Genomic DNA, 230,686 nt, shown 5'->3' with positions numbered 1-230,686 from the left:
CCGCGCCCGAGGCGGGGTACGGGGGTGCCGTCCGGTCGCCGGAACCGGTGCTCAACCACCGGGAGGGACAGGGTGATCGACGGGCCGGGCCGCTCGGCTCAGCCCGCCGCGGGAGTACCGCTCGGGCCCGGCTCAGCCCGCTGCGGGAGTACCGCTCGGGCCCGGCTCGGCCGGACCGGGCGACGGCTTCGTGACCCCGGAGTCCGTCGCCTGCGTGGCCGTGACGACCGTGGCCGGTCCCGTCTCCGGCGGCGCGGTGCCCCCGGCCGCCTTCGCCTGCGCGGCGGCGACCGCCTCACGCAGGTGGTCCTCCTGCTCCTGGCTCAGCGAGGTCTGCACCAACTGGCCGCCGAACCCGGCGATCTGGGGAATCACCTTGTCCCCGGCCGCCTGCTTGACCAGGACGAACAGCGCGCCCGCGCCCGGCCGCAGATTCTGGCTGAGATCCTTCATGAACTTGTCGTTGATCCCGGTGTCCGTGACCGCCCCGCCCGCGGCACCGGCCGCCGCGCCCACCGCCGCGCCGAGCAGCGGCGCGAGGAACAGCAGCCCGATGACACCGCCCCACAGCGCGCCCCCGGCCGCGCCGAAGGCCGTGTGACTGACCGCCTGGTGGAGCTTGATCCGGCCGTCCTCGCTGCGCTCGACGACGACCGCGTCCTCCAGCTCGACGAGATGCTGCTTCGACAGCTCGAAGAGCTTGTCGCGCACCCGGCTCGCGGTGGCGACATCGTCGTAGGCGACGACGAACAGATTGCTCATGAGGGCACCCCTTGTGTCGATTCCGTACGACTTTATAGCGATATGGGATGGGGTGCAGTCGGGAGAAATCCGGATGAGCGCCCGGCGTGGGGCTCCTCGGCGCGGGGCGTCACAGGCCCGGCGCGCCCCAGATCGGGAACCAGCGGGCGAGGTCCTGCTCGACGCGCTGGTCGTCGGACAGGACCGCCTTGATCTGGAGCTCCAGCGCGTTGTCGCGCCGCTCGCCCCCGCCGGCGAGCGGCGCGAAGGGATAGAAGGTCCCGCGTTTGTACAGGTAGACGAGACCGAGCCGCCGCTCGCCGCCGTCCTCGAAACCCACCACGGAGCACAGCAGCTGAGGACCGAAGCCGGTGCTTTCCAGGGAGCTGTTGACCGCGTGCAGATCGCTCACCAGCGCCGGCAGGTCCTCGGGGGTGCGGCGGGAGACCAGCCACGAGTAGCCGTACTCGTCGCGGCTCCGTTCCACCGGGGGACCCGTACGCGCGGTGTCCGCGTCCAGCAGGGCCTGCGCCTCCTGGTGCGCCTGGGCGAAGGCCGCGCCCTCGACGGACGCGAAGCACACCGCGCCCGTCCCGGTCGGGGTGAACCCGGCCGCCGCCTGGAGGGTCAGGGCCGCCGACGGCAGTCCGAAGAGCTGGTCGAGGTCGGGTACGGCGGGCTTGCTGCGGCCGAGCAGGATGTCCAGGAACCCCATGCGGTCAGAGAACCTCTCCGGGAGTCGGGGTGCCCGCGTCCGGCACCGCGGGCTCGCCCAGCTCCGTGGAGATCCGGGCCAGTTGTTCGAGCCGCTGCTCCAGGCTCGGGTGGGTCGAGAACAGGTTGGCGATGCCCGGCTGGGCGCCGAGCGCGGGGGTGAAGTAGAAGGCGTTGAAGGCCTGCGCGGTCCGCAGGTCCTTCGTCGGGATCCGGCCGATGTCCCCGGTCACCTTGGTCAGCGCGGACGCCAGCGCCGAGGGGCGGCCGGTGAGCAGGGCCGCGGACCGGTCGGCGGCCAGTTCGCGGTACCGGGACAGCGCCCTGATCAGCATGAAGCTGATGGCGTACACGGCCGCGGACACCGCCATCACCGCCATGAAGATGGCGACGGTGTTCTGGTCCTTGCGGTCCCGCCCGCCGAAGAGCTGCGAGTAGAACGCGAACCGCACGATCAGTCCCGCGAGCACCCCGAGGAAGGACGCCACGGTGATCACGGCGACATCCTTGTGGGCCACGTGCGACAGCTCGTGGGCGAGGACGCCCTCCAGCTCGTCGGGCTCCAGTCGGCGCAGCAGCCCGGTGGTCACGCACAGCACGGCGTGATCGGCGTTGCGTCCCGTGGCGAACGCGTTCGGCATGTCGATGTCGGACACGGCGACCAGGGGCTTGGGCATGTCGGCCACGGCGCACAGCCGGTCGACGACACCGTGCAGCTGGGGATACTCCTCCCGCTCCACGATCCTTCCGTGCATGGCGTACAGCGCGATCCGGTCCGAGAACCAGTACTGCGCGATGAGCATCCCGGCCGCGATCACGACGACCAGGACCCAGGACTTCAGCAACACGATCAACGCGGCGACGAAGGCCACGTACAGCAATCCGAGCAGGAACAGCGTGACCGTCATCCGCACGGTCAGCTGCCGATCGTTCCGGAACCGGCTCCGCATCTCGCACCACCCCGCACTCAGGCACTCGTCCCGCTTTCCATTGTGCGCCCGCGCTTCCCCATGAACTGGGTCCGATCGGCCCCGCGGCGGGCAAAGAACCCCCCGGCACCGTTCTTCCGCCACCGGCGCACGAACGGCACCGGCCGCGCCCTTCCCGGAGGAAGGACACGGCCGGAGACGCGTGCGGCTGGATCGACGGCCGTGCGCACGCCGCTAACCCAGGGCTCCCAGGTCTGTGCCCGCGGGATGCTTGCTCGCTCGGATCAGCCCGATGCTGAGAGCCAGGAACAGGACGCCGACTGTGTGGGCCGCCGAATGCAACAGATCGCTGGACGTCATCTCGCCGGCTGCCATGAAGGACGTGCCGACGGCGGACACCAGAGCTCCCACGCCGTAGGCGCGCTTGTACCGCACACCCGCCCGGATGTTGGGAAGCACCCAGCCGAAAGCGATCGCTGCGATGCCGCCGACGGCGGCCACCAGGGCCCACAGGGCACAGAGTGCTGCGAGGTAGATGGCCATGGGTCCTCTCCGAGTGCCGGATCGAGGGCGGACGCCCGCGTGATCTCTACAGCCTCCGCACCCTACGTCCAGACCTGCCCGCGGTCCGCCGCCACCCCCTCCGCTCGACGACTCCCCGGGAGCCGTGCACGCCTTGCGGCACTCCTGGGCGTCGGTGCTGCTGGACTCGGGAGAGAACGCGCATTCGGTGCGCCCGTCGCGGACGGCCGGCCCCGATGAGGGCGGCGCGGTGTCCCAGGTTCTGTCCGGCGGAATTGAGGACCCGAGCCTGATCAGCAGTGGCACAGGAGGCGAACGACGACGCAGTCCTCATGGAGCCCATCGAGGTAGGCAGTGGTTTGTCGGGCGTAAGCGGCCGACGGCTCCTCACCGGGCAGGACGTTCGTGAACGGTCCTGGCCGGTCCGCCTCGATCCACTGCCCGTCCAGGGTGAGCAAGGCGGTAGGCGCAAGGGCCCACGACGCCGCCTGGTCCAAGTCCGGTTGGACGTCCCGGGTGAAGTGGGAGATCGGGTCACTTTCAGGCCCCAATACCCACAGGCCCAGGTTCGGATAGCGCTCCCAGGCCGAACGGTGGTTCAACGCCGATACCAAGGGCTGGGCATGGTGGTCCGCGACAGCCTGCTCGCGGGGATAGCCTTCCGAATTCGCACGGTGCCGTTCCAGGAACGTGCTCAGCGGCTCGGCCGAAGGGTGGTCGGCGACGAGACGTGCGAAGTCCTGCTGCTCGGCCTGCCACCGGGCTCGGCCCTCATCGACGGCTCTGGCCTTGGTGGCTTCGAAGTCGAGCAGGCCCCGCGGTCCGCCATCGCAGCGCAGTGCCCGGCGCGCACGCGGTCGGCCGGCCGGATAGGTCGGCTCGTGGATCAGACGCGGATCGCCGTCGAACTCCGGCCTGACGACGAAACCGTTCTCGTCGTCGCCATTGATGTGCCACCAGTCCCATTCACCGTTCGGGTTCCACTTGCCATCAGGGAAGCTGATGTCGAACGGCGCCATCACGGCGTCCAGCGCCGCGCGCAGGTCCCCGAGGGCGGTCGAGGGCAGGCACACGCTCAGGTAGAACTTGGTCACGACCACCCCTGTGCTCACTGATCAGTAGGCGGTGATCTTAAGGGTGCCGTTCGCCGCTGTCCTGTGGTTTGCTCCGCCGTCGGTCGAACAGGGGCGACAAGCGGTGGCAGGCCCCGAAACAGGCCGTCGGCCGTGCCCTTCCCGACAGGAAGAACACGGCCGACGGCCCACACGGCCCAGGGGAGCGGAAACCCGCTCTGACCTGGGGCGATATCACACGTCGAAGTACAGCTCGAACTCGTGCGGGTGCGGGCGCAGGGCCAGCGGGGCGATCTCGTTCGTGCGCTTGTAGTCGATCCACGTCTCGATCAGGTCGGACGTGAAGACGTCGCCCGCGAGCAGGAACTCGTGGTCGCGCTCCAGCGAGTCGAGGACGGCCGGGAGCGAGGTCGGGACCTGGGCGACGTTCGCGTGCTCCTCGGGAGCCAGCTCGTACAGGTCCTTGTCGATCGGCTCGGCCGGCTCGATCTTGTTCTTGACGCCGTCCAGGCCGGCCATCAGCAGGGCCGCGAACGCCAGGTACGGGTTGCCGGAGGAGTCGGGCGCGCGGAACTCGACGCGCTTGGCCTTCGGGTTCGAGCCCGTGATCGGGATACGCATGGCCGCGGAGCGGTTGCGCTGCGAGTACACCAGGTTGACCGGGGCCTCGAAGCCGGGGACCAGGCGGTGGTACGAGTTCACCGTCGGGTTGGTGAAGGCGAGCAGCGACGGGGCGTGCTTGAGGATGCCGCCGATGTAGTAGCGGGCCATGTCCGACAGACCCGCGTAGCCGGCCTCGTCGTAGAACAGCGGGGAGCCGCCGCTCCACAGCGACTGGTGGACGTGCATGCCCGAGCCGTTGTCACCGAAGATCGGCTTCGGCATGAAGGTCGCGGTCTTGCCGTTGCGCCAGGCGACGTTCTTCACGATGTACTTGAAGAGCTGGAGGTCGTCGGCCGCGGCGAGCAGCGTGTTGAACTTGTAGTTGATCTCGGCCTGGCCGGCGGTGCCCACCTCGTGGTGCTGGCGCTCGACCTGGAGGCCGGAGGCGGCCAGCTCCAGGGAGATCTCGGCACGCAGGTCGGCGAAGTGGTCGACCGGCGGGGTCGGGAAGTAGCCGCCCTTGTAGCGGACCTTGTAACCGCGGTTGTCCTCGATCGCACCGGTGTTCCAGGCGCCGGCCTCGGAGTCGATGTGGTAGAAGGACTCGTTCTCGGCGGTCTTGAAGCGCACGCTGTCGAACACGTAGAACTCGGCCTCGGGACCGAAGTACGCGGTGTCGGCGATGCCGGTCGACGCGAGGTAGGCCTCGGCCTTCTTGGCCACGTTGCGCGGGTCACGGGAGTACTGCTCGCCCGTGATCGGGTCGTGGATGAAGAAGTTGATGTTGACCGTCTTGTCGCGGCGGAAGGGGTCGACGCGCGCGGTGGACAGGTCGGCGCGGAGCGCCATGTCGGACTCGTGGATGGCCTGGAAGCCGCGGATGGAGGAGCCGTCGAAGGCGAGCTCCTCGGCCGGGTCGAAGGCCTCGGCCGGGATCGTGAAGTGCTGCATCACACCCGGCAGGTCGCAGAAACGGACATCGACGAACTTGACGTCCTCGTCCGCGATGTACTTCTTGGCCTCGTCGGCGTTCTGGAACATCCAGCTCCTCCTACTCCCGCCCACAGTGGACCGGGGTGGTAGTTCGTTCGTGCGGCCAGTGCGGTGGCACACGCTGGAGCCGACCATAGGGACGGGGGATTTCTCCAGCGTGACCCATTTGTTTCGCCCAAGTTAACCGACCGCGGCCCTCCGGGCCCCTCCTGTCCGCATGGCAAAACGGGCACAGTACCTTGGACGGGTGGACAACAGGCAAGCAATCGGATCGTGGCTCTCCGGCCCCCGCGCGGCGGCGGAGGAAGCCGGTGTCGACTTCGGGTACCGCGGCGAACAGCTCGGTCTGCCGGAGCACGGGCCGGGCTCGATCGCCCGTCCCGGCCGCCGTCTGGGCGCCCTCGCGATCGACTGGGGTCTGTGCCTCCTGATCGCATACGGGCTGCTCACCGACGGCTACGACCAGGCCACGGGCAACTGGGCGCTGCTGGTCTTCTTCGTCCTCGGCGTGCTCACGGTGGGCACCGTCGGCTCCACCCCCGGCAAGCGGCTGCTGGGTCTGCGTGTCGTCGCCGAGGGCGGCGGCCGGGCGAACCCGCTGCGCGTGCTGCTGCGCACGGCGCTCCTGTGCGTGGCCATCCCGCCCCTGATCTGGGACCGGGACGGCCGGGGCCTCCACGACCGCCTGGCCCGCACGATCGAAATCCGCATCTGACCCCGGGTCCCGGTACCGGGGAAGCCCGGGCGCCGAAAACGGCCCCCGACCGGGGCGGCCCACCCGCCATGCCCGGACAGTGACCTGTCCTGTCCCGATGGCAGACCGCCCGGCACACACGAAGCCGTCGCCTCCGACGGCCGGCCGCCCACTGCACCCGGAGCACCCCGGCCCCAGCGACACACCGCGCCTTCCTGACTTCCCGGCGAGGGACGGTCCGGCGGGGGCCCAGAGCTCATCGCCTCCCGCGGCCGACCGCCTGGAGTGCCCCGCCTCCGGCAAGAGGCCGCCTCCCTGCGTCCCGAGCGCCCCGCTCCCGGCGAGGGACCGTCCGGTAGGCCCGGAGCACGTCGCCTCCGGCGGCTGACCGCCCAGAGCAACCCGGGCCCCGGCGGTGGACAGCCGCGCGCACCCGCAGCCCCTCGCTCCCGGCGAGGAACCGCCCGCTACGCCCCCAGCGTCACGCCCCCGGGGAAGGGGCCCCGGTACGCCCTCGATCGCCGGCTCCCGGGGAGGCCCCCCGCTGCATCCCGAGCGCCGGCTCCCGGCAAGGCGCCCGCCCGCGCCCGCCCGGTACGCCCCGCTCCCGCGATGGACCACCCGGCGTGGTCGATGCGACCCGTCCCCGGCAGGGGAGGGCGACCCGGTCCGGGCGTCCCCGTGGGGAGCGCGCGCAACGACGATGGGGCGACCGGAGATCTCCGGTCGCCCCATCGTCGTAGGACTGGTCAAGCCAGCGCGAGCGTCACCGCTTGGGACCGCCCCGCGGCATCCGCATCCCCTTGGGCATCGGGCCCTTCGGCAGCGGCATGTTGCTCATCAGGTCGCCCATGGCGCGCAGCCGGTCGTTGGTCGCCGTGACCTGGGGACCGGCGAGCACGCGCGGCAGCTTCAGCATCGTCGTGCGGAGCCTCTTCAGCTCCACCTGGCCCTCGCCCGTGCCCACGAGAATGTCGTGCACCGGAACGTCCGAGACGATCCGCGCCATCTTCTTCTTCTCGGCGGCCAGCAGGCTCTTGACCCGGTTCGGGTTGCCCTCGGCCACCAGCACGATGCCGGCCTTGCCGACGGCGCGGTGCACCACGTCCTGGCTGCGGTTCATCGCGACGGCCGGAGTCGTCGTCCAGCCGCGGCCGATGTTGTCGAGCACCGCGGCGGCCGCGCCCGGCTGGCCTTCCATCTGCCCGAAGGCGGCCCGCTCGGCCCTGCGTCCGAAGACGATCGCCGTCGCGAGGAAGGCGAGCAGGAGCCCGAGGATCCCGAGATAGACCGGGTGACCGATCAGGAAGCCGATCGCGAGGAAAACACCCAGGGTGAGAATTCCGACAGCCGCGAGTACAAGACCGATCTTCGAATCGGCCTTGCGGGTCATTTTGTACGTCAGAGCGATCTGCTTGAGTCGCCCGGGGTTCGCAGCGTCCGCTGCGGGTTCCTTCCTCGCCATGCCCACGAGTCTACGTGGCCCGCGAAGCGCCGACGACGGCAGTCCCGGGCGAAGCGGGGCCGCGGCGGCCCGGAGGAGGCCGCCGTGACGGCACGGACCCGCGCCGGAGCCGCGACGGCACCGACCGGCGCCGGACCGGCGGCGTCAGGACCGGGTGACGGACTCCACAACGCGCTGCGCCTCGACCCGGTCCTTGGCGCGGCGACGGTCCTCCAGGACGGAGGTCCAGGCGTTGCGGCGGGCGGTGCGCTGCCCGCTGCTCATGAGCAGCGATTCGACGGCACGCAGTGCATCGGTGAACGACGGAATCGGGGTGGCGCGTACGGGCGCGGCCTGCATGATGCGGATCCCCCCTAGGGATCGACGGCTCGGACGGGGACGGGTGTGACGTGGAACCAGAGTCTCTGATTGGTGTTACCAGTACGTGACCGAGCGGTCAAACACCAATGAAGCCTTGATACCGCGGGTCCTTTTCCCGCCCCCTTGCTGATGCCGCGTTCAGCTGCGGGTACGCGGTGAGGGGGTGTGAACGGGCCGTAGTGAAGGGCGAGTTGCTTGTGCGCGGATTCACACGAAAGCAGTGGCACCGAGTGCCACCGCTTTTCTTTCGCAACGTGTGCCGTTCGGGGGATCAGACCGCCTGGGAGGCGACGTACGCGCCGCGCTTCTCGATGGCCATCCGGTACAGGCGGCCGGCCCGGTACGAGGAGCGGACCAGCGGGCCCGACATGACGCCGGAGAAGCCGATCTCCTCGGCCTCCTCCTTCAGCTCCACGAACTCCTGCGGCTTGACCCAGCGCTCCACGGGGTGGTGGCGCACGGAGGGGCGCAGGTACTGCGTGATCGTGATGAGCTCGCAGCCCGCTTCGTGCAGCTGCTGGAGCGCCTCGCTGACCTCTTCGCGGGTCTCGCCCATGCCGAGGATCAGGTTGGATTTCGTGACCAGACCGTAGTCACGGGCCTCGGTGATGACCTTGAGCGAGCGCTCGTAGCGGAAGCCCGGACGGATCCGCTTGAAGATCCGCGGGACCGTCTCGACGTTGTGCGCGAAGACCTCGGGGCGCGAGGAGAACACCTCGGCGAGCTGCTCGGGCTCGGCGTTGAAGTCCGGGGCGAGCAGTTCGACCTTGGTGCGGCCGGCCTCGCGGCCCGCCGTCTGCGCGTGGATCTGGCGGACCGTCTCGGCGTACAGCCAGGCACCGCCGTCCGCCAGGTCGTCGCGGGCGACGCCGGTGATGGTGGCGTAGTTCAGGTCCATCGTGACGACGGACTCGCCGACGCGGCGGGGCTCGTCACGGTCGAGCGCCTCGGGCTTGCCGGTGTCGATCTGGCAGAAGTCGCAGCGCCGCGTGCACTGGTCACCGCCGATGAGGAAGGTCGCCTCGCGGTCTTCCCAGCACTCGTAGATGTTCGGGCAGCCCGCCTCCTGGCAGACCGTGTGCAGGCCCTCGCTCTTCACCAGGCCCTGCATCTTCGTGTACTCGGGGCCCATCTTCGCCCGGGTCTTGATCCACTCGGGCTTGCGCTCGATGGGGGTCTGGCTGTTCCGGACCTCCAGGCGCAGCATCTTGCGTCCGTCGGGTGCGACTGCGGACACATCGGCTCCCTGTAACTTCGATTCTTCGGCGTACACCAGGGTACGCCCGTGCGGTGCTCGGCCCCCGCCCTGGGCAACCTTCGGGAACGGGGGTGCATTCCCGGAGGGTGCCGACGGCGGGGTACGGGTTCTAGGCGGGGGCGCTCTCCACGACGCGCGGCTTGAGGTCCGCGTTCGTCAGGACGTCCCTGAGGTGCCGCTCGGCCACCGGCAGGACCTCGGCGATGGTCACGTCGCGGCCCAGCTCGTTCGCGAGGGAGGCGACGCCCGCGTCGCGGATGCCGCACGGGATGATCTTGTCGAACCAGGCGTTGTCCGGGTTCACGTTCAGGGCGAAGCCGTGCATCGTGACGCCCTTGGCGACGCGGATGCCGATGGCGGCGATCTTGCGGTCCTCGCGGCGCTGGCCCGCGTTGGACGGGGCGTACTCCGGGCCGTTGAGCCGCGGGTCGAACTCCTCGTCCTGGAGGCGGGGGTCGAAGTCGAGGGAGAGCCCGCCGAGCCCGGAGGAGGCCCCCTGGGCGGGGTCCTTGGCGTCGCCGAGGACCCAGACGCCGCTGCGGCCCTCGACCCGGCTCGTCTCCAGGCCGAACTCCGCGCACGTGCGGATGAGCGCCTCTTCCAGACGGCGTACGTGCGCTACGACGTCCACGGGACGCGGGAGCTTCTGGATGGGGTAGCCGACCAGCTGGCCGGGACCGTGCCAGGTGATCTTGCCGCCGCGGTCCACGTCGATGACCGGGGTGCCGTCCAGGGGCCGCTCGCTGTCCGCCGTGCGCCGCCCCGCGGTGTACACCGGCGGATGCTCCAGGAGCAGGCAGGTGTCGGGGATCTCGTCCAGGAACCGGGCGGCGTGCACGCGGCGCTGCTCGTCCCACGCCTCCTGGTACTCGACGGCCTCGGCACCGAATCCCATGCGGACGAACCGCAACTCACTCACGGCAAGCGCCTCCCTCGAAGATTCCTCGGGCACGTGGTGGTCCCCGTGCGGGGCACGCGAAGGAACCTTTCGTCAGGTCCGTGGCGCGCCCACGCCACTGTACGTCCGCCCGATCCGCGTCAGCTCGACAGCCAATCCTCACACGATCGGATGAATGAATGTCGATGTGTGCGATGACGTGCTCACGCTCCGCTACATTCGCGCCGTTCACGAGGCCATAAGGGCTGCTCACAGGCAATCCGGGCACAGGGAGGCCTCGGGGAGGCGCAAGCACGTTCTCACGCCGCCCCGAGACCCCCTGGAGACCCGAAGGCAGGAGACCGCACCGCAGATGACGGAACGACCCGCGCAGCGCACGCCCAATCGACAGCTCGCCGCGCTCATCGCAGAAGCGGGGTTCTCCAACGCAGGTCTCGCCCGTCGGGTCGACCAGCTCGGACTCGAACACGGACTGGACCTGAGATACGACAAGACATCGGTGACCCGGTGGCTGCGGGGCCAGCAGCCGCGCGGGACCACCCCCGCGCTCATCGCCGAGGTGTTCACGCGCCGCCTCGGGCGGCGCCTGAGCGCGCAGGACCTCGGGCTGGACGCCTGCGCGCCCGTCTACGCGGGGCTGGAGTTCGCCGCGACCCCTGAGGAGGCCGTGGACATCGTCAGCGGCCTGTGGCGCAAGGACTCCGGCAGCCACGCCGAGCTCCGCAAGATCGCCTTCACCCCGGCCGGGCTCGTCGTGCCCAGCCGGGACTGGCTGATCGGCCGGGCCGACGACCGGGTCGCCCGCGGCGAGCAGCCGGCCCGCATCCCCGCCCAGGGCCGTCCGGTGCCGCCCAAGGTCACGGCACCGCCGGAGCAGGGGGGACCCGCCTCCCGGCGCGGCCGCACCGAGCGGGGCCCCGGCCAGCGGGTCAGCGGCGGGGACATCGCCGCGCTCCGCTCGGTCGGCGAACTCTTCCGCGCCCTCGACCACGCCTACGGCGGCGGTCACGCCCGCCAGGCCCTGGTGCGCTACCTGGAGCACGAGGCCGAGCCGATGCTGCGCGGTGCCTACGGCGAGCAGACCGGCCGGCACCTGTTCGCCGCCGCCGCCGACCTCACCCGGCTCGCCGGCTGGACGTCGTACGACATCGGCGCGCACGGACTCGCCCAGCGGTACTTCGTCCAGGCGCTGCGGCTGGCCCAGGCCGCGGGAGACCGGGTGTACGGCTCGTACGTGCTCATCACGATGAGCCGGCAGGCCGTCTACCTCGGACACGGGCGCGAGGCCGTGCAGCTCGCCCGGGTCGCGCAGCAGGGCCTCGGCACCGGGGGGCCGCAGGTCGTGCAGGCGCTGCTGCACGCGGTCGAGGCGCGCGGCCACGGGGTGCTCGGCGAGGTGCGGGCCTGCACGGCCTCCCTGGTCCGGGCCGAACGCGCGCTGGAGGCGTCCAGGACCGGCGACGAGGTCCCGCACTGGGCCCGGTACTTCGACGAGGCGCAGCTCGCCGACGAGTTCGGGCACTGCCACCGCGACCTCCAGCAGTTCCGGGCGGCGGCGCAGCACGCCGAGCGCTCCCTCCAGCTGCGGGCGCCCGGCTACGCGCGCAGCCGGCTGTTCTGCCGGGTGGTGCTCGCCTCGGCGCGGCTCGGGCTCGGAGAGCTCGACCAGGCCTGTCTGCTCGGGGCGGAGGCGGCGGGGCAGGCGGCGGAGATGCGGTCGGCCCGGGCCGTCGAGTACGTACGGGACTTCGAGAAACGGCTCGAACCGTACAAGGACGCCGCACCCGTGCGGGGGTACCGCGACAAGGTGGCGGCGCTGAGCTGAGGGCGTCCGTCCGGCGGGGTCGGGGGTCACGCGGGCCGGGGGATCACATGGGCCGGGGGTCCGTCCCCGGCCTCCGGCCTGGGGAACCGGAGACCGGGAAGCTGAATGCGGGCGCCGGGGGCGCGCCACTCCCCGGCGCGCGTGCCGGGACCGCCGGGCCGGGGCTGCCCGTCGAGCTGGGGGTTGCCCGTCGGGCTGGGGCTGCCCGCAGGGCCGGGCCGGCGGGTTCGGAGCACCTCCCGGGAGGTTGGGGCCCGAGGGGGGCTGACCCCCGGCTGCGGTCGGCCCTGCCGGGCGGGCCGGGAGCCCCTCCGGCTGCGAGTCACCTTCCCGGGGCGGGGCGCCCCGGGAAGGGGCAGTTGCCGGCTGTGGCACGGGGCCCCGGCTCTCCGGAGCCCCGTGCCGCAGGGATGGGGCTCCGCAACTCCGTTGTGGAGAGCCGGAGTTGCGGCCCCGGGCGGCGGTCCGGGTGTGGCCTACGCGGCGGCCGACTCCAGGGGTTCCGCCAGGGGGGCGGCCGGGCTGATCTCCAGGTCCGTCAGGAGGGCGTGGGCGGCCCGCCTGGCCGAGTGCAGCGCGCCCTGCACCGTGCTGGTGTCCCGGTGGTCGCCGCACACGTACAGGCCCGCGAGCAGCCGTACGGGCCGGCGTGAGTCGTGCGGTGGCGGCATCGCCGGTACGGCCTCGGGCTCGTGATGGACCGCCAGCAGTTCCCAGCGGGTCGTCGAGGTGCCGTACAGGCGGGCCAGCTGGGCGCGGACCGTGGCGTCCAGGTGGGCCGCGGCGGGCGGTGTGCCGAGCACGGTCGAGGAGATCAGCGCCCGGCCGGCCGGTGCCCGGGTCGGGTCGACCTGGCTGACGACCGCCGTGTGCGCCACCGGACCGCTCCGGTCGGCGTCCAGGATCAGCGCCGGATCGGTGAGCGGCGGTTCGTCCGTGGTGTGGTGCAGGACGGTCACCGGATGGAAGGCGGGGACGTGGAGCCCGGGCAGGAACCCTGCGGCGGCGCGGGCCCCGGTCGCCAACAGGATCGCCCGGCAACGGAGTTCGCCGTGGTCCTTCGTCGTCACGCGGGTCGTGGAGACGGACGTGACCTCGACGCCCGTGTGCACGGTGCCGGGCGGAAGCGCGGCCGCGAGCAGTTCGGGGAGCGCGTCCGCGCCGCCCTCGGGAAGGCACAGCCGGCCCGTGGCGAAGGAGTGCAGCGCGAGGTCGGCGCAGCGGCTGGACGTCGTCAGCTCCGGGTCGCACAGCAGGGCGGCGAGGAGGGGGCGCAGAAAGGCGTCGACGGTACGGGCCGGGAGCCCCCGCGCGGTCAGCGACTTCGCCGCGGTGAGGTCGGGGCGGGCGAGCAGGCGCTCCGGCGGAGTGGAGGCGAGACGGGCGAGGGCCGCGCCGAGACGGGACTGGTCGAGGGGGCTGCCGAGCGGTCCGGGGCGGGTGGTGCCGCGCGTCGGCCTGGGCAGCGGAAGCCGGGGGGCGCTCGCGAGGGCGCGCGCGGTGGTGAGTGCGCCCCTCGCGCTCCGGGGTGTGCCGGGCGTGCCCGTGTGATGGCGATGGCCGTCGCTGTGCAGCAGCACGCCGGGCGTGAACGGGCACAGGACGAGGCCGCCCAGGCCCGGCGTGAGGCGCAGTTCCGGGTACGAGGTGGACAGGAGCCGGCCGAGCCGGTCCAGCCGGAAGCCGTCGATCTTCTCCGTGGACATGCGGCCGCCCACATGGGGGGCGGCCTCCAGGACGGCGGTCCTCAACCCCGCCCCGGTCAGATGACGTGCGGCCGCGAGGCCGGCGACACCGGCTCCCACGACGACGACGTCGACGTCTTCGGTGATCTCCGCCGTGTGCGCGGCGTGGCGTGCGGGCTCTAGCACGTGCCCCTCCTCGAGGTTGCGCGGCCGGTGGGGACGTCATGCCCCCAACACGCTTCTGGAATGCCCGAGTTCGGAACGAGGGTGCGAGGTTCGGCCGCACGGGGGAAGCCGCGCGGCGGCCGTGCACGGGGGCATGGGGGGTGCATGTGCCGTCCGGCGGGGTGATCGGTCTCGCCGGGGGCCGGCCCCCGGCGCCTCGGGCAGCCCGGTGCGGGGCGACGGCGCCCTCGATGAGCCCGTGCGACCGGGGCCCTCGGGGCCCGTTCCGGCGCCGGAGGCCCGCGCACCGGCCGGAGGCGCGTCCGTTCCGGCGGATCCGCCGGAAACCGGCCCGTCCGGGGTACCGGGAAGAGTCGTTCACCCGGGGGAGCAGCCCTCGATGACGCCGGGTCCGTCGGCGAGCTGGCCACCCGGAGGGGGGAGCCGCCGGGACGGACTTCCGGGACGTGCTCCGGGGTCGAACCCCCGGGGTCGAACCCCCAGGACGGGCTCCAGGGGCGAACCCCGGGGACGAACTCCCGGGGCGTCCCCCCGGGACGGACTCCCGGGGTCGCCCCCGGGACGCACTCCCAGGGTGGACTCCCAGGGTCGCCCCCCGGGACGGACTCCCAGGACGGATTCCCAGGGTCGCCCCCGGACCGGACTCCCAGGACGGACTCCCAGGACGGACTCCCAGGGTCGCCCCCCGGGACGCACTCCCAGGACGGACTCCCCAGGCGGAGGCGAAGCAGCCCCCGGGAACGGTCCTCAGTCCAGCGCCGCTCGCAGGGCCGCCTCGATCGACGGGAAGGCGAAGGTGAAGCCCGACTCCAGGAGGCGGGTGGGCAGGACGCGCTGGCTGCCCAGGACGTCCTCGGCCATGTCGCCGAGGGCGAGGCGCAGCAGCGGGGCGGGGGCGGTCAGGAGGGTCGGGCGGTGCAGGACGCGGCCCATGGCGGCGGTGATCTCGGCGTTGGTGAGCGGGTCGGGGGCGGTCAGGTTCACCGGTCCCGACAGCGACTCGGTGTCGATGAGATGGCGGATCGCGGCCACCTCGTCGTGCAGCGCGATAGGGCTCCAGTACTGCCGCCCGTTCCCCATCCGCCCCCCGGCCCCCGCCTTGAACAGCGGAATCAGCCGGGCCCACGCCCCGCCCTCGCGGGCCACCACGAGCCCGGTCCTGGGGATCACCGTGCGCACCCCCGCCTCCTGCGCGGGAGCGGCCGCCTCCTCCCACTCCACGCAGACGGACGGCAGGAACCCGTCCCCGGGCGGCGCGGACTCGTCCACCGCGCGGTCGCCCGTGTCGCCGTAGAACCCGATCGCGCTCCCGTTGACGAAGACCCGCGGCGGTTCGTCGAGGGAGGCCACCGCCTCCGCGAGCGTCGCCGTACCGAGCACCCGGCTGTCCCGGATCATCCGCTTGTACGCACGGGTCCAGGGCCGCCCCGCGACCGGGGCACCCGCCAGGTTGACCACCGCGGCACAGCCGATGAGCCCCACCGCGTCGATCCGCTGCCGTTGCGGGTCCCAGCGGACCTCGTTCGGCGAACGCGGCTCGCGGCGCACGAGCCGGACCACCTCGTGCCCCTCGGCGCTCAGCGAGCGCGCCAGCGCGGAGCCGATCAGGCCGGACGCGCCGGCGATCACGATGCGGGAACCGGGGGACAGCGGTGAGTCGCTCATGGGTCCATCCTGCCCCCGCCGCAGCCGAGTTCACGGAAGGGGCGGCAGCGCGGCGGCCGTACAGTGACCGGTATGTCAGCTGCTCCGCGGATACGCACCGCCACCCTGGACGACGAGGACGCGCTCGGCCGGATCGACCGGGACACCTGGTCCACGCTGCACGCGGTCATGCCACGCCCCAGGCCGCCGTACGAGCCCTTCTACAGCGAGCGGTTCGGCCCCCGGGACCACATCGTCGCCGAGCTCGACGGCCGGCCGGCCGGATACGTCCGGCTCGGCTTCCCGACCCCGCTCGCGTGCAACGCCCATGTGCGCCAGATCCTCGGACTGGCCGTCGCCGACGAGGCCCGCGGCGCCGGGGTGGGCCGGGCGCTGCTGCGGGCCGCGTGCGAGGAGGCCCGCCGCCAGGACGCCCGGCGCATCACCCTGCGCGTGCTCGGCCACAACCTCCCCGCGCGGCGGCTGTACGAGTCCGAGGGCTTCGTCGTCGAGGGGATCCTGCCCGGCGAGTTCCTGCTGGACGGCGCCTATGTGGACGACATCCTGATGGGGCGCGCTCTCTGACCGGAGCCCGCCCCGGGGCCGCGGCCGGTGCTCCGGGCCGGTCCCCGGCCCGGAGCGGTCAGGAGGTGACGAGGTGGCCCGTGTCCACGCGGGCCGTGGCGTGAGCCGCCTTGCGGGCGTCGCTCGCGACCTCGTGCGCCGTCAGGACGTACCCCGTCTCGTCGTCCGAGGTCGAGCGGGCGAAGACCACGCCGTAGACCTTGCCGTCGGTGGTCAGGAGCGGGCCGCCGGAGTTGCCCGGCCGGACGGTCGAGCGGATCGAGTAGATCTCGCGGGTGACCGTGCCGGAGTTGTAGATGTTCTGGCCCGTCGCGTTGATGCGGCTCGCGACGGTGGCCGCCTGGAGGTCGAGACCGCCGTCCTGCGGGTATCCCGCGACCACGGCGGAGTCCCCGCGCGAGGCGACCCCGTCGAAGTGGAGGACCGGGGCCCGCAGCGCCGGCACGTACAGGACGGCGACGTCCTTCTGCGGATCGAAGAGGACCACCCGCGCCTGGTACGGGCGGCTGACCCCGCCGACGCGCACGGTCGGCCGGTCGATGCCGGCCACCACGTGCGCGTTGGTCATCACGCGGTGCGGGGCGTAGACGAAGCCGCTGCCCTCCCGGCCCTGGTTGCCCGAGGCGCCCTCGACCTTCACGGTGCTCACCTTGGCCGCGTTCGTCGCGGCGGGCGTGACACTGTCCCCTGAGGGCTTGGCGACCCCGGCCGTCGGTTCGTTCTCGAAGGGGTTGAAGACCTGCGGGAAGCCCGCCTCCGTGAGGGCAGAGGTCGCGCGCGAGAACCAGGTCGGCGTGGTCTCCGGCATCGAGTTCTGCACGGCGCCCAGCAGCGCCGAGTTGCGGATCGACTGCGTCACCACCGTCGAGGAGGACGCGCCCAGGACGCTCGCCGCCACCCACGCCACCAGCAGCACGGCCAGGGTGTTCGCGGCGGCCCCGCCGATCCCGTCGGCCACCCGCAGCGGTCCCTGGTCCAGCTCGCGGCGCAGCTTCAGCGCCAGCCGCCCGGCCAGCTCGTGGCCCACCACGGCGGGCACGAGCACCGTGAGCACCGCCGTGACCGTCGCCGCCTGGGTCCCCGCCGTGACCAGCTCCATCATCCACGGCAGCACCCACACGCCGATCACGGCGCCGCCCACGAAGCCCGCCAGCGAGACACAGCCGGCCACCAGGCCGCGGCGGTACCCGGACGCCGCGTAGACCAGGATGACCAGCATCAGCAGGAGGTCGAGTACGTCCACGGAGCCGCCTTTCTCTAGGGCCCCTTAGTACGCGTCGGGCGGGCCCGGTGATCAGCCACGCGCGTTCCGTGCCGCGGAAACGGCCGCACCCGTGGACCTGTAGAAACGTCCCGGACACGCCCGATGGTTCCACCAGGTGGCACACCACACATCGCGGCCCGCTCGGATCCGGGTCAGGGTGGCTCCATGCGTGTCTTCCGGAAGCCGCGGGGGCCTCGAATACGGAGCGGGGAACGAGCGTCCCGCCCCGCCGGGCACGGGCGCCACGGACGGCCGGGCCCCAGGGCCCGCGAGAGCCGTACCGGGCCCTGGAGAGCCGCGCGTGCCTCCGTGCGCTCCCGCGTGCGCCGGAGCGCGCCGGCCGGGATACCGCGACCCGTCCTCGTGCTCCTCGGGTGCGTACCCGGCCTGCTCGCGGTCCTGGCGCTGGTGATCTGCGCGACCGGAGTGGACCGTACGACGGCGCGCCGCACCGCCCCGCCCCCGGTCGAGGCCCGGATCACCGTCCCGCGGCCCGTGGCCGTGCCCCCCATCGTGCCGCGGTCGAAATGGCTCGACGCGACCACGGCCCGCGAGCAGCCCCCGCCCCGCTACGACGACCGCGTGGTGGCGGTCTTCATCCATCACACCGACTCGCCGAACGGCTACGACTGCGCGGACGTGCCCCGGATCATCCGTGACGTGTACACCGGCCAGACGGGTGCCAAGGACTGGGACGACATCGGTTACAACTTCCTCGTCGACCGCTGCGGCACGATCTACGAAGGCCGCGCGGGCGGGGTCGGCCGGCCCGTCACCGGGGCGCACACGCAGGGCTTCAACCACCGCACCACCGGGATCGCCGCCATCGGCACGTTCACGGCCGGATCACCGGTGCCGAAGGCGATGACCGACGCGATCGCCCGTCTCGTGGCCTGGAAGCTCGGGCTCGCCGGGGTGGATCCGCGGGGCACGGTCCGGCTCGTCTCCAGCAACAGCCTCAGCCGTTTCGCGGCGGGCACCGCCGTCGTCCTCTCCACCGTCTCCGGCCACGACGCGGCCTTCATGACCCGGTGCCCGGGCGCCGCCCTCAGTGCCCGCCTCCCCGAGATCCGTGAACTGGCGGCCCGCTACCAGGGCCGCTGAGCGCCCGGCGCCGCCCGTCACAGGTGCATCTCCGGCGGCTCACAGGGTCCCCCGAGCCGGGCGCCCTACGGTCCCCGTACGGCGCCGCACGGCGTCGTACGGGCTGACCGGAGGCGGGACCATGGGGATCGGTCGGAAGGGGTCCGCGCGCCGCGCGGGCAGCGGGGCGCACACGGGGCGCGCCGGGGGCGGACAGGACGCACGGGGCGTCGAGCCGTCCGGTGCCCGGGCGGCGGCGCGGGGGCCGTGGGCGGTGGTGTGCGCCGTGGTGACGGTCGTCCTCGGCCCGATGGCGCTCACGGCGTCCACGCTGGACCGGGCCAACGCGGCCCCGCGGCATCACACCGCGCGTCAGTCCTCCCTGAACCGTTCCCACAGCTTGGGGTAGCGCTCCGCGATCACCGAATCGTTCTCGAACGGGAGCGGGGTGCCCTCGGGCTCGGCGGGCGCGGCCGGGATGCCGAGGGCGGGCGCGACGGCTCCGGTCAGCTGCTCGTAGGCCTCGTCGGCCGCGTACCCCAGCTCCTCGCCGTCCCCGTCGATCTCCTCGTCGAAGTCGTCCAGCAGCTCGGCGAGCGTGTCGGGGTCGTGCATCGCCCCCTCGAAGACGTCCCGGCCCTGGCCGATCAGCCAGCACCGGAAGAAGTCGAAGGCGTCGTCGCTCGCCCCGTCCAGCAGCAGCCAGGCCGCGCCCCACAGATCCCAGCGGTAGGCGCGGTTGTAGCGGGACTCGAAGTGCCGGGCGAAGTCCAGGACGGAGTCCGGGTCCAGCTGGACGAGCCGCTCGACGAGCAGATCCGCCTGTTCCTCGGGGTCGCCCTCGGCAGTCTCGCGGGTCGTGTCCACCAGCTGCCAGAACTCCGTCTCGTCCATCACGGGTCCAGCATCGGGCCTGGGCGGGAGGGACGCACGTCAAGTGGCGCAGATTGTTATGCATGCACATGCCGAAGGTAAAACCGCCGGGTTCCTACGGATTTCAAGTGGTCCACGACCGGTACAGCGCCGCCGCCCCGGCCGCGTCCCGCGCGCACAGCTCCCGCAGAGCCGCAGGGGCGAGCACCTCCACCTCGGGCCCGAGGCCCCGCAGCTGCATCCGGGCGACCTCCTCGGACTCGACCGGCAGGGTGAGGGTCACCCAGCCCCGTTCGTCGGGGGCGCCGGACGTGCCGATCCCCTCCTCGGCGGACACGGGACCGAGGGCGTACGGCAGCTGTCGTACGCCCTCCGGGGAGAGCCGTACGGTGATCTCGGACCGCAGGACGGACCGGGCGAACTCCGCGGCCCGCTCCGCCCAGAACGCCGGCAGATCGAACCCGTCGTCCCGCCGGAACCGCTCCGGGCCGGGGTCGACGGCCGTGAACCGGTCGATCCTGTACACCCGGAAGACCTCCGCGTCCGCCACCCGCGCGCACAGGTACCAGACCCCGGCCTTCAGGACGAGCCCGTACGGTTCGAGCGACCGCTCCACCTCCGCCGTGCCGCGCCGGTAGCGCGCGAGGACCGGGCGGTCGTCCCACACCGCCTCCGCGAGCGCGGGCAGCAGCCCGGGCACCGGCGGCTCACTGAACCAGGCCGGCGCGTCCAGATGGAACCGCTGCGCCGCGGAGCGCGAGGCGTCCCCCACGGAGGGCAGCAGCGCCGCCGACACCTTCAGCCGGGCCGCCGAGGCCGTGTCCTGGAGGCCCATGTCGCGCAGCGCCCCCGGCACCCCGCTCAGGAACAGCGCCTCCGCCTCGCTGCGCGCCAGCCCCGTCAGCCGGGTGCGGTACCCGCCGATCAGCCGGTAGCCGCCGGCCCGGCCACGGTCGGCGTAGACCGGGATCCCCGCCTCCGACAGGGCCTGCGCGTCCCGGGCGACCGTGCGCTCGGACACCTCCAGCTCCCGCGCCAGCTCGGCGGCGGTCATCGACGCGCGGGTCTGGAGCAGCAGCACCATCCTGATCAGACGAGCGGCACGCATGCCCTCATGATGCCGGGCACCACCGACAACGCGGAGGACGGGCGGCCGGCGCCGAAGGCACCGGGAAGGAAAGCGGGGAAGGGGCACGGCGTCCGCCGTACCCCTTCCCCGTGGTCATGCCTCGGGCACTACAGGCCGTAGCGCTCCCGGGCCTCCTTCACCGCCGACGCCTTGACCTCACTGCGGCGGGCGAGCTGCGCCAGCGCCGCGACGACGATCGACTGCGCGTCCACGCCGAAGTGGCGGCGGGCCGCCTGGCGGGTGTCGGAGAGACCGAAGCCGTCGGCGCCGAGCGAGGACCAGTCCTGCTCGACCCACTGCGCGATCTGGTCCGGGACCTGGCGCATGTAGTCGGAGACCGCGAGCACCGGGCCCTCGGCGCCCTGGAGCGCCTGGCGGACGAACGGCACCCGCTCCTCGCCGCGCAGCAGGGCCGCGTCGGCCTCCAGCGCGTCACGGCGCAGCTCGGTCCAGGAGGTCGCGGACCACACGTCGGCGGCCACACCCCACTCCTCGGCGAGCAGCTTCTGCGCCTCCAGCGTCCAGTGGATCGCCGTGCCGGAGCCGAGGAGCTGGATGCGCGGGGCGTTCGCCGCCGCCACGTTCAGGCCCGCCGACTCCGCCGTGTTGAAGCGGTACAGGCCCTTGACGATGCCCTCGTCGACACCGGCCGGCTTGGCGGGCTGCGGCATCGGCTCGTTGTAGACGGTCAGGTAGTAGAAGACGTCCTGGTCCTCGCCCGGGGCCGCCTCGCCGTACATCCGGCGCAGACCGTCCTTGACGATCGCGGCGATCTCGTACGCGAACGCCGGGTCGTAGGACAGCGCCGCCGGGTTCGTCGCCGCGATGACGGGGGAGTGGCCGTCGGCGTGCTGGAGACCCTCACCGGTCAGGGTCGTACGGCCCGCCGTGGCACCGACCAGGAAGCCGCGGCCGAGCTGGTCGCCCAGCTGCCACATCTGGTCGGCCGTGCGCTGCCAGCCGAACATCGAGTAGAAGATGTAGAAGGGGATCATCGTCTCGCCGTGCGTGGAGTACGCGGTGGACGCGGCGATGAAGTCCGCCATGGAGCCGGCCTCGGTGATCCCCTCGTTGAGGATCTGGCCGTCCTTGGCCTCCTTGTAGTACATCAGCTGGTCGCGGTCGACCGGCTCGTACGTCTGGCCCTTGGGCGAGTAGATGCCGAGCGACGGGAAGAGCGACTCCATACCGAAGGTACGGGCCTCGTCCGGGACGATCGGCACCCAGCGGCGGCCGGTCTCCTTGTCGCGGACCAGGTCCTTGACGAGACGGACGAACGCCATCGTCGTCGCCACGTTCTGCGAGCCGGAGCCCTTGTCGAAGGACGCGAACGCCTTGTCGGCGGGGGCGGGCAGCGGGGCCACGGCGTGCGTGCGGCGGGCCGGGGCCGGGCCGCCGAGGGCGGCGCGGCGCTCCTGGAGGTAACGGACCTCGGGGGAGTCGGCGCCGGGGTGGCCGTAGGGGACCACACCGTCGACGAACTGGCTGTCGGAGATGGGCAGTTCGAGCAGATCACGCATCTGCTTGAACTCGTCCGTGGACAGCTTCTTCATCTGGTGGTTGGCGTTCTTCGACGCGAAGCCCGGGCCGAGGGTGTGACCCTTGACCGTCTGGGCCAGGATCACCGTCGGCGCGCCCTTGTGCGCGAGGGCCGCGCGGTAGGCCGCGTACACCTTGCGCGACTCGTGGCCGCCGCGCGAGAGGTGGAAGCACTCCAGGATCTTGTCGTCGCTCAGCAGCTTCGCCATCTCGGCGAGCGCCGGGTCGGAGCCGAAGAAGTCCTGGCGGATGTAGGCGGCGTCGCGGGTCTGGTACGTCTGCACCTGGGCGTCGGGCACCTGGCGCAGGCGGCGGACGAGCGCGCCCGTGGTGTCGAGCTGGAACAGCTCGTCCCAGGCCGAGCCCCACAGCGACTTCACGACGTTCCAGCCGGCGCCGCGGAACTGGGCCTCCAGCTCCTGCACGATCTTGAAGTTCGCGCGGACCGGGCCGTCGAGGCGCTGGAGGTTGCAGTTGATGACGAAGGTCAGGTTGTCCAGACCCTCGCGGGAGGCCAGCGCGAGTGCCGCGGTCGACTCCGGCTCGTCCATCTCGCCGTCACCGAGGAACGCCCACACGTGGGACGCGGAGACGTCCTTGATGCCGCGGTTGGTGAGGTAGCGGTTGAAGCGGGCCTGGTAGATCGCCGACAGCGGGCCGAGACCCATGGAGACGGTCGGGAACTCCCACAGCCAGGGCAGGCGGCGCGGGTGCGGGTACGACGGGAGGCCGTCGCCGCCCGACTCCTGGCGGAAGTTGTCCAGGTGCTGCTCGCTCAGCCGGCCGTCGAGGAAGGCGCGGGCGTAGATGCCGGGGGAGGCGTGGCCCTGGATGTAGAGCTGGTCGCCGGACCCGTCACCCTCCTTGCCCTTGAAGAAGTGGTTGAAGCCGGTCTCGTAGAGCCAGGCCGCGGAGGCGAAGGTGGCGATGTGGCCGCCGACGCCGTGCTTCGCGCCCCGGGTCACCATCGCGGCCGCGTTCCAGCGGTTCCACGCGGTGATCCGGGTCTCCATCGCCTCGTCGCCGTCCACGGAGGGCTCGGCGGCGGTGGGGATGGTGTTGACGTAGTCGGTCTCGAGCAGCTTGGGCAGCGCGAGACCGTTGCCCTCGGCGCGCTCCAGCGTGCGGCGCATCAGGTACGCGGCACGGTGCGGCCCGGCCGCCTGGGTGACGGCGTCCAGGGAGGCCTGCCACTCGGCGGTCTCCTCGGGGTCGCGGTCCGGGAGCTGGTCGAGCTCGCTCGGCTGGATTGCGGTGGGGTCGGTCATTGCGCCGCCTTCCGGATGCGGAGGGGGGTTCCCTCATCGGCAAGGGGTTTTCGGGGTGTGCCCTTGGTCTATGGCAGGACAGGGCGACGGGCTCTTGTGGGAGCCCGTCGAGGACTGTAACCCCCTGATCGATGATCGATCAAAGGAATCGGGGGGAAATCCTCTTCAGATCGGAAAGTCGGCACGGGGTGCCTTGCCGCCAGGCACCGGGTGCCGTGAAAAGCGGGGGTTTTCGCAGGTGGGAGCACGGTTGAGCGGGGGTGTGCTCCCCTGCGCCGACGACGTCGGCGACTCCCTCAGGCGCGCGGGGCGCAGCCGAGGACGTGGGCCTTCACGAGGTCGGCGATCAGCGGGTCGCGCCGCCGGAAGGCGTCCACGAGCGCCTCGTGCTCCTCCGCGTACGACTGCTGCACGGTCCCGAGCCAGCGGATGGACAGGGCGGTGAACACCTCGATGCCCAGGCCCTCCCAGGTGTGCAGGAGGACGGAGTTGCCCGCCGCCCTGACCAGCTCGCGGTGGAAGCCCACGGTGTGCCGCACCTGACCGGTCCCGTCCGCCAGCCGGTCGGCCTCGTACAGGGCCGTCACATGCGGTTCGAGGGCCGAGCAGTCCTCCGCCAGCCGCTCCGCCGCCAGCTCCGCCGCGATGGCCTCCAGGCCGGCTCGTACGGGGTAGCTCTCCTCCAGGTCGGCGGCCGTCAGGTTCCGCACCCGGACGCCCTTGTTCGGCGCCGACTCGATCAGCCGCAGCGACTCCAGCTCGCGCAGCGCCTCGCGCACCGGGGTCTGGCTGACCTCCAGCTCGGTGGCGATCCGGCGCTCCACGATCCGCTCGCCCGGCTTCCAGCGCCCGCTGACGATCCCCTCCACGATGTGCTCGCGGATCTGTTCGCGCAGCGAGTGGACGACGGGCGCGGTCATGAAAGCTCCTTTGGGAGGGGCGGCGAAACCCTCGTGGGCGTTTGACCTTTAGACAATAAGGCCGCCGCTGTGCCCGTGAGGGGCGCATGGCGGCGCTTTCCCGCAGGTGAGACGAGACTTACACGCTGTCAGAGTGTTCCCGGCCGTACGGGTTCGTACCGGGTGAAGTCCGGATTCGTGCCGTCGATGTGATCGCGGAAGGCGGGGCGCGACGGAAGAACGGCGGCCGGGGCGACCCCGGTGCCGTGGAAACACCTCACCCCCGCCCGGAGGTCCGGACGGGGGTGAGGTGTCTGCGTGCCGTTACGGGCGGCGCGGGTTACAGGCCGAGCTCGACCTCGAACTCGCCCGCCTCCAGGATCGCCTTGACCGCGGTCAGGTAGCGGGCGGCGTCGGCGCCGTCCACCAGACGGTGGTCGTAGGAGAGCGTCAGGTAGGTCATGTCGCGGACACCGATCACGGTGCCCTCCTCCGTCTCGATGACGGCCGGACGCTTGACCGTGGCGCCGATGCCCAGGATCGCGACCTGGTTCGGCGGCACGATGATCGTGTCGAAGAGCGCGCCGCGCGAGCCGGTGTTGGAGATGGTGAAGGTCGCGCCGGACAGCTCGTCCGGGGTGATCTTGTTCGCCCGGACCTTGCCCGCCAGGTCGGCGGTGGCCTTCGAGATGCCAGCGATGTTCAGGTCGCCCGCGCCCTTGATGACCGGGGTCATCAGGCCCTTCTCCGAGTCCACCGCGATACCGATGTTCTCGGTGTCGAAGTAGGTGATCGTGCCCTCGGCCTCGTTGATCCGGGCGTTGATGACCGGGTGGGCCTTCAGCGCCTGGGCGGCGGCCTTGACGAAGAACGGCATCGGGGAGAGCTTGACGCCCTCGCGGGCCGCGAAGGAGTCCTTCGCCTGCGCGCGGAGCTTCATCAGCCGGGTGATGTCGACCTCGACGACCGAGGACAGCTGCGCCTGCTCGCGCAGGGCCTTGACCATGTTGTCGCCGATGACCTTGCGGATGCGGGTCATCTTGACGGTCTGGCCGCGCAGCGGGGAGACCTCCAGGACCGGGGCCTTCTTGGCGGCGGCCGGAGCCGCGGCGGCCGGGGCCTGGGCGGCGGAGGCGGCCTTCGCGGCCTCGGCGGCGGCGAGGACGTCCTGCTTGCGGATGCGGCCACCGACACCGGTGCCCCTGACGGCGGCCAGGTCGACGCCGTTCTCGGCGGCGAGCTTGCGCACCAGCGGGGTCACGTACGCGCCGTCGTCACCGGCGGTCGCGGCGGGCGCCGGGGCCGGGGTGACGGGGGCGGGCGCGGCCACCGGCGCGGGGGCCGGAGCCGGGGCGGCGGGCGCGGCCGGGGCGGCCGGCTGGACCGGAGCCGGGGCGGCGGCGGCCGGAGCAGCCGGGGCCGGAGCGGCGGGGGCCGGGGCCGGGGCGGCCGGAGCCGGAACGGCCGGGGCGGCGGGAGCGGCGGCGGCCGGGGCGGCACCGGGAGCCCCGATGACGGCCAGCTTCGCGCCGACCTCGGCGGTCTCGTCCTCGCCGACCACGATCTCCAGCAGCACGCCGGCGACCGGCGCGGGGATCTCGGTGTCGACCTTGTCCGTGGAGACCTCGAGCAGGGGCTCGTCCTCCGCGACCTCCTCGCCGACCTGCTTCAGCCAGCGGGTGACGGTGCCCTCGGTGACCGACTCGCCCAGTGCGGGCAGCACGACGTCGGTGCCGGAGGCGCCACCGGCCGGAGCGGCCGGAGCGGCGGCGGGAGCGGCCGGAGCCGGGGCCGCGGGGGCCTCGGCGACCGGGGCGGGGGCGGCCGGGGCCGGGGCCGGAGCCTCGGCGGCGGCCGGAGCCGGGGCGGCGGCGGGCGCGCCTGTGCCGTCGTCGATGACGGCCAGCTCGGCGCCGACCTCGACGGTCTCGTCCTCGGCGACCTTGATGGACGCCAGGATGCCGGCGGCGGGGGAGGGGATCTCGGTGTCGACCTTGTCCGTCGACACCTCCAGCAGCGGCTCGTCGGCCTCGACGCGCTCGCCCTCGGCCTTCAGCCAGCGGGTGACAGTGCCCTCGGTGACGCTCTCACCGAGTGCCGGAAGGGTTACGGAAACCGGCATGGTTTCTGTTGCTCCTTATTGGGTCTCCCCTGCTCGGCCGGGGCCGAGAGCTCGGGGAAGTGCGGAAGTCTGTGGTCGTCGTCGCGCCACGCTCGACGCGGTGACTGGTGACGGCCGGCGGCCGGGGCGACCCGGCCGGGACCGATCAGTCGTGCGCGTGCAGCGGCTTGCCCGCGAGGGCGAGGTGGGCCTCGCCGAGCGCCTCGTTCTGCGTCGGGTGGGCGTGGATGAGCTGGGCGACCTCGGCCGGCAGCGCTTCCCAGTTGTAGATCAGCTGGGCTTCGCCGACCTGCTCGCCCATGCGGTCGCCGACCATGTGGACGCCGACCACGGCACCGTCCTTCACCTGGACGAGCTTGATCTCGCCCGAGGTGTTGAGGATCTTGCTCTTGCCGTTGCCCGCGAGGCTGTACTTCAGGGCGACGACCTTGTCCGCACCGTAGATCTCCTTGGCCTTGGCCTCGGTGATGCCCACGGAGGCGACCTCGGGGTGGCAGTACGTCACGCGCGGGACGCCGTCGTAGTCGATCGGGACGGTCTTCAGACCGGCCAGCCGCTCCGCGACCAGCATGCCCTCGGCGAAGCCGACGTGCGCGAGCTGGAGCGTCGGGACGAGGTCGCCGACGGCGGAGATGGTGGGCACGTTCGTGCGCATGTACTCGTCGACCAGGACGTAGCCGCGGTCCATCGCGACGCCCTGCTCCTCGTAGCCGAGACCGGCCGAGACCGGGCCGCGGCCGACGGCGACGAGGAGGACCTCGGCCTCGAACTCCTTGCCGTCGGCGAGGGTGACCTTGACACCGTTCTGGGTGTACTCGGCCTTCGAGAAGAAGGTGCCCAGGTTGAACTTGATGCCGCGCTTGCGGAACGCGCGCTCAAGGAGCTTGGAGGAGTTCTCGTCCTCGACCGGGACGAGGTGCTTGAGGCCCTCGATGACCGTCACCTCGGCACCGAAGGACTTCCACGCCGAGGCGAACTCGACGCCGATGACGCCGCCGCCCAGGATGATCGCGGACTGCGGCACGCGGTCCAGGACGAGCGCGTGGTCCGAGGAGATGATGCGGTTGCCGTCGATCTCCAGGCCCGGCAGCGACTTCGGCACGGAGCCGGTCGCGAGGAGCACGTGGCGGCCGGTGATCCGCTGGCCGTTCACGTCGACGGAGGTCGGGGAGGACAGACGGCCCTCACCCTCGATGTACGTCACCTTGCGGGACGCGATGAGACCCTGGAGACCCTTGTACAGGCCCGAGATGACCCCGTCCTTGTACTTGTGGACGGCGGGTACGTCGATGCCCTCGAAGGTGGCCTTGACGCCGAACTGCGCGCTCTCGCGGGCCTGGTCGGCGATCTCGCCCGCGTGCAGCAGGGCCTTCGTGGGGATGCACCCGCGGTGCAGGCAGGTACCGCCGACCTTGTCCTTCTCGATCAGGGCGACGTCCAGGCCCAGCTGCGCTCCGCGCAGGGCCGCGGCGTAACCGCCGCTACCGCCGCCGAGGATCACTAGGTCGAAAACGGTGCTGGCGTCGTTCGCCACGTCACGTCCTCCATGCATGTGCGCCGTTACGCCGGGCACCTTCGTCCCTTGCGGGTGGTTGACCGGTCGGTCGGCTGGTGTCCGGCCGCTCTTTCTACGGCCCTGTGGTGGGGGCCCTGTCCTGCCGAGAACCCATCTTCGCACTTGTCGAGGGCGAGCGAGACGCCGGGCCGGTGTGTGCGGCGTCTGATCCATCACGTCGACGGGGTGCGGAGCGGGGTGAACCTGCGGATTTCGTCGAGGGCGAAACCTCCGTTCGGCCAAACGAGCGGCCCCGGGCGCGTGGACGCCCGGGGCCGTGTGCCGTACGAGGGCTCAGCCCAGGTCGCCCGCCGCCGTCAGCTCGGCGAGACGGACCAGGGTGCGGACCGCGGAACCGGTGCCGCCCTTGGGGGTGTAGCCGAACGGGCCGGCCTCGTTGAACGCGGGGCCCGCGATGTCCAGGTGCGCCCAGGTGATGCCCTCGCCCACGAACTCGCGCAGGAACAGGCCGGCGACCAGGCCGCCGCCCATGCGCTCGCCCATGTTGGCGATGTCGGCGGTGGGGGAGTCCATGCCCTTGCGCAGGTGCTCGGGCAGCGGCATCGGCCAGGACTCCTCGCCGACCTCCTCGGCGGCCTCGACGATCGCGGCACGGAACGCGTCGTCGTTGGCCATCACGCCGAAGGTGCGGTTGCCGAGTGCCAGCACCATCGCGCCGGTCAGCGTCGCCACGTCGACGATCGCGTCGGGCTTCTCCTCGGACGCCTTCCACAGCGCGTCCGCCAGGACGAGGCGGCCCTCGGCGTCGGTGTTCAGCACCTCGACGGTCTTGCCGCTGTACATGCGCAGCACGTCACCCGGACGGGTGGCCGAGCCGGACGGCATGTTCTCGGCGAGCGCGAGCCAGCCCGTGACGTTGACCTCGAGGCCCAGGCGCGCGGCGCTGACCACGGCGGCGAACACCGCGGCGGCGCCGGCCATGTCGCACTTCATCGTCTCGTTGTGGCCGGCCGGCTTGAGCGAGATGCCGCCCGAGTCGTAGGTGATGCCCTTGCCGACGAAGGCGAGGTGCTTCTTGGCCTTGGAGGAGGTGTACGACAGCTTCACCAGGCGGGGGCCGGCGGCCGAGCCGGCGCCGACGCCGAGGATGCCGCCGTAGCCGCCCTTGACCAGGGCCTTCTCGTCGATCACCTGCACCTTGACGCCGTACTCCTTGCCGACCGCGGTGGCGACGGCGGCGAAGGACTCCGGGTTGAGGTCGTTCGGCGGGGTGTTGACGAGGTCGCGGGCGCGGTTGAGCTCCTCGGTCACGGCGGTGGCGCGCGCCAGGGCCGCCTTGTACGCCGCGTCCCGGGGCTTGCCGCCGAGCACGGCCACCTCGCCGAGGGGACCCTTGCGGCCCTTGGCGGCCTCGTCGCGGCCGGCCTCCTTGTAGGCGTCGAAGCCGTACGCGCCCAGGCGGGCGCCCTCGGCGACGGCACCGGCGTCGGCGGCGTCCGAGACCGGCAGCGCGAACGCGGCCTTCTTGGCGCCGGCGAGCGCGCGGGCGGCGACACCGGCGGCGCGGCGCAGTGCCTCCGCGTCGTAGCCGGCCTCGTCCTCCGGGACCGCTCCCAGGCCGACGGCCACCACGACGGGGGCCTTGAAACCGGACGGCGCGGGGAGCTTGGTCACCTCGCCCTCGGAACCGGAGGCTCCGAGGGTCTCCAGGATTCCGGCGAGCCCGCCGTCGTACGCCTTGTCCACGGCCTCGGCGCCCGGTGCGACGACCGGGCCCTTGGGGCCCTTCGCGACACCGACGACGATCGCGTCGGCCCGCAGACCGGACGCTGCGGCGGTGCTGAGAGTGAGAGCAGTCACGGTGGTGAGATCTCCGCTTCCATTGAAAGTTCGTGTGGCCGAGAGAGGTGGGTCGACCGGGCCCGACGGCTGACCCTAGATCCGTCCTCGGGGGCGGTCCCTGGCGGGGCCCCCCGAAGGGCCGGGCCAGTACCCGGGACGAGCCTACGCTCGGGGCCCGCGTTCGCTCATTTCTACGGACGTTCACCCACAGGTGGCGCCGTCCATGATTCCCGCCCCTCACTCCCGGTGACCTGGGACACACTCATCGTGTTCAGTGGGCACGCCGCCCACTGCTTTGCACGATTTCCACAGATTCCCCATGGTTTCCACCCGTGGGGGATGCTCGAGGGGGAGAAAGCTACATATGGCACAGAGTCTGCTTCGGTGGAGAGGGACGGCTGCCGTCCTGGGGGCCGCCGGACTACTGGCGCTGGGCATGGGGGCACCGGGTGCGTCCGCGGCGGTCACGCCGCGGATCGATCTCAAGGTCCTGGTCGTGGACAACGGCGCGGGCCAGGTCGGAGCCATCACCGCGGAGCTGAAGAACGAGGGTGTCCCGTACACCACGGTCGACCTGGGCGACGCGAACCGCCCGACCATCAACGCGACGTTCCTGAGCGACACCGTGGGCGGCGTCCCGCGCGCCAAGTACCAGGGCGTCGTCCTGCCGAACGAGGCACCCTTCGGCGCGGGTTCGGCCGAACAGACCGCCCTGGAGGCTTACGAGAAGACATTCGGCATCCCTCAGGTCGACGCCTACACCTGGGCCCACCCCGAGGTCGGTCTCGACTACACCGACCAGAACGGCGGCTGGTCCGGGGTGCTGGACGGCCAGACCACCCAGGTCACCGCGGCGGGCACGACCGGCCCGTTCCGCTACCTCGACGGACTGCTGACCTTCGAGGACAACGACCCCGCCGTCCCGGAGACCTACGGCTACGCGGCCCACCCGAGGGACGGGTTCACCAGCTACCTGAACGCGCCCTCCGGCGGTTCCATGCTCGGGCAGTACGAGCACGACGGGCGCCGCGAACTCGTGGTGACCTTCGCCTACAACCAGTACCAGAAGCAGTTCAAGGTCCTGGCGCGCGGCATCGTCGACTGGCTCACCCAGGGCGTGCACCTCGGCCAGGCCAGGAACTACTTCTCCGTCCACGTCGACGACGTCTTCGCCTCCGACGCCCGCTGGGACTCCCAGCGCAACTGCACCCCGGGCGACATCGACTGCGCGGGCAGCGACGGCCGTGACTCCACCACGCCGATCCGGATGACCGCCGCCGACGCCGCCTACGCCGCCCAGTGGGAGGCGGACCACGGGTTCACGCTCGACATGGTCTTCAACGCGGGCGCGGGGGAGGAGTGGAAGTCCGAGAACGGCGGCACCGACGCCCTCACGGACCGGCTGCTCGCCGACAAGGCCAAGTTCCGCTGGATGAACCACACCTACACGCACCTGTTCCTCGGCTGCGTCCAGGACACCACGACCGTCCCCTGGACCTGCTCGAAGAACGCCGACGGCTCCACGAAGTGGGTGAGCCGGTCCGACATCTCCGCGCAGATCTCGGACAACAACAACTGGGCGGCCTCGCACGGCCTTTCCACCGACCGTACCGAGCTGGTGACCGGCGAGCACTCGGGTCTCAAGACGCTGCCCCAGCAGCCCGTCGACAACCCGAACCTCGCGCGCGCCCTGTCCGCGAACGGCGTCAAGTGGACCGGGTCCGACAACTCCCGTGAGCCCGAGCAGCGTTCGGTCGGCAACGGCGTGATGACCGTCCCCCGCTACCCGATGAACATCTACTACAACACGGGCACGCCCGAGGAGATGGCCGACGAGTACAACTACATCTACACCTCCAAGGCCGACGGCGGCAGCGGCGTGTGCGAGAACAGCGCCACGTCCACCTGCCTGCCGGCTCCACTGGACACGGCCACCGGCTACGCGGACTACATCGTCCCGACCGAGGCGCGCACCGCGCTCGGACACGCCATCGGCAACGACCCGCGTCCGCACTACGTCCACCAGGCCAACCTGGCCGAGGGCCGCGTCCTGTACCCGGTCCTGGACAAGGTGCTCGCCGACTACAAGGCGATCTACGCGGACAACGCCCCGTTGCAGAACCCCCGTCAGAGCGCCATCGGCACCGAGCTCCAGCGCCGTACCGACTGGCAGACGGCGCTGGCGAGCGGCAGGGTCACGGCCTACCGCGTCGGCAACAAGGTCACCGTCACCGCCCCGAACGGGACGCAGATCCCGGTGACCGTGCCCGAGGGGACCACGAAGCAGCTCACGCTCGGCACCGCCGCGTTCGGCACCCCGTACGCGGGTGAGCGCAACGACTGGACCACGCCGGAGCTCCTCCAGTCCGCCGTCAAGCTGAACCTGCCCGCCTAGGCGCGCACCACCGCGGCTCGCGACGCGCACCCCGGCCGGCTCCGGCCGGGTGCGCGTCCGAGCTGTGCGACCGGGAGCCGGGGGGCTCTCCGGAGGAACAGTCCCAGGGGGGAACCGCGCATGATGCGCACCGGCCGTCATGTCACCATGCTCACCGAAGGCACCTATCCCCATGTCCACGGCGGGGTCAGCACCTGGTGCGACCAACTGGTCAAGGGCATGCCGGAGGTCGACTTCCACATCGTCTCGCTCACCGGCAGCGGCCGCGAACCCGTGATCTGGGAGCTGCCGCCCAACGTCTACCGGCACACCCGCGTCCCGACCTGGGGACCGCGCCCCGGCCGCGGGCGCCCGCCGACGGGCCGCGCCCAGCGCCGGTTCGCCGAGATGTACGAACGCTTCCTGCTCGCGATCCTCGACCCCGACTCGGCCGAGGACTTCGGCGACGCCCTGTACGAACTGGCCGTGCTCGCCCGCGACGGACGGCTGTCCGCGGCCCTGCGCGGCGAGTCGGCGCTGCGCTCGCTGATGTGGATCTGGACCATGCCGCATCTGCCGACGGCCGCCGCACGGCCCACCGTGCACGACGCGCTCACGGCCACCGACCTGCTGGAACACGCGCTGCGCCCGCTCGGCGTCCGCATCCCCGAGGACTCGGTCGCCCACGCGGTCAGCAGCGGCCTCGCCACCCTGCCCGCCCTGGCGGCGCACCACCTGGACGGGGTCCCGTTCCTGCTCACCGAGCACGGCATCTATCTGCGCGAGCGCTATCTGGGCTATCGCGGCAGCAGGCAGCGCCGGTCCGTCAAGGCGTTCATGCTCGGCTTCTACCGCGAGCTGAACTCCCTCGGTTACCGCGCCGCCGACCTCATCACCCCCTGCAACCAGTACAACCGCCGCTGGGAGGAGCGCGGCGGCGCCGACGGCGACCGGATCCGCACGGTCTACAACGGCGTCGACCCGCACGCCTTCCCGCACGCAGGACCCGAACCTGCCGTGCCCACCCTCACCTGGTGCGGCCGCGTCGACCCCATCAAGGACCTGGAGACGCTCCTGCGCGCGTACGCCTTGGTGCGTGCCGAACTGCCCGAGACCCGGCTGCGGTTGTTCGGGCCCGTGCCGCCCGGCGGGGAGGCCTACCGCACCGGCCTGGAGAAGCTCGCCGCCGAACTGGGCGTCACCGACGGGCTGACCTTCGAGGGCCCGATCACCGAGGTGTGGCGCGCCTACGCGGCCGGCCACGTCGTCATGCTGTCCTCCGTCTCGGAGGGTTTCCCGTTCTCGATCATCGAGGCCATGTCCTGCGGCCGTACGACGGTCTCCACGGATGTGGGCGGGGTCCGCGAGGCGGTCGGCGACACCGGGGTCGTCGTCCCGCCGCGCGAGCCGGAGAAGATGGCCGCCGCGGCGCTCGCCCTGCTGCGGGACGAGGAACGCCGCCTGGATCTGGGCGAGTCGGCCCGCCGGCGCGTCATCGACCGGTTCACGCTGCGCCGTTCCGTCGACGCGTTCAGAACCGTCTACCAGGAACTGGCGGACCGGTCCGCGGTGTACGAGCCCGCCGTGGAGACGGTCGGCGACTGGACCCTCGAACTGCGCGACCCCTGGTACCAATCCGCCGCCACGGACGGAGCCCACCGGTGAACGGCCCCCTGCGCACCCGGCCCGAGGCCCCGGCGGGGTCCACGGCGTGCCGGCCGGCGCGGCCGTAGAGGCGTCGGCCCGGGAGCGGGGGGCGGCACCGTCCTGCGCGGTACCGGCACGGGGGACTGTCCTGGGGCACCCTGCCCCACAGACGGGCCCCCGCCCCGTGAACGCGCCGGTCAGCCGAGGGAGAGCACCACGAGCGCGGTCGTCGCCGCCGTCTCCGCCAGGCCGCCGAACACATCGCCGGTGACCCCGCCGAACCGCCTGGTGCAGTGCCGCAGCAGCAGTTCGGCGGCCAGGCAGGCGAGGCCCACCGCCACCGCGGCCCGCACGATCTCGTACGTTCCGACGAGCGCCCCGGCGCCCGCCGCCAGGCCCGTCAGCGCCGCCGCCGCCAGCAGCGCCCCGCGCACCGGCACCGTGCCCGCGACCGCCGCGCCCAGACCCTCGGGGCGGGCCGGGGGCACCCCGGTGCGGGCGGCGAGCGTGAGGGCGAGCCGGGCCGCGGCCGCCGAGACGACGGCCGCGAGGACACCCCGGCCCCACGAGACCTCGTAGGCCTGCGCGAGTGCGGCCACCTGGGCGAGCAGGACGAACAGGAGGGTGATCACGCCGAACGGGCCGATGTCCGACTGCTTCATGATCCTCAGCGCGTCCTCGGCGGGCTTCCCGCTGCCCAGCCCGTCCGCGGTGTCGGCGAGACCGTCGAGGTGCAGGCCCCGGGTGAGAGCGGCCGGCACGGCGGCGGTGGCCACGGCCGCCAGCAGCGGGCCCGAGCCCATGGCCAGCAGCGCCACCCCCGCCAGCGCCGCACCCGCCCCGACCGCCAGACCGGCCAGCGGGGCGCACAGCATGCCGCCGCGCGCCGCGTCACGGTCCCAGCGGGTCACCTTCACGGGGAGCACGGTGAGGGTGCCGAAGGCGAAGCGCAGGCTGTCGGGCAACGAGGGCCCGGAGGCGGTCTTGGACATCGGCGCAGGCTACCCGGACGCCCGGAGGGCGGATACAGCGGCGCTGGATAAAGTTCACATATGGGTCATTGGTTGTATCGGAACATCGTCGAGCCCGGAAAGCTCCCCCTGTTTCTGGCGCTGGCCTCGTTCGTGGTGACCTTCGTGGTCACCCGGATCATCGTGCGGATGATCCGCGCCGGCAAAGGGCCGTTCGGCAACGTCAAGGCCGGTGATCTGCACATCCACCACGTGGTGCCCGGTGTCGTGCTCACGGTGATCGGCGGCTTCGGCGCGGTCGCCGGCAGCCGCTACGGATTCTGGCCCTGTGTGAGCGCGGTGGTGTTCGGCATCGGAACGGGTCTCGTGCTCGACGAGTTCGCCCTGATCCTGCACCTCGACGACGTCTACTGGAGCGAGGACGGACGCAAGAGCGTCGAGGTCGTGGTGGTCACGGCGGCCCTCGTCGGCCTGATGCTCAGCGGCTTCTCGCCCTTCGGCGTCAACGACGTCGGCAACCAGGAGGCGCAGGACCGGGCCAGCGCGATCGTGACGATCGTCCTGAACTTCTTCTTCGCGCTGCTCACCCTGAGCAAGGGCAAGACCCGCACGGCGATCTTCGGGGTGATCGTCCCCTTCATCGCCCTCGTCGGCGCCGTCAGGCTGGCCAAGCCCGCCTCGCCGTGGGCCAGGCGCTTCTACCGGAACCGGCCGCGGGCCCGCGCCCGGTCCAGACTCCGCTCCTACCGCCACGACCGCCGCTGGTCCGGCCCCACCCGCAGGGTTCAGGAGTGGATCGGCGGCAAACCCGACCCGGCGCCCGCCCGCTCCCTGCCCGAACGGCGGTGATGCGCCGCCGAGAGACAGCACACCACGAACACCGCGGCGATCGCCGCCAGGTGCTCCTTGCCCGCCAGGTTGTCCTTGACGACCACCTCGGCCACCATCGCCCCGATCACGATGCCCGCCGTCACGTACGCCCGGTAGCGCCAGCCGAGGAACACCGCGAGGCCCACCACGGCCGCCGACGGCCCGGTGTCGACGACCAGCGCGTCCGCCCCCGGCAGCCCCAGCGGACGGTGCGGGCCCAGCGCGATGCCGACGCGCGCGTACAGCGTCCCGGCCAGCGTGGCGACGTACGCGACGACGAGCGTGCGCCACCAGCCCAGACAGATCTCGGCGATCCCGAAGACGACGAGGATCTGCGCGAGCGCGCCCCACACCGGCAGATCCAGCGCGGGCACGAACAGCGAGAGCGGGGTGCGCAGCAGGGCGAGCCACAGCGGGTCCTCGGCCCGTACGGCGCCGGTGTTCTGCACGAACTGATAGCCCCAGGACTGGTTCTGGACGAACTGGAGGACGCCCGTCAGACACACCGCGCCGAGGGTCATCGGGACCGCGCGCCCGCCCCTCGCCCGCAGGGCCCGGCGCACGGTCGCGTACAGCAGACCCCACTCGGCGCGGGCCCAGCGGGCGAGTGTGCTCATCCGGTCGTCCCCACGACTCTCCTCACGCCGGCCCCCGCCGGTCTCATCTGTGCGACTCCAGGTGCTTGCGGTGCAGCCATTTCGGCAGACCCGGCGCCTCCAGGAACCCCTCGGCACGCGCGGACGCGACCCCGATGCGCAGCAGATCCGCGCTCTTCTCGAAGAGCAGGAACCGCGGCTCCCAGATGGGCCGGTACTTGGCGTTGGCCCGGTACAGCGACTCGATCTGCCACCAGCGGGAGAAGAAGCTGAGCAGCGACCGCCACAGCCGCAGCACCGGACCCGCGCCGAGACGCGCCCCACGTTCGAAGACCGAACGGAACATGGCGAAGTTGAGTGAGACCTGAGTGATCCCGATCTCCTGGGCGCGCCGCAGGAGTTCGATCACCATGAACTCCATGAGCCCGTTGTCCGCGTCGCGGTCGCGCCGCATCAGATCGAGGGAGAGCCCGCCGGGACCCCAGGGCACGAAGGACAGCACGGCCCTCAACCCGCCCTCTGCGTCGGTGCATTCGAGCATCACGCAGCGTCCGTCCTCGGGGTCGCCGAGCCGTCCGAGGGCCATGCTGAAGCCCCGCTCGGTCGCACCGTCGCGCCAGTCGTCCGCGCGCTGGAGCAGATACGCCATCTCGGCGGCCGGGATGTCCTCGTGCCGCCGGATGCGCACCCGGTACCCGGCCCGCTTCACCCGGTTGTAGGCCTGCCGGACGGTCCGCATGGCCCGCCCCTCCAGGGTGAACTCGGCGGTCTCGACCAGGGCTTCGTCACCCAGCTCCAGGGCGTCGAGCCCGTGCCGGGAGTAGACGGTGCCCGCCTCCTCGCTCGCGCCCATCACCGCCGGGATCCAGCCGTGCTCGCGGGCCTCGGCGAGCCAGGGCTCGATGGCGCCGGGCCATGCCTCGGGGTCGCCGATGGGGTCGCCGCCGGCCAGGGAGACCCCGCCCACCACCCGGTACGCCACCGCCGCCTTGCCGGTGGGCGACCAGACCACGCTCTTCTCCCGGCGCAGCGAGAAGTAGCCGAGCGAGTCCCGGTCGCCGTTGCGCTCCAGCAGTTCCCGCAGCCGCTTCTCGTCGTCCTCGGTGAGCGGGTCGACGGCGCGCCGGGAGCGGAACGCCGCGTAGAGGACGGCGAGCACCAGCAGGGTGCTGAGCACGTTGACGGAGACGTTGACCCAGTTCGGGGTGGCGATCCCGGGGTAGTGGGAGTCGTCGGCGGCGACCGAGACGAGCCGCAGGGTGCCGTAGCGCCAGCGGTCCAGGAAGGTCGAACGGTGCGGATCGTGGGCGTGGTTGGTCACGGTGACCAGCAGTGCCGCGAGCAGCGAGGTGACCAGCAGCCCCCCGACCGCCACGGCCGCGGCGAGCTTCGGGTTCGACCGGTCGCCCTTGGCGTAGAACTCCCGCCGCCCGACGGCCAGGGAGGCCACGAAGGCGGCGGTCAGGACGAGGGAGACCCAGTTCTGCGCGTACTGGCGGATCTCCGGGAACGCCATCGCGACGCCGAACAGCAGCAGGAACAGCCCGCTGAGCACGGAGTTGAGGATCCACGCGGCCCGCTTGCGCCGTCGCATCGTGATGGCCAGGAACATCGTGAACACACCGGAGGCGAAGCCCGCGGTCAGCAGGTAGGGCGTGAAGTAGTTCTCGGTGTTGTGCCGGCGCACGTCCTGTCCGAGCGATACCCAGGCCGCGCTCAGAAAGTTGATGAACGTGACCGCGCGCAGGTACCACACGGCGAAGGCCGCGGACCGCCGCGAGGCGGCCGTGGACCGCCGGTCCCCGTCACTCCGGCGGGCCGACGCCCGTCCCTGGTCAGCGGCAATTCGGGCATCTCCCATAAAGGGCGATGATATGGGTCAAAGCACCCATGAAGATTCAACCCCTCCGGAGTTTGGGGAGCGGGGTCCGGGGGCGGAGGGGGCGACCCGGGCTACGCGTCGGAACCGGCGCCGCCGTCGGGCCCGGCCTCCGGGCTCGCGTCGGACCCGGGCCTCCGGACTTGCGTCGGACCCGGTCTCCGGGCTATGCGTCGGAACCGGCGCCGCCGTCGGACCCGGCCTCCGGGCTTGCATCGGACCCGGTCCCCGGGCTTGCGTCGGACCCGGGCCTCCGGGCTATGCGTCGGACCCGGGCCTCCGGGCTACGCGTCGGAACCAGCGCCGCCGTCGGGCCCGGCCTCCGGGCTTGCGTCGGACCCGGGCCTCCGGACTCGCGTCGGACCCGGTCTCCGGGCTATGCGTCGGAACCGGCGCCGCCGTCGGGCCCGGCCTCCGGGCTTGCGTCGGGCCCGGTCTCCGGGCTCGCGTCGGACTCGGTCTCAGGGCTCGCGTCGGACTCGGGCTTGCCGGGCTCGTCCGGGGTCTCCGCCTCCGCGGAGCCCGCCTCGGGAAGCTCCGCCGCGAGCCCGGCCGCGGCCTGGACCAACGGCAGCGCGAGCAGTGCTCCCACGCCTTCCCCCACCGTCACACCGTGATCGAGCAACGGTTCCAGAGCCATCCGGTCCAGCGCCTTCGCCTGCGCAGGCTCCCCGCTCCGCTGCCCGGCGAGCCACCAGTCCGGCGCCCGGAAGGCGACCCGCTGGCCGACCAGCGCGCACGCGGCCGACACGACCCCGTCGAGGATCACCGGCATCTTCCGGACCGCGCTCTGGAGCAGGAACCCGGTCATCGCGGCCAGGTCGGGCCCGCCCACCGTCGCCAGCAGCTGGAGCTGATCCCCGAGCACGGGCCGGGCCCGCCGCAGGGCGTCGCGCACCGCGGCGCACTTGCGCATCCACGCGAGGTCGTCGATGGCCTGCCCGCCCCGCCCGGTCACGACGGAGGCGTCGGTCCCGCACAGCGCCGCGACCAGGACGGCGGCCGCCGTGGTCCCGCCCACGCTGATGTCGCCGAGCACCACCAGATCCGTTCCGGAGTCCGCCTCCTCGTCCGCGACGGCCATGCCGGCCCGGAACGCGGCCTCCGCCTCCTCCAAGGTCATCGCGTCCTCGACGTCGATCCGCCCCGAACCGCGCCGCACCCGGTGCCGCACGACCTCGTCTGGCAGACCCGCGGGATCCGCGTCCAGCGACATGTCGACCACGCGCACCGGGACGCCGAGCCCGCGGGCCAGCACCGACGCGGGACTCGCACCCTCCAGGACCGCCCGCGCCAGAGCGCCCGCGCTGCCCGCCGGGCGCGCCGACACATCGAGGACGGCGACCCCGTGGTCGCCCGCGAACAGCACGGCACGCGGGTGCTCGATCGGCCGTACCGGCACCGCGGACTGCGCCGCCGCCAGCCACTCACCCAGGTCGTCGAGGCGGCCCAGCGCCCCGGGCGGCACGGTCCTGCGCTCCCGGTACGCCTCGGCGTCACGGCGTACGCCTCCGTCGGGACGCTCGATCAGATCGGTGAAGTCGTCGAGATTAAGCGAGCTCATTCGCCGAACAGTACCGGCACTGATCGAACGTGTCCGCGCCACGTCGTTGCACTCCGCACGCCTCTCGCATACGTACCTTTTGTATCGGATTGTCGTACGGCTCGTCCCCGACAGGAGCGTCCATGCCCCCCAGCCCGCAGCCGATCGCCGAACGCCGAGCCGCCTACGCGGCCGAACTCGCCCAGGGCACCGCCCGGTTCCACGAGCCGCGCCGCGCCGACTGCCCCTGGTGCGGTGCCGGGAGCCTGCGCACCCGGCTGCGCACCCCGGACCTGCGGCAGCGCAAGCCGGGGACGTTCGCCGTCGACGAGTGCGGAGACTGCGCCCACGCCTTCCAGAACCCCCGGCTCACCCCCGAGGGGCTGGCCTTCTACCGGCGGGACCCGCGCGAGGACGCCCCCGACGGCCTCGCCGAACGGCTGCCGGCCCACCCGGGCCTGCCCGGACGCCGGCGCTCGGCGGCCCGCGCCCTGCTGCCCTTCACGGAACCGGAGAGCTGGCTCGACGTCGGCACCGGGCACGGGCACTTCCCCGCGGCGGCCAAGCAGGTCCACCCGTACACGTCCTTCGACGGACTCGACCCGACGCGGCGCGTCGAGCGGGCGCGGGCGGCGGGACGGGTGGAGGAGGCCCACGTCGGACGGCTCACCGACCCGCGGATCGCGGAGCGGCTCCGGGCCCGCTACGACGTCGTGAGCATGTTCCACCAGCTGGAGCACACGCCCGAACCGCGCGAGGAACTGCGCGCCGCCCTCGCGGTGTTGAGGCCCGGCGGACACCTCCTGATCGAAGTGGCCGACCCCGACTGCGCGTTCGGCGCGCTGCTCGGCAAGTGGTGGCCCGCGTACGGCCAGCCGCGCAGGCTGCACCTCGTGCCGCTGCCCAATCTGCTCGGCGAACTCGAGGCCCTGGGCTGCGTCGTCGTCGCCACGGACCGACGCGCACCGCACATCCCCCACGACCTCTCCGGCGCCCTCGCCCTGGCCCTCGCGCGCGCCCTGCCCGGCCCCGACGCCCCCTGGCGCCCGGCCGCGCCGACCCGCCTCCAGCGCACCGCGCGGTCGGCCCTGAGCCGGGCCTCCGCCCCGCTCCTCGCCTCGGCCGCCGCGCTGGACCGGCTGCTGGCCCCCCTGCTGCGCCGCACCCGCTTCTCGAACGCGTACCGCGTCATCGCCCGCAAGGAGGACTGACCCCGCCCGGGGTCCTGGCGCAAGGCGGGCCGGGGTCAGCCCCGCAGCGTCAGGGCCTGTCCCGCCACCACCAGCAGGACGTGCTCGCACTCCCCGGCGAACGCCGCGTTCAGCCGCCCGAGTTCGTCGCGGTAGCGGCGTCCTGAGGCCGTGGCGGGCACGATGCCCGAACCGACCTCGTTCGAGACGGCGACGAGCGTGCGGTGCGTGGTGCGGACGGCGGAGACGAGCTCCTCCACGCGGGCGCGCAGGGCCCGTTCACCTCCCCCTGACCACTCCGCGTCGTCCCAGGCGTTCACCGTGTCCATGGCGTCCGTCAGCCACAGCGAGAGACAGTCGACGAGCAGGGGCGGGCCCTTCTCGGCCAGGAGCGGGACCAGGTCGCAGGTCTCGACGGTCCGCCAGGAGCCGGGCCGCCGCTCACGGTGGGCACTGACCCGCTGCGCCCACTCGGAGTCCCCGCCGCGGGTACCTCCCGTGGCGACGTACAGGACGTCGGCGAAGGTCTCCATCCGCCGTTCCGCCTCCACCGACTTGCCCGAGCGCGCCCCGCCGAGCACCAGCGTCCGGCGCGGTACGTCGGGCACGTCCTCGTAGACGCCCACGTCGAGCGTCGTCCCGTCCGGCACCGCCCGCGCGCCCGCGGCGGCGAGCCGCCTGCGCAGTTCGGCCCCCGGGGGCACGTCGTGGTCGAGGTGCACCGCGATGACGTCCGTCGTCGGGTCGACCGCGCCGGCGGCCCGCAGCCTGGCCAGCGCGTCGGGGCGTCCCACCACGTCCAGGAGCACCATGTGAAAGGCGTCGCCGTTCTCGTCCAGGCCCGCGGGCGCCGCGCCCGGCGGCAGATACAGCAGCCGCTGTCCGGCCGGCCCGGTGACCGCGTACCCCGTGCCGGGCGCGTCCATCGGGACCGCCCGCACCCGGTGACCCGTCAGCAGCGCCAACTCCCGCCCGTCGGGCACCCGGCCGGGCTGCGGCAGCCCGGCCGGCACCTCCAGGGCGGGCCCGTCGTGCGGATGGGAGAGCAGGACCTGCCGTACGCCGCCCAGCGAATGGCCGGAGCGGGCCGCGGCGAACGCGGCGCCGGGGGTGAGGTCGAGGAGAAGGGTGCCGTCGACGAGCAGCGCGGTGGCCGCCCGCGCCTCCTCGCCGAGCGCGCTCGCGCAGGCGGCGCAGGGACAGTCGGGGCGGGGCAGGCCCGCGGGGGCACCGGTGCCGAGCAGAGTCAGTTCCACTCCGCCGATTTTTCCGTGTCCCCGCACGTCTTGCGCGTCCGGCTAGGCTTCGGACGGGAGACGGATCTTGTCCGGCTTCCGCTGTGCAGTGTGCTCACACCTTGGAGGCGTACATGGCGGCATGGACGTGGCGGTTCGAGAAGTCCGACGGGACAGAGGTCCAACCCGCGGTGCAGCCCGAGGAGTTCACCACCCAGGGCGATGCGGAGTCCTGGATCGGCGAGGTGTGGAAGGACCTTCTGGCGGGTGGCGCGGACCAGGTGTTCCTCTTCGAGGACAGCACGCAGATCTACGGTCCGATGAGCCTGCACGCCGAGCAGGAGTAGGCCGGTGGGGGTTGCCGGGCACCGTCCCGGCAACCCGCCGCCCTCCGCCACGGTCCCCGTGCGGGCGACATGCGAGGCTCCGGAACCGTCCGGAGCCGTCCGGCGGCCCCGGGGGCGTTCAGCCCCGTACGCCGCACAGGTGCAGCAGCGCCGCCACCTGGCGGTAGGGGTCCGTGCGGCCGGCCCGTTCCTCCGCGGCCAGCAGGGTCTCCACGTCCGGCGGGACCGGCGCGCCGTCGGCCGACGTGTCCGTGAAGACGCGCACCCCGTACCAGGCGTGCAGCGGAGCCCCGATCCCGGCGAGCGTGCCGGTCAGCGCGGAGAGCCGGTCGGCGCGGACGTCGAGGCCGAGCCGGTTCGTGTACGCGGTCGTGTCGAACGAGGCGAGCGTCGTCGCCCAGTCCCCGCCGATCCCGGGCCGCATGGCCAGCGCGTCCCCGTTGCGGACCAGCAGGGACAGCAGCCCGCCCGGGGCCAGCATCCGCGCCAGCCCCGCCAGCAGGGCGTCCGGCTCCTCGACGTACATCAGGACGCCGTGACACAGCACGACGTCGAAGCTGCCCGGCAGGAAGTGCACACCGGTCTCGTGCCCGTCGCCCTCGATGAGGCGCACCCGGCTCCGGATGCCCTCCGGCTCCGCGGCCAGCGCCTCGCGCGCCACCGACAGCATCGTGGCGTCCTGTTCCAGCGCGGTCACCTGGTGGCCGGCCCGCGCGAGCCGCAGGGCCTGTGTGCCCTGACCCGCGCCGACGTCCAGCACCCGCAGGCGCCGGCCCACCGGATAGCGCCCGGTTATCTGCTCATCGAGCTGCCGGGCCACCAGTTCCTGCCGTACGACATCCCGCAGCCCGCCCAGCCTGCTCAGCCAGGCATCCGCCGCGCCCCCGGAGAACGACGTAGTAGTCAGGGCCGCTCTCCGCGCTTGACCTGCGGCTTCGGCAGCCGGAGTCGACGCATCTGGAGCGTGCGCATGAGCGCGTAGCGGACCGCGCCCCGGGTGTTCTCGTCCGGGAAGCGCGCGGCGAGCTGCTTGCGCAGCCGGACCGAGATGAGGACCGAGTCCACCACGATCATCACGATGACGACCAGCCACAGCAGCAGGGCCACGTTCTTGAGGGCGGGCACCGGCACGACGCTGAGCACCAGGATGATCACGGCGAGCGGCAGGAAGAGCTCGGCGATGCAGAGCCGCGAGTCCACGAAGTCGCGCGCGAACCGGCGCACCTTGCCCTTGTCGCGTGCGGGCAGATAGCGCTCGTCGCCGCTGGCCAGGGCCTGGCGCTGCCGCTCCATCGCCGTACGGCGATCGTCACGCTGGCGCTTGGCGGCCTCCTTGCGCGTCGACGGCGTCTGGGCGACGCTGCGGCGCTGGGTCTGGGCCTCACTGCGCTTGGGCGTGGGGCGGCCCTTCGGGGCCTGAGGGTCACGGGTCACTTTGGAGTCGGTCACCGGCGCCTTGTCGGCGGGGGCCTTCTCTTCCTTCGCACGGCTTCGGAACACAAAACCCAAGGGTACGGGGTCCGCGAGCATGGACGTCGGCCGAGTGGGGAACGATCCGGCAACACCGTGCGTCTGTGCTGGACAGAGGGGGCGTCGCCTCGGGGTGGGTCCCGGGGTGCCACCTACTCCTCACGCCGGAGCGGCGGCGGGCACGATCGTCCTTGGGGATGAGCGCATCCGTCCCCGAACAGTGCGGTAATGGATGTGGGGCCCGTACTGTGGGTCCTGTTGCAGTACCTGGAGCTGGAGTCCGTCAGAAGGGGGCGCGCGAAGCCCATGAGCGGTGTCATGAAGCGTATGGGGATGATCTTCCGCGCGAAGGCGAACAAGGCCCTTGACCGGGCCGAGGACCCGCGCGAGACCCTCGATTACTCCTATCAGAAGCAGCTGGAGCTGCTCCAGAAGGTCCGGCGTGGTGTCGCCGACGTGGCGACGAGCCGCAAGCGTCTCGAACTTCAGCTGAACCAGCTCCAGAACCAGTCCTCCAAGCTGGAGGACCAGGGCCGCAAGGCCCTCGCGCTCGGCCGTGAGGACCTCGCCCGTGAGGCGCTGTCGCGCCGTGCCGCGCTCCAGCAGCAGGTCACCGATCTGGAGACGCAGCACCAGACGCTCCAGGGCGAGGAGGAGAAGCTCACCCTCGCCGCCCAGCGGCTCCAGGCCAAGGTCGACGCCTTCCGCACGAAGAAGGAGACGATCAAGGCGACGTACACGGCGGCCCAGGCGCAGACCCGGATCGGCGAGGCCTTCTCCGGCATCTCCGAGGAGATGGGCGACGTCGGGCTCGCCATCCAGCGCGCGGAGGACAAGACCGCGCAGCTTCAGGCGCGGGCCGGCGCGATCGACGAGCTGCTCGCCTCCGGAGCCCTGGACGACCAGTCCGGGCTGGCGAAGGACGACATCCAGAGCGAGCTGGACCGGATCTCCGGCGGCTCGGACGTGGAGCTGGAGCTCCAGCGCATGAAGGCCGAGCTGGCCGGCGGCTCCTCGTCGCAGCAGCAGGCGATCGAGGGCGGCACGGGACAGAACCAGTCGTCGTCGCAGCCCCAGGACACTCCGCGCTTCGACAAGCAGTGACCTGACCTGGCGGCCCATGCCCGAGGAGGCGTCATGATCGTACGGATCATGGGGGAGGGGCAGGTGAAGCTGGACGACGGCCGGCTCACCGCCCTGGACAAGCTGGACAACGAACTGCTCGCCGAGATGGAGAGGGGTGACGAGTCCGGCTTCCGCCGCACTCTGGGAGCACTCCTGGACGCGGTGCGCAGCGCCGGGACCCCGCTTCCCGACGACTCGCTCGAGCCGTCGGAGCTGATCCTCCCTGGCGCGGACGCCACCCTCGAAGAGGTCCGCGCGATGCTGAGCGACGAGGGCCTGATCCCCGGCTGACCGCCCCCGCCCACCGGCGCCCCAGGCGGGCCGCGCGGCCGGCTACGAGGTCCGGTCGAGGCCCCGTGCGGCCGGCTGCGCCGTCCCGGCAGGGCTGGGCCCCGGGCGCACCCGGTCGAGGCCGGGACCACTGAACCCTGAGTCCCGGTCGGAGAAGAGCCGCCCGTGCGGGTGGGCGGTGCTTGCCGAGCGCTGAGCCTGATCGAGCCCGGTCCTCGCGGCTGCGCGGCTCCCCGAGTGTGCCGTTCCATCACCCCGTACTCCGGGTTGGAGACGAGCGGCCCGTGCGGGTGGGCGGTGCTTGCCGGGCGCTGAGCCCGACGGAGCCTGGACCGTCGCGGCTGCGCGGTTCCCCGAGTGTGCCGTTCCATCACCCCGTACTCCGGGTTGGAGACGAGCGGCCCGTGCGGGTGGGCGGTGCTTGCCGGGCGCTGAGCCCGACGGAGCCCGGACCGTTCCGGCCCCACCGTTCCCCGAGCGTGCCGGTCCACCCGTGTTTCGGTCGGGACGTGGGAGGTGCAGCGCCCGTCGCGGCCGGGTGCCCCCGGGCTCCATCCACGCTCCCGGGCGCGACACCCCGTGCCCCGGCCGGGGGACCGCACCCCGCCCCGGTCGGGAGAATCGCGCCGTACCACCCGGTTCCCAGCCCGGCAGGGCCCCGTACCGTGGACCCGGTGAGCACCCTGGAGCGTATGCGGGACTGGCTGCGGGAGCACCGCCTCGCCCTGGACGCCGGCCTCGCCGCGGGCGTCCTCGCCGCCATGGTGGCCGGCTCCTTCGTCGACTCGCACGGCGGCGACGGCACGACCTGGAGCGCCCGCACCCCGGACGCCCTCAGCCTCGCCCTGATGGTGCTCGGCGCCGCCGCCCTGGTCTTCCGCCGCCGCGCCCCGATGAAGGTCCTCGCCGCGACCGTCGGCGTCTCCCTGGTGGAACTGGTGACCGCCGACCCCCGCGCCCCGGTGGCCATGTCCGCCGTCGTCGCCCTCTACACCGTGGCCTCGGCCACCGACCGCCCCACCACCTGGCGCGTCGGTCTGCTCACCATGACGCTCCTGACGGCCGTCGCCATGCTCGCGGGACCGCTGCCCTGGTACGCCCAGGAGAATCTCGGCGTGTTCGCGTGGACCGGCATGGCCGCCGCGGCCGGTGACGCCGTCCGCAGCAGGCGCGCCTTCGTGCACGCCATCAAGGAACGCGCGCTGCGGGCCGAACGCACCCGTGAGGAGGAGGCACGCCGCCGCGTCGCCGAGGAGCGGCTCCGGATCGCCCGCGACCTCCACGACGTCGTCGCCCACCACATCGCGCTCGTCAACGTCCAGGCCGGAGTCGCAGCCCACGTCATGGACAGGCGCCCCGACCAGGCCAAGGAGGCCCTCGCCCACGTACGGGAGGCCAGCCGGTCCGCGCTGAACGAGCTGCGCGCCACCGTGGGCCTGCTGCGCCAGTCCGGCGACCCCGAGGCCCCGACCGAACCCGCCCCCGGGCTGGCCCGGCTCGACGAGCTCGCGGACACCTTCCGCAACGCGGGGCTCCCCGTCGAGGTGGCCCGCTCCGACTCCGGCACGGTGCTGCCCGCGGCCGCGGACCTCGCCGCGTACCGGGTGATCCAGGAGGCCCTGACCAATGTGCGCAAGCACGCGGGTCCGGGAGCGAAGGCCGAGGTCAGCGTGGTGCGGGTCGGACCGGTGGTCGAGGTGACCGTCCTCGACAACGGCCCGGGACACGGCACGGGAACCGCCCAGGACACCGGCCCAGGACCCGGGAGCGACTTCGGGCCGGACACCGGACCGCAGGAGGGCGGCGGCCACGGGCTGCTCGGCATGCGCGAGCGCGTCACCGCGATCGGCGGGAGCTGCACGACCGGTCCCCGCTACGGAGGCGGCTTCCGCGTCCATGCGATCCTTCCGGTCAAGAACCGCGCCTCGGCCCTGGGGGACCCCGTATGACGATCCGTGTCGTGCTCGCCGACGACCAGGCCCTGCTGCGCAGCGCCTTTCGCGTGCTGGTCGACTCGGAGCCCGACATGGAGGTCGTCGGGGAGGCGTCCGACGGCGCCCAGGCCGTGGCCGTGACCCGGGACGAGCGGGCCGACGTGGTGCTGATGGACATCAGGATGCCCGGCACCGACGGACTCGCCGCCACCCGGATGATCACCGCGGACCCGGGCCTCGCGCACGTACGGGTCGTGATGCTGACCACCTTCGAGGTCGACGAGTACGTGGTGCAGTCGCTGCGCGCCGGCGCCTCCGGGTTCCTCGGCAAGGGCGCCGAGCCCGACGAACTGCTGAACGCCATCCGGATCGCCGCGGGCGGCGAGGCCCTGCTGTCCCCGGCGGCGACCAAGGGACTCATCGCCCGCTTCCTCGCCCAGGGCGACGACGACGGGCCGGACACCGCCCGCTCCGAGCGGCTCGGCGCGCTCACCGGGCGCGAGCGCGAGGTGCTCGTCCAGGTCGCCGCGGGCCTGTCCAACGACGAGATCGCCGAACGTCTCGAAGTGAGTCCGCTCACGGTGAAGACGCACGTCAACCGGGCCATGGCCAAACTGGGCGCCCGTGACAGGGCCCAGCTGGTGGTCATCGCCTACGAGTCGGGTCTGGTCCGCCCGAGGGTGGACTGAGCGTTACCCGGGCGTACTGCGCCTGGAGTAGGTTCCGGGTAAGGAAATGGACCCAGGGGCTACGGATCACCGCCCGTTCATGGCCCAGGGTGTGACGTGGGGAGTTCCCCCGTCCCCCGCTTTCCGCTCGAACCACGGAAGAGAGACCCACCACCCATGTCCTGGCTGTCCAGATTCAGCCTCGCGCAGCGGGCCCTCATCGGGCTGATGTCGATCGTCGCGCTCGTCTTCGGGGCGATAGCGATCCCCCAGCTCAAGCAGCAGTTGCTGCCCACCATCGAACTGCCCGTGGTGTCGGTGCTCGCGCCGTACCAGGGTGCGTCTCCCGACGTGGTCGAGAAGCAGGTCGTCGAGCCGGTCGAGAACAGCCTCCAGGCCGTCGACGGCATCACCGGTGTCACCTCCACCGCGAGCGAGGGCAACGCCGTCATCATGGCGTCCTTCGACTACGGCAACGACACCAAGCAGCTCGTCGCCGACGTCCAGCAGGCCGTCAACCGGGTCAGCTCCCAGCTCCCCGACTCCGTCGACCCGCAGGTCATCGCCGGCTCCACCGACGACATGCCGACCGTCGTCCTCGCCGTCACCTCCGGCCGGGACCAGCAGGCGCTCGCCGACCGGCTCGACCGCACCGTGGTCCCCTCGCTCGAGGGCATCGACGGCGTCGGCCGGGTCCAGGTCGCCGGTGTGCGTGACCTCCAGGTCACGGTCACGCCCGACGACAAGAAGCTGGCGAAGGCCGGCCTCACCCCGGCCGCGCTCGGCCAGGCGCTCCAGGCGGGCGGCGCGACCGTCCCTGCCGGATCCTTCGACCAGGACGGCAGCAACCGCACCGTGCGGGTCGGCGGCGGCTTCACCTCGCTCGGCCAGATCCAGGACCTGATGGTCCCGGGCGCGCCCGGCAAGAAGCCCGTGCGTCTCGCGAGCGTCGCCACCGTCGAGCAGCAGCAGGCCGCGGCCGACTCCATCACGCGCACCGACGGCCGCCCGAGCCTCGCCGTCACCGTCACCATGGCCCACGACGGCAGCGCCGTCGCCATCTCCGACGCGGTCAAGGACAAGCTGCCCGGCCTGCGGGCCGACCTGGGCAAGGGCGCGACGATCACCGTCGTCAGCGACCAGGGCCCTGCGGTCTCCAAGTCCATCCACGGACTGACCACCGAGGGCGCCCTCGGTCTGCTGTTCGCGGTCCTGGTCATCCTGCTCTTCCTGGCCTCGGTCCGCTCGACGCTGGTCACCGCGGTGTCCATCCCGCTGTCCGTCGTGCTGGCCCTGATCGTGCTGTGGACCCGCGACCTGTCGCTCAACATGCTGACGCTGGGCGCGCTCACCATCGCGATCGGCCGGGTCGTCGACGACTCGATCGTCGTCCTGGAGAACATCAAGCGGCACCTCGGATACGGCGAGGAGCGCCAGGAGGCGATCCTCACCGCGGTCCGCGAGGTGGCCGGAGCGGTCACCTCCTCGACGCTCACCACCGTCGCCGTCTTCCTGCCGATCGGTCTGACCGGCGGCATGGTCGGCGAACTGTTCGGCTCCTTCAGCCTCACGGTCACGGCCGCGCTGCTCGCGTCCCTGCTCGTCTCGCTGACGGTCGTCCCCGTGCTCTCGTACTGGTTCCTGCGCGCGCCCAAGGGCACCCCGGCGGACGCCGAGGAGGCCCGCCGCAAGGCCGAGGAGAAGGAGGAGCGCAGCCGTCTCCAGCGCTTCTACGTCCCCGTCCTGCGCTTCGCGACCCGCCGCCGGGTGACCAGCCTGCTCATCGCGGCCGCGATCCTCGTCGGCACGTTCGGCATGGCGCCCCTGCTGAAGACGAACTTCTTCGACCAGGGCGAGCAGAAGGTCCTCACCGTCAAGCAGGCGCTGAAGCCGGGCACCAGCCTGGCCGCGACCGACGCGCAGGCCAAGAAGATCGAGAAGCTCCTCGGCGGCGTCAAGGGCGTCAAGGACTACCAGGTCACCATCGGCTCCTCCGGCTTCATGGCGGCCTTCGGCGGCGGTACGGACACCAACCAGGCGTCCTACCAGGTCATGCTGGAGGACTCCGCGTCCGCCAAGGACGTGCAGGACCGCATCGAGAAGGGGCTCGGCGAGCTCTCCGGACTCGGCACCACCACGGTCGCCGCCGGTGACGCCTTCGGCAGCCAGGACCTCAAGGTCGTCGTGAAGGCGGCGGACGCGGGCGTGCTGCGCGAGGCGGCCGGCCAGGTCCGCGACGAGGTCGCGAAGCTGGACGACGTCACCGACGTCACGAGCGACCTCTCCCAGAGCGTCCCGCGCGTCTCGGTCCGGGCCAACTCCAAGGCCGCGGCGGCCGGTTTCAACGACGCCACCCTCGGCGCGGCCGTCACCCAGGCGGTGCGCGGCACGACCACCGGCAAGGCGATCCTGGACGACACCGAGCGGGACGTCGTCATCAGGTCCGCGAAGCCGGTCACAACGATCGAGGAGCTGCGCGCGCTGCGGCTCGGCGCGGTGAAGCTCGGTGACATCGCGGACGTGAAGCTCGTCGACGGGCCGGTCTCGATGACCCGCATCGACGGCCAGCGCGCCGCCACGATCACCGCCAAGCCGACCGGTGACAACACCGGCGCGGTCAGCGCCGACCTCTCGGCGAAGCTCGGCAAGCTGAAGCTCCCCGCCGGTGCCACCGCCTCGATCGGCGGTGTCTCCTCGGACCAGAGCGACGCGTTCAAGAACCTGGGCCTGGCGATGCTCGCGGCGATCGCGATCGTCTTCATGCTGCTGGTGGCGACGTTCCGCTCGCTCGTCCAGCCGCTGATCCTGCTCGTGTCGATCCCGTTCGCGGCGACCGGCGCGATCGGCCTGCTCGTCCTCACGGGCACCCCGATGGGTGTCCCCGCGATGATCGGCATGCTGATGCTCATCGGCATCGTGGTGACGAACGCGATCGTGCTGATCGACCTCGTCAACCAGTACCGGGCACAGGGCTACGGCGTGGTCGAGGCCGTGATCGAGGGCGGCCGGCACCGGCTCCGCCCGATCCTCATGACGGCCCTGGCGACGATCTTCGCGCTGCTGCCGATGGCGCTGGGCGTGACCGGTGAGGGCGGCTTCATCGCGCAGCCGCTCGCGGTGGTCGTGATCGGCGGCCTCATCACCTCGACGCTGCTGACGCTGCTGCTCGTCCCGACGCTCTACGCGATGCTCGAACTCCGCAAGGAGCGCCGGGCCGTGAAGAAGGCGGCGAAGCGGGAGGCGAAGTCCGGCGCCGGCACCGGCACCGGAGTCGACACCGACGCCGTGGACGACGAGGACAAGTCCCCGGAGCCCGCCGGGGTCTGATCCCGGTCGCGACGACGAAGAGGCGCCCCTCGGTCACGAGGGGCGCCTCTTCGTGTGTGCGACGTGCCGCGCTCGGCCCGCGGCCGCGGCACGGGAGCGGCTACGGCAGGGCCAGCATCCGCTCCAGGGCCAGCTTCGCGTACTTCTCGGTCTCCTTGTCGACCTCGATGCGGTTGACCAGGTTGCCCTCGGCGAGGGACTCCAGGGTCCACACCAGGTGCGGCAGGTCGATGCGGTTCATCGTCGAGCAGAAGCAGACCGTCTTGTCGAGGAAGACGATCTCCTTGCCCTCGGGCGCGTACCGGTTCGCGAGCCGCCGTACGAGGTTCAGCTCCGTGCCGATCGCCCACTTGGAGCCGGCCGGGGCGGCCTCCAGGGCCTTGATGATGTACTCCGTGGAGCCGACGTAGTCCGCCGCCGCCACGACCTCGTGCTTGCACTCCGGGTGCACGAGGACGTTCACGCCGGGGATGCGCTCGCGCACGTCGTTCACCGAGTCCACGCTGAAGCGGCCGTGCACCGAGCAGTGGCCGCGCCACAGGATCATCTTCGCGCCGCGCAGCTCCTCCGCGGTCAGCCCGCCGTTGGGCTTGTGCGGGTTGTAGACCACGCAGTCGTCCAGGGACATGCCCATGTCTCGGACGGCGGTGTTGCGGCCGAGGTGCTGGTCGGGCAGGAACAGCACCTGGGAGCCCTGCTCGAAGGCCCACTCCAGGGCGCGCTCGGCGTTCGACGACGTACAGATCGTGCCGCCGTGCCTGCCGGTGAACGCCTTGATGTCGGCGGAGGAGTTCATGTACGAGACGGGCACGACCCGGTCGGCGATGCCGGCCTCGGTCAGGACGTCCCAGCACTCGGCGACCTGCTCGGCGGTGGCCATGTCGGCCATCGAGCAGCCCGCGGCGAGGTCCGGCAGGACGACCTTCTGGGAGTCGCCCGTGAGGATGTCGGCCGACTCCGCCATGAAGTGCACACCGCAGAAGACGATGTACTCGGCTTCCGGGCGTGCCGCCGCGTCACGGGCCAGCTTGAACGAGTCACCCGTGACGTCAGCGAACTGGATGACCTCGTCGCGCTGGTAGTGGTGGCCGAGCACGAAGACCTTGTCGCCGAGCTTCTCCTTGGCCGCCCGGGCGCGCTCGACCAGATCGGGGTCGGACGGCGAGGGCAGGTCGCCGGGGCACTCGACGCCGCGCTCGCTCTTCGGGTCGGCCTGGCGGCCGAGCAGCAGCAGGGCGAGGGGCGTCGGCTGTACGTCGAGCTCCTGGGTCTGGGCGGTGGTCACGACACGCACCCTTTCTGTTCTGCGGGTCGCCGGGCCCGTGGAGCGGGGTCCGGCGGAACGATGCCTTTTCGTCTATTTGACGCTATCTATCATAACCGCTTCACGTCACGTTGACGATGGCCATAGCGTCCATGTGACGTGAATCCCGGTCGCCTCTCCGGCGGGTGACACCGAGGTGTCCGTGGGGTTGTCCACAGGTCGGTGTTCGTGCGCGGGCGTGTGTGCGAGCATGAAGAGAGAAGGCAGAAGACATGAGCTCGGCCCCGGAATGAATCCGCGGCCCCGCCGGTTGCAACCTGCGGCAAGCAGTCTCCGTACAACCCGGGAGAGAAGCAGATGTCCGTATCGGACGAGACCACCACCGTGAACGACGGCATCATCCTGTCCGACGCCGCTGCGGCCAAGGTCAAGGCCCTGCTCGACCAGGAAGGCCGCGAGGATCTGGCGCTGCGCGTCGCCGTTCAGCCCGGCGGCTGCTCCGGCCTGCGGTACCAGCTCTTCTTCGACGAGCGCTCCCTCGACGGCGACGTCGTGAAGGACTTCGACGGTGTGAAGGTCGTCACCGACCGCATGAGCGCCCCGTACCTGGGCGGCGCCTCGATCGACTTCGTGGACACTATCGAGAAGCAGGGCTTCACGATCGACAACCCGAACGCGACGGGCTCCTGCGCCTGCGGCGACTCCTTCAGCTAGTCCGCCCACCGGCCGGGCCCGCGAGGCCCGCTGCCCGGGCGCGCGTACGCGACGTACGGACGAAGGCGGCGTTCCCCCGTTGAGGGGGACGCCGCCTTCGCGTGTCCGGTCCGGTCCGCCGCTAGCGGGGCCCCGCCGCCGACGCCCCGGCGGTCTCGGGCACACCGAAGCGGCCCTGGTGGATCGCCTTGCCGTCACTGCCCACGACCGGGCGGTCCCCGAGCGGGGCGTCCAGGCGCACCGTCCGCTCGTAGATCTTGGCGATCATGATGCAGACCTTGTTCTTCCAGGGCTTCGCCGTCACGGTGACGGTGACCTTGGCCGCGCTCTCGCTCGCCGACACCGTGTAGTCGGCGCACACCCCGCCGGTGAAGTCGACGGCCAGATCACGGCCGTGGGCCGTGTAGCCCTGGACGGCGACGTCCCGCGTGGCGGCCGGTGAGGAAGTCCCGCCGGACGGGACCGGCACCGGCAGGGACGGATCCGCGCTCGGCGGCGCCGGCGACTCCGGCGAGGCCAGGAACGCCGGGTCGACCGCTGGATGCGTCACCGTGTACGTGTCCCCCGCGCCCGGCGACCGCACCTCGAACAGCCAGGACGGCACCAGCGCCTGGCGCCCGTCGGCGCGCTGCGCCGCCAGCCCGAAGGTGGCCTTCTCGACGGTCACCGTCTCCGGCTTCGCCGGGGAGGGGTGCTCGCACGGCATCTCGTCCCGGTCCTTCAGCGGTACGGGGCTGGCGCAGCCGCCGATGCCCATGCGACGGCCGTCCGTGGCCGGCGCCGACCCGTTCATCAGGTCCAGCGTCTTCTTCGCGCCGACGACCGGGTACGCGTCGCCCTCCACCGGAGTCTTCAACTGGCCGCTGCCGCCGACGACATGACCGTCCGCGCCGATCCGCAGACCGGTCGTCCACCCGTACGTGGGCAGTCCGCCCACCACCGGGTCGGCGTTCACCACCCGCACCTGGTTCATGAGCTGGCTCGCGTCCAGCTTCGCGTCGTCCTGGCCCACCGCCTTCAGCACGGGCGCCGCCGCCTTCTCCGCCGCGGCCACGCTCACCGGGGCCGGTCCGGGATCGGCCGGGGAGCCGCTGTCCGTGAGCGGGCACATCCTGCCCTTGACGCAGTTGTCGCTCCCCGGCAGGGAGGAGCTGAAGGTCCAGGTTCCCGGGGCCTGCGCGGTGACCCGCAGATTCGGCTCGTTGCCGTCCTTGACGCTGCCGACCGTCCAGGCGTCCCCGGTGAGCCGGGGCGTGCCCGCCAGGCCCAGTGCCTTCGCGAGCCGGGCCACCTCGGTCCGGGTCACCGCGCCCTCGGCCCAGCGCACGTGCGCCGAGCCGGGACCCGAGGGGAGCGGGCCGCTCGCGCGGTAGGTCGTGCCGTAGGGGTTGGGCTCACCGGGCGCGATACCGGCGGTTCCGCCTGTGGCGCCGGCGACGTAGCCGTCGAGGGCGAGCGGCGGGGGAGTGCTCCCGTCGGCGCCGGGGGTGCCGGAACGGCCGCCGCCGGAGGCCGTAGCGGCGAAGTAGGCGCCGCCGCCCCCGACGAGCAGCACCGCGGCGACGACGGAGGCGACGGCCGCCGGCGTCCGCCGCCGGCCCCGGGCGCCCTCGGTGGCACCGGCGGAACCCTCGGGCTGCCGACCGAGGCCGCCCCCTACGAGAGGCACCGACTCCTCACGGGACCCGGCCCCGGACGCCAGGACCGCCTCGCCCCGGTCGGTCTCGGCCTGGTCCTCGTGGGGACCGTCCCCGGACTCCGCGGTCCCGCCGCTCGCCGTCCCGGCCGGGCCCTCGTCGAGCCCAGCGGTCCGCACGGGCGTCTGCTCATGCTCCGGACCGGCGGACTCCGCGGTCCCGCCGCTCGCCGCCCCGGCCGGGCCCTCGCCGACCTCGTCGAGCCCCGTGGCCTGCTCCCGCGCCTGCTCAGGACCGTCCCCGGACTCCGCCGTCCCACCGCTCGCCGCCTGGGCGGGGTCCTTGTCGGGATCCTCGGCCTGGGCATCGTCCGGACCGTCCCCGGACTCCGCGGGCCCGTCCGTCGCTGCCCCGGCCCGGTCCTCCTCGGGCGTCACGGCCCGGTCGCCTGCGGGTTCCGGCGTCGAGTCCCCGGCGGGATCCGTGACGGCCCGCTCGGGGGGATCCGTGGCGGCGTCGTCTGCGGGGCTCTCGACGGGACCCCTGGCGTGACCCCCGACGGGATCGGTCGCGTCGTTGTCGGGTCGCTCGGTGCTCACCGCATCGCTCCTTCGGCTCCACTGCTGTCCCACGACCCGGCCCTGTCGAAGACGGGCACTCCAGGGTCGTAGCGCGCGTCCCCGGTACGGGGGACAGCGATGGGACGCGGCGGGGGAGCGCACGGTTCCCTGCGGGCGCACTCCGGTTCACCCGTTCGGCGCCGCCGGGGCTCTCACCCGTACGGCGGCGCCGAACGGAGGCCGCCGATCAGTCGCCGTAGTCGGACATCGCGTCCAGCAGCCGCGCCGAGGCGGGCGGAACCGTCACGCCGTGGATCAGGGAAGGGGAGACGTGGAGCGGCGGGACCGGAGCGGGGGCCGCCCAGTGACCGGCCATCCGGGCGCAGTCGCCGCGCAGCGACGCCAGATCGCCTTCCAGGTCGCCGACCGGGCCGAGCGAAGCGGAGCCATGGACCTTGAGGTTCGTCATACCGGAACCGTATGCACCGTTGCCCTCACGAAGAAAGATCTACTATCGGGTAGTTTTGGCCCTTCAGGGGTCGCGTGCGGACCCGGTAGCGTTAACTGTCAATCCCCTCCCCTCGCAGGAGCGTGTCCTAGCCGTGCGTATCGCAGTCACCGGCTCCATCGCCACCGACCACCTCATGACCTTCCCCGGCCGTTTCGCCGACCAGCTGGTCGCCGATCAGCTGCACACGGTCTCCCTCTCCTTCCTGGTCGACAACCTCGATGTCCGCCGCGGGGGGGTCGGCGCGAACATCGCGTTCGGCATGGGCCAGCTCGGTACCCGGCCGATCCTGGTCGGAGCGGCCGGCTCGGACTTCGACGAGTACCGCGCCTGGCTCGACCGGCACGGCGTCGACACCGCCTCCGTGCGCATCTCCGAGGTGCTGCACACCGCGCGCTTCGTGTGCACCACGGACGCCGACCACAACCAGATCGGCTCCTTCTACACCGGCGCGATGAGCGAGGCCCGCCTCATCGAGCTCAAGGCCGTCGCGGACCGGGTCGGCGGTCTCGACCTCGTCCTGATCGGAGCGGACGACCCCGAGGGGATGCTCCGCCACACCGAGGAGTGCCGCTCGCGCGCGATCCCGTTCGCCGCCGACTTCTCGCAGCAGATCGCGCGCATGAACGGCGACGAGATCCGGATACTGCTGGACGGCGCGACGTACCTCTTCTCGAACGAGTACGAGAAGGGGCTCATCGAGTCCAAGACCGGCTGGAGCGACGCGGAGATCCTCTCCAAGGTCGGCCACCGCGTCACCACCCTCGGCTCGCGCGGTGTCCGCATCGAGCGCGTCGGCCAGGACCCGATCGAGGTCGGCTGCCCCGAGGAGCAGCTCAAGGCGGACCCGACGGGCGTCGGCGACGCGTTCCGCGCCGGTTTCCTCTCCGGCCTCGCCTGGGGCGTCGGCCTGGAGCGCGCCGCCCAGGTCGGCTGCATGCTCGCCACCCTGGTCATCGAGACGGTCGGCACGCAGGAGTACCAGCTGAGCCGCGCCCACTTCATGGACCGGTTCACCAAGGCGTACGGCGACGACGCCGCCGTCGAGGTCCGGGCGCACCTCGCCTAGAGCCGCCGGTCCGACCCGGGTCCGGGCCCGCCTCCAGCCGGACGGAGGCGGGCCCGGACCTTTGCTCCGCGGGGCCGGCCCCGGACAGCCTTTGTCCCGTGGGGCCGGGCCCCGGCGCGCGGGCCGCCCTACGACAGCCGGCGGACGACGTAGGCCGAGCCGCGATCCGCGGGTTCCTCCCCGACGTACTCCTGGCCGCGCATCTCGCACCACGCGGGGATGTCGAGCCGGGCCGCCTCGTCGTCGGACAGGACCCGGACCGTGCCGCCGACCGGCACGTCCCCGATGACCTTGGCCAGCTCGATGACGGGGATCGGGCAGCGCCGGCCCAGCGCGTCGACGATCAGCGCGTCGGCGACCGCGGGCACCTTCGTCACCGTCGTCGGCGCCCCCAGCTTCTCGCGGACCCCCGAGACCGCGCCGGGCAGCACCGAGAGGAAGCGGTCGACGTCCTCCTCCGCGGTGCCCGGCGGCAGCGACACCCGCACATTGCCCTCGCTCAGGACACCCATGGCCTTCAGGACATGGCTGGGGGTCAGGGTGCTGCTGGTGCAGGACGAGCCCGAGGACACCGAGAAGCCCGCCCGGTCCAGTTCGTGCAACAGGGTCTCCCCGTCGACATAGAGACAGGAGAAGGTGACGATCCCCGGGAGCCGGTGGACCGCGTCACCGACCACCTCGACATCCGGCACCAGAGCGGGCACCCGGGCCCGGATCCGCTCCGTCAGTTCACGCAGCCGTGCCGCCTCCGCCGCCGCCTCCGCCCGGACGGCGCGCAGCGAGGCCGCCGCGGCGACGACGGCCGGGATGTTCTCGAACCCGGCCGCCCGTCCCGACTCCCGTTCGTCCGCGGGCCCTTGGGGCGCGAACCTGACCCCCTTGCGGACGACGAGCAGTCCGACGCCCGACGGTCCGCCCCATTTGTGGGCACTTGCCGTCAACAGGGACCAGTCGCCCTCCACCCGTCCCCAGCCCAGCGACTGCGCCGCGTCCACCAGCAGCGGCACCCCTGCCTCCCGGCACATCTGTGCTACCTCGGCGACCGGTTGCTCCGTGCCGACCTCGTGGTTGGCGGACTGGAGACAGGCCAGCGCGGTGCCGGGAGCGAGGGCCTCGGCGTAGGAAGAAGGGGACACCCGTCCGGAGCGGTCCACCTGAACACGGGTCACCGAACCCCCCGACGCCTCGTGGAGGTCCGCCGAATGGAGTACCGACGAGTGTTCGACGGCTGACACGATCAGGTGGTGTCCGACCCGTCGCCGGCCCGCCAGGGCGCCCCCGACACCGGAGTGCACCGCGCGGGTGCCCGAGCTGGTGAAGGCCAGTTCGTCGGGACGGCAGCCCACCGCGTCGGCCGCCGCCTCGCGCGCCGCGTCGAGGAGCAGCCTGGCCCTCCTTCCCTCACGGTAGAGACGGGCGGGATCGGCCCACCCCTCGTCGAAGGAGGCATGGAGGGCCTGCCGGGCGACGGGGTGCAGCGGTGCCGCGGAAGCGGCGTCGAAGTAGGACACGCCCCCACGCTAGCTCCGCGGGGGCCGTCGCCGGCTCGTCTCCGGCCCTTCCAAGAGAGCGTCAGAAGCCATCCGGACCGGGGCATTCCAGGTGCTCTGACAGGGCCTTGCAGGCCAAACAGCACTCCTTCGGGGAGTCGGGCGGCGCGTTGGGCACCCTCCCCGCGCGACCCCAAATAGCGTCCAGTAGGGTTTGGTCCGCATAAACATCCAAACCCCTGCCCGACGCAGGGCGGCGACCGACCAGCGAGAAGGCCGCAGCCAACAGCGCGGGCGAGACTCTCGGGAAGGCGCTACGTGAGTCCCAACGGCTCCGACCGCTCGCCGCGGCGCCCGATGCGGCGGAAGCTGCTGCAGGCAATGACTGCGGGCCTGGTCCTGGCGACAGCCACTGGTTGCTCGTACAACTGGGAAGACTTCCCCCGCCTTGGTATGCCCACCCCGGTCACGGAGGAGGCTCCGCGGATCCTCTCCCTCTGGCAGGGCTCGTGGGCGGCCGCGCTCGCCACGGGCGTGCTGGTCTGGGGCCTGATCCTGTGGAGCGTCATCTTCCACCGGCGCAGCCGGACCAAGGTCGAAGTTCCTCCGCAGACCCGGTACAACATGCCCATCGAGGCGCTGTACACGGTGGTCCCGCTCATCATCGTCTCGGTGCTGTTCTACTTCACGGCACGTGACGAGACGAAGCTCCTCAGCCTCAGCCCGAAGCCCGACGTCACGGTCAACGTGGTCGGCTTCCAGTGGAGCTGGGGCTTCAACTACATCGAGGATGTCCCCGGTTCGTCCGGGAACGCCAAGACCGACCCGAACCTGGCCGCCATTCCGGACCGGTTCAAGAAGGACTTCCCGGCGAACGCCGGTGGTGTCTACGACGTCGGCACGCCCGCCACGAAGAACCCGCAGACGGGCAACCCGGGTCCGACCCTCTGGCTCCCCGAGGGCAAGACGGTCCGCTTCGTCCTCACTTCGCGTGACGTCATCCACTCCTTCTGGGTGGTGCCGTTCCTCATGAAGCAGGACGTCATCCCGGGCCACACCAACTCCTTCCAGGTGACCCCGAACCGTCAGGGCACCTTCCTGGGCAAGTGCGCCGAGCTCTGCGGCGTCGACCACTCCCGGATGCTCTTCAACGTGAAGGTCGTCTCCCCCGAGCGCTACGAGGCCCACCTCAAGGAGCTCGCGGCGAAGGGACAGACCGGTTACGTCCCGGCCGGCATTGAGCAGACGGGCCACGAGAAGAACCGGGAGACGAACAACCTGTGAGCATCCTCAACGAACCCCAGGGTGCCGCCGCCGAAGACTCGTACGAGAACGAGCTGCCGGTGCGGCGCAAGCAGCCCGGCAGCGTCGTGATCAAGTGGCTCACCACCACTGACCACAAGACGATCGGCACGCTCTATCTGGTGACGTCGTTCGCGTTCTTCTGCATCGGTGGCGTCATGGCGCTGCTGATGCGTGCGGAGCTGGCGCGTCCCGGACTCCAGATCATGTCGAACGAGCAGTTCAACCAGGCGTTCACGATGCACGGCACGATCATGCTGCTGATGTTCGCGACGCCGCTGTTCGCCGGCTTCACGAACTGGATCATGCCGCTCCAGATCGGCGCGCCCGACGTGGCGTTCCCGCGGCTGAACATGTTCGCCTACTGGCTGTACCTCTTCGGCTCGACGATCGCGGTCGGTGGCTTCCTCACCCCGCAGGGCGCGGCCGACTTCGGCTGGTTCGCCTACAGCCCGCTGTCGGACGCGGTCCGCTCGCCGGGCATCGGCGCGGACATGTGGATCATGGGTCTGGCCTTCTCCGGCTTCGGCACCATCCTCGGCGCGGTCAACTTCATCACCACGATCATCTGCATGCGCGCTCCCGGCATGACGATGTTCCGTATGCCGATCTTCGTGTGGAACGTCCTGCTCACCGCGGTTCTGGTGCTGCTGGCCTTCCCCGTCCTCGCGGCGGCGCTGTTCGCCCTGGAGGCGGACCGAAAATTCGGTGCGCATGTGTTCGACGCGGCAAACGGCGGAGCCTTGCTCTGGCAACACCTCTTCTGGTTCTTCGGCCATCCAGAGGTGTACATCATCGCCCTGCCGTTCTTCGGCATCATCTCCGAAGTCATCCCGGTCTTCTCGCGCAAGCCGATGTTCGGCTACATGGGCCTGATCGGCGCGACCATCGCGATCGCGGGTCTCTCCGTGACCGTGTGGGCGCACCACATGTACGTCACCGGTGGCGTCCTGCTCCCGTTCTTCTCCTTCATGACGTTCCTCATCGCGGTTCCGACCGGCGTGAAGTTCTTCAACTGGATCGGAACGATGTGGAAGGGCTCGCTGTCCTTCGAGACACCGATGCTCTGGGCCGTCGGCTTCCTCATCACCTTCACCTTCGGTGGTCTGACCGGCGTCATCCTGGCCTCGCCGCCGATGGACTTCCACGTGTCCGACTCCTACTTCGTGGTGGCGCACTTCCACTACGTGGTGTTCGGCACCGTGGTGTTCGCGATGTTCTCCGGCTTCCACTTCTGGTGGCCGAAGATGACCGGCAAGATGCTCGACGAGCGTCTGGGCAAGGTCACCTTCTGGACGCTGTTCGTGGGCTTCCACGGCACGTTCCTGGTGCAGCACTGGCTGGGTGCCGAGGGCATGCCGCGTCGCTACGCGGACTACCTCGCCGCCGACGGCTTCACCGCGCTGAACACGATCTCGACGATCAGCTCGTTCCTGCTCGGCCTGTCGATCCTGCCGTTCCTCTACAACGTGTGGAAGACCGCCAAGTACGGCAAGAAGGTCGAGGTCGACGACCCGTGGGGCTACGGCCGTTCGCTGGAGTGGGCGACCTCCTGCCCGCCGCCGCGGCACAACTTCCTCACCCTGCCGCGGATCCGCAGTGAATCCCCGGCCTTCGACCTGCACCACCCGGAGATCGCCGCTCTCGACCAGCTCGAGAACGCCGGTCACGGTTCGTCGGCCCTTCCTGGCGGAAAGGAGGCCGGCAAGTGAAGGTCCAAGGCAAGATGTTCATCTGGCTGGCGCTGTTCATCCTCATCATGGGGGTTGTCTACGGCGTCTGGTCCAAGGAGCCGGCCGGCACCACGGCCCTCTTCATGGGCTTCGGCCTGAGCATGATGATCGGCTACTACCTGGCCTTCACGGCCCGGCGGGTCGACGCCATGGCGCAGGACGACAAGGAGGCCGACGTCGCGGACGAGGCCGGCGAGGTGGGCTTCTTCAGCCCGCACAGCTGGCAGCCGCTCGCGCTCGGCACCGGCGGCGCGCTCGCCTTCATGGGCGTCGTCTTCGGCTGGTGGCTGCTGTACTTCTCGGCGCCGCTCATCCTGCTCGGCCTGTGGGGCTGGGTCTTCGAGTACTACCACGGTGAGAACCGCACCCAGTAGCACGCGCTGAACACACGAGAGCCCGGACACTCCGTCAGGAGAGTCCGGGCTCCCTCGTTTGCCGTGACTTCTGTCCCTCGCTCGGCTCACCCGGCGCGCCGTGCTTGACGAGCGTCCATAGCGTGGACTCATGAAGCACTCACCGCGAATCCGCACGGTCGTCAGCTGCACCACGCTGGTGGTCGCCCTCGGCGCCGGCTCCGCCGCCTGCGGCTCCGACGACCACCCGCTCTCGGCGAAGCCGTACGACGCGGCGGGACAGATCTCGTTCAAGGGCCTCTCCGAGGACAGCAAGAAGCAGACCCGGATCGACCCCGACAAGCCCCTGGAAATCACCTCCGAGAGTGACGGGGGGCGCATCACCGACGTGACCGCCACGGATGCCTCCGGACGCTATGTGGCGGGCGAACTGGCCGCGGACGGCAGTCGCTGGCACAGCACCTCGCCCCTCGCGGCGGGCACCCACTACACGGTCACGGTGAGCACCGAGGACGAGGACGGGTCGCCCGGCCGCAAGGTCATCGGCTTCGACACCAGCACGCCGAAGACCAAGAAGCTGCTGAACGTCGAGTTCGGGCCCAAAACCGGCAAGTACGGCGTAGGCCAGCCGATAACCGCCGAACTCAGCGCCCCCGTGAAGGACAAGGCGGCCCGTACGGTCGTCGAGCGCGCCCTCAGGGTCGACTCCACCCCCGCGGTGGACGGCTCCTGGTACTGGGTGGACGACAAGACGCTGCACTACCGCCCCAAGGAGTACTGGCCCGCCCACGCCACCGTGACGGCCCACAGCAACCTCGCCGGCATCAGGGTCGGCGACCGTCTCTGGGGCGGCGACGCCAAGCCCGTGAAGATCACCACAGGGGACAGCCTGGTCGCCCTGACCGACGCCGGCACCCACTCGATGACGGTCTACCGCAACGGCCAGGACATCAAGGAGATCCCCGTCACCACGGGCAAGCCCGGCTTCGACACGCGCAACGGCGTCAAGGTCGTACTCGGCAAGGAGTCCCTCGTACGGATGCGCGGTACCAGCATCGGTATCGCCGAGGGCAGTTCGGACTCCTACGACCTGGAGGTGCGCTACGCGACCCGGGTCACCTGGAGCGGCGAGTACGTCCACGCCGCGCCCTGGTCGACCGGCTCCCAGGGGTACGCCAACGTCAGCCACGGCTGCACCGGCATGAGCACCGAGAACGCCGAGTGGTTCTTCGACACGTTCAACGAGGGCGACATAGTCAAGGTCGTCAATTCCGAGGGCAAGACCATGGACACCTTCGGGAACGGCTACGGCGACTGGAACCTCGACTGGAAGAACTGGCGCGAGGGCAGCGCCCTGGCCGCCGGGTCCCCGGACGCCCCGAGCCCGGCCCAGCGCGCCAGACTGCGCCCCGAGAGCGTGTGAGACCCGCTCCCGGGAGCGAAGGAAGACGGCCGCGCCCCTGGCGGGGGGCGCGGCTCCCTCAGGCGCTCAGGAGGTTCCTGCGGCGCAGCAGGGAGGCCAGTGAGGCGGCGAACTCCACCGGGTCGACCGGCAGGGTCACCGCGGCGTCTGCGCGGCTCCAGGTGGCCAGCCAGGCGTCCTGGGGGCGGCCGATGAGCACCAGCGCGGGCGGGCAGTTGAAGATCTCGTCCTTGATCTGCCGGCAGACGCCCATGCCGCCCATCGGCACCGCCTCGCCGTCCAGCACACAGACGTCGATGCCGCCCTTGTCGAGTTCCCTGACGACGGCGGCCGGCGTCGCGCACTCGATGAACTCGACGAGGGGAACGTCCGGGGCGGGCCTGCGCCCGGTGGCGAGCCGCACCTGTGCGCGGGTGTTGGAGTCATCGCTGTAGACCAGCACCGTGGCGGTCGGCTGCATTCTTCCTCCGAGACGTCAGCGTCGTACGGACATCGTGCGATCGGGCTGATCGTCCCCGGCCCGATGCGCGGATGCTACTCCCTTGAACACCTCGTCAACACCGGTTCGGACACGGCTTCGATGGTCCATACGGGCTGGACACACCCGGTCAACACCCCGAACGGCACCCCCCGGCGTGAGGGCGGGATAAGCGACCGACATAATGTCGGTCGTGGCGACAGCAACGACAGTAGAAACCGGGCACGCGCACCCGTCGGTCAATCGGCCGAACCTCACCAGCGTCGGAACCATCATCTGGCTGAGTTCCGAGCTGATGTTCTTCGCGGCCCTCTTCGCGATGTACTTCACCCTGCGATCGGTGACCGGGCCGGATCACTGGAAGGAGATGGCGAGCCATCTCAACCTTCCGTTCTCGGCGACGAACACCACGATCCTGGTGCTCTCCTCCCTGACCTGCCAGCTCGGCGTGTTCGCCGCCGAGCGCGGGGACGTGAAGAAGCTCCGGATGTGGTTCATCGTCACCTTCATCATGGGTGCGATCTTCATCGGCGGTCAGGTCTTCGAGTACACCGAACTGGTCAAGAAGGACGGGCTCTCGCTCTCCTCCGACCCGTACGGCTCGGTGTTCTACCTGACCACCGGCTTCCACGGACTGCATGTGACGGGCGGACTCATCGCCTTCCTGCTGGTCCTCGGTCGCACCTACGCGGCTCGGAGGTTCACTCACGAGCAGGCGACCGCCGCCATCGTCGTGTCCTACTACTGGCACTTCGTCGATGTCGTCTGGATCGGCCTTTTCGCCACGATCTACCTGATCAAGTAATCGGGCCCACCGCCCGAAACATCCAGAAGCACCGACGCAGAAGATCCTGACACCGGGGTAATCCGTGAAAAAGCTCTCCGCACGACGACGCCATCCGCTGGCGGCGGTCGTCGTCCTACTCCTCGCGCTGGCGGCCACCGGGGGGCTGTACGCCGCGTTCGCACCCGCGGGCAAGGCGCAGGCCGATGAAACCTCCCAGTCCCTCGGTATCACCGAGGGCAAGAAGCTGTACTCCGTGGGCTGCGCAAGCTGCCACGGAACCGGCGGTCAGGGCAGCTCCGACGGGCCCAGCCTGGTGGGTGTGGGCGCCGCCGCGGTCGACTTCCAGGTCGGCACCGGCCGTATGCCGGCCCAGCAGCCGGGCGCTCAGATCCCGCGCAAGAAGGTCATCTACACCCAGGCCGAGATCGACCAGCTCGCGGCCTACATCGCCTCGCTCGGCGCCGGCCCCGCGATCCCGACCAAGAACCAGGTCAGCCCCGGCGGCGCGGACATCGCCAACGGCGGTGAACTCTTCCGCACCAACTGCGCCCAGTGTCACAACTTCACCGGCAAGGGCGGCGCGCTGACGCACGGCAAGTTCGCGCCGAGCCTGGAGGGTGTCGACCCGAAGCACATCTACGAGGCCATGCAGACGGGCCCGCAGAACATGCCGTCCTTCCCCGACACCACGCTGACGGAGAAGAACAAGCAGGACATCATCGCGTACCTCGACGCGGTCAACGGTGACGAAACCGAGAGCAACGGCGGACTCGAACTGGGCGGCCTCGGGCCGGTCAGCGAGGGCCTGTTCGGCTGGGTCTTCGGTCTCGGAACCCTGGTCGCCGTCGCCGTCTGGGTCGCCGCTCGGACCGCAAAGGCCAAGAAGTCATGAGTAGCCAAGACATTCCAGAAGAGAACGTGCCCGCTGAGCGGGCCTCCGACGACCACTCCGGTCACGGTCCGGTAGCCGTCGCGGACGAGCAGAACCCGTTCGCGGACCCGGGGCTGCCGCCCCACGAGCACCGCATCCAGGACATCGACGAGCGGGCCGCCAAGCGGTCCGAGCGCCTGGTCGCCATGCTGTTCGTGCTGTCGATGGTCGCGACCGTCGGCTTCATCGCCTCGTACGTGGCGATCCCGAACGACAAGTCGATCTTCGTGTTCCCGCTCGGGCACATCAGCGCGCTGAACTTCGCGCTGGGCATGTGCCTCGGTGTGGCGCTGTTCTCGATCGGCGCGGGCGCGGTCCACTGGGCCCGCACCCTGATGTCCGACGTGGAGATCGCCGACGAGCGTCACCCGATCGAGGCGGCGCCGGACGTCAAGGCCAAGGTCCTGGCCGACTTCAAGACGGGCGCCCAGGAATCCGCGCTCGGCCGCCGCAAGCTGATCCGCAACACGATGTTCGGCGCGCTGGCCCTGTTCCCGCTCTCCGGCGTCATGCTGCTGCGCGACCTCGGCCCGCTGCCCGGCACGAAGCTGCGCCACACGCGGTGGTCCAAGGGCAAGCTCCTCGTCAACATGAACACGAACGAGCCGCTGCGTCCCTCGGACGTGGCCGTCGGCTCGCTCACCTTCGCCAAGCCCGAGGGCCTGGAGCAGGACGACGAGGACTTCCAGAAGGAGATCGCCAAGGCGGCCCTGATGATCATTCGGCTCCAGCCGGACGACATCAAGGACAAGCAGGAACTCGAGTGGTCCTACCAGGGCATCGTGGCGTACTCGAAGATCTGCACCCACGTCGGCTGCCCGATCTCCCTGTACGAGCAGCAGACGCACCACGCGCTGTGCCCGTGCCACCAGTCCACCTTCGACCTCTCCGACGGTGCCCGAGTCATCTTCGGCCCGGCCGGTCACGCCCTGCCGCAGCTGCAGATCGGCGTGAACGCTGAGGGCTACCTCGAAGCGCTCAGCGACTTCAAGGAGCCCGTCGGTCCTGCATTCTGGGAGCGCGGATGAGCACTACCACCACCTCCGGCTCGCGCCCCTCGCGCGAGAAGGCACCCGCCGGTGAGCGGGTGGCCGACTGGGCCGACGGCCGTCTCGGGATCTACTCCCTGGCCAAGTCCAACATGCGCAAGATCTTCCCCGACCACTGGTCGTTCATGTTGGGTGAGGTCTGCCTCTACAGCTTCATCATCATCATCCTCACGGGTGTGTACCTGACGCTGTTCTTCCACCCGTCGATGAACGAGGTGGTCTACAACGGCAGCTACGTCCCGTTGCAGGGCCAGCTGATGTCCGAGGCGTTCAACTCGACCATGCACATCTCCTTCGATGTGCGCGGTGGTCTCCTGATCCGTCAGATCCACCACTGGGCCGCGCTGATCTTCCTCGCCGGCATGTTCGTGCACATGATGCGCGTGTTCTTCACGGGTGCGTTCCGCAAGCCGCGTGAGGTCAACTGGGTCTTCGGATTCCTGCTGTTCGTCCTCGGCATGTTCACCGGCTTCACCGGTTACTCGCTCCCGGACGACCTGCTCTCCGGCACCGGTGTCCGCTTCATGGAGGGCGCGGTCCTGTCCGTGCCGATCGTGGGCACGTACCTGTCGTTCTTCCTGTTCGGCGGCGAGTTCCCGGGCGGCGACTTCGTGGCCCGCTTCTACTCGGTGCACGTGCTGCTGCTGCCGGGCATCATGCTCGGCCTGGTCGTCGGCCACCTGATCCTGGTCTTCTACCACAAGCACACGCAGTTCGCGGGCCCCGGCAAGACCAACGAGAACGTCGTCGGCATGCCGCTGCTGCCCGTCTACATGGCCAAGGCCGGAGGCTTCTTCTTCCTGGTCTTCGGTGTCATCGCGGCCATCGCGGCGATCGCCTCGATCAACCCGATCTGGGCCATGGGTCCCTACCGTCCCGACATGGTGTCCACGGGCGCCCAGCCCGACTGGTACATGGGCTTCTCCGAGGGCCTGATCCGTGTCATGCCGGGCTGGGAGATCAACCTCTGGGGCCACACGCTCGTCCTGGGCGTGTTCATCCCGCTGGTGATCTTCCCGCTGGTCCTGGTCGCGATCGCGGTCTACCCGTTCATCGAGTCCTGGGTCACCGGCGACAAGCGCGAGCACCACATCCTGGACCGCCCGCGCAACGTCCCGACCCGGACCGCGTTCGGTGCCGCCTGGATCAGCTGGTACTTCGTCCTGCTCGTCGGCGGCGGCAACGACATCTGGGCCACGCACTTCCACCTGGCGATCAACTCGATCACCTGGTTCGTGCGCATCGCCTTCTTCGTCGTGCCGGTGCTCACCTTCATCGCCACCAAGCGGATCTGCCTCGGCCTCCAGCGCCGGGACCGGGACAAGGTGCTGCACGGCCGCGAGTCGGGCATCATCAAGCGCCTGCCGCACGGTGAGTTCATCGAGGTCCACGAGCCGCTCAGCCAGGACGCGCTGCACACGCTCACCGCGCACGAGCAGTACAAGCCGGCCGAGATCGGCCCGACGGTCGACGAGAACGGTGTCGAGCGCAAGGTCTCGGGTGCGCAGAAGCTGCGCGCCAAGATGAGCAAGGGCTTCTACGGGGAGGAAGGCCAGATCCCCAAGCCCACCGTCGAGGAGTACAAGGAGATCACGAGCGGCCACGGCCACCACTGATCCCCGGCAGTTCGCCACGGCAGGAGCCCCGTCCGCGCAGCGGACGGGGCTCTTCGCCGTCCCGCGGCTGGATAGGGTGGACTCACCCGGTGCCGCGGGGTGAGTTCATCCCGTGCCACCCACGACCGTGTCACCGGCGCCGTCCCATCCGCGACCGCGTGACCTACGAACCCAGGAGCGACCATGAGCGCTGTGAACCCCGCTGGAGGCGACACCGCGGCGGGCCGTTCCTGGCCCGCGGTACTGAACGGACTGCTCGAAGGCCGCGACCAGAGCGCGGACGACACGGCCTGGGCGATGGACCGCATCATGCGCGGCGAGGCGACCGACGCGCAGATCGCCGGGTTCGTGGTGGCCCTGCGGGCCAAGGGCGAGACCGTCCAGGAGATCGTCGGACTCGTCCGGGCGATGTACGAGCACGCCAATGTGATCGAGGTGCCCGGGCACACGGTCGACATCGTCGGAACGGGCGGCGACGGCGCGAAGACCGTCAACATCTCCACGATGTCCTCGATCGTGGTGGCCGGCACCGGCGCCAAGGTGGTCAAGCACGGCAACCGGGCCGCGTCCTCCGCGTCCGGCTCTTCGGACGTGCTGGAGAAGCTCGGCGTCAACCTCCAACTGCCCGTGAAGCGGGTGGCCGAGGTGGCCGAGGAGGCCGGGATCACCTTCTGCTTCGCGGTCAAGTTCCACCCGGCGCTGCGTCATGTGGCGGCGGCCCGCGGCCAGTTGGGCATCCGGACCACCTTCAACGTGCTCGGACCGCTGACCAATCCGGCGCGGGTGAAGGCTCAGGCGGTCGGTGTCGCCGATCTCCGGATGGCGCCCATCGTGGCGGGCGTATTCGCCGAGCGCGGCAACTCCTCGCTGGTCTTCCGTGGCGACGACGGCCTCGACGAGCTGACCACGACCGGGGGCTCCCACGTGTGGGTCGTCCGCGACGGCAGGGTCACCGAGGAGCGTTTCGACCCGCGTGACGTCGGGCTCGACATCGTCCCGGTGGAGGCGCTGCGCGGCGCCGACGCCTCGTACAACGCGGAGGTCGCCCGGCGCCTGCTGGACGGCGAGCAGGGGGCCGTACGGGACGCGGTCCTGCTGAACTCGGCGGCGGCCCTGGTGGCCCTGTCACCGACCGGGGAGCCGCTCGCCGGGCAGCTCCGCGACCAGATGGACCGGGCGGCCGAGTCGATCGACTCGGGCGCCGCCAGGCGCACCCTGGAGCGCTGGGTGGCCGCCAGCAACGCCTGATCCCCGCATCGGAGCCACGCGGGATCCCGCGCGGGACGCAGTCCGGATCCTGGACTGCGTCTTGCGCGGGGAAGATCCTCTGGCAAGATGCTGTACCAGGTCATGAGTGACAGCCATCAGGCCCCGGCCGGCTGTCCGGCAACCCTCCGTCCGTGGCGGGGTGCCCCGGGTGAAGACCAGGTCGTAGGCAGCGAGGCCTACGGCAAGCGCGGACCCCTCCCGCTCTCCGGGCGGACCACCAGGGGTCCTGGTCGTTCGAGGGAGCCTTCTGTGAGCAAGCGAATGCGCTAGGGCGCCGAGCCCCGCCTCCGCACACCCTTTTCACCTCCTCCCGCGCTGAGCGCCGCCCTCCGGCGGCCGGCTCGCGCGGTGATCCCGCCTGCCTCTCACAGGAGCTCGCCATGTCTGTCTCCACCGTTGCCGCCGACCAGAGTGTTTGTGCCCCGCTGCCCGTTCTGGGCCGGGATGTCACCGTCCCCCTCGTCACCGGAGGCGAGGTGACCTACGCGGCCCTCGACTACGCCGCCAGCGCGCCCGCCCTCCAGCGGGTGTGGGACGACGTGGCCGCGTACGCGCCCTACTACGGCAGCGTCCACCGGGGCGCCGGCTACCTCTCGCAGCTGTCCACCGACCTCTTCGAGAACGCCCGCAGGACCGTCGAGGAGTTCCTCGACTGCCGCGCCGACGACCAGGTCGTCTTCACCCGCTCCACCACCGACTCGCTCAACCTGCTCGCCGCGGCCCTGCCGGCCGACTGCCAGGTCTTCGTCTTCGAGACCGAGCACCACGCCTCGCTGCTGCCCTGGCGCGACGCCCGGGTGACGTACCTGAACGCCCCGCGCACCCCGGGCGAGGCCGTCGACACCCTGGAGCGTGCCCTCGCCGCCCGTGACCCCTACGGACCGGCCCTGGTCTGCGTCACCGGCGCCTCGAACGTCACCGGGGAGCTGTGGCCCGTGCGGGAACTGGCCGCCGCCGCGCACGCCCACGGCGCCCGGATCGTCCTCGACGCCGCCCAGCTCGCCCCGCACCACCCGGTGTCGGTCCAGGACCTCGACGTCGACTGGGTCGCCTTCTCCGGGCACAAGCTGTACGCGCCCTTCGGCTCCGGTGTCCTCGCCGGCCGCTCCGACTGGCTGCGCGAGGCCGACCCCTACCTCGCGGGCGGCGGCGCCAGCCGCAAGGTCACCCGGCGCGCGGACGGCGGCGTGGACGTGGAGTGGCACGACAGCGCCGCCCGCCACGAGGCCGGCTCGCCGAACGTCATCGGCGCCTACTCGATCGCGTCCGCGTGCAAGGCGCTCACCGAGGAGGGCTTCGACAACCTGCTCGCCCGTGAGCGGCACCTGATCCGCACCGTTCGCGCGGGCCTCGCCGAGGTCCCCGAGGTCCGGGTCCTCTCCCTGTTCGGCGACGACGCCCCGCGGGTCGGCGTCATCTCCTTCGTCGTCGAGGGCTGGAACAGTTCGCACTTCGCGGCCGCGCTCTCCGCCGAGTACGGCATCGGAGTGCGCGACGGCCTGTTCTGCGCCCACCCGCTCGTCCGCACGCTGCTCGGCAGCGCCCCGGAGACCCAGGGGGAGTGCGGGGCCCCCGAGGCGGCCCCCGGCGAGAAGTCCCTCAACGCGATCCGCGTCAGCTTCGGGGCCGGCACCCCGGACGAGCACGTCGAGCGGTTCGTCCGCGCCGTGCGCGAGCTGGTCCGTGACGGCGCGCGCTGGCAGTACCGCACCGAGGGCGGCCGCTGCGTCCCCGCGGTCTGACACCGGGGACAGCCCCGCCCGGAGGCGGCGCCGCGTCGGTCAGGAGTCGAGACCGATCGCGAACGCCGCCTCCAGGTCGTGCTGGGAGTACGTGCGGAACGCCACGTGCGTGTCCGTCGCCTCGACGCCGGGGATCTTGCTGATCCGGCCGGGGATGACGTCCGCCAGGTCGTCGTGGGCGTGGACCCGGACCATGGCGATCAGGTCGTAGGTGCCGGTGACGGAGAAGACCTCGCTGACGCTCTCCAGCGACGCGATCGACTCGGCGATCTCGGGGATCCGGTCCACGCTGGTCTTGATGAGGACGATCGCGGTGATCACGGCTGGTTCTCTCCCTAGGGGGCCGCTGCTGGGGATCTCACCCTACTCGCGGTCCACGGGACCCGGCCGCTCCACCGGGGGCCCCGGCAGCACCCCGAGGGAGGGCACGACCGCCGGGCGGCGGCGGAACCGCGCCCAGGCGTAGACGAATCCCAGGGTGAAGCCCACGAGGTGGGCCAGATACGCCACCCCGGGGCCCGAGGAGCTGCGGCCCGCGGCCAGCCATTGCAGGGTGAACCAGAACGGCAGCACCACCCAGGCAGGGAACCGCAGCGGCAGGAAGAACAGGAACGGGAAGAGACTGGTCACCCTGGCCCTGGGGAACAGGTACAGGAACGCGCCGAGCACCGCGGAGATCGCCCCGGAGGCCCCGACCAGGGACTGCTGGGAGGTCGCGTTGGCGGCCGCGTACCCGAGCAGGGCCAGATACCCGCAGCCCAGGTAGAAGAGGGCGAACTCCAGGTGTCCCATGCGCTCCTCGGTCATCAGCCCGAAGACGTAGAAGAAGAGCATGTTGCCCAGGAGATGGAGCCAGCTGCCGTGGATGAACAGGGCGGTCGCGGGGGTCAACGCCTCGCCCGGCGCCCCGCCGAACAGACCGGCCGGCACCACGCCCCAGCGGCGGAAGTACGCCCGCTGCGCGACCAGCAGCTCGTCCCCGGTGCCGTACGCGGGATCGAGGCCCGAGGCGGGACCGATCACGAAGATCAGGCAGCACAGGACGATCAGCCCGTACGTCACCGGCGCCGACCGGCCCCTCAGCGCCCTTCCGACCGTCGCACTCCAATTGCCGATCATGGTGCAGAGCATGACGTAACAGGACCGATGGGTACGGACCGCCTCGCCGCCGTGGACACCCGAGCGTCGAGTACCCGCCAGGCCGTAGGGTTACGAGCCATAGCACCGGGAAAACCGGCGCCGGACGGACACTAGAAGGAAAGCGGCTGCCCTATGACGGTTCCCCTGCCCGACGCGAAGACCCGCTGGCGCTGTGCCCTCTGCGGCAACCTCACGCGTTTCGACGTGACCCGCTCGTCGAAGGTCGTCGAGTATGTGCACCTGGACCTGGCCGGTGAGCCCAAGGTCGAGGAGCGCGAGGTAGTCAGTGAGACCATCGAGTCGGTGCGGTGCCGCTGGTGCAACGCGGTGGATCAGGTCGAACTCGTGGACAGGCCGGGCGCCGGCTCCTGAGGGAGCGGGCCCCGCACGGATATTGGGGTGAACGGATGGTGGAGACCACAGGCGGGGAGCCGGACGACGGCACCGCCGAGGTGCTCGACCGTCCGCTGCCCGACGGCGTGCGCCGACGGGTCGTGCAGATCGTCTCGGACGGCTTCGGCGGACTGACGGTGTCCGAACTGCCCGTGCAGTTGCGGCAGTACGCCCGATTCGCTCCGAATCGTCGTGCCAAGTTCGCCGGCAACGCGATGGCGGCGGCGCTGGAGACCGACCCGCTGTTCAGACAGCGGATCGCCGAGAAGCTGAGAGAGGCCCAGCCCGAGATCGTCGGCGCTCTCGACTCGGGCGCGCCGCCCCCGGCCGCGGATCCGCTGGACGTGGCGGCCGCGGCCTACGTCGTGCGCCCCGCGGGCTGGGTGAAGCTCGTGACCGCCGCCGGTGAGGAGGCCCTGCGGGCGGACGCCGAGCGCGCCGACGAGGAGAGCCGCGCCGAGCTCGACCGGCTGCGCGCGGAGCTCGCGGAGGCCCGCGGGCAGACGCGCTCCGAGACCGAACGGCTGCGCGTGGAGCTGGAGTCGGCCCGCAGGGAAGCGGAATCGCTTCACCGTAAGCTGCGCGGGGCCCTCAGCGACGTCAAGCGCGGCGAGGCGGCCCTGCGCAAGCTCCAGGCCGAGGCGGAGGGGGCGAAGGCGGAGAGCCAGACCCAGGTCTCCGCTGCCGAGAGTGAGACGCGGCGGCTCAAGGCGCGTCTGGCGGAGGCCGAGGCGGCCCTCGAGGCCACCCGCAAGGCCGCCCGCGAAGGGCGCAGCGTCGAGGACATGCGGGTGCGGCTGCTGCTCGACACGGTCCTGGAGGCGACCCAGGGGCTGCGCCGGGAACTGGCGCTGCCCCCCGTCTCCGTGCGGCCCGCCGAGACGGTCGAAGCGGTCGAACCGGGACGGATGACCCCGAAGGACATCGCCACCCGAGCGCTGTCCGAGAACGACCCCGCGATCCTGGACCAGTTGCTCGCGCTGCCGCAGGCGCACCTGGTCGTCGACGGCTACAACGTCACCAAGACCGGCTATCCCCAGATGCCGCTGGAGAAGCAGCGGCTGCGGCTGCTCGGCCAGCTCTCGCAACTGGCCGCGCAGACCGGCGCCGAGGTCACCTGTGTCTTCGACGGGGCCGAACTGGCCGCACCGGTGCTGCTCGCGCCCCCGCGCGGGGTGCGGGTGCTCTTCTCCAAGCCCGGTGTCACGGCGGACGAGCTGATCCGCCAACTGGTGCGCGCCGAGCCACCGGGGCGGCCGGTGATCGTCGTCTCGACCGACCGCGAGGTGGCCGACGGGATCGCGAAGGCGGGCGCCCGCCCGGTGGCGTCCGCGGTGCTCCTCAAGCGTTTCTCGCGCGGCTGAGCGACTCCTCTCCCGCGCGGCTCGGCGACCCCCTCCGGCGCGCTCCCTTGACTCCCGTTTCCCCGCGTTCCCGCGCGTCCGGCGATCCGCGGCCTAAGTCGCATGGGCCACGTACGCACCATGCGTAACGTCTGGGCCCGATGCCCGAATTGGTCCCATCTTCACGCGACGTAGTGTCAAGCGAACATCACTGCTGGTGAGTTGATGGCAAAGAATGCGCTCCGTGACAAAGAATTTTCAGGTTTGGATTTGAACTGATCACAAGTAGGTCACTAGGGTCGTGCCTCGAACCTCCAACAGGGTGATCACTCATGGGGAGTGACGGTGGAGGGGCACCGCCCGTCGGCGTTTTCGGCAGGCGGCTGGAGGAAGAAGGAGCTCGCCTTCGTGGCGTCCCACCGTCGACCCAAGCAGCCGAGCCGCACCCGTGTGACCGTGCTCACCACCGCCGCCGCTGCCGCCGTTGTGCTCAGTGCCAACGCGGCCAACGCGGCCCCGTCCGAGAAGCCCAACAAGGACGAGGTCAAGACCAAGGTCGACAAGCTCTACCAGGAGGCCGAGCAGGCCACGGAGAAGCTCGACGGCGCCAAGGAGAAGCAGCAGAAGCTCCAGAAGGAGATCAGCGCTCTCCAGGACAACGTCGCCCGCGGCCAGGAGGCTCTGAACGAGCTCCGCGACGGCCTCGGTTCGATGGCCAGCGCCCAGTACCGCACCGGCGGCATCGACCCCTCCGTCGCGCTCTTCCTCTCCTCCAACCCGGACGACTTCCTGGACAAGGCCTCGGCCATGGACCAGCTGAGCGCCCAGCAGGTCGAGTCGCTCAAGAAGGTCCAGGAGAAGCAGCGCTCCCTCGCCCAGCAGCGCGCCGAGGCCTCCGCGAAGCTCAAGGACCTCGCCGACACCCGGGCCGAGCTCGCCAGGAAGAAGCAGGAAGTCCAGAGCAAGCTGGGCTCCGCGCAGAAGCTCCTCAACTCCCTGACGGCGCAGGAGAAGGCCGCCCTCGCCTCCCAGGAGCAGGAGCGGGCGACCCGCGCCAGCCAGCGCGTCGACCTCGGCAACAGCAAGGGCTCGGGCCGCGCCGGCGCCGCGTTCGCCGCCGCCCAGAGCGTGATCGGCTCCCCGTACGTCTACGGCGCCTCCGGCCCCAGCTCGTTCGACTGCTCGGGCCTCACCTCCTGGGCCTACGCCCAGGCCGGCGTGACCATACCCCGGACCTCGGAGGCCCAGGCCAACGCGGGCACCCGGATCTACTCGCAGAGCGACCTCCAGGTCGGCGACCTGGTCATCTTCTACGGCGACCAGCACCACGTCGGCCTCTACGCGGGCAACGGCCAGGTGCTGCACGCCCCGCACACCGGCGCGGTCGTCCGCTACGAGTCGATCGCCAACATGCCCTTCCAGTTCGGCGTCCGGATCTGATCCGAAGCGGCGGGCCCGGCTCCGGTGCCCGCCCGTGGCGCACTTCCGCCGTTCCGCCCAAACGGGCGAATTGCGACAACTCGCGCTGACCCCACGCCCCGTCGGTGACCTGCGTCTCCGGCGGGGCGTCACTGTGCGTGCCCGCGAGGGTCTTTGGCCGACGCGTGGTCGCGCGGTTACTGTCTGCCGCGTTCCCCCGACGGTGGGGGACCGTCAGCGGAAGGGAGTGCGGCCACCCGTGGGGTTCCATCGCCGCCTTGCACCGACCGGCTTCGACCGGGGCGCCGGTGCCTTCGGAGTCGCGGCCTGCGTGATGTCCGCGGCGGCCGCCGCGCTCGGTACCCTGCCCGCCTCCGCGGCGCCGCGGGGCGACGCCCGGGCCGAGGTGGACCGCCTCTACGCCCAGGCGGAGAAGGCCACCGACGCGTACAACGCGGCCGACGAGCGCGGTGACGCGCTGCGCCGGCAGATCGGCACGGCGCAGGACGAGATCGCCCGGCAGCAGGACCGTGTCAACGCCATGCGGGACGAGCTGGGTTCGCTCGCCGGGGCGCAGTACCGCTCCGGCGGCCTCGACCCCTCCCTCGCGCTGCTCTTCTCCTCCGACCCGGACGACTACCTCGACAAGGCCACCGCGCTCGACCGGATCAGCACCCGCCAGGCGGGCGAACTCAGGGACCTCCGGCTCGCGTTGCGCGACCTGACCCAGGAACGCGAGGAGGCCCACGGGAAACTCGCCGAACTGGAGCGCAGCCGCACGGCGGTGGCCCGGAACAAGCGGGTCGTCGAGGGCAAACTGGCCAAGGCGCGGCAGCTGCTGGCCGCGCTGCCGTACGCCGACCGCGCCGCCTACGGCCGGGCGTCGCGCTCGGTCCGGGCCGACCTGCCGGGGTTCGGCGACTCCGTCGCCTCCTCCTCGCGCGCGGCCGTCGCCGTCGCGGCGGCCCGCTCGGCACTCGGCCGCCCCTATGTGTGGGGCGCCAACGGACCCGGCGGCTTCGACTGTTCGGGCCTCATGCAGTGGTCCTACGCGCACGCGGGAGTCGGCCTGCCGCGCACCTCGCAGGCCCAGCGGTTCGCCGGCCGGCGGATCCCGCTCTCCCAGGCGCGTCCCGGTGACCTGGTCACCTACCGGTCCGACGCCAGCCATGTCGGGATGTACGTGGGCAACGGCCAGGTGATCCACGCGCCCTATCCGGGTGCCCCGGTGCGCTACGACCCGGTCGGCATGATGCCGATCTCGTCCGTCACCCGCGTCTGACGACCGCGGACCGGCCGCCGCACGGGCCGGGCGAGCGGTCCGGCGGGCGGGCACGGGCACCGTACGATCGGGAGAATGGCTGGTCGAAGGTGTGCGTCGGGAGCGGTGCTCTCCGTGGTGCTGCTGCTCGCCGGGCTCGTCGGCTGCGGCGGACGGACCGCGCCGGACACCGCGGCGGCCGATGTGCAGCGGGTCCTCGACCGGCGGGCGGCCGCGGTCCTGGACCGGGACGAGGCGGCCTTCCGGGCCACCGGCACCGCGGCCGGCGCCGGGACGGGCCTCGCGAACCTGCGGGACGTGCCGCTGGCGGGCTGGTCCTACCGTCTGGCCGGCCTGAGCCGCACCGGTGACCGCGCCACGGCCCGGGCCGAACTGAGCTACCGCATCGACGGCTACGACACCGCGCCCGTCAAGGTGGACCGCCAGCTCGGGCTCACCCGAACCGGCGGAACCTGGCGCGTCACCTCCGACAGGCCGGCCGGCAAGGGCGGCGACCAGTTGTGGGACGAGGGTGCCGTGACGGCCGTACGGGGTGCGCACAGCCTCGTCCTGGGGGTCGGGCAGTCCGGTGAGCGGCTGCGTTCCTTCGCGTCGCTCGCGGACCGTGCCGTACCGGCCGTGTCGGACGCCTGGGGCACCGACTGGTCCCGGCACGTCGTCGTCCTCGTACCGAAGTCCCTGGAGGGCATGGCGGGGCTGCTCGGGGCCCCGGCGTCCGGGTACCGGGGGATCGCCGCGGTCACCACCGGGGAGGCCGGGGGCTCGGCGAAGGCGCCCGCGGACCGGATCATCGTCAACCCGGACGCGTACGGCGTCCTGGGCGACCTGGGCAAGCAGGTCGTGCTGACGCACGAGACCACGCACGTCGCCACCCGCGCCCACACCACGGCCGCCACCCCGCTGTGGCTCTCCGAGGGGTACGCGGACTGGGTCGGCTACCGCGGCAGCGGGCGGACGCCCGGGCAGGTCGCGCCGGAGCTGGAGCGCGCGGTGGCCGCAGGCCAGGTCCCGTCGGCGCTGCCCGACGACCGCGACTTCGGGTTCACCGCGGACGCGGGCGCGCTGGCGCGGGCCTACGAGGGCGGCTGGATGGCCTGCCGGCTGATCGCGGACCGCTGGGGCGAGGCCCGGCTGAACGACTTCTACCGCGCGGTGGGCGACCACGGGCAGCGCGCGGGGGCGGTCGAGGGCGCGCTGCGGGACGTGCTGCACACGACGCCGGAGGAGTTCACCCGGCTGTGGCAGAGCTATCTGAGGGAGCAACTGGGCTGACGCGTACGGCCGTTCACGCTTCGAGCAGCTCGATGGCCTCCGCGAGCCAGGCGCGCTCGGCCGTGCCCGTGGCCCGCGCCACCCGGAGCATGCCCTGCCGGAACAGATCGCCCGCCTGCTCCGCGCGCACGGGCTCGCCGTCCTCGTAGAAGAAGCTCGTCGGGGCCAGGAGGAACTCCTGGCGGCGACGCAGCACCGCGGCCTGCTCGCGCGGGTCGCCGAGGTGCCGCAGGAACGACAGCAGGGTGTTGAAGCGGACCTGGTCGGTGATCTCTGCCTGCTTGGGGTGGCGCAGCCGCTCCAGGAGGTCCGCGCGCCCCGTGTCGGTGAGCGACAGGATGCGCCGGGGGGCCGCGCCGCTGCCGGGCTCGGTGTGCTGGTCGAGCAGGCCCGCGTCGACCAGGCGGGTGATCGCCGGGTACAGCGCGCCGTCGCTGACCGGCCGGACGTGGCCGCTGAGCGCCTTGATGCGCTCCTTCAGCTCGTAGCCGTGCAGGGGCTCCTCGTACAGGAAGCCCAGGATCGACAGCTCCAGCATCCGGCGGTCCCTTCCCTCGTGGGCGCCCCGGGCGGTCGGCACTGCGGATGCTTGCCGGGGCTCACCCGCCCATGGTACCTCTTATCGAGCTACCTCGAATCGAGGTAGCTCGATAAGAGGGAGTCGTCGTGAACGCCCACCGCAAGCAGCTCATGGCCCTCGCCCACCCCGTCTACCTCTCGCTGCTCGCCTCCGTCGCCGCCGGGATCATCAACACCGTCTGGGTCTCCCGGCTCGGCGGTGCCGCGGTGGCCGCCGTCGCCGTCGCGACCAACACCGAGAACGTGCTGCTCGGCGTCGCCCTGGTCTTCGCCTCCGGCACCACCGTCCTGGTCGCGCACGCCCGGGGCGCCCGCGACCCCGCGGCGGTCCGCGCGGCCGTACGCGGAGGCTGGGCGCTGTGCGCCGCCGTCACCCCGGTGATCGCCCTCGGCGGCTTCCTGCTGCGCGAACCGCTGGCCCGGCTGGTGCTCGGCGGCGACGGACCGGCACTCACCCTCGCCGTCCGCTACTTCGCGATCTCCCTGCCAGGCATCGCCGTCTTCTTCGCGCAGAACCTCGTCGACGGCATCCTCAAGGGCGCCGGCGACACCCGCACCCCGATGCGCCTGGCCCTGCTGGCCAACGGCCTGATCCTCGGCCTCGACCCGTTCCTCATCCACGCGTACGGCGTCCCGGGCGCCGCCCTCTCGACCGTGCTGTGCCGCTCGGTGGCCTTCGCCGCCGGTCTGCGGGCCCTGCGCCGCGACCCCCTGCTGTCGGCGGCGGCCGGCGCGACGCCCGCCGAGGGCACCGGAGCGGCCCTGCGCCGCACCCTCACCACCGGCCTGCCCATGTCCGCCGACTTCACGGTCCGCCAGGGCGGCGCCCTCGTACTGGTCGCGATCGTGGCCCGGCTCGGGACGACGGCGGTCGCGGCCTACGCGATCGCCTACAAGGTCATGTACATAGCCACCATGGCGTTCTACTCGGTCCGCCAGGCCGCCTCGATCCACACCGCGCACAGCCGCGGCGCGGGCCAGGAGGAGCGGGGCGCCATCGGACGGCAGGCCGTCCTCCTCTCGGGGACCGCCGGCCTGCTCGCCGCCGCGCTGCTCGGCGCCCTGGCACCCTGGATCATGCGCGCCTTCGGGGCCGGCCCCGCGGTCGCCCACGACGGCGTGCTGTTCCTGCGCTGCGTCGGCCCCTACCTGCTGCTCATGGCCTGCTTCATCGCGCTCGGCGGGGTCTTCGAGGGCAGCGGGGGAGCGCCCGTGCTGCTGCGGGTCACCCTGACCGGCACGGCCGTCCAGCTGCCGCTCGCCCTCACCCTGTCCGGACAGGGGCTGCCGGGCATCTGCCTGGCCCTCGCGCTGTCCATGACCGTGCAGTGCGCGGCCCTGTGGGTGTGGGCCAGGAGGGCCGCGCGGAGAGCACGTCAGGAGGACGTGAGCGTCTCCTTGGCGCGGGCAGCCTGAGCGGGGAGGTCGGGCGCCGGGCGGGAGACCGTGCTCCGCCACAGCTCCCGGGCGGCCAGCACCGAGGCGATCACCAGCAGACCGTTGCGCAGGACCAGGAGGGTGATGCCGAGCCCGGTGCTGCCCACGACGTCCGCGAACCAGGTCGGGAACTCCAGCACCGTCACGAAGCACGCGACCAGCACCAGACAGGCGGGCACCAGCATCCGGCTCGCGCGGAAGCACAGGCACACCGCCGCGATCCCGACCAGCCACACCAGATACTGCGGGCTGATGACCCGGCTGGTGGTGGTGAACATCAGGACGCCGACGAACGCCGCGTCGGCGAGCGTGTGCGACAGGAACCGCTTGGCGCACAGCCGCCACAGCAGCAGCCAGCCGAAGGCGAGCGCGGTCAGTATCAGGGCCGCCGTGCTCACCAGGTCCACGTACGGGCCGACGAACTCCACCGAGCCGTAGTTGAGCAGCACCCGCCCGTTCCAGCCGTGGTGCCGGGCCACGTGGAAGACGAGGGAGCCGAGCGACTCCACCTCGGTGCCGCGGTCGCGCTGGAAGGTCAGGAAGGCGAACGAGCCCGGCATCGTCGCCCAGAACAGCGCCCCGATCCCGGCCGCCGTCGCCGCCGCCCAGACCCAGGCCCGGCGGCGCACGGCGCCGAGGAGCAGCAGCACCGGCCACACCTTCACCATCGCGCCGAAGCCCGTGAGCATCCCCATCACCCGGGGGTGGCGCGAGCCGGCGAGCAGCGCGGCGACCGCCACGGCCGTCACCATCACGTCGTAGCGCGCGTACACGGTCGGCCCGAGCAGCGGGACCCCGATCATCCACACCCAGGCGCCGCGCAGGGTCTTGCCGGAGCGCGAGCCCGCGTACAGGAGCAGCCCGAAGACCACCAGGTCGGCGACGAAGGCCAGCACGAAGAAGGCGTGCGCGTAGTCCAGGAACGGCAGCAGACCGGGGGCGAGGATCGCGAGCGAGGCGGCCGGCGGGTACTGCCAGGTGACGTCGCGCAGCGGGAAGGTGCCGTGCCGCAGGACGTCGTACCAGCCGTGGTAGATCACCGAGACGTCGCTGGTGACGTCCGGACCCGGGAACACGTACACCTTGGCCACGAAGAGCAGCAGCGCCAGCCTGGTCAGGCCCCAGATCCCCAGCAGTGCGGCCACGCCCAGCGGGAACCTCGTGCTCCGTGCCCCCGTCATGCCCACCTGGCCCTCATCGTCCGGAATCCGTGCGCCTCGCCGCCGCGCTTCGAGCGGAACCAGGGTGGCGCACCGGTCTGTGTGCGAGCCGTCGAGCGCGGCCGTGCGGAGCTGTGAGTATAGATTCGATAGTGTCGAACACGATGCACAAGACCCTGATCGTGACGAACGATTTCCCGCCCCGCCCCGGCGGCATCCAGGCCTTTCTGCACAACATGGCGCTGCGCCTGGACCCCGATCGGCTCGTCGTCTACGCCTCGACCTGGAAGCGCGGCCACGAGGGAGCGGAGGCCACCGCGGCCTTCGACGCGGAGCAGCCCTTCACCGTCGTACGGGACCGTACGACCATGCTACTTCCGACGCCGGGCGTCACCCGGCGGGCGGCCGGACTGCTGCGCGAGCACGGCTGTACGTCGGTGTGGTTCGGGGCGGCGGCACCGCTCGGCCTGATGGCCCCGGCGCTGCGCCGGGCGGGCGCGACCCGTCTCGTGGCGACCACGCACGGCCACGAGGCCGGCTGGGCCCAGTTGCCCGCCGCCCGCACCCTGCTGCGCCGCATCGGCGAGTCCACCGACACGATCACCTACCTCGGCGAGTACACGCGCTCGCGGATCGCCTCCGCGCTGACCCCCGAGGCGGCCGCGCGCATGGTGCAGCTGCCGCCGGGCGTCGACGAGCGGACCTTCCACCCCGGCTCGGGCGGCGACGAGGTCCGGGCCCGCCTCGGTCTCACCGACCGGCCCGTCGTCGTGTGCGTCTCCCGCCTGGTCCCGCGCAAGGGCCAGGACACGCTCGTCCTCGCGATGCCGCGGATCCTCGCCAAGGAGCCGGACGCGGTGCTGCTGATCGTCGGGGGCGGGCCCTACGAGAAGGAGCTGCGCAAGCTCGCGCACGAGACCGGGGTCGCGGACTCGGTCCGGTTCACCGGGGCGGTGCCCTGGTCGGAGCTGCCCGCGCACTACGGAGCCGGGGACGTCTTCGCGATGCCCTGCCGCACCCGCAGGGGCGGCCTCGACGTCGAGGGGCTCGGCATCGTCTACCTGGAGGCGTCGGCCACGGGCCTGCCGGTGGTGGCAGGCGACTCCGGGGGCGCGCCGGACGCGGTGCTCGACGGGGAGACGGGCTGGGTCGTCCGCGGAGGCTCTCCCGAGGAGAGCGCCGACCGGATCGTCACCCTGCTCGGCGACCCCGAACTGCGCCGCCGCATGGGCGAACGCGGCCGTTCCTGGGTCGAGGAGAAATGGCGCTGGGACCTCTTGGCGGAACGCCTGCGAGAGCTGCTCTAGCCCGTCACCAGGTTCGCCCACTGGGGTGCCGCTTGCCGACTTCCGGCGCCTGCGGGCCGTCCTGGGCCGGCCGCGCAGTTCCTCGCGCCCGGGACGAACCCGATCCCCGCGGCGCCCCCCGGAGCGCCCCCCCCGGAGGTCCGGGGCAAACGGCCCCCCCGGACGGAAACGGCTCGGCCCCCTCCAGCAGAGGGGGCCGAGCCGTGTTGTCTCCGGCCGGGGCAGTCCCCGGTCGCTCGGGCATCAGCCCCGATACAGTGCCTCGATCTCGTTCGCGTAATCCTTCGCCACCACGTTCCGCTTCAGCTTCAGCGACGGCGTCAGGTGCCCCGACTCCTCGGTGAACTGGTGGGCGAGGACACGGAACTTGCGGACCGACTCCGCCTTGGACACCGCCGCGTTGCCGTCGTCGATCGCGTCCTGGATGGCGGCGATCAGGTCCGGGTCCTCACGCAGCGACGCCGCGGTCGAACCGGCCGGCTTCCCGTGCTCCGCGGCCCACCGGCCCAGGAACTCCTCGTCGACCGTGACCAGCGCGCCGACGAACGGACGCCCGTCGCCGACCACCATGCACTCCGCGACCAGCGCGTGGGCGCGGATACGGTCCTCGATCACGGCCGGGGCGACGTTCTTGCCGCCCGCGGTGACGATGATCTCCTTCTTGCGGCCGGTGATGCGGAGGTAGCCGTCCTCGTCGAGGGTGCCGATGTCACCGGTGTGGAACCAGCCGTCGGCGAGCGCCTCGGCCGTGGCGGCCTCGTTGTTCCAGTACTCCTTGAACAGGTGCTCGCCGTGCAGCAGCACCTCGCCGTCGTCGGCGATACGGATCACGGAGCCGGGCAGCGGCTGGCCGACCGTGCCGATCTTCGTACGGTCCCAGGGGTTGAAGGCCGTGGCCGCACAGGACTCGGTCAGGCCGTAGCCCTCCAGGACCGTGAACCCGATGCCGCGGAAGAAGTGGCCGAGCCGCTCGCCCAGGGGCGCGCCGCCCGAGATCGCGTACTCGCCACGGCCGCCGAGCACCGCGCGCAGCTTGCTGTAGACGAGCTTGTCGAACGTCTTGTACTTGATCTTCAGACCGAGGGACGGCCCCGAGGGGGTGTCCAGCGCGCGGCTGTACGCGATCGCGGTGTCCGCGGCCTTGTCGAAGATCTTGCCCTTGCCGTCGGCCTGGGCCTTGGCGCGCGCCGAGTTGTAGACCTTCTCGAAGACGCGCGGCACACCGAGGATGAGCGTCGGCCGGAACGCGGCCAGCTCGTCGGTCAGGTTCTTGATGTCCGGGACACAGCCCAGCTTGATCGGCGCCATCATCGGGGCGACCTGCACGAGCCGTCCGAAGACGTGCGCGAGCGGCAGGAAGAGCAGGACGGAGCACTCACCGGTGCGGAACAGCGGGCGCAGGCGCTCCACGATGTTGCCGCACTCCGCGAAGAAGGCGCGGTGGGTCAGCACGCAGCCCTTGGGGCGGCCGGTGGTCCCGGAGGTGTAGACGATGGTCGCGGGGTCGTCCGCCTTGGCGAGCGAGCTGCGCTCCTCGACGGCGGCGTCGCTGACGTCCGCGCCCAGGCGCCCCAGCTCCTCGACGCCGCCGGCCTCGATCTGCCAGACGTGTTCGAGGGCGGGCAGCCGGTCGCGCACCGACTCCACGGAGGCCGCGTGCGCGGGGAGCTCCACGATGCAGGCCCGCGCGCCCGAGTCGCCGAGGATCCACTGCACCTGCTCGGGGGAGCTGGTCTCGTACACCGGCACGGTGACGGCGCCGGCGCTCCAGATCGCGAAGTCGAGCAGCGTCCACTCGTAGCGGGTACGGGACATCAGGGCGACCCGGTCGCCGGGCCGCACGCCCGAGGCGATGAGCCCCTTGGCCGCGGCCAGCACCTCGGCGAGGAAGGCGGTGGCGCTGACGTCCGTCCAGGTACCGCCCACCTTGCGGGCGATCACGGCTACGTCGGGATGCTGCGCGGCGTTTCGGCGGACGATGTCGGTGAGATTTCCGTCCGCGGGGACCTCGTACAAAGCCGGAAGGCTGAACTCGCGCAAGACTGCTGCTCCTCATAGGGCGCCGGCGCCACGACTCTGTGTGATGCGACGGTGCGGTCCAAGGCTCGGGCAAGTACTCAAGAGATCACTTGTTGAAATCCCGAGTACGACTGGACTGCCCGGACGTTACCCGCCGGTATGGCCTCTTCGACAGGGGGTCCCGGTGAGATGTTCCATGCGTCACACGTGGTGGCGTTCCTGCGCGCACAGTAGTCCACGCCCTTCCGGGGGTGCCAGTAATCGCAGGTCCGGCCGCCTCTGTTCACGTTTGCCACACCGGCCTACGCTTGATCGTCATGGCATCCACACCCGTCGGCCGTCGGAAGACGCGCATCCATGTCGTCAGTGACGTGCACGGCAACGCCCGGGACCTCGCCCGGGCCGGCGAAGGCGCCGACGCCCTGATCTGCCTCGGTGACCTGGTTCTCTTCCTCGACTACGCCGACCACGCCCGTGGCATCTTCCCGGACCTGTTCGGCGTCGAGAACGCCGACCGCATCGTCGAGCTGCGCACCGCCCGCCGCTTCGAGGAGGCGCGCGCGTTCGGCGCCCGGCTGTGGGCGGGCATCGGCACCGACCGGGCCGCGGCGATCGAGAAGGCGGTCCGCAAGCAGTACGCCGAGCTGTTCGCGGCCTTCCCGAACCCGACGTACGCGACCTACGGCAATGTCGACATGCCGACCCTGTGGCCGGAGTACGCCGGATCGGGCACGACCGTCCTGGACGGCGAGCGGGTCGAGATCGGCGGCCGGGTCTTCGGGTTCGTCGGCGGGGGGCTGCGGACACCGATGCGGACGCCGTACGAGATCAGCGACGAGGAGTACGCGGCCAAGATCGAGGCGGTCGGCGAGGTCGACGTACTGTGCACGCACATTCCTCCGGAGGTGCCGGAGCTGGTGTACGACACCGTGGCGCGCCGCTTCGAGCGGGGCTCCCGCGCGCTGCTGGACGCGATCCGGCGCACGCGCCCCCGGTACGCGCTCTTCGGCCACGTCCACCAGCCCCTCGCCCGCAGGATGCGTGTCGGGGCGACGGAATGCGTCAATGTGGGGCACTTCGCGGGGTCGGGTCGCCCCTGGGTGCTGGAGTGGTGACGCGGCGACAGGGCTGAAGGCCAGGTGGGGTGACGGCGCCCAGGGCCGTGCGCGGTAGCCTTCACGCTGCACACACGTGCGCACCGATCTCCCTCACCGGACCGCATCTCGAGGAGCCACCGCGATGGCGGAACACACCAGTTCGAGCATCACGATCGAGGCGGCGCCGGCTGACGTCATGGCGGTGATCGCCGACTTCGCCCGCTACCCGGACTGGACGGGCGAGGTGAAGGAGGCGCAGGTCCTCAAGGAGGACGAGCGCGGCCGCGCCGAGCAGGTCCGTCTCGTCATGGACGCCGGCGCCATCAAGGACGACCAGACCCTCGGCTACACCTGGACCGGCGACCACGAGGTCTCCTGGACCCTGGTCAAGTCCCAGATGCTGCGCTCGCTGGACGGTTCGTACCTGCTCAAGCCCGCGGGCGACGGCGCCACCGAGGTCACCTACCGGCTGACCGTCGACGTCAAGATCCCCATGCTGGGCATGATCAAGCGCAAGGCCGAGAAGGTCATCATCGACCGAGCCCTGGCAGGCCTGAAGAAGCGCGTCGAGGAATCGGCCTAGCCCCCGGGGCACCAGTACCCCGCTCCTCAAACGCCGGAGGGCCTGAATTCTCCCCGCAGCCGAGAGGCGGGCCGGGGGGCTGAACTGTCGCCGCCCGGGGCTGGATCCCAGCTGGCCGGGGCTGAATGGTCGGCCACCGCGCTTGAATGGTCGGCCACCGCGCTCCCGCAGCCGGAATACGACGCGAGGGGCCGTGCCGGTACATCGATGCCCGTCGCCACCGACGTGCACACCTCACCCAACGGCGACGGGCTGATGCACCGGCACGGCCCCGCCCCCCCCACCGGACCGGACCCGCCGGGGCCCCACCGGACCGGACCCGCCGGGGCCCCACCGGACCGGACCCGCCGAGGCCCGCACCCGACCCGGACCCGAAACCCGCCGAGGCCCCCGCACCGGTAGCGTTCACCCCCATGCGCACCATCCTGATCACCGGCCAGGGCGGCACAGGCCGTACCACCGTCGCCGCGGCCACCGCGCTGAACGCCGCGCGGAAAGGCACCCGCACCCTGGTGCTCACCGCCGACCGCACCGACACCCTCGGCGCCGTCCTCGGCGTACCCACCGGCCCCGACCCCGTCGAAGCCGCCCCCGGCCTCACCGCCTGGCGCCCCGACGCAGCCGCCCGCTTCCGCGACGACCTCACCGCCTTCCAGCGCCGCGCCACCACCGCCCTCGACCTCCTCGGCGCCTCCCGCCTGGACGCCGAGGAGGTCACCCCGCTCCCCGGCGCCGAGGAACTGGCCCTGCTGCGCGCCCTGCGCGACGCCGCGCTCTCGGAGGCGTACGGCCTGCTCGTCGTCGACCTGCCCCCGGCCCCCCAGGCCCTCGCCCTCCTCGCACTGCCCGAGGAACTCCGCCGCTATCTGCGCCGCCTGCTCCCACCGGAACGCCAGGCGGCCCGGGCCCTGCGCCCGGTCCTCGGACGGCTCGCGGGCGTCCCCATGCCCGCCGAGTGGCTGTACGAGACCGCGGGGCGCTGGGACATCGAGCTGGCCGCCGTGCAGGGCGTCGTCGAGGACCGCGCCACGACCGTACGGCTGGTCGCCGAGCCCGGACCCGCCGGCGCCGACGCCGTCCGTACCGCCGCCACGGCCTTCGCCCTGCGGGGGCTGCCCGTCGACGCGCTGATCGCCAACCGGGTGCTGCCCGGGGCCACCCACGACGCCTGGCTGGGAGCCCTCGCGGCCCAGCAGCGCAAGGCCCTGGAGGAGTGGAGCGAGTCGTACACGGTCCACGAGGTCCCGCACCGCGGCCACGACCCGCGCGGCACCGACGACCTCACCGCGCTTCCCGTGCCCGGCGTCAACACAGCGCCCACCCCGGTCGAGTGGCCCGTGACCGACCGTCTCGCCGACGACGGCGTGCTCGTGTGGCACATTCCGCTGCCCGGCGCGATACGCGACGAACTCGACCTCATCCGGCGGGGCGACGAACTCGTCGTCACCGTGGGCCAGTTCCGCAGGATCGTCCCGCTCCCCTCCGCTCTGCGCCGCTGCACGGTGGCCGGAGCCGCGCTGCGCGAGGGCGAGCTGCGCATCCGGTTCGCCCCGGACCCGGGACTGTGGCCGCGCGGCGGGAAATGACCGCGCGGGAGGTGACCGTGCCGCATCCGGGGCACCGGCACGGTGAACGGGATTCCCCCGTTCGGGTAACGTCGAAGGCACGAGAAACGTAGGCAGGAGTCCCGCCATGAGCGAAGAGCGCCCCACTTCCGACGCCGCTCAGGAGGAGACGGCCGACGAGGTCCGTTTCGAGGAAGCGCACGCCACCGACGCCGACGCCTGGGCGACCGCCTGCGCGGAGGACCTGGCCGCGGAGAAGGCCCGCCGCCGCGCCCAGCACGGCCCGCCGCCCGGCTCGGCTGCCGAGGAACTGCGCAAACTCGTCGACGCCGTCGCCGACAAGCTCTCGGGACTCCAGTCCCCGCTGTTCGGCGCGGTCGCCGGCGGCACCGCCCAGCAGGTGGTCAACCAGGTGGTGCAGCAGGCCAAGGCGGCCGTGGAACCGGTGCTGGAGCGCAACCCCGAGGTCTTCGACCACCTCGCCGCCGCGGGCTCCGAACTGCTCGCCGCGTACCGCTCGGCAGTCGAGAACCAGGAGCGTCGCTGGACCACTCGGGGCACGGGTTCCCCCGACGACGAGTCCGGTCCGGGCGAACACATCGACTTGGACTAATCGCCCCTCGGGTACGGTTGGCCGTAGCGGGGCTCGACCGAAACTGAGGGATTCATGGGACTCACCATCGGCGTCGATATCGGCGGCACGAAGATCGCGGCCGGTGTGGTCGACGAGGAAGGCAATATTCTCTCGACGCACAAGGTGCCGACCCCGGGCACGCCGCAGGCGATCGTGGACGCCATCGCCTCGGCGGTGGAGGGCGCGCGTGCCGGACACGACATCGTCGGCGTCGGCATCGGTGCCGCCGGATACGTGAACCGACAGCGCTCGACGGTCTACTTCGCGCCGAACATCGACTGGCGCAACGAGCCGCTCAAGGCCGAGGTCGAGCGGCGTGTCGGTCTGCCGGTCGTCGTCGAGAACGACGCGAACGCGGCCGCCTGGGGCGAGTACAAGTTCGGTGCCGGCAAGGGCCACCGCAACGTCATCTGCATCACCCTGGGCACGGGCCTCGGCGGCGGCATCATCATCGGCAACAAGCTGCGCCGCGGGCACTTCGGCGTGGCCGCCGAGTTCGGCCACATCCGGATGGTGCCGGACGGCCTGCTGTGCGGCTGCGGCTCGCAGGGCTGCTGGGAGCAGTACGCCTCCGGGCGCGCGCTCGTCCGGTACGCCAAGCAGCGCGCCAACGCGACCCCGGAGGCCGCGGAGGTCCTGCTCGGCCTCGGCGACGGGACCCCGGACGGCATCGAGGGCAAGCACATCTCCATGGCCGCCCGCCAGGGCGACCACGTCGCGGTGGACTCCTACCGCGAGCTGGCCCGCTGGGCCGGCGCGGGTCTCGCGGACCTCGCCTCGCTCTTCGACCCGTCCGCCTTCATCGTCGGCGGCGGTCTCTCGGACGAGGGCGAGCTGGTCCTCGACCCGATCCGCAAGTCGTACAAGCGCTGGCTGGTCGGCGGCAACTGGCGCCCGGTCGCCGACGTGATCGCCGCCCAGCTGGGCAACAAGGCCGGTCTCGTCGGAGCGGCGGACCTGGCCCGGGAGCCCGACCCGATCATGTAGGTCCCGCGTGTCCCGCACGGCAGCGCCCGCCGACCCCGCACAGGACGGCGGGCGCCGCCGTGTCCGGACTCCCCGGCCCGCCACGCCCCGCGTCACTTCCGGGGTTCTTCGGCCCGTGCGCGGGGCTCCCGGCGCGTATCTTGATCGCCATGCCGACCAGCTTCTCCGCCAGTCCGCTGCCCGCGTCCCGTACCGAGTCCGACGGTTCGGCGGTCATCCGCGTGCTCAGCTACAACATCCGTTCGATGCGCGACGACACCGCCGCGCTCGCCCGAGTGATCAGCGCCTGCGCACCCGACCTCGTCCTGGTCCAGGAGGCGCCACGGTTCTTCCGCTGGCGCAAGAAGCTCGCGCGACTCGCCTCCGCCTCCGGCCTCGTCGTCCTGTCCGGGGGCGCCACCGCCGCCGGTCCCGCGCTGCTGTGCACGCTGCGGGCCACCGTGGAGCGCACGGAGGACGTACTGCTCCCGCTCACCCCCGGGCAGCACCGGCGCGGCTTCGCCACGGCGGTCGTCCGGTTCGGGGGCGCCCGGCTCGGCGTGCTCAGCTCTCATCTCTCGCTGCGCAAGGACGAACGCCTCGAACAGAGCGGCATGCTCCTCGACCGGCTCGCCGGTCTCGGCACCCCGCACGCCGTCGCGGGCGGCGATCTCAACGAAGTCCCGGCGGGACCGGCGTTCCGCCGTCTCGCGGGCGCCCTCCAGGACGGCTGGGCCACCCGCCCCTGGGGCGGGGAGAACACCTGGACGTTCGCGGGCCCCCACCGGCGCATCGACGCCGTCTTCGCCACCCCCGGTGTCGAGGTCCTCGGCTGCGGCGTGCCGCTCGGTCTCCCCGGCGTGAGCGAGGCGGACCTGAGAGCGGCCACGGACCACCTGCCCGTCCTGGCGGCCCTCAGAGTGCCCACCTCGTAACCACCGCCCGGCCGGATCGACCCGGGGCGGACCACCGCACCCGGGCCGGTCGGTCAGACCACCGCGCCGCGGCCCGGGTCGTCGTGGTCCTCGTCGTCGTCCTTCATGCGCGTCACCAGGGTGGCGAAGCCGCCGAGGAAGCCGCCGACGCCCAGGGTGGTGAGCCACCAGGTCATGTCCCAGCCGAGCAGCACGGCCAGCAGCAGCAGGGCGGGGCCGCCGAGCACGCCGAGCCAGGCGAACTTGGCGGTCGTGTCCGCGGCGGGCAGCGGAGGGGGCTCGGGCGGCACGAAGTGGCCCTCGTCGTCCTCGTCGAAGTCGTCCTCGGTCGGCTCGGGCGCGCGGTAGTCCCGCGGGCCGCCGACACCGGGAGCGAAGGAGATCGAACTGCCGAGCGGCTTGACGGCCGGCGGCGGATCGCCGGCGGAGGCGTCCGGCTCGGACGCCGGACCCGGGGTGTCGCCGTCCCCGGCACCGCCGCCACCCGCCTCGGAGTCGCTGTCGGGACCGGGCTCGGGAAGCGCCAGGTCCTCGATGGACCGGAACGGGCGGGACCCGGGCGGGTCCGGCGGCTCCTCGCCGTAGCCCGCGACGATCGACTTCCAGGCGGCGTCCTCGTCGAAGGGCACGCCCTGCTCGTCCCCGGCGGAGTCCCCTCGGGCGTCAGCGGGTGACTCGCCCTTCGGGTCCCCGGCGGACTCGGTGAGCGCGTCGCCGACACCCTCGCCGCGCGCCCCGTCGAGCGGCTCGCCCACGGGGACGCCCTTCTCCTCGGAATCGCCGCGGTCCGCGTCGTGCTCAGTCACCGGCTGCCGTCCCTTCCTGCCGTCCCACCCGACCCGCGTCGGCCTTCGTGCCGGCACCGGGCGCGAGCCGGGTGACGAAGGAGTGGCTCTCCTCGAAGATCCGGTCCGCGTCGTGGTCCAACGTCGCGACGTGGTAGCTCTGTTCCAGCACGATCTCCGTGACGTCCGTGGAGGACACCCGGCCGAGGATGCGCGCCGAGTCGGCGGGGGAGACCACGTGGTCCTGGAGGCTGTGCAGCAGCAGGAGCGGCTGGGTGACCTGCGGCAGCTCCGCGTCCACGACCCCGCACAGCAGGCGCAGCGAATGCGCGGCGTGCAGCGGCACCCGGTCGTAGCCGAGCTCCTGGGCGCCCTCCTTCGCGATGTCGCTCGCGATGCCCTTCACCGACGGGACGAGGTGACGGAGCACGGGCAGGGCGTGCGCGGTCAGGCCCTGCACCTTGTTGAGCGGGTTGACGAGCACGACGCCGCTGATCTCGTCGCCGTGCCGGGCCGCGAGCCGCAGGGCCAGCGCGCCGCCCATCGAGAGCCCGAAGACGAACACCCGGGAGCAGTTCGCGCGCAGGGCGCGCAGCTCGCGGTCGACCTCCGCGTACCAGTCCTGCCAGCCCGTGACCTGCATGTCCTGCCAGCGCGTGCCGTGGCCGGGCAGCAGGGGAACGGCGACGGTCAGACCCTGCTCGGCGAGGTACTCCGCCCAGGGGCGCAGTGACTGCGGGGAGCCGGTGAAACCGTGGCAGAGAAGGACGCCGACCTCTCCGCCCTCGTGGCGGAACGGCTCGGCTCCAGGAAGGACCGGCACCTCGGTCTCCTGTTCATGAGTTGGGCGGAAGACGACTCCGGGTGTGCTTCACCGTACGCGACGGTACTGACACCGACCAGGGTCGTCGGGTCCTTTGCCGTCGTCCCGGGTTAAGGTCTGATCCACGACACAGGAGGCACGCGGGTGATCTACGGCGCAATGAAGTTTTCCATCGGAGGGCCGCTGAAGCTCGCCTTCAGACCCTGGGTGGAAGGCCTCGAGAACATCCCCGCCGAGGGCCCGGCCATTCTGGCGAGCAATCACCTCTCGTTCTCGGACTCCTTCTTCCTGCCCGCGGTGCTCGAACGCAAGGTGACCTTCATCGCGAAGGCGGAGTACTTCACGACCCCGGGCATCAAGGGCCGGATGACGGCCGCCTTCTTCAAGGGGGTCGGCCAGCTCCCGGTGGACCGTTCCGGCGCGCGCGGCGCGGGCGAGGCGGCCATCAAGAGCGGCATAGAGGTGATCGAGCGCGGTGAGCTGTTCGGCATCTACCCGGAGGGCACCCGCTCGCCCGACGGCCGCCTCTACCGCGGCAAGCCCGGCGGTCTCGCCCGCGTGGCCCTCGCCACCGGCGCGCCCGTCATCCCGGTCGCGATGATCGACACGGAGAAGATCCAGCCGCCCGGCAAGCTGATGCCCAAGCTGATGCGTCCGGGCATCCGCATCGGCAAGCCGCTGGACTTCAGCCGCTACAGCGGCATGGAGCACGACCGGTTCGTGCTCCGCGCGGTGACCGACGAGGTCATGTACGAGATCATGAAGCTCTCCGGCCAGGAGTACGTCGACATCTACGCGTCGGCCGCCAAGCGGCAGATCGCGGACGCGGCGAAGGCCGAGAAGGACGCGGAGAAGGCGGCCAGGGCGGCTCTCGCCCAGGCCGAGAAGCAGGCGGCCGCGGAACAGGCGGGCGAGCAGGCCGCGTCTCCGGCCGCCTCGCGGGGCGAGGACGAGGCCGGGGGCGAGGGAGAGAACGGACCGGCCGACGGGCAACGATCCGGCTCCCAGGAGCGTCCGTAGGGACGTCGGCGTTTCGGGGTGGGGGGCATGGCCAAGCGCGAGAGAGTCATGAGGATGTCGGTCGAGCAGCCGCTGTGGCGTGCGCTGACCGGCTACCGGGTGCTGACGGTGCTGTACGCGATCGGGCTCTTCGCCACCACGTACGACCGGTTCGCCCGCCCCTGGGTGGCCGTGGTGTTCTTCGCGTTCCTGCTGGTCTGGACGCTGGCCACGCTGCCCAGGGTCGCCGGAGCCGCCCACTGCACCAAGCGGTTCCTGGCCGCCGACCTCACCGTCGCGCTGGCCGGCATCCTGCTCACCCGGGTCGCGGACTCCGCCGCGCGCATCGACGCGGGCGGTCCGACCCTGCCGTCGATATGGACGGCGGGCGCGGTCCTGGCCTTCGCGATCAAGGGCGGCTGGCGGTGGGCGGCCTTCGCCTCCACGCTCGTGGCCGCGGCCAACCTGGTCGAGCGGGGCGCCCCGACCCGGGACACCGTGCACAACGTGATCCTCGTCTGGGTCGCCTCCATCGCCATCGGCTACGTCGTCGAGGTCGCCCGCGCCTCCGAGCGCACGCTCGCCCGGGCCCTGGAGATCGAGGCGGCGACCCGTGAACGCGAGCGTCTCGCCCGGGACATCCACGACGGTGTGCTCCAGGTCCTGGCCATGGTGCAGCGGCGCGGCACCGCGCTCGGCGGCGAGGCCGCGGAACTGGGCCGGATGGCCGGTGAGCAGGAGGCCGCGCTGCGCACCCTGGTGTCGGGTGGTCTGGTGCCCGTCTCGCGGGTGTCGGAGGACGTCTCGCTCGGCGCGGTCGTACGAGCCGTGGACGAACCCGACGACGAGGACACCGCGGGCCCCCTCGACCTGCGCGGACTGCTCGTCCCGTACGCCACCGCGCGCGTGACCCTCTCCGAGCCCGGCGCGCCGGTGCCGCTCGACCCGCCCGCCGCACGGGAAGTGGCCGCCGCCGTCGGCGCCGCCCTGGACAATGTCCGCAGGCACGTGGGCGCGGACGCCCGGGCCTGGATCCTGGTCGAGGACGAACCGGACGCCGTGATCGTGACGGTGCGCGACGACGGCCCGGGCATCCCGGAGGGGCGGCTCGCCCAGGCCGAGGGCGAGGGGCGGCTCGGCGTGGCGCTCTCGATCCGCGGCAGGCTGCGCGACCTGGGCGGCACGGCGGAGCTGGTCTCCGTCCCGGGACAGGGCACCGAGGTCGAGCTGAAGGTACCGAAGGACACGAAGTCGAGGACGCGATGACGAAGGCGGCGGCAGGGCGATGACGGTCGGGGCGGCGGAGCCGCGAGCGGGGGAGGACCCCGTCAAGGTCATGGTGGTGGACGACCACCCCATGTGGCGTGACGCCGTGGCCCGTGACCTGGCGGCCGCCGGGTTCGACGTGGTCGCGACCGCCGGTGACGGCGAACAGGCCGTGCGCCGCGCGCTGGCCGTGGCCCCCGACGTCCTGGTCCTCGATCTGAACCTGCCCGCCAAGCCCGGGGTCCAGGTCTGCAAGGAACTGGTCGGCGCCGACCCGTCGCTGCGTGTCCTGGTCCTGTCGGCCAGCGGCGAGCACGCCGACGTCCTGGAGGCGGTGAAGTCCGGCGCGACCGGCTACCTCCTGAAGTCGGCGTCGGCCGACGAGCTGACCGACGCGGTGCGCCGGACGGCCGCGGGCGACCCGGTGTTCACCCCGGGCCTCGCGGGACTGGTCCTCGGCGAGTACCGCCGGCTGGCCTCGGAACCCGTCCCCGCCACCGGCGCCGACCAGCCGAGGGCCCCGCAGCTGACCGACCGTGAGACCGAGGTCCTGCGCCTGGTCGCCAAGGGCCTGAGCTACAAGCAGATCGCCGAGCGCCTGGTCATCTCCCACCGCACGGTCCAGAACCACGTGCAGAACACCCTGGGCAAGCTCCAGCTGCACAACCGGGTCGAGCTGGTCCGCTACGCCATAGAGCGGGGACTCGACGAGGCGTGACCCGGCCCCGGCCGATGCGACCTTTTGGGTGGTATGTACGTATCAACTGCCCGCAATTCACCGAACAGGCCTTCCGCGTCATGTCGAAGTGACCTGGATCACTATTAGCGTGAGTCCGACAGCCAACCGTGGCGAAGGGACTTTCCATGCGGGTCGGAGTACTGACCGGAGGCGGCGACTGCCCCGGGCTCAACGCCGTCATCCGGGGCATCGTCCGCAAGGGCGTGCAGGAGTACGGCTATGACTTCGTCGGCTACCGGGACGGCTGGCGTGGGCCGCTCGAAGGCGACACCGTGCGGCTCGACATCCCCGCCGTGCGCGGGATCCTGCCGCGCGGCGGCACCATCCTCGGATCCTCGCGCACCAACCCCCTCAAGCACGAGAACGGCATCCGCCGCATCAAGGAGAACCTCGCCAAGCAGGAGGTCGAGGCGCTCGTCGCGATCGGCGGCGAGGACACCCTCGGCGTCGCCGCGCGGCTCGGCGACGAGTACGGCATCAACGTCGTCGGCGTACCGAAGACCATCGACAACGACCTCTCCGCCACCGACTACACCTTCGGCTTCGACACGGCGGTCAACATCGCGACCGAGGCCATCGACCGCCTCCACACGACCGCCGAATCGCACATGCGGGTCCTCGTCTGCGAGGTGATGGGCCGCCACGCGGGCTGGATCGCCCTTCACTCGGGCCTGGCCGGCGGCGCCAACGTCATCCTCATCCCCGAGCAGCGCTTCGACGTGGATCAGGTCTGCGCCTGGGTGACCTCCCGCTTCAAGGCCTCGTACGCGCCGATCGTCGTCGTCGCCGAGGGCGCCATGCCCAAGGACGGCGACATGGTCCTCAAGGACGGCACCCTGGACTCCTTCGGACACGTCCGGCTCTCCGGCGTCGGCGAGTGGCTGGCCAAGGAGGTCGAGCGGCGCACCGGCAAGGAGGCCCGCACCACGGTCCTCGGGCACGTCCAGCGCGGCGGGACGCCCAGCGCCTTCGACCGCTGGCTCGCCACCCGCTTCGGGCTGCACGCCATCGAGGCCGTCCGCGACGGCGACTTCGGCAAGATGGTCGCCCTGCGCGGCACCGACATCGTCCGTGTTCCGATCGCGGAGGCGACCGCCAAGCTGAAGACGGTCGACCCCGCCCTGTACCAGGAGGTCGGGGTGTTCTTCGGCTGACCGTCCGACGGCCGCCTCCCGGCGCTGCCCGAGCGGCCCCTGGGGTACGGACCGTATATTCGGCCCGTACCCCAGCACGGGAGAGACCGGTGGAGATTCTGGCGTTCGGCGTCCAGGCCGACGAGAAGCCCCTGATCGAGAAGGCCTTCGCGGGACACCACGAGGTCCGCTGCCTCGACGTCTTCCTGACCGAGGACACCGCGCCCATCGCCACCGGCCACGAGATCGTGTCCACCAGCGTCAACTGCGCCCTGGGCAACCGCGTCCTCCAGACGCTCGCGGCAGGCGGCACCCAGCTGGTCGCCCAGCGCTCCACCGGGTTCAACAACATCGACCTCGACGTCGCCGAGCGCCTCGGCATGACGGTCGCCCGGGTCTCCTCCTACTCGCCCTACTCGGTCGCCGAGTTCGCCTGGACCCTCGGCATGGCCGTCAACCGCCGTATCGTGCGCGCCGCCAACCGCACCCGCGACTTCGACTTCCGCCTCGAAGGACTGATGGGCCGTGACCTGCACGGCCGCACCGCGGGAGTCGTCGGCACCGGCAAGATCGGCGAGGCCTTCACCCGGATCGCCCACGGCTTCGGCATGCGTCTGCTCGGCTGGGACGTCGCCGAGAACCCGGCGTGCGCCGCCCTCGGCATGGAGTACGTCTCCAAGGAGCGGCTGCTCGCCGAGTCCGACCTCATCACCCTGCACGTCCCGCTGATGCCGGAGACCAAGCACCTCATCGACGCCGAGGCCCTGCGTCTGATGAAGGACGACGCGATCCTGGTGAACTCCAGCCGCGGCGGCCTCATCGACAGCCGGGCCCTCGTCGCCGAGTTGCGCGAGGGCCGCTTCACCGGCGTCGGCCTCGACGTGTACGAGGCGGAGGCCGGGCTGTTCTTCCTCGACAAGTCCCTGGAGACCGTCGAGGACGACACCCTGGCCCGCCTCGTCACCTTCCCGAACGTCCTGGTCACCTCGCACCAGGCGTACTACACCCGTGACGCCGTCGGCCAGATCGTCGACGCCACCGCCGCGAACGTGTTCGACTACGCCGAGGGCCGCCGCTCGCAGAACGTGCTCGTGCCCCGCAGCTGACCCGTCAGCTCCCGCACCACGGCCGCGCCGTTCAGCGTCAGCACCGACTCCGGGTGGAACTGCACCCCCGCGAACCCCGGCCCGCGCAGCGCGTGCACCTCCCCGTTCGCGGCCCGGCTGACCTCGACTCCGTGCGCGGCCAGCTCCGCCAGCGCCTCGTCGTCGCAGCGCGCCACGAAGCTGTTGTAGAACCCGACGGTCTCGGGCCGCCCGAACAGGTCGATCCGGGTCTGCGCGCCCTGGTACGGCACGTCCTTGCGGACGATCTCAAGACCCAGCTCGGCCGCGATCAGCTCGTGCCCGAGGCACACGCCGAGGACGCCGTGCCGGTGTTCCCTGAGCACCTGGGCCGTCAGCCCGCGCAGGAAACGCATCTTGGGGTCCGCCGCGTCGGAGGGATCGCCGGGACCCGGGCCGAGGACGACCGGACCCTCGTGGGCGAGGACCGTCTCGCGCAGCCCCGGCTCGTCGTAGCGACGCACCGTCACCTCAAGGCCGGACGAACGCAGCACATGCGCGAGCATCGCGGTGAAGGTGTCCTCGGCGTCCACGACCAGCGCGTGCCCGCTCAGGTCACGGGACCGCTCCTGCATCCGCAGCCAGAACGGCGCGAGCGAGGCCCGCCGCCCGTCCAGCGAGGCCCGCACGCGCGGATCGTCGCCCAGCCCGGGGCGGGCGCCGTCCGGGGCCGGACGGCCGGGCCGCACCCCGAGCGCCGCCAGCACCCCGGCCGCCTTGGCGTGCGTCTCGGCGACCTCGCCCGCCGGGTCCGAGCCCCGGACGAGGGTGGCGCCGACGGGCACCCGCAGCCCGCCGTCCGCGTCGATGTCGGCGGTCCGGATGAGGATGGGGGAGTCGAGCGTCTGCGCCCCGGGCGCGCCGTCCGGGCCGTCCTCCTGACGCCCGACCAGCGCCAGCGCGCCCGCGTAGTAGCCGCGCCCGCCCACCTCGTGCCGCTCGATGACCCGGCAGGCGTTCTGCACCGGCGAACCGGTGACGGTCGCCGCGAACATGGTCTCGCGCAGTACGTCGCGCACGTCGAGCGAGGAACGGCCCCGCAACTCGTACTCGGTGTGCGCGAGATGCGCCATCTCCTTGAGCCGGGGCCCGACGACCACCCCGCCCATGTCCCCGACCGTGCACATCATCTTGAGCTCCTCGTCGACGACCATCGAGAGCTCCTCGATCTCCTTGCCGTCCGCGAGGAACGCGAGCAGGTCCTCCGGCGTCGGTCCGCCGGCCGGATAGCGGTAGGTCCCGCTGATCGGGTTCATCACGACCGTCCCGGCGGACATCCGCACATGCACCTCGGGGCTCGCCCCGACCAGCGTCCGCCCACCCGTCTCCCGCCCCCGCCCTTCCGAGGAAGGCCCTTCGGGCCCTCGCTCCTTTCCGGTGTGCACGACGAACGTCCAGTACGCGCCCCGCTCGCCGACCAGCAGCCGGCGGAACAGCGCCAGCGCGTCGGCCCGTCCGAACCCGGGGATCCGGCCCTCGTACGTCCGCCGGATCACGAAGTTGGCGCCCTCGCCGCGCCCGATCTCCTCGCGCAGCACCCGCTCGACGATCCCGGAGTACTCCTCGTCGTCCACGTCGAAGCCGCCGCCCTCGACCCGTACGTCGTGGTCCGGGAGCTCCGCCAGCACCTGCGCGAGCGGCAGTTCACGGCGTTCCTCGGGGACGAGCACCGTGAGCGGGGTGCCGTCGTCGCGGACGTCGAAGCCGCGCTCGCTGATCTGCCGGAACGGGATCAGCGCCAGGGCCTCGTCGGGGATGTCGGCGAGGCGCTCCACATCGCGCACCGGCCCCCGGAGCAGTTCGACGACGTCGTGGTCACGGCCCGGGGTGCGGCGGCGCAGCAGGGCGAACGGACGGGGATCGTCCAGCAGGTCGAGCAGGGTCATCGGTGCGGTCCTTCTCTCGGATCGTGCATCTCGGAGAGGAACGGCCCGGGTCCGCAAACACCGAAGGCCGCCCTCGGGCGGCCTTCGCGACGTTTCGTGTACGCGCAGTCAGTGGGCCGCCGGATGAGCGGTCCACCACCAGTTCTGGTTCGAATGCGCGAACATGCGCCGCACCTTACCCGACGGTGAGGGGCGGGCAACAGCGTGAAACGGTCCCGCGGGGCGTTCCTACCGTCCGGTCACCGGCCATGGATGGCCAGACAGCCCGATCGCACAGAGAAACGAGAACCATGCGCGCAGCCCGTTCGTCCCAGCCCCGCCGGACCGGAGCCCGAGCCCTGACCGTGCTCCTCGCGGCGGCCGCCCTCGCCGCAGGACCGCTCGTCCCCGCGAGCTCAGCCCCGCGCCCGGGCGACTCCGAGGACCTCACCCAGATCGCCTACCGCGGCTACATCTTCACCGTCCCCGACTCCTGGCGGATCGTGGACCTGAAGAAACATCCGGACACCTGTGTCCGCTTCGACCGGCACGCCGTCTACCTCGGCACCCCGGGCGGCGACCAGAACTGCCCCGCCAGGGCCACGGGACGCACCGAGGCGCTCCTCGTCCAGCCCGCCCCGGTGGCCGCCAGGGCCGTCACCGAGAACCCGGTGGCCCGCACCTACCGGGCCACCGCCGACCGCATCGCCGTCACCGCCGCCTACGGCTACGACCGCACCCGTATGCAGGACGTCCTGCGCAGCGCCGGACTGCCCGTCGCCTCCGCGCGGCGCGAGGGCGCCGGTGACCAGGCCGCGGTGGACCCGCTGCCCACCGACGCGACCTCCTTCCGCGGCGAGGGCTTCGACGCCTGCACCGCCCCGAGCCAGTCGGCGATGGACGCCTGGCGCGACAACTCCCCGTACGGCGCCCTCGGTGTCTACATCGGCGGTCTCAACCGGGCCTGTGCCCAGCAGCACCTGACCGCCGGCTGGGTGCGCGCGCAGTACACGCGCGGCTGGCGGTTCTTCCCGCTGTACGTCGGCCGGCAGCCCTCGTCGGACGGCGGCAGCTGCGGCGGCGGCTGCGCGGCGATCACCAGCCCGGTGTCGCAGGGCACCGCGGCCGCGGACGACGCCGTCAAGCAGGCGGCGGCGCTGGGCTTCGGCAAGAGCTCGGTGCTCTACCTCGACCTGGAGCACTACGAGCCCGGCGGCAAGGTCACCGACCAGGTGCTCTCCTACCTCCAGGCCTACACCGTGCGCCTGCACGCGCTCGGCTACCGCTCGGGCGCCTACGGCAACACCTCGTCCCTGGTGTCCGACCTGATCGCCAACAAGAGCTCCGTCACCCTGCCCGACGTGATCCACTTCGCCCGCTGGAACGGGGTGTCGAGCACGTCCGACTCCTCGATCCCCTCGGCCCTGTGGTCCAAGCACCAGCGCGTCCACCAGTACGTGGGCGACACGACCGAGACCCACGGCGGCGTGCGCATCTCCATCGACCGCGACCGCCTCGACGTGAACTAGACCCCGGCGGCTCACCTCCCCGGGCGGGCGCCGCGGCCGTTCGCGCGGCCGCCCGGGGAGTCACCGATCGAGCGCGGTTCGTCTCACTTGATGAGCATGTGGACAAGACGCCCGACACGACCCCGTAGTGTTGTCCGGGTGACCGTGAACGCTAAGTCCAGCGCGAGCGCTGGCAACACCTGGCGAAACCTGCCCGCGGCGCAGCAGCCCGAGTACCCCGATGCCGAGGCTCTGCGCGATGTGATCGCGGACCTCGAGTCGTATCCGCCGCTCGTCTTCGCGGGCGAGTGCGACCAGCTGCGCGCCCGGATGGCGTCCGTCGCCAAGGGAGAGGCGTTCCTTCTCCAGGGCGGCGACTGCGCCGAGGCCTTCGACGCCGTGTCGGCGGACCACATCCGCAACAAGCTCAAGACGCTGCTCCAGATGGGCGCCGTCCTCACGTACGCCGCCTCGGTACCGGTGGTGAAGGTCGGCCGTATCGCCGGCCAGTACTCCAAGCCCCGCTCCAAGGGCACCGAGACCCGCGACGGCGTGACCCTGCCGACCTACCGGGGTGACTCGGTCAACGGCTTCGACTTCGACGAGAAGTCCCGCATCCCGGACCCCGAGCGCCTGAAGCGGATGTACAACGCGTCCGCCTCCACGCTCAACCTGGTGCGCGCCTTCACCACCGGCGGTTACGCCGACCTGCGCCAGGTGCACGCCTGGAACCAGGACTTCGTGAAGTCGTCCCCGTCCGGCCAGCGCTACGAGCAGCTCGCGCGTGAGATCGACAACGCGATGAACTTCATGCGGGCCTGCGGCACCGACCCGGAGGAGTTCAAGACCGTCGAGTTCTACGCCTCGCACGAGGCGCTGCTCCTCGACTACGAGTCGGCGCTGACCCGCGTCGACTCGCGCACCGGCGACCTGTACGACGTCTCGGGCCACATGGTGTGGATCGGTGAGCGCACCCGCCAGCTGGACGGGGCGCACATCGAGTTCGCGTCGAAGATCCGCAACCCCGTCGGGATCAAGCTCGGCCCGACGACGACGGCCGAGGAGGCGCTCCAGTACATCGAGCGCCTCGACCCGGACCGCGAGCCGGGCCGCCTCACCTTCATCGTGCGCATGGGCGCGGACAAGGTCCGCGACAAGCTGCCCGAGCTGGTCGAGAAGGTCACCGCCTCCGGCGCGACCGTGGCCTGGGTGACCGACCCGATGCACGGCAACACCTTCGAGGCCGCCTCGGGTCACAAGACCCGCCGCTTCGACGACGTGCTCGACGAGGTCAAGGGCTTCTTCGAGGTCCACAAGGGTCTGGGCACGCACCCGGGCGGCATCCACGTCGAGCTCACCGGTGACGACGTCACCGAGTGCGTGGGCGGCGGCGACGAGATCTTCGTCGACGATCTGCACCAGCGCTACGAGACGGCCTGCGACCCGCGTCTGAACCGCAGCCAGTCCCTTGACCTGGCCTTCCTCGTCGCCGAGATGTACCGCGACCAGTAGCAGATCAACAGGCGTCCGGCCTGTTACCGGCACCTGAAGTGGGGCGCGGATCACATACGATCTGCGCCCCACGCCACTTTTGCGGTTCCTGTGCGACGGGTAAGGTTAGGTTAGCCTCACCGATCATCGGGACGGCACGACCCAGCGATTCCGGCGGGAGGTGAACCGCGTGTACGTATGCAGCTGCTTCGGGATCACCGAACAGCAGGTGAAGAAGCACGCGGCCGACGGCGCCTGTACTCCTCGGCAGATAGCCTCGGCCTCCAAGGCGGGCACGGACTGCGGTTCGTGCGTGCGCCGGATCCAGGCACTGCTGGGCAGGGGCTCGTGCCCGCGCCGCGATCTGGCCGACCAGGGCATGCCGGTGCTCTCCCAGGTCCTCGGGCAGCCCGAGGCGGACCGCCGCGAGGCCGCCTAGCTCTCCGGCTGCTCGACGAGCTGCGCGATGTAGAGCGCCTCGCCGAGCTTCTCGACCAGTTCCAGCTGGGTGTCCAGATAGTCGATGTGGTGTTCCTCGTCCTCGAGGATCGACTCGAAGATGTTGGCCGACGTGATGTCGCCCTTCGCGCGCATCACCTCGATCCCGCGCTTGAGGCGGTCGATCGCCTCGACCTCCACCTGACGGTCGGCCTGGAACATCTCGGTGACGGTCTGGCCGACCCGGACGTGGAAGAGCCGCTGGTAGTTCGGCAGCCCGTCCAGGAAGAGGATGCGGTCGGTGAGCACCTCCGCGTGCTTCATCTCGTCGAACGACTCGTGCCGGGTGTACTTCGCGAGCTTCGTCCAGCCGAAGTTCTCCTGCATCTTCGCGTGCAGGAAGTACTGGTTGATCGCGGTCAGCTCACCGGTCAGCTGCTCGTTGAGGAATTCGATGACCTCGGGGTCGCCCTGCATCGCAGAGGCTCCTTCCAAGTGGGGTACTGGGCCGATTGCGCCGCATCTTTGCACCGGTGTCCTGGAGCGTCCAGTAAGTGCATGCTTACTACGAGTTGCACCGATCCGACCTGTGCTGGTCACGGGCACTGTTCCGGGTCTGTCAGGATGGAGTCATGGGTCAGCCGGTGGAGCGCGAATCAGGAGGAACGGCACAGTCGGAGCTTCCGCCGGGACAGCGGCTCCAGCGCGGCTGGCCGGTCACGCACTACGGGCCCGTCCCCAAGTTCCGCCCCGAACGCTGGGAGTTCCGGGTCTTCGGCGCCACGGCGGACGGCGGGAAGCAGTGCTGGACCCACGAGGAGTTCACCGCCCTCCCGTACGCCTCCGTCGTGGCCGATCTGCACTGCGTCACGAAGTTCAGCATGCTCGGGGCCGAATGGGGTGGCGTGCCCGCCCGGGCGATCCTGGAGACAGCACCGCCCTCGCCGGCCGTCACCCATGTGATGGTCTGGGCCGAGTACGGGTTCAGCTCCAACCTGCGCCTCGCGGACTTCGCCTCCGAGCGCACCATCTTCGCCACCCACAAGGACGGCGAGCTGCTGACGGCGGAGCACGGGTTCCCGCTGCGCCTGGTCGTCCCGCATCTGTACGCGTGGAAGGGCCCCAAGTGGGTGCGCGGCGTCGAGTACATGACCGCCGACCGCCGCGGCTTCTGGGAGGAGCGCGGCTACCACAACGTGGGTGACCCCTGGCGCGAGCAGCGCTACTCCTACCAGGAGGAACCCGGGGACGGCCCCGAACTCTGAGCCCGCCCGCGGCCCCCGGCTCCGCCGTCGCGCGGCTTCCGCCCCGGGCTCAGCCGTCGCGCAGCTTCTTCAGCCGCTCCACGTCGGCCGCGTGGCCCTCTTTCCCGCCGGGCGTCTCGATGATCAGCGGGACACCCGCCGTCGCGGGATGCGTCATCAGGGCGCGGAACGGGTCCTCGCCTATGTGGCCCGAGCCGATGTTCTCGTGGCGGTCCTTGTGCGCGCCGACCACATCCTTGGAGTCGTTGGCGTGGATCAGCTTCAGCCGTCCCTCGCCGACGGTGTCGACCAGCAGATCGAGGGTCTGGTGCATGCCGCTCGGTCCTGTCAGGTCGTGGCCCGCCGCGAAGATGTGACAGGTGTCGAGACAGACGCCCAGCTTGGGATGGGAGTCCAGGGCCTCGAAGTAGGGCCCGAAGTCCCAGGTGCGCGAGCACAGGGAGGCGCCCTGGCCGGCCGTCGACTCCAGCAGGAGGAACGGGTCGTCGTCGTGGGTCAGTTCCTCCAGCAGCGGCAGCAGCCGGTCGCGCACCTGCTTCAGGGCGACGGAGCGCTCCCGGCCGCCGGTCGCGCTCCCGGTGTGCACGACCACCCCGAGGGCGCCGATCTCCCGCCCGCGCCGCAGCGAGTGCCGCAGCGACTCCACCGACTTCTCGGCCGTCGCCTCGGTGTGCGAGCCGAAGTTGATCAGATACGGGGCGTGGACGTACGCGGGGATCGACCCGGCGGCGCACGCGGTGCGGAAGTCCTCGTCCTGCTCGGGGTTCCCGGCGGGGGTCGCCCAGCCGCGCGGGTTGGCGACGAAGACCTGCACGGTCTCGGCCGCGAGGTCGCGGGCGTAGGCCAGGCCCACGGAGCTGAGGCCGCCGGCCACGGGGACATGGCCGCCGACGGGGTTGCGGAGCTGCTTGCTGGTCACACCCGCCAGGGTGTCACGCGCCGCCGGGCACCCCGCGGGCGGACCGGTCCGCCGGACTCGCGGGGCAGCGGCCACCGGGCGGCCGCCCGGCCGGAGGCCGTCCGCCCCCGCGGCCCGGAGGCCGTCCGCCCCCGCGGCCCGGAGGCCGCGCTCAGCGGATCTGGATCGTGATCGTCGAGCCCTTGGGCGCCGTGTCGCCGGCGTGCACGGACTGCTTCTTGACCGTGTCGCCGAAGAGGCCGAGCAGCCCGCGGTCCTCCTCGACCTGGAACCCGGCGTCCGTCAGCGCCTTCTTGGCGTCGTCCACGCTGTCGCCCACGACGTCCGGGACCTCGACCATCTCGGGGCCCTTGGAGAGCGTCAGCGTCACCGTGTCGCCCGTGGCGGCACGGGCTCCGGCGTCCGGCGTCTGCCGGGCGACCTGGCCCTTGTCGAACTCCGAGTTGACGCGCTCCGTGGCGATCTTCACCTTCAGGCCCGCGCTCTCCAGCTGCGTGGTGGCGTCCTCGACCGAGGTGCCGGTCACGTCGGGCAGCTCCACGGGGGCGCCCTTGCTCACCACGATCGCGATCGCCGATCCCGAGTGCCGCTCGGTGCCCGCGGCCGGATCCGTACCGATCACGAAACCCCTCGGCACGTCCTGGCTGAAGTCGCGCGTGACCATGCCCGGGGCGAGCCCGTCGCCCTTGAGCACGTCCTTCGCCTTGAACAGCGCGAAGCCCTTCAGATCCGGCACCTTCACCGTCCGGGGGCCGTCGGAGACGGTCAGCGTCACGGAGTCGTTGTCGCGGATCCGCTGGCCGACACCGGGGTCGGTGCTGATGACCGTGCCCCGCTTCACGGTGTCGCTGTAGGCGTGCTTGACCCGCTTGACGTCGAGCCCGGCGCCCTGGAGCTGCTTCCTTGCCTGCTGCTCCGTCTTGGCCAGGACGGGCGGGACCTTCGTGAACTGGCCCGAGTTGATGTACCAGACACCGGCGCCGAGGCCGAGGACCAGCACGATCGCGGCGACGACCAGCAGCATCCCGCGCCGCGGCCGGGCGCCCGGAGGCCGCGTGGGCATGACCGGCGCGGTGGTGAACGGGCTGCTCTGCTCGAACCGGCTGGTCCGGTCGACGGAGCCGTCGTCCTCGTTCACCGGCAGCAGCCGGGGGACGGACAGCGAGCGCGGGATCACGCTCGTACGGTCGTCGGCGTTGTCGTGGCCCACGGACAGGGCGCCCGGCGGAACCGCGTCGAGCTGCTCGGCGGTGAGACCCGCCCGTGCTTCGAGGACCTGGCCGAGCAGCGCCACCGCGTCGGTGGGGCGGAGCTCGGGGTTGCGGGCCGTGGCCGCGGTGACCAGCTCGTCCAGCGCGTACGCCAGACCGGGCACGATGGCCGAAGGCGGCGGTACGTCCTCGTGGAGGTGCTGGTAGAGAACCTGCGCGGCGGAGTCCGCGGTGTGCGGCTTGGCGCCGGTGAGCATCTCGTAGAGGACGACTCCGCAGGCGTAGACGTCGACGCGGGTGTCGGCGGTGCCGTGCTCGATCTGCTCGGGGGCGAGGTACGACACGGTGCCGAGGACGGTGCCTGTCGTGCTGGTCACCGTGTCCACGGCGCGCACCAGGCCGAAGTCCGCGACCTTGACCCGGCCGTCGTCCCCTATGAGGACGTTCTCCGGCTTCATGTCACGGTGCACGAACCCGGCGCGGTGGGCCGCGCCGAGCGCCGCGAGCACCGGCTCCAGGATGTCGAGCGCGGCCCGCGGCTGGAGGGCGCCGCGCTCGCGCAGCACGTCGCGCAGGGTGCACCCGGCGATGTACTCCATGGCCAGGTAGACGTACGACCCGTCCGCCCCCTGGTCGAAGACCTGCACCACGTTCGGGTGCGCCAGCCGTGCCACCGACTTGGCCTCGCGGATGAACCGCTCGACGAACGTGGCGTCGGCGGCGAGCGTCGGGTGCATCACCTTGAGTGCGAGCACACGGTCGAGGCGGGTGTCCAAGGCCCTGTAGACCGTGGCCATGCCGCCCACCGCGATCCGTGCCTCGACGCGATACCGGCCGTCGAGCACGTGTCCGACAAGCGGGTCCTGAAGGGTCGTATCCACGCAGGTGAGTCTACGAGCCGCCACTGTCACGGCGCCCCGTTCGGGCGATTCGGGGGCCCGACTGCATCCGAGCTGTGACGAGCGCGGCCCGCACGAAGATCCGTTCGTCGCACATGTGTGCGATCAAGCCCCGTCCGTCACCGCAAGGCCACAACACGACAACCTGCGCCGCCGCCCGGCCGGAAACCGACGGCGGGTGCGCGGGCGCCAGGAGCGTCCCGGCTCAGCCGGCGCGGGCGATCGGAGTGCCGCGGTCCGCCCGGTGAGGTCAGAACGCCGGGCGCTCCGGATCCAGTGCCGCCATGCCCTCCACGGGGGAGGACGCCGTGGCGAAGTGCCGCCTGGGGATGCGCCCCGCCCGCCGCGCCAGCCGCCCCGCCTCCACCGCATGCCGCATGGCCTCCGCCATCAGCACCGGCTCCTGCGCCCGCGTCACCGCCGAGGCGAGCATCACCCCCGCGCACCCCAGCTCCATCGCCAGCGCGGCGTCCGACGCCGTACCCGCTCCCGCGTCCAGGATCACCGGCACGCGCGCGTGCTCGACGATCAGCTCGAAGTTGTGCGGGTTGCGGATCCCGAGCCCGGACCCGATGGGCGAGCCGAGCGGCATGATCGCCGCACAGCCCACGTCCTCCAGCTTCCGCGCGAGCACCGGGTCGTCGTTCGTGTACGGCAGCACGGTGAAGCCGTCGTCCACCAGTGTCTCCGCCGCGTCGAGCAGCTCGATCGGGTCGGGCAGCAGGGTGCGCTCGTCGGCGATGACCTCCAGCTTGACCAGATCGGTGCCCAGCGCCTCGCGCGCCAGCCGGGCGGTCAGCACGGCCTCGCCCGCGGTGTAGCAGCCGGCCGTGTTCGGCAGGACCCGGATGTCCAGCCGGTCCAGCACCGAGAGCACCGAACCGTGCACGGAGGCGTCCACGCGCCGCATCGCGACCGTCGTCAGCCGCGTGCCCGAGGCGACCAGGGAGCGCTCCAGCACGTCGAGGCTGGGCGCGCCGCCCGTCCCCATGATCAGCCGGGACGCGTAGGCCGTACCGCCGAGGACGAAGGGATCGTCTGCCATGGGTCAGCCTCCTTGGACGGCGGTGAGGACTTCGACGCGGTCGCCCTCGGCGAGCGCGGTGGACGACCACCGCGCGCGCGGGACGACGGTCTCGTTCAGGGCGGCGGCCACCCCGGACGACGAGGGGGTGAGGGTCGCGACGAGCGCGTCCAGAGCGGTGCCCGCGGCGATCCGCCGGCTCTCCCCGTTGACGACGATGTTCATACGGGCAGCTCCGTGCGGGCCGTGGCGCCGAAGCGCAGAGGGGTGAAGGGGTGGGCTTCGGCGGGGAGTTCGCCGGTGGTCAGGACATGGGCCATCACGTCACCGGTCACCGGCGTCAGCAGCACGCCGTTGCGGTAGTGGCCGGTGGCCAGCAGGAGTCCCTCCAGCGCGCTCGGGCCGAGCAGCGGCGCGTTGTCGGGCGAGCCCGGGCGCAGCCCCGCGCGGGTCTCGGTCAGCGGCAGCTCGGTGATCCCGGGGACCAGCTCGTGCGCGTCGCGCAGCAGCTCGTACACGCCACCGGCCGTCACCGTGGTGTCCCAGCCCAGTTCCTCGCTGGTCGCGCCCACCACGAGCTCGCCGTTCTCTCGCGGCACCAGGTAGACGTGGCTGCCGCGCACCACGGCCCGGACGGTCCGGCTGAGGAACGGGGCGTAGCGCCCGGGCACGGTCAGCCGCAGCACCTGCCCCTTGACCGGGCGCACCGGCGGCACGACGTCGTCCGGCACGCCCGCCAGACGCCCGCTGAGGCTGCCCCCGGCGAGCACCACCCGGTCCGCGCCGAGCTCGGTGCCCTCGGCGGTGACGACCCCGGTGGCCCGGTCCCGTACGACGGTCAGACGCTCCGCCCAGGTCCGGTGCACGCTCACCCCGGCCCGCTCGCACGCGGTGACCAGGGCGGCGGCGAGGCGGCGCGGGTCGATCTGGTGGTCGCCGTCCACCCGCAGGCCCCCGCGCACCCCGGGCGCGAGCATCGGCTCCAGACGGCGGCACTCACGGCCGCTCAGCCATTCCGACTCCAGCCCCGAGCGGACCTGGAGCGCGTGCAGTTCCCGCAGATGGGCGCGGTCGTCGGCGTCCAGTGCCACGGCCAGCGTGCCCGACCTGCGGTAGCCGAGGTCCCGGCCGGTCGCCTCGGTGAGCTCGGCGGCGAAGTCCGGATAGCGGCGCGCCGAGGCGAGGTTGAGGCCCAGCAGGGTCTCCTCGCCGAAGTGCAGCTCCGTGACGGCGGCCAGCATCCCGGCCGCGACCCGGGCGGCCCCGCCGCCCGGCTCGGGGTCCACGAGCGCGGTGGCGAGCCCGCGCTGCGCGGCCCGCCAGGCCGTCACCAGGCCGATGATCCCGCCCCCGACGACGAGGACGTCCGACGTACGTGCAGACGGCATGGGCGTCCAGCCCCTCCCTTCGCCGGCATGACCCGGATCAGGTTCGTACGGTCGGAGGCCGCCCAGCCTCCCTCTCAGCCCGGTCCGTCCGGGCTCCCGCGAGTGCTTTACGTCGGCCACCCTAGCCCGCCCCCGTCCGTGCCGGTAAGGGAGCCTCCGCCCGTGGCGCGGCCGCCGGGACCGGTCGTGTGGAACAGGTCACCGAGCACGTCCGCTGACTGACGGATCGTCACGTGTCTATGGTGATCGGGTGAGCGATCAGACGCAGGCACAGTCCCCGCCGCGGAGCGCCGCGGCACGGCGGGTCGTCGTGGTGGGCGCGGGCATGGCCGGGGTGCAGACCGCGGTCGCCCTGCGCGAACAGGGCTTCACGGGCACGGTCACACTGATCGGCGCGGAGCCGCATCAGCCCTACGACAGGCCGCCGCTCTCCAAGGCCGTCCTGCTCGGCAAGGCCGAGGGCTCCGCGTTCGACGTCGACTTCGAGTCCCTGGACATCGACCTCAGGCTCGGCAGCGAGGCACTCGGCGTGCGCCCCGGCGAGCACGAACTGGACACCGACGCGGGACCCGTCCCGTACGACGTCCTGGTCGTCGCCACCGGGGCCGAGCCGATCCGGCTCCCCGGCGCCGAGGGCGTGCCCGGGGTGCATCTGCTGCGCACCCTGGACGACGCCGACCGGCTGCGTCCCGTCCTCGCCCGGCAGCACGACATCGTGGTGGTCGGCGCGGGCTGGATCGGCGCCGAGTTCGCCACGGCGGCGCGCGAGGCGGGCTGCGCGGTCACCGTCGTCGAGGCCGCCGACCGGCCGCTCGCCGGGGCGCTGCCGGCCGAGGTCGCCGCCCCGATGGCCGCCTGGTACGCGGACAGCGGGGCCTCGCTGCGCACCCGCGCGCGCGTGGAGCGCGTCGAGCCGGGCGCGGTGGTCCTGGACGACGGCTCCCGGGTGCCCGCGGACGCCGTCGTGGTCGGTATCGGCGCGCGCCCCGCCACCGCCTGGATCGCCGGCTCGGGGATCGAGCTCGGCGCCCACCGGGAGATCGTCGCCGACGACCACCTGCGCACCTCCCTGCCGGACGTCTACGCGGTCGGCGACTGCGCGTCCTTCCCCTCCGGGCGCTACGAGGAACGCCTGCTCGTCCACCACTGGGACAACGCCCTCCAGGGCCCCCGCACGGTCGCCCTGAACATCGTCGGGGAGACGCCCGCCGCCTACGACCCGGTGCCCTACTTCTGGTCCGAGCAGTTCGGCCGTTTCGTGCAGTACGTCGGCCACCACGCGCCCGCCGACACCCTGGTGTGGCGCGGCGACCCCTCGGGCGCCTCCTGGTCGGTGTGCTGGCTCCGCGAGACGCGGCTCGTCGCCCTCCTGGCGGTGGGCCGTCCGAGGGATCTGGCCCAGGGCCGCCGGCTGATCGAGGCGGGCGCGGTCATGGACCCGGAGCTGCTCGCGGACCCGGCGAGGCCGCTGAAGGGCGCCACGGCCTGACCGGGAACCCCGGTACGGACGCCCTCGGCTTCCGACTGTCGGTCCGGGATGGCACGCTTGTCCCGTGACCGAGATTGACGCAAAGATCGATGCTCTCGTCCCCGCCTGGCTCACCCTCCCCGACATCGCCGAACAGCTCGGCGTCGAGGTGACACGCGTCCGGCAGCTGGTCAAGGAAGGCCAGCTGATCGCCGTACGCCGTGGTGAGAACCGCGCGCTGCACGTCCCCGCCGACTTCATCGACGTGGACGAGCAGAAGGTCGTCAAGGGCCTGGCCGGCACCCTGACGCTCCTGAGGGACGACGGCTTCTCCGACGAAGAGGCCCTCGAGTGGCTCTTCACCCCCGACCCGACCCTGCCCGGCACCCCCGCGCAGGCGCTGAGCGAGAATCGCGGCACGGAGGTGAAGCGCCGCGCCCAGGCGCTCGCCGTCTGACCTGTTCGAGACCGTCCGGCACGGGGAGCACGGCGGCGGGACCATTCCGGCCGCCGCGCTCCCCGCGCACCGACAACGGGGGACCCACGCATGCCCGAGAACGCCGCCACGACCGCGCGGGAGCGCCTCGCCGACGCCCGCGTCTATCTGTGCACGGACGCCCGCAGACGCCAGGGCGACCTCGCCGAGTTCCTCGACGCGGTCCTCGCGGGCGGCGTCGACATCGTGCAGATGCGCGACAAGGGCATGGAGGCGGGCGAGGAACTGGAGCACCTCCGGGTTCTCGCCGACGCCTGCGCCCGGCACGGCAAGCTCCTCGCGGTCAACGACCGCGCGGACGTGGCCCACGCCGTCCGCGCCGACGTCCTCCACCTGGGCCAGGGCGACCTCCCGGTCCCCGCGGCCCGCGCGATCCTCGGCGACGACGTGCTCATCGGCCGCTCCACGCACTCCGGGGCCGAGGCCGAGGCGGCCGCCGTCCAGGACGGCGTCGACTACTTCTGCACCGGCCCCTGCTGGCCCACCCCCACCAAGCCCGGCCGGCACGCGCCCGGACTCGGCCTGGTCCGCCACACGGCGGCCCTCGGCACCGCCCGTCCCTGGTTCGCGATCGGCGGCATCGACCTCGGCCGGCTGGACGAGGTGCTCGAAGCCGGTGCCCGCCGGGTCGTCGTCGTCCGGGCGATCACCGAGGCGGACGACCCGGGCGCGGCGGCGGCGGAGTTCGCCAAGCGGCTGCGCACGGCGTAGCGGCGCCGAAGGAGCCCGCGCGGGCGTCCCGGAGGGGCCGCTGTCCGAGGGGTGGACAAGAACTCGACAGATCGGACAAATGTCAGCGGTTCGGTTGGGTGACCGACGCCCTCTGGCTAACCTGCCAGTATGGCCCTCGGATCCGCTTCCACCAGGACTGATCGTGCGCGCACGGTGCGCGACATGCTCGCGACCGGCAAACAGACCTATTCCTTCGAGTTCTCCGCGCCGAAGACCCCCAAGGGTGAGCGGAACCTGTGGAACGCGCTGCGGCGGGTCGAGGCGGTGGCCCCCGACTTCGTCTCCGTGACCTACGGAGCCGGCGGCTCGACGCGGGCCGGCACGGTCAAGGAGACCGAGCAGATCGTCCTCGACACCACCCTCACCCCGGTCGCGCACCTCACCGCGGTCAACCACTCCATCGCCGAGCTGCGCAACATCATCGGGCAGTACGCGGACGCGGGCATCCGCAACATGCTCGCCGTGCGCGGCGACCCGCCCGGCGACCCCATGGGGGAGTGGGTCCCGCACCCCAAGGGCCTGACCTACGCGGCCGAACTCGTGCGCCTCATCAAGGAATCCGGCGACTTCTGTGTCGGAGTGGCCGCCTTCCCCGAGATGCACCCCCGCTCCACGGAGTGGGACCTGGACGTCTCGCACTTCGTCGACAAGTGCCGTGCAGGCGCCGACTACGCGATCACGCAGATGTTCTTCCAGCCCGAGTCCTACCTCCGTCTGCGTGACCGGGTCGACGCCGCGGGGTGCGCGACTCCGGTCATCCCGGAGGTCATGCCCGTGACAAGTGTGAAGATGTTGGAACGGCTGCCCAAACTCTCGAATGCTTCGTTCCCGGACGTCCTGAAAGAGCGGATCCTCACAGTCAAAGACGATCCGGCGGCTGTACGCTCCATTGGGATCGAGTTCGCGACGGAGTTCTGCGCGAGGCTGCTGACCGAGGGAGTCCCCGGACTGCACTTCATCACGCTCAACAACTCCACGGCGACGCTGGAAATCTACGAGAATCTGGGCCTGCATCACCCGCAGCAGGCCTAGACCGGTCGCACCCGCGTACGACACACTGCGGAGCGGCCACTGGGAGAGGGGCGTACATGGGCTTGACGGTCCTCTATCTGGCATTCGGCATCGTCGCGTTGTGGCTGCTCGGCGAGGTGCTGTTGCAGTACAAGGCGCGACTGCGCTTCCGGCTGCTCGCCTTCGTCGGCTTCCTCGGTGTGGTTCTCGGCGTCCTGATGCACTCGGTTCCCGTCATCGGCCTGGGCGCGGCCGCCTTCACGGTCGGCCAGACGTATGTGACGCTGTCGTTCCGCCAGGGCTTCGCGCAGGGCTGGGCCATCAAGGGCCCCGGCGCGGAGGACAGGCCCGGCAAGCTCAGCAAGCGCCGCCGCGGCGAGCCGGACGAGGCCGACGAGCTCGACGACAGCCAGGACCTCGAAGAGGTCGAGGTGGCCGCCTACCGGCGCGAGGACCCGTACATCGCCGACGAGGACGACGTCTTCACGCCCGCGCCCGCCCCGTCCGACCGCTTCGCGCCCCCGGAGCCGGCCGAGGCCACGGCCGCCGAGTCGACCTCGGTGTACGAACCGCAGCCCCTGCCCGAGGACACCGGCTCCTACGGCGTCTACGACACCACCGCGTACTCCGGGGCGGGCGACCAGTCCTACGCGGGCGCCGCCGCCTCCCAGGACCAGCAGGCCTACGCGACGGGCCAGAACCAGCAGGCGTACGCGACCGGGCAGAACCAGCAGGCCTACGGGTACGACGGCTACACGGGCTACGACCAGCAGCAGTACGCCTACGGCAACGGTCAGCAGCAGTACGCCGGCTACACGGACCCGTACACCGGGCAGCAGTACCCGGGCGCCACCTACGACCAGAGCGCCTACAACGGCGGCGACCAGCAGCAGTACGCGCAGCAGCAGAACTACGACCAGCAGCAGTACGCCACCGGCACGTACGGCGGCGAGACCCCGGCCGGCGGCGTCTGGGTGCCGCAGCAGCGCACCGACGAGTACGGCGGCGAACTCCCGCCCGAGCAGCAGCAGTACCCGTACCAGGGCAACGGCAACGGCAACAGCAACGGAAACGCCGGGTACGACGAGCAGTACCGCTACTGACCCGCCGCGCCGCCCCGGCCCCCGGCGCCGGTCACTGCGAGCCCCGGAAGTCCGGTCCCTCCACGATCAGCCCGGCCACCAGCGCACCCGACATGCCCGCGTGCGGCAGACCGCCGCCGGGGTGGGCCCAGCCCCCGGCCGCGAAGAGCCCCGGTATCCGCGTGGTGTTCGACGGGTGCAGCAGCCGGCCCTCCGCCGCCGCGAGCGCGGGAGCGGGAACCGCGCCGTCCCGCGCGCCGGTCTCCTCCGCGATGTCGGCGGGGGTACGGACCTCGTGCCACAGAAGCCGGTCGCCCAGACCGGGCACGGCCCGCCCGGCGGCCTCGAGAACCCGCTCCACGTCCTTGCCCGACACCCGCGCGCCGGACGGCACCGTGACGGTCAGCGTCACGGCCTCGTGCTCCGCGTCCGGTACGAGCGCGGGGTCGCCGGGACGCGTCACCACGACGGTCGGCGCCGCGGGCACCCCGGGGCGCTCGCCGAAGAGCCGGTCCAGCTCCTCCTCGCGGTCCGCCGAGTGGACCACCGTCCGGTGCGCCGTGCCGGCGGGCCGCGCGCCGCGCAGCGCGAGCAGCAGCGTCAGCCGGCTGGCCGCGCCGGACCGCGGCGGCACCTCGTCGGGCCCCCGCAGCCCGGCCCCGGCGAGGAGCCCCTCGGGCGCCACGCCCGCGACCACGAGGTCGGCCTCCTCGAACGCGCCGTCCGCCGAGAGCTCCACACCGGCGGCCCGGCCGTCCTTCTCCACGATCCGTGCGACCGGGGTGCCGAACCGGAACTCGACCCTGCGCTCCAGGCACCGCTCGAACACCGCACGCGCCAGCTCCCGGATGCCGCCGCGCACGTACCAGGTGCCGAAGGCGTGGTCCATGTACGGCAGCACGGCGGCGCTCGCCGGGGTGGTGCGCGGGTCGAGCCCGTACGCCAGGGCGTGGCTCTCCAGGAGCGCCCTCAGGCGAGCGTCGCGCAGTTCCCAGGCGGCTACCTCGGCCAGGGTTCCGGCCCTGCGGGTGCGCAGCAGCTTCTTGTGCGGCACCGAGGGGTAGGGATCGCGCTCGGCCAGCACCGCCCAGTCGGGCCACAGCGGCTCCTCCAGGAGCGGCCGGCGCGCACGGTCCCACGCGTCCCTGGCCCGCACCAGGAAGTCGCCCCACCGGGCGCCCGCACCGTCACCGAGTGCCTCGTCCAGCGCGGAGACCACACCCGCGCGCGAGGCGTTCGGCAGCGACACCCGGGTGCCGTCCGCGAAGACATGGGCGCCGGCAGGGTCGACCTGCACCAGCTCGACGCACTCCTCCAGCGGCCGCTTCCCGGTCTTGACGAACAGATCGCGGTACACCGCGGGCACCGGGAGCAGGCCCGGGCCCGTGTCGAAGGCGAAGCCGTCCCGCTCGAAGCGGCGCACCGCCCCGCCGTACGTCTCCGTCCGCTCGAACACCACCACCCGGTGGCCCGCGACGGCCAGCCGGGCGGCGGTCGCCATCGCGCCCATTCCGGCGCCGATCACCACGATCCGTCCCATGCCCGCGACTTTATCGGCCCCCACCGACAGTCCGGTCGGCCGAGGCCCGCTCCGCCGGCGGTCCGGTCAGCCGCCGTCCGCCCACGGCGCCCGGCCGGGTGGCCGCCCCACCGTCGTGCCCGTCCGCCGCTCCTCGCGGCGCCGCGCCCGGCGGCGCAGGAAGCCTCTGATGCGCGAGACGAGGAAGAAGAGCACCGCGAGCCCCGTGCACAGCAGGACACCGGCGACGCTCGCCGCGGCCCAGGGGTGGAAGATCGCCAGCGTGACGATCCCCGCGACCCCGAGATCCTCGGCGGTGCTCATCACGATGTTGCTGAAGGGCTCGGGCGAGGTGTTGACCGCCATCCGGGTCCCGGCCTTGACCGCGTGGCTCGCCAGGGCGGTCGAACCGCCGAGCACGGCCGCCGTCAGATCCGAGACCGACCCGCTCTGTCCGGCGAGCAGCGCCCCGACCCAGGCACCCGCCGCCGGCCGGATCACGGTGTGCACCGAGTCCCACACCGAGTCGACGTACGGGATCTTGTCGGCGACCGCCTCGCAGAGGAAGAGGACACCGACTGTGACCAGGATCTCAGGGCGTTGCAGGGCCTGCGGGACCTCGTCGCTGAGCCCGGTGGCGCCGAACACGCCGAGGAGCAGCACCACCGCGTACGCGTTGATGCCGCTGGCCCAGCCGCTGGTGAAGACCAGGGGGAGTACCGACACGGAGGGGATCGTAACCAGTGCGCGACGGCGGCGTCCTGGGTCTGAGCACGTATGCCTGAGTATCCGTACCTACAGGGTGAGATGAGTAGGCGCACGGATGGGTCCGACCTGCGCGAACGGGAGAGTGGAGGCACGGAGAGGGGCGCGGCTCCGGCACCGCCGACACGGGGCGGCGGAACGGAACCCGCGCCCTTGGCCGCTCCTTCCGCCGGCTCGGTCGGCGGGAGCGAGACACGGGGGAACCCGGGGGACGACCTGACGGGGGCCCGACGGGGGTACGGGGGAGCACGGCGAGGCGCCGGTACGGACGGCCCGCGGGGGACGCGGCCGACCGAACCGGCGCTCTCGTACGCGCGGTGCGTGGCGCGGACGTCCGGTGGCCGGTCAGCCGCGGAGCGGGCATGCCGGGAGACGCGACGGCCGGGCCGCCGCCGAACCGGCGCCCCGGGCGCTGCGGCGGACCGCCGCCGGACGGCGCCCCGCCTCAGCCGTGGCCGCTCACGCGTCCCTGGAGGAGCCGGGACAGTGCCGCGTGGACGTCGTCCAGGGAGCGTTCCGGCTGGAACGCCTGCCAGTCCAGGGCGGCCACCAGGACCATGCCGACCAGCGCCGCCGCCGTCAGAGGGATGTCGATCTCGTCGCTGAGCTCCCCGCCCGCGACCGCGTCGCGCAGAACCCCCTCGACGACCGCCACCGCCTGCTGCCGCACCACCATCAGCGTGGACTGCCAGGCGCGGTTGGTGCGCCAGAGCTCCGCCACGTAGAGCTGGGTGAACGCCGGATAGCGGTTGATGAAGACGAGCCCGGCCCGGATCATCGCGTCCAGCGCGTCGACCTTGCTGCCGCCGTCCCGGTCGGTCTTCTCCGCCGCCTCCCGCAGCGAGGCGGTCAGGAGTCCCACGCCATGGCGCAGCAGCTCTTCGAAGAGGACCGATTTGCTGGCGAAGTTGTAGTAGACCGTGCCCTTCGCGACCCCGGCCCGCTCGGCGATCTCGTCCACCGTGGTGGCGGAGAAGCCCTGTTCGGCGATCAGGGTGACGGCCGCCTCGTAGAGCTTCTGCCGGGTCGCCTCGCGGCGGCTGCCACCGCCCGCCGTGGTGCTGCTGCTTTCCATGGCACCGATTGTCACAGGAGCACCCGCGCGCGTGGTCACAGGCTCAGCTCCGGGTGCAGCCGGTCAAGGGTCCACACCTGCTTGCGGCGTGCCGTCAGGGCGGTGAGGGCGAGTGCGCCGGCCGTGAAGGCCGTCAGCACGAGACACGCCGTCCGTACCGGCTCCAGGCCGCCGCCGGTGATGAGCCTGCGGAGGGCCTCGACGACGTAACTCATCGGCAGGTAGGGGTGGATCGCGTTGAAGAAGCCCGGACTGGTCTGGACGGGGTACGTGCCGCCCGCCGACGTCAGCTGGAGCATCAGGAGGGCCAGGACGAGAATCCGGCCCGCCGCCCCGAAGCGGGCGTTCAGCCACTGCACGATCGCGGCGAAGCAGGCGGTCACCAGGAACAGGAAGCCGACCGTTCCCGCCGCCCGCGCCATCTGGAGGCCGATCGCCCAGTGCAGCACCGCCATCAGGGCGGCCGTCTGGAGTACGCCGACCGCGGCGACCGGCAGCCAGCCCGCGAGCGTGATGCGCCACGCCGGAGCGCCCGCAGCGAGCGCGCGCCGGTTCAGCGGCTGGATCAGCATGTACGCCACCATCGCGCCCACCCACAGGGACAGCGGGATGAAGTAGGGGGCGAAGCCGGTGCCGTAGTTGGGCGCCTTGTGCAGGTCCCTGGAGGCCAGGTGCACCGGGTCGGCCATGACCTCGGTCCGCAGGTCGCGGTCGGGCTTGTCGTAGTCGGGGATCCTGTCGGCCCCGTCGTGCAGGCCCCCCGCCAGCTTCCCCGAGCCGCCGACGAGCTTGTACAGGCCGCCGTCGAGGTCCCCCGCCCCGGTCCTCAGCCGGCCGACACCCTTGTCGAGGTCCGTGGCGCCGGTCCCGGCGGTGCCGAGCCCCTCGTGCAGCCGCTTCGCGCCCCTGGCGACCGCCGCGGCCCCGTCGTTCAGCTTGTCGATCCTGGAGACGGCGTCGTCGAGGTCCTCGGAGAGATGCGGCGAGCGGGCGGCGAGGGCGTTCGCCTGCTTCTCCAGGGTCGCCAGGTTCTTGTCGAGCTCGTCGAGGCCGCCGTCCTGGTCGCCGATCAGCGTGTTCACGTCGTCGGTGACCTTGACGACGTCCGCGGCGGCCTCCGCGGCCTTCGTCAGCTCGGGACACGCCGGGTCGGGGACCGGCAGGGTCTCGCACCGCGCGCGGTGGACGGAGTTCAGCGCGTCGGAGGCGGCCCGCGCGCCCTTGGCCGCGGCCGGTGCCGTCTTCACCAGGGTGCCGAGGTTGTGGCGGATGCCCGCGGCGGAGTCGGCGACCAGCCGGGCCGTGTCGCCGATCGACTTCTGGTTGTCCTTCAGGAACGGGCCCACCTTGGCCGCGACCCCGTCGACCTTGCCGGCCAGCGCCCGGGTACCGTCCGCGACCTGGTGCGAACCGTCGTCCAGGTCGCCCGCGCCGGTGGTGAGCCTCCTGAGGCCGCCGGAGAGCCTGGTGCTGCCCTTCTTGGCCTCCTTGAGCCCGTCGGCGAGTGCCTTGGAGCCCTTCTTCGCGGTGCCGAGGCCGTCGTTGAGCCGGTCCGCGCCCTCGGCGGCCTTCACGGTCTTCCCGTGGATGTCCGAGAACGAGATGAAGATCTTGTCCAGGAACGAACGCGAGGCCTTCGTGGAGGCGGCCGTCCGGACCTCGCTGAACACCGTGCGGGAGATCTGCCCGACGATGTAGTTGTTCGCGTCGTTGGTGCGCACCTGGAGCGCGCTGGTCTCGGGCGAACTCCCGGAGCTGGAGGCGATCCGCCGGCTGAAGTCGCCCGGCATGGTCAGCGACAGGTAGTACGTGCCGTCCTCCACGCCCCGGCGGGCCTCGGCCGAGTCGACCTCGTGCCACTCGAAGGTGTCGCTGGAGCGCAGGCCCTCGGTGATGGTGTCCCCGACGGAGACCCTGCGGCCACCGGCAGTCGCGCCCTGGTCGTCGTTCACCAGCGCCACGGGGATGCGGTCGAGCCGGCTGTACGGGTCCCAGAACGAACACAGGTAGAGGGCGCCGTAGAGCAGGGGCAGCAGCAGGAGCGCGACCAGGGCGGCGAGGGGGAGCTTGCCCCGGCCGAAGCGGCGGAGTTCGAGCAAGGCCAGTTCAGGCGAGCGCATCGGTCGTCTTCCTGTCGGGTTCCCCGCTGTCGCTGTCGCTGTCGCTGTCGCTGTCGCTGTCGGAGGCGGAGTCGTTGTCGCGGTTGCTGTCGGAGCCGGAGCCGGAGCCGGAGCCGGACTCGGTCGTGTCGGTGCCGGACTCGGAGCCGGAGGTGCCGGAGCCGGAGGTACCGGTCTCCTGTCCGCCGGCGGTCTTCGCCGTCTCGGCGGCCGGTGCCGTGGACACGACGACGGCACCCTCGGGAGCCTCGCTGCACACCGCCACGACGGTCGTGCCGGACGCCGCGAGAGACCTCAACAGGGCCCAGGCCTCGGTCCGTTCGGAGTCCGAGAGCTTGAGGTCGGTGTCGTCGACCCCGAGCAGCCGCGGACGGCCGATCAATGCCAGCGCGATGGACAGGCGCAGTGTTTCGAGCCGTTCCAGATCGCGTACGGCGGTCCTCGGCCCCTTGGGCAGGGTGTCCGGGTCGAGTCCGGCGGCGGCCAGCGCGGCGTCGATCCGCGACTCGGCGTCGCCGGCCCGCTCGCGGCGAGGCCGCAGCAGGGCGCGCAGTGAACTCCCGAACCGGCTGTGCAGCAGGGCCCGTTCGCGCAGGTGCTCCCCGACGGTCAGTGCGGGGTCGAGGTCGGTGACCCCCGGTACGTGCGCCAGGGCGCTGATTCCTCGCACCGCGGCCATCTGCTTGGGCAGCGTCCACGTGCCCACGGCCGCCGTCCCCTCGGTGGCCTTCATCCGGCCCGTGAGGGCGAGCAGCAGACAGGTGCGGCCCGAGCCGGACGGCCCCTCGACCGCGACGAGCGATCCGGGCTCCGCTTCGAGAAGGACCCCGCGGAACGCCCATCCGCGGGGCCCTTCGAGTCCGAAGTCCCGGGCCGTGACGCCCACTCCATGCGGAACGTCCACAGTTCCCCCGTTTTCCTGGAACACATCGAACTCTTTGAACTGACTGGTCAGTGCAAAAACTATCCCGAACTTGCGATCGAAGCAAAGCCGCAGGTCAGAACGGATTGTCAGTGGCATACCGCACGATGGGCACATACGGCCACAGTGCCGTCACACGACGACAGGAGGTTCGTCATGGCCAGCTCGTCCGCAGCCGCCGCCCGTCGGCGCCGCGCCACCGGCCCTGCCCCCTCACTGACCGGACCGGCGGGCGACGTGCACCCCGTGCTCCGCCGGGCCACGGCCCCGCCCGCCGCCCTCGACCTGCTCTCCCAGGCCCGCGCCGGACTCGACGAGGCGGCGGCCCTGGAGACATCCAACGAGCGTTACGCGACGGCCCACTTGGCCGCGCTGCGCACCGCCGCCGCCGTCCTCGCCGCGCGGGCCAGGCCGGAGCCCGCCTCGCGGCGCAGGCCCCGGATCCGCAGCGCCTGGGAGGTGCTTCCGGAGATCGCGCCCGAACTGACCGAGTGGAGCGCGCTGTTCGCCTCGGGCGCCACCCGCCGTGCCCGCGCCGAGGCCGGCATCCAGGGAGCGGCCACCACCCGCGACGCGGACGATCTGATACGCGACGTCGCCATGTTCCTGCGGCTGGTGGAGCGGATGCTGCTGCTCCAGCCCGTCCTGCCCCAGCCCCGCCAGGACGGAGACCGGGACCAGGGGCCGGGCGGGCGCGGGGCGGACAGGGGGGTGCCGGACGCGGGTTGACCGGCGAGGGGGCTGAGGGCGGAGCGCGGGACCGGCGGTGCCCGCGTGTTCGTTCCGCGCCCGCTCAACAGGTGTTCCGGCGCGCGTGAGACGGGGGACCGGTCACGGCGGCGGAGGCAATAGGGTGGAGACGCCTGCTGCCTCCCCGCCGGGAGGCTCGAAGATCGCTCCGCCGTTCGACAGGCGGTGCCGCGCCGAGGAGTCAACTGCCGTGTCGGACCCGATGCGCCCCCGCGCTTCTCTCCGTACCGCCGTCGTCTGGGACGTCCTCAAGGACGCCCTCGACCGTCAGGTCAAGGCGGCCGGACGCGAGTCGCTCGACGTACTCGACACGGGCGGCGGCAGCGGCAACTTCGCCGTGCCCGTGGCCCGCCTCGGTCACCGTGTCACCGTCGTGGACCCCAGCCCGAACGCGCTGTTCGCGCTGGAGCGGCGTGCCGCCGAGGCCGGCGTCGCGGACCGCGTGCAGGGCGTCCAGGGAGACGCGCACGGCCTCTTCGACGTGGTCGAGCGCGGCCGCTACGACGCCGTGCTGTGCCACGGCGTCCTGGAGTACGTCGACGACCCGGCCGAGGGCGTGCGCAACGTCGTGGACGCCCTGCGCCCCGAGGGCGTGCTCAGCCTTCTGGCCGCGGGTCTGGGCGGAGCCGTGCTGGCCCGCGCGCTCGCCGGGCACTTCAAGGAGGCCCGGCACGCGCTCGACGACCCGGACGGACGCTGGGGCGAGAGCGATCCCGTGCCGCACCGGTTCACCGCCGATCAGCTCACCTCCCTGGTGGCGGGCGCAGGCCTGCACGTCGCCGCCGTGCACGGGGTGCGCGTCTTCGCGGACCTGGTGCCCGGCGTCCTGGTGGACACCGAGCCCGGAGCCCTGGAGGCACTGCTGAAGCTGGAGGCTGCGGCGGCCGAGCTCACCGCGTTCCACTCGGTGGCCACTCAGCTCCATGTGCTCGGCGAGGCGCGAGGGGCTTCGGAGGACTGAGCCACTCCCGTGGCGCGCCGCTGATCAGGGGCTCGACGGCAGATGGAGTACGCCACAGACCACCCGATCGAGTGCTCGGCGCCGTATGATCGGGGGAGACCGTCCGGCATGACGGACCGTTCGCTGGGGAATGCACGCCTCAGCGCATCGGGGCGCCATGAAGGGTCTCGGTCGGCGAATTGGCGTAGAGGGCGGGTTTCACGGGGCCGATTCCCTGCCTATCCTGAAGGGGACCCCCGGTCGCCCCGGCGACTGCACGATGAGGAGGACTCCGTGCCGCTCTCGGAGCACGAGCAGCGAATGCTCGAGCAGATGGAGCGAGCGCTGTACGCCGAAGATCCCAAGTTCGCGACAGCGCTTGAGGGAAGCGGACTGCGTACGTACACCCGGCGACGGGTCTACCAAGCGGTCGCGGGCTTCCTTGTGGGTATCGCGCTCCTCATGGCTGGAATGGTCGCGGTTCTGATCTGGCTGAGCGTGGTGGGCTTCCTCGTGATGCTGGGCTGTGCGGTGCTCGCCGTCACCGGTTGGCGCAAAGCTCCCAAGCCGGGTGAGCAGCCGACCGCGCCGGGCTCGCCCGCCTCCCGTCGGCAGAGCCGACAGCGCCGTTCCATGATGGACCGGATCGAACAACGCTGGCAGCGCCGGCGCGACGAGCAGGGCGGCAACTGAGCCGTCGGCGTCGCCGCCATGGAACATACGCGTGAGGGGGTGTCCACCCGGATCCGGGTGGACACCCCCTCACGCGTATGTGCGGTCACCACCTCGGAGACGGCACCCCTCGTGGCGCAGCCCCCCCGCCCGGTAACCCTCGCCGAGCCGAGCCGAGCCGAGCCGAGCCGAGCCGGACGGGATCGGACGGGACCGGACCGCGGCCCCCGCCGGGACCGCCGGGTGTTCGAGCCCGGCGGGGGCGGGGACCGTTCCGTATCAGCTGTTCTGGCCCGACGGACGGCGGAGCAGGGCCTGTCGGCGCGCTGCCAGACGGGCTCCCAGCGCCGCCCGGGCGGCCGAGGCCATCCAGATCACCCGGACGGCCGAACGCGGCGCGAGGAGCGCGCGCAGCCGGGCGGGCCTGCTCGCGGAGGCCCTGAAGGATCTCCCGACCTGACGCGCGTCGTTCGCGAGGCCCGCCACCGGCCGGGGGCTCGGAGCGTAGAGGACCTGCTCCACGGCCGCGGCCAGCCGGTGCACTGCCGCCTCGGCCTCCGGATCCAGCTCACCGAGTCTCACGATCCGCTCGGCCGCCTTCCTCGGCGTCTGCGACTCCTCCGGCGCGATCCCGTGGTCCCACGCCGTGTCGGTCGCCTCCGACCAGGCCCCCAGCGTGTACGCCGCGACATCCTCCTCGGTCCTGCCGTGGCCGCCGAGCCGCACCGCGCGCACCCGCGTCCGCCACAGCATCGGCAGCAGCGGCAGGCCCAGCACCAGGAGTCCGGCCAGCCCCAGTCCGAGGATCTTCGGCCAGGGCCAGTCGTCGTCGCCGGGGCCGATCGCCGCCGCCGAGGACTGGTCCGGGCAGGCCTCCAGCTTGCGCAGCTGGGACGAGCAGCTCTCGCTCGCCGACGGCTCGGACGAGGGCACGGCCGAGGTCGAGAACGCCGGCTTCGGAGCGGCGGACTCCGTGTCGCCGGGCGTGTTCGTCTGGGTGTACGACGGCACCGAACCCCGGCTCGGGGTCGGCTCGAAGCGGGTCCAGCCCACGCCCTCGAAATACAGCTCGGGCCAGGCGTGCGCGTCCCGCAGCCCCACCGCCATCGAACCGTCCGCCTGCGGGGTCCCCGAGGTGAAGCCCACCGCCACCCGGGCCGGAATCCCGAGCGTCCGCGCCATCGAGGCCATCGCGAAGGAGAAGTGGACGCAGAAGCCCTCCTTGTCCTTCAGGAAGTTCGCGATCGCCGCGGAGCCGGTGCCGGCCCGCACCTGGGTGTTGTAGCGGAAGTTGCCGCTGACGGCGAAGTAGTCCTGGAGCTTGACCGCCTGCTCGTAGTGGTTGGCCGAGCCCGCGGTGACCTTGCGCGCCGTGCTCGCCACCACCGCGGGCAGTGAGCCCGGGACCTTGGTGTACTCGCGCTTCATCGCGGGAGAGGGCTCCGGGGCGCTCGCCAGCTGCTGCGCCGTCGGCTCCACCATCAGGCTCGTGACCTCGTACTGCACCCCGCGGGTGTTCTGTCCGTGGTCGCCCACGAGGGTGCGCCCCACGGGTTCGTAGCGCCAGTTGCCCTTGATGTCCACCTTGCTGGCCGGGTACGGCATCGGCAGCCAGTCCTGCGCGTACCAGTCGGCCGCCGCGATCCGGGTCCGGATCGTCGCCCGCTTGACCTCGCCGGACAGTCCGACCGGCGCCGGGAACGTCTTCGGCACGTCCACGATGTGGCGCTGCGCGGGCTTCCACGCCGTGCCGTCGAAGTCGTCGAGCGAGACGATCCTCAGATACAGGTTCGGTGTGTCCGCGGTGTCCGTGCGGTACGTCATGACCGTGCGGTCCTCGTCCACGTTCAGGCTGTCGCGGAGCGAGACCAGCGGGTTCACGGCGGAGATCGTGCCGCCGTCCCCGGGGCCGTTGCCGATGCCCCGTCCCGCGCCGCCCAGCAGGCCCTCACCGAACGAGGGCAGGGCAAGCGGCACGAACAGGGCGACGCCCAGCGCGACCGCGCCGATCCGCCGCCCGGTGCGCACGGGAGCCACGACGCCGCTCGCGGACGCCGGGCCGGGCCCTCGGGCCGCTCCGCCGAAGACACGGCCCCACTGCGAGAGCCGGTCCCGGCTCTCGGCCAGCAGCAGCATCAGATAGCCGGCGGCCGAGAGCAGGAACCACAGCCAGGCCGCGCCGCCGCCGGACAGGCCCGCGGCGACCGAGTACAGGGCGAGCAGCGGAAGCCCCGCGGGCGCGGCGCTGCGGTAGGTCACCGCGAGGGTGTCCACGGCGAGCCCGATCACCAGGACGCCGCCGACCACCATCAGCCGGATCCCGTCCGACAGCGGGGCCGGGATCGAGTACCTGCTGACGTCGTCGGCGCCCGAGCGGAGCAGGTCCGAGAGGTGCTGGAAGGCCTCGGGCCCGGGGACGATCCCGGCGAGGGCCTGGTGCCGGGCGAAGACCAGCGTCAGCATCATCAGCGTCACCAGCGCCTGGGCCGCCACGGTCAGCGGCCGGGCCAGCGGGACCCGCCGGGTCAGCGCGCCGACGCCGGTCTGCACGGCCAGCAGGAACGCCGCCTGGAAGATCCAGGTCGCCGGGCTCACCAGCGGCAGCAGCGCGCAGGACGTCATCAGTGTGGCCGCCGCCGCGTACAGCGCCAGCCGGGCCCGCCCGCTCATACGCCCTCACCCCCCGCGTTGGTCCCCGTCGACGCGAGGTGTGTGCGCTGACGGTCCGCCTCGCGCCACAGGCCGGCCAGCGTCGCCCCCCGCGGCACCGCGACGGCGGTCCATCCCGCCTCGCGCAGCATGCGCAGCGGGTCCGTGCCTTCCTCCGCGGGGCCGGGCACGTCGGTGGGTTCCCGCACCCAGGACTCACTGTCCAGCAGGAACGCGACGGCCCCGCCGCTGCGCTGGCGCATCTTGCCCAGCACGGTCGCCTGCTCCTCGTCGAGATCGCCGAGGAAGGCGATCAGCAGTCCTTCGTTGCCGCCGCGCAGCACCTCGTACGCCCGGGACAGACCCGTGCCGTTCGAGTGGTCGACCACGGCGAGCGTGTCCATCATCATCCCGGCGGCGTCCGCCGACTCCTGGCTCGCGCCCGCGAACCCGTCGGAGCCCTCGCCGGGCACGGAGCTGCCGGCGTCCGTCAGCAGGCGGACCGAGAAGCCCCGTTCGAGCATGTGCAGCAGGGTGGACGCCGTCCCCGAGACGGCCCATTCGAAGGCCGAGTCGGGGCCCGCGCCCTGGAAGGCGATGCCCCGGGTGTCCAGCAGCACGGTGCAGCGGGAGCGCTGGGGCTGCTCCTCGCGGCGGACCATCAGCTCGCCGTAACGGGCGGTCAGCCGCCAGTGCACCCGGCGCAGGTCGTCGCCGTAGCGGTAGCCGCGCGGAATGATGTCGTCCTCGCCGGCCAGCGCGAGCGAGCGCTGGCGCCCGTCGCCGTACCCCTTCGCCTCACCGGTCAGCCGCACCGGCGGCAGCGCCTCCACGCGCGGTATGACGGTCAGGGTGTCGTAGGCGGAGAAGGAGCGGGTCAGCTCGCACATGCCGAACGGGTCGGTCAGCCTCAGCTGGAGCGGGCCCAGCGGGTAGCGGCCGCGCAGATCCGAGCGCACGCGGTAGGACACCTCGCGGCGGCCGCCCGCCTCCACCCGGTCCAGCACGAAGCGGGGCCGCGGACCGAGGACGTACGGAACCTTGTCCTGGAGCATCAGCAGACCGGTGGGCAGCCGCGAGATGTTGTCCATGCGCAGATGCACGCGGGCCTCGGAGCCCGCGGGCACGCGCCCGGGGGAGAGCCTGCGGCTGCCCGCGACCCGGTAGCGGGTGCGGTACAGCACGGCGGCGCAGACCAGTGGCAGCACCGCGAGGAGCAGGCCCACCCGGAGCAGATCGCTCTGCCCCAGGACGTACGCGCAGATCATGGCGGCCACTCCGGCCGCCAGGAACGAGCGGCCGCGCGTGGTGAGACCGGCGAGCGCGGTGCGCAGCCCGCCCCGGTCCTCGGCGGTGTGCCCCGTGCTCGCCTGGGTCATCACAGCCTCCGGGGCGGCTGCTGGCCGTACGTGGGCGCGCCCCGGCCCATCGAGAGGCCGGACTGCTGGGGAGCGGCGGGCACCGGGGTGCGCTGGAGGATCTCCTGGACGACCTGCTCGGACGTGCGGCGGTTCAACTGCGCCTGGGCCGTGGGCAGCAGGCGGTGGGCCAGGACCGCGACGGCGAGCGCCTGCACGTCGTCCGGCAGCGCGAACTCCCGGCCGCTGAGAGCGGCGGACGCCTTCGCCGCGCGCAGCAGGTGCAGCGTGGCACGCGGTGAGGCGCCGAGTCTGAGGTCAGGGTGGTTGCGCGTGGCCCCCACCAGGTCCACCGCGTAGCGGCGCACCGGGTCGGCGACGTGGACGGTGCGGACCGCGTCGATCAGCTTCACGATGTCGTGCGCGTGGGCGACCGGCTGGAGGTCGTCCAGCGGGCTCACCCCGCCGTGGATGTCCAGCATCTGGAGTTCGGCTTCCGCGCTCGGGTAGCCGATGGAGACGCGGGCCATGAAGCGGTCGCGCTGGGCCTCGGGAAGAGGGTAGGTGCCCTCCATCTCGACCGGGTTCTGGGTGGCCACCACCATGAAGGGGCTGGGCAGTTCGTAGGTCTGCCCGTCGATGGTGACCTGCCGCTCCTCCATCGACTCCAGGAGCGCGGACTGCGTCTTGGGCGAGGCGCGGTTGATCTCGTCGCCGATCACGATCTGCGCGAAGATCGCTCCCGGCTTGAACTCGAAGTCCCGGCGCTGCTGGTCCCAGATGGACACGCCCGTGATGTCCGAGGGCAGCAGGTCGGGCGTGAACTGGATGCGCCGCACCGAACAGTCGATGGAGCGCGCCAGCGCCTTGGCGAGCATGGTCTTGCCGACGCCGGGGACATCCTCGATCAGAAGATGGCCCTCGGCGAGCAGCACGGTCAGCGAAAGCCGTACGACCTCTGGCTTGCCCTCGATCACTCCTTCCACCGAACTGCGGACTCGCTCCGCAGTGGCGGTCAGATCTGTAAGGCTCGCTCGATCGTCATAGGTCGTCACCCGGCCCTCCTCGGCCCGTTCGGGCCGACGCCCTGTGCGGACCGGCCCACCCCGAAACACGGGCACCACGCGCGAAAGGTTCCGCGTGACGCCACACCCGCATTCTTGTTGCCGTTACCGGTTCGTGTCATCCGCCTGTGGACAAGTGGCCGCGATATGTCAGTTCTTACGGCTCTTTGGGCACCGGACGGCCGGGGTTTTTTGTGAAGCGAGGGTCCCACGAGCTGCGGAGGGCCGGCGACCGGGGGGTGCGGCGGGGCCGCGTCAGGCCGGGTCGATCTCCCGGAGCAGGCCGGTCGTGACGTCGAAGACGAAGCCGCGTACGTCGTCGGTGTGCACCAGGAACGGGGAGGTGCGCACGCGCTGCATCGACTGCCGTACGTCCTGGTCGACGTCGCGGAAGGCCTCGACCGCCCACGCGGGGCGCTGGCCGACCTCCATCTGCAGGTCGTGCCGGAACTCCTCGGTGAGGGACTCCAGACCGCAGCCGGTGTGGTGGATGAGCGCAACACTGCGGGTGCCGAGGGCCCGCTGGCTGATGGTGAGGGAGCGGATCACGTCGTCGGTGACCACGCCGCCCGCGTTGCGGATGGTGTGGCAGTCACCCAGTTCCAGGCCGAGCGCGGCGTGCAGGTCCAGGCGCGCGTCCATGCATGCGACCACGGCGACCCGCAGCACGGGGCGCGCGTCCATCCCGGGGTCGGTGAAGGCGGCGGCGTACTTCCCGTTCGCGTCCACGAGGCGGTCGGTGACCGTGCGCTCTGCGGCTATGGCGTCTTCGGGTTCGGTGGGAACAGATGCGGAAGTCGTCATACCCATGACGTTACTGGTCACCTGCGGAGCGGTCCTGCTGTGAGAGGGGACAAAGAATGTCATCGCGGCTTGTTGTGAGGTAATCCACACGGGCGGTGACGACGTGCCCGTTCGGGTGATTCTTCCGGATCCGCCGCATCGGTCCGAGCGCCGTCCGCGACGCGCATGCCGGTTGATTGACCGCGAGACACCGTGGACTAAAGTGACGCGAAGCGGGAGGCGAGGCTCTCCCCGCTGGACTGTTTTCCCCAGGAGACCCGGCGACCTTCCGGAGTCTCCCCGCGTGCGCGGCGCGTACGTACGGCTCGGCCTCCTCCCGCTCCCGGTCGGCCGACGCCATTCAACCGGCGTCGGCGGGCCTCCCCTTCCCGAGCGGGTGGGGACCCGGCAGTGCGTATGGCTGCGCCGGACCTGAGAGGGCCCGGAATGCAAGGGCGCGAAGCGCTTCCCGACGAGGGTGACAGCGGGCGACCGGAGGGGCGCGACCGACACGTCCCGGTCATGCTCAAGCGGTGCCTGGACATGCTGGCCCCCGCCCTCACCGAGCCGGGAGCCGTGGTCGTCGACTGCACGCTCGGGCTCGGCGGTCACAGCGAGGCACTGCTCACCCGCTTCCCCGGGGCGCGGCTCGTGGCCCTGGACCGGGACAAGGAGGCGCTGCGCCTCTCCGGCGAGCGGCTCGCCCCGTACGGCGAGCGCGCCACCCTGGTGCACGCCGTCTACGACGAACTCCCCGACGTGCTCGACCGTCTGGGCGTCCCGCGGGTCCAGGGCGTCCTGTTCGACCTCGGCGTCTCCTCCATGCAGCTCGACGAGGCCGACCGCGGCTTCGCCTACGCGCAGGACGCGCCGCTCGACATGCGCATGGACCAGACGACGGGCATGAGCGCCGCCGAGGTGCTCAACACCTACCCGCCGGGCGAACTGGTCCGGATCCTGCGGGCGTACGGCGAGGAGAAGCAGGCCAAGCGGATCGTCTCCGCGGTCGTGCGCGAGCGCGACAAGGAGCCCTTCACCAACAGCGCCCGGCTCGTGGAACTGATCCGCGACGCGCTGCCCCAGGCGGCCAAGCGCACCGGCGGCAACCCCGCCAAGCGCACCTTCCAGGCGCTGCGCATCGAGGTCAACGGCGAACTGACCGTCCTGGAGCGCGCGATCCCCGCGGCCGTGAAGGCCCTCGCCGTCGGCGGACGCGTCGCTGTGCTGTCGTACCACTCGCTGGAGGACCGGCTGGTCAAGCAGGTGTTCGCGGCCGGTGCCGCCAACACCGCGCCGCCGGGACTGCCGGTCGTGCCCGAGCGCTACCAGCCGCGGCTCAAGCTCCTCACCCGCGGTGCCGAACTTCCCACCGAGGAAGAGGTCGCCGAGAACCGGCGGGCGGCTCCCGCCCGGCTGCGCGGGGCGGAGCGCATCCGCGAGGAGTCCGCCGAGTGAGGCGCGGGGAGAGGGAGGGTACGTGAGGCGCGAGACCGGACGCGCGCGACGCCGTGGGCCCCTTTCCCCGACCCGCCCGACGGCCGGGAGCGGGCACCCCGGAGCACGGCCGCGCGCCGGGTCCGGGAACCGGATCCGCGACGGTTTCGTGAGTAGGGGAACCGGACCCATGGAGCGGCCGTGAAGCCGCCAGACCAGAGCCACAGGGAGGGCGCGTGAGCGGCACACCCGAACTCAGGGGGCGGGCCGCCAGACTCGCGCGGCTCCTTCCGTCCGGAGCCGGGCAGGCCGCCCGCACCCCCTTCGTCCTCCTGGTGGTCCTTCTCCTCGCCGGCGGCCTCATCGGGCTCCTGGTGCTGAACTCGGCGCTCAGCGAGGGCGCGTTCCGCCTCGACGACCTCCAGAAGGACACCAAGAACCTCACCGACGAGGAACAGGCACTCCAGCGGGACGTGGACGCCTACTCCGCCCCCGACGCCCTCCAGCGCCGGGCCCGTGAACTCGGCATGGTCCCCGGCGGCGACCCGGCGTTCCTCGGCCCCGACGGCACGGTCAAGGGCGTTCCCGGGGCCGCCGGATCCGCCGCGCGGTCCCCGGTGACGCCCCCGCCCGCGGTCCTCGCCCCGTCCACCCCGGCCCCGGCCGCGTCCGCCGCCTCCCGGCAGCCCTCTACGGGCGCGTCCGCGACCCGGAGCCCCGTCCCGTCCGCACAGCCCTCCACGACCCACGGCAGGTGACGGAAGTGTCCGACAGGGAACCGCCGCGCCGCCGGGTGCCAGGACCCGCCAGGCCCGCACGCCCCGCGGGACGCGGCCGCCCGGGACCGGGCGCCCGCCCCGTGCGCCGCCCCGCCGCGGACCGGTCGGGCGGCCCGCGCGTCATCCGGCTCGGCAGCCCCCGACCCCGGCTGCGCATGGTCAGCCTCGCGCTGACGCTGGTGATGATCGCGTTCGTCGTACGGCTGCTCCAGGTGCAGGCCGTGGACGCGGGCACCTACGCCGCGAAGGCCGAGCAGAACCGCTACGTCGGGCGCACCCTGGCCGCCGAGCGCGGCGGGATCACCGACCGCGACGGCGTCGAGCTGGCGACCAGCGTGGACGCGTACGACATCACCGCGGACCCGACGATGTTCACCCGCGAGGCCACGAAGATCGGGGACGCCCCCGAACAGGCCGCCGCCCTCCTCGGTCCGATCATCGGCCAGGACGTGGACACCGTCGCCAGGAAGCTGCGGACCCCGAACACCCGCTACACCCTCCTCGCGCACCGCCGCACCCCCCAGGTCTGGCAGCAGATCAAGGACCTGAAGAGCACGCTCGCGGCCAAGTCCGGGACCGACCGGAGCACGGTCAACGTCCTCGCGGGCGTCCTCGCCGTACCGGCCAGCAAGCGGGTGTACCCGAACGGCGACCTCGCCGCCGGGATACTGGGCTGGGTCAACGCCGACGGCAAGGGCGGCGGAGGGATCGAGCAGCAGCTGAACAAGGAGCTCACCGGCAAGGACGGCAAGATCCGCTACGCCCAGTCCGGGGGCCGCCAGGTGCCGACCGTGGGTTCCACCGAGACACCGGCCGTGGCCGGCTCCGACGTCGAGCTCACCATCGACCGGGACATCCAGTGGGCCGCGCAGGACGCCATCGCCCAGCAGGTGAAGACCTCACGGGCGGACCGCGGCTACGTGATAGTGCAGGACACCAGGACCGGCCAGATCCTGGCCATGGCCAACGCGCCCGGCTTCGACCCCAACGACCTCACCCAGGCCAACGCGGCGGCCATGGGCAACGCGGCCCTCCAGGACGCCTACGAGCCCGGCTCCACCGCCAAGCTGATGTCGATGGCCGCCGTCCTCCAGGAGGACGTGGCGACCCCCGGGACCCATGTCGTCGTACCCAACCGGCTGCACCGCGGCGACCGGCTCTTCCAGGACGACGTCGACCACAAGACCTGGGACCTCACGCTCAACGGCGTGCTCGCCAGGTCCAGCAACATCGGCACCATCCTGGCGACGGGCCAGCTCGGCAAGACCCAGAAACAGGCCAACCAGGTCCTGTACTCGTATCTGCGCAAGTTCGGCATCGGCAGCCACACCGGGCTCGGTTTCCCCGGCGAGACGGCGGGCATCCTCGCGCCCGCCGACAAGTGGTCGACCTCGCAGCAGTACACGATCCCTTTCGGCCAGGGCATGTCGATCAACGCGATGCAGGCGGCCTCCGTCTACTCGACGATCGCCAACGGCGGCGTCCGGGTCGAGCCCACCCTCGTGCGCGGCGCGAAGGGGCCCGACGGCCGCTTCACACCCGCGCCCGCGCCGAGGAAGAGCCGGGTCGTGAGCGAGCGGACGGCGAAGACACTCGCCCAGATGCTGGAGTCCGTGGTGGACGACGAACAGGGCACCGGCATCAGGGCGCGCATCCCCGGGTACCGGGTCGCGGGCAAGACCGGTACGGCCAATCGCGTGGATCCGGCCACCGGCAAGTACCACGGCTACACCTCCTCGTTCGCCGGGTTCGCCCCCGCCGACAAGCCCCGGATCACCGTCTACTGCGCGATCCAGAACGCCACCAAGGGCAGCTACTACGGCGGCCAGATCTGTGGTCCGGTCTTCAAGCAGGTGATGGAGTTCGCCCTGAAGACCCTTCAGGTCCCGCCCACCGGCGCACCCGCGGCCCGGCTGCCCGTCGAGTTCACGCCGTGACCGTCCCCGACCGCACGCCCTGATCAGCACGTACGCACAACGGACCAGGAACCACTCGTGACAACGATCACCCCCGACCCCGGGAACCGGCGCACCCCGCGCACCCCGTCCACGCCCTCGCTTCGCCCCGGCGGGGGTGAGCCCGGTACGCTCACCGCCGTGCCACAAGCTGATCAGTCCCAAACCACCCAGAAGGGCGTTCCTGTGACATATCCGGGGCCGCCGCGTCCGGTTCACGTCTCCGCCACCCCCGTCGCGGAGCTGGCCGATCAGCTGGGCGCCGAGGACCCGGGGAGCGACGCCGGGGTCACGGGCATCACCCATGACTCCCGTGCGGTGCGCCCCGGCGACGTGTACGCCGCCCTGCCCGGAGCCCGTCTGCACGGCGCCGACTTCGTGACCCAGGCGGCCGGCCTCGGCGCCGTCGCCGTGCTCACCGACCCGACCGGCGCCGACCGCGCCGCAGCCACCGGTCTGCCGGTGCTGGTCGTCGAGGACCCGCGCGGCTCGATGGGCGAGCTCGCGGCCACCATCTACGGCCACCCGGGCCGCGATCTCCTCCAGATCGGCATCACGGGCACCTCCGGCAAGACCACCACCGCCTACCTGGTCGAGGGCGGCCTGAAGACGGTCCGCTCCACCGGGCTGATCGGCACGGTCGAGACGCGCATCGGGGACGAGCGCATCAAGTCGGAGCGCACCACGCCCGAGGCCACCGACCTCCAGGCCCTGTTCGCCGTCATGCGCGAGCGCGGGGTCGACTCGGTCGCGATGGAGGTCTCCAGCCACGCCCTGGTCCTCGGCCGCGTCGACGGCTGCGTCTTCGACGTCGCCGTCTTCAACAACCTCAGCCCGGAACACATGGAGTTCCACACGGGCATGGAGGACTACTTCCAGGCCAAGGCCCAGCTGTTCACGGCCAGGCGCAGCCGGCTCGGCGTCGTGAACTTCGACGACGAGTACGGCCGCAGGCTCGCCGGGGAGGCCACCGTCCCGGTCGTCACCTTCTCCGCCGAGGGCCACCCGGACGCCGACTGGCGCGCCGAGGAGGTCGAAGTCGGCCCGATGGACTCCACGTTCACCGCCGTCGGTCCCAAGGGCGAGCGGATCACCGCCCGCTCGCCGCTCGCCGGCCCCTTCAACGTGGCGAACACGCTCGCCGCGATCGTCGCCCTCGCGGCCGCCGGGATCGACCCGCAGACCGCGGCCGACGGCATCGCCGCCGTCCCCGGCGTCCCGGGCCGGCTCGAGCGCGTGGACGAGGGACAGCCGTACCTCGCCGTCGTCGACTACGCCCACAAGACGGACGCCGTCGAATCCGTCCTGCGCGCCCTGCGCAAGGTCACCGAGGGCAGGCTGCACGTGGTGCTCGGCTGCGGCGGCGACCGGGACACCACCAAGCGCAGGCCGATGGGCGCGGCCGTGGCCCGGCTCGCCGACACGGCCGTCCTCACCTCCGACAACCCCCGCTCCGAGGACCCGCTCGCGATTCTCGCCACGATGCTCGCGGGAGCCGCCGAGGTACCGGCCCACGAGCGGGGCGAGGTCCAGGTCTTCGAGGACCGGGCCGCCGCCATCGCCGCCGCCGTAGCGCGCGCAAAGCCGGGCGACACCGTGCTGGTCGCGGGCAAGGGCCACGAGCAGGGCCAGGACATCGCCGGGGTGGTGCGTCCCTTCGACGACCGCCAGGTGCTTCGCGAAGCTATCCAGCAGACCCAGGGATGAACTTGTGATCGCCCTCTCACTCGCCGAGATCGCAGCAGTCGTCGGCGGGCAGACGTACGACATACCGGATCCGGAGCTACAGGTCACCGGACCGGTCGTCAGGGACTCCCGTGAAGTGGAGTCCGGCAGCCTCTTCGTCGCCTTCGTCGGCGAACGCGTCGACGGCCACGACTACGCCGGGGCGGTGATCGAGGCCGGAGCGGCCGCCGTCCTGGCGTCCCGCCCCGTCGGCGTGCCCGCCATCGTCGTCGACGACGTCCAGACGGCCCTCGGTGCCCTCGCCCGCCACGTCGTCGAACGGCTCGGCGCGACCCTCGTGGCCCTCACCGGCTCCGCGGGCAAGACCAGCACCAAGGACCTGATCGCCCAGGTGCTGCGGAGCAAGGCGCCGACCGTCTTCACCCCCGGTTCCCTCAACAACGAGATCGGACTGCCGCTCACCGCGCTCAGCGCCACCGAGGAGACGAAGTTCCTCGTGCTGGAGATGGGCGCCCGCGGCATCGGCCACATCCGCTATCTGACGGAGCTCACCCCGCCGAAGGTCGGTCTCGTCCTCAACGTCGGCACCGCCCACATCGGCGAGTTCGGCGGCCGCGAGCAGATCGCGCAAGCAAAGGGCGAGCTCGTCGAGAGCCTGCCCGAGGACGGCGCCGCGATCCTCAACGCGGACGACCCCCTCGTACGCGCCATGGCGTCGCGCACGAAGGCGCGCGTGCTCCTCTTCGGAGAGTCCGGCGAAGCGGACGTACGGGCCGAGAACGTCCGGCTCACCGAGAGCGGACAGCCTTCCTTCAGCCTTCGCACACCCTCCGGGTGCAGTGATGTGACCATGCGCCTGTACGGTGAGCACCACGTGTCGAACGCGCTCGCCGCGGCCGCCGTCGCCCATGAGCTGGGCATGTCCGCAGACGAGATCGCCCGCGCGCTCTCCGAGGCGGGCTCCCTCTCCCGCTGGCGGATGGAGGTCACCGAGCGTCCGGACGGCGTGACGGTCGTCAACGACGCCTACAACGCGAACCCCGAGTCCATGCGGGCCGCCCTGCGCGCGCTCGCGGCGATGGGCAAGGGGCGTCGTACGTGGGCGGTGCTCGGTCAGATGGCCGAGCTCGGGGACGAGGCGCTCGCCGAGCACGACGCGGTCGGACGGCTTGCCGTCCGGCTCAATGTCGGCAAGCTCGTCGCGGTCGGGGGCAGGGAAGCGTCCTGGCTGCAACTGGGCGCATATAACGAGGGTTCGTGGGGTGAGGAGTCGGTGCACGTGTCCGACGCACAGGCGGCTGTCGACCTGTTGCGCAGCGAGCTGCGCCCAGGGGACGTCGTGCTCGTGAAGGCGTCCAGGTCCGTCGGGCTGGAACGGGTGGCGCTCGCGCTGCTCGCCGACGGTACCGAGGGTGAGGTTTCCGCCCGATGATGAAGCAGATCCTGTTCTCGGGTGTACTCGGTCTGTTCCTGACCCTGGCCGGCACTCCGCTGCTGATCAAGCTGCTGGCCCGCAAGGGCTACGGCCAGTACATCCGCGACGACGGCCCGCGCGAGCACGCCAGCAAGCGCGGTACGCCCACCATGGGTGGTATCGCCTTCATCCTGGCGACGATCGCCGCGTATTTCCTGAGCAAGCTCATCACCGGCTACGCGCCGACCTACTCGGGTCTGCTGGTCCTCGGCCTGATGTTCGGCATGGGCATGGTCGGATTCCTCGACGACTACATCAAGATCGTCAAGAGGCGTTCGCTCGGCCTCCGGGCCAAGGCCAAGATGGCCGGACAGCTGATCGTCGGCATCTCCTTCGCGGTGCTGGCCCTGATGTTCCCCGACAACCGAGGCAACACCCCGGCCTCCACCAAGCTGTCGTTCATCACCGACTTCGGCTGGAAGATCGGCCCGGTGCTGTTCGTGATCTGGGCGCTGTTCATGATCCTCGCGATGTCGAACGGCGTGAACCTGACCGACGGTCTCGACGGCCTCGCCACCGGCGCCTCCGTGCTCGTCTTCGGCGCCTACACGTTCATCGGCGTCTGGCAGTTCCAGGAGTCCTGCGCCAACGCGGCGACCCTGACCAACCCGGGCGCCTGCTACGAGGTGCGCGACCCACTCGACCTGGCCGTGGTGGCCTCCGCGCTGATGGGCGCCTGCCTCGGCTTCCTGTGGTGGAACACCTCGCCCGCGAAGATCTTCATGGGCGACACGGGTTCGCTCGCCCTCGGCGGTGTCCTCACCGGCCTGGCCATCCTCTCCCGCACGGAGCTGCTGGTGGCCATCATGGGCGGCCTGTTCGTCCTCATCACCATGTCGGTGGTCATCCAGGTCGGCTCCTTCAAGCTGACCGGCAAGCGTGTCTTCCGCATGGCACCGCTCCAGCACCACTTCGAACTCAAGGGCTGGTCCGAAGTCCTTGTGGTGGTCCGATTCTGGATCATCCAGGGCATCTGCGTGATCGTCGGACTCGGCCTCTTCTACGCAGGATGGGCAGCCAAGAAGTGACCGACTGGCAGGGAAAGCACGTCACCGTCGCCGGCCTCGGCGTCTCGGGAATTCCGGCGGCCAGGGTCCTGCACGGCCTCGGCGCACTCGTCACGGTCGTCAACGACGGCGACGACGAACGGGCCCGTGCGCAGGCCGCCGACCTGGAGGCGCTCGGCGTCACCGTGCGCCTCGGTGACGGCGCGACCCTGCCCGAGGGCACCGAGCTCATCGTCACCGCGCCCGGCTGGCAGCCGGACAAACCGCTGTTCACCGCCGCCGCCGCGGCGGGCGTCCCGGTCTGGGGCGACGTCGAACTCGCCTGGCGGCTGCGGGAACTGGACGGCAGGAAGCCGGCTCCCTGGCTCGCGGTCACCGGCACCAACGGCAAGACCACGACCGTGCAGATGCTCGCCTCCATCCTGAAGGCGGCGGGCCTGCGCACGGCCGCGGTCGGCAACATCGGCGTCTCCCTGCTCGACGCGGTCCTCGGCGAGCAGGAGTACGACGTCCTCGCCGTCGAACTCTCCAGCTACCAGCTCCACTGGGCGCCCTCGCTGCGCGCCCACTCCGGAGCCGTGCTGAACCTCGCGCCCGACCACCTCGACTGGCACGGCTCCATGGAGGCGTACGCCGCCGACAAGGGCCGTATCTACGAGGGCAATCGGGTCGCCTGCGTCTACAACGTGGCCGACAGGGCCACGGAGGACCTGGTGCGCGCCGCTGACGTCGAGGAGGGCTGCCGGGCCGTCGGCTTCACCCTCGGCGCCCCCGGGCCCTCCCAACTCGGCGTCGTGGACGGCATCCTGGTCGACCGCGCCTTCGTCGAGAACCGGCAGAAGAACGCCCAGGAGCTCGCCGAGGTCTCCGACGTCACCCCGCCCGCCCCGCACAACATCGCCAACGCCCTTGCCGCGGCGGCCCTCGCGCGCGCCTACGGGGTGCCTCCCCGGGCCGTACGGGACGGACTGCGGGACTTCACCCCCGACGCCCACCGCATCGCGCACGTGGCCGACGTGGACGAGGTCGCCTACGTCGACGACTCCAAGGCCACCAACACGCATGCCGCGGAAGCCTCCTTGGCGGCCTACGAGTCGATCGTCTGGATCGCGGGCGGCCTCGCCAAGGGCGCGACCTTCGACGAATTGGTCGCCCGCTCGGCGAAGCGGCTGAGGGGCGTCGTCCTGATCGGCGCGGACCGCGCGCTGATCCGCGAAGCCCTCACGCGACACGCCCCCCAGGTACCGGTCGTCGACCTCGACCGGACCGACACTGGGGCGATGCTCGCGGCTGTCCGGGAGGCCGGGAGGCTCGCGGAGCCAGGGGACACGGTGCTGCTGGCCCCGGCCTGCGCGTCCATGGACATGTTCGCCAACTACAACAAGCGTGGTGACGCGTTCGCGGAGGCGGTCCGCGAACTCGGCGCCTGACCCGGTTGCCTGGCCGGGCGAACCTGGGAGGGACGCACGCGTGACATCGCTGTGGACCGAAGACTCCGATGCCGACTAGCCGCACCGGCCGCCCTCCCGTGCGCCGGGCCGGCCGGCCCGCCGCCGGGGCGCCGCGCGACAATCCCGTACGCCGTCTGCACCGGCGTGCCCGCAAGGCCTGGGACCGGCCGCTCACCGCGTACTACCTGATCCTCGGCGGCAGTCTGCTGATCACCGTGCTGGGCCTCGTGATGGTCTACTCGGCCTCGCAGATCACGGCGCTCCAGCTGTCGCTGCCCGGGTCGTTCTTCTTCCGCAAGCAGTTCCTGGCCGCCCTGATCGGCGGTGTCCTGCTGTTCGCCGCCTCACGGATGCCGGTGAAACTGCACCGGGCGCTGGCCTACCCGATCCTGGCGGGCGCCGTCTTCATGATGGCCCTCGTGCAGGTGCCCGGGATAGGACTCTCGGTCAACGGCAACCAGAACTGGATCTCGCTCGGCGGCTCGTTCCAGATCCAGCCCAGCGAGTTCGGCAAGCTCGCGCTCGTGCTCTGGGGCGCCGACCTGCTCGCCCGCAAACAGGACAAGCGGCTGCTGACCCAGTGGAAGCACATGCTGGTGCCGCTCGTGCCCGCCGCCTTCATGCTGCTCGGCCTGATCATGCTCGGCGGCGACATGGGCACGGCGATCATCCTCACGGCCATCCTGTTCGGACTGCTGTGGCTGGCCGGAGCGCCCACCCGGCTGTTCGTGGGCGTGCTGTCCGTGGCCCTGGCGATCGGCTTCGTGCTCATCAAGACGAGCCCCAACCGCATGTCCAGGCTGGCCTGCATCGGGGCGACCGAGCCCGGGCCGCACGACACCTGCTGGCAGGCCGTGCACGGCATCTACGCCCTCGCCTCCGGCGGCCTGTTCGGCTCCGGCCTCGGCGCCAGTGTGGAGAAATGGGGACAACTGCCCGAAGCGCACACCGACTTCATCTTCGCCGTCACCGGGGAGGAACTGGGCCTCGCGGGGACGCTGTCGGTGCTCGCCCTCTTCGCGGCTCTAGGCTATGCGGGTATCCGCGTGGCCGGACGCACGGAGGACCCCTTCGTGAGGTATGCCGCGGGAGGCGTGACCACCTGGATCACGGCCCAGGCCGTGATCAACATCGGTGCGGTGCTCGGTCTGCTGCCGATCGCCGGAGTCCCGCTCCCGCTGTTCTCCTACGGGGGTTCCGCCCTGCTGCCGACCATGTTCGCCATCGGGTTGCTGATCGCCTTCGCGCGTGACGACCCCGCTGCGCGGGCGGCTCTCGCGCTGCGGCAACCCCGCTTTGGCAGAAGGCGGGGTGCGGTGAGAGAGTCCGCAAGGGCCGCGGGGCCCCGGAGATGGAACACGATGCGACGGCGTGCCTCTGCGGCGCGTTCGTCCGGAGAGCGGTGAATTTCGGTGCATGTCGTACTCGCCGGCGGGGGGACCGCCGGCCACATCGAGCCCGCGCTCGCCCTCGCGGACGCCCTGCGCAGGCAGGACCCGACCGTGGGAATCACGGCCCTGGGCACGGAACGCGGCCTTGAGACCCGGCTCGTACCCGAGCGGGGCTACGAACTCGCGCTGATCCCGGCCGTACCGCTGCCGCGCAAGCCCACCCCCGAGCTGATCACGGTTCCCGGGCGGCTGCGCGGCACGATCAAGGCCGTCGAGCAGATCATGGAGCGGACCAAGGCGGACGCGGTCGTCGGCTTCGGCGGCTACGTGGCGCTGCCCGGCTATCTGGCGGCCAAGCGGCTCGGCGTGCCCATCGTGATCCACGAGGCCAACGCCCGGCCCGGACTCGCCAACAAGATCGGATCGCGGTACGCGGCCCAGGTCGCCGTCTCCACGCCCGACAGCAAGCTCCGCGGTGCCCGCTACATCGGCATCCCGCTGCGCCGCTCCATCGCCACCCTCGACCGGGCCGCCGTACGCCCCGAGGCGCGCGCCGCGTTCGGGCTCGACCCGAACCTGCCCACGCTCCTCGTGTCGGGCGGCTCGCAGGGCGCCCGCCGCCTCAACGAGGTGGTCCAGCAGGCGGCTCCGTACCTCCAGCAGGCGGGAATCCAGATCCTGCACGCGGTCGGCCCGAAGAACGAACTGCCGCAGGTGCACCAGATGCCGGGGATGCCCCCGTACATCCCGGTACCGTACGTGGACCGGATGGATCTCGCGTACGCCGCGGCCGACATGATGCTGTGCCGCGCGGGCGCGATGACCGTCGCCGAGCTCTCCGCCGTCGGACTGCCCGCCGCCTACGTCCCGCTGCCCATCGGCAACGGCGAACAGCGGCTGAACGCCCAGCCGGTGGTCAAGGCCGGCGGCGGACTGCTGGTCGACGACGCGGAGCTGACCCCGCAGTGGGTGCAGCAGAACGTGCTGCCCGTGCTCGCCGACCCGCACAAGCTGTACGAGATGTCGCGCGCCGCCAGCGAGTTCGGCCGCCGCGACGCCGACGACCTGCTCGTCGGCATGGTGTACGAGGCGATCGCCTCGCGCCACCGCTAGGACCGCATGAGGGAAGGCAGGGAGCGTGGCCGGACCGTCGACCGCCGAGCGCGGTGAACGCCAGAAGCTGGAGTCCGGCCCGCCCCGGCCGCCCCTCGTGGGGCGGCTCCGCCGCCTTCGTAGGCTCATCATCCTTTTGTTCGCCCTGGTGTTGGCCGGGGCCGCCGCCGTGTGGATCCTCTACGGTTCGCCCTGGTTCCGCACGGAACGCGTGTCCGTCTCCGGTACCCGCGTACTGACCGCCGCGCAGGTGCGGGAAGCGGCCGGAGTGCCGGTCGGATCCCCGCTGGTCTCCGTCGACACGGACGCCATCGAGGCGCGGCTGCTGAAGGAACTGCCCCGGATCGACTCGGTCGAGGTCGTCAGGTCCTGGCCGCACGGGATCGGTCTGAACGTCACCGAACGGACTCCCGTCCTGATCATCGGAAAAGGCGCGAAGTTCGTCGAAGTGGACGCCGGGGGCGTGCGGTTCGCCACGGTGCCCGACGCCCCGAAGGGCGTGCCCGTCCTGGAGCTGGCTGTGCCGAGGAGCGGTGCCCCGAGCCGTTTCCCCGCCGACCGGCTGGTGCGCGAGGCGGTGCGGATCGCGGGGGACATTCCGGCCCGGGTCGCCCGTGACACCCGTACGGTCAAGGTCCGTTCGTACGACGCCGTCTCCCTGGAGTTGAGCGGTGGCCGGACCGTCGAGTGGGGCAGCGCGGAGAAGGGCCCGGCCAAGGCCAGGACACTCCTTGCTCTCATGAAAGCCGATTCCGGGGCCCGGCACTTCGACGTGAGTGCCCCCACCGCCCCCGCATCCTCGGGCAGTTGACCCGCATCGGCGCAGGCCAGCACCCTGGTTGGGCAGTGCTGCGCCTGATCACATAGGGTGAAAAGAAAAACGGGAGGTTCGGCGTGTTCGTTGAACGCGCGCCACTTGTCGACTTAGTGTCCTGTTCGGAAGAGTCCAAGGAACAGACACACTGGTAACCCTAAACTTCAGCGTTAGGGTTCGGGTCGGCGTTCGGACCGTCCCACTCGGCATCAGTCGTCGGATCGCGAGCACGCGAGGCGACGACACGTAACTCGAGGCGAGAGGCCTTCGACGTGGCAGCACCGCAGAACTACCTCGCAGTCATCAAAGTCATCGGTGTCGGCGGCGGTGGTGTCAATGCCATCAACCGGATGATCGAGGTCGGTCTCAAGGGCGTCGAGTTCATCGCCATCAACACCGACGCTCAGGCGCTGTTGATGAGCGACGCCGACGTCAAGCTCGACGTCGGCCGGGAACTCACGCGCGGCCTCGGGGCCGGAGCGAACCCCGCGGTCGGCCGCAAGGCCGCCGAGGACCACCGCGAGGAGATCGAGGAGGTCCTCAAGGGGGCCGACATGGTCTTCGTGACGGCCGGAGAGGGCGGCGGCACCGGCACCGGCGGCGCGCCCGTCGTGGCCAACATCGCCCGCTCGCTCGGCGCCCTCACCATCGGTGTGGTCACCCGCCCGTTCACCTTCGAGGGCCGGCGCCGCGCGAACCAGGCCGAGGACGGCATCGCGGAGCTCCGCGAAGAGGTCGACACCCTCATCGTCATCCCGAACGACCGGCTGCTGTCCATCTCGGACCGCCAGGTCTCCGTCCTCGACGCCTTCAAGTCGGCGGACCAGGTCCTGCTCTCCGGCGTCCAGGGCATCACGGACCTCATCACCACCCCCGGTCTGATCAACCTCGACTTCGCCGACGTCAAGTCGGTCATGTCCGAGGCCGGTTCGGCCCTCATGGGGATCGGCTCGGCCCGCGGCGACGACCGCGCGGTGGCGGCGGCCGAGATGGCGATCTCCTCGCCGCTGCTCGAAGCCTCCATCGACGGCGCCCGGGGCGTCCTGCTGTCCATCTCCGGCGGCTCCGACCTCGGCCTGTTCGAGATCAACGAGGCGGCCCAGCTGGTCAGCGAGGCGGCCCACCCCGAGGCCAACATCATCTTCGGCGCCGTCATCGACGACGCCCTCGGCGACGAGGTGCGGGTCACCGTCATCGCCGCCGGCTTCGACGGCGGGCAGCCGCCGGCCAAGCGGGACAACGTCCTCGGCTCGGCCACGGCCCGGCGCGAGGAGCCCGCCCCGGCGCGCCAGGCCGAGAGCCGCCCGTCCTTCGGGTCGCTCGGCAGCGTGACGCCCAAGGAGCCCGCTCCGGAGCCCGCCCCCGAGCCGGTCAGCGAGCTGCCGGTGTCCCCGCCGGTCCCGCCGTCCCGTTCCTACTCGGACAGCGCGGCCGAGGAACTGGACGTGCCGGACTTCCTGAAGTGATAGGACAGCGCTCCGCTGCGAGCACCGTGAACGGCGCCCACTTCGCCTTCACCGACAGGTGGGGCGGGGTGAGCGCCGTTCCGTACGAGGAGCTCAACCTCGGCGGGGCGGTCGGCGACGACCCCGCCGCCGTGCGCGCCAACCGGGAACTCGCCGCAAAGGCGCTCGGGCTCGACCCGGCCCGGGTCGTCTGGATGAACCAGGTGCACGGGCCGGACGTGGCGGTCGTCGAGGAGCCCTGGGGCGCCTCGGAGATCCCCGCCGTCGACGCGGTCGTCACGGCGCGGCGGGGGCTGGCGCTCGCCGTGCTCACCGCCGACTGCACCCCCGTCCTGCTGGCCGACCCGGTCGCCGGTGTGGCGGCCGCCGCGCACGCGGGACGGCCGGGCATGGTCGCCGGCGTGGTTCCCGCGGCCGTACGGGCCATGGTGGAGCTCGGCGCCGATCCGGCCAGGATCGTCGCCCGCACCGGCCCCGCCGTCTGCGGACGGTGCTATGAGGTGCCGGACGCGATGCGCGCCGAGGTCGCCGCCGTCGAGCCGGCGGCGCACTCCGAGACGAGCTGGGGGACGCCCGCGGTCGACGTGACCGCAGGGGTGCAGGCACAGCTCGAACGGCTGGGGGTGCGCGACCGGGAGCGGTCGCCGGTGTGCACGCTCGAATCGCAGGACCACTTCTCGTACCGACGGGACCGCACCACGGGGCGGCTCGCGGGATATGTCTGGCTGGACTGATGGGGCATGACGGACCGTAAGGCTCAACTCGCCGCGAACCTGGCGAAAGTGGAAGAGCGCATCACGGCGGCGTGCACGGCCGCCGGGCGCAAACGCGAAGAGGTGACCCTGATCGTGGTCACCAAGACCTATCCCGCCGCCGATGTGCGGATCCTGTCGGAACTCGGTGTACGGCACGTGGCCGAGAACAAGGACCAGGACGCCGCGCCCAAGCGTGCGGAGTGCTCGGATCTGCCCTTGTTGTGGCATTTCGTCGGGCAATTGCAGACCAACAAGGTGCGTTCTGTGGTCGGTTACGCGGATTTCGTGCAGTCCGTCGACCGGGCCCGGCTCGTCACCGCCCTCTCGAAGGAGGCGGTGCGCGCGGAACGCGAGGTGGGATGCCTCATCCAGGTCGCGCTGGACGCGCAGGAGAGCGGACGGGGCGAGCGGGGCGGCGTGGGGGTCGGCGGGGTCGAGGAGTTGGCCGGACTGGTGGCGGACTCCCCGGGACTGCGGCTCGACGGGCTGATGACCGTGGCTCCGCTCACCGGCGCGTACGAGGGACGCCAACAACAGGCGTTCGAGCGGCTGATGGATTTGTCGACTGCCCTGCGCCGGGCCCATCCGGCTGCGAACATGGTCTCGGCAGGGATGAGCTCGGATCTCGAACAGGCCGTGGCGGCCGGAGCGACACATGTACGCGTCGGTACTGCGGTACTCGGAGTCCGACCCGGCCTCCGGTAACGTCGCCAAGAAGTCGGACCACAGCAGAAAATATGGTCATTACCGCCAAATGCGGGCATAACGACCTCGTGGATCGCGGGCACTTGGCAGTTCGTCAGCCGATCCACCACAGAGCGGAGGACTCAGAGCATGGCCGGCGCGATGCGCAAGATGGCGGTCTACCTCGGCCTCGTGGAGGACGATGGGTACGACGGCAGAGGATTCGACCCCGACGACGACTTCGAGCCCGAGCTCGACCCGGAGCCCGAGCGCGACCGGCGGCGGCACGAAGCGCCGCACCAGTCACATCAGGTGCACTCGTCCCAAAGGGACGAACCGGTACGAGTGGTACAGCCCCCGGCACCTCGCGACCCGGTGCCGCATTCCGCCTCGCTCGCCGCGGAGTCCGGGCGTCCGGCGCGCATCGCCCCCGTGGCGTCCATCACACAAGAACGTCAGAGCCTGGAGAAGAACGCCCCGGTGATCATGCCCAAGGTCGTGTCGGAACGAGAGCCGTACCGGATCACCACGCTGCACCCCCGGACCTACAACGAGGCCCGTACCATCGGGGAACACTTCCGTGAGGGCACCCCGGTGATCATGAACCTGACGGAGATGGACGACACTGACGCGAAGCGACTTGTCGACTTCGCCGCCGGTTTGGTGTTCGGTCTCCACGGCAGCATCGAGCGGGTGACGCAGAAGGTGTTCCTGTTGTCGCCTGCTAACGTCGATGTCACGGCGGAGGACAAGGCCCGCATCGCAGAGGGCGGGTTCTTCAACCAGAGCTGAGACGCAGTACCGGGAACACCGTAGGAAACAGGGGAGAGGGAAGCACGGATCATGAGCGTGGTCGGGCAGGTCTTCTACATCGCGCTGATGTGCTTCCTCATCGTGCTGATTTTCCGGCTGGTCATGGACTACGTCTTCCAGTTCGCCCGCTCATGGCAACCCGGCAAGGCGATGGTGGTCGTTCTGGAGGCCACCTACACTGTCACCGATCCACCGCTCAAGCTTCTGCGGCGGTTCATTCCGCCGCTGCGTCTCGGGGGCGTGGCGCTTGACCTGTCCTTCTTCGTGCTGATGATCATCGTCTTCATCTTGATCAGACTTACGCAGAACTTGATGTGAGCGATGTGAACGATACGGTCTTGCCGAATGCCGACGACTACGTTGAGGTGAAGAGATGCCGTTGACCCCCGAGGACGTGCGGAACAAGCAGTTCACGACCGTCCGCCTCCGAGAAGGCTATGACGAGGACGAGGTCGATGCCTTCCTCGACGAGGTCGAAGCCGAACTGACCCGCCTGCTCCGCGAGAACGAGGACCTGCGCGCCAAGCTGGCCGCCGCCACGCGCGCGGCCGCGCAGAACCAGCAGCAGCAGGGTATGCGCAAACCGCCCGAGCAGCAGGACCAGCAGGGACCGCCGCAGGGCATGCGCGGGCCCGGCGCTCCTGTGCCCGCGGGGATATCAGGTCCGCCGCAGGGGATGGGCGGTCCCATGGGTGGTCCCATGGGCGGCCCGCCCCAGCTGCCGAGCGGTGCCCCCGCGCTTCCCGCGGGTCCCAGTGGTCAGGGCGGCCCGCAGGGCCAGGGTCCGATGGGCCAGGGCCCCATGGGTCAGGGTCCGATGGGTCAGGGCCCCATGGGTCAGGGGCCGATGGGCCAGGGTCCGATGGGTCAGGGCCCCATGGGCCAGGGTGGTCCCGGTCAGATGCAGCAGATGGGTGGCCCCATGGGCCAGGGCGGCCCCGGCCAGATGCAGCAGATGGGTGGCCCGATGGGCGGTCCCATGGGTGGCCCGATGGGCGGTCCGATGGGTGGCCCCATGGGCGGTCCCATGGGCGGCCCCGGTCAGCAGATGCAGCAGCAGGGCCCCGGTGGCGACAGCGCCGCCCGTGTCCTCTCGCTGGCTCAGCAGACCGCCGACCAGGCGATCGCCGAGGCACGCTCCGAGGCCAACAAGATCGTCGGTGAGGCCCGCAGCCGCGCCGAGGGTCTGGAGCGCGACGCCCGTGCCAAGGCCGACGCCCTGGAGCGGGACGCGCAGGAGAAGCACCGCGTCGCGATGGGCTCCCTGGAGTCCGCCCGCGCCACGCTGGAGCGCAAGGTCGAGGACCTGCGCGGCTTCGAGCGCGAGTACCGAACGCGTCTGAAGTCCTACCTGGAGTCGCAGCTGCGCCAGCTGGAGACGCAGGCGGACGACTCGCTCGCTCCGCCGCGCACCCCGGCCGCCGCGTCCCTGCCGGCGTCCTCCGCGCCCTCCATGGCTCCCGCGGGTGCCGGTGCGCCGTCCTACGGCGGCAACCCGGGCATGGGCGGTGGCATGGGCGGACCGTCGCAGGGCGGACCGTCCTACGGCGGGCAGCAGCAGATGTCGCCCGCGATGACCCAGCCGATGGCTCCGGTGCGGCCCCAGGGCCCGTCGCCGATGCAGCAGGCGCCCTCGCCGATGCGCGGGTTCCTCATCGACGAGGACGACAACTGACGGCGGCCGTCACGCCCTAGGCGTCGGCAGCATTCAGGGCGAGGCCCCCGGATTCCGGGGGCCTCGCCCTTTTGCGTGCCCACCGAGGGGCTGTAAGGGGTCCAGGAGGCGCCGGCGGAGGCGCGTGGGCCTTTCCCGGGCGCGGGGAGGTTTCAGCCCCTCCGGCGTGCGAGGAGCGCGGTCCGGGGCGAAGGCCCGGGAAGGGCGAAGGCCCGGGGCCGCCAGGAGATCCTGGCGGCCCCGGGCCTTCGGTACGGGTGGGTGTTCCGCGTCACGCCTTGCGGAGACGGAACACCAGGGACAGCCCCTCGTCGGTGAACGGCTCCCCGTACGCGCCGTCGGCCTCGCCCTGGGCGAAGTCCGTGGCGAGGACCTCGTCGGCGATGAGGCCGGCGTGCTCGCCGAGCGCCGCGACGACCGCGGGGTCGGTGGAGGTCCAGCGGAGCGCGATGCGGTCGGCGACGTCGAGGCCGCTGTTCTTGCGGGCCTCCTGGATGAGCCGGATCGCGTCACGGGCGAGGCCCGCCTGCCGCAGCTCCTCGGTGATCTCCAGGTCGAGCGCGACGGTCGCGCCGGAGTCGGAGGCCACCGACCAGCCCTCGCGGGGGGTCTCCGTGATGATGACCTCGTCCGGGGCCAGGGTCACGGTCTCGCCGCCGACCTCGACCGACGCGGTGCCCTCGCGCAGGGCGAGGGACAGGGCGGCGGCATCGGCCTGGGAGATGGCCTTCGCCACATCCTGGACGCCCTTGCCGAAGCGCTTGCCCAGGGCGCGGAAGTTCGCCTTCGCGGTGGTGTCGACCAACGAGCCGCCCACCTCGGAGAGCGATGCGAGGGAACTCACATTCAGCTCCTCGGTGATCTGCGCGTGCAGCTCGGGGTCGAGCGCCGCGAAGCCGGTCGCCGCGATCAGCGCGCGGGACAGGGGCTGACGGGTCTTGACCCCGGACTCCGCGCGCGTGGCCCGGCCGAGCTCCACGAGACGGCGCACCAGCAGCATCTGGCGCGACAGCTCCGGGTCGATGACGGACAGGTCCGCCTCGGGCCAGCTCGACAGGTGCACCGACTCGGGGGCGTCCGGGGTGACCGGGACGACCAGGTCCTGCCAGACCCGCTCGGTGATGAACGGGGTCAGCGGGGCCATCAGCCGCGTGACCGTCTCCACGACCTCGTGCAGCGTGCGCAGCGCGGCCTTGTCGCCCTGCCAGAAGCGGCGGCGGGAGCGGCGCACGTACCAGTTCGAGAGGTCGTCGACGAAGGCCGACAGGAGCTTTCCGGCCCGCTGGGTGTCGTACGCCTCCAGAGCCTGCGTCACCTGGTCGGTGAGCGCGTGGAGTTCGGACAGCAGCCAGCGGTCCAGGACCGGACGGTCGGCCGGGGCCGGGTCGGCCGCGCTGGGCGCCCAGTCGCTGGTGCGGGCGTACAGGGCCTGGAAGGCGACGGTGTTCCAGTAGGTGAGGAGCGTCTTGCGGACGACCTCCTGGATGGTGCCGTGGCCCACGCGCCGGGCCGCCCACGGGGAGCCGCCGGCCGCCATGAACCAGCGCACCGCGTCGGCACCGTGCTGGTCCATCAGCGGGATCGGCTGGAGGATGTTGCCCAGGTGCTTGGACATCTTGCGGCCGTCTTCGGCGAGGATGTGGCCGAGGCACACCACGTTCTCGTACGAGGACTTGTCGAAGACCAGGGTGCCGACGGCCATCAGCGTGTAGAACCAGCCGCGCGTCTGGTCGATGGCCTCGGAGATGAACTGGGCCGGGTAGCGGCTCTCGAAGATCTCCTTGTTCTTGTACGGGTAGCCCCACTGCGCGAACGGCATCGAACCCGAGTCGTACCAGGCGTCGATGACCTCGGGGACGCGGGTCGCCGTCAGACCGCAGCCGCCCTGCGGGCACGGGAAGGTCACCGCGTCGATGTACGGGCGGTGCGGGTCGAGTCCGGACTGGTCGGTGCCGGTCAGCTCGGTCAGTTCCGCGCGCGAGCCGACACAGGTGAGGTGGCCCTCCTCGCAGGTCCACAGCGGCAGCGGGGTGCCCCAGTAACGGCTGCGCGAGAGCGCCCAGTCGATGTTGTTGTTCAGCCAGTCGCCGAAACGGCCGTGCTTGACGGACTCCGGGAACCAGTTGGTCCCCTCGTTCTCCTCCAGGAGGCGGTCCTTGACGGCCGTCGTGCGGATGTACCAGGAGGGCTGCGCGTAGTACAGGAGCGCGGTGTGGCAGCGCCAGCAGTGCGGGTAACTGTGCTCGTACGGAACGTGCTTGAAGAGCAGGCCGCGGCTCTGGAGGTCCTCGGTGAGCTTTTCGTCCGCTTTCTTGAAGAAGACACCGCCCACCAGGGGGACGCTCTCCTCGAAGGTGCCGTTCGGGCGGATCGGGTTCACCACCGGGAGGCCGTACGAGCGGCAGACCTTGAGGTCGTCCTCACCGAAGGCGGGGGACTGGTGGACCAGACCCGTGCCGTCCTCGGTCGTCACGTACTCGGCGTTGACCACGAAGTGGGCGGCCTCGGGGAACTCGATGAGCTCGAAGGGACGTTGATACGTCCAGCGCTCCATCTCGGCACCCGTGAAGGACTCGCCGGTGGTCTCCCAGCCCTCGCCGAGCGCCTTCTCCACGAGAGGCTGCGCGACGACGAGCTGCTCCTCGCCGTTCGTCACGACGACGTAGGTGACACCCGGGTGGGCGGCGACCGCGGTGTTGGACACCAGGGTCCACGGAGTGGTCGTCCACACCAGGAGCGCGGCGCGGCCGGCCAGCGGACCGGAGGTGAGCGGGAAACGGACGTACACGGAGGGGTCGACGATGGTCTCGTAGCCCTGGGCCAGCTCGTGGTCCGACAGGCCCGTCTCGTCGCGCGGGCACCAGGGCGCGACGCGGTAGTCCTGGACCAGCAGGCCCTTGTTGAAGATCTCCTTGAGCGACCACCACACGGACTCGATGTACTCGGGGTCCATGGTGCGGTAGGCATCCTCGAGGTCGACCCAGTAGCCCATGCGGTTCGTCAGCTCGGTGAACGCGTCGGTGTGGCGGGTCACGGACTGGCGGCACCGGTCGTTGAACTCGGCGATGCCGAACGCCTCGATGTCCTGCTTGCCGGTGAAGCCGAGCTCCTTCTCGACCGCCAGCTCCACGGGGAGGCCGTGGCAGTCCCAGCCGGCCTTGCGGCCCACGTGGTACCCGCGCATGGTGCGGAAGCGCGGGAAGACGTCCTTGAAGACGCGCGCCTCGATGTGGTGGGCACCCGGCATGCCGTTGGCGGTGGGCGGGCCTTCGTAGAACACCCACTCCGGCCGGCCCTCGGACTGCTCGAGGCTCTTGGCGAAGATCTTCTGCTCACGCCAGAAGTCGAGCACGGCGTGCTCGAGTGCGGGCAGGTCGACCTGGGCGGGCACCTGGCGGTACGTCGGCGCTGTCATCGGCGAGCTTCCTCCAACGGACTTTCTGCCTTCCGTCGGAGGGACGAGAGCCGTGTTGCTACGGACGCCGTGTGCGGCGCGCTCCCGCGGTACCACCCTCCTTGGCCCTCCGATGCGCCGTTCGCGCCGGTGAGCCCCCTCATTGGGGTCGCGATGCCGGGTCTACTGGCCCCAGAGGGGTGTTCTGCCGGCGGCTCCGGGGTGATCTTCGCGTCGCGCTCGCCCCCGGGCTTCCACCGTCCCCGGGTCGCTCCTGGCCGCGTACGCCGCTACTCGTCCCCATCCACGCTTCTCGCTCCGCCCAGTGTACGGCGCCCCGGGGACGGCGGCCGACCGGTTTTCCCGGTCACCGCCGTGGCCTGCGCCGTGACCCGAATGGCGAGGTGCGCGCGTCCGGATCCCGGGACGCCGGCCCCGGCGGATTACCCGGCGGGGAGCTGGGCACAACGGAGGCAGACTCGCCGCGCGGGGCTCGCGTGGCGGGCGAATCGTGGTCAGGTCCCGTTGCCGCGGGCCGGAAGTCGATTTATCGTCCCAGCACGATTCGCGAGCAAGATCACAATATGTGAAGGGGCCGCGGCCATGGTGGCGAAGAAGACCGCCGTACAGCAGTCGGCGTCGGGCAGATCCACGAGAGCGGCGGCCAAGGACACGGACGGGAAGAAGAGCGCGCAGACGGCCACCGCGGCGACCGGGACGGAGCCGGTGAGGGCTGCCGGCGGGTCGGCCGAACCGGCCGGCGGGACGGCGTCCGCGAAGACGGCGGGAACGAGGGCGGCGTCCTCCAAGGCCGCTCCCGCGAAGGCCGCGGGCAGGAAGACGGCCGCCAGGAAGGCCGGCGCCAAGAAGGCGGCCACGGCGGCGGGCGGGCACACGTCCGGGAAGTCGGCGGCGCCGGCCGGTGCCGCGGCGGGGAAGAGCGCGGGCACGGCACGCAAGAGCACCGGAGGGGCCGGGAAGACGGCCGCCTCGGCGGCCCAGGGCGCGGCCGAGGCCGCGAAGACGACGGGAGCCACGACGGTGGTTGCGAAGAAGACCCGTGGCTCTGCCACGGCCGCGAAGAAGGCCACCGCGGTACCGAAGGCGAGGATCGCCGCGGTGGAACCCGGAGAGCTCGCGGTGCGGCCGGGAGAGGACCCCTGGACGCCGGAGGAGGTCGGGGAGGCCCGGGCGGAGCTCCAGTCGGAGGCGCTGCGGCTGCGCGCCGAGATCTCCTCGTCCGAGGAGGCCCTCGCGGGCCTGATGCGCGACTCCGGCGACGGCGCGGGCGACGACCAGGCGGACACCGGTACGAAGAACATCACGCGCGAGCACGAGATGGCGCTCAACTCGAACGCGCGCGAGACGCTGGAGCAGACCGAGCACGCCCTGGACCGCCTCGACGCGGGCACCTACGGGCTCTGCGAGAACTGCGGCAACGCCATCGGCAAGGCCCGTATGCAGGCATTCCCGCGCGCCACCCTGTGCGTCGAGTGCAAGCAGAAGCAGGAACGCAGGCACTGAGGACCCCGGCGCGGCGCCCCGGAGCCGCACTCCCGCGCGCGGGAGTGCCCCTGAGCAGGGGGGCCCGCGCGCGGGAGTGATCCTGACCACCTTCGCCCGCAGGCGTGTGCCGTACCCTCGTCCTCAGTCAGGAACCTAGGTCGAGGGACTCACTCACGTGGCAGAGGCGGAGCGCATCATCGGTACGCCGGACATTCCAGGGGCGGCGGCCGCCGAACCGGAGCGGTCCGGCGGGAACGCGGCGTCCGGAGACCGGTCCGGGGCCGACGCGCCGGTCCCGGCCGAGCGGCCCCGGGGCAAGCGCAGGATTGCCGTGCTCTTCACGGTGGCCGTCCTGGCGTACGCCCTCGATCTCGTCAGCAAGATGATCGTGGTGGCGAAGCTGGAGCACCACGACTCGATCGACATCCTCGGGGACTGGCTGAAGTTCGAGGCGATCCGCAACGCGGGCGCCGCCTTCGGCTTCGGCCAGGCCTTCACGGTCATCTTCACGGTGATCGCGGCGGCGGTGATCGTCGTCATCGCCCGGCTCGCCCGCAAGCTGTACAGCTTGCCGTGGGCCATCGCGCTCGGCCTCCTGCTCGGCGGCGCGCTCGGCAACCTGACCGACCGGGTCTTCCGCTCGCCCGGCGTCTTCGAGGGCGCGGTCGTGGACTTCATCGCACCCAATCACTTCGCCGTCTTCAACCTCGCCGACTCGGCGATCGTCTGCGGCGGCATCCTCATCGTGCTGCTGTCGTTCCGGGGTCTCGACCCGGACGGCACCGTCCACAAGGACTGACCCTCCCGGCCGCCGTACGGGCCGTCCCGCGGCCCGTACGGCGGCCTCGGGCGGGCTCCTGCCGTGCACTGGCGTTCGGGACGTGGTCCGGCGGTGTCCGAGCCGTCCGGCATACTCGACGGGTGAGCACCATTCCCGAGATCCGCACCCTGCCCGTGCCCGACGGCCTGGAGGGCGAGCGTGTCGACGCCGCCATCTCCCGCATGCTGGGCTTCTCCCGTACCAAGGCCGCTGAGCTCGCCGCGGCGGGGAAGGTCACGGTCGACGGCTCGGTGGTCGGCAAGTCCGAGCGCGTGCACGGCGGCGCCTGGCTCGAGGTGGAGATGCCCGGCGCCCCCGCCCCCGTGCAGATCGTCGCCGAGCCCGTCGAGGGCATGGAGATCATCCACGACGACGACGACGTGCTCGTGATCGTCAAGCCCGTCGGCGTGGCCGCGCACCCCAGCCCCGGCTGGTCCGGCCCGACCGTCATCGGCGGTCTCGCGGCCGCCGGCTACCGCATCTCGACCTCCGGCGCCGCGGAGCGCCAGGGCATCGTCCACCGCCTGGACGTGGGCACCTCGGGCCTGATGACGGTCGCCAAGTCGGAGTACGCGTACACCTCGCTCAAGCGCCAGTTCAAGGAGCGCACGGTCGACAAGCGCTACCACGCGCTCGTGCAGGGCCACCCTGACCCGACCAGCGGCACGATCGACGCGCCCATCGGACGCCACCCGAACCACGACTACAAGTGGGCGGTCACGGCCGAGGGCAAGCCCTCCGTCACGCACTACGACCTGGTCGAGGCGTTCCGCGCCGCCTCCCTGCTCGACATCAAGCTGGAGACCGGGCGCACCCACCAGATCCGCGTCCACATGTCGGCCCACCGCCACCCCTGCGTCGGCGACCTGACCTACGGCGCCGACCCCACGCTCGCCAAGCGCCTCGGCATCACCCGCCAGTGGCTGCACGCGGTGCGGCTCGGCTTCGAGCACCCCGCCGACGGGCGGTGGGTGGAGTTCGAGAGCGACTACCCCGAGGACCTTCAGCGGGCCCTCGACAAGGTCCGTGAGGAGAGCAACGCGTGAGCGGCGCCCCGGACACGGACCTTTCCCCCGCGGGCGTGTACGAGGTGCGCGTCGCCGAGGGCGCCGGCGACCGTGAGGCCTGCTTCGCGGTGCGCAAGGACGTCTTCGTCGGCGAGCAGGGCGTCCCGCAGGACATCGAGTACGACGCCTACGACCCCGGCGCCCTGCACGTGCTGGCCATCCGCGAGGACGGCGTACCCCTCGGCACCGGGCGGCTCCTGGAGGGCGACGCGGCCGCGGCGAAGGTCGGCGGGGATCCGGCCGTCGGCTCCCTCGGGCGGCTCGCCGTGACCCGCGCGGCGCGCGGACTCGGCGTCGGCGCCGCGCTCGTACGGGCCATCGAGACCGCGGCCCGCGCGCGGGGACTGGCCGCCGTGGACCTGCACGCCCAGACCCACGCCCTGGGGTTCTACGAACGGCTCGGATACGTGGCCTACGGTCCCGAGTTCGCGGACGCGGGAATGCCGCACCGCGCGATGCGCAAGGCGCTGTGAGCCGGGGATCGCGCTAGCCGCGTGGCACGCTTGGGGTCTGGTACGCCTTTGATCGTCTAGACCCCGCCGGAGCACTGACCGTGGATCAGTTGGCCCTGCTGTTCGTGCTGCTGCTCGGCGCCGTGGTCAGCGTCCCGCTCGGAGAGCGGTGGGGGTTTCCCGCGCCGGTCCTGATGACGCTGCTCGGCATAGTGCTGGCCGTGCTGGACTTCGTCCCGAACGTGGACATCCCGCCGGAACTGATCCTGCCCGCGCTGCTGCCGCCGCTGCTGTACGCCGCGGTGCGCCGTACCTCGTGGAGACAGTTCGCCGCGAACAGACGCCCGATCTTCCTGCTCGCCGTGGCCCTGGTGTTCGTCACCACACTGGCCGTCGCGGGCGTCGCGAGCTCGATCGTGCCGGGTCTGCCGCTCGCCGCCGCCTTCGCGCTCGGCGCGCTCGTGGCACCCCCGGACCCGGTCGCGGCGACCGCCGTCGCCGGTCAGCTCGGGCTGCCGCGCCGCCTGGTGTCGATCCTGGAGGGGGAGGGCCTCTTCAACGACGTGACGGCGATCGTGCTCTACCACGTCGCGATCGCCGCGGCCGTCAGCGGCAGCTTCTCGCCCTGGCGGGCCGGACTCGACTTCGTGCTCTCCGCCGTCGTCGCGCTCGCCGTCGGGCTGGCCCTCGGCTGGGCCGCGAACCGGCTGATGACCCTGGTCGGGGACGCCTCCCTCCAGGTCGGTCTCACCCTGCTGGTGCCCTACGCCGCCTACGTGCTGGCCGAGGAACTGCACGGATCGGGCGTCCTCGCCGTGCTCGTCACCGCCCTGTTCCTGGCCGAGTACGCCACCGACGCCGACGACGTCATGACCCGGCTCGCCGGGTCGACCGTCTGGGAGGTGGTGGACACGCTCGTCACCGGGGTCGCGTTCGGGCTCATCGGCCTCGAACTGCACAACGCGATCCGTACGGCGTCGGGACGCTGGGGGGAGCTGCTCGGCTGGGCCGCCACGATCGTCGTGGTGGTCGTGTTCGTCCGCCTTGCCTGGCTGCTGCCGGCGACCTGGCTGACCAAACGGCTGCACGCCAAGCGGGACTACGACGAGGAGATCCCGACCTCGTGGCGGGAGACCGTGGTCATGTGGTGGGCCGGGATGCGCGGGGTCGCCTCCGTGGCCCTGGCGCTCGCGATTCCGCTGAAGATGGACGACGGGGCGCCGTTCCCCGACCGGGACGAGATCGTGTTCATCGCGTTCGGGGTGATCATGGCGACCCTGGTGCTCCAGGGGCTCACCCTGCCGTGGCTGGTCAGGAAGCTCGGGGTGCGGGCCGACGAGGACGTCGAGAAGGCCTTCGAGAAGGAGCTCGCGGTACGGGCCGCCAAGGCCGCGCGGCGCAGGCTGCGCGAGATCGAGGAGGTCGAGGAGCTGCCGGAGGAGCTGTCCGAGCAGCTGCTGCGCCGGGCCTTCGAGATCGGGGTGCGGATCAGTCCCGACATGGGGGACGAGGAGCGGCGCGAGGCGCATGTGCAGCGGGTCCGGCGGATGAAGCGGATGCGGCGGATCCAGGGGGAGATGATGAGCGCGGCCCGGCACGAGGTGCTGTCCGCGCGGAGCGAGCCCGGGGCCGACCCGGAGATCGTGGACCGCGTCCTGCGCCACCTCGACGTCCGCAGCCTCCGCTGAGACCTGAGACCTGAGACCTGAGACCTGAGGCCCGAGCCCCGAGCCCCGACGCCTGACGTGTACCGGCCGAGGCCCGACGCCGACTCCCGAGGCCCGAACTGACGCCTGTCGCCCGACGCCGACGCCCGAGCCCCGAACTGACGCCTGACGCCCGACGGCGACACCCGAGCCCTGCGGCCCCATGCCCGGTGTCTGACGCCCGGTCGGTCCGGTGCGTTCGGGCGGGCCCGCCGGGCTTCCGGCCCGGGGCCGAGGGCAGGGGCTGGGGGCCGGGTCAGCCGCGGCCGGGGCCGGTGCGGGGCGCTTCGTGGGTGTGGCGGCCGTGGTTGGTGCGGGCGGCCACCGCGTCCGCCTCCGGGCGTCCCGTCCGCCGGGCCTGCCCCGGCAGCGGCGCCGCCTCGGCGGTGGCGACACGGGGCAGCGCGTACGGGTGCTGCTCGCCCAGCCAGCGGAGCAGCTGCTCGCGGACCGTGACCCGTACCGTCCAGATGTCGTCCGCGTCCTTCGCGGTGACCAGCGCGCGCACCTGCATGGTGCTGGGCGTCGAGTCGGTCACGGCGAGGCCGTAGTCGCGGCCGTCCCAGGCCGGGCACGCCCGCAGGATGTCCCGCAGCTTCCCGCGCATCGCCTCCACCGGGGCCGAGTGGTCCAGGTGCAGGAACACGATCCCGGTCATCTGGGGCGTGCCGCGCGACCAGTTCTCGAAGGGCTTGGAGGTGAAGTACGAGACCGGCATGGTGATCCGGCGCTCGTCCCACGTCCGGACCGTCAGGAACGTCAGGGTGATCTCCTCGACGGTGCCCCACTCGCCGTCGACCACCACGGTGTCGCCGAGCCGCACCATGTCGCCGAAGGCGATCTGGAGTCCGGCGAAGAGGTTCGAGAGCGTGGACTGGGCGGCGACACCGGCGACGATGCCGAGGATCCCGGCCGAGGCCAGCAGCGAGGCACCGGCCGCGCGCATCGCGGGGAACGTCAGCAGCATCGCGGCGGCCGCGACGACACCGACGACCGCGGTGACCACCCGCTGGATCAGCGTGACCTGGGTGCGGACCCGCCGGATCCGGGCCGGATCGCGGTGCGCGTTCGCGTAGCGGCTGTACGAGGTCTCGACGACCGCCGTGGCGATGCTCACCACCAGCCAGGCGGCGGCGCCGATGAGGATGAGGGTCAGGGTCCGGCCGATGCCGGTCCGGTGCTCGACCAGGATCCTCACCTGGCCGTAGGAACCTCTGAGCAGGGCCGCGAACAGGACGAGCTGGAAGGGGACGCGGCCGCGGCGGAGCAGACCCCACAGGGAGGTCTGGCTGTGCCGGTCGGCGGCCCGGCGCAGCAGACGGTCCACGGACCATCCGATGAGCAGGCTGAGCACGACCGAGCCGCCGACGACGATCACCGGGCGCAGTACGTTCTCCATGCCTGAGAACGTAACCGGCCCTCGGCGTCATGAACCTGTGTTCTCGGGGCGCAACTGGGTATCCCAGGGAGCCGCTCCAAAGTGCTCCGGCAACGCGGGTCCCATCGGTGCCGCGGTACGGCCGGACCTGCGCCGTCGGTGCCGGCTGGCACCATGGAGTCCATGAACATCATGCTCTTTCACTCGACCTACGGCCTGCGTCCCGCGGTGCGCGCGGCGGCGGACCGGCTGCGGGCCGCGGGCCACGAGGTGTGGACCCCCGACCTCTTCGAGGGGCGCACCTTCGAGACCGTCGAGGAGGGCATGGCCTTCAGCGACGGGATCGGCAAGGACGAGCTGCTGAAGCGGGCGGTCCTGGCCGCCGCGCCCTTCTCCGAGCGCGGCCTGGTCTACGCGGGCTTCTCCCTGGGCGCCTCGGTGGGCCAGACCCTGGCCCTGGGCGACGAGAAGGCCCGCGGACTGCTCCTGCTGCACGGCACGTCGGACATCGCCGAGAGCGCCTCGGTGGACGGCCTTCCGGTCCAGCTGCACGTCGCCGAGCCGGACCAGTTCGAGACGGACGACTGGCTGAGCGCCTGGTATCTCCAGATGCAGAGAACCGGCGCGGACGTGGAGATCTACCGCTACGCGGGCGCGGGCCACCTCTACACCGACCCCGATCTCCCCGACTACGACGCCGAGGCGGCCGAGGCCACCTGGAAGGTGGCACTCGGCTTCCTCGACTCGCTGTAGCGCCTAGCCCGGGAAGCACTCCTTGGGCGGGTGCACCAGCGACATGAAGTGCCCGGACCACACCCAGCTCGTCGGCTTGGAGTCGTAGATCCGGAACCACCGCTCCCCCGAAGGGGTCTTGGTGGTCGAGCACTGGATGCGCAGGGTGGTGCCCCGCGCCACCGAGTGGAACCGCGTCGACGAGGACGTGGGCTGGGCGTAGACGGGAGCGGTCTCCATCGGGGCCAGGTTGACGTAGGCGGGCGCCGCCGCCGCGACGTCCTGGGCCTCGGCGGAGGTGGTGGTGAGTCCGGCGAGGACCAGGGCGGCGCCGAGCACCGCGGACTTCGTCAGGACACGTTGGGGGGTGGCCATGTGACTCCAATCGCGATCGATAGTGACGGCCTATTTACCTTTCAAGCCGTCAATATCCCTAATAATACTAGGACTTGATCACTCGCGATCATCCGCCCCTATACGGGGTCGTACGTCCGTTCCACCGCCTGTGTGCCGCTGCGCGTGCGGTACGAACGGGCCCAGGACGAGGTCGCGTTCGGGTTCGTGCGGTCCGACAGCACGTAGTAGTCCATCTGCGCGCGGTCGGCGGTGATGTCCAGGACGCCGTAGCCGTGCCGGTCGGTGTCGACCCAGTGGACGTGGCGGTTGGCCGCGCGGATGACCGGGGCGGCGACGGCCGAGACGACGCCCTCGGGGACCTTGACGATGTCGTCGAGGTTGTCGGAGGTCATCGAGGTGACCACGAACTCCGTGGCGGCGGACGGGGACAGCGGGTACGTACCGGCGTCCACCGGCACGTCGTTGGCCCAGGCCATGTGGATGTCACCGGTCAGGAAGACGGTGTTGCCGATCGCGTTGGAGCGCAGGTGCGCGAGCAGTTCGCGGCGGTCGTCGGTGTAGCCGTCCCACTGGTCGGTGTTGACGGCGATGCCCTCCTGCGGCAGCCCGAGCAGCTTGGCGAGCGGCTTGAGCAGGTCGGCGGAGAGGGAGCCCACCGAGAACGGCGAGATCATCACCGAGTTGCCGACCAGGCGCCAGGTGGTGTCCGAGGACTTGAGCCCGGACTTCAGCCAGTCGAGCTGGGCGCGCCCGGTGATCGTGCGGTCCGGGTCGTCCACCGAACCGCTGGCGGTGGACGCCTGCTGGGACCGGAAGGAGCGCAGGTCGAGCAGCGCCAGGTCGGCGAGCTTGCCGAAGCGCAGCCTGCGGTAGGTGGTGCCCGCGATGGCCGGGCGGACCGGCATCCACTCGAAGTAGGCCTGCTTCGCGGCCGCCTGACGGTCCGACCAGGCGCCCTCGGCGCCCTCGGTGTGGTTGACCGCGCCGCCCGACCAGGAGTTGTCGGCGAACTCGTGGTCGTCCCAGATCGCGACGACCGGCGCCTTGTGGTGCAGGGCCTGGAGGTCCGGGTCGGTCTTGTAACGGCCGTGCCGGGTGCGGTAGTCGGCGAGGGTGAGGATCTCGTTGGCGGGGGAGTGGGGCCGTACGACCTTGCCTCGGGTCCCGTACTCGCCGGACTTGTACTCGTAGATGTAGTCGCCGAGGTGCATCCAGGCGTCCAGGTCGCTCCTGGCCGCGAGATGGCGGTACGCCGAGAAGTAGCCGGCCTCCCAGTTGGCGCAGGAGACCACGCCGAAGCGCAGGCCCGGCACGGCCGCGTCGGCTGCCGGCGCGGTGCGGGTACGCGCCGCCGGTGAGTCGGTGCCGCCCGCCGAGAAGCGGAACCAGTAGTCGGTGGCCGGCTGGAGACCGCGGATGTCCGCCTTGACGGTGTGGTCGGAGGCGGCCGTCGCGACGGTGGAACCGGTGGTGACGATCGAGGTGAACGCCTTGTCCCTGGCGACGGTCCAGCTCACCTGGGTGTCCGGGCCGAGCCCGGAGCCGGGTATCGCCTCGGCGGCGGGTGTCACCCGGGTCCACAGCAGGATGCCGTCGGGCAGCGGGTCGCCGGAGGCGACACCGTGCAGGAAGGCGGGCGCCTCGGCGGCGCGGGCGGGCAGGGCGGCCGCGAGCGGGGCGGCGAGAACGGCGGTGGCGGCCGCGGCCTTGACGACCGTACGGCGGCGCGGGGTACGGGAGTTGAGCGCGTCCCCGGAGTTGGTGGATCTGAATCGACTGGTCACGGGCGATGAGGTTACCGAGCAGTACAAGCCAAGAGCGGGCGAACTGGAAAAAGTTCGCCCGCTCTTTCGCTTTTCGCCGCTCAGGCCACACAGATCACACGCGCCGCCCACGTCACCCCGCCTGCCGCGCCGGACGGTCCGGGGGTGGCCGGGTGGTGACCGGTCAGGCCTTGAGGGCCTCGCCCACCGCCTTGTTGAAGGCCTCCACCGTCAGGAGCGGGGTGCCCTGGCTGTCCGCGGTGAGCTGCTTGCCGTTCATGACGAAGCCCGGCGTGCCGGTCACGCCGTCCTTGTTGTCGTCGAAGGTCTTGGACATGGCCACGGCCCAGGCGTCATAGGTGCCCTTCTTGACGTCGTCCTGGAACTTGCTGTTGGCCTTCAGCGCCGGGACGGTGTCCGCGACCTTGATCAGGTACGAGTCGTCCTTGAACTTGTCCGTCTGCTCGTCGGGGTGCCACTTCGCCGAGTACAGCGCCGTCTTGTACTCGAGGAACGCCTCCGGGCTGACGTTCAGCGCCGCGCCCAGAGCGCTCAGGGCGTTCTTGGAGCCCTGGCCGTTGTCCTTGCCGTCGATGAAGGTGGCGCCGATGTACTGGATCTTGAACTTGCCGTCGTCCAGGTCCTTCTTGACGGTCGTGCCGACGGTCTGCTCGAACTGGGCGCAGACGGGGCAGCGCGGGTCCTCGTAGACCTTGAGGGTCTTCTTGGCGGTGTCCTTGCCGATGACGACCGTGGTGCCCTTGGTGCCCGTGGTGTTGGCGGGCGCCACGACGTTCTTGGCGTCCTTCAGTCCGTCCCAGTGGCTGGGCTTGTTGTTCTGCACGACCGCGTAGCCGATGCCGCCCGCTATCGCGAGGACCGCGACCAGGGAGCCGGCCACGATTCCCTGGCGCTTGATCTTGTCGCGCCTGGCCTGGCGCTCGCGCTCCAGGCGCAGCTTCTCGCGCGCGGCCGTCTTCGACGCCTGGCTGTTCCGCTTGCTCATAGTGGTGTTCTCCATCGGGGACGCGCACACGTGGTACGCGGAATACGTAAGGGGGACTGCTGGTGCTCAGCGCGAGCCGGGGGAACGTTCGTCCGTCCGGTCGCGCACGGCGGCCCGAAGGCGGGCGGGCTCAGGCGAAGACGGCCGGGCGGGGCGGTCCGCGGCGTCCCAGGGAGTGCGCCAGAAGGAGAGTGCGGGCCGCGGACCGCCGGGGCGCGGTGCGCGGCAGCGGACGGGCCGGGGCGGGCGGCGCGCACACCGCGGCGACCGCGAGCAGCAGCGGCCGGAACGCCGAGGCGGCCACGGCGCGCAGCAGCTGGTCCAGGGCGCGCTCACCCCGGCGCAGCCAGGCGGCCGCGAGCAGGCCGACGGTGACGTGCGCGCCGAGCAGCAGCCAGGCGGCGGCAGGATCGGCGTGCGCGAGCAGGGCGGCGGCGCGGCCGGGGCCCTCGCCGGTCACCCCGGACAGCGGGGTTCCCACGCTGCCGCCGCCGCACAGCACGTCGAAGCCGACCGAGCGCAGCGGGCCCGCGACCGGGCCGCCCGCTCTGCCGTAACAGACGTGCTGACCGGTCGTGAACACCGTGTCGGCGGCCAGTTCCAGCGGGACCAGCAGGGCGGCGATGCCGCCGAAGCCCCGCTGCCGGCCCGCGAGCGCGAAGGCGAGGGCGAAGACGGCGGCGCTGATCGCGGCCACGGTGGTGAGCGGCAGCGGCACCCGGGACAGCAGCACGTGCGACGCGGCGGACAGCGTCACGACGACAGCCGTGAACACCGCCGCGCGTGCGGCTCTGAGCTGGATCCCGGATATGTCCATAGCGGAGGTGAGTCTCCCACGCGCTCCCGTAAGCGTCCCCTAAAGGGTTCCTGTGCGTCATGGGAGCGTAGCGGGGCGGATCGGTCGCGGGGCCCGCGCCCCGCGACCGGCCGCGCGCCCTAGAGTCCCGGGATCCGCCCGTTGCGGAACAGGTCCACGAAGATCTGGTGGTCACCGCGCGCCCGGGAGCCGTAACTGTGCGCGAAGTCCACCAGGAGGTCGGCGAAGCCGTCCTCGTCGGCCGCGATGGCCGCGTCGATGGCGCGTTCCGTGGAGAAGGGCACCAGCTCCGAGTGGCCGCTCTCGTCGTCGGCGGCCGCGTGCATCGTGGCGGTGGCGCGGCCGAGGTCCGCGACCACCGAGGCGATCTCCTCGGGGTCGTCGATGTCGCCCCAGTCCAGGTCCACCGCGTACGGCGAGACCTCGGCGACCAGCTGGCCCGCGCCGTCCAGCTCGGTCCAGCCCAGCCACGGGTCGGCGTGCGCCTGGAGGGCGCGCTGCGAGATGACCGTGCGGTGGCCCTCGTGCCGGAAGTAGCCGCGGATCGCGGAGTCCGTGATGTGCCGCGAGACGGCCGGGGTCTGGGCCTGCTTGATGTAGATCACCACATCGTTCTCCAGGGCGTCGCTGTTGCCCTCCAGAAGGATGTTGTACGACGGCAGGCCCGCCGAGCCGATGCCGATGCCGCGGCGGCCCACGACGTCCTTCACCCTGTACGAGTCCGGGCGGGTCAGCGAGGACTCCGGGAGCGTCTCCAGATAGCCGTCGAAGGCCGCGAGGACCTTGTACCGGGTGGCGGCGTCCAGCTCGATGGAGCCGCCGCCCGGAGCGAAGCGGCGCTCGAAGTCGCGGATCTCGGTCGTCGAGTCCAGGAGCCCGAAGCGGGTCAGCGACCGGGCGTCGCGCAGCGCGTCCAGGAGGGGGCCCTCGGCGGTGTCCAGCGTAAAGGGCGGCACCTCGTCGCTCTTGGCGCCGGTGGACAGGTCGTGGATGCGCTCGCGGTACGCGGCCGCGTACACCCGTACCAGTTCGGTGATCTGCTCGTCGCTGAGCGCCTTCGCGTAGCCGATGAGCGCCACGGAGGCGGCGAAGCGCTTGAGGTCCCAGGTGAAGGGGCCAACATAGGCCTCGTCGAAGTCGTTCACGTTGAAGATCAGACGGCCCTGGGCGTCCATGTACGTGCCGAAGTTCTCGGCGTGCAGATCGCCGTGGATCCACACGCGCGAGGTGCGCTCGTCCAGGTACGGGCCGCCCCGCCGGTCCTCGTCCAGGTCGTGGTAGAAGAGCGCCGCCGTGCCGCGGTAGAACGCGAAGGCGGAGGCCGCCATCTTGCGGAACTTCACACGGAACGCGGCCGGGTCGGCGGCCAGGAGCTCGCCGAAGGCGGTGTCGAATACGGCGAGGATCTGCTCGCCGCGTTGCTCGGCGCTGAGCTGCGGGACCGACATCGCTGGGTGCCTCCTGGTGCAGGTGCTGCGGGACATGACGGGGCGGGCGCGCCGCCCCGGGACAAGGGGTCCGTCCACTTCCAACGGACGAACATACGCGGGAGTGCCCGGGTTCCGGCGCCGAACGCACGCCTCCGGTCCGACGCCCGTACGACGGTACGGATGATCCTCCGCCGAGTGTCAGTGCAGCGGCATAGACTTCGTCGCTGACCCCCCAGACTGTCCGCAGCCTGTCACCGATGGTTCTTCCTGGAGGCCGAAACCGTGTCGAAGCCGCCGTTCACGCACCTGCACGTCCACACCCAGTACTCGCTGCTGGACGGTGCCGCGCGGCTCAAGGACATGTTCGACGCGTGCAACGACATGGGCATGACCCACATCGCGATGAGCGACCACGGCAACCTCCACGGGGCCTATGACTTCTTCCACACCGCGAAGAAGGCGGGCGTCACCCCAATCATCGGCATCGAGGCGTACGTCGCCCCCGAGTCCCGGCGCAACAAGCGCAAGATCCAGTGGGGCCAGCCGCACCAGAAGCGCGACGACGTGTCCGGTTCGGGCGGTTACACGCACAAGACGATCTGGGCGGCGAACCGGACGGGCCTGCACAACCTCTTCAAGCTCTCCTCGGACGCGTACGCCGAGGGCTGGCTCCAGAAGTGGCCCCGGATGGACAAGGAGACGATCTCCCAGTGGTCGGAGGGGCTCATCGCCTCCACCGGCTGCCCCTCCGGCGAGCTCCAGACCAGGCTGCGCCTCGGCCAGTTCGACGAGGCGCTGAAGGCGGCCGCCGAGTACCAGGACATCTTCGGCAAGGACCGCTACTTCCTGGAGCTGATGGACCACGGCATCGAGATCGAGCGCCGGGTCCGCGACGGGCTCCTGGAGATCGGCAAGAAGCTCGGCATCCCGCCCCTGGTGACGAACGACTCGCACTACACGTACGCGCACGAGGCGACCGCCCACGACGCCCTGCTGTGCATCCAGACCGGCAAGAACCTCTCCGACCCGGACCGCTTCCGCTTCGACGGCACCGGCTACTACCTGAAGTCCACGGACGAGATGTACGCCGTCGACTCCTCGGATGCCTGGCAGCAGGGCTGCGCCAACACCCTCCTGGTGGCCGAGCAGATCGACACCACCGGCATGTTCGAGGCCAAGAACCTCATGCCGAAGTTCGACATCCCGGACGGCTTCACCGAGATCACCTGGTTCCAGGAGGAGGTGCGCCGCGGCATGGAGCGCCGCTTCCCCGGCGGCGTCCCCGACGACCGCCAGAAGCAGGCCGAGTACGAGATGGACGTCATCATCCAGATGGGGTTCCCGGGGTACTTCCTCGTCGTCGCCGACTTCATCATGTGGGCCAAGAAGCAGGGCATCGCGGTCGGCCCCGGCCGAGGGTCCGCGGCCGGCTCGATCGTCGCGTACGCCATGGGCATCACCGACCTCGACCCGATCCCGCACGGTCTGATCTTCGAGCGGTTCCTCAACCCCGAGCGCGTCTCCATGCCCGACGTCGACATCGACTTCGACGAGCGCAGGCGCGTCGAGGTGATCAGGTACGTGACCGAGAAGTACGGCGCCGACAAGGTGGCCATGATCGGCACGTACGGCAAGATCAAGGCGAAGAACGCCATCAAGGACTCCGCGCGCGTGCTGGGCTACCCGTACGCGATGGGCGACCGGCTCACCAAGGCCATGCCCGCCGACGTCCTCGGCAAGGGCATCGACCTGAACGGCATCACCGACCCCTCGCACCCCCGGTACGGCGAGGCCGGCGAGATCCGCGGGATGTACGAGAACGAACCGGACGTGAAGAAGGTCATCGACACCGCCAAGGGCGTCGAGGGCCTGGTCCGGCAGATGGGCGTGCACGCCGCCGGCGTGATCATGTCCAGCGAGCCGATCGTCGACCACGCGCCGATCTGGGTGCGGCACACCGACGGTGTGACCATCACCCAGTGGGACTACCCCCAGTGCGAGTCGCTCGGCCTGCTCAAGATGGACTTCCTGGGCCTGCGCAACCTCACGATCATGGACGACGCCATCAAGATGGTGAAGGCCAACAAGGGCGTCGACCTGGAGATGCTCGCCCTCCCGCTGGACGACCCCAAGACCTTCGAACTGCTCTGCCGGGGTGACACCCTCGGCGTCTTCCAGTTCGACGGCGGCCCCATGCGCTCGCTGCTCCGCCAGATGCAGCCCGACAACTTCGAGGACATCTCCGCCGTCTCGGCCCTGTACCGGCCGGGCCCGATGGGCATGAACTCGCACATCAACTACGCGGAGCGCAAGAACGGCCGCCAGGAGATCACACCGATCCACCCCGAGCTGGAGAAGCCGCTCGAAGAGGTGCTGGCCGTCACCTACGGCCTGATCGTCTACCAGGAGCAGGTCCAGAAGGCCGCCCAGATCATCGCCGGGTACTCGCTCGGCGAGGCCGACATCCTGCGCCGCGTGATGGGCAAGAAGAAGCCCGACGAGCTGGCGAAGAACTTCGTCCTCTTCCAGGAGGGCGCCCGCAAGAACAACTACAGCGACGAGGCGATCCAGGGCCTGTGGGACGTGCTGGTCCCCTTCGCCGGCTACGCCTTCAACAAGGCGCACTCCGCCGCGTACGGACTCGTCTCGTACTGGACCGGGTACCTGAAGGCGAACTACCCGGCCGAGTACATGGCCGCGCTGCTCACCTCGGTCAAGGACGACAAGGACAAGTCGGCCGTCTACCTCAACGAGTGCCGCCGCATGGGCATCAAGGTGCTGCCGCCGAACGTGAACGAGTCCGAGCAGAACTTCGCCGCCCAGGGCGACGACGTGATCCTCTTCGGCCTCTCCGCCGTCCGCAACGTCGGCACGAACGTGGTCGAGTCGATCATCCGCAGCCGCAAGGCCAAGGGGAAGTACGCCTCCTTCCCGGACTACCTCGACAAGGTCGAGGCCGTCGCCTGCAACAAGCGCACCACGGAATCACTGATCAAGGCGGGCGCGTTCGACACGATGGGGCACACCCGCAAGGGCCTCACCGCGCAGTTCGAGCCGATGATCGACAACGTGGTGGCGGTCAAGCGCAAGGAGGCCGAGGGCCAGTTCGACCTCTTCGGCGGCATGGGCGACGAGGACACCAGCGAGCCCGGCTTCGGGCTCGACGTGGAGTTCACCACCGACGAGTGGGACAAGGCCTATCTCCTCGCCCAGGAGCGGGAGATGCTCGGCCTGTACGTCTCCGACCACCCGCTCTTCGGACTGGAGCACGTCCTGTCCGACAAGGCCGACGCGGGCATCTCCCAGCTGACCGGCGGCGAGCACGCGGACGGCGCGGTCGTCACGATCGGCGGCATCATCTCGGGCCTCCAGCGCAAGATGACCAAGCAGGGCAACGCCTGGGCGATCGCCACCGTCGAGGACCTCGCGGGCTCCATGGAGTGCATGTTCTTCCCCGCGACCTACCAGCTGGTGTCGACCCAGCTGGTCGAGGACGCGGTCGTCTTCGTCAAGGGGCGCCTGGACAAGCGCGAGGACGTGCCGCGGCTGGTCGCGATGGAACTCCAGGTCCCGGACCTGTCGAACGCGGGCACCAACGCCCCCGTGATCCTCACCATCCCGGCCCTGAAGGTGACCCCGCCGATGGTCAGCCGGCTCGGCGAGATCCTCAGCCACCACAAGGGCGAGAGCGAGGTCCGCATCCGGCTCCAGGGCCCGAGCAAGACCACCGTGCTGCGGCTCGACCGGCACCGGGTGAAGCCGGACCCGGCGCTCTTCGGCGACCTGAAGGTGCTGCTCGGCCCGTCCTGCCTGGCCGGCTGACGGCCGTCGGGCCCTGCGCGGACACCGACGCAGCCTGCGCGGACACCGACGCAGCGAGGGGCGCATCCCGCACGGGATGCGCCCCTCGCTGCGTACCTGGGTCTCAACGACCCGCGCCGCGGCCTCAGTTGTGGCCGAAACGCCTCTGATGCTTACGGGCAACATCAGCGGGGCTGCCCTGGGCCTGCGACATCGGCGACTGCTGTGCCTGCGCCGACGACCGCTGTGCCTGCTCCTGCGCACGCTCGGCCTGCGAGGAGCGGTCCTGCTGGCCGCCCTGCTTGCGATTCTTGTTCTTGGCCATGGTGATCTGCCTCCTGGGTGGGATCTAGGGGCCAGGGCCGCGACCAGATTCACATAGGCTGACAAGCAGCGCATTTCGTAGAATTACCGTGCGTAATAAGACCTGTCGGCAGGTGTTCGTCCGATCCGCCACGCCGAAGATCGAGTTCCGGCCGTTAACCTCCGCACGGTCGGGCAGACTCCAAGGAAGCCCGAAGCAAACCTCCCGGAAAGAGGGTGGATCGCGTGGACCGCTGCATCGTCCTGGTGGACGCCGGGTATCTGCTCGGGGCCGCTGCCAGTCTCCTCGCCGGGGAGCCGTCGCGATCCCGGATCACCGTCGACCACGCCGCCCTCATCCAGGGCCTGCGCGAGCGCGCCGAGTCGGACACCGAGCGGCCCCTGCTGCGCATCTACTGGTTCGACGGCGCCCCCGACCGCGTACCGCAGCCCGAGCACCGCAGGCTCCGGGTGATGCCCCGGGTCACGGTGCGCCTGGGCGCGCTGACCCGCAGCGACGGGCGCTGGGCGCAGAAGGGCGTGGACGCCGCCATGCACGCCGAGCTGACCGAGCTCGCGCGCAACCGCGCCTGCTCCGACGTGGTCCTCGTGACCGGCGACGGAGATCTGCTGCCGGGCATGATGGCCGCCAAGGAACACGGCGTGGCCGTCCACCTGTGGGCCGTGCAGGCCGCGGACGGCGACTACAACCAGTCCGAGGACCTGGTGGCCGAGGCCGACGAGCGGCGGGTGCTCGACCGCGCCTGGATCACCAAGGCGGTCCGCGCCAAGGAGACCGGCGGGATCTGCGCCCCGCCGCCCGTGCCCCGCCCCGAGATCGCCGCCATCCTCTCCGCGCCGCTGCCCGAGTCGGCGCTCGCCGCCGCGGCCGAGCGCTCCGCCCAGGAGGCCGAGCACCACCAGGCGGCCGATGCGCAGAACGGCACCCAGGAGCGGGCCGCCGCCCCCAAGGGTGTCCCCACACCGAAGGACCTGGCCGCGCTCCGCGGACCGGGCACCCAGCCCGCCCAGCACCCCACGAACGCGACCCTGCGCTGGTCCTCGGACAAGGGCTGGGTCGACCGGCCCGGCGGCACCGCGGAGTCCCCGGAGGCCGCCGCGCTGCCCACGCTCGCCCAGCTCACCTCCGCCGAGCAGCGGTGGGCGGACCGCGAGGAGGACATCACCACGGTCGGCGGCGACCCGTACGAGGTCGGGCAGGTCTTCGCGCGCCGCTGGATGGGGCGCCTGACCGATCCGGGTCACCTCCAGAAACTGTCCGCGATGTATCCGCGGGTCCCCCACCGGGTGGACGGCGAACTGCTGCGCTACGCGGCCCGCTTCGGGCTGCTCGCGCACAAGGACGACCAGATCGACGAGCACGACCGCTACGCGATCCGGGCCGGCTTCTGGCGCGAGATCGACGTACGCACCGCGACGGAACACGCGCCCGTCGCGGAGTGAGACCCACGCCCACCCGCGAGCGAGGACGCACCGGCCGCTGCTCCGCGGGCGGGACACACGCCGTTCGGGGTGGGGCACGCGCTGCTCCGCGGGCGGGACACACGCCGTTCGGGGGTGAGGCACATGCTGCTCCGCGGGCGGGACACACGCCGTTCGGGGGTGAGACACGCGCTGCTCCGCGGGCGGGACACACGGAGGTCGGAGGGCGTGGCGCGCGCTCGGCGGGGAGTGGACCGCGGACCTTCCCGGAGGGCCGCGGACGGCCTCGGCCGGGGGTGGCGGCGGCCCGGTCGCATGACAGGGCCCCGGACCACGTACTCTCGTCCTTCGTGAGTACGCGCACGGCACAGGCAGCACCGACGGGACACCGGGGCGATGTCGTGTGCGCCGTGCGAGGTCTCACGAAGACCTATCCGGCCGTCCGCGGCCGCCGCGGCACCCCGGCGACACCCGAGGTCAGGGCCACCGACGGGGTCCGTCTGGACATCCGCCGCGGCGAGATCTTCGGCCTGCTCGGACCGAACGGCGCCGGCAAGTCCACCCTCGTGCGCCAGCTGACCGGACTGATGCGCCCCGACAGCGGCAGCGTCGAGATCCTCGGGCACGACATCGTGCGCCACCCCGAGCGGGCGGCCCGCATCCTCGCCTACCTCGGGCAGGAGTCCACCGCCCTGGACGAGCTGACCGTGTCCCTGGCCGCCGAGACGACCGGGCGGCTGCGCGGGCTCGACCTCCGCGCGGCCCGGGCCGAACGGGACGCCGTCCTCGACGAACTGGGCCTGACGGCGCTCGCCTCCCGCCCCCTGAAGAAGCTCTCCGGCGGACAGCGCAGGCTCGCCTGCCTCGCCGCCGCGCTCGTCGGCCGGCGCCCGTTGCTGGTCCTCGACGAGCCCACCACCGGCATGGACCCCGTCGCCCGGCGCGCCGTGTGGGCCGCCGTCGACCGGCGCCGCGCCGAACAGGGCGCCACGGTCCTGCTCGTCACCCACAACGTCATCGAGGCCGAGACGGTCCTCGACCGGGTCGCCGTCCTCGACGAGGGACGGGTCATCGCCTGCGACACCCCGGCCGGGCTCAAGGAACAGGTCGCGGGCGAGGTCCGGGTCGAACTCGTCTGGCGCGAGAACGCCCCGCTGCACGTCCCCGAGGTCGCCGCGCTGCGGGCCCGCGCCGTCGAGTCGGGCCGCCGCTGGACGCTGCGGCTCGCGCCCGAGGAGGCCCGCGCGGCCGTGGCCACGGTCACCGGCGGGGCCGCCTTCGCCGCGCTCGACGACTTCACGCTGGCCACGCCGAGCCTGGAGGACGTGTATCTGGCCCTCGGCGGGCACGCGACACAGGGACTGGTGAAGGCGTGAGCGTCCGGGGCGTGGAATCCGTACGGGAGAAGGGCGTCGTACGTGTGCGGAACAGGACGGCTGCCGACGAAGGGGAGCAGTTCGACGTGAGTGCCGTACCCGCGGGAGTGCTGCCGGGCGGCGCGCTGCCCCTGGCCGGGGACGCCGAAGGGGCCGCGGAGCTGGGGCCGCGCGCACGGCTGTGGCCCTCGCTGGCCGCCGTGTACCGGGCGCAGCTCTCCCGTGCCCGCGTCGCGCGGATCCCGCTGCTGTTCGTGGCCACCTTCCAGTCCCTCGGCATCATGATCATGATGCGCGGGGTGGTGGACGGCGGCGCCGAGGCCCGGGCCGTGGTGGCCGGCTCGACCGTCCTGGTCGTCGCCTTCGTCGCCCTCAACCTGCTCGCGCAGTACTTCGGGCAGCTGCGGGCGAGCGGCGGACTCGACCACTACGCGACGCTGCCGGTGCCGCCGGCGGCCGTGGTGCTCGGGGCGGCGGCGGCGTACGCCTCCTTCACCGTGCCCGGCACCGTCGTCACCGCCGTCGTCGGGTGCGCGCTCTTCGGACTGCCGCTGGCGCACCTGTGGGTGCTGGCCGCGGTCGTCCCGCTCGCGGGCGCCGCGCTCGCCGGGCTCGGGGCCGCGTTCGGCCTGCTCGCGCCGCGGCCCGAGCTCGCCACCCTGCTCGGCCAGATGGGCATGTCGGCGGCCCTGCTGCTCGGCGTCCTGCCGGCGGACCGGATGCCGGCCCCGGTGCAGTACCTGCGGGACCTGCTGCCCTCGACCTACGGTGTCGAGGCCTTCGCCCGCACCTTCGGGGCGCGCCCCGACTGGCCCGTCGTGCTCGGCGATCTGGCCGTCTGCGCCGCGGTCGGCGTGGTCTCGCTGGCCCTGGCGGCCTGGGCCTACCGCCGGGCGGCCGTCCGGTGACGCGGCCGCCGACGGGGCCTGGCACGATGGCAGGGTGACCGCTCCGCTGACTCCACCTCCGCCGCCGCACGAACCGTCCTCCGAGGACCGGCGGCAACCGCACCCCGACTGGCAGGCCAAGACCGCTCCCGGCTCCGCGGCTCACCCCGTGTACCCGGGCGCGTACGAGGCCTCCTACGGACAGGACGGACCCGGCATGAAGACCGAACTGCGGGAGGCCGCCGTGATCACGGTCGCGGTCGCGCTCGCGGGGGCTCTGCTCGGGGTGCTCTGGGCGTGGCTGACACCGCACGTGCCGCTGGTCGCGGACGCCACCGCGGTGTACCTCAAGGACACCGAGGGCGAGCAGGCGATCGGCGTCGACGGGACCTTCACACTGCTCGCGCTGGGCTTCGGCGCGGTGAGCGCCCTGGTCGTGTTCCTTCTGCGGCGCCGGGGCGGTGTGCCGCTGGTGATCGCGCTCGCCCTGGGCGGTCTGCTCGGATCGCTGCTCGCCTGGCGGGTCGGGATCTGGCTCGGCCCCCCGCAGAACGTGGTCGCGCACGCCAAGGCCGTGGGCAAGGGCGTCACCTTCTCCGCGCCGCTGAAGCTCGGGGCCAAGGGAGCGCTGCTGGCGTGGTCCCTGAGCGCCCTGGTGGTCCACCTCGGTCTCATGGCCCTGTTCGGCCCCCGCGACCCCGACCCCTACGAGCAGCACCCCTACCAGGCCACCCCGCCGGGACCTCCGGCCGCCTAGGGCGACTCCCCGGCCGGGGAGTCAGGGCCGGCCGGGCGCCGGGTGCGCGTCGGCCGGGCCGGCCCTTCGGTGCGGGGGGTCGGTCACGCGGGACGGCGGCCGTGGTTGGAACGGCCCTTCTTGATGCGCCACTTGCGTTTGCGGGTTCTCTTCGACATGCCCCTCGTGCTTAACCGAGGAAGCGGCATCCGTCGAGGGGCCGCGCGGACCGCCCGGGCCGCGACGGCCGCCTTCGGCCACGGGAGGCGGGCCGGCCACGGGAGCGGCCGGCCACGGGTCGCGGGCCGGTACGGCGGTACACCGCTGCGGCGGACGCGGGCGGCGGGGCCGGGGGCCGTTCAGGACCGTCCGACGGGTGCGGACACCGCCTCCGTGAGCTTCGCGAGGTCGGCGGGGGAGACCTCGACCTCCATGCCGCGCCGGCCCGCCGAGACGCAGATCGTGGCGTGCCCCGAGGCCGAGGAGTCCAGCACCGTACGGAGCTTCCTGCGCTGGCCGAGCGGCGAGATGCCCCCGCGGACGTACCCCGTCGTGCGCTCGGCCGCCGCCGGGTCGGCCATCACCGCCCGCTTGCCGCCCACCGCCGTGGCGAGGGCCTTGAGGTCGAGCGAGCCCGCCACCGGGACGACCGCCACCACGAGCGCGCCGTCGACGTCCGCCACCAGGGTCTTGAAGACCCGCTCGGGCGACACGCCCATCGCCTCGGCGGCCTCCTCGCCGTAGGACGGGTGGGAGGGGTCGTGCTCGTAGGCGTGGACGGTGAACGGGACGCCCGCCTCGGTCAGCGCCACCGTGGCGGGGGTGCCGCCGGACTGCTTCTTCGCCTTCTTGGCCATCGGTCTTCTCGCAAGCGTCAGTTCAGGCTCGTCGGGCCGCGCGTCAGGTCCGACGCGGGCAACGACGGCAGGTTACGGATGATGGCCGTCTCCGCGCGCAGCACCTTCAGCTCCTCGCGCAGCCGCGAGGCCGTGTCCGGGGTCTGGAGCAGCCGCTGCCTGGCCGGGACGTCCAGCATCACGGCGGCGGCGACGAGATAGGAGACGACGGCCGGTTCGTCCGGCAGGTCCGCGCCGGTCGACAGCGACCGCTCACGCGCTCCGGCCAGCCGCTTCTGGTACTGCCGGAAGGCACGCAGGACACCTTCGGCGAGCGCGCCGGCCTCGTCGCCCAGGTCCTCCGGGAGCTCCTCGAGCTCGGCCGTCAGAAACGCCCCGGAGGCGTCCACCGACAACAGCCGCACCCGGGTCGTGCCGGTCGCCAGCACCTCGAAGCTGCCGTCGGCGCGTTCCCGGATGGTCGCCGCGTCCGCGACGCAGCCCACCTCGTGGAACGCCTTGAGCGGATCGTCGCCGAACCCGGCGGCGGGCCCGCGGTCGGGCACGGCCGTCCCGTCGGGCATGCCGGGCGCGCTGGGCGAGAGCTCGTGGCCGTCGCGGACGGCGACGACGGCGAAGCGCCGGGATTCGTCCTCGGGTGTCTTGAGCAGTTCGCGCATCATGGCGCGATAGCGCTCCTCGAACACGTTCAGAGGCAGCACGAGCCCGGGGAACAGCACCGAGTTCAGGGGGAAGAGCGGGAGCCGGACGGTGGTCACGACGGGAAAGCCTAATGGTCGACGGGACGGACGAGTCCGCCGTACCCGATCCGCGGACGCCGGTCGGGGGCGCCGTCCCGCAGCGGAAGCCCCGAGGCGACCTCGAGCCGCACCTCGTCGCGCAGCTCCAGATACCGGCCGAGCGGGTCGGCGGAGACCCTGGCCCAGGGGAACGAGGTCACGTACGGGCCGATGAGGCGCAGCTGCTCCAGCGCGTCCTGCCAGCGCTCCAGCCGGACCAGGACGTACGCCAGCAGGTTGCGCACCTCGGCGGGCCACGGGTCGGCGGCGGTGTAGGCCGCGGAGACCGAGATCCCGAGGTCGGCCGCGGCGTCCAGGCGTTCGCGCGGCACCTCGGGGCCGCCGCCCTCGGTCAGATACGCGAAGGCCGCGCGCACCGGCAGCGCCTGGACCAGGGAGCCGGGCAGCGCGTCCTGAGCGGCGGGCTCGGCGAAGTCGAAGCACTCGCTGTGCGAGCCGTACCAGGCCGCCGAGAGGTACTGGAGGGCGGCCACATGACAGCCGTAGTGGTGCGGGGAGCGCCGGACGGCCTGGCCCCACAGCTGCTCGAACTCGGTGTGTCCGACGTTGGTCCCGCGGGCGTGGTCGAGCGCGATCCGCCACGGCACCGGGTCGCGCGGGTCGCCCTCGGCGGCGGAGGTGATCAGCGGGCCGACACCGCGGAGCAGTTCCACCCGCGCGGGCGACTCCCATCCGCGCCGGACGGCCAGTTCGGCCCGGACGAGGAGGGAGTCCGGGTCGTGCGGGTCGTCCGCCTGCCACCGCCGGAGCCATTCGTCGCGGGAGCGGGCGAAGGCGGCGAGGCGTACGGCGTAGCGGTCGCGGTTCTCCCACTCGGCGGACCGGCGGGTGGCGGCCAGCAGGTCCGCCGCCGGGGTGTACTCGCCCCCGGCCGCCGCGACGAGCACGGGCCCCAGCCGGTGGTCGGGGGCGTCGAGCAGGACCTCCTCGTCGGCCGGCAGTCCGGCGGCGAGGCGTGAGGTGTGCCGTGCCATCCGGGCGGTGCGGAGGAGAGCGCTCAGTAGTGCCATGGTGACGACCATTGAAAACCGCAGGTGGGAGCTGTGCCAGAGGTGATCGGTGACGCTTTCGTAAAGCCGTTTGGTTGTGCGGGTTGCGGTCAAGGACCAGTAAAGGCGTCGTGTGGCCCGGGTATGCGTCGGACCGGGAAGGAGGCTCGAACCGGCGCGCGGGAGGGGCGTACGGAGATCGCGTGGGCGCGCGGGAGGGGCGCGCGCGGCTCGGACCGGCGCGCCGTCGCGTCCGCCGTACGGCTCCGGAGCCAGGGGCGGGCGTGGCACCCCGGGGCCGGCCGTCGGCGCGCCGGGGTCGGGGTCGGCCGTGTGCCCGGGAAGCGGCCGGTGGCGCCCCGGGGGCAGGACCGGCCGTGGCACCCCGGGGTCAGGAGGGCCGTCCGGTCCCGGATTCACCCGCGGCGCAGCAGCCGGGTGGCTCCCGCGGCCACCGTCGTCGCCAGGATCCAGCCGAGGAGGACGACCACCGCGGCCGGCCACTGCCAGCCGCCGCGCAGCTGCCACTGGGCGGCCTGGCCCAGATCGATGACCGGCAGCAGCAGGTCCAGGGCGTAGAGCGAGGCGTTCCACGCGGGGTGCCCGCCGTTGACCGGCTGGTGGTCGGCGTGCGCGAAGGCGACCGACGTCGTCGCCCACAGCACCGCCATCCACAGGGCGGCGCGCCCGGGGCGGTACCCGTAGGCGACCGTCCAGTCCTGGGCGTAGCCCCAGAGCTTGGCGGCCAGCGGCAGCGTCTCGCGGCGGCGGCGCTGCTTGGCGAGCAGCACCTCGCGCGCGTCCTCGTCCTCGCCGGAGTCGCGCAGCACCGCGGCGAGCCGCTCGTAGGGCTCAGGGGCGTACTCGGCGGTCGCCGCCGCCACCCACTCCAGACGCCGGGTCAGCGGGAAGGCGCCCTGCGGGACCAGGTTCTCGTACGTGAAGCCGCCCATGTGCAGACTGCCGGGGCCCGGCCAGCTGGACGCCCGGTCGACCAGGTTGACGATCCGCGCGCCGGACAGCACCACCTTGCCGCGCTCGGGCCGCTCGCCCAGGAAGCGCAGTTCGGGCGTCTGGACCCGCAGCAGCGACAGCTCGTGGTCGTCGTCGAAGACGAAGCGCGCCCGGTCGAAGTCGACCGCGTCACCGAAGCGCCCGTCGTCCAGCCGGATCCCGCCCTGGCACTCGAACCGCTGCACCAGCGTGCCGCGCGCCGGTGTGGTGCCGCTGGTCATCAGCGGATTGCCGAGGCCCGCCGGGGTCATGTAGAGCGTGCGGTTGACGGTCAGCTGGGGGGCGTTGAGGGCCAGCCGGGTGTACGGGTTGCTGAGCCTGCTGCCGCGCAGGCTCAGCGACACGCCGACGGTCGCGCTGCGCAGACTGAGTTCGCCGTGCGACTCCAGCATCTCGGCCTGGAGGTCCTGTCCGACCGTCATACCGTCGCCCGTGAGCGAACGCCCCCGCCGGTCCCGGTAGACGACGGCCTGGTTGAGCAGCAGGTCCGTACCGATGTGCGCGTCGGTCAGCCGTACCCCGTTGTGGAAGTGGCAGCGCGGCAGATGCAGATCGCCCTCGGTGTGCAGCCGGGCCGCCTCCAGCCGGGGCACCGAGCAGTCCTCCAGCCGCAGGGTCGTGAACCGGGACTCCGGCAGCAGCACCTCCTTCTCGAACCGGCACCCCTTCAGCTCCACGTACGGGACCACCGTGCCGCCCGCGAGGTCGAGCACCCCGGTGATCCGCACGCCCGTCAGCTTCAGGGAGGCGACCCGGCCCTGGAGCGGGGGCGGCCCGTCGAGCAGCAGCCAGGCCACTATCCGCGCCCGCACGCTGCGCTCGGGCCCCCAGGGGTGGCCGCCGTGCGGATCGTCGACGGTCGAGTCACCGCTGCGCAGGTCGTACACGCTGCCGTTGCGGAACGCCTGCCACATCCCGGCCTCGGCGGCCGTCAGCTCGTCCGGCAGGTCCCCGGTGCGCAGGTCGGCACCCTCGGTCACGGCACGTCACTTCCTCCCCGACTACTCGCGGGTACGTACGTTCGTGCAATGCCCGCTCAGTGACGGCGCGAACGCGCCTGGTGAAGGGGATCATCCGCCGGGGCCGGGGACGGCCTGTATCAGCCACTGATACAGGCGTCCGGCGCCTCCGAGCAGTCTGAGAGAATTGTCCTCGTGATCTCCCGAATCGATCTGCGCGGCGACGCCCTCCCCGAGGGCCCCGCCCTGCGCGACCTGCTGCCCCGAGCCGACTTCGACGTCTCGGCCGCCCTGGAGAAGGTGCGACCGATCTGCGAGGCCGTGCATCATCGCGGGGACGCGGCGCTGATCGACTACGCGGAGAAGTTCGACGGAGTGCGTCTGGAGTCCGTGCGTGTTCCCGCCGGGGCCATCGCCGACGCGCTGGAACAGCTCGACCCGGCCGTGCGCGCGGCGCTGGAGGAGTCCATCCGCCGCACCCGTCTCGTCCACCGCGCACAGCGCCGTACGACGCACACCACCCAGGTCGTGCCCGGCGGCTCGGTCACCGAGAAGTGGGTGCCGGTCGACCGGGTCGGGCTGTACGCGCCCGGCGGCCGCTCGGTCTACCCCTCGTCCGTGATCATGAACGCCGTCCCGGCGCAGGAGGCGGGCGTCCCGTCCATGGCGCTGGCGTCCCCGGCGCAGAAGGAGTTCGGCGGCTTGCCGCACCCCACGATCCTCGCCGCCTGCGCGCTGCTCGGCATCGACGAGGTGTACGCGGCCGGCGGGGCCACGGCCGTCGCGATGTTCGCGCACGGCACCGAGTCCTGCCCCGCCGCCGACATGGTCACGGGACCGGGCAACATCTGGGTCGCCGCCGCCAAGCGCTACTTCACCGGCAGGATCGGCATCGACGCCGAGGCCGGCCCGACCGAGATCGCGGTCCTCGCCGACGACACCGCCGACCCGGCGCACATCGCCGCCGACCTGATCAGCCAGGCCGAGCACGACCCGCTCGCCGCCGCCGTCCTCGTGACCGACTCGGTCGCCCTCGCGGACGCCGTGGAGAAGGAGCTGGCACCGCAGGTCGCGGCCACCAAGCACATCGAGGACCGGATCGTCCCGGCCCTGAGCGGACGGCAGTCCGCGATCGTCCTCGTCGACGGGATCGACGAGGGCCTCCGGGTCGTCGACGCCTACGCCGCCGAACACCTGGAGATCCAGACCGAGGACGCGGCCGCGGTCGCCGACCGGGTCAGGAACGCCGGAGCGATCTTCGTCGGCCCCTGGGCCCCGGTCTCGCTCGGCGACTACGCGGCGGGCTCCAACCACGTGCTGCCCACCGGCGGTTGCGCCTGCCACTCCTCGGGCCTGTCCGTCCAGTCCTTCCTGCGCGGCATCCACATCGTGGACTACACGAAGGACGCGCTCGCCGACGTCGCCGCGCACGTGGTGACGCTGGCGGAGGCGGAGGACCTGCCCGCGCACGGCGCGGCAGTGAAGGCAAGGTTTGTCGGAGACGAACAAGTGTCGCGCGGCTGGAAGGTACCCGAGGGCAAGTGACAGGCATCGACGATCTCCCCGTACGGGACGAACTGCGCGGCAAGACCCCCTACGGCGCCCCTCAGCTCGACGTCCCCGTACGTCTGAACACCAACGAGAACCCGTACCCGCTGCCCGAGCCGCTCGTGGAGCGGATCGCCGAGCGGGTCCGCGAGGCCGCCCGCGGCCTCAACCGCTACCCCGACCGTGACGCGGTGGAACTGCGCACCGAGCTGGCCGCCTATCTGACGAAGACCGGCGGGCACGCGGTGGCCGCCGAGAACGTCTGGGCCGCCAACGGCTCCAACGAGGTCATCCAGCAGCTGCTCCAGACCTTCGGCGGCCCCGGCCGCAGCGCGATCGGCTTCGAGCCCTCGTACTCGATGCACGCGCTCATCGCGCGCGGCACGGGCACGGCCTGGATCTCGGGCCCCCGCAACGAGGACTTCACGATCGACCTCGCCGCCGCCGAGCGGGCGATCGCCGAGCACCGCCCGGACGTCGTCTTCGTCACCACCCCCAACAACCCCACGGGCAACGCGGTCCCGCCGGAGACGGTCCTCGCGCTCTACGAGGCCGCGCAGGCGGCGAAGCCGTCCATGGTCGTGGTCGACGAGGCCTACATCGAGTTCAGCCACGGCGACTCGCTGCTGCCCCTGCTCCAAGGAAGGCCGAATCTCGTCGTCTCCCGGACGATGTCGAAGGCCTTCGGCGCGGCCGGGCTGCGCCTCGGCTACCTCGCCGCCGACCCCGCGGTCGTGGACGCCGTCCAGCTCGTCCGGCTGCCGTACCACCTGTCGGCCGTGACCCAGGCGACCGCGCTGGCCGCCCTGGAGCACACCGACACCCTGCTCGGCTACGTGGAGCAGCTGAAGGCCGAACGGGACCGGCTGGTCACCGAACTGCGCGCGATGGGCTGCGAGGTGACCGAGTCGGACGCGAACTTCGTGCAGTTCGGCCGGTTCGCCGACTCCCACGAGGCATGGCGCAGGATCCTCGACCGGGGCGTCCTGGTCCGGGACAACGGCGTCCCGGGGTGGCTACGGGTCTCCGCCGGAACCCCGAAGGAAAACGACGCGTTCCTCGACGCGGTACGTGAACTACTGGGCTCTGTGGGGGAGAACCCCACATCCCCGAAGGAGCAGAGCGCATGAACCGCGTAGGACGCGTGGAGCGGGTGACGAAGGAGACGTCGGTCCTCGTCGAGATCGACCTCGACGGCTCCGGCAAGGTCGACGTGGCCACCGGCGTCGGCTTCTACGACCACATGCTCGACCAGCTCGGCCGGCACGGTCTGTTCGACCTCACCGTGAAGACCGAGGGCGACCTGCACATCGACTCGCACCACACCATCGAGGACACCGCCCTCGCCCTCGGCGCCGCCTTCAAGCAGGCGCTCGGCGACAAGGTCGGCATCTACCGCTTCGGCAACTGCACCGTCCCGCTGGACGAGTCCCTCGCCCAGGTGACCGTCGACCTGTCCGGCCGCCCGTACCTCGTGCACACCGAGCCCGAGAACATGGCGCCGATGATCGGCGAGTACGACACGACGATGACCCGGCACATCCTGGAGTCCTTCGTCGCCCAGGCCCAGATCGCCCTGCACGTGCACGTCCCCTACGGACGCAACGCGCACCACATCGTGGAGTGCCAGTTCAAGGCGCTGGCCCGGGCCCTGCGTTACGCCTCCGAGCGCGACCCGCGCGCAGCCGGCATCCTCCCCTCCACTAAGGGCGCACTGTGACAGGCCTTTCCAGCATTCTCATCGTCGTCGGTCTCTTCCTCGCCGGAGGGATCTACTCCTTCGTCAAGCAGGACATGCCCAAGAGCCTCGTCGTGCTGCTCTCCATCGGCGCCGCGATGTGTCTCGTCGCGGGCGTCATGCGGCTGGAGGTGTGGAGTTGAGCCCTTCCAGGAAGGTCGTCGTCTTCGACTACGGCTTCGGGAACGTACGGTCCGCCGAGCGCGCCCTCGCCCGCGCGGGCGCCGACGTCGAGATCACCCGTGACTTCGACACCGCGATGAACGCCGACGGCCTGCTCGTACCGGGCGTCGGCGCCTTCGCCGCCTGCATGCAGGGCCTCAAGGAGGCGCGCGGCGACTGGATCATCGGGCGCCGACTGTCCGGCGGACGCCCCGTCATGGGCATCTGCGTGGGCATGCAGATCCTCTTCACCCGCGGCATCGAGCACGGCGTGGAGACCGAGGGCCTCGACGAGTGGCCGGGCACGGTGGGCCCCCTGGAGGCCGACGTCGTGCCCCACATGGGCTGGAACACGGTCGACACCCCGGAGGGCTCACAGGCCTTCGCCGGCCTCGACGCCGACGCGCGCTTCTACTTCGTGCACTCCTACGCCGTCCACGACTGGTCGCTGGAGGTCGGCAACCCGCTGCTGCGCGCCCCCCTGGTGACCTGGTCCACGCACGGCAAGCCCTTCGTGGCCGCCGTCGAGAACGGCGCCCTGTGGGCCACCCAGTTCCACCCCGAGAAGTCCGGCGACGCCGGAGCCCAGCTCCTCACCAACTGGATCGGAACACTGTGAGCAAGCTCGAACTCCTCCCCGCCGTCGACGTCCGCGACGCGCAGGCCGTCCGCCTCGTGCACGGCGAGTCCGGGACCGAGACCTCCTACGGCTCCCCGCTGGAGGCCGCCCTGGCCTGGCAGAGCGCCGGCGCCGAGTGGCTGCACCTGGTCGACCTGGACGCCGCGTTCGGCACCGGCGACAACCGCGCGCTGATCGCCGAGGTCACCGGGGCGATGGACATCAAGGTCGAGCTGTCCGGCGGCATCCGCGACGACGACACCCTCGCCGCCGCGCTCGCCACCGGCTGCACCCGCGTCAACCTCGGCACCGCCGCCCTGGAGACCCCCGACTGGGTCGCCAAGGTCATCGCCGAGCACGGCGACAAGATCGCCGTCGGCCTCGACGTCCGCGGCACGACCCTGCGCGGCCGCGGCTGGACCCGCGACGGCGGCGACCTCTACGAGACGCTGGCGCGCCTCGACTCCGAGGGCTGCGCCCGCTACGTGGTGACCGACATCGCCAAGGACGGCACGCTCCAGGGCCCGAACCTGGAACTGCTGCGGGGCGTGTGCGCGGCGACCGACCGCCCGGTGGTCGCCTCCGGCGGGGTGTCCTCGCTGGACGACCTGCGGGCCATCGCCGAACTCGTGCCGCTCGGCGTCGAGGGCTCGATCGTCGGCAAGGCCCTGTACGCCAAGGCGTTCACCCTCGAAGAGGCCCTGGCGGCGGTAGCCAGGTGAGCGCCGTACGGCGCGTGACGACCGGGGCGCCCTGGGAGGACGTCTTCGGCTACTCCCGCGCGGTCGAGCTGCCGAACGGCCTGGTGCTGGTGTCCGGCTGCACCTCCGTCGTCGACGGCGAGATCGCCGAGGGCGACCCGTACGAGCAGGCGGTCAACTCCTTCCGCGTCGCGTTCGCGGCGCTGGAGGAGCTCGGCCTCGGCCGTGACGACGTCGTCCGTACGCGGATGTACATCACCCACGCCCGGGACGTGGAGGCCGTCGGCCGCGCCCACAAGACGCTCTTCGACTCCGTCCGCCCCGCCGCGTCCATGGTCATCGTCGCGGGTCTGGTGGACTCGCGGCTGGTGGTCGAGGTCGAGGTGGAGGCGTTCCGTTCCGGCCCACACCCCGCAGAACGGTCCGGCGAGGACCTCTCAGAACAGGGAGAAACGCAGTCATGACCCTGGCGGTCCGAGTGATTCCCTGCCTGGACGTGGACAACGGCCGGGTCGTCAAGGGCGTCAACTTCCAGAACCTGCGCGACGCGGGCGACCCCGTCGAGATGGCCAAGGTGTACGACGCCGAGGGTGCCGACGAGCTCACGTTCCTGGACATCACCGCGTCCTCGGGGAACCGTGAGACCACGTACGACGTGGTGCGCCGCACGGCCGAGCAGGTCTTCATCCCGCTGACGGTCGGCGGCGGTGTCCGCACCGCCGAGGACGTCGACAGGCTGCTGCGGGCCGGTGCCGACAAGGTCGGCGTCAACACGGCCGCCATCGCCCGGCCCGATCTCATCCGGGAGATCGCGGAGCGGTTCGGGCGGCAGGTGCTCGTGCTGTCGGTCGACGCGCGCAGGACCGGAGACGGCTCCTTCGAGGTGACCACCCACGGCGGCCGTCAGGGCACCGGCATCGACGCCGTCGAGTGGGCGCACCGGGCCGCCGAGCTGGGCGCGGGCGAGATCCTGCTCAACTCGATGGACGCCGACGGCACGAAGGACGGCTACGACATCGAGATGATCGAGGCCGTACGCAAGCACGTCACCGTTCCGCTGATCGCCAGCGGCGGCGCGGGCCGGCTCGACCACTTCCCGCCGGCCGTCGAGGCGGGCGCCGACGCGGTGCTCGCCGCCTCGGTCTTCCACTTCGGCGACCTCCGGATCGGCGAGGTCAAGCAGACCCTGCGCGAGGCGGGACACGCCGTCCGCTGAGGATTCTGGCCGGGGGCCTCACGCGGGGAGCCCCGGCGCCGGGGCCGTTACGCAGAAACCCTTGGCGTCGCCGACGGTCGCGCCGCCGGCCATCGTGCCGGCGGCCTTCGCAGCGATGGCCCACACGCTGGCGGTCTTCGCCGCGATGGCCCGCACGCTGGGGGTGTTCGCCGCGGCGATCTTCGCGCCGGAAGCCTTGGCGCCGCCGGCCATCGTGCCGGCGGCCTTCGCAGCGATGGCCCACACGCTGGCGGTCTTCGCCGCGATGGCCCGCACGCTGGGGGTGTTCGCCGCGGCGATCTTCGCGCCGGAAGCCTTGGCGCCGCCGGCCATCGTGCCGGCGGCCTTCGCAGCGATGGCCCACACGCTGGCGGTCTTCGCCGCGATGGCCCGCACGTTGGGGGTCTTCGCCGCGGCGGTCTTCGTGCCGGTGGCCTTCGCAGTCGTGGCCTGCACGCTGGGGGCCTTGGGCGCCGATGGCCTTCGCCGCGCCGGAAGCCTCGGCGCCGGCGGCCGTCGTGCCCCGCCAGCCGTCGCGCCGCCCGGCTGTGCGTCGGCGGCCTCGGCTGCGGGGTCTTCGCCGCGGCGGTCTTCGTACCGCTGGGCTTCGCGGCGGCCTCCGGTGGGTGGGCTTCTCGGGCGCGTACGGCTCATGGGCCGGCCCGGGAACGGCAGTTGACGCTGCCGGTCCCGGGCCGTGGTCGTGTTCCGGGAGGGGCGTGGCCCGGCCTCAGGGGCGTTCGGCGTCGGGCTGTAGAAACCGGCCCCAGGGGTCGGGGGGAGTGGGCTGTGGGCCCGGCCCGGAGCCGGGGGAGTGGTCGAGGCGGCACGGACGGCCGGTGATTCTGCCGATGTACGGGGCCGGTCGGGGGCGGACAGTGGCCACCGCAACCATCGAGACGGCCCCCCGCCGTTCCGTGGCGCGCCTCCGGTACCCCGTGCCGGTGCGGCGCCCCGGCCCCGGCGCGGGTCCGTCCTCCCTCACCGAGAGGACGCACCCATCGTGACCGTGCACCAGCCGAACCGCTCAGTCCCCGCCGCACCCGGCGGGCCCGAACCGTCACCCCGCCGACCGCACCGGCTCACGAGCCGTCTGGTGCGGGCCGGCCTCGCGGTGCTCCTGGCCGCGGGCGGCCTCGTCGCCGCGCAGGCCACCGGGGCGCAGGCCGTCGCCGGAGCGCGGACCGTCTCGGCACAGGCCGCCACGAACCCGTACGAGCGCGGTCCCGCCCCCAGCAACGCGAGCATCGAAGCGGTCACAGGGCCCTACGCCGTCTCCACGACCACCGTCTCCGCCCTGTCCGTGAGCGGCTTCGGCGGCGGCACCGTCTACTACCCGACCTCGACCGCCGACGGCACCTTCGGCGCGGTCGCCATCGCCCCCGGGTACACCGCCTACCAGTCGTCCATCGCCTGGCTCGGGCCCCGGCTCGCCTCCCAGGGGTTCGTGGTGTTCACCATCGACACCCTCACCACCCTCGACCAGCCCGACAGCCGGGGCAGGCAACTGCTCGCCGCGCTCGACTACCTGACCCAGAGCAGTTCCGTGCGGACCAGGATCGACAGCAGCCGGCTCGGTGTGATGGGCCACTCGATGGGCGGTGGCGGCACGCTGGAGGCCGCGAAGAGCAGGCCCTCGCTCCAGGCAGCGATCCCGCTCACCGCCTGGAACCTGGACACCACCTGGCCGGAGATCAAGACGCCGACGCTGATCGTGGGCGCCGACGGTGACACGATCGCACCGGTCGCGACGCACTCCGAGCCCTTCTACGCGAGTCTGCCGAGCACGCTCGACAAGGCGTACCTGGAGTTGAGGGGCGCCACCCACTTCACGCCCAACAGCTCGAACACGACGATCGCGAAGTACAGCATCGCGTGGCTGAAGCGGTTCATCGACAACGACACCCGCTACGAGCAGTTCCTGTGCCCGCTGCCGCAGGCGTCGACGACGATCGCCCAGTACCGGGGCAACTGCCCGCACACTTCCTGATCCCCACAGCACCGCACCGGCGTGTGCGCCTCTCCAGGGGCACACGCCGGTGTGGTTGTGCGCGCGCACAAGCCTTGCCCGCCGGGCCTGGGAACCTGCCCAGCCGCCGCCCCGGCCCGGACCCCGTCCGCCCAAGTCGGAAGGGGTTTCCGGGCCCGCCCGGCAGGCGAACGCGGGGCTTCCGCGGCCGTTTACGCGGCCGTAACGTGACGGACGTGACGGGACACGAGGAAGGCGGTGCGGCGCGGGGCGCCGGGCCGTCCGGCGTGCGCGTGCGCGGCGACGGGGGGCCGGGGCCGGGTCAGGGAGTGGAGGATCTGCTCCTGCTCGTCGCGGCCGAACGGGAGCGGGATGCGACGGGGGGCGGCGTGGACGCCGCCGTGATTCTCGGGGCCGCCGGGGCCGGCGCGGGTGCCCTCGACGCCGCCGAGGCCGCGGGACTGCTCCGCCTCGCCCAAGGCCGTATCCACCTCGCCGATCCCCGCCTCGCCCACGCGCTCCACACCGCCGGGCCCGCCCGCCGCCGCGCCGCCCACCGACTGCTGGCCGACGCCCACGCAGGGGGCCCGCGGGCGCTGCCGGTCCTCTTCCACCGGGCTTCCGCGGCCGTCGCCCCCGCCGTCGTCCTCGGCGACGCGCTCGCCGCCGCGGCGGCGATGCCCGGTGGCGCGGCGACGCACGCGGAGCGCTCGGCCGCCTGGGCGCGGTCGGCCGAACTCGCCGCCGACGCGGGGCCGCGCGCCGCCCGCCTGGTCGAGGCGGCCGAACAGGCACGTCAGGCGGGACTGCCGCACCGCGCGCGGGAGTTGATCGCGCGCGCCGGGTACGAGGCCCCGCGCGGCGCCGTGCGCGGCGCCGCCCAGTTGGTGAGCGGGCTGCTCGCCCTCCAGGACGGCCCGGTGGCCGACGCGCGCGAAGTGCTGCTGCTGGCCGCCGAGTTGCTGGCGCCCGCCGACGCGCATCGCGCCCTGGCCGCCCGGCTCGCCGCCGTGGAGGCGTCCTGGGCCATGGGCGACGCGGCGGCCTGCGTGGAGGCACTGGACCCGGATCCGGCGCGGCCCGGGTCCGACCGCCTGCTCACGGCGTACCGGACGGGCCTGTCCGCGGTGATGCGCGGCCGTCCGGACAGCGGACGGCCGCCGTTACGGGAGGTGGTGGCCGCGGCGGGGCCGGCGGCCTGCGCCCCGGAGACCCTGCTGCGGGCCGGGGGTGCCGCCCTGGTCGTCGGCGACCTCACCGCCGCCGCTCGCGCCAACTCCCGTGCCCTCGCCGTCGCCAGGGCCCGGGGCCCGTACGTCCTGGTCGCCCTCGCACTGGAACGGCTGGCCTACGGAGAACTGCGCGCCGGCCGCCATGCCCGCGCCCGTGCCCACGCCGAGGACGGCCTGCGGACGGCACTCGGCGCGGGCCAGGACAACCTCGCGGCGCACCACCACGCGATCCTCGCGCTCGTCGCGTCCGTCGAGGGTTCCCCGGAGGCCGTCGCGGAACACGCGGCGGCGGCCGAACGGGTCGCCGCTGCCCATGGGCTCGCGCAGGCGGCCACGCTGGCCCAGTGGGCGCGGGCCCGCGCCGACCTGGCCCGCGGCCGGCTCCCCGAGGCCGCGGCACGGCTCGGGCCCCTGGTCGCCGACGGCCCGCGCCGAGGCCACTTCGCGGTCCGGATGCTCGCCGTCCCCTGCTTCGTGGAAGCTGCGGCCCGCACGGGACGGACGGAGGCCGCCCGGTCGGCGGTGGACGCGTTCGCCCACTGGTCCGAGCGCGGCTCCGATCCTCAGGCTCCCGCCCAACTGGCCCGCTGCCGGGCGCTGTTGAGTGCCGTCCCGGAGGAATGCGAGCGGCTGTTCGCCGCCGCGCTGGCCCGACACGACGAAGCGGCGGGGGACTTCGAGCGCGGCCGCACCCAACTCCTCTACGGCGCCTGGCTGCGACGGCGGCGCAGACCCGGTGAGGCCCGTGTCCGGCTGCGGGACGCTCTGGTGTCCTTCGAGCGCGGCGGCGCACTCGGCTGGGCCGCCCAGGCGAGTGCCGAACTGCGGGCCACCGGGGACGCGGGAGCCGGTCGGCCGGCGGGCCCGCTCACGCTTCTGACGCCCCAGCAGCTGCGGATCGCCCGTTGCGTGGCGGAGGGTGCCACCAACCGTGAGGTGGCGCTGCGCCTGTCGGTGAGCACCCGCACGGTGGACCACCACCTGCGCAATGTCTTCGCCGCCCTGGGGGTCCGTTCCCGCGTCGAGCTGTCCCGGCTGGTGGACCGGGCCGAGAAGACCACCGCACACCCCTAGGTACCGACCGGGCGGTATGCCATCCTGCGGGATCAGAGAGGTCCGGAGCACCGGTGTGCCGCGCGTCGGCCCGACCGGGCGGTCCGACCGAGCCGACCCGGTGGAGGACAGCGATGCAGCACCTCGTACCCGCCCATGTCCGGTCCGAGGCCGGACCGCGGCCCCCGGTACCCGCCGCCCGCCCGGCCGTCGACGCGGAGGCCCTCTCGGTGCTGCACCGCGCCGCCCGGGCGCTGATGGCGGGGCTGCCCGAACTCTCCGAACGCCTCGTGGACCTGCTGGTGGCGCGCGAACCCGCCTACCGGGCGGCCGTGGAGGCGGACGCCGAAAGCGTCCGTGACGAGGTGCGGCGCTCGCTGAAGCTCAACGTCGGATCCCTGATCCGGCCCGGTGAGCTGCGCGAGGACGCCCACCGCTGCTCCTGGGCCATCGGCAGGGCCCGCGCCGAACGCGGCCTTCCGCTGGACGCCCTGCTGCGCGCCTTCCGGCTGGGCGGCGGCATGATCTGGCAGGAACTCGTCGACGAGACGACCCGCCGCCACCCCGCCGACGCACGCCTGCTCGTGCACGTGGCCGCCGACGTCTGGAACTTCGTCGACGACCACTGCGCCGTCGTCACCGACGCCTACCGGCAGACCGAGCGCGAGCTGATGTGGCGCCGGGAGAACCGGCTGCGGCTGATGACGGCCGCGCTCCTCGACGGCACCGCCCGGATCGCCGACCTGCCGGCCACCGCGGCCGCCCTCGGCCTTCCCGAACAGGGCCGGTACGCGGTGGTGCTGGTCCGCCTGCCCGCCGGCCGGGGTTTCACGGACGTACGCGGCCAGGTGCGCCTCTCGGGCCTGCGGATCCTCTGGCACCGCGACCGCGACCGGGACAGCGAGGGCGGTTACGGCATCGTCCTGCTCGGCGACCGCTCCCACGACGGGGACCGCACCGGTCGCGGGCGCGGCCCCTTCGACGCCGATCCCGGACCCGCGTCCACTCCGGACCCTGCTCCGGCCCCGGTGAACGAGGAGGGCCCCGGAGTCGATGGCGGCCCGGACGGCTCGGACGGGACGTACCCCGGGGCACACGGGTCCGAGGTGGACGCCTCGGAGATCGCCCGCCGCCTGACCGCTCCGCGGGTCGCGCGGGTCGGGGTGAGCCCGGTCGTGGAGGGGCTCGCGGCGGTCGGTGACGCCCGCCGTCTGGCCGACACGGCGCTGCGCGCCTGTCCGCGCTCCGGCGGGACCGTCGTGCTGGAGGAGCATCTGCCCGCCGCGCTCGTCGTCTCCGCGCCGGTCCTCGGCGCGGCCCTGTCCGAGCGGGTCCTCGGGCCACTGCTGCGACTGGAGATGTCCGACCGGGACGTCATGCTCGACACGCTGACGGTCTGGCTCGACAGCGACGGCTCCGCCCAGCGGGCCGCGGGCCGCCTCTACTGCCACCGCAACACCGTCCTGAACAGGCTGCGCCGCTGCGAGCAGCTCACCGGCCGCTCCCTGACCCGCCCCGCGGACGTCGTGGAACTGTCCCTGGCCCTGGCGGCACACACGCTGCTCGACCCCTGAGGGCCCCGCGACCCCACCGGCCCAGGCCCCCTCGCGCCCGGCCCCTCACGCCCGGCCCCTCACGCCGCCCGCTCCGGCCCCCTCACGCCGCCCGCCCCGGCCCCCTCACGCCGCCCGGGACGCCCACCCCGCCGGGGCGCGCTCACAGCGCCGCCGTGTGCGGCCTCCGCGGGGTGCTCACCCTGGGCGTGCGGGACCTGCGGCGCGCCGAACTGCCCCGCTGATCCCGGCCACCTCGGGCCGCCGTCAGATCCCCAGCTGCTTCGCCTCGTGCAGCTTGGTGATCGCGTCCTTGTCGCCGTCCAGCTCCACGTCCGCGACGCTCTGCCGGCCGAACGCGAACAGCAGCAGCTCCGAGGGCTCGCCCGTCACCGTCACCACCGGCGTCCCCTTGTTCAGCACCGCCGTCTGGCCGTTCGGGCGGCGCAGCACCACACCCGTGGGGGCGCCACGGCCCATCAGCCGGGCCGTGCGCTCCAGGCGCGACCACAGGGCCTCCTGGAACACCGGGTCCAGCTCGCGCGGCGTCCAGCCGGGCTGGGCCCGCCGCACGTCCTCGGTGTGGACGTAGAACTCCACCACGTTCGACGCCTCGTCCACCTGCTTCAGGGAGAACGGCGAGAACCGCGGCGGCCCCGTACGGATCAGCTGGATCAGCTCCTCGTACGGCTTCTCGGCGAACTCCGCCATCACCCGCTCCAGCCGGGACGCGAGCTGTTTGACGACGACACCGCCCGCGGCGTCCAGGCGCCGCTCGCGCACCACCACATGGGCGGCGAGGTCCCGGCTGTTCCAGCCCTCGCACAGGGTCGGGGCGTCCGGCCCCACGGCGTCCAACAGATCGGCCAGAAGGAGCCGTTCGCGCTTCGCATGGGTCGACATGCAAGCCAGCCTACGACCGGGCACCCGCTCCGCCCAGTGGAGGGCGCGGCGGAACCGGCCGCGCCCCGCCTGTGGACGAACGCACCGGTCCGGCCTGTGGACAACGGCCGGGAGCGACGGCCCGGCGCGGCACAATGGCACCCATGACCAGCACGCCTCCCGCCAGCAGCCTGGACCCCGAGATCGCCGCACGCCTCAAGCGCAGCGCCGACGGACTCGTCCCCGCCATCGCCCAGCAGTACGACACCGGTGAGGTGCTGATGCTCGGCTGGATGGACGACGAGGCACTGCACCGCACCCTCACCACGGGCCGCTGCACGTACTGGTCGCGCAGCCGCCGGGAGTACTGGGTCAAGGGCGACACCTCCGGCCACTTCCAGCACGTGAAGTCCGTCGCCCTGGACTGCGACGCCGACACCCTGCTGGTGCGGGTCGACCAGGTGGGCGCCGCCTGCCACACCGGAGCCCGCACCTGCTTCGACGCCGACGTGCTGCTGGGGGACACCGGCGACAGGGCCCAGAGCGCCGATTCCGGTGCCCCGGCCGGGAATCAGTAAGGTCAGCCGCCATGGATCTCGAGACGTTCCGCAAGCTGGCCACCGACCGCCGCGTCATCCCCGTCAGCCGCAAACTGCTCGCGGACGGCGACACGCCGGTCGCGCTGTACCGCAAGCTGGCCGCCGAGCGCCCCGGCACGTTCCTGCTCGAATCCGCGGAGAACGGCCGCACCTCCCTGTCCTGGTCCCGCTACTCCTTCGTGGGCGTCCGCTCCGCCGCGACCCTCACCGAACGCGACGGACAGGCGCACTGGCTCGGCGCCCCGCCGGTCGGCGTCCCCGTCGACGGCGATCCGCTCGCGGCCCTGCGCGCCACCATCGAGGCGCTGCACACCCCGGGCACCGAGGGGCTGCCCCCGTTCACCGGCGGCATGGTCGGCTATCTGGGCTACGACATCGTGCGCCGCCTGGAGAAGATCGGCCCCGGCGAGCGGGACGACCTCAAGCTGCCCGAGCTGACCATGCTGCTCACCAGCGACCTCGCGGTCCTGGACCACTGGGACGGCTCGGTCCAGCTGATCGCCAACGCGATCAACCACAACGACCTCGACACGGGCGTCGACGAGGCGTACGCGGACGCCGTCGCCCGGCTCGACGCCATGGAGGCCGACCTCTCGCGCGCGGTGTCCCAGCCGCCCGCCGCGCTCCCGCCCTCCGAACTCCCCGAGTACACCGCGCTCTGGGGCGGCCCGGACTTCCAGGACGCCGTCGAGGACATCAAGGAGCGCATCCGGGCCGGGGAGGCCTTCCAGGTCGTCCCCTCCCAGCGCTTCGAGACCCCGTGCACGGCGAGCGCGCTGGACGTCTACAGGGTCCTGAGGGCGACCAACCCCTCCCCGTACATGTACCTGTTCCGCTTCGACGGCTTCGACGTCGTCGGCTCCTCCCCGGAAGCCCTGGTCAAGGTCGAGGGCGGACAGGCCATGGTGCACCCCATCGCGGGCACCCGGCCGCGGGGCGCGACCGTCCAGGACGACCAGGCCCTCGCCGACGAACTGATCGCCGACCCCAAGGAGCGCGCCGAGCACCTCATGCTCGTCGACCTCGGGCGCAACGACCTCGGACGGGTCTGCGAGCCCGGCTCCGTCGAGGTCGTCGACTTCATGTCCATCGAGCGGTACTCGCACGTCATGCACATCGTCTCCACGGTGACCGGCCGGGTCGCCGCGGGCCGAACGGCCTTCGACGTGCTCACCGCCTGCTTCCCCGCCGGCACCCTCTCCGGCGCGCCCAAGCCGCGCGCGATGCAGATCATCGACGAACTGGAGCCGTCCCGGCGCGGGCTGTACGGCGGCTGCGTCGGCTATCTCGACTTCGCCGGCGACTCCGACACCGCCATCGCCATCCGTACGGCCCTGCTGCGCGACGGCACCGCCTACGTCCAGGCCGGTGCCGGCATCGTCGCCGACTCGGTCCCGCAGGCGGAGGACGACGAGTGCCGCAACAAGGCGGCGGCGGTCCTGCGCGCGGTCCACACGGCCAACCGCCTCGGGCGGTAGCGCGACGCCCCGGCGGGCTGCCCTCGTGCGGCCGGCCGGGGCGGTCGCCTCGCACCCGGCCGGTGGGGTTCCCGTGCACCCCGACGGGCGCTCCCCGTACACCCCGCCGGGGTGTACGGCGTACACCCCGCCGGGGCGCCCGGCGTGCGCCCCGGCCGTGTCCCGGGCCGTACGGCGGCCGTCCCGCGGCTGTGTCCCGGGCTGTACGGCGGCTGTCCTGCGGCTGTGTCCCGGGCTGTACGGCGGCTGTCCACCCGCTGTCACGCGGCTGTGTCCGGGAGCGGGGAACACCGGGCGGACCGCGGCCGATAGGACGAGGGTCACGCAACCCCGACTGACGGTTCGCCCGGGGTTCAGGCGATAGTGGGGTCTGTGACTGCTGTTCCTCACCCCCGAACCGAAGCCGCGGGACCCGCCCGGTCCGGCCGCCGCAGCCTTGCCGTGACCCTGACGAGCGGCGCGCTCGGCGCGGCCGTGGCCCTGCTCGCCACCCGGCAGAGCTGGGCGCGGGGGACCGCGACCGTGGCCGGCGGCGACTTCCCGCTGACCGCCAAGGGCAGCGACATCACGGGTGTGCCCGCGGCGCTCGCGATAGTCGGCCTCGCCGCGCTCGTCGCCGTCTTCGCCGTCCGCCGCTCCGGCCGCCTCCTGGTCTCCGCGCTGCTCGCGCTCTCCGGCGCCGGCATCGTCGTCGCCGCCTTCCTCGGCGCGAGCGACAGCGCCGCCCTCGACGAGCGGGCCGCCGCCGCCTCCGGCAACACCGCCGCCACCGCGACCGGGCTCAGCCACACCCTCTGGCCGTACGTGGCCGTGGCGGGCGGCGCGCTCATCCTGCTCGCCGGGCTGCTCGCGCTGCGCCACGGCAGCTCCTGGCCCGCCATGTCCGGCCGCTACGAGCGCGACGGCAGGCCCCGGCCCCGCAAGGCCAGGCCCGTGGACCCGGACCGCCCCGAGGACATCTGGAAGGCCCTCGACCGCGGCGAGGACCCGACCGGCCCCGACCCGGCCGGGACCTAGAACCCGCGCGCGAGGTCCGCGCCCCCCGAAGGGGCCAGGACAGGCGCGCGAGGAGTGACCCCCCGCTCACACCTGACCCGTGCGTACGGGACAATGGACGGCGAGCGTCCGACTCACACACGCATACTGCAACGAGGAGCAAGTCATGGCGGGCAGCAGCCACGGTCACACCCCGGCCGCCTGGACCGGTGTCATCATCGCCTTCATCGGTTTCTGCGTCGCGGGTGCCTTCATGGTCAAGGCCCAGCCGCTGGGCTTCTGGGCCGGCATGGTCGTCGTCGTCCTCGGTGGTGTCGTGGGCCTGATCATGCGCAGCATGGGCCTCGGCCAGCCGAAGGCCGCCCCGCACCCCGCGAACACCGCGCGCTCGACCGTGAGCGCCGACGCCTGAGCCACTGAGGCTGTACGGAAGGCGGCCCGGGCACACCTGCCGGGGCCGCCTTCCGTGTACCCGGGCACCCGGACCCGCCCTCCGCGCACCCGGGCGAGCGCCCGCCCCGCGCGAGGGGCAGAATGCGTCGCGTGAACGCCGAATCCCAGAGGGTGACGCGGACCGGGCCGGACGCGGGCGTCCTGCGGCGGCTCGCCGTTCCCGGCGGGCTGCTCGCGGCCGTCGCCGGGGCCTTCGCCTACGTCGGGGCGGTCGACCCCAACGAGCCCGGCCACTACCCCGTCTGCCCGCTGTTCCGCCTCACCGGCCTGTACTGCCCCGGCTGCGGCGGTCTGCGCAGCGCGCACGCCTTCGTCCACGGCGACCTCGCCACGGCGCTCACGGACAACGCGCTCGCCGTCGGCGGCTATCTCGCCTTCGCGGTGCTGTGGTCCGTCTGGGTGATCCGCGCGGCGCGCGGACGTCCGGCGCGGTTCGAGGCGGGACCGGTCCACCTGTGGAGTCTCGGCGCGTTGACGCTGGTCTTCACCGTTGTCCGGAATCTTCCCTCAGGCGGCTGGCTGCACCCTTGATCAAATGACAAATGTCCAGGTAGTGGGACCGGCGTCAACCGGATGCGAGGGCTACGCCTTCCTCCGGATACCATCGCAGTGACCCGACTTTTCCGTCAGAGACGGTGAACCCGGGTCACCGATCGACCGCTTCAACCGTCCACCGCAGGGAAGGGGGCCGCTCGCGTGAGTGTGCTCGACGAGATCATCGACGGAGTCCGTGCCGACCTCGCGGAGCGGCAGGCGCGCGTCAGCCTCGACGAGCTCAAGGAGCGCGCGGCGAAGGCTCCGGCGGCCAAGGACGGCGTCGCGGCCCTGCGGGGTGACGGCGTCAAGGTCATCTGCGAGGTCAAGCGGTCCAGCCCCTCCAAGGGCGCGCTCGCCGCGATCGCCGACCCCGCGGCCCTGGCCGCCGACTACGAGGCGGGCGGCGCCGCCGTCATCTCCGTCCTCACCGAGGAGCGCCGCTTCGGCGGTTCGCTCGCCGATCTGGAGGCCGTCCGCGCCCGGGTGGACATCCCGGTGCTGCGCAAGGACTTCATCGTCACGTCGTACCAGCTGTGGGAGGCCCGCGCGTACGGCGCCGACCTGGCGCTGCTCATCGTCGCGGCCCTCGAACAGCCCGCCCTGGAGTCCCTGATCGAGCGCGCCGTGTCCATCGGGCTCACCCCGCTGGTCGAGGTGCACGACGAGGACGAGGTCGAGCGCGCGGTGGACGCCGGCGCGAAGATCATCGGTGTCAACGCGCGCAACCTGAAGACGCTGAAGGTCGACCGTTCGACGTTCGAGCGGGTCGCCCCGGAGATCCCCGACGGGATCGTCAAGATCGCCGAGTCCGGTGTCCGCGGCCCGCACGACCTGATCGCGTACGCCAACGCGGGCGCCGACGCGGTCCTGGTCGGCGAGTCCCTCGTCACCGGCCGCGACCCGAAGACGGCCGTCTCCGACCTGGTGGCGGCGGGCGCCCACCCGGCCCTGCGGCACGGACGGGACTGACCCGAAGGTGTCCGCCCCGACCCTCGCCCCCGCCGTACCCCGTCCGGGCCCAGGCCCCGACGGCGTACGGGCGTGCGCGGGGTCGGACCGGTCGGGCGGCCTTGTCGGGCCCCGGGCCGGATCGCCCGCGGCGGCCCCGGACACGCGGAGCACCCTTTCGCCCGCACCCGCGGACGGGCACCCCCTTCCTCCCGGCAACGGGCGGCCCCTCGTGCCGTCCGGCACGGCCCTCCCGGCCACCTCGGCGGCCCGCGACCCGTACGCGCGCCTGGCCCGCGGCTGCCGTCCGCGCGGCTGCCGCGCTCCCGCGCGCCGGGTGCACGGGCGCCGGGTCCGTTACGTCATCGGCGACGAGCCGGGTCAGGTCAACGGCATGCGATGGCCCGAGCGCGTACGCGCGCTCACGCCCTCCCCGGCCCGCTAGGGCCTGCCCCGACCCGCACGGGTGAACCCGGCCGGGTTCTGGTCCACCGCGACGCGGTGACCGGGCAGAGTCCACGCCACACGTGGACCGGGCCGCATCCACCCCGCACAGGGACCGCGCCGGAATCCGGCGTACCCCGGTCCCCGCGACGGCACGTCCGTCGGGCGCGCGGGTGGAGCGGCGGCAGGACGGGCGGCGGCACCGGGGGAGTCCCCGGAGCCGGTGGAGCGCGGGTGCGTCCGGTTTCCGTGACCCCTGTCCGATCCCGTTACCGGGGCTGTCGCCCCTGCGAGGTATCCGCATGCCCAGCGAGTTCTTCATTCCCGACCCCGACGGTCACGTCCCCAGCGCCGAGGGCTACTTCGGCGCCTTCGGCGGCAAGTTCATCCCGGAGGCGCTGGTCGCCGTCGTGGACGAGGTCGCCGTCGAGTACGACAAGGCCAAGGCCGACCCCGAGTTCGCCCGCGAGCTCGACGACCTGCTCGTCCACTACACCGGACGCCCGAGCTCCCTCACCGAGGTGCCGCGATTCGCCGAACACGCCGGCGGCGCGCGGATCTTCCTCAAGCGCGAGGACCTCAACCACACCGGCTCGCACAAGATCAACAACGTGCTCGGTCAGGCCCTGCTCACCCGGCGCATGGGCAAGACCCGGGTCATCGCCGAGACCGGAGCGGGCCAGCACGGCGTCGCCACGGCCACCGCCTGCGCGCTCTTCGGCCTCGAATGCACCATCTACATGGGCGAGATCGACACGCAGCGCCAGGCGTTGAACGTGGCCCGGATGCGCATGCTCGGCGCCGAGGTCATCGCCGTGAAGTCCGGCTCCCGCACCCTCAAGGACGCCATCAACGAGGCGTTCCGCGACTGGGTCGCCAACGTCGACCACACCCACTACCTCTTCGGGACCGTCGCGGGACCGCACCCCTTCCCCGCCATGGTCCGCGACTTCCACCGGGTCATCGGCGTCGAGGCCCGCCGGCAGATCCTGGAGCGCGCCGGACGGCTGCCCGACGCGGCCGTCGCCTGTGTCGGCGGCGGCTCCAACGCCATCGGCCTCTTCCACGCGTTCATCCCCGACGGCGGCGTCCGCCTGATCGGCTGCGAGCCCGCCGGGCACGGCGTGGAGACCGGCGAGCACGCGGCGACCCTGACCGCGGGCGAGCCCGGCATCCTGCACGGATCGCGGTCGTACGTCCTCCAGGACGACGAGGGCCAGATCACCGAGCCCTACTCGATCTCGGCCGGACTCGACTACCCCGGCATCGGCCCCGAGCACTCCTACCTCAAGGACAGCGGCCGGGCCGAGTACCGCGCGGTCACCGACGACGCGGCGATGCAGGCCCTGCGCCTGCTCTCCCGCACCGAGGGCATCATCCCGGCCATCGAGAGCGCCCACGCGCTCGCCGGGGCCCTGGAGGTCGGCAGGGAGCTGGGCGAGGACGGGCTGATCGTCGTCAACCTGTCCGGGCGCGGCGACAAGGACATGGACACGGCCGCCCGCTACTTCGGCCTCTACGACGACGGCGTCGACGCGGTCGTCGCCGCGGACGCCGACAGCGAGAACGCCGAGATCGAGGGGGACGCCAAGTGAGCGGCAACATCAGGCTGTTGAGCGACACCCTGGCCGGTGCGAAGGCGGAGGGGCGGTCCGTCCTCATCGCGTACCTGCCCGCCGGCTTCCCGACCGTCGACGGCGGCATCGCGGCGATCAGGGCCGTCTTCGACGGAGGCGCCGACGTCGTCGAGGTCGGACTGCCGCACAGCGATCCCGTCCTCGACGGGCCCGTCATCCAGACCGCCGACGACATCGCCCTGCGCGGCGGCGTCAGGATCGCGGACGTGATGCGCACCGTCCGGGAGGCCTTCGAGGCCACCGGCAAGCCCGTCCTCGTGATGACGTACTGGAACCCGATCGACCGCTACGGCGTCGAGCGCTTCACCGCCGAGCTCGCCGAGGCGGGCGGAGCGGGCTGCATCCTGCCGGACCTGCCCGTCCAGGAGTCGGCGCTGTGGAGGGAGCACGCCGACAAGCACGGTCTCGCGACCGTCTTCGTCGTCGCGCCCAGCAGCAGGGACGCACGGCTCGCCGAGATCACCGCGGCCGGCAGCGGCTTCGTGTACGCGGCCTCGCTGATGGGGGTCACCGGAACCCGGGAGTCGGTCGGCAACCAGGCCCAGGACCTGGTGGCGCGCACCAAGGCCACCACCGACCTGCCCGTCTGCGTCGGCCTCGGCGTCTCGAACGCCACGCAGGCCGCGGAGGTCGCCGGGTTCGCCGACGGTGTGATCGTCGGCTCGGCCTTCGTCAAGCGGATGCTGGACGCGCCGGACGAGGCGGCCGGCCTCGAAGCCGTCCGGGACCTCGCGGCCGACCTCGCGAAGGGCGTGCGCACGAGGGCGTGACGCGACGGAGCTGATCCGTGTGGCGACGCCCGGCGGATCCGTGCGTAACGGACAATCCGCTCACTCGAAGGAGTGGACCTTGGACCGGGGAGGCGCGTTGCGCCTCCCCGGTTCGTTCTGCCGGATGTGAGCGAGAAGAACCGTGACGGAAAGCGCAACGCCCGCGAGCGGCTGGCGGTCGAGCGAGAGAAGCAGAAGGCCGCGGACAAGCGCCGTCGTGCGCTGATCGTGGGGGCGTCGGTGATCTGCGTCCTCGGCCTGGCCGCCGTGATCGGCGTGGTGGCCGCGAACTCGGGCAAGGACAAGAAGAGCAGCGCCTCGGGTCCTGTCGTGTCGCCCTCGGGCGCCACGGGCAAGGACAGTCTCGCGATCCCCGTCGGCAAGGACGGCGCCAAGTCGACCCTCACGGTGTGGGAGGACTTCCGCTGCCCGGCCTGCCAGGCCTTCGAGACGGCCTACCGCCCGACGATCCACGAGCTGGTCGACTCCGGGCAGCTGAGGACCGAGTACCACCTCGTCACGCTGATCGACGGGAACATGGGCGGCAGCGGCTCCCTCAGGGCCGCGAACGCCGCGGCCTGCGCCCAGGACGCCGGGAAGTTCCGCGAGTACCACGACGTGCTGTACGAGAACCAGCCCAAGGAGACCGACGACGCCTTCGCCGACAACGCCAAGCTCATCGGGCTGGCCGGCAAGGTCGGGGGCCTGGACACCCCGGCGTTCCGCGCCTGTGTGAACAACGGCTCCCACGACAGCTGGGTCCAGAAGTCGCACGCCGCGTTCCAGGCCGGCGGCTTCACGGGCACCCCGACCGTGCTCCTGGGCGGCAAGAACATCTACGCGGACCAGTCGATGACCCCCGCCAAGCTCAAGCAGATGGTGGAGGCGGCCAACAAGGGCTGAGCCGTCCGCCGGGTCCGGTGCCCCCCGCCTTCCACGGGCCGGGGGCGCCGCACGTTATGGACCCGTTGCGGGCCTGCCCGTCGCGGGTGGCGTCCGGCACGGTAGCGTCGACCTTGCCATGGAAATTGCCTACATTCCCAGCCCGTCGCACGGTGTGCTGCACCTCGGCCCCATCCCGTTGCGCGGCTACGCGTTCTGCATCATCATCGGCGTCTTTCTGGCCGTCTGGCTCGGCAACAAGCGCTGGATCGCCCGTGGAGGGCGGACCGGCACGGTGGCCGACATCGCGGTCTGGGCCGTCCCCTTCGGCCTCGTCGGCGGCCGGCTCTACCACGTGATCACGGACTACGAGCTGTACTTCAGCGCGGGCCGTGACTGGGTGGACGCCTTCAAGATCTGGCAGGGCGGACTGGGCATCTGGGGCGCCATCGCCCTCGGTGCGCTGGGCGCCTGGATCGGCTGCCGCCGCCGCGGGATCCCGCTGCCCGCCTGGGCCGACGCCGTGGCACCCGGCATCGCCTTCGCCCAGGCGTGCGGGCGCTGGGGCAACTGGTTCAACCAGGAGCTGTACGGCAAGCCGACGGACGTTCCGTGGGCGCTGCACATCACGTCCTCCACGGACGGGCGCGTCCCCGGCTACTACCACCCGACCTTCCTGTACGAGTCCCTGTGGTGCGTCGGCGTCGGCTTCCTGGTCATCTGGGCCGACCGCCGCTTCAAGCTCGGCCACGGGCGCGCCTTCGCCCTGTACGTCGCCGCCTACTGCGTCGGCCGGGGCTGGATCGAGTACATGCGCGTCGACGACGCGCACCACATCCTGGGCCTGCGTCTGAACGACTGGACCGCGCTGCTGGTCTTCCTCCTCGCGGTGCTCTACTTCGTCCTGTCGGCCCGGCTGCGTCCGGGACGCGAGGAGATCGTGGAACCGGGCGCCGGTGAGGACGCGCCGACGGAGGGCGACGACACCGCGGCCGCCGAGGACGGGGCCGAGGGCGAGACCGGCGACAAGGCCGCCGGCAAGACCGGAGAGGCCGAGGGCGGGTCGGGAGCCGACGGCGGGAGCGGGGACGGGGCCGACGGCGACTCCGTCGACCTCGGCAAGGACTCCGTCACCGAGTCGGCCGAGCCCGCGAAGCCGGTGAAGTCCCAGAAGCCCTCGGAGAGCGCCGCCGCGCCGGAGTCCGAGGAGGACACCGAGGACGGTTCCGACGCCGGTTCCGTGGCGCGCGACGAGGCCGGGTCGGCCAAGAAGGGCTGAGCCGGGACCGTACGGCCGTACACCACGTACACACACAGGAGGGGGCGCCGCGTCCGGGACGCGGCGCCCCCTTCGTGCCGTCTCAGGCCAGGCGCTGGGCGAGGGCGAGGGTGCGGCGGGCCCCCGTGACCACCGCCGCGTCGATGAAGCGGCCGTCCGGCAGGGCCTGCGCCCCCGGGTCGGCCGCAGCCGCCCTGATGACCGCCTCGGCGGAGTCGACCTCGGCCGGGGTGGGCAGGTAGGCCCGCTCGATGATCGGGAGCTGGCGGGGATGGATCGCCGCGCGTCCGAGGAAGCCGAGGGCACGGCCGCGCGCGCAGGACGAGGCCAGCCCCTCCACGTCGCGGATGTCGGGGTAGACGGACTGGGCGGGAGGGGGCAGCCCCGCCGCCCGCGCGGCCACGACCAGACGGGCCCGGGACCAGTCCAGGCCCGCCTCGTCACGGACCCCGAGATCGGCCCGCAGATCGCTCTCGCCGAGCGAGATGCCGCGCAGCGCGCGATGGGACGACGCGATGGAGTACGCCTGCTCGATGCCCAGGGCCGTCTCCAGCAGGGCGTAGAGCGGGATGGTGCCGCCCTGCGCGGAGGGCGCGTTCTCCGCCACCCGCATCACGTCGCAGCGTGAGGTCACCTTCGGCAGCCGCAGCCCGGACAGCCCGGGCAGCGGGGACAGCGTCTTCAGGTCGGCGTCGCAGAAGGGTCCGTCGAGGGCGTTGACCCGGACGTGCACCGGGACGGGCGGCACCTCGGCGAGCAGGTCGGCGGTGGCGGAGCGGGCGTACTCCTTGCGGTGCGGCGCGACCGCGTCCTCCAGGTCGACGAGGACGACGTCCGCGCCGGAGAGCAGCGCCTTGGCCACCACCTCGGGACGGTCCCCGGGCGCGTAGAGCCAGGTCAGCGGCAGGAGGTCCGCGGTCACAGCGCCCCCTCCGCCCTCAGTTCCTCGATCTCGGGCGCCGTCAGGCCGAGTTCGCCGAGCACGGCGTCGGTGTCCGCTCCGTGCGGGCGGCCCGCCCAGTGGATGGCGCCGGGCGTGGCGGAGAGCCGGAAGAGGACGTTCTGCATGCGCAGCGGGCCCAGCTCGGGATCGTCGACGCTGGTCACCGTGTCCAGGGCCTGGTACTGCGGGTCGTTCATGACGTCCCGGACGTCCTGGACGGGCGCGATCGCCGCCTCGGCCTTCTCGAAGGCGGCGAGGACCTCGTCCCGGGTGCGTCCGGCGATCCACGCGCCGACCGCGCCGTCCAGGACGTCGGCGTGGCGGGCCCGGTCCGCGCCGGTCGCGAACCACGGCTCGTCGATCACGTCGGGGCGGCCGACCAGCCGCATCACCCGCTCGGCGATCGACTGGGCCGACGTGGAGACCGCGACCCAGGAGCCGTCGGCCGTGCGGTAGGTGTTGCGGGGCGCGTTGTTCGCCGAGCGGTTGCCGGTGCGCGGCTGGACGTGGCCCAGCTGGTCGTACCAGACGGGCTGCGGGCCGAGGACGGTCAGGATCGGTTCGATGATCGCCATGTCGATGACCTGGCCCTCGCCGGTGCGCTCGCGCGCCCGCAGGGCGGCCATCACGGCGTAGGCCGTCGCCAGTCCGGCGATCGAGTCGGCCAGGCCGAACGGGGGGAGGGTCGGCGGCGCGTCGGGTTCGCCGGTGATCGCGGCGAACCCGCTCATCGCCTCGGCGAGCGTGCCGAACCCGGGGCGGTGCGCGTACGGGCCGAACTGGCCGAAGGCGGTGACGCGGGCCAGGACGAGGCGGGGGTTGGCCGCGGACAGCTCCGCCCAGCCCAGGTCCCACTTCTCCAGGGTGCCGGGACGGAAGTTCTCGATGATCACGTCGGCGTCGGCGGCGAGCCGCAGCAGGGTCTCCCGGCCGCCGCGCTTCGACAGGTCGAGGGTGATCGTGCGCTTGTTGCGGCCGAGCAGCTTCCACCACAGGCCGATCCCGTCCTTCGAGGGTCCGTGCCCCCGGGACGGGTCCGGCTGGGTGGGGTGTTCGACCTTGACGACCTCCGCGCCGAAGTCCCCGAGCATCGTGGCGGCGAGCGGCCCGGCGAACAGGGTCGCGAGGTCCAGGACGCGCAGCCCGTCGAGGGGGCCGCCGCCGTCGGGCCCGTTCACGCGCCGGCCTGGGTGTCGATCTCGGAGCGGTACGGCATCGAGGACGTCGCCCCGTGCCGCTGCACCGACACCGAGGCCGCCGCCGACGCCCACACGATGGCCTCCGACATCTCCCGGCCCTCGGCGAGCGCCACCGCCAGGGTGCCGACGAAGGTGTCACCGGCCCCGGTGGAGTCGACGGCGGTCACCCTGGGGGCGGGCACGGTGATGGGCGCGGCGTCCCTGGCCGCGTACAGGCTGCCCTCGGCGCCCAGGGTGACGACGACCTCCGGGACCTGTTCGAGCAGGGCGGCGGCGGCCCCGCGCGGGTCGGTGAAGCCGGTGAGCGCGGCGGCCTCGTGCTGGTTGGGCACCAACAGGTCGATGGAGGCGAGCAGTTGGGGCGGCAGGAACTGCGCGGGGGCCGGGGTGAGGATCGTCCGGACGCCGTGTCTGCGGGCGGCCTCCGCGCCGGAGAGCACGGCCTCCAGCGGGATCTCCAGCTGGAGCAGGAGCGAGTCGGCGCTGGCGATGAGGCCCTCGTCGCCGGGGGCCAGCGCGGTGACGGTGCCGTTGGCGCCGGGGATGACCACGATCGCGTTGCCGCCCTCGTCGTCCACCACGATGTGCGCGGTGCCCGACGGACCCTCGGTGGTCCGCAGATGGTCGGTGTTCACGCCGAAGTGCTCCAGCGTGGAACGGAGTTGGCTCCCGAAGGAGTCGGCGCCCACCGCGCCGATCAGGGAGACGTCGGCGCCCGCGTGCGCGGCGGCCACCGCCTGGTTCGCGCCCTTGCCGCCGGGGATCGTACGGAACTCCCGTCCCGTCACGGTCTCTCCGCGCTGCGGGGCCTTAGCGACATACGCGACGAGGTCCATGTTCGTGCTGCCGAGCACGGCGATATGGGTCATGGGCGAACGGTCTCCCGTTGTGTGAGGTGGGCGAGGGCGTCGAAGCCGATGCCGTCGAAGTCGGCGACGGAGGTGGCGAGCCGGTTCTTGAGGGGACCGGTGAAGCGGCCGGGCAGCGCGGCGGGGTCACCCGTCAGCAGGCCGGCGATGCTTCCGGCGGTCGCGCCGTTGGAGTCGGTGTCGAGACCGCCGGACACCGCCCGGCAGACGGAGCCGGCGAAGTCGCCGTCCGCGTGGGTGAGGGCGGCGGCGATCAGGGCCGTGTTGGGGACGGCGTGGACCCAGTGGAAGTCGCGGTGGACGGCGTGCAGTTCGTCGACGACCGTGTCGAAGTCCTGCGTCGTACGGGCCAGCCGCACGGCGTGACGGACCGCCGAGGCCAGCCGGGAACCGGGCGGGACGACCCTCAGCCCCGTGCGCAGACAGGCGTGCACGTCACTGCCCGCGGTGGCCGCCTCGGCGATCGCGGCGGCCGTGAACATCGCCGCGTAGACGCCGTTGGCCGTGTGGGTGAGCGTGGCGTCGCGGTGCGCCTGCTCGGCGGCTCCGGCCGGGTCGCCCGGGTTGGTCCAGCCGTGCACGTCCGCGCGGATCAGGGCGCCGATCCACTCGCGGAAGGGGTTGTGGCGGCGGGCGGTGTCCGGGGGCTCGACGCCGCCGAGGAGGTTGCGGTAGGCGACGCGTTCCGCGGTGAAGGTGCGGCCGGCGGGGAGTTCGTCGAGCCACAGGCGGGCCACGTCCGCGGTGGTGAAGTCCCGGCCGTGCCGCTGGAGCAACAGGAGGTTCAGGAGCGGGTAGTTGAGGTCGTCGTCCTCCGGCATGCCGTCGATGTTCTCGGCCAGCGAGGTGGCGGCCGACCGGCGGTTCCAGGGGTGGGCGTCCAGCAGGTCCCGGGGGACGCCCCGCGCGGTGAACCAGGAGTGCAGGGGCCAGTTGCCGGAGGCCCGCGCGAGGGCCCGGATCGCTTCGAGGGGGAGCTTCTCGACGGGTTTGCCGAGCAGGCAGCCCACGGCCCGTCCGAGCCAGGCCGCCTCCAGGCGGGCGGCTCCGGGAGCGGGCACCGGCGCGAACCGGGGCGGCGGCCAGTCGGGGCACCGGTCCTTGATCAGCGCCAGGTCCGTCGGTTCGTCGTCGGCCAGCGCGGCGGGCAGGGCGGCGAGTTCGTCGAGCAGCACGGCCGCCAGCCGGCGCAGGGACGGCGAGGCCGGGCTCGCCGACGCCCCCGCGCGCAGCGGGGCGGTCCGTCCGCCCGAGGCGTACCAGCGGGCGGCGACGCGGGACGGGTCCCGGCCGTCCTGCACGGCCTGGTGGAGCTCGTGGCCGAGGAGGTCCTCGGGCTGGACCCAGGTCAGCCGGAGCACGGTGCTCCCGCCAGCGCGGCGTACGCCGCCTCGTGGGCCCGGCGGCGGCGGACGTCACGGTCGAAGATCTCCCGGGTCACCTCGGCCAGCGTACGCGCCGGGGCGTCCAGGTCCAGGCGGCTGGACTCGGCCACCGTCTTGGCCCAGTCGTGCGGGACCTCGGCGCCGAGCGCGCCCGCGAGGGCGCCGGCCATGGTGGCGATGGAGTCGCAGTCGCGGCCGTAGTTGACCGAACCGAGCACCGCGTGCCGGAAGTCGCCGCCCGACACCAGCAACATGCCGAGCGCGACGGGGAGTTCCTCGATGGAGTGGAGCCGCGAGGGGCGGCGGGCGCCGAGGGAGGGGGAGCGGTAGTCGGGGCCGACCGTGTCGAAGGGGGCCACGGCCCGGCGCAGCGGGACGAGCGCCGACTCGAAGTCCGTGTGGCGCGAGGCGACTTCGCACACCGCCTCGACGGCGGCCCGGGTGCCGTCCTTGGCCAGCGACAGGCAGGTGTCGACCACCGAGCCTGGGGTCGCGCCGGGGGAGCAGGCCGCCGCCACGGCCGCCGCGAAGACGCCCGCGGCCTCGCGTCCGTACGAGGACTGGTGGGCGCCCGCGACGTCGAGCGCCTCGGCGTACGCGCCCGCCGGGTTGCCCGCGTTGACCAGGCCGACCGGCGCCATGTACATCGCGGCGCCGCAGTTGACGATGTTGCCGTTGCCCGCCTCCCTGGGGTCCACATGGCCGTAGTGGAGGCGGGCGACCAGCCACTTCTCGGCGAGGAACACGCGCTGGAGGGGGAGCGCCTCGGCCTCCAGTTCCGGGATCCAGCGGGGGGTCGTCATCAGGTCGGGGACCAGGTGCTCGGCGACGGCGTAGGCGTCGAGGTGGTCGCGGACCCGCGCGTACACCCGTACCAGCGCGTGGGTCATCAGGGTGTCGTCGGTGACGTGTCCGTCGCCCTTGTGGTACGGGGCGATGGGGCGGGCGGTGGGCCAGGCGTCGCCGTTCCAGGGGCCGACGACTCCGTGCACGCGGCCGCCGTGGCGTTCGGCGATCTGCTCGGGGGAGTACCCCTCGACGGGGCCGCCGAGGGCGTCGCCGACCGCGGCTCCCACGAGGGCTCCGCCGATCCGTTCGTCGAGGGTTCCCGTTCCTTCTCCTTTGGGCGTCATGCCCGAATCATCCCTCCGGGGCGGACAGTTCCGGGGAACGAAGCGGGTCGGCGCGTCCCGTCGCCTCCAGCAGTTCGGCGAGCCCGACGAGATCCGTGCCGGTCAGCCGGGGCAGCGCGCAGCCGGACAGGGTGCGGCAGGCGTCGCGCCAGGAGGCGGGGATCGTGGCGGCGCCGCCGAGCGCGCCGGTCAGCGCCCCGGCCAGGGCGGGGGCCGAGTCGGCGACCCGGGACAGACAGGCGGCGGCCGGTACGGCCTCGGCGATCCGGCCGCGCGCGGCCAGCGCCAGCGCCAGGGCGACGGGGACCGTCTCGGCGGCCGCGATGCCGTAGCTGTAGACGTGGTCGACGATCTGGTGCTCCAGGAGGGGGACCAGGGCGAAGGTGCTGTCGCTGTCGCGGGCCAGCGCGAGGGCGTGCCGGGCGTTGCGGCCGATCTCCGTGGCGGCGGGCAGTTCGGCCAGGGCCGCCTCCACGCAGGTGGCGACGTCGTGCCCGGCGAGGGCGAGCGCGACGGCGGCGGCCATGGCGCGGGCGCCGTGCACACCGTCGCCGTCCTGGGTGTAGCGGGCGTCGAACTCGGCGAGTTCCGCGGCGAGTCGGGGGTCTCCCGGGTGGGCCACGGCGAGCACGCAGGCCCGTACGCAGGCCGCGTCGTCGAAGTAGTGCGGGTTGTCGTGGCCGGTGGCGGGCGGGCGCAGTCCGGTGGCGAGGTTGCCGAGTCCGGCCCGCACCGAGATCCGGGCGCGCAGCGGGAGCAGGGCCGACTCGACCTCGGGGGCGCGGTCCGCGGCGGCGGCGACCTCGCTGGCGACGGCGTTCCAGGACACGTCGATGGACGCGCGCATCCGGCGGTCCAGGCTCAGGTCGCCGAGCGCCGCGGTGTCCCCGGCCCGCAGGACGGCCTCCGCCGCGAACGCCGCCCACTCGGCGTCGTCCGAGGGGCCGAGCCGCAGTGGTTCCGGCGGCTGGTTCAGCGCGATCGGCACGGGCAGGGTCGTCGTGGCGTTCTGCTCCGCGAAGGTGTCCAGCTCGCGGGTCAGCCGCCGCGTCCACTCCGGCATCCGCGCGGCCCGGTGCCGGGCGGCGGGCCATCCGGCGGCGTCCCCCGCGGCGAGCCCGAGCAGCAGCCCTTCCACACGACGCGCCCCGGCCGTCCCGCCCGGTACGGGCTCGGCACCGGTCGCCGGGGCGGCGGGCCGCTCCACGATCCGCGAGCCCACTCCCGGTCCACCCCCACCGAGAAACGCAACGGCCCGCACCCCACCCCCGAGAAGCACCACGGGCTGGACGCCGGTTCCGGCGACGGGGGCCACAGGTTCGGCTCCGGCGCGCGGTGTCTCGGGTGGGGCCGCTGCTGTGGCGAGTGCGGTGGGCGGCACGGGCTGTGCTTCTCGGGCGGGTGCCGTGGGCTGGGCGCGGGCACCGGCGGCGGGTGCCGCGGGATCGGCTCCGGCGGTGGGCGCCAGGGGGGCCACGGGCTCGGTTCCGGCCCGGGGCGGTTCCGGGGTGGTGCTCAGGGAGCCCGGGCCGGGGCCGAGGCTCGGTGGTCCGGGCTGCGTGGTGTGCGGTGCCGGGGCCGCCGGTTGCTTCTCCGGGGGTGGCGACGCGGTGTCCGCGCCCGGCGTCGGGCCGGGCCTCATGACCGTGCCTGAGTGTCGACGTCGGCGCCGGCCGGGACACGGGCGCCGGCGGCGGGAGCCCCGTACGCCTCGGAGTACGGGACCCCGGGGGCGTCCTGCGTCTCCGGGACGGGCGGTACGCGGCCGTCGGCGCCCCACTTCTCCTCGTGCTCCGGCGTCAGCAGGTCCGCCACGTCGAGGATGTGGTGGCCCTCCATGGAGGGGAGGCAGCTGCCGCGGGCCGGGCCGATGGCGGCCGCCCACTCCGCGGGGATCGCCGCGGCCCCTCGGCTCGCGCCCGCCAGCGCCCCGGCCACCGCCGCCGTCGTGTCGGCGTCGCGGCCCATGTTCACCGCGGTCAGGACCGACTCGGTGAACTCCCCGTCCGCCGCCGCGTACGCGCCGAAGGCGAGGGCCACGGCCTCGGGGGCCAGGTCGGTCCACGGATAGCCGCCGATCACGACCGCGGAGCGCACCGCGCGTTCGCCGCGGTGCGCCACCGCGACCGCGCGGCGCAGGGAGCGGGCCGTCCAGGAGTCGTCCGGGACGACGGCCAGCGCGGAGGCGACGACCGTGGCGGCGGAGGCGCCCGCCATCGCGGCGGCGACCCCGGCCGCGACCGCCTGCCCGCCGTAGATGCCCTCGCCCTCGTGACTCACCGAACCGTCGATCGCCACGAGCCGGGCCGCCTCGGCGGGCCGCCCGGCCGCGAAGACGCCGAAGGGCGCCGCGCGCATGGCCAGACCGTCGCTCCAGGCGTGCCGGTGCTGGGCGGAGATCGGTGCCGCGAGCCCGCGGCGGAGGTTCTCCAGCGTGCCGCGCTCGCTGAACCCGGCGCCGCGGAACGGCCCCTCGTCGCGGTCCGCGATCCACTGGTGCCAGGCCGACTCGACGTGGGCCACGGTCAGCGCCGAGCCGTGCCGGGCCAGCAGCAGCCCGGAGAAGATCGCGTACTCCGTGTCGTCCGTCCCGGCCGGATGCTCGGCGACGTACCCGGTGATCCGGCCCCATCTGGCCCGGATCTCCGACGGCTTCATGTTCTCGGCGGGTGCGCCCAGCGCGTCCCCGACGGCGAGTCCGAGCAGCGCGCCGCGTGCCCGGTCACGGAGATCCGCGGTGCTCCCGGAAACCGGGGCCGAGGGAATGCAGGCGATGGAAGCCATACGTGCCTCTCCTCTCAGGGCCCCTGCCGCGCGCGGAATGCGGCGCGCGGAACCCTTTGCGGATCTGTGCCACCTTGGCGGTTGACAAGAGCCTCGCGGGCTCCACTGTCACCCGGTCGACATATGTGCATGACATGCCACGGATGAGCGCCGAGAGGCAAAAGCGCAGGTTAGCCCAGCCTTTCCTTGCTGGCGGCGGGGAATTCCACGGCGTACTTTCAGAGTTGTCAAAAAGTGGAAGCAGTCCAATCAAGCACTCTGGGGGACCGGTATGGCGATCATCGAGACCGAGGCGGCGCTGCATGTGGCGCACCGGGACAACCACACCCACCGCGACGTCAACGGCGGCTGGCTGCGCCCGGCCGTGTTCGGCGCGATGGACGGCCTGGTCTCCAACCTCGCCCTGATGACCGGCGTCGCCGCCGGCTCCGTCTCCCAGCAGACGATCGTCATCACCGGACTCGCGGGCCTGGCCGCGGGGGCCTTCTCCATGGCCGCCGGCGAGTACACCTCCGTCGCCTCGCAGCGCGAACTGGTCGAGGCGGAACTCGACGTCGAGCGGCGCGAACTGCGCAAGCACCCCAAGGACGAGGAACGCGAGCTGGCCGCGCTCTACGAAGCCCGCGGCGTCGAGCCCGACCTCGCCCGCGAGGTCGCCCGGCAGCTCTCCCGCGACCCCGAGCAGGCCCTGGAGATCCACGCGCGCGAGGAGCTCGGCATCGACCCCGGCGACCTGCCCTCCCCGGCCGTCGCCGCCGTGTCCAGCTTCGGCTCCTTCGCGCTCGGCGCCCTGCTGCCCGTACTGCCGTATCTGCTCGGCGCCACCGTGCTGTGGCCGGCCGTGCTGCTCGCCATGATCGGGCTCTTCGCCTGCGGCGCCGTCGTGGCCAAGGTGACCGCGCGGTCCTGGTGGTTCAGCGGACTGCGGCAGCTCGCTCTCGGTGGTGCCGCGGCCGGTGTGACGTACGCCCTCGGCACTTTGTTCGGCGCGGCCGTAGGATGAGGCCTCGATCACCTATGCACGGGACTGCATAAGTAATTGTTACCCGGCGGTTTCGATTCCGTGGCTGCTGGGAATGAGCCGTAAGCGCCGCGGGCAATGACGCCCGCGTCGCATCTCTCGCGGCGGATCACGATCTCCTCCGCGAACCGGACCGATGGTCATCGATCTGTCCGCTCAGGTCCCTTACCTTCCACCGCTGAAGCCCGATACCCCCGGCGCGGCTCCCGTGGTGTCCGCATGTTGGAACGAAGTATCCGGTTCCCGAGAACCACTCCATCATGTAACCTGCACGAAATTTTGCACCCCGCAGAGGGCCAGAGTCGTCCCTCGGCAGTTGTCTCCCCAGCGCCCAGAGCCTGGGAGACCCCCCGCCCCGACGACGACGGGAGAGCCGATGCGTACGCCGCGCCAGCCGTCCCAGCACTCCACGAACGACCGGAAGTGGTCCTTCATGGATGCTCGCCCTGCTGCGCAGGGTATGTACGACCCCCGCAACGAGCACGACGCCTGCGGCGTCGGCTTCGTGGCCACCCTCACCGGCGAGGCGAGCCATGCGCTGGTCGAGCAGGCGCTCACCGTTCTGCGCAACCTGGAGCACCGCGGTGCCACCGGCTCCGAGCCCGACTCGGGCGACGGCGCCGGCATCCTGTCCCAGGTCCCGGACGCCTTCCTGCGCGAGGTGGCCGGATTCGAACTTCCCGCAGCCGGTGCGTACGCGGTGGGCATCGCCTTCCTCCCCGAGGACGGCACGGCCGACGCCGTCTCGCGGATCGAGACGATCGCCGCCGAAGAGGGCCTCACCGTCCTCGGCTGGCGCGAGGTCCCGGTCGCCCCCGAGCTCCTCGGCGCCACCGCCCGCTCGACGATGCCGGTCTTCCGCCAGATCTTCGTCGCGGAAGGCGCCAGCGAGGGCATCGCCCTGGACCGCACCGCGTTCGTGCTGCGCAAGCGCGCCGAGCGCGAGGCCGGGGTCTACTTCCCCTCGCTGTCCGCCCGGACCATCGTCTACAAGGGCATGCTGACCACCGGCCAGCTGGAGCCCTTCTTCCCGGACCTGTCCGACCGCCGCTTCGCCTCCGCGATCGCGCTCGTGCACTCCCGGTTCTCCACCAACACCTTCCCGAGCTGGCCGCTCGCCCACCCGTACCGCTTCGTCGCGCACAACGGTGAGATCAACACGGTCAAGGGCAACCGCAACTGGATGGTCGCCCGCGAGTCCCAGCTCGTCTCCGACCTGTTCGGCGACAAGGGCCTGGAGCGGATCTTCCCGGTCTGCACCCCGGACGCCTCCGACTCGGCCTCCTTCGACGAGGTGCTCGAACTCCTGCACCTCGGCGGCCGCTCGCTCCCGCACTCCGTGCTCATGATGATCCCGGAGGCGTGGGAGAACCACGACTCCATGGACCCGGCCCGGCGCGCCTTCTACCAGTTCCACTCCACGATGATGGAGCCCTGGGACGGCCCGGCCTGCGTCACCTTCACCGACGGCACCCAGGTCGGCGCGGTCCTCGACCGCAACGGACTGCGCCCCGGCCGCTACTGGGTCACCGACGAGGGCCTCGTCGTCCTCGGCTCCGAGGTCGGCGTCCTCGACATCGACCCCGCGCGGGTCGTCCGCAAGGGCCGCCTCCAGCCCGGCAAGATGTTCCTCGTCGACACCGCCGAGCACCGCATCATCGAGGACGACGAGATCAAGGCCGCCCTCGCCGCCGAGAAGCCGTACGCGGACTGGCTGGAAGCCGGCGAGATCGAGCTCTCCGACCTGCCCGAGCGTGAGCACATCGTGCACACCCACGCCTCGGTCACCCGCCGCCAGCAGACCTTCGGCTACACGGAGGAGGAGCTGCGGATCATCCTCGCGCCGATGGCCAAGGCCGCCGCCGAGCCGATCGGCTCGATGGGCACCGACTCGCCGATCGCCGCGCTCTCGCAGCGCCCGCGTCTGCTCTTCGACTACTTCACCCAGCTCTTCGCCCAGGTCACCAACCCGCCGCTGGACGCGATCCGCGAAGAGCTGGTCACCTCCCTGCGCTCCTCGCTGGGACCGGCGAGCAACCTGCTGGAGCCGACGGCCGCCTCCTGTCGCAGCGTCACCCTGCCCTTCCCGGTGATCGACAACGACGAGCTGGCCAAGCTCATCCACATCAACGCCGACGGCGACATGCCCGGCATGAAGGCCGCGACCCTCTCCGGCCTGTACCGCGTCTCCGGCGGCGGCGACACCCTCGCCGCCCGCATCGAGGAGATCTGTGCCGAGGCCGACGCCGCCATCGAGAACGGCGCCCGCCTGATCGTCCTGTCGGACCGTCACTCCGACGCCGAACACGCGCCGATCCCCTCGCTGCTGCTCACCGCGGCCGTCCACCACCACCTCATCCGCACCAAGCAGCGCACCCAGGTGGGCCTGCTGGTCGAGGCCGGCGACGTCCGTGAGGTCCACCACGTCGCCCTGCTCATCGGCTTCGGCGCCGCGGCCGTCAACCCGTACCTCGCGATGGAGTCCGTCGAGGACCTGGTCCGCGCCGGCACCTTCCTCCAGGGCATCGAGCCCGAGCAGGCCATCCGCAACCTGATCTACGCGCTCGGCAAGGGCGTCCTGAAGGTCATGTCCAAGATGGGCATCTCCACCGTCGCCTCCTACCGCGGCGCCCAGGTCTTCGAGGCCGTCGGCCTGGAGAAGGCCTTCGTCGAGAAGTACTTCAACGGCACGGCCTCCAAGATCGGCGGCGCCGGTCTCGACGTCGTCGCCAAGGAGGTCGCCGCCCGCCACGCCAAGGCCTACCCCGCCTCCGGCATCGCGCCCGCGCACCGCGCCCTGGACATAGGGGGCGAGTACCAGTGGCGCCGCGAGGGCGAGCCGCACCTGTTCGACCCCGAGACGGTCTTCCGCCTCCAGCACTCGACGCGCTCCGGCAGCTACGAGATCTTCAAGAAGTACACCGACCGCGTCAACGAGCAGTCCGAGCGCCTGATGACGCTGCGCGGCCTGTTCGGCTTCGCCTCGGACCGCCCGTCGATCCCCCTCGACGAGGTCGAGCCCGTCTCCGAGATCGTCAAGCGCTTCTCCACCGGCGCCATGTCGTACGGCTCCATCTCCAAGGAGGCGCACGAGACCCTCGCGATCGCGATGAACCAGCTGGGCGGCAAGTCCAACACCGGTGAGGGCGGCGAGGACGCGGACCGCCTGTACGACCCGGCGCGCCGCTCGTCCATCAAGCAGGTCGCCTCCGGCCGCTTCGGCGTCACCTCCGAGTACCTGGTCAACGCCGACGACATCCAGATCAAGATGGCCCAGGGCGCCAAGCCCGGCGAGGGCGGCCAGCTGCCCGGCCACAAGGTCTACCCGTGGGTGGCCAAGACCCGTCACTCGACCCCGGGTGTCGGCCTGATCTCCCCGCCGCCGCACCACGACATCTACTCCATCGAGGACCTGGCGCAGCTGATCCACGACCTCAAGAACGCCAACCCGAAGGCCCGCATCCACGTGAAGCTGGTCTCCGAGGTCGGCGTCGGCACGGTCGCGGCCGGTGTGTCCAAGGCCCACGCGGACGTCGTGCTCATCTCCGGCCACGACGGCGGAACCGGCGCCTCCCCGCTGACCTCGCTCAAGCACGCGGGCGGCCCCTGGGAGCTCGGCCTCGCCGAGACCCAGCAGACCCTGCTGCTCAACGGCCTGCGCGACCGCATCGTCGTGCAGACCGACGGTCAGCTCAAGACCGGCCGCGACGTCGTCATCGCCGCGCTGCTCGGCGCCGAGGAGTTCGGTTTCGCGACCGCGCCCCTCGTCGTCTCCGGCTGCGTCATGATGCGCGTCTGCCACCTCGACACCTGCCCGGTCGGCATCGCCACCCAGAACCCGGTGCTGCGCGACCGCTTCGCCGGCAAGGCCGAGTACATCGTGAACTTCTTCAAGTTCATCGCCGAAGAGGTCCGCGAGATCCTCGCCGAGCTCGGCTTCCGCACCATCCAGGAGGCCGTCGGCCACGCCGAGAACCTCGACGTCGAGCGCGCGATCACCCACTGGAAGGCGCAGGGCCTGGACCTGTCCCCGCTCTTCTACGTGCCCGAGCTGCCCGAGGGCGCGGCCCTGCACCAGGTCGTCGAGCAGGACCACGGCCTGGAGAAGGCGCTCGACAACGAGCTCATCAAGCTCGCCGCCGACGCCCTGGCCGCCGACTCGGCGACCGACGCCCAGCCGGTCCGCGCCCAGGTCGCGATCCGCAACATCAACCGCACGGTCGGCACCATGCTCGGCCACGAGGTGACGAAGAAGTTCGGCGGCGCGGGTCTGCCCGACGACACCGTCGACATCACCTTCACCGGCTCGGCCGGCCAGTCCTTCGGCGCCTTCCTCCCGCGCGGTGTCACGCTGCGCCTGGAGGGCGACGCCAACGACTACGTCGGCAAGGGCCTCTCCGGCGGCCGGGTCGTCGTCCGCCCCGACCGGGGCGCCGACCACCTCGCCGAGTACTCGACCATCGCGGGCAACACCATCGCGTACGGCGCGACGGGCGGCGAGCTCTTCCTGCGCGGCCGCACCGGCGAGCGCTTCTGCGTCCGCAACTCCGGCGCGCTGGTGGTCTCCGAGGGCGTGGGCGACCACGGCTGCGAGTACATGACCGGCGGTCACGCGGTCGTCCTCGGCGAGACCGGCCGCAACTTCGCGGCCGGCATGTCCGGCGGCGTCGCCTACGTGATCGACCTCGACCGCGACAACGTGAACGTCGCCAGCGTGGACGCTGTCGAGGAACTCGACGACGCCGACAAGCAGTGGCTGCACGACGTCGTGCGCCGGCACGCCGAGGAGACCGGCTCCACGGTCGCCGAGAAGCTGCTCGCCGAGTGGCCCGCCGCCGTGGACCGCTTCAGCAAGATCATCCCCAGCACGTACAAGGCAGTGCTCGCCGCCAAGGACGCCGCCGAGCGAGCCGGACTCGACGAGTCCGCGATCACCGAGAAGATGATGGAGGCGGCGACCAATGGCTGATCCCAAGGGCTTTCTGAACCACGGCCGTGAGGTCGCCAGGTCCCGGCCGGTCCAGGAGCGTCTCAAGGACTGGAACGAGGTCTACGTTCCGGGCTCGCTGCTCCCGATCATCTCCAAGCAGGCCTCGCGCTGCATGGACTGCGGCATCCCGTTCTGCCACAACGGCTGTCCGCTGGGCAACCTGATCCCCGAGTGGAACGACTACGCGTACCGCGAGGACTGGCAGGCCGCCTCCGAGCGCCTGCACGCCACGAACAACTTCCCGGAGTTCACGGGCCGGTTGTGCCCCGCTCCGTGCGAGTCGGCGTGTGTGCTCGGCATCAACCAGCCCGCCGTGACCATCAAGAACGTCGAGGTCTCGATCATCGACCAGGCGTGGGACAGCGGCTCCGTCGCGGCCCAGGCCCCCGAGCGCCTCTCCGGCAAGACCGTCGCGGTCATCGGGTCCGGTCCCGCCGGTCTCGCCGCCGCCCAGCAGCTGACCCGGGCCGGGCACACGGTCGCGGTGTACGAGCGCGCCGACCGCGTCGGCGGTCTGCTGCGCTACGGCATCCCCGAGTTCAAGATGGAGAAGCGGCACATCAACCGCCGCATCGAGCAGATGCGCGCGGAGGGCACCCGCTTCCGCACGGGCATCGAGATCGGCCGCGACCTCAAGGCGACGGACCTGCGCAAGCGGTACGACGCCGTGGTCATCGCCGCCGGCGCCACGACCGCCCGTGACCTGCCCGTCCCCGGACGGGAGCTGAACGGCATCCACCAGGCCATGGAGTACCTGCCGCTGGCCAACAAGGTGCAGGAGGGCGACTTCGTGGCGCCCCCGATCACCGCCGAGGGCAAGCACGTCGTGGTCATCGGCGGCGGCGACACGGGCGCGGACTGCGTGGGCACCGCCCACCGCCAGGGCGCGGCCTCGGTCACCCAGCTGGAGATCATGCCGCGGCCGGGCGAGGAGCGGAACCCGGGCCAGCCCTGGCCGACGTTCCCGATGCTCTACAAGGTCACCTCCGCGCACGAGGAGGGCGGCGAGCGCGTCTACGCGGTCTCCACCACCCACTTCGAGGGCGACGAGGACGGCAACGTCCAGTGGCTCCACCTGGTCGAGGTAGAGTTCACCGGCGGCAAGCTGAACCAGAAGCCGGGCACGGAGCGCAAGATCCCCGCCCAGCTGGTGACGCTGGCGATGGGCTTCACCGGCACGGACGTCGAGAACGGTGTGGTCTCCCAGTTCGGTCTGGAGCTCGACGAGCGCGGCAACATCGCCCGCGACGCCGACTTCGCGACCAACGTCCCCGGAGTGTTCGTCGCCGGTGACGCGGGCCGCGGCCAGTCCCTGATCGTCTGGGCCATCGCGGAGGGCCGTTCGGCCGCCCGCGGTGTCGACCGCTTCCTCACCGGAGCGAGCGACCTGCCGGCCCCGATCCGCCCGACGGACCGTTCGCTGACGGTCTGACCCATGGATGCGTGACCTGAAACGGTCACTCGAGAACGTCCCGCACAAAGGCGTGCGGAACACGAGACGGCGCCTGCCTCACTGTCCCCGACCGGACGCCCTGGCAGGCGCCGCCGCATGCCCGCACACGGCTCTCCCAGGGCACGTGGAGCGGGCTCGGCCGTCTACGGCACGCGGTACGTCTCGCCGTACACGCGCCACTCCAGCGGTGTGTCCAGGCCGAGGTTCCCGTCGTCGAGGAACCGGCGCTGGGCGGTGTCGATCCGGGTGGTGTCGCGGTCGGGGTTCGCGGATCTCATGACCGCGCGGCGGACGTCCAGAAAGACCTCCAGGTACGCCTTCTCGTCGCCGCGCTCGGACGGAGGCTTCGCCTCGCGCAGGGCGCGGTCGCGCAACCCGTAGAAGCCGTCGCCGCCGGTACCGGGACCGTGCATCACCATGGCGTCGTAGTAGATGAACTGGCCGAGCGTGCCGAGGCCGTCGAGCTTGGCGCGCCGCACCGCGGGATCGAAGTAGACCCGGTCGCGTTCGTGGTCCTGGGCCTCGCGGAAGGCGGGGACCGCGGCCTCGTGGCGCCAGGCCGCGGCGAAGCCCGGGTCCAGGCCCTCGTGGGAGTCCGTGCCGTCGACCGCGCGCAGGGCCGGGAGATAGCGGGCGAGCCCGTTGCCCGGGTGCAGCGCGGTGTAGCGCTCGACGAGGGTGAGCAGATCGTGGGTGCCGGTGCAGAAGCCGATGACGCCCGCCGTGTAGCCCTGGCCGTCGCCGATGTCCTCGATGTAGGCGTACGCCGAGCGCCAGTTCAGCGTGGAGTTCTCGGCGCTCGCCACGATCTCCTGGGCGAGCTCCTTCTTGTCCGGGGCCGCGAGGCCCGCCGGGGTGCCGGCCGGGGTGCTCGCGACGGCCGTGGCACGGGGCGCCCGCTCGGCCTGGGCCCTGCCCGCCGCACGGGACCGCGCCACCGGTGACGGGTTGCCCTTGGCGTCGGCCGCCGTGTGCTCGGGCGTGGTGCAGGCGACCGCAGCCGTCATCAGAACGGGGACGAGGGCGAACGACAGGAAACCCGCACGTTTCATGACGCACAGGGTACGCAGCGCCCGGCGCCCGGGCGGGGACGTCGGGCGGACCGGACGCGCGTCGCACGGACCGCGGTTCGCGCTCGGGGCGCGCGGTGAGCGCGCCCCGGCGGACCGTCAGACGGCGCCGGTTCTCAGCGCCGACACCTTCAGCACCGTGAGCACCACCAGGACGGCGAGGAGCCCCACGCAGGCGGCCGCCTGGACCAGCGCGCGACGGGAGCCGCGGGGAGCGTACGCGTAGGCCACCGTCACCAGCCCGCCCGCCAGCAGTCCGCCCAGATGCCCCTGCCAGGACGTGAGCCCCGCCGAGATCACGAGCCACAGCAGCAGGCCCGCCATGAACCGGTTGACGCCGGCCATGTCCGCGCCGAGCCGGCGGGCCATGACGTAGTACGCGGCACTGACACCGAAGATCGCGCCCGACGCGCCGATCGTCTGCTGGTCCGGCGCGATGAGCAGCACGAGGACCGAGCCGCCGAGCGCGGACAGCAGATACAGCGCGAGATAGCGGACCCGGCCGAGCTGGGCCTCGACGGTCCGGCCGATGTTCCACAGCGCGAACATGTTCATCCCGATGTGCGCGATCCCGAACGTGCCCCCGGTGGGCGGCAGATGAAGGAACGCGCCGGTCAGCAGCCGGTACCACTCCCCGTCGACCAGGCCCTCCGCGTGGTAGTCGGGGGAGTGGACGGCGGCCCAGTAGTAGTGGCCCCCGTCCGGGCCCACGAGTCCCGCGCCCAGCATCGCGAACCGGTCCACGACCGAGGAGCGCAGCAGTTCGGCCAGGTAGGCCAGCAGATTGAGGCCGATGAGGACGTACGTGACCGCGGGCACCGTCGAGATCCGGCCGCCGAAGGCCGTGCGGGCCTGCCGGATCGACCGGGAGCCCTCCTTCACGCACTCCACGCACTGGTGGCCCACGGCGGCCTCGCGCATGCAGCTCGGACATATGTAGCGGTCGCATCGGGTGCAGCGCACATGCGACTCCACCTTGGGGTGGCGGTAGCAGGTGGTGACGGCGGACTCGGACTCCACGGCCGGCTCCTTGGAACGCACGGGGAAAGAGGGGAAGGTGAGCCGGTGGGGACGGCGGTGATCAAATTATCCGACCCGCCGCCGGGCGGGAACCGGCAGGGCCACGATCCGGGGCCGCCGCGACCCGACGCCGCGACCGCGCTCGGGGCGGGTCGGCTTCGTGACTCCGGAAGGGCCGGCATCGTGACTTGGGACGGGTCGGCATCGTGACTTGGGACGGGTCGGCACCGTGACTCGGGACGGGTCGGCATCGTGACTTGGGACGGGTCGGCATCGTGAGTCGGGACGGGTCGGAAAGGCGACTTGGGACGGGTCGGCACCGCGCTCCGGGCGGCTCGGCGCCGTGACGTAATCTCGGCGTTCCGCAGTCCGCTGACCACGGGAGCCCCGCATGGCCGGAATCAGCCTCACGAAGATCGAGGAGACCGCGCCCGCGCTGGTGAGCGCCTACCGGAGCGCCGGGATCAGCCTCACCAAGAACGGGCTGAGCGGGCAGCGCGCCGCCGTGTACCTCGTGGTCGACTACTCGGGGTCGATGAAGCCGTACTACGACGACGGCAGTGTGCAGGCCCTGGCCGACCGGGTGCTCGGCCTGTCCGCCCACCTCGACGACGACGGCACCGTCCCGGTCGTCTTCTTCTCCACGGACAACTCTCTACGTAGGACGACACGCAGCGTAAGCAGGACGTGATCAAGGAAACCGCAGGTCAGGGGCCATTCGCTGAAGTGAATCGGACCATGATCAGCGCGAGTGCTGGCAAGCGCCCTGATCACTACGCCCTGTAGTCGGAATCTGGCCCGGAGGGGGGCCAGGGCAGACCCTGCGGCCGGACGGTCGGCACTGCTGCCGGAGGCGGCCAGCACGCCCCCGTGGCCCCTGCTGTCGTACGCCGATGGCATGCGCCCCGCATGGCCAGGTAGGGGCGCGCTCGGGCCCCTACAACTCGGAGATGACCTCCACGGAGATGGAGGTCGGGATGGCCATTGCAGCGCCCCGCTCGCCCTGTCGCTGCTGCCCTGGATTCACGGGGCATGCATGCAGCCTGCATGCGCTGCTGCATTACCTGCCCTTGACTGCTGCGTGGTCTGGTCATGGTCATGCATTGCGTTCTTGCGTGCGCAACGCAGCGACGTCTGTCTGTACTCATGAACGTGCAGGCCAGCGCGGCAACGGCAGAGGCTGCGCCACTGTGAGCAAACCTGAGCTGCGCACTCCGCAAACGCGAATGCGCCCCATCTGTCCAGATCTGGCCACGTCTGCCCCACCATGACCCGGGGGTATTTAACGGGGGTCACTGGGCTGGGCTGAACCCACCCCGAGCATGCGCACCAGACCTCTCAGGCTCATGCCTGCGGCGGCTGCTCCGTGGCTTTGTCGGGTACGGGGTCGGCCACGAAGGTGCCGCGCCCGTGCACGGCGATGATCAATGCCCTCTGGCGGAGCACTTCGGCGGCCCGCCGGACCGTCAGGTACGCGACGCCGTATTCCTGCGCTAGATCGCGCTCGGAGGAAAGGCGTGCGCCCGGCCGGAGTTCTCCGGCCCGAATCCTGGCCTCGATGTGATCGGCCACGGCCACGTAGACGAGCTGGGGACCCTGCGGGTTGAACTCGGGCACCTCGTTGCGATCACTCACAGGGGCAACGTAGAGCGCTGCAAAGCTGCCGGAATCTCTGGAGAGCTATACAGAGCTATACATCCATCAGTACGGTCGAGGACGAAAGGACCCCGGCGAGTCGGTCAGGACTCCCGGGGCATGGCCGACACCCAAGGAGTGCCGACATGCCGAAAGCTACCGCCACCGAGACCGCGAACGAAGGGGCGGGCGTGGGCCCGCTTCCGCCGGACATCGAGACAATGCGCACGAGTGCCCGCCTGCTGCTGGCCGACGACGGCCAGGTGCCGGAAGATCTGCACACGCTCGCGCTCATGCTCACGGGCCACATCAACGTGCTGATCCCGGCCGTGGAGAAGGCGACCCGGGGACTGCCCCGGAATGACATCCCCCGCGCCTGCGCAATGGCCTGCATCGGAGAGGCAGGAATTCGCCTGCGCATCGGCTGGCCGGAGGATCTGGCGACCGTCCAGCATTCCGTGGCCATGAAACTGGCCCGGTCGGTCAATGCTCTGTGCGACCACTACGAGAACCTGCGCGGGAGCGCACGGGCGAAGAACTGAGACGAGCCCGGAATGGGGGAGGGCTGTGTGTGGGAGTCGTCCCCCATTCGTGCGCAGCGCCTGCAATTGTCGACATTCCGCCGCCTCGTGGCGGAGATTTGTCGAATAGGTGCGCATGAATGCGCCATAAGGCGCCGGGTGAAGTGAATGGGGAATTCCATAGGCGTCTTTTCCGGCCTATTGGGGAATCCTGCATTCGAACAAAGAAGAAACCCCCGAGCCGTCACTTTCGGGGGTTTTCTTCTGCGCCCAACTGGGTTATTCACGCCCTCGCCATGGCTGGGCTACGGATCCCAGGGAATGAATATCCGGAAGGCGCCAGACCTAACAGGCGCTCACACAGACTCAGTACGTCGCCGGGGAGGTAGCTGAACCTCCGACGCCGGGAGTCTTGAAGGTCTGCACCGACGTGCCGAGATATCCGGAGTCGGGAGACTCCGAGTCCATGGCATTCGCCAGATCACGTGCAGGGGCACCCGTATTGGCGCCACTGAGCGGCTGCTGCACATTGGGTGCAGCGCAGCCACCCTTGAGCGACTGCATCGGCTGAGAGCTGACCTCGTGGCCAGGGTCGCCGGAAAGGTCGGTGCCTGGAACAGCTCGGGTGATGTCCATCAGAAACCCATTCCGTCGTACGACTGGCCGATCTGACTGCCCTGCGAACGGAGATACTCCGTCAATTCCTCGGCATTCCTGGCGTTACGGATGCGCGCTATCTGCTCCGCCTCGCTGCCTGCCGGATGGGCGGACATGTTGCCCTGAGAAAGCATGTGGTGGTACTGCATCTGTTCTGCGTCCGATGCAAATGGCGTTGCAAGGATCGGGCGCCGTTCTGGCTGCGGTCCGCCGTTCTGAGGTGCGTTTCCGGGGGAGTGCGGGCTACCGCCCAGCAGGTCCCGGTTCGCGTCCTCCAGCTCCGCTAGCCGTCGCTTCAGGTCCTGGTTTTCCCTGTCGACCCTTTGCGCGTAACTCCGCAGCCCTTGTCCGCCGCTCTTGCGCGGCTGCGGCTGCTCTTCCTGCTCTTCCTGCTCTTCGTACGGATCGGCGTCAAAACCGTAGCCGCCGCCGTAGTAACCCATGTCGTAGGACATGCGCTCCCCTTTCAAGGCCGTCAGCTCTCGGGGAAGAGCTGAGTTCCGCTCCGGACTTAGATCGAGCGGGGCCGGGAGATCCGCTCGTGGAATGAATGTACCGGTCCCGACGGACACCGGTTCGCCGGGCAATGCAAACCCCGAGCCGGCTGCCGCCTTTGCCTGCAATGCGTCCCGCCTCTTCGAGTGAAACTCCACCTCCCCCTCCATCTCGACCGAGGGGGAGACGGAGGGGGAGATGCAGCAGACGAAGATGCCCGCCTAGTTCTCGAAGTTCGCGCCGTAAGCCGCGTAGTTCTCGGCCCTGCTCACGGCCTCCTCACGCAGATGCGGTGGGAGATACCGCGTACGCGGAGCCCGCTTATCCCAGTTCCGCCACTGACGGCCGAGCCGGTCTCGGTGCAGGCCTCGATGACCGGCCGTCTGCTGACAGAGAGAGTCCTCATAGTGGCGGCGCACAGCGCCGCATGTGGCGGTCTCGCGGTAAGGCGACATACGATCGCCATCCCTTCTACTTCGTCGCCGGAGGAGAGGATTTGTGGCCCTCCAGGGATGCGCCCCTGGAGGGCCACGGTTGTTATGCGGCTGAGTCCTTGTCCGTTGAGGGACTGAGCGATAGTCGCTGTCGGTCCTCAGTGTTCGGGAAGTAGGCCGTCGTGCTGAACTCGCCGGGGAACTCGGTGCACATGGCGTCATCCAGTGCGCCACGGGCCCGGAGTAGGGCCTCTGACGCATGCCGCAGTTTTCTGGCTGCCTGCATCGTGCCCGGATAGGTATTCGCCGTACGTGTCGCCCGTCGCGTCAGTTCGTCGTGAATGGCGGCCAACATGGCTCCCATCTCGGCGTGCTCATCGAGCGTGAAGCCCGGTTTCATCAGTCGGTCTCCTCGGTCATGCGGCGGGTGGCTTGTTGCCGCCCGGCGGAACGTAGGGGCGGCCAGGGCGCGGGTCGCGCGTACGTGCGCGCGCACGAGGAGCGGCCACCTCGGAAGGAACCTCCAGGCCCTGACCAGGGATGTTCACGATGTTCACGGAGCGCTGGTTAACGCCGTAGGAATTCTCTTCGCGGGGGGTTACCAGATCTGCGTGAACATCGTGAACAGGAGGCGCCGAGTCCGTTTGGATGGACGCCTCCACGTCATCCGCGACGCTGCGGAAACGGACACCGATCCATGCCTTGTACGTGGCCCCTCCGGGTACTTCGGCGTACGGATTCAACTCCGTCATCCGCTGCTGCCGTGGACTGCGTGAGCGCCGTGGATTGGCCCGCGTCGCCTTCAACTCGACGCCGTGCCGCCGCATAACGTCGTGGCTTTCGAAGCGGGCCGCGATGGTCTTTTCGCTCCAGGCGCTCATCCCCTTACCGATGAGGTAAGCGTCCAACTCATCCTTGAAGTCCCGTCCGTGGATGTGCTGGCCTGACTCGAATATGAGCACGTCGTCACTGAAGGCCAGGACTGTGTCTGATTCTTTGCGCCACTTGAGGGTGTCGTCCGCGACGGATTCGGGGAGTGGCGGCATTACCTTGTTCGCCTCGTACCAGCGCTGTGCGCCCTCGACCATCCATGCGAGCGCAGCCGCGTGCACGTCGGGGTCGTCCTTGCACCGATCCCTCAACCCCGGGTCTCCTGGCCGGTCATCGGCGGTCACCAATTCCTCTCCAGGCTTTCGGTAGCTGTAGGGGAAGGTGACCAGCGCCAACCGCCGCCATGACCCGTGATCCGTCTCCGTGATTTCCGGCCGGAAGTTGGTCGAGATGAACATGGAGTGCGTGGCAGTGAACGTCACCGAATCCTGACGAATGCGGCGGGCCGTGATCTGCGGCGTTCCCACGGTGCGCTTAAGCCTCTGGGTGTCCAGCCTGCGTGCCTCCGGCGTTTCCTCCATGACTGCGTACCGAACACCCATCAGGTCCATGAGTTCGGTGGGGTGTGCCGACGGATCTGCCATCAACACCCGGTCGGAAAGCAGCGTGTAGTAGTCGCCCATTGCCGTCGCCGTGGTCGCGTTGACAGTGGATTTTCCGTTCTCTCCTGAACCCTGCGACACGATGAGGAGGTCATCAGGCGGAGTGTGTCCGGTAGCCGCCTGGCCCATTCGGATCTGGAACCAATCGCGTATGCCCTCCGGAACTGCCTCCAGAGTCTTTTCCCAGTCCGGATGCCGGTAGTCGGGGCGGTATTCCGCACCCGCCATTTTGGTCATCAGCCGGCTCGGGTCCGACGAAAGCAATTCGCCGGTCCTCAGATTCACCACGCCGTTACGCACGTTGAGCAGATCGGGGTCCCGGTCCAACTCTTCAGGAGTGGTGAACACGCCCTCGAATCCACGGGCCATCTTCAGGACAGTGATCTGCTTTTCTGCCTTCAGCGCCCTGCGCCATCCGGTGATGACGTCCATGGGGACACTGCCCGGTTCTCGGCGCTCCTGATTCAAGGCACCCTGGTATTGCTGGATTGCCCAACGTCGGATCTGTTCGGCCACCTCCAATTCGTCGCAGTCGCGCCACACTCGGCCGGTCCATGCTTTCCATCCGAGACCTGGCACAAAGCGGTATGCGCCTGTGAGCACGTCGGCCACCACGGATTCCGCCAGGTATGAATCCTCGAACTGATCGCTCGTACGCGGCGCAGCGCGGCGCATTCGCCGGTCCTCCCACACTCGCGGTTCAGTGCCCGCGTCCTTCAACCCCTGCTCGATTGCGGCGTATCCCTTTTCGTGACCGTCCTCCCACGTGTCGACTGCCGCGCGCAGCTCGGCGCGCAGCTCCTCCACGGAGATCTCCTCGAACTGGGCCAGTTCGAACGCGATGTCATTGACCGGTTGCGTGGCCGCGCTGCCGACCGGCATGGCGCGTATCTCGGCGCACTTGCCCTCGATGTACCGGCGCAGGCCCTCAGGGGCCGTCTGCGGGCCGTTCAGGGGCTGCGTAGCCCTCTGGCCCGCCGGGGGCGTGCTGGCCCGTCCGGGGGCCACGTACGGGCGCCGGGGCGTCAGCCTGTCGGCAACCCATGCGGGGAGTTCGGCCGGACGGATTCTCAGCGTGGCGTCGTACTTACCGCGTACGCCGTTCTCCTCGACCACGGACGGGGCGGCGACCACATATCCGCCGTCGCCCCGGGTGTCGATGTCCGGCCCGAGTCCCGCTTTCTCGGTACCGGTGGAGTTGTTCAGGCGGGACTGCGGCATCTCGAAGAAGTAGTGCCGTCCGCCGGACCACGTCTGGACCGTGTAGGTATCCGGCAAGTCGCCGTGCTCGGCAACCAATTGGGCAAGCGTCTCGGCGCCCTTCTTGCCGTTCTTCGTGTCGACGTCGATGACGAAGAGTCCCGAGATACCGGTGGCAATACCGATGTTGGCGGTAGGGGTATCGGTCCACCAGGCCGTGATGACGCGCGGGTCCGTGCTCGCGTCCTTGAATCCGTTGGGGGTGGCCGGGACCTTAGTCAGTGGGCGCAACGGAAAGACTGACCAACCCATGCGGGCGTAGGTCAATGCCACGGGGAGAAGAGAGGCATTGCGGGGCTCATCCGCAGGCAGATCTGCCATGCTTGTTGTGCCTGTTCTATCCAAGCCGCCCCGGGTTACTCCTCTCCGGGGCGGCTGCCTTTTGCGGACCGGTAGTCAGGCCCCGCAGATAGCGGGACTCCTCTCCTCCGACCGGTCCTAGGCGTTAGGTCATGCCATCCTGGGTGTGCCTTTCATCGGGTACAGAACCGTCCTCGGATACCTGAGCCGTGGACGGTTCTTCCGTCTCATCGGTCTCGTCGTCCTGCTCCATGCAGATGGTTTTCCAGTCCAGTCCGGCTACGCCGAAGTGGCGCCGGACGGCTGGGTTTTCGAACCAGTCGGACATGTGGCTCACGCAGCCGTAGACGGAGCCAGGAGCGCGCGCAGGCGCTCCAATTGCTCGGGTGTGAGTGGAGGCGCAGCCTGGACCACGCGTGCTATCTGCTCTTCGAGCCGTGCCACGCGCAGGTCTCGCAGATCGTCGGTGACATCCGCGTCAGGGTCCTGACGCTTTCGTCCGGCAATTCGTGCTCGGATCTGCGTCCATGTGAGATCGGGCTCTGTCGCCACGATTCCTCTCCGGGGGAGCGTGCCTGCACACCGACACTCATGTCTCGGGGTGGCCGCTCTCCTTCGGCCCTTAAAAGCTACAGGGCGCTAGCTGGGATATCCAAATCCCTGCCAGCGCCCTGTAATTCTTTACTTATCGAGCCGTGCCCAATTCAGGGAGCGCGCCCCTTCAGGGGAGCGCTGCATTCGGGCTGGTCAGTCCGTCTCTTTTACGAAACGGATCCTGTCCTGGATGGCCTCTGACTCACTGTCCGGCACCGGCCGGACGCGTGGCTGCCCGAGAACTCCGGGCGCCAACAGCATGCCCACGATGGCCCGTTGTGCACTGACCTCCGTGCGCTCCCAGCGCGCGGCCGCGCCGGGTCCCGCCTCGAAGATGGACACCAGGGGATTGGGCGCCGTGAGGGCGCGCTCACGGCCCTCCAACTCTGAGATGTCCTCCTCCAAGCGTGAGATCTTCCGCGCGATCAGACGCGCCTCTGCCGGGGTCTCCGGGTCCTCTGCCTCGAAGGCCTCCAAGCTGGCTCGCGCCGTGGCGATATCGGCGCGTACGACGGGCAGTTCTTCGCTGTCACCCGTGGCCAAAAGGCCTGCGGCCACGTCCGGCCGTGAGAGATAGGCCAGCACTACCCCCGGGTGTTCCGCGTCCCCGATCAGATAGGCGTCCGTCTCTGCCTTGTCCACCATGAGATGCCCGTACCGGTAACAGGCGTAGGAGGGGCGCCTATCGCGTTCACGGCCTCCAGCGCGTACGGCCATTCGTCCGCCGCACACATCGCAGCGCAGAGTCCCGGTGAGCACATGCCGAACGCTGGCCGTGGTGTACGACTTTCGGGACGGGTCGGCGAGCATTCGCTGCACACCCTCGAATGTCGCCGGGTCGATGAGCGGTTCCCAGTTCCCGGGGCGCTCCGTGCCGCCGTGGACGCGGATACCGATGTACGCCTTACGCAGCAGCATCTGCCGCAGATTCTGTGGCGAGAACGTGGCGCCGCTCTGGCGGCTGACAATGCCGCGTCGCTCCCAGTCCATGGCCACCGACCGGATGGACTCCGGCGCCTTTTCGGGGCTGCCCAGAACGCGCCGGAACAACTCCTGGACCAACGGTGCCTCATTGTGGTCGGCGTACTGCCTGACGGGCCGTGGACGGCCATCGATCAGCTCATAGTCCCGGGCGTATCCGAATGGTGTCTTTCCGTGCGGACGCCCCTCATCGAGTGCGGAGTTCACGCCTCGCAGCGTACGGACGCTGAGGAGTCGTGCCTCCTTTTCGGCGTCATTGATTCCGGAGATCAGGCTGTGCCGGTCCCCGTAGTTCTGGGGATTGAAGGTGCGGTCAAGGCTGGTGATGTGAATCAGATAGCTGCCGTTCTCGGCAGCGTCCACCAGGGCCACGCCCTTACCGGTTTCGCGGGCGAGCCTGGAGATTTCCCAGAGCACGAGCACGGTCCCTGGCTCGCCGAAGTCTTTGGACTCCAGATCAGCCATGAGCCGGTCGAAGTCATCCCGGGTCTTCTTCGCGAATTTCGAGGCACTGCCCGTGTCGGCGTAGGGCTCGCCCCACGTCCACGGGCCGTGGCCCTGCTCGGCCGCGATGTTGTCCTTGTGCTGGTCGGTGATCGAACGGGCGACGCGCCCTTTGCCCTTCGAGACGCGCAGGTACTCCCTGGCGGTCTGCGTCGCTGCTGCCGTGGTCATGGCCCCTCCTGGTGACGTCCTTCAAGGGGACCATAGGTAGAACTTTCTCCACGGACGTCGACGCGGTCACCGACATCGCGCTCGACAACCACCGCGGGCGGATCGCGTCGATCGCGGCCGGGCTCGGGCACATGGGCAGGACCAGCTACCACCTCGCCATGGACGCCGTCATCGACCACTACCTCGACAGCGGCTCCGACGCCCCGGCCCTGGTCGTGTTCCAGACCGACGGAGGGCCGATCAACAAGCTCGCCGCCGAACGGTATCTGTGCAAGGCCGCCCGGCTGCCGATGTTCTGGCAGTTCATAGGCTTCGGCGACCGGGGCAGCAAGCAGTTCGACTTCCTGCGCCGGCTCGACGACCTGGCCGTGCCGCAGAAGCGGGTCGTCGACAACGCGGGCTTCTTCCACGCCGGTTCGGACCCGCGCGAGGTCGGCGACGCGGAGCTGTACGACCGGATGGTCGCGGAGTTCCCGCACTGGCTGGCGGCGGCACGGGCGCGCGGAATCCTGGCCTGACCCTCGTCCCCGCGGTGGCCGGACCCGCCGGCACCCCGTTCGGCCGTGTCCGCCCCAACATCCTTTCCAGGACGCCCCGTTGGCGGAGAGCGGCCGGCGTGCCACCCTGGTGGGCCGAGGGGAGCGGCGAATGGGCGCACGAGAGATCGACTCCGGCAGGGCCGCACGGACTTCGGTGAACGGGGCACCAGGGAGCGGGACTTCGCGGGACACCGGCCCAGAGGGAACGCCGCGGGCCCGGCGCGCGCCGGAGACCGGCAAAGGGGAGCGGCTCGCCGACTGGGCCGACGGACGCCTCGGCGTCTACTCCCTGGCCAAGGCCAACATGCGCAAGGTCTTCCCGGACCACTGGTCGTTCATGCTGGGCGAGATCTGCCTCTACAGCTTCCTCGTCCTGATCCTCACCGGCGTCTACCTCACCCTGTTCTTCGAGCCGAGCGGCGTCGACGTCGTCTACCACGGCTCCTACGGGCCGCTGAACGGCATCGTCATGACCCGGGCGTACGAGTCCACGCTCGACATCAGCTTCGACGTGCGCGGCGGACTGCTCATCCGCCAGATCCACCACTGGGCGGCGCTGGTCTTCCTCGCCGGGATGCTCGTGCACATGATGCGGGTCTTCTTCACCGGCGCGTTCCGCAAGCCGCGCGAGGTCAACTGGCTCTTCGGCTGGACCCTGTTGATGCTCGGCCTGCTCACCGGACTGACCGGCTACTCGCTGCCCGACGACCTGCTCTCCGGCACCGGCGTCCGCTTCGCCGACGGCGCCATCCTGTCGATCCCCGTCGTGGGGACGTACCTCTCCTTCTTCCTCTTCGGCGGGGAGTTCCCCGGGCACGACATCATCTCCAGGTTCTTCCCCATCCACGTCCTGCTGCTGCCGGGCGTCATGCTGGGGCTGGTGGTCGCGCATCTGATCCTGGTCTTCCACCACAAGCACACGCAGTACCCGGGGCCGGGCAAGGACGAGAAGTCGGTCGTCGGCATGCCCTTCCTGCCCGTCTACATGGCCAAGGCCGGCGGCTTCTTCTTCCTGGTCTTCGGAGTCCTGGCGATCATGGGCGCGATCGCCACCATCAACCCCGTGTGGGCGTTCGGGCCCTACCGCCCGGACCTCGTGACCACCGGCGCGCAGCCCGACTGGTACCTCGGCTTCTCCGAAGGGCTCATCCGGGTGATGCCGGGATGGGAGATCAACGCCTCCGGCCACACCCTCCAGCTGGGCGTCCTCATCCCCTTCGCGCTGTTCCCGCTCGTCATGACCGCCATCGCCCTCTACCCGTTCGTCGAGGCCTGGGTCACCGGTGACAAGCGCGAGCACCACATCCTGGACCGGCCGCGCAACGTGCCCACCCGCACCGCGCTCGGCGTCGCCTGGCTGACGCTGTACGCCGTCCTGCTCGTCGGCGGCGGGAACGACCTGTGGGCCACCCACTTCCATCTGTCGATCAACGCGATCACCTGGTTCGTCCGCGTCGCCGTCTTCGCCGGGCCCGCACTCGCCTACGTCCTCACGAAACGGATCTGCCTCGGGCTCCAGCGGGCCGACCGGGAGAAGGTGCTGCACGGACGCGAGTCCGGCACGATCATGATGCTGCCGCACGGCGAGTACGTCGAGGTCCACGAACCCCTCACCCCGGCCCAGCGGTTCACCCTCACCCAGCACGAACAGGCGCCGCCCTACGAGGTGGGCCCCCTCGTCGACGCCAACGGCGTGGCCCGCCGTGCCGGCCCCGCCCTACGGCTGCGCGCCCGGCTCGCGCGCGCCCTCTACGGGCCCGGCACGAGGATCCCCAAGCCGACGGCCGAGGAGTACCGGGAGATCACGAGCGGGGACGACCACCACCACTGAGACCGGCCAGCGCCTCGGCCCTGCACGCGCCAGGAGTGCCCCAGGCGGACCGCAGGGAACGAGCCCTGGTGAACCACAGCGACAGGTCGTACTCGGCCGTGTAGCCGATCGCGCCGTGCAGCTGCAACGCGGCCCGCGCCGTGGCGTACGCCGCCTCGCAGGCCGTGACCTTCGCCGCGGCCACGTCCGCGGGGTCCATCGACAGCGCGGCCCCGAACAGCAGCGGACGCGCGAACTCCAGGGCGATCAGCGCGTCCGCGAGCCGGTGCTTGACCGCCTGGAACGAACCGACGGGAACACCGAACTGGGTCCGCTGCCCCGCGTACGCGACGGTCCGCGCGAGCAGCGCGAGGCCCACCCCGAGGGCCTGGGCCGCGGTGGCCAGCCGGGCCCACGTCAGCGCCCGGAGCGCGGCACGGGCGACCTGCGGGCCCGCGGCCAGGAGTTCGCCGCCGCCCAGCGCGGGAGCGAACCGGCGGGAGCGGTCGACGGACACCCGCACCGGGCCGTGGCCGGACGCGAGCCGCAGCTCCCCGCCGTCCACCGCGAGCAGCACCCCCGCCGCGTCCGCGTCGAGCGCCGGAGCACCGTCCAGGGCGAGGGTGGCCGGGCTCTTGCCCGAGGCCAGCCCCGGCAGCAGCCGTTCGGCAGGACCGGGCGCGTCCAGCCCGCCCAGCAGGGCGGCCGCGGCGACCGTCTCCACCACAGGACCGGGAACCGCGTGCCGCCCCAGTTCCACGAAGGCCACCGCCAGTTCCACCGGCAGCGGACCCACCCCCTCGTACTCCTCCGGGACCGCCAGCGCGAACACCCCCGCCTCCGCCAGCCGCGACCACAGGGCCCGCCCCGGCCCGGGGTCCCCGAGCGCCCACGCCCGCACCGCCGACGGTGTGTCCGAGGACCCCAGCATCGCGTCCAGGGAGGCGGCGAACGCACGCTGCTCGGCGTCGAGGAGGAAGCGCATCAGCGGCGGCCCTTCGGAAGGCCGAGCAGCCGCTCGGCGACGATGTCGCGCTGGATCTCGTTCGTGCCCGCGTAGACCGGACCCGCGAGCGCGAAGACGTACCCCTCGCACCACCCCGTGTCCGCCGTGTCGCCCTCGGCGCCCAGCAGATCGAGCGCCGTCTCGTGCAGCGCGATGTCGAGCTCCGACCAGAACACCTTGTTCAGGCTGGACTCCGCCCCGACGCTCCCCCCTTCGAGCAGCCGGGAGGCATGGCCGTACGTGAAGAGCTGGTAGGCGCGCGCCCCGATCACCGCGTCGGCGACCCTGTCGCGCAGCGCCGAGTCCGACGGGTCGCCGTGGGTGTGCCACAGCGCGGCCAGCCGGTCCGCGGCCGCCAGGAAACGGCCCGGCGAACGCAGCGTCAGACCCCGTTCCTCGCCCGCCGTCGACATCGCCACCCGCCAGCCCTGCCCCGGCTCCCCGATCACGTCCTCGTCGGGCACGAACACGTCGTCCAGGAACAGCTCCGCGAACGCCGGCCTGCCGTCCAGCCGCCCGATCGGACGGACCGTCACCCCCGGCGCGCGCAGGTCGAACATCAGATACGTCAGGCCCTGATGGGGCTTCGCCAGGCCCGGCTCGCTGCGGAACAGACCGAAGGCCCGGTCCGCGAACGCGGCCCGCGACGACCACGTCTTGTGACCCCGCAGCAGCCAGCCGCCCTCCACCCGCACCGCCCGCGACCTGAGCGAGGCCAGATCCGAACCCGCCTCCGGCTCCGACCATGCCTGCGCCCACACCACCTCGCCCGTGGCCATCGGGGGCAGCACCCGCGCACGCTGTTCCGCGGTGCCGTGCCGGAACAGCGTCGGCGCGAGGAGGCTGACGCCGTTCTGCCCGACCCGGCCCGGCGCGCCCGCCGCGTGGTACTCCTCCTCGAACACCAGCCAGCGCACGAGGTCCGCGTCCCGGCCGCCGAACTCCGCCGGCCACGACACCACCGACCAGCGGTCCGCCGCCAGTTCGGCCTCCCACGCGCGATGCGCCGCGAACCCCCTCGCGGTCTCCAGGGAGGGCAGCGGAACCGCCGGGACATGGGCCTCCAGCCAGGCACGGGCCTCGGCGCGGAACGCCTCGTCGGCGGGGGAGACGGTGA

The 230,686-nt window shown here is 71.8% G+C and carries 194 protein-coding genes, 2 pseudogenes and 2 riboswitches (1 of these 198 cut by a window edge); of the genes and pseudogenes, 112 read left to right on the top strand and 84 right to left on the bottom strand.

Features of this window, described 5'->3' with window-relative positions; all coding sequences use genetic code 11:
- Positions 1-132 precede the first annotated feature (132 nt).
- The 6 genes from WJM95_RS08620 to glnA all read right to left on the bottom strand — a co-directional run bounded on the left by WJM95_RS08620 (position 133) and on the right by glnA (position 5,623).
- On the bottom strand, positions 133-762 hold the full coding sequence (locus WJM95_RS08620; protein WP_339128984.1) for a DUF1269 domain-containing protein: 630 nt from the start codon (positions 760-762) through the stop codon (positions 133-135).
- A 109-nt stretch (positions 763-871) separates the two neighbouring features.
- On the bottom strand, positions 872-1,456 hold the full coding sequence (locus tag WJM95_RS08615) for a hypothetical protein (protein ID WP_339128983.1): 585 nt from the start codon (positions 1,454-1,456) through the stop codon (positions 872-874).
- A 4-nt stretch (positions 1,457-1,460) separates the two neighbouring features.
- On the bottom strand, positions 1,461-2,405 hold the full coding sequence (gene htpX / locus WJM95_RS08610; protein ID WP_339128982.1) for a zinc metalloprotease HtpX: 945 nt from the start codon (positions 2,403-2,405) through the stop codon (positions 1,461-1,463).
- 213 nt (positions 2,406-2,618) lie between these two features.
- Positions 2,619-2,927 (bottom strand): hypothetical protein, encoded by a 309-nt coding sequence (locus tag WJM95_RS08605; protein ID WP_339128981.1) that lies wholly within the window; start codon positions 2,925-2,927, stop codon positions 2,619-2,621.
- Positions 2,928-3,199: 272 nt separating this feature from the next.
- A complete protein-coding gene (locus WJM95_RS08600) occupies positions 3,200-4,000 on the bottom strand; it encodes a hypothetical protein (RefSeq protein WP_339128980.1) in 801 nt (266 codons plus the stop codon).
- A gap of 213 nt (positions 4,001-4,213) precedes the next feature.
- On the bottom strand, positions 4,214-5,623 hold the full coding sequence (glnA, locus tag WJM95_RS08595) for a type I glutamate--ammonia ligase (RefSeq protein ID WP_339128979.1): 1,410 nt from the start codon (positions 5,621-5,623) through the stop codon (positions 4,214-4,216).
- 199 nt (positions 5,624-5,822) lie between these two features.
- Here glnA and WJM95_RS08590 point away from each other — a divergent pair, with 199 nt between their 5' ends.
- On the top strand, positions 5,823-6,290 hold the full coding sequence (locus WJM95_RS08590; protein WP_339128978.1) for an RDD family protein: 468 nt from the start codon (positions 5,823-5,825) through the stop codon (positions 6,288-6,290).
- A gap of 745 nt (positions 6,291-7,035) precedes the next feature.
- Here the strand turns inward: WJM95_RS08590 and WJM95_RS08585 are convergent.
- The 4 genes from WJM95_RS08585 to lipB all read right to left on the bottom strand — a co-directional run bounded on the left by WJM95_RS08585 (position 7,036) and on the right by lipB (position 10,271).
- Positions 7,036-7,734, bottom strand: coding sequence for a DUF4191 domain-containing protein (locus tag WJM95_RS08585; protein ID WP_339128977.1), 699 nt, complete (start codon positions 7,732-7,734; stop codon positions 7,036-7,038).
- Between the two features lie 144 nt (positions 7,735-7,878).
- The gene (locus tag WJM95_RS08580; protein ID WP_339128976.1) at positions 7,879-8,073 is read right to left on the bottom strand and encodes a hypothetical protein; all 195 of its coding nucleotides are present in this window, start codon (positions 8,071-8,073) and stop codon (positions 7,879-7,881) included.
- 292 nt (positions 8,074-8,365) lie between these two features.
- Positions 8,366-9,331 carry a lipoyl synthase gene (gene lipA / locus WJM95_RS08575; protein ID WP_339128975.1) on the bottom strand — a complete coding sequence of 322 codons (966 nt, stop codon included), beginning with the start codon at positions 9,329-9,331 and terminating at the stop codon, positions 8,366-8,368.
- 130 nt (positions 9,332-9,461) lie between these two features.
- Positions 9,462-10,271, bottom strand: a complete 810-nt coding sequence (lipB, locus tag WJM95_RS08570) for a lipoyl(octanoyl) transferase LipB (protein WP_339128974.1) — start codon at positions 10,269-10,271, stop codon at positions 9,462-9,464.
- A gap of 331 nt (positions 10,272-10,602) precedes the next feature.
- On the opposite strand from lipB, the gene WJM95_RS08565 reads away from it, so the two are divergent.
- Entirely contained in the window at positions 10,603-12,075 is a 1,473-nt protein-coding gene (locus WJM95_RS08565) for a regulator (RefSeq protein ID WP_339128973.1), read from the top strand.
- 476 nt (positions 12,076-12,551) lie between these two features.
- Here WJM95_RS08565 and WJM95_RS08560 read toward each other — a convergent pair whose 3' ends face one another.
- Both WJM95_RS08560 and WJM95_RS08555 read right to left on the bottom strand, forming a co-directional pair.
- Positions 12,552-13,946: an FAD-dependent oxidoreductase gene (locus WJM95_RS08560; protein WP_339128972.1), complete on the bottom strand. Its 1,395-nt coding sequence runs from the start codon at positions 13,944-13,946 to the stop codon at positions 12,552-12,554.
- Between the two features lie 747 nt (positions 13,947-14,693).
- Entirely contained in the window at positions 14,694-15,611 is a 918-nt protein-coding gene (locus WJM95_RS08555) for a TIGR01777 family oxidoreductase (RefSeq protein WP_339128971.1), read from the bottom strand.
- A gap of 72 nt (positions 15,612-15,683) precedes the next feature.
- Between WJM95_RS08555 and WJM95_RS08550 the strand changes: the two genes are divergently transcribed.
- Complete coding sequence (locus WJM95_RS08550; RefSeq protein ID WP_339128970.1) at positions 15,684-16,175, top strand: GNAT family N-acetyltransferase; 492 nt, start codon at positions 15,684-15,686, stop codon at positions 16,173-16,175.
- Positions 16,176-16,233: 58 nt separating this feature from the next.
- Here WJM95_RS08550 and WJM95_RS08545 read toward each other — a convergent pair whose 3' ends face one another.
- Complete coding sequence (locus WJM95_RS08545) at positions 16,234-17,418, bottom strand: MarP family serine protease (protein ID WP_339128969.1); 1,185 nt, start codon at positions 17,416-17,418, stop codon at positions 16,234-16,236.
- 330 nt (positions 17,419-17,748) lie between these two features.
- Here WJM95_RS08545 and WJM95_RS08540 point away from each other — a divergent pair, with 330 nt between their 5' ends.
- Complete coding sequence (locus WJM95_RS08540; RefSeq protein ID WP_339128968.1) at positions 17,749-18,543, top strand: peptidoglycan recognition protein; 795 nt, start codon at positions 17,749-17,751, stop codon at positions 18,541-18,543.
- A 351-nt stretch (positions 18,544-18,894) separates the two neighbouring features.
- Here WJM95_RS08540 and WJM95_RS08535 read toward each other — a convergent pair whose 3' ends face one another.
- The 7 genes from WJM95_RS08535 to WJM95_RS08505 form a co-directional block, all read right to left on the bottom strand.
- On the bottom strand, positions 18,895-19,416 hold the full coding sequence (locus WJM95_RS08535; protein ID WP_339135425.1) for a DUF4240 domain-containing protein: 522 nt from the start codon (positions 19,414-19,416) through the stop codon (positions 18,895-18,897).
- Between the two features lie 103 nt (positions 19,417-19,519).
- Positions 19,520-20,503, bottom strand: a complete 984-nt coding sequence (locus WJM95_RS08530) for a WYL domain-containing protein (protein WP_339128967.1) — start codon at positions 20,501-20,503, stop codon at positions 19,520-19,522.
- A 128-nt stretch (positions 20,504-20,631) separates the two neighbouring features.
- Positions 20,632-23,331, bottom strand: coding sequence for a pyruvate dehydrogenase (acetyl-transferring), homodimeric type (aceE, locus tag WJM95_RS08525; RefSeq protein WP_339128966.1), 2,700 nt, complete (start codon positions 23,329-23,331; stop codon positions 20,632-20,634).
- A gap of 296 nt (positions 23,332-23,627) precedes the next feature.
- Positions 23,628-24,251 (bottom strand): GntR family transcriptional regulator, encoded by a 624-nt coding sequence (locus tag WJM95_RS08520; RefSeq protein ID WP_339128965.1) that lies wholly within the window; start codon positions 24,249-24,251, stop codon positions 23,628-23,630.
- A gap of 319 nt (positions 24,252-24,570) precedes the next feature.
- Positions 24,571-26,352: a 2-oxoglutarate dehydrogenase, E2 component, dihydrolipoamide succinyltransferase gene (gene sucB, locus WJM95_RS08515; RefSeq protein WP_339128964.1), complete on the bottom strand. Its 1,782-nt coding sequence runs from the start codon at positions 26,350-26,352 to the stop codon at positions 24,571-24,573.
- Between the two features lie 145 nt (positions 26,353-26,497).
- The gene (gene lpdA, locus WJM95_RS08510; RefSeq protein WP_339128963.1) at positions 26,498-27,886 is read right to left on the bottom strand and encodes a dihydrolipoyl dehydrogenase; all 1,389 of its coding nucleotides are present in this window, start codon (positions 27,884-27,886) and stop codon (positions 26,498-26,500) included.
- A 315-nt stretch (positions 27,887-28,201) separates the two neighbouring features.
- Complete coding sequence (locus tag WJM95_RS08505; protein ID WP_339128962.1) at positions 28,202-29,728, bottom strand: leucyl aminopeptidase; 1,527 nt, start codon at positions 29,726-29,728, stop codon at positions 28,202-28,204.
- 346 nt (positions 29,729-30,074) lie between these two features.
- Between WJM95_RS08505 and WJM95_RS08500 the strand changes: the two genes are divergently transcribed.
- Both WJM95_RS08500 and pelF read left to right on the top strand, forming a co-directional pair.
- Positions 30,075-32,105 carry a hypothetical protein gene (locus WJM95_RS08500; protein WP_339128961.1) on the top strand — a complete coding sequence of 677 codons (2,031 nt, stop codon included), beginning with the start codon at positions 30,075-30,077 and terminating at the stop codon, positions 32,103-32,105.
- Between the two features lie 120 nt (positions 32,106-32,225).
- Positions 32,226-33,749 (top strand): GT4 family glycosyltransferase PelF, encoded by a 1,524-nt coding sequence (gene pelF, locus WJM95_RS08495; protein WP_339128960.1) that lies wholly within the window; start codon positions 32,226-32,228, stop codon positions 33,747-33,749.
- Between the two features lie 179 nt (positions 33,750-33,928).
- On the opposite strand, the gene WJM95_RS08490 is transcribed toward pelF, so the two are convergent.
- A complete protein-coding gene (locus WJM95_RS08490; protein WP_339128959.1) occupies positions 33,929-34,723 on the bottom strand; it encodes an adenosylcobinamide-GDP ribazoletransferase in 795 nt (264 codons plus the stop codon).
- Between the two features lie 60 nt (positions 34,724-34,783).
- Between WJM95_RS08490 and WJM95_RS08485 the strand changes: the two genes are divergently transcribed.
- Positions 34,784-35,551 (top strand): hypothetical protein, encoded by a 768-nt coding sequence (locus WJM95_RS08485; RefSeq protein WP_339128958.1) that lies wholly within the window; start codon positions 34,784-34,786, stop codon positions 35,549-35,551.
- On the opposite strand, the gene WJM95_RS08480 is transcribed toward WJM95_RS08485, so the two are convergent.
- From WJM95_RS08480 to cobT, 3 genes are all read right to left on the bottom strand, one after another.
- A complete protein-coding gene (locus WJM95_RS08480) occupies positions 35,488-36,189 on the bottom strand; it encodes a hypothetical protein (protein WP_339128957.1) in 702 nt (233 codons plus the stop codon). The genes WJM95_RS08485 and WJM95_RS08480 overlap by 64 nt on opposite strands.
- A 43-nt stretch (positions 36,190-36,232) precedes the next feature.
- Positions 36,233-38,029 (bottom strand): phosphatidylglycerol lysyltransferase domain-containing protein, encoded by a 1,797-nt coding sequence (locus WJM95_RS08475; protein ID WP_339128956.1) that lies wholly within the window; start codon positions 38,027-38,029, stop codon positions 36,233-36,235.
- 394 nt (positions 38,030-38,423) lie between these two features.
- Positions 38,424-39,611, bottom strand: a complete 1,188-nt coding sequence (gene cobT / locus WJM95_RS08470; protein ID WP_339128955.1) for a nicotinate-nucleotide--dimethylbenzimidazole phosphoribosyltransferase — start codon at positions 39,609-39,611, stop codon at positions 38,424-38,426.
- 122 nt (positions 39,612-39,733) lie between these two features.
- Here cobT and WJM95_RS08465 point away from each other — a divergent pair, with 122 nt between their 5' ends.
- Entirely contained in the window at positions 39,734-40,801 is a 1,068-nt protein-coding gene (locus tag WJM95_RS08465) for a class I SAM-dependent methyltransferase (protein ID WP_339128954.1), read from the top strand.
- A 35-nt stretch (positions 40,802-40,836) separates the two neighbouring features.
- Here WJM95_RS08465 and WJM95_RS08460 read toward each other — a convergent pair whose 3' ends face one another.
- Positions 40,837-42,036, bottom strand: a complete 1,200-nt coding sequence (locus WJM95_RS08460; RefSeq protein ID WP_339128953.1) for a bifunctional adenosylcobinamide kinase/adenosylcobinamide-phosphate guanylyltransferase — start codon at positions 42,034-42,036, stop codon at positions 40,837-40,839.
- 113 nt (positions 42,037-42,149) lie between these two features.
- On the opposite strand from WJM95_RS08460, the gene WJM95_RS08455 reads away from it, so the two are divergent.
- Positions 42,150-42,362 (top strand): hypothetical protein, encoded by a 213-nt coding sequence (locus tag WJM95_RS08455; RefSeq protein WP_339128952.1) that lies wholly within the window; start codon positions 42,150-42,152, stop codon positions 42,360-42,362.
- A 118-nt stretch (positions 42,363-42,480) separates the two neighbouring features.
- On the opposite strand, the gene WJM95_RS08450 is transcribed toward WJM95_RS08455, so the two are convergent.
- Positions 42,481-43,182: a methyltransferase domain-containing protein gene (locus WJM95_RS08450; protein ID WP_339128951.1), complete on the bottom strand. Its 702-nt coding sequence runs from the start codon at positions 43,180-43,182 to the stop codon at positions 42,481-42,483.
- 83 nt (positions 43,183-43,265) lie between these two features.
- On the bottom strand, positions 43,266-43,892 hold the full coding sequence (locus WJM95_RS08445; protein ID WP_339128950.1) for a DUF3043 domain-containing protein: 627 nt from the start codon (positions 43,890-43,892) through the stop codon (positions 43,266-43,268).
- 246 nt (positions 43,893-44,138) lie between these two features.
- Between WJM95_RS08445 and WJM95_RS08440 the strand changes: the two genes are divergently transcribed.
- From WJM95_RS08440 to WJM95_RS08420, 5 genes are all read left to right on the top strand, one after another.
- Positions 44,139-44,936, top strand: a complete 798-nt coding sequence (locus tag WJM95_RS08440) for a PspA/IM30 family protein (RefSeq protein WP_339135423.1) — start codon at positions 44,139-44,141, stop codon at positions 44,934-44,936.
- Positions 44,937-44,969: 33 nt separating this feature from the next.
- Positions 44,970-45,248, top strand: a complete 279-nt coding sequence (locus WJM95_RS08435; RefSeq protein ID WP_339128949.1) for a hypothetical protein — start codon at positions 44,970-44,972, stop codon at positions 45,246-45,248.
- Positions 45,249-45,922: 674 nt separating this feature from the next.
- Entirely contained in the window at positions 45,923-47,197 is a 1,275-nt protein-coding gene (locus WJM95_RS08430; protein ID WP_339128948.1) for a histidine kinase, read from the top strand.
- Entirely contained in the window at positions 47,194-47,871 is a 678-nt protein-coding gene (locus WJM95_RS08425) for a response regulator transcription factor (RefSeq protein WP_339128947.1), read from the top strand. Before WJM95_RS08430 ends, WJM95_RS08425 begins: the two co-directional genes overlap by 4 nt.
- A 156-nt stretch (positions 47,872-48,027) precedes the next feature.
- Positions 48,028-51,177: an efflux RND transporter permease subunit gene (locus WJM95_RS08420; RefSeq protein ID WP_339128946.1), complete on the top strand. Its 3,150-nt coding sequence runs from the start codon at positions 48,028-48,030 to the stop codon at positions 51,175-51,177.
- 100 nt (positions 51,178-51,277) lie between these two features.
- On the opposite strand, the gene nadA is transcribed toward WJM95_RS08420, so the two are convergent.
- A complete protein-coding gene (gene nadA / locus WJM95_RS08415) occupies positions 51,278-52,462 on the bottom strand; it encodes a quinolinate synthase NadA (protein ID WP_339128945.1) in 1,185 nt (394 codons plus the stop codon).
- Positions 52,463-52,798: 336 nt separating this feature from the next.
- On the opposite strand from nadA, the gene erpA reads away from it, so the two are divergent.
- Positions 52,799-53,155 carry an iron-sulfur cluster insertion protein ErpA gene (gene erpA, locus WJM95_RS08410; RefSeq protein WP_037623995.1) on the top strand — a complete coding sequence of 119 codons (357 nt, stop codon included), beginning with the start codon at positions 52,799-52,801 and terminating at the stop codon, positions 53,153-53,155.
- Positions 53,156-53,276: 121 nt separating this feature from the next.
- Here the strand turns inward: erpA and WJM95_RS08405 are convergent, their stop codons facing one another.
- Both WJM95_RS08405 and WJM95_RS08400 read right to left on the bottom strand, forming a co-directional pair.
- The gene (locus WJM95_RS08405) at positions 53,277-55,391 is read right to left on the bottom strand and encodes a hypothetical protein (protein ID WP_339128944.1); all 2,115 of its coding nucleotides are present in this window, start codon (positions 55,389-55,391) and stop codon (positions 53,277-53,279) included.
- A gap of 208 nt (positions 55,392-55,599) precedes the next feature.
- Positions 55,600-55,821: a hypothetical protein gene (locus WJM95_RS08400; RefSeq protein ID WP_339128943.1), complete on the bottom strand. Its 222-nt coding sequence runs from the start codon at positions 55,819-55,821 to the stop codon at positions 55,600-55,602.
- Positions 55,822-55,954: 133 nt separating this feature from the next.
- Here WJM95_RS08400 and WJM95_RS08395 point away from each other — a divergent pair, with 133 nt between their 5' ends.
- On the top strand, positions 55,955-56,929 hold the full coding sequence (locus WJM95_RS08395) for a carbohydrate kinase family protein (protein WP_339128942.1): 975 nt from the start codon (positions 55,955-55,957) through the stop codon (positions 56,927-56,929).
- Between the two features lie 128 nt (positions 56,930-57,057).
- Here WJM95_RS08395 and WJM95_RS08390 read toward each other — a convergent pair whose 3' ends face one another.
- Positions 57,058-58,440, bottom strand: a complete 1,383-nt coding sequence (locus WJM95_RS08390; RefSeq protein WP_339128941.1) for an aminotransferase class V-fold PLP-dependent enzyme — start codon at positions 58,438-58,440, stop codon at positions 57,058-57,060.
- A 297-nt stretch (positions 58,441-58,737) separates the two neighbouring features.
- Here WJM95_RS08390 and coxB point away from each other — a divergent pair, with 297 nt between their 5' ends.
- From coxB to WJM95_RS08370, 4 genes are all read left to right on the top strand, one after another.
- Positions 58,738-59,703: a cytochrome c oxidase subunit II gene (gene coxB, locus WJM95_RS08385; RefSeq protein WP_339128940.1), complete on the top strand. Its 966-nt coding sequence runs from the start codon at positions 58,738-58,740 to the stop codon at positions 59,701-59,703.
- Positions 59,700-61,433: a cytochrome c oxidase subunit I gene (gene ctaD, locus WJM95_RS08380; RefSeq protein ID WP_339128939.1), complete on the top strand. Its 1,734-nt coding sequence runs from the start codon at positions 59,700-59,702 to the stop codon at positions 61,431-61,433. The genes coxB and ctaD overlap by 4 nt, the downstream gene beginning before the upstream one ends.
- Positions 61,430-61,828 (top strand): cytochrome c oxidase subunit 4, encoded by a 399-nt coding sequence (locus WJM95_RS08375; RefSeq protein ID WP_339128938.1) that lies wholly within the window; start codon positions 61,430-61,432, stop codon positions 61,826-61,828. Before ctaD ends, WJM95_RS08375 begins: the two co-directional genes overlap by 4 nt.
- A gap of 130 nt (positions 61,829-61,958) precedes the next feature.
- A complete protein-coding gene (locus WJM95_RS08370) occupies positions 61,959-63,230 on the top strand; it encodes an Ig-like domain-containing protein (RefSeq protein ID WP_339128937.1) in 1,272 nt (423 codons plus the stop codon).
- 58 nt (positions 63,231-63,288) lie between these two features.
- Here the strand turns inward: WJM95_RS08370 and WJM95_RS08365 are convergent, their stop codons facing one another.
- Positions 63,289-63,690, bottom strand: coding sequence for a hypothetical protein (locus WJM95_RS08365; RefSeq protein ID WP_339128936.1), 402 nt, complete (start codon positions 63,688-63,690; stop codon positions 63,289-63,291).
- 202 nt (positions 63,691-63,892) lie between these two features.
- Between WJM95_RS08365 and WJM95_RS08360 the strand changes: the two genes are divergently transcribed.
- From WJM95_RS08360 to WJM95_RS08335, 6 genes are all read left to right on the top strand, one after another.
- Positions 63,893-64,513: a heme-copper oxidase subunit III gene (locus tag WJM95_RS08360; RefSeq protein ID WP_339128935.1), complete on the top strand. Its 621-nt coding sequence runs from the start codon at positions 63,893-63,895 to the stop codon at positions 64,511-64,513.
- Between the two features lie 64 nt (positions 64,514-64,577).
- Positions 64,578-65,387 carry a cytochrome c gene (locus WJM95_RS08355; protein ID WP_339128934.1) on the top strand — a complete coding sequence of 270 codons (810 nt, stop codon included), beginning with the start codon at positions 64,578-64,580 and terminating at the stop codon, positions 65,385-65,387.
- The gene (locus WJM95_RS08350) at positions 65,384-66,454 is read left to right on the top strand and encodes a Rieske 2Fe-2S domain-containing protein (protein WP_339128933.1); all 1,071 of its coding nucleotides are present in this window, start codon (positions 65,384-65,386) and stop codon (positions 66,452-66,454) included. Before WJM95_RS08355 ends, WJM95_RS08350 begins: the two co-directional genes overlap by 4 nt.
- A complete protein-coding gene (locus WJM95_RS08345) occupies positions 66,451-68,091 on the top strand; it encodes a cytochrome bc complex cytochrome b subunit (protein ID WP_339128932.1) in 1,641 nt (546 codons plus the stop codon). The genes WJM95_RS08350 and WJM95_RS08345 overlap by 4 nt, the downstream gene beginning before the upstream one ends.
- Positions 68,092-68,274: 183 nt before the next feature.
- Positions 68,275-69,339, top strand: coding sequence for an anthranilate phosphoribosyltransferase (gene trpD / locus WJM95_RS08340; protein WP_339128931.1), 1,065 nt, complete (start codon positions 68,275-68,277; stop codon positions 69,337-69,339).
- A 98-nt stretch (positions 69,340-69,437) separates the two neighbouring features.
- A riboswitch (SAM riboswitch) is annotated at positions 69,438-69,554 on the top strand.
- A gap of 186 nt (positions 69,555-69,740) precedes the next feature.
- Complete coding sequence (locus tag WJM95_RS08335) at positions 69,741-71,102, top strand: aminotransferase class V-fold PLP-dependent enzyme (RefSeq protein ID WP_339128930.1); 1,362 nt, start codon at positions 69,741-69,743, stop codon at positions 71,100-71,102.
- Between the two features lie 39 nt (positions 71,103-71,141).
- On the opposite strand, the gene WJM95_RS08330 is transcribed toward WJM95_RS08335, so the two are convergent.
- Together WJM95_RS08330 and WJM95_RS08325 are read right to left on the bottom strand one after the other, a co-directional pair.
- Entirely contained in the window at positions 71,142-71,423 is a 282-nt protein-coding gene (locus tag WJM95_RS08330; protein ID WP_339128929.1) for an Lrp/AsnC ligand binding domain-containing protein, read from the bottom strand.
- A gap of 42 nt (positions 71,424-71,465) precedes the next feature.
- Complete coding sequence (locus WJM95_RS08325; protein ID WP_339128928.1) at positions 71,466-72,221, bottom strand: rhomboid family intramembrane serine protease; 756 nt, start codon at positions 72,219-72,221, stop codon at positions 71,466-71,468.
- A 153-nt stretch (positions 72,222-72,374) separates the two neighbouring features.
- Here WJM95_RS08325 and WJM95_RS08320 point away from each other — a divergent pair, with 153 nt between their 5' ends.
- The 5 genes from WJM95_RS08320 (at position 72,375) to WJM95_RS08300 (ending at position 77,951) form a co-directional block, all read left to right on the top strand.
- Positions 72,375-72,614 (top strand): hypothetical protein, encoded by a 240-nt coding sequence (locus tag WJM95_RS08320; protein ID WP_261706939.1) that lies wholly within the window; start codon positions 72,375-72,377, stop codon positions 72,612-72,614.
- 35 nt (positions 72,615-72,649) lie between these two features.
- Positions 72,650-73,999, top strand: a complete 1,350-nt coding sequence (locus tag WJM95_RS08315; RefSeq protein WP_339128927.1) for an NYN domain-containing protein — start codon at positions 72,650-72,652, stop codon at positions 73,997-73,999.
- 387 nt (positions 74,000-74,386) lie between these two features.
- On the top strand, positions 74,387-75,418 hold the full coding sequence (locus tag WJM95_RS08310) for an NlpC/P60 family protein (RefSeq protein WP_339128926.1): 1,032 nt from the start codon (positions 74,387-74,389) through the stop codon (positions 75,416-75,418).
- A 238-nt stretch (positions 75,419-75,656) separates the two neighbouring features.
- The gene (locus WJM95_RS08305) at positions 75,657-76,679 is read left to right on the top strand and encodes an NlpC/P60 family protein (protein ID WP_339128925.1); all 1,023 of its coding nucleotides are present in this window, start codon (positions 75,657-75,659) and stop codon (positions 76,677-76,679) included.
- A 75-nt stretch (positions 76,680-76,754) separates the two neighbouring features.
- Complete coding sequence (locus WJM95_RS08300) at positions 76,755-77,951, top strand: hypothetical protein (protein ID WP_339128924.1); 1,197 nt, start codon at positions 76,755-76,757, stop codon at positions 77,949-77,951.
- A 13-nt stretch (positions 77,952-77,964) separates the two neighbouring features.
- Here the strand turns inward: WJM95_RS08300 and WJM95_RS08295 are convergent, their stop codons facing one another.
- Positions 77,965-78,489: a PadR family transcriptional regulator gene (locus tag WJM95_RS08295; RefSeq protein ID WP_339128923.1), complete on the bottom strand. Its 525-nt coding sequence runs from the start codon at positions 78,487-78,489 to the stop codon at positions 77,965-77,967.
- Between the two features lie 128 nt (positions 78,490-78,617).
- Here WJM95_RS08295 and WJM95_RS08290 point away from each other — a divergent pair, with 128 nt between their 5' ends.
- Positions 78,618-79,946 (top strand): MATE family efflux transporter, encoded by a 1,329-nt coding sequence (locus WJM95_RS08290; RefSeq protein ID WP_339128922.1) that lies wholly within the window; start codon positions 78,618-78,620, stop codon positions 79,944-79,946.
- On the opposite strand, the gene WJM95_RS08285 is transcribed toward WJM95_RS08290, so the two are convergent.
- The gene (locus tag WJM95_RS08285; RefSeq protein ID WP_339128921.1) at positions 79,907-81,148 is read right to left on the bottom strand and encodes a glycosyltransferase 87 family protein; all 1,242 of its coding nucleotides are present in this window, start codon (positions 81,146-81,148) and stop codon (positions 79,907-79,909) included. The two genes, WJM95_RS08290 and WJM95_RS08285, sit on opposite strands and share 40 nt — an antisense overlap.
- A 143-nt stretch (positions 81,149-81,291) precedes the next feature.
- Here WJM95_RS08285 and WJM95_RS08280 point away from each other — a divergent pair, with 143 nt between their 5' ends.
- Positions 81,292-82,434 carry a glycosyltransferase family 4 protein gene (locus WJM95_RS08280; protein WP_339128920.1) on the top strand — a complete coding sequence of 381 codons (1,143 nt, stop codon included), beginning with the start codon at positions 81,292-81,294 and terminating at the stop codon, positions 82,432-82,434.
- A gap of 243 nt (positions 82,435-82,677) precedes the next feature.
- Here the strand turns inward: WJM95_RS08280 and WJM95_RS08275 are convergent, their stop codons facing one another.
- Positions 82,678-84,474 (bottom strand): AMP-dependent synthetase/ligase, encoded by a 1,797-nt coding sequence (locus WJM95_RS08275; protein WP_339128919.1) that lies wholly within the window; start codon positions 84,472-84,474, stop codon positions 82,678-82,680.
- A 296-nt stretch (positions 84,475-84,770) separates the two neighbouring features.
- Here WJM95_RS08275 and WJM95_RS08270 point away from each other — a divergent pair, with 296 nt between their 5' ends.
- The 6 genes from WJM95_RS08270 to WJM95_RS08245 all read left to right on the top strand — a co-directional run bounded on the left by WJM95_RS08270 (position 84,771) and on the right by WJM95_RS08245 (position 90,233).
- The gene (locus WJM95_RS08270) at positions 84,771-85,568 is read left to right on the top strand and encodes a metallophosphoesterase (protein WP_339128918.1); all 798 of its coding nucleotides are present in this window, start codon (positions 84,771-84,773) and stop codon (positions 85,566-85,568) included.
- Between the two features lie 124 nt (positions 85,569-85,692).
- Positions 85,693-86,133 carry an SRPBCC family protein gene (locus tag WJM95_RS08265; RefSeq protein WP_339128917.1) on the top strand — a complete coding sequence of 147 codons (441 nt, stop codon included), beginning with the start codon at positions 85,693-85,695 and terminating at the stop codon, positions 86,131-86,133.
- Positions 86,134-86,546: 413 nt separating this feature from the next.
- Positions 86,547-87,719 carry an ArsA-related P-loop ATPase gene (locus tag WJM95_RS08260; RefSeq protein ID WP_339128916.1) on the top strand — a complete coding sequence of 391 codons (1,173 nt, stop codon included), beginning with the start codon at positions 86,547-86,549 and terminating at the stop codon, positions 87,717-87,719.
- 106 nt (positions 87,720-87,825) lie between these two features.
- On the top strand, positions 87,826-88,311 hold the full coding sequence (locus WJM95_RS08255) for a DUF5304 domain-containing protein (protein ID WP_339128915.1): 486 nt from the start codon (positions 87,826-87,828) through the stop codon (positions 88,309-88,311).
- 54 nt (positions 88,312-88,365) lie between these two features.
- Positions 88,366-89,319, top strand: coding sequence for an ROK family glucokinase (locus WJM95_RS08250; protein WP_339128914.1), 954 nt, complete (start codon positions 88,366-88,368; stop codon positions 89,317-89,319).
- A 149-nt stretch (positions 89,320-89,468) separates the two neighbouring features.
- A complete protein-coding gene (locus WJM95_RS08245; protein ID WP_339128913.1) occupies positions 89,469-90,233 on the top strand; it encodes an endonuclease/exonuclease/phosphatase family protein in 765 nt (254 codons plus the stop codon).
- A gap of 53 nt (positions 90,234-90,286) precedes the next feature.
- On the opposite strand, the gene WJM95_RS08240 is transcribed toward WJM95_RS08245, so the two are convergent.
- Entirely contained in the window at positions 90,287-90,862 is a 576-nt protein-coding gene (locus WJM95_RS08240; RefSeq protein ID WP_339135421.1) for a hypothetical protein, read from the bottom strand.
- A gap of 169 nt (positions 90,863-91,031) precedes the next feature.
- The gene (locus WJM95_RS08235) at positions 91,032-91,841 is read right to left on the bottom strand and encodes an alpha/beta fold hydrolase (protein ID WP_339128912.1); all 810 of its coding nucleotides are present in this window, start codon (positions 91,839-91,841) and stop codon (positions 91,032-91,034) included.
- A gap of 159 nt (positions 91,842-92,000) precedes the next feature.
- Here WJM95_RS08235 and WJM95_RS08230 point away from each other — a divergent pair, with 159 nt between their 5' ends.
- The 5 genes from WJM95_RS08230 to WJM95_RS08210 all read left to right on the top strand — a co-directional run bounded on the left by WJM95_RS08230 (position 92,001) and on the right by WJM95_RS08210 (position 97,084).
- Entirely contained in the window at positions 92,001-92,861 is an 861-nt protein-coding gene (locus WJM95_RS08230) for a lysophospholipid acyltransferase family protein (RefSeq protein WP_339128911.1), read from the top strand.
- A gap of 27 nt (positions 92,862-92,888) precedes the next feature.
- Positions 92,889-94,106, top strand: a complete 1,218-nt coding sequence (locus tag WJM95_RS08225) for a DUF5931 domain-containing protein (protein ID WP_339128910.1) — start codon at positions 92,889-92,891, stop codon at positions 94,104-94,106.
- Positions 94,107-94,125: 19 nt separating this feature from the next.
- Positions 94,126-94,824, top strand: coding sequence for a response regulator transcription factor (locus tag WJM95_RS08220; RefSeq protein ID WP_339128909.1), 699 nt, complete (start codon positions 94,126-94,128; stop codon positions 94,822-94,824).
- Between the two features lie 146 nt (positions 94,825-94,970).
- The gene (locus WJM95_RS08215) at positions 94,971-95,999 is read left to right on the top strand and encodes a 6-phosphofructokinase (protein ID WP_339128908.1); all 1,029 of its coding nucleotides are present in this window, start codon (positions 94,971-94,973) and stop codon (positions 95,997-95,999) included.
- Positions 96,000-96,088: 89 nt separating this feature from the next.
- The gene (locus WJM95_RS08210) at positions 96,089-97,084 is read left to right on the top strand and encodes a 2-hydroxyacid dehydrogenase (protein WP_339128907.1); all 996 of its coding nucleotides are present in this window, start codon (positions 96,089-96,091) and stop codon (positions 97,082-97,084) included.
- Here the strand turns inward: WJM95_RS08210 and WJM95_RS08205 are convergent.
- Positions 97,036-98,988 (bottom strand): anthranilate synthase family protein, encoded by a 1,953-nt coding sequence (locus tag WJM95_RS08205; RefSeq protein ID WP_339128906.1) that lies wholly within the window; start codon positions 98,986-98,988, stop codon positions 97,036-97,038. The genes WJM95_RS08210 and WJM95_RS08205 overlap by 49 nt on opposite strands.
- Positions 98,989-99,278: 290 nt before the next feature.
- On the opposite strand from WJM95_RS08205, the gene WJM95_RS08200 reads away from it, so the two are divergent.
- From WJM95_RS08200 to WJM95_RS08190, 3 genes are all read left to right on the top strand, one after another.
- Positions 99,279-100,496 carry a glycoside hydrolase domain-containing protein gene (locus WJM95_RS08200; RefSeq protein ID WP_339128905.1) on the top strand — a complete coding sequence of 406 codons (1,218 nt, stop codon included), beginning with the start codon at positions 99,279-99,281 and terminating at the stop codon, positions 100,494-100,496.
- 138 nt (positions 100,497-100,634) lie between these two features.
- Positions 100,635-101,987 (top strand): 3-deoxy-7-phosphoheptulonate synthase class II, encoded by a 1,353-nt coding sequence (locus tag WJM95_RS08195; protein ID WP_339128904.1) that lies wholly within the window; start codon positions 100,635-100,637, stop codon positions 101,985-101,987.
- 160 nt (positions 101,988-102,147) lie between these two features.
- Complete coding sequence (locus WJM95_RS08190) at positions 102,148-102,405, top strand: (2Fe-2S)-binding protein (RefSeq protein WP_339128903.1); 258 nt, start codon at positions 102,148-102,150, stop codon at positions 102,403-102,405.
- Here WJM95_RS08190 and bfr read toward each other — a convergent pair.
- Complete coding sequence (gene bfr, locus WJM95_RS08185) at positions 102,402-102,881, bottom strand: bacterioferritin (RefSeq protein WP_266757830.1); 480 nt, start codon at positions 102,879-102,881, stop codon at positions 102,402-102,404. The two genes, WJM95_RS08190 and bfr, sit on opposite strands and share 4 nt — an antisense overlap.
- 155 nt (positions 102,882-103,036) lie before the next feature.
- Between bfr and WJM95_RS08180 the strand changes: the two genes are divergently transcribed.
- Positions 103,037-103,669 carry a sulfite oxidase-like oxidoreductase gene (locus WJM95_RS08180; protein ID WP_339128902.1) on the top strand — a complete coding sequence of 211 codons (633 nt, stop codon included), beginning with the start codon at positions 103,037-103,039 and terminating at the stop codon, positions 103,667-103,669.
- Between the two features lie 49 nt (positions 103,670-103,718).
- On the opposite strand, the gene WJM95_RS08175 is transcribed toward WJM95_RS08180, so the two are convergent.
- The 5 genes from WJM95_RS08175 to thiO form a co-directional block, all read right to left on the bottom strand.
- On the bottom strand, positions 103,719-104,588 hold the full coding sequence (locus tag WJM95_RS08175; protein ID WP_339128901.1) for a deoxyribonuclease IV: 870 nt from the start codon (positions 104,586-104,588) through the stop codon (positions 103,719-103,721).
- 151 nt (positions 104,589-104,739) lie between these two features.
- Positions 104,740-106,680: a Stk1 family PASTA domain-containing Ser/Thr kinase gene (pknB, locus tag WJM95_RS08170; protein WP_339128900.1), complete on the bottom strand. Its 1,941-nt coding sequence runs from the start codon at positions 106,678-106,680 to the stop codon at positions 104,740-104,742.
- A gap of 268 nt (positions 106,681-106,948) precedes the next feature.
- Positions 106,949-107,743: a thiazole synthase gene (locus WJM95_RS08165; RefSeq protein WP_339128899.1), complete on the bottom strand. Its 795-nt coding sequence runs from the start codon at positions 107,741-107,743 to the stop codon at positions 106,949-106,951.
- A gap of 3 nt (positions 107,744-107,746) precedes the next feature.
- Positions 107,747-107,947 carry a sulfur carrier protein ThiS gene (thiS, locus tag WJM95_RS08160; protein WP_339128898.1) on the bottom strand — a complete coding sequence of 67 codons (201 nt, stop codon included), beginning with the start codon at positions 107,945-107,947 and terminating at the stop codon, positions 107,747-107,749.
- Complete coding sequence (thiO, locus tag WJM95_RS08155; protein WP_339128897.1) at positions 107,944-109,110, bottom strand: glycine oxidase ThiO; 1,167 nt, start codon at positions 109,108-109,110, stop codon at positions 107,944-107,946. The genes thiS and thiO overlap by 4 nt, the downstream gene beginning before the upstream one ends.
- Positions 109,108-109,220, bottom strand: a riboswitch (TPP riboswitch). (Overlaps the previous gene by 3 nt.)
- Before the next feature lie 140 nt (positions 109,221-109,360).
- On the opposite strand from thiO, the gene WJM95_RS08150 reads away from it, so the two are divergent.
- From WJM95_RS08150 to WJM95_RS08130, 5 genes are all read left to right on the top strand, one after another.
- Entirely contained in the window at positions 109,361-110,599 is a 1,239-nt protein-coding gene (locus WJM95_RS08150) for an FAD-dependent oxidoreductase (RefSeq protein WP_339128896.1), read from the top strand.
- Between the two features lie 64 nt (positions 110,600-110,663).
- The gene (locus WJM95_RS08145) at positions 110,664-111,035 is read left to right on the top strand and encodes an Rv2175c family DNA-binding protein (protein ID WP_339128895.1); all 372 of its coding nucleotides are present in this window, start codon (positions 110,664-110,666) and stop codon (positions 111,033-111,035) included.
- A 90-nt stretch (positions 111,036-111,125) separates the two neighbouring features.
- Positions 111,126-111,785, top strand: coding sequence for a thiamine phosphate synthase (gene thiE / locus WJM95_RS08140; RefSeq protein ID WP_339128894.1), 660 nt, complete (start codon positions 111,126-111,128; stop codon positions 111,783-111,785).
- Positions 111,786-111,914: 129 nt separating this feature from the next.
- On the top strand, positions 111,915-112,838 hold the full coding sequence (gene metF / locus WJM95_RS08135; protein WP_339128893.1) for a methylenetetrahydrofolate reductase [NAD(P)H]: 924 nt from the start codon (positions 111,915-111,917) through the stop codon (positions 112,836-112,838).
- Between the two features lie 56 nt (positions 112,839-112,894).
- Positions 112,895-113,920, top strand: coding sequence for a hypothetical protein (locus WJM95_RS08130; RefSeq protein ID WP_339128892.1), 1,026 nt, complete (start codon positions 112,895-112,897; stop codon positions 113,918-113,920).
- Positions 113,921-113,951: 31 nt separating this feature from the next.
- Here WJM95_RS08130 and WJM95_RS08125 read toward each other — a convergent pair whose 3' ends face one another.
- The 5 genes from WJM95_RS08125 to WJM95_RS08105 form a co-directional block, all read right to left on the bottom strand.
- On the bottom strand, positions 113,952-115,439 hold the full coding sequence (locus tag WJM95_RS08125; RefSeq protein ID WP_339128891.1) for an NAD(P)/FAD-dependent oxidoreductase: 1,488 nt from the start codon (positions 115,437-115,439) through the stop codon (positions 113,952-113,954).
- 66 nt (positions 115,440-115,505) lie between these two features.
- A complete protein-coding gene (locus WJM95_RS08120; protein ID WP_339128890.1) occupies positions 115,506-116,144 on the bottom strand; it encodes a DUF4126 domain-containing protein in 639 nt (212 codons plus the stop codon).
- A gap of 484 nt (positions 116,145-116,628) precedes the next feature.
- On the bottom strand, positions 116,629-117,258 hold the full coding sequence (locus WJM95_RS08115; RefSeq protein WP_339128889.1) for a TetR/AcrR family transcriptional regulator: 630 nt from the start codon (positions 117,256-117,258) through the stop codon (positions 116,629-116,631).
- A 35-nt stretch (positions 117,259-117,293) separates the two neighbouring features.
- Positions 117,294-119,378, bottom strand: a complete 2,085-nt coding sequence (locus WJM95_RS08110; RefSeq protein WP_339128888.1) for a YhgE/Pip domain-containing protein — start codon at positions 119,376-119,378, stop codon at positions 117,294-117,296.
- The gene (locus WJM95_RS08105) at positions 119,365-120,282 is read right to left on the bottom strand and encodes an ATP-binding cassette domain-containing protein (RefSeq protein WP_339128887.1); all 918 of its coding nucleotides are present in this window, start codon (positions 120,280-120,282) and stop codon (positions 119,365-119,367) included. Before WJM95_RS08105 ends, WJM95_RS08110 begins: the two co-directional genes overlap by 14 nt.
- 174 nt (positions 120,283-120,456) lie before the next feature.
- Here WJM95_RS08105 and WJM95_RS08100 point away from each other — a divergent pair, with 174 nt between their 5' ends.
- The 3 genes from WJM95_RS08100 to WJM95_RS08090 all read left to right on the top strand — a co-directional run bounded on the left by WJM95_RS08100 (position 120,457) and on the right by WJM95_RS08090 (position 122,683).
- The gene (locus WJM95_RS08100) at positions 120,457-121,029 is read left to right on the top strand and encodes an SAV_6107 family HEPN domain-containing protein (RefSeq protein WP_339128886.1); all 573 of its coding nucleotides are present in this window, start codon (positions 120,457-120,459) and stop codon (positions 121,027-121,029) included.
- Positions 121,030-121,240: 211 nt separating this feature from the next.
- Positions 121,241-122,011, top strand: coding sequence for a methyltransferase (locus tag WJM95_RS08095; RefSeq protein WP_339128885.1), 771 nt, complete (start codon positions 121,241-121,243; stop codon positions 122,009-122,011).
- 273 nt (positions 122,012-122,284) lie between these two features.
- A complete protein-coding gene (locus tag WJM95_RS08090) occupies positions 122,285-122,683 on the top strand; it encodes a DUF3040 domain-containing protein (protein WP_339128884.1) in 399 nt (132 codons plus the stop codon).
- A gap of 258 nt (positions 122,684-122,941) precedes the next feature.
- On the opposite strand, the gene WJM95_RS08085 is transcribed toward WJM95_RS08090, so the two are convergent.
- From WJM95_RS08085 to WJM95_RS08070, 4 genes are all read right to left on the bottom strand, one after another.
- Positions 122,942-125,332, bottom strand: a complete 2,391-nt coding sequence (locus WJM95_RS08085; protein WP_339128883.1) for a DUF3488 and transglutaminase-like domain-containing protein — start codon at positions 125,330-125,332, stop codon at positions 122,942-122,944.
- Complete coding sequence (locus WJM95_RS08080) at positions 125,329-126,690, bottom strand: DUF58 domain-containing protein (RefSeq protein ID WP_339128882.1); 1,362 nt, start codon at positions 126,688-126,690, stop codon at positions 125,329-125,331. Before WJM95_RS08080 ends, WJM95_RS08085 begins: the two co-directional genes overlap by 4 nt.
- Entirely contained in the window at positions 126,690-127,724 is a 1,035-nt protein-coding gene (locus WJM95_RS08075; RefSeq protein ID WP_339128881.1) for a MoxR family ATPase, read from the bottom strand. The genes WJM95_RS08080 and WJM95_RS08075 overlap by 1 nt, the downstream gene beginning before the upstream one ends.
- 264 nt (positions 127,725-127,988) lie before the next feature.
- Positions 127,989-128,537, bottom strand: a complete 549-nt coding sequence (locus WJM95_RS08070) for a carbonic anhydrase (RefSeq protein ID WP_339128880.1) — start codon at positions 128,535-128,537, stop codon at positions 127,989-127,991.
- A gap of 426 nt (positions 128,538-128,963) precedes the next feature.
- Between WJM95_RS08070 and rsmH the strand changes: the two genes are divergently transcribed.
- The 16 genes from rsmH (at position 128,964) to WJM95_RS07990 (ending at position 147,013) form a co-directional block, all read left to right on the top strand.
- A complete protein-coding gene (rsmH, locus tag WJM95_RS08065; protein WP_339128879.1) occupies positions 128,964-129,971 on the top strand; it encodes a 16S rRNA (cytosine(1402)-N(4))-methyltransferase RsmH in 1,008 nt (335 codons plus the stop codon).
- Positions 129,972-130,186: 215 nt separating this feature from the next.
- Positions 130,187-130,708, top strand: a complete 522-nt coding sequence (locus WJM95_RS08060; RefSeq protein WP_339128878.1) for a hypothetical protein — start codon at positions 130,187-130,189, stop codon at positions 130,706-130,708.
- A gap of 5 nt (positions 130,709-130,713) precedes the next feature.
- On the top strand, positions 130,714-132,666 hold the full coding sequence (locus WJM95_RS08055; protein ID WP_339128877.1) for a penicillin-binding protein 2: 1,953 nt from the start codon (positions 130,714-130,716) through the stop codon (positions 132,664-132,666).
- A 204-nt stretch (positions 132,667-132,870) separates the two neighbouring features.
- On the top strand, positions 132,871-134,391 hold the full coding sequence (locus tag WJM95_RS08050; protein WP_339128876.1) for a UDP-N-acetylmuramoyl-L-alanyl-D-glutamate--2,6-diaminopimelate ligase: 1,521 nt from the start codon (positions 132,871-132,873) through the stop codon (positions 134,389-134,391).
- 4 nt (positions 134,392-134,395) lie between these two features.
- Positions 134,396-135,802, top strand: a complete 1,407-nt coding sequence (murF, locus tag WJM95_RS08045; RefSeq protein WP_339128875.1) for a UDP-N-acetylmuramoyl-tripeptide--D-alanyl-D-alanine ligase — start codon at positions 134,396-134,398, stop codon at positions 135,800-135,802.
- Positions 135,802-136,872, top strand: a complete 1,071-nt coding sequence (mraY, locus tag WJM95_RS08040; protein ID WP_339135419.1) for a phospho-N-acetylmuramoyl-pentapeptide-transferase — start codon at positions 135,802-135,804, stop codon at positions 136,870-136,872. Before murF ends, mraY begins: the two co-directional genes overlap by 1 nt.
- Positions 136,854-138,281, top strand: coding sequence for a UDP-N-acetylmuramoyl-L-alanine--D-glutamate ligase (murD, locus tag WJM95_RS08035; protein ID WP_339128874.1), 1,428 nt, complete (start codon positions 136,854-136,856; stop codon positions 138,279-138,281). The genes mraY and murD overlap by 19 nt, the downstream gene beginning before the upstream one ends.
- 68 nt (positions 138,282-138,349) lie before the next feature.
- Complete coding sequence (gene ftsW / locus WJM95_RS08030; RefSeq protein WP_339128873.1) at positions 138,350-139,708, top strand: putative lipid II flippase FtsW; 1,359 nt, start codon at positions 138,350-138,352, stop codon at positions 139,706-139,708.
- A gap of 6 nt (positions 139,709-139,714) precedes the next feature.
- On the top strand, positions 139,715-140,806 hold the full coding sequence (murG, locus tag WJM95_RS08025) for an undecaprenyldiphospho-muramoylpentapeptide beta-N-acetylglucosaminyltransferase (RefSeq protein WP_339128872.1): 1,092 nt from the start codon (positions 139,715-139,717) through the stop codon (positions 140,804-140,806).
- A 25-nt stretch (positions 140,807-140,831) separates the two neighbouring features.
- Positions 140,832-141,617, top strand: coding sequence for an FtsQ-type POTRA domain-containing protein (locus WJM95_RS08020; protein ID WP_339128871.1), 786 nt, complete (start codon positions 140,832-140,834; stop codon positions 141,615-141,617).
- Between the two features lie 275 nt (positions 141,618-141,892).
- Positions 141,893-143,086: a cell division protein FtsZ gene (gene ftsZ / locus WJM95_RS08015; protein WP_339128870.1), complete on the top strand. Its 1,194-nt coding sequence runs from the start codon at positions 141,893-141,895 to the stop codon at positions 143,084-143,086.
- Positions 143,083-143,820, top strand: a complete 738-nt coding sequence (pgeF, locus tag WJM95_RS08010; RefSeq protein WP_339128869.1) for a peptidoglycan editing factor PgeF — start codon at positions 143,083-143,085, stop codon at positions 143,818-143,820. Before ftsZ ends, pgeF begins: the two co-directional genes overlap by 4 nt.
- 6 nt (positions 143,821-143,826) lie before the next feature.
- Positions 143,827-144,546, top strand: coding sequence for a YggS family pyridoxal phosphate-dependent enzyme (locus WJM95_RS08005; protein WP_339128868.1), 720 nt, complete (start codon positions 143,827-143,829; stop codon positions 144,544-144,546).
- Between the two features lie 129 nt (positions 144,547-144,675).
- Positions 144,676-145,317 carry a cell division protein SepF gene (sepF, locus tag WJM95_RS08000; RefSeq protein WP_339128867.1) on the top strand — a complete coding sequence of 214 codons (642 nt, stop codon included), beginning with the start codon at positions 144,676-144,678 and terminating at the stop codon, positions 145,315-145,317.
- A gap of 51 nt (positions 145,318-145,368) precedes the next feature.
- The gene (locus WJM95_RS07995) at positions 145,369-145,656 is read left to right on the top strand and encodes a YggT family protein (protein ID WP_339128866.1); all 288 of its coding nucleotides are present in this window, start codon (positions 145,369-145,371) and stop codon (positions 145,654-145,656) included.
- A 55-nt stretch (positions 145,657-145,711) separates the two neighbouring features.
- Entirely contained in the window at positions 145,712-147,013 is a 1,302-nt protein-coding gene (locus WJM95_RS07990) for a DivIVA domain-containing protein (RefSeq protein ID WP_339128865.1), read from the top strand.
- A gap of 271 nt (positions 147,014-147,284) precedes the next feature.
- Here the strand turns inward: WJM95_RS07990 and ileS are convergent, their stop codons facing one another.
- On the bottom strand, positions 147,285-150,428 hold the full coding sequence (gene ileS, locus WJM95_RS07985) for an isoleucine--tRNA ligase (protein ID WP_339128864.1): 3,144 nt from the start codon (positions 150,426-150,428) through the stop codon (positions 147,285-147,287).
- A gap of 582 nt (positions 150,429-151,010) precedes the next feature.
- Here ileS and WJM95_RS07980 point away from each other — a divergent pair.
- From WJM95_RS07980 to WJM95_RS07960, 5 genes are all read left to right on the top strand, one after another.
- Positions 151,011-151,931 carry a TraR/DksA C4-type zinc finger protein gene (locus WJM95_RS07980; protein WP_339128863.1) on the top strand — a complete coding sequence of 307 codons (921 nt, stop codon included), beginning with the start codon at positions 151,011-151,013 and terminating at the stop codon, positions 151,929-151,931.
- A gap of 157 nt (positions 151,932-152,088) precedes the next feature.
- The gene (lspA, locus tag WJM95_RS07975; protein WP_339128862.1) at positions 152,089-152,712 is read left to right on the top strand and encodes a signal peptidase II; all 624 of its coding nucleotides are present in this window, start codon (positions 152,089-152,091) and stop codon (positions 152,710-152,712) included.
- Positions 152,713-152,834: 122 nt separating this feature from the next.
- Positions 152,835-153,779, top strand: coding sequence for an RluA family pseudouridine synthase (locus WJM95_RS07970; RefSeq protein WP_339128861.1), 945 nt, complete (start codon positions 152,835-152,837; stop codon positions 153,777-153,779).
- Positions 153,776-154,273: a GNAT family N-acetyltransferase gene (locus WJM95_RS07965; protein WP_339128860.1), complete on the top strand. Its 498-nt coding sequence runs from the start codon at positions 153,776-153,778 to the stop codon at positions 154,271-154,273. The genes WJM95_RS07970 and WJM95_RS07965 overlap by 4 nt, the downstream gene beginning before the upstream one ends.
- A gap of 80 nt (positions 154,274-154,353) precedes the next feature.
- Entirely contained in the window at positions 154,354-155,940 is a 1,587-nt protein-coding gene (locus WJM95_RS07960; RefSeq protein ID WP_339128859.1) for a Na+/H+ antiporter, read from the top strand.
- 274 nt (positions 155,941-156,214) lie between these two features.
- Here WJM95_RS07960 and WJM95_RS07955 read toward each other — a convergent pair whose 3' ends face one another.
- Positions 156,215-157,357 carry a mechanosensitive ion channel domain-containing protein gene (locus tag WJM95_RS07955; protein WP_339128858.1) on the bottom strand — a complete coding sequence of 381 codons (1,143 nt, stop codon included), beginning with the start codon at positions 157,355-157,357 and terminating at the stop codon, positions 156,215-156,217.
- A 162-nt stretch (positions 157,358-157,519) separates the two neighbouring features.
- Here WJM95_RS07955 and WJM95_RS07950 point away from each other — a divergent pair, with 162 nt between their 5' ends.
- A complete protein-coding gene (locus WJM95_RS07950; RefSeq protein WP_339128857.1) occupies positions 157,520-158,089 on the top strand; it encodes a dienelactone hydrolase family protein in 570 nt (189 codons plus the stop codon).
- Between the two features lie 3 nt (positions 158,090-158,092).
- Here the strand turns inward: WJM95_RS07950 and WJM95_RS07945 are convergent, their stop codons facing one another.
- The 5 genes from WJM95_RS07945 to WJM95_RS07925 all read right to left on the bottom strand — a co-directional run bounded on the left by WJM95_RS07945 (position 158,093) and on the right by WJM95_RS07925 (position 163,459).
- Positions 158,093-158,443 carry a hypothetical protein gene (locus WJM95_RS07945; protein ID WP_339128856.1) on the bottom strand — a complete coding sequence of 117 codons (351 nt, stop codon included), beginning with the start codon at positions 158,441-158,443 and terminating at the stop codon, positions 158,093-158,095.
- A 98-nt stretch (positions 158,444-158,541) separates the two neighbouring features.
- Positions 158,542-160,209, bottom strand: coding sequence for an alkaline phosphatase D family protein (locus tag WJM95_RS07940; RefSeq protein ID WP_339128855.1), 1,668 nt, complete (start codon positions 160,207-160,209; stop codon positions 158,542-158,544).
- A 163-nt stretch (positions 160,210-160,372) separates the two neighbouring features.
- Complete coding sequence (locus WJM95_RS07935; RefSeq protein WP_339128854.1) at positions 160,373-161,194, bottom strand: thioredoxin domain-containing protein; 822 nt, start codon at positions 161,192-161,194, stop codon at positions 160,373-160,375.
- 130 nt (positions 161,195-161,324) lie between these two features.
- Positions 161,325-162,011: a hypothetical protein gene (locus tag WJM95_RS07930; RefSeq protein ID WP_339128853.1), complete on the bottom strand. Its 687-nt coding sequence runs from the start codon at positions 162,009-162,011 to the stop codon at positions 161,325-161,327.
- 119 nt (positions 162,012-162,130) lie between these two features.
- On the bottom strand, positions 162,131-163,459 hold the full coding sequence (locus WJM95_RS07925) for a DUF2252 domain-containing protein (protein WP_339128852.1): 1,329 nt from the start codon (positions 163,457-163,459) through the stop codon (positions 162,131-162,133).
- Between the two features lie 264 nt (positions 163,460-163,723).
- Here WJM95_RS07925 and dnaE point away from each other — a divergent pair, with 264 nt between their 5' ends.
- Positions 163,724-167,263 (top strand): DNA polymerase III subunit alpha, encoded by a 3,540-nt coding sequence (gene dnaE, locus WJM95_RS07920; RefSeq protein WP_339128851.1) that lies wholly within the window; start codon positions 163,724-163,726, stop codon positions 167,261-167,263.
- A gap of 124 nt (positions 167,264-167,387) precedes the next feature.
- On the opposite strand, the gene WJM95_RS07915 is transcribed toward dnaE, so the two are convergent.
- A complete protein-coding gene (locus WJM95_RS07915; RefSeq protein WP_326788325.1) occupies positions 167,388-167,567 on the bottom strand; it encodes a hypothetical protein in 180 nt (59 codons plus the stop codon).
- Positions 167,568-167,791: 224 nt separating this feature from the next.
- Here WJM95_RS07915 and WJM95_RS07910 point away from each other — a divergent pair, with 224 nt between their 5' ends.
- The 4 genes from WJM95_RS07910 to WJM95_RS07895 all read left to right on the top strand — a co-directional run bounded on the left by WJM95_RS07910 (position 167,792) and on the right by WJM95_RS07895 (position 172,008).
- On the top strand, positions 167,792-169,009 hold the full coding sequence (locus tag WJM95_RS07910; RefSeq protein ID WP_339128850.1) for an NYN domain-containing protein: 1,218 nt from the start codon (positions 167,792-167,794) through the stop codon (positions 169,007-169,009).
- Between the two features lie 380 nt (positions 169,010-169,389).
- Positions 169,390-170,364 carry an ABC transporter ATP-binding protein gene (locus tag WJM95_RS07905; protein ID WP_339135415.1) on the top strand — a complete coding sequence of 325 codons (975 nt, stop codon included), beginning with the start codon at positions 169,390-169,392 and terminating at the stop codon, positions 170,362-170,364.
- Between the two features lie 44 nt (positions 170,365-170,408).
- Entirely contained in the window at positions 170,409-171,272 is an 864-nt protein-coding gene (locus WJM95_RS07900; RefSeq protein ID WP_339135413.1) for an ABC transporter permease, read from the top strand.
- A 34-nt stretch (positions 171,273-171,306) separates the two neighbouring features.
- Positions 171,307-172,008 carry an AAA family ATPase gene (locus WJM95_RS07895; RefSeq protein WP_339128849.1) on the top strand — a complete coding sequence of 234 codons (702 nt, stop codon included), beginning with the start codon at positions 171,307-171,309 and terminating at the stop codon, positions 172,006-172,008.
- 338 nt (positions 172,009-172,346) lie between these two features.
- Here the strand turns inward: WJM95_RS07895 and ybaK are convergent, their stop codons facing one another.
- The 4 genes from ybaK to WJM95_RS07875 form a co-directional block, all read right to left on the bottom strand.
- Positions 172,347-172,844 carry a Cys-tRNA(Pro) deacylase gene (gene ybaK / locus WJM95_RS07890; RefSeq protein WP_339128848.1) on the bottom strand — a complete coding sequence of 166 codons (498 nt, stop codon included), beginning with the start codon at positions 172,842-172,844 and terminating at the stop codon, positions 172,347-172,349.
- A gap of 17 nt (positions 172,845-172,861) precedes the next feature.
- On the bottom strand, positions 172,862-173,602 hold the full coding sequence (locus WJM95_RS07885) for an LON peptidase substrate-binding domain-containing protein (protein ID WP_339128847.1): 741 nt from the start codon (positions 173,600-173,602) through the stop codon (positions 172,862-172,864).
- A gap of 11 nt (positions 173,603-173,613) precedes the next feature.
- Entirely contained in the window at positions 173,614-174,654 is a 1,041-nt protein-coding gene (locus WJM95_RS07880) for a hypothetical protein (RefSeq protein WP_339128846.1), read from the bottom strand.
- A gap of 395 nt (positions 174,655-175,049) precedes the next feature.
- Positions 175,050-176,627, bottom strand: a complete 1,578-nt coding sequence (locus tag WJM95_RS07875; protein ID WP_339128845.1) for an oxidoreductase — start codon at positions 176,625-176,627, stop codon at positions 175,050-175,052.
- A gap of 174 nt (positions 176,628-176,801) precedes the next feature.
- Between WJM95_RS07875 and hisD the strand changes: the two genes are divergently transcribed.
- Genes hisD through hisF form a run of 8 tightly spaced genes read left to right on the top strand, consistent with a single transcriptional unit; the run spans position 176,802 to position 182,590 of the window.
- Entirely contained in the window at positions 176,802-178,151 is a 1,350-nt protein-coding gene (gene hisD, locus WJM95_RS07870; protein WP_339128844.1) for a histidinol dehydrogenase, read from the top strand.
- Entirely contained in the window at positions 178,148-179,284 is a 1,137-nt protein-coding gene (locus WJM95_RS07865; protein ID WP_339128843.1) for a histidinol-phosphate transaminase, read from the top strand. Before hisD ends, WJM95_RS07865 begins: the two co-directional genes overlap by 4 nt.
- On the top strand, positions 179,281-179,874 hold the full coding sequence (gene hisB, locus WJM95_RS07860; protein ID WP_037623339.1) for an imidazoleglycerol-phosphate dehydratase HisB: 594 nt from the start codon (positions 179,281-179,283) through the stop codon (positions 179,872-179,874). Before WJM95_RS07865 ends, hisB begins: the two co-directional genes overlap by 4 nt.
- Positions 179,871-180,035, top strand: a complete 165-nt coding sequence (locus WJM95_RS07855; RefSeq protein ID WP_037623340.1) for a hypothetical protein — start codon at positions 179,871-179,873, stop codon at positions 180,033-180,035. The genes hisB and WJM95_RS07855 overlap by 4 nt, the downstream gene beginning before the upstream one ends.
- A complete protein-coding gene (gene hisH, locus WJM95_RS07850; RefSeq protein WP_339128842.1) occupies positions 180,026-180,673 on the top strand; it encodes an imidazole glycerol phosphate synthase subunit HisH in 648 nt (215 codons plus the stop codon). The genes WJM95_RS07855 and hisH overlap by 10 nt, the downstream gene beginning before the upstream one ends.
- Entirely contained in the window at positions 180,670-181,395 is a 726-nt protein-coding gene (priA, locus tag WJM95_RS07845) for a bifunctional 1-(5-phosphoribosyl)-5-((5-phosphoribosylamino)methylideneamino)imidazole-4-carboxamide isomerase/phosphoribosylanthranilate isomerase PriA (protein WP_339128841.1), read from the top strand. The genes hisH and priA overlap by 4 nt, the downstream gene beginning before the upstream one ends.
- Positions 181,392-181,838 carry a RidA family protein gene (locus tag WJM95_RS07840; protein WP_339128840.1) on the top strand — a complete coding sequence of 149 codons (447 nt, stop codon included), beginning with the start codon at positions 181,392-181,394 and terminating at the stop codon, positions 181,836-181,838. The genes priA and WJM95_RS07840 overlap by 4 nt, the downstream gene beginning before the upstream one ends.
- A complete protein-coding gene (hisF, locus tag WJM95_RS07835) occupies positions 181,835-182,590 on the top strand; it encodes an imidazole glycerol phosphate synthase subunit HisF (RefSeq protein ID WP_339128839.1) in 756 nt (251 codons plus the stop codon). Before WJM95_RS07840 ends, hisF begins: the two co-directional genes overlap by 4 nt.
- A gap of 18 nt (positions 182,591-182,608) precedes the next feature.
- Here the strand turns inward: hisF and WJM95_RS07830 are convergent, their stop codons facing one another.
- On the bottom strand, positions 182,609-183,046 hold the full coding sequence (locus WJM95_RS07830) for a hypothetical protein (RefSeq protein ID WP_339128838.1): 438 nt from the start codon (positions 183,044-183,046) through the stop codon (positions 182,609-182,611).
- Between the two features lie 547 nt (positions 183,047-183,593).
- Here WJM95_RS07830 and WJM95_RS07825 point away from each other — a divergent pair.
- From WJM95_RS07825 to WJM95_RS07815, 3 genes are all read left to right on the top strand, one after another.
- Complete coding sequence (locus WJM95_RS07825; protein WP_339128837.1) at positions 183,594-184,580, top strand: alpha/beta hydrolase; 987 nt, start codon at positions 183,594-183,596, stop codon at positions 184,578-184,580.
- Positions 184,581-184,795: 215 nt separating this feature from the next.
- On the top strand, positions 184,796-186,865 hold the full coding sequence (locus WJM95_RS07820; protein ID WP_339128836.1) for a helix-turn-helix transcriptional regulator: 2,070 nt from the start codon (positions 184,796-184,798) through the stop codon (positions 186,863-186,865).
- 113 nt (positions 186,866-186,978) lie between these two features.
- Positions 186,979-188,418 (top strand): helix-turn-helix domain-containing protein, encoded by a 1,440-nt coding sequence (locus WJM95_RS07815; protein ID WP_339128835.1) that lies wholly within the window; start codon positions 186,979-186,981, stop codon positions 188,416-188,418.
- Positions 188,419-188,664: 246 nt separating this feature from the next.
- Here WJM95_RS07815 and WJM95_RS07810 read toward each other — a convergent pair whose 3' ends face one another.
- Positions 188,665-189,300: a TIGR03085 family metal-binding protein gene (locus tag WJM95_RS07810; protein ID WP_339128834.1), complete on the bottom strand. Its 636-nt coding sequence runs from the start codon at positions 189,298-189,300 to the stop codon at positions 188,665-188,667.
- 143 nt (positions 189,301-189,443) lie between these two features.
- On the opposite strand from WJM95_RS07810, the gene hisI reads away from it, so the two are divergent.
- The 11 genes from hisI to lgt all read left to right on the top strand — a co-directional run bounded on the left by hisI (position 189,444) and on the right by lgt (position 199,302).
- Entirely contained in the window at positions 189,444-189,857 is a 414-nt protein-coding gene (gene hisI, locus WJM95_RS07805; protein WP_339128833.1) for a phosphoribosyl-AMP cyclohydrolase, read from the top strand.
- Between the two features lie 11 nt (positions 189,858-189,868).
- The gene (locus tag WJM95_RS07800; protein ID WP_339128832.1) at positions 189,869-191,356 is read left to right on the top strand and encodes an anthranilate synthase component I; all 1,488 of its coding nucleotides are present in this window, start codon (positions 189,869-189,871) and stop codon (positions 191,354-191,356) included.
- Positions 191,357-191,719: 363 nt separating this feature from the next.
- Positions 191,720-192,373, top strand: a complete 654-nt coding sequence (locus tag WJM95_RS07795) for a TIGR02234 family membrane protein (RefSeq protein ID WP_339128831.1) — start codon at positions 191,720-191,722, stop codon at positions 192,371-192,373.
- Positions 192,374-192,518: 145 nt separating this feature from the next.
- A complete protein-coding gene (locus tag WJM95_RS07790; RefSeq protein ID WP_339128830.1) occupies positions 192,519-192,764 on the top strand; it encodes an HGxxPAAW family protein in 246 nt (81 codons plus the stop codon).
- 122 nt (positions 192,765-192,886) lie between these two features.
- Positions 192,887-193,336 carry a DUF2752 domain-containing protein gene (locus WJM95_RS07785; protein ID WP_339128829.1) on the top strand — a complete coding sequence of 150 codons (450 nt, stop codon included), beginning with the start codon at positions 192,887-192,889 and terminating at the stop codon, positions 193,334-193,336.
- 165 nt (positions 193,337-193,501) lie between these two features.
- Entirely contained in the window at positions 193,502-194,311 is an 810-nt protein-coding gene (gene trpC / locus WJM95_RS07780) for an indole-3-glycerol phosphate synthase TrpC (protein WP_339128828.1), read from the top strand.
- Between the two features lie 211 nt (positions 194,312-194,522).
- Positions 194,523-194,735, top strand: a complete 213-nt coding sequence (locus WJM95_RS07775) for a tryptophan synthase subunit(beta) (protein WP_339128827.1) — start codon at positions 194,523-194,525, stop codon at positions 194,733-194,735.
- Positions 194,736-195,036: 301 nt separating this feature from the next.
- A complete protein-coding gene (gene trpB, locus WJM95_RS07770; protein WP_339128826.1) occupies positions 195,037-196,329 on the top strand; it encodes a tryptophan synthase subunit beta in 1,293 nt (430 codons plus the stop codon).
- On the top strand, positions 196,326-197,141 hold the full coding sequence (gene trpA / locus WJM95_RS07765) for a tryptophan synthase subunit alpha (protein WP_339128825.1): 816 nt from the start codon (positions 196,326-196,328) through the stop codon (positions 197,139-197,141). Before trpB ends, trpA begins: the two co-directional genes overlap by 4 nt.
- Before the next feature lie 126 nt (positions 197,142-197,267).
- Positions 197,268-198,044 (top strand): thioredoxin domain-containing protein, encoded by a 777-nt coding sequence (locus WJM95_RS07760; RefSeq protein WP_339128824.1) that lies wholly within the window; start codon positions 197,268-197,270, stop codon positions 198,042-198,044.
- A gap of 118 nt (positions 198,045-198,162) precedes the next feature.
- Positions 198,163-199,302, top strand: coding sequence for a prolipoprotein diacylglyceryl transferase (gene lgt / locus WJM95_RS07755; RefSeq protein ID WP_339128823.1), 1,140 nt, complete (start codon positions 198,163-198,165; stop codon positions 199,300-199,302).
- An 82-nt stretch (positions 199,303-199,384) separates the two neighbouring features.
- Here the strand turns inward: lgt and WJM95_RS07750 are convergent, their stop codons facing one another.
- The 7 genes from WJM95_RS07750 to WJM95_RS07720 all read right to left on the bottom strand — a co-directional run bounded on the left by WJM95_RS07750 (position 199,385) and on the right by WJM95_RS07720 (position 207,615).
- Positions 199,385-200,224: a CoA ester lyase gene (locus WJM95_RS07750; RefSeq protein ID WP_339128822.1), complete on the bottom strand. Its 840-nt coding sequence runs from the start codon at positions 200,222-200,224 to the stop codon at positions 199,385-199,387.
- Complete coding sequence (locus WJM95_RS07745) at positions 200,221-201,423, bottom strand: CoA transferase (protein ID WP_339128821.1); 1,203 nt, start codon at positions 201,421-201,423, stop codon at positions 200,221-200,223. The genes WJM95_RS07750 and WJM95_RS07745 overlap by 4 nt, the downstream gene beginning before the upstream one ends.
- Positions 201,420-202,313, bottom strand: a complete 894-nt coding sequence (rbsK, locus tag WJM95_RS07740; protein ID WP_339128820.1) for a ribokinase — start codon at positions 202,311-202,313, stop codon at positions 201,420-201,422. Before rbsK ends, WJM95_RS07745 begins: the two co-directional genes overlap by 4 nt.
- On the bottom strand, positions 202,310-203,674 hold the full coding sequence (locus WJM95_RS07735) for an ADP-ribosylglycohydrolase family protein (RefSeq protein ID WP_339128819.1): 1,365 nt from the start codon (positions 203,672-203,674) through the stop codon (positions 202,310-202,312). The genes rbsK and WJM95_RS07735 overlap by 4 nt, the downstream gene beginning before the upstream one ends.
- Positions 203,662-204,831: an ADP-ribosylglycohydrolase family protein gene (locus WJM95_RS07730; protein ID WP_339128818.1), complete on the bottom strand. Its 1,170-nt coding sequence runs from the start codon at positions 204,829-204,831 to the stop codon at positions 203,662-203,664. Before WJM95_RS07730 ends, WJM95_RS07735 begins: the two co-directional genes overlap by 13 nt.
- 7 nt (positions 204,832-204,838) lie before the next feature.
- Entirely contained in the window at positions 204,839-206,041 is a 1,203-nt protein-coding gene (locus WJM95_RS07725) for an ADP-ribosylglycohydrolase family protein (protein WP_339135412.1), read from the bottom strand.
- 428 nt (positions 206,042-206,469) lie between these two features.
- Positions 206,470-207,615, bottom strand: a complete 1,146-nt coding sequence (locus WJM95_RS07720; RefSeq protein ID WP_339128817.1) for an ADP-ribosylglycohydrolase family protein — start codon at positions 207,613-207,615, stop codon at positions 206,470-206,472.
- A gap of 271 nt (positions 207,616-207,886) precedes the next feature.
- On the opposite strand from WJM95_RS07720, the gene WJM95_RS07715 reads away from it, so the two are divergent.
- The 3 genes from WJM95_RS07715 (at position 207,887) to WJM95_RS07705 (ending at position 215,058) form a co-directional block, all read left to right on the top strand.
- A complete protein-coding gene (locus WJM95_RS07715) occupies positions 207,887-208,618 on the top strand; it encodes a VIT1/CCC1 transporter family protein (protein ID WP_339128816.1) in 732 nt (243 codons plus the stop codon).
- 394 nt (positions 208,619-209,012) lie between these two features.
- Positions 209,013-213,605 (top strand): glutamate synthase large subunit, encoded by a 4,593-nt coding sequence (gltB, locus tag WJM95_RS07710; RefSeq protein WP_339128815.1) that lies wholly within the window; start codon positions 209,013-209,015, stop codon positions 213,603-213,605.
- Positions 213,598-215,058: a glutamate synthase subunit beta gene (locus WJM95_RS07705; protein ID WP_339128814.1), complete on the top strand. Its 1,461-nt coding sequence runs from the start codon at positions 213,598-213,600 to the stop codon at positions 215,056-215,058. The genes gltB and WJM95_RS07705 overlap by 8 nt, the downstream gene beginning before the upstream one ends.
- 164 nt (positions 215,059-215,222) lie before the next feature.
- On the opposite strand, the gene WJM95_RS07700 is transcribed toward WJM95_RS07705, so the two are convergent.
- Complete coding sequence (locus WJM95_RS07700) at positions 215,223-216,131, bottom strand: chitosanase (protein ID WP_339128813.1); 909 nt, start codon at positions 216,129-216,131, stop codon at positions 215,223-215,225.
- 117 nt (positions 216,132-216,248) lie between these two features.
- The gene (locus WJM95_RS07695) at positions 216,249-217,169 is read right to left on the bottom strand and encodes a rhomboid family intramembrane serine protease (protein ID WP_339128812.1); all 921 of its coding nucleotides are present in this window, start codon (positions 217,167-217,169) and stop codon (positions 216,249-216,251) included.
- Positions 217,170-217,560: 391 nt separating this feature from the next.
- Here WJM95_RS07695 and WJM95_RS07690 point away from each other — a divergent pair.
- Positions 217,561-217,818, top strand: a pseudogene (locus WJM95_RS07690) (VWA domain-containing protein); the annotation flags it as partial.
- A gap of 695 nt (positions 217,819-218,513) precedes the next feature.
- On the opposite strand, the gene WJM95_RS07685 reads toward WJM95_RS07690, so the two are convergent.
- Positions 218,514-218,804, bottom strand: a complete 291-nt coding sequence (locus tag WJM95_RS07685) for a winged helix-turn-helix domain-containing protein (RefSeq protein ID WP_339128811.1) — start codon at positions 218,802-218,804, stop codon at positions 218,514-218,516.
- Between the two features lie 146 nt (positions 218,805-218,950).
- Between WJM95_RS07685 and WJM95_RS07680 the strand changes: the two genes are divergently transcribed.
- Complete coding sequence (locus WJM95_RS07680) at positions 218,951-219,346, top strand: DUF6415 family natural product biosynthesis protein (RefSeq protein WP_339128810.1); 396 nt, start codon at positions 218,951-218,953, stop codon at positions 219,344-219,346.
- A 614-nt stretch (positions 219,347-219,960) separates the two neighbouring features.
- On the opposite strand, the gene WJM95_RS07675 is transcribed toward WJM95_RS07680, so the two are convergent.
- The 3 genes from WJM95_RS07675 to WJM95_RS07665 form a co-directional block, all read right to left on the bottom strand.
- Positions 219,961-220,437, bottom strand: a complete 477-nt coding sequence (locus WJM95_RS07675; protein ID WP_339128808.1) for a hypothetical protein — start codon at positions 220,435-220,437, stop codon at positions 219,961-219,963.
- Between the two features lie 890 nt (positions 220,438-221,327).
- Positions 221,328-223,937, bottom strand: coding sequence for a phage/plasmid primase, P4 family (locus WJM95_RS07670; RefSeq protein ID WP_339128806.1), 2,610 nt, complete (start codon positions 223,935-223,937; stop codon positions 221,328-221,330).
- Between the two features lie 774 nt (positions 223,938-224,711).
- The gene (locus tag WJM95_RS07665; RefSeq protein ID WP_339128804.1) at positions 224,712-226,214 is read right to left on the bottom strand and encodes a recombinase family protein; all 1,503 of its coding nucleotides are present in this window, start codon (positions 226,212-226,214) and stop codon (positions 224,712-224,714) included.
- 44 nt (positions 226,215-226,258) lie between these two features.
- Between WJM95_RS07665 and WJM95_RS07660 the strand changes: the two are divergent.
- A pseudogene (locus tag WJM95_RS07660) lies at positions 226,259-226,732 on the top strand (VWA domain-containing protein); the annotation flags it as partial.
- Between the two features lie 130 nt (positions 226,733-226,862).
- Complete coding sequence (locus WJM95_RS07655; RefSeq protein WP_339128802.1) at positions 226,863-228,584, top strand: cytochrome bc complex cytochrome b subunit; 1,722 nt, start codon at positions 226,863-226,865, stop codon at positions 228,582-228,584.
- Here WJM95_RS07655 and WJM95_RS07650 read toward each other — a convergent pair.
- On the bottom strand, positions 228,556-229,548 hold the full coding sequence (locus WJM95_RS07650) for an acyl-CoA dehydrogenase family protein (protein WP_339128800.1): 993 nt from the start codon (positions 229,546-229,548) through the stop codon (positions 228,556-228,558). The two genes, WJM95_RS07655 and WJM95_RS07650, sit on opposite strands and share 29 nt — an antisense overlap.
- On the bottom strand, positions 229,548-230,686 hold the 3' portion of the coding sequence (locus WJM95_RS07645; RefSeq protein ID WP_339128799.1) for an acyl-CoA dehydrogenase family protein. It continues 7 nt past the right edge of the window; the window shows 1,139 of its 1,146 coding nt (coding positions 8-1,146); its start codon lies off the right edge, out of view; the stop codon is at positions 229,548-229,550. Before WJM95_RS07645 ends, WJM95_RS07650 begins: the two co-directional genes overlap by 1 nt.

Origin of the sequence: Streptomyces sp. f51 (assembly GCF_037940415.1) — a bacterium.
GTDB lineage: Bacteria > Actinomycetota > Actinomycetes > Streptomycetales > Streptomycetaceae > Streptomyces.
The sequence above is the reverse complement of the archived record's forward strand: the minus strand, read 5'-3'. Positions and strand labels throughout refer to the sequence as shown.

Excerpts from the sequence above, each read along its gene's own strand:
- metF (WP_339128893.1), top strand. The coding sequence starts at position 111,915 with ATGGCCCTCGGATCCGCTTCCACCAGGACTGATCGTGCGCGCACGGTG.
- sucB (WP_339128964.1), bottom strand. The coding sequence starts at position 26,352 with ATGCCGGTTTCCGTAACCCTTCCGGCACTCGGTGAGAGCGTCACCGAG.
- aceE (WP_339128966.1), bottom strand. The coding sequence starts at position 23,331 with ATGACCGACCCCACCGCAATCCAGCCGAGCGAGCTCGACCAGCTCCCG.
- WJM95_RS08250 (WP_339128914.1), top strand. The coding sequence starts at position 88,366 with ATGGGACTCACCATCGGCGTCGATATCGGCGGCACGAAGATCGCGGCC.
- WJM95_RS08490 (WP_339128959.1), bottom strand. The coding sequence starts at position 34,723 with ATGTCCAAGACCGCCTCCGGGCCCTCGTTGCCCGACAGCCTGCGCTTC.
- WJM95_RS07935 (WP_339128854.1), bottom strand. The coding sequence starts at position 161,194 with ATGAGCAAGCGGAACAGCCAGGCGTCGAAGACGGCCGCGCGCGAGAAG.
- WJM95_RS08255 (WP_339128915.1), top strand. The coding sequence starts at position 87,826 with ATGAGCGAAGAGCGCCCCACTTCCGACGCCGCTCAGGAGGAGACGGCC.
- WJM95_RS08125 (WP_339128891.1), bottom strand. The coding sequence starts at position 115,439 with ATGGGACGGATCGTGGTGATCGGCGCCGGAATGGGCGCGATGGCGACC.
- WJM95_RS08500 (WP_339128961.1), top strand. The coding sequence starts at position 30,075 with ATGGCACAGAGTCTGCTTCGGTGGAGAGGGACGGCTGCCGTCCTGGGG.
- cobT (WP_339128955.1), bottom strand. The coding sequence starts at position 39,611 with ATGAGCTCGCTTAATCTCGACGACTTCACCGATCTGATCGAGCGTCCC.
- WJM95_RS07655 (WP_339128802.1), top strand. The coding sequence starts at position 226,863 with ATGGGCGCACGAGAGATCGACTCCGGCAGGGCCGCACGGACTTCGGTG.
- WJM95_RS07705 (WP_339128814.1), top strand. The coding sequence starts at position 213,598 with ATGGCTGATCCCAAGGGCTTTCTGAACCACGGCCGTGAGGTCGCCAGG.
- WJM95_RS08580 (WP_339128976.1), bottom strand. The coding sequence starts at position 8,073 with ATGCAGGCCGCGCCCGTACGCGCCACCCCGATTCCGTCGTTCACCGAT.
- WJM95_RS07815 (WP_339128835.1), top strand. The coding sequence starts at position 186,979 with ATGCAGCACCTCGTACCCGCCCATGTCCGGTCCGAGGCCGGACCGCGG.
- ileS (WP_339128864.1), bottom strand. The coding sequence starts at position 150,428 with ATGACAGCGCCGACGTACCGCCAGGTGCCCGCCCAGGTCGACCTGCCC.
- WJM95_RS07650 (WP_339128800.1), bottom strand. The coding sequence starts at position 229,548 with ATGCGCTTCCTCCTCGACGCCGAGCAGCGTGCGTTCGCCGCCTCCCTG.
- WJM95_RS08115 (WP_339128889.1), bottom strand. The coding sequence starts at position 117,258 with ATGGAAAGCAGCAGCACCACGGCGGGCGGTGGCAGCCGCCGCGAGGCG.
- WJM95_RS08260 (WP_339128916.1), top strand. The coding sequence starts at position 86,547 with ATGCGCACCATCCTGATCACCGGCCAGGGCGGCACAGGCCGTACCACC.
- WJM95_RS07925 (WP_339128852.1), bottom strand. The coding sequence starts at position 163,459 with ATGTCGGTCCCGCAGCTCAGCGCCGAGCAACGCGGCGAGCAGATCCTC.
- trpD (WP_339128931.1), top strand. The coding sequence starts at position 68,275 with ATGAGCGCTGTGAACCCCGCTGGAGGCGACACCGCGGCGGGCCGTTCC.
- WJM95_RS08425 (WP_339128947.1), top strand. The coding sequence starts at position 47,194 with ATGACGATCCGTGTCGTGCTCGCCGACGACCAGGCCCTGCTGCGCAGC.
- WJM95_RS08530 (WP_339128967.1), bottom strand. The coding sequence starts at position 20,503 with ATGCGTGCCGCTCGTCTGATCAGGATGGTGCTGCTGCTCCAGACCCGC.
- WJM95_RS07785 (WP_339128829.1), top strand. The coding sequence starts at position 192,887 with ATGCGTCGCGTGAACGCCGAATCCCAGAGGGTGACGCGGACCGGGCCG.
- WJM95_RS08215 (WP_339128908.1), top strand. The coding sequence starts at position 94,971 with ATGCGGGTCGGAGTACTGACCGGAGGCGGCGACTGCCCCGGGCTCAAC.
- WJM95_RS08070 (WP_339128880.1), bottom strand. The coding sequence starts at position 128,537 with ATGACGACTTCCGCATCTGTTCCCACCGAACCCGAAGACGCCATAGCC.
- WJM95_RS07930 (WP_339128853.1), bottom strand. The coding sequence starts at position 162,011 with ATGGACATATCCGGGATCCAGCTCAGAGCCGCACGCGCGGCGGTGTTC.
- glnA (WP_339128979.1), bottom strand. The coding sequence starts at position 5,623 with ATGTTCCAGAACGCCGACGAGGCCAAGAAGTACATCGCGGACGAGGAC.
- WJM95_RS07715 (WP_339128816.1), top strand. The coding sequence starts at position 207,887 with ATGGCGATCATCGAGACCGAGGCGGCGCTGCATGTGGCGCACCGGGAC.
- WJM95_RS08180 (WP_339128902.1), top strand. The coding sequence starts at position 103,037 with ATGGGTCAGCCGGTGGAGCGCGAATCAGGAGGAACGGCACAGTCGGAG.
- WJM95_RS07945 (WP_339128856.1), bottom strand. The coding sequence starts at position 158,443 with ATGGCCACCCCCCAACGTGTCCTGACGAAGTCCGCGGTGCTCGGCGCC.
- pelF (WP_339128960.1), top strand. The coding sequence starts at position 32,226 with ATGATGCGCACCGGCCGTCATGTCACCATGCTCACCGAAGGCACCTAT.
- WJM95_RS07675 (WP_339128808.1), bottom strand. The coding sequence starts at position 220,437 with ATGTCCTACGACATGGGTTACTACGGCGGCGGCTACGGTTTTGACGCC.
- WJM95_RS08280 (WP_339128920.1), top strand. The coding sequence starts at position 81,292 with ATGCACAAGACCCTGATCGTGACGAACGATTTCCCGCCCCGCCCCGGC.
- gltB (WP_339128815.1), top strand. The coding sequence starts at position 209,013 with ATGCGTACGCCGCGCCAGCCGTCCCAGCACTCCACGAACGACCGGAAG.
- WJM95_RS08005 (WP_339128868.1), top strand. The coding sequence starts at position 143,827 with ATGACGGACCGTAAGGCTCAACTCGCCGCGAACCTGGCGAAAGTGGAA.
- WJM95_RS07700 (WP_339128813.1), bottom strand. The coding sequence starts at position 216,131 with ATGAAACGTGCGGGTTTCCTGTCGTTCGCCCTCGTCCCCGTTCTGATG.
- WJM95_RS08245 (WP_339128913.1), top strand. The coding sequence starts at position 89,469 with ATGCCGACCAGCTTCTCCGCCAGTCCGCTGCCCGCGTCCCGTACCGAG.
- hisF (WP_339128839.1), top strand. The coding sequence starts at position 181,835 with ATGACCCTGGCGGTCCGAGTGATTCCCTGCCTGGACGTGGACAACGGC.
- WJM95_RS07800 (WP_339128832.1), top strand. The coding sequence starts at position 189,869 with ATGGATCTCGAGACGTTCCGCAAGCTGGCCACCGACCGCCGCGTCATC.
- WJM95_RS08345 (WP_339128932.1), top strand. The coding sequence starts at position 66,451 with ATGAGCACTACCACCACCTCCGGCTCGCGCCCCTCGCGCGAGAAGGCA.
- WJM95_RS08605 (WP_339128981.1), bottom strand. The coding sequence starts at position 2,927 with ATGGCCATCTACCTCGCAGCACTCTGTGCCCTGTGGGCCCTGGTGGCC.
- rsmH (WP_339128879.1), top strand. The coding sequence starts at position 128,964 with ATGCAAGGGCGCGAAGCGCTTCCCGACGAGGGTGACAGCGGGCGACCG.
- hisI (WP_339128833.1), top strand. The coding sequence starts at position 189,444 with ATGACCAGCACGCCTCCCGCCAGCAGCCTGGACCCCGAGATCGCCGCA.
- ybaK (WP_339128848.1), bottom strand. The coding sequence starts at position 172,844 with ATGGCCAAGAAGGCGAAGAAGCAGTCCGGCGGCACCCCCGCCACGGTG.
- WJM95_RS08165 (WP_339128899.1), bottom strand. The coding sequence starts at position 107,743 with ATGGCAGACGATCCCTTCGTCCTCGGCGGTACGGCCTACGCGTCCCGG.
- murD (WP_339128874.1), top strand. The coding sequence starts at position 136,854 with ATGGGCAGCCAAGAAGTGACCGACTGGCAGGGAAAGCACGTCACCGTC.
- WJM95_RS07665 (WP_339128804.1), bottom strand. The coding sequence starts at position 226,214 with ATGACCACGGCAGCAGCGACGCAGACCGCCAGGGAGTACCTGCGCGTC.
- thiO (WP_339128897.1), bottom strand. The coding sequence starts at position 109,110 with ATGCCGTCTGCACGTACGTCGGACGTCCTCGTCGTCGGGGGCGGGATC.
- WJM95_RS08445 (WP_339128950.1), bottom strand. The coding sequence starts at position 43,892 with ATGCTCGCGGACCCCGTACCCTTGGGTTTTGTGTTCCGAAGCCGTGCG.
- ftsW (WP_339128873.1), top strand. The coding sequence starts at position 138,350 with ATGCCGACTAGCCGCACCGGCCGCCCTCCCGTGCGCCGGGCCGGCCGG.
- WJM95_RS08550 (WP_339128970.1), top strand. The coding sequence starts at position 15,684 with ATGTCAGCTGCTCCGCGGATACGCACCGCCACCCTGGACGACGAGGAC.
- WJM95_RS08440 (WP_339135423.1), top strand. The coding sequence starts at position 44,139 with ATGAGCGGTGTCATGAAGCGTATGGGGATGATCTTCCGCGCGAAGGCG.
- WJM95_RS07955 (WP_339128858.1), bottom strand. The coding sequence starts at position 157,357 with ATGGAGAACGTACTGCGCCCGGTGATCGTCGTCGGCGGCTCGGTCGTG.
- WJM95_RS08360 (WP_339128935.1), top strand. The coding sequence starts at position 63,893 with ATGTCGGTCGTGGCGACAGCAACGACAGTAGAAACCGGGCACGCGCAC.
- hisB (WP_037623339.1), top strand. The coding sequence starts at position 179,281 with ATGAACCGCGTAGGACGCGTGGAGCGGGTGACGAAGGAGACGTCGGTC.
- WJM95_RS08130 (WP_339128892.1), top strand. The coding sequence starts at position 112,895 with ATGGGCTTGACGGTCCTCTATCTGGCATTCGGCATCGTCGCGTTGTGG.
- WJM95_RS08435 (WP_339128949.1), top strand. The coding sequence starts at position 44,970 with ATGATCGTACGGATCATGGGGGAGGGGCAGGTGAAGCTGGACGACGGC.
- WJM95_RS08420 (WP_339128946.1), top strand. The coding sequence starts at position 48,028 with ATGTCCTGGCTGTCCAGATTCAGCCTCGCGCAGCGGGCCCTCATCGGG.
- WJM95_RS08300 (WP_339128924.1), top strand. The coding sequence starts at position 76,755 with ATGGCTGGTCGAAGGTGTGCGTCGGGAGCGGTGCTCTCCGTGGTGCTG.
- WJM95_RS08400 (WP_339128943.1), bottom strand. The coding sequence starts at position 55,821 with ATGACGAACCTCAAGGTCCATGGCTCCGCTTCGCTCGGCCCGGTCGGC.
- WJM95_RS08535 (WP_339135425.1), bottom strand. The coding sequence starts at position 19,416 with ATGGACGAGACGGAGTTCTGGCAGCTGGTGGACACGACCCGCGAGACT.
- WJM95_RS08370 (WP_339128937.1), top strand. The coding sequence starts at position 61,959 with ATGAAGCACTCACCGCGAATCCGCACGGTCGTCAGCTGCACCACGCTG.
- WJM95_RS08100 (WP_339128886.1), top strand. The coding sequence starts at position 120,457 with ATGGCCAGCTCGTCCGCAGCCGCCGCCCGTCGGCGCCGCGCCACCGGC.
- WJM95_RS08365 (WP_339128936.1), bottom strand. The coding sequence starts at position 63,690 with ATGCAGCCGACCGCCACGGTGCTGGTCTACAGCGATGACTCCAACACC.
- WJM95_RS08555 (WP_339128971.1), bottom strand. The coding sequence starts at position 15,611 with ATGAGCGACTCACCGCTGTCCCCCGGTTCCCGCATCGTGATCGCCGGC.
- WJM95_RS08295 (WP_339128923.1), bottom strand. The coding sequence starts at position 78,489 with ATGCTGGAGCTGTCGATCCTGGGCTTCCTGTACGAGGAGCCCCTGCAC.
- WJM95_RS08620 (WP_339128984.1), bottom strand. The coding sequence starts at position 762 with ATGAGCAATCTGTTCGTCGTCGCCTACGACGATGTCGCCACCGCGAGC.
- WJM95_RS08565 (WP_339128973.1), top strand. The coding sequence starts at position 10,603 with ATGACGGAACGACCCGCGCAGCGCACGCCCAATCGACAGCTCGCCGCG.
- WJM95_RS08085 (WP_339128883.1), bottom strand. The coding sequence starts at position 125,332 with ATGAGCGGGCGGGCCCGGCTGGCGCTGTACGCGGCGGCGGCCACACTG.
- WJM95_RS08585 (WP_339128977.1), bottom strand. The coding sequence starts at position 7,734 with ATGGCGAGGAAGGAACCCGCAGCGGACGCTGCGAACCCCGGGCGACTC.
- thiS (WP_339128898.1), bottom strand. The coding sequence starts at position 107,947 with ATGAACATCGTCGTCAACGGGGAGAGCCGGCGGATCGCCGCGGGCACC.
- erpA (WP_037623995.1), top strand. The coding sequence starts at position 52,799 with ATGTCCGTATCGGACGAGACCACCACCGTGAACGACGGCATCATCCTG.
- WJM95_RS07810 (WP_339128834.1), bottom strand. The coding sequence starts at position 189,300 with ATGTCGACCCATGCGAAGCGCGAACGGCTCCTTCTGGCCGATCTGTTG.
- WJM95_RS07720 (WP_339128817.1), bottom strand. The coding sequence starts at position 207,615 with ATGGCTTCCATCGCCTGCATTCCCTCGGCCCCGGTTTCCGGGAGCACC.
- lgt (WP_339128823.1), top strand. The coding sequence starts at position 198,163 with ATGGAAATTGCCTACATTCCCAGCCCGTCGCACGGTGTGCTGCACCTC.
- WJM95_RS08270 (WP_339128918.1), top strand. The coding sequence starts at position 84,771 with ATGGCATCCACACCCGTCGGCCGTCGGAAGACGCGCATCCATGTCGTC.
- WJM95_RS07790 (WP_339128830.1), top strand. The coding sequence starts at position 192,519 with ATGGCGGGCAGCAGCCACGGTCACACCCCGGCCGCCTGGACCGGTGTC.
- WJM95_RS07990 (WP_339128865.1), top strand. The coding sequence starts at position 145,712 with ATGCCGTTGACCCCCGAGGACGTGCGGAACAAGCAGTTCACGACCGTC.
- trpB (WP_339128826.1), top strand. The coding sequence starts at position 195,037 with ATGCCCAGCGAGTTCTTCATTCCCGACCCCGACGGTCACGTCCCCAGC.
- WJM95_RS08285 (WP_339128921.1), bottom strand. The coding sequence starts at position 81,148 with ATGACGGGGGCACGGAGCACGAGGTTCCCGCTGGGCGTGGCCGCACTG.
- htpX (WP_339128982.1), bottom strand. The coding sequence starts at position 2,405 with ATGCGGAGCCGGTTCCGGAACGATCGGCAGCTGACCGTGCGGATGACG.
- WJM95_RS08465 (WP_339128954.1), top strand. The coding sequence starts at position 39,734 with ATGCCCCCCAGCCCGCAGCCGATCGCCGAACGCCGAGCCGCCTACGCG.
- WJM95_RS08315 (WP_339128927.1), top strand. The coding sequence starts at position 72,650 with ATGGTGGAGACCACAGGCGGGGAGCCGGACGACGGCACCGCCGAGGTG.
- WJM95_RS08480 (WP_339128957.1), bottom strand. The coding sequence starts at position 36,189 with ATGAGCACACTCGCCCGCTGGGCCCGCGCCGAGTGGGGTCTGCTGTAC.
- WJM95_RS08265 (WP_339128917.1), top strand. The coding sequence starts at position 85,693 with ATGGCGGAACACACCAGTTCGAGCATCACGATCGAGGCGGCGCCGGCT.
- WJM95_RS08320 (WP_261706939.1), top strand. The coding sequence starts at position 72,375 with ATGACGGTTCCCCTGCCCGACGCGAAGACCCGCTGGCGCTGTGCCCTC.
- WJM95_RS08230 (WP_339128911.1), top strand. The coding sequence starts at position 92,001 with ATGAAGTTTTCCATCGGAGGGCCGCTGAAGCTCGCCTTCAGACCCTGG.
- WJM95_RS08225 (WP_339128910.1), top strand. The coding sequence starts at position 92,889 with ATGGCCAAGCGCGAGAGAGTCATGAGGATGTCGGTCGAGCAGCCGCTG.
- WJM95_RS08475 (WP_339128956.1), bottom strand. The coding sequence starts at position 38,029 with ATGGGAGATGCCCGAATTGCCGCTGACCAGGGACGGGCGTCGGCCCGC.
- WJM95_RS07995 (WP_339128866.1), top strand. The coding sequence starts at position 145,369 with ATGAGCGTGGTCGGGCAGGTCTTCTACATCGCGCTGATGTGCTTCCTC.
- WJM95_RS08615 (WP_339128983.1), bottom strand. The coding sequence starts at position 1,456 with ATGGGGTTCCTGGACATCCTGCTCGGCCGCAGCAAGCCCGCCGTACCC.
- WJM95_RS08080 (WP_339128882.1), bottom strand. The coding sequence starts at position 126,690 with ATGACCCAGGCGAGCACGGGGCACACCGCCGAGGACCGGGGCGGGCTG.
- mraY (WP_339135419.1), top strand. The coding sequence starts at position 135,802 with ATGAAGCAGATCCTGTTCTCGGGTGTACTCGGTCTGTTCCTGACCCTG.
- WJM95_RS07980 (WP_339128863.1), top strand. The coding sequence starts at position 151,011 with ATGGTGGCGAAGAAGACCGCCGTACAGCAGTCGGCGTCGGGCAGATCC.
- WJM95_RS08325 (WP_339128928.1), bottom strand. The coding sequence starts at position 72,221 with ATGATCGGCAATTGGAGTGCGACGGTCGGAAGGGCGCTGAGGGGCCGG.
- WJM95_RS08455 (WP_339128952.1), top strand. The coding sequence starts at position 42,150 with ATGGCGGCATGGACGTGGCGGTTCGAGAAGTCCGACGGGACAGAGGTC.
- WJM95_RS08220 (WP_339128909.1), top strand. The coding sequence starts at position 94,126 with ATGACGGTCGGGGCGGCGGAGCCGCGAGCGGGGGAGGACCCCGTCAAG.
- WJM95_RS07730 (WP_339128818.1), bottom strand. The coding sequence starts at position 204,831 with ATGACGCCCAAAGGAGAAGGAACGGGAACCCTCGACGAACGGATCGGC.
- WJM95_RS07915 (WP_326788325.1), bottom strand. The coding sequence starts at position 167,567 with ATGGCCAAGAACAAGAATCGCAAGCAGGGCGGCCAGCAGGACCGCTCC.
- WJM95_RS08485 (WP_339128958.1), top strand. The coding sequence starts at position 34,784 with ATGGGTCATTGGTTGTATCGGAACATCGTCGAGCCCGGAAAGCTCCCC.
- WJM95_RS07880 (WP_339128846.1), bottom strand. The coding sequence starts at position 174,654 with ATGGCACTACTGAGCGCTCTCCTCCGCACCGCCCGGATGGCACGGCAC.
- WJM95_RS07680 (WP_339128810.1), top strand. The coding sequence starts at position 218,951 with ATGCCGAAAGCTACCGCCACCGAGACCGCGAACGAAGGGGCGGGCGTG.
- WJM95_RS08200 (WP_339128905.1), top strand. The coding sequence starts at position 99,279 with ATGCGCGCAGCCCGTTCGTCCCAGCCCCGCCGGACCGGAGCCCGAGCC.
- WJM95_RS08350 (WP_339128933.1), top strand. The coding sequence starts at position 65,384 with ATGAGTAGCCAAGACATTCCAGAAGAGAACGTGCCCGCTGAGCGGGCC.
- WJM95_RS08335 (WP_339128930.1), top strand. The coding sequence starts at position 69,741 with ATGTCTGTCTCCACCGTTGCCGCCGACCAGAGTGTTTGTGCCCCGCTG.
- WJM95_RS08520 (WP_339128965.1), bottom strand. The coding sequence starts at position 24,251 with ATGACCGCGCCCGTCGTCCACTCGCTGCGCGAACAGATCCGCGAGCAC.
- WJM95_RS07950 (WP_339128857.1), top strand. The coding sequence starts at position 157,520 with ATGAACATCATGCTCTTTCACTCGACCTACGGCCTGCGTCCCGCGGTG.
- bfr (WP_266757830.1), bottom strand. The coding sequence starts at position 102,881 with ATGCAGGGCGACCCCGAGGTCATCGAATTCCTCAACGAGCAGCTGACC.
- sepF (WP_339128867.1), top strand. The coding sequence starts at position 144,676 with ATGGCCGGCGCGATGCGCAAGATGGCGGTCTACCTCGGCCTCGTGGAG.
- WJM95_RS08110 (WP_339128888.1), bottom strand. The coding sequence starts at position 119,378 with ATGCGCTCGCCTGAACTGGCCTTGCTCGAACTCCGCCGCTTCGGCCGG.
- WJM95_RS08205 (WP_339128906.1), bottom strand. The coding sequence starts at position 98,988 with ATGACCCTGCTCGACCTGCTGGACGATCCCCGTCCGTTCGCCCTGCTG.
- rbsK (WP_339128820.1), bottom strand. The coding sequence starts at position 202,313 with ATGACCCATATCGCCGTGCTCGGCAGCACGAACATGGACCTCGTCGCG.
- thiE (WP_339128894.1), top strand. The coding sequence starts at position 111,126 with ATGCCCGAGAACGCCGCCACGACCGCGCGGGAGCGCCTCGCCGACGCC.